We start from the raw sequence: 230,686 nt of genomic DNA, 5'->3' as shown, positions 1-230,686 counted from the left end.
CATGACAGTGGAAGAAGTCGTGGTTATGGATTTAGATGGGAATGTGATAGAAGGGAAGGGAGCCCCTTCAAGTGAATGGCCGCTACATTTAAAATGTTATCAGCACAGACAGGATCTAGCAGGAGTAGTTCATACCCATTCTATATATTCGACTATTTTTTCTTGTTTAAATCAGAGTATAGAACCGGTACATTACATGATAGCTTTTTCCGGTCTAAGAGTGCCTTGTGCTGAATATGCCAGACCAGGTTCAGAAGAATTAGCTGTAAAAGCAGTGGAAGAATTAGAAAATTATAATGCCGTATTACTTGCCAATCACGGTTTACTGACGGCGGGTAAAAGTTTACGGGAGGCCTTTGTGACTGCCGAACAGGTGGAATTTGTGGCTGAAATTTACTATAAAACAAAAGCTTTGGCTGAACCAGTTATTATATCAGACCAAGAAATGTCGGCAATTATAAACCAACTCGGTAACTATGGGCGCTAATTGGAATATTTTTGAAGGTTTCTCTAAATATATATAGAAAATTAAGAATAGTGTCAAAAGAGGGGCGAATATCAATGGGGAAATTAAATCTTCGTGCTCATATACACATTTTAATATTATCTCTTGTGTTGATATTACTAGCTATTTCCATAATAAGTTTTACCTCTGATGGTGAAGCAGCGCATCCGGCAGAGCAAGTGGTAGATGGTTTAGGTGAACTACTACTTTTCATCATATTTACTTTGGGGACTATACTTTTGGTGGCATTCATCCTCTATCTGTTGTTTTACGGTAATTTTAGTACTGGAGAAGAACAGGTAAGGGAAGAGTCTAATGAAAATAAGGTTACAAATATTGTGATTACAAGTATAATAATTTTAGCTCTTTTTGGCCTATTTTATACTTTATTGCAGATGGGACAAGAAGAAGTCAAAGACCATTTAGAAGGAATTTCCAAAATCCCAGAAAGTGAGAAGCTTTATGATGAAAAACCCGAATACGAACCCCCAGACTGGTTATATCCGTATCTAAGCTTTTTATTAGGGATCGCTAGTTTAATTATAGTCGGAGCAGTTGTTATTAAAATTAAACATATAATCGAATTAAAGAAAATTAATAAGAGCGTGCAAGAAGAAGGTGATTTATCAAGGGATGACCTTCAAGCTACTACTTGTAAAGAACAGGTCCCAAATAGAGTGGATTTAACTGATTTTGACAGCTTATACGCTGAAATATCCCAGGAAACTGCCCGGAATGCAATAATAAAAGCTTATAATTTTGTTATTAGGTATTTTCAAGTCCAGGATATTATCATTGTTAAACAATTAACTCCTGAAGAAAACCTGAGATACATTGAATCCGCCCTAGGGTTGTCACGAAACAATCCAGTCAGAAGTTTAACGAAATCATATCTTAAGGCTCGATATAGTCATCATGAAATTTCAAACCTTCAAAAAGAAGAAGCTCTGGAAAGCTTTCAGAAAATCCCAGACTTAATGAAGGGAAACTTCAATAAGAAAGGGGTTTCCAAAGAAAATGACGGGGATTAAGCGGATTTATAATTTTACCAAAGGGCCAGTTTTATTATTTCTTTTAATGGCAGCAATTTATTACTTTATTCGAGGAACTATCACAATGGAGCTAATAAGAATCTTTGCTGCTCTTTGGTTTTTAAGCTGGTATAAGAATATCGTTAATCATTACAGTGGGCTCTTTCAATCTGATTACAGTCCTGTAAATAGTTTTTTTAATGATATTAGAAAGTTATTTTCTATTGTAATTAAACCCATAATGGAATTTGCTAAAAGAAAATTCAGGCTAGGGAGCAAAGATGAAGCACCACGGCTAATTGTTCCCGAGGAATATCTGAAGTTGCAGCGGAAAGTTAATATTTCCAGAAATAGCCGCAGGTATTTTTACAGTTGGGTATCTAGTGAAGGTGCTAATGAACAGCTCAAAAATCAAGTTTGGCCTCAAGAGAATGGAGAACAACAGGAACAACGAGAAGCTACTGCTACCTTTCAAGAGATCATGGATATTTTCACTAAACTTTATAAAGAAAGGCTGTATTAAACTTGAATGTTGATAACTGTAAAATTACAGTATCAACAACTAAATATAACAACGTCTATAGAAAAGAAAAGTTCCTAAGGAAGGAGGAAAAATTTATCTTATGGCTTTTCCAAGTAAAGATTTTTCGAAAACTCAAGACAAATGTGAAACAGTAATTGAAACATTGTCCCAGGTGATTGTGGGAAAAGACGATTTATTGAAATATATCTTAACAGGTTTTTTAGCTGATGGTCACATTCTAATTGAAGACGTTCCGGGAGTGGCCAAAACCATGATTGCCAACTCCTTTGCACAAGTCATGAACCTTGATTTTGGTAGAGTGCAATTTTTACCGGATTTATTGCCGGGGGATATTACTGGAGGGTATATCTATAATGCCGGGAAAAATGAATTTGAGTTTAAACCAGGACCAATTTTTACAGGTCTACTACTGGCTGATGAAGTTAATAGGGGTACTCCCAAAACACAATCGGCTCTATTAGAAGCTATGCAGGAAAGGACAGTTACAGTTGAGGGGAGTTCTTATGATCTGACCAAGCCGTTTTTGGTTATTGCTACTCAAAATCCCATTGAATTTGATGGTACTTATCCCTTACCGGAAGCTCAATTGGATAGATTCATCATGAGATTGGAAGTTGGTTATCCTACAGTTGATGAAGAAACAGAAATTTTAGATAAACGGGCACATAGAGCCAAAGATGAAGTTGAATTGCCAACAATAGTCAGTCGAGAAGAATTTTTAGAGATGCAAGAGCAAGTAGAGGAAGTTTTCGTACATGGTGATATTTTAAATTACATATCAAGGTTGGTACATGCGACCAGAGATTTGGATAAGGTGGAAGTCGGTGCTTCACCACGAGGTTCTCTGGCAATTTTTAAATTAAGTCGGGCTGTAGCCATGATGAACGGAAGGGACTTTGTGACTCCCGAAGATGTTAAGGAAGTTTTCATACCTGCACTTATTCATCGTATTATTTTGACACCGGAAGCGAGAATAGAAAAATGGGATTTAAAAGATATGTTAGCTCAAGTCATTAACAAAGTTTCTCCTCCTTCTATTGATGGAAGGAGAGATGATTAGTGACTTTAACAGTTAAATCCCGTACATATTTGTACTTAACTGGCTTATTCGTTTTTTTAGGTATATTGGCCGGTAGAGGAGAATTCTTCATAATGAGTTTACCTCTAGCTATTAGCTTATGTACTCCTTTGTTTGCCAGTGAAAAACGGGATTTAAATTTAAAAGTTATCAACAAAGCCTCCGAGCTAGTAGAAGGCAATGATATCAATCTAAAGATACAATTACAAGCACAGGAATCTCTTCCACTGGTTAATTTAATTCATCATGGTCAATTGGAAAATACCGGTAAAAATTTTACCCAGACAGTTCAGCTTTCCTTAGAACAAGGAGAAGACCGTGAACTGAGCTTAACTTTTCCTACTAAAAATTATCCAGGAATTTATCGTATGGGAGATCTTTCAGTTGAATTGTTAGAACCTTGGGGGACTACTTCGGTTATTAAAAATTTGTCCCAATCGCAAAAAATTACGGTATTTCCCAGAATTGACCTTTTAGAAAATGTAAATTTAATCAATAAACCGAGATTATACCACGGTAATTACACCTCATCCTTTATGGGAGAAGGATTGGAGTTTAGTGAAATTAAAGAATATCGTCATGGAGACAGTTTAAAACATATTAATTGGAAAAAATCTCTTAAATGGGGAGGCCTTTTGGTCAATGACAGGTATTTGGATCGAAATATTGATGCAATCCTACTGATAGACTGTCTCACACAGGTCAAGACTGATGAAAAAGATTACTTACACCAGTGCGCCCGCGGGGCAGCCAGCTTGGCATATAATTATATTGAGAGAAAAGATCGGGTGGGTTTGATTATTTACGATGGAACTATCAAGACAACTTTGCCTCAAAGTGGAGAAGCCCAATTGAAAACCATCCTTCGCCAACTAGCAGCTTTACGAAAATCTTATAGTTATGTGGCGAGACAGGTCACAAAGATACCGCGTTTTATTTTGCCACCCCAGGGAATAGTTTACGGTTTTACGAATCTTTGTGATGACAGGGCCTATAATATGTTTTTAGACTTGGCATCTAGAGGGTTTCAACTTGTACTTATTTATATATCCCCTTTTGAGATGCTAAACGATGAATTAGGTGATGACTCTAACTCTCAAGTTGCTAAAGATATTTGGAAGATGAAACACGAATCTAGAATTAATACTTTAAAAAACTTAGGTGCCTCTGTGGTAGAGACTAAAGGGGAAAGATTAGGACATGTTTTGTCTAGAATGGAAGTTAAAGGACAGCGTAGAGGGTCTATGGCTTTATCCCAGAGTGGTGATTTGAAATGAAATTAATAAATATGAGTTCACTAAAGTTGATGCTCCCTGTACTGGGAATTGCAGTAGGATTGTATCCTGTAGTAATTCATTCAGTCTACTGGCTAGTTTTCACCTTTATAATAGGTCTATTATTATATCAAGGTGTTAGAGCCGGTGAATTCTTATATTTTCAGTTGACAGCTGTAATTTTTGGATTGGCATATTTTATACTAATTACAACTGTTGAAGAAACTGGCACAGAATATTTTTATGGAGTTTTGATTGGCATTACAATATATATAGTTTTGGAGCTGGGTTATATCTTTTCAATAGTTAACAAGAAGTTTCTTTCCGAAGACAAGGACTATCAGAGTATCAATACAAAATTACTCTATCCTATAATCAAACGATTCCTTGGTGTGGGTTTGATAACAATTCTAGTTTCGGTACTGGTTGTGGGAATTTCGGTCACCGTTAATGTGGTTGTAATCTCTCCTGTAATAGACTTATTTATATTGATAACTCTGCTGGCTAGTATACTATACAGTATTTACAGGGCTTTGAGTTATCAATTATAATGAAAAGATAGTAAGTATAACTAATTTTATTTTTGAAAGAGGTGGCTAGTTAAGTGTTTCGTCAGAAGAAACAAAGATTAGGGGATTTGTTGTTGGAAAGCGGTGCTATCACCGAAGAAGACTTAAAACAAGCCCTTGACCATCAAAATAAGTCAGGACAAAAGTTAGGGGCTAGCCTGGTAGATCTGGGAATAATTACAGAAGAAGAGATTATTGAAGTATTGGAATTCCAACTTGGAATACCCCATGTATCCCTGTCCCAATACGATACCAATAGAGAAACTGCTACACTCATTCCTGCCTATTTAGCAGAACGGTATCAAGTGCTTCCCATAGATAATAGAAGTGGAAAATTAGTACTGGCCATGGGTGACCCTTTAAATGTGGTTGCTATTGATGACGTCAAAATGGCTACCGGTATGGAAGTTGAGCCTGTTATAGCATCTCCTCGAGAAATCGAAGGTGAGATTAACCGTCACTTTGGAATCCAGGATTCTGTTGAAAAAGCTATAGAAGAAATTGAAGGCTCAGCCGAGGAAGAGGCAGAAAGTGAAATAGCTGCAACTGAAGAAGAAGAGTTATCAAATCTAGAAACTAATGCACCTGTTGTCAAAGTGGTCAATTCTTTAGTGTCTCAAGCATACGAGCAGGGTGCTAGTGATATACATATTGAACCTACTAAACAGGGGATGCAGATACGGTACCGAATAGATGGAGTCTTGCATAATGTGGCAACTCCTCCCCGGTATGCTAAAGATCTGTTGATCAGTCGTGTGAAAATTATGGCTGGTATGGACATTACAAAAAAAAGAATCCCCCAAGATGGTAGGAGCAATTATAATATAGGAGGACATGAAATTGACTTAAGGGTATCTACTTTACCGACAATTTACGGTGAAAAAGTAGTGATCCGCTTGCTTCATAAAGATAAAGTGATTTTTTCACTGGATAAATTGGGGTTTCAACAGGATAATTTTAAGCTCTATCAAGGATTATTGAAAAACAGTGCCGGGATGGTTTTGGTTACCGGCCCTACTGGATGTGGTAAAACTACTACTCTCTATTCTTCCCTCAACCGGATAAACAGTTCCGAGAAAAATATAATTACTATAGAGGATCCAGTGGAATATCAGATTGAAGGGATTAATCAAGTTCAAACCAATGAAAAAGGTGGATTGACCTTCGCAAACGGTTTAAGAGCTATTTTACGTCAAGATCCGGATATCATCATGGTAGGGGAAATCAGAGACTTAGAAACTGCTCAAATTGCAATTAGATCGGCCCTGACAGGACATTTAGTGTTTTCTACATTACATACTAATAATGCGATTGCCACCCTTTCCAGGCTAGTGGATATGGGAATCCCGCCTTTTTTAGTTAGCTCTGCTGTGGAAGGAGTATTATCCCAGAGGTTGGTAAGGATAATCTGTTCCAATTGCAAAATTGAATACAGCCCCACGGCCGAGGAACAAGAAATATATCACCGTTACTCGGGGGAACAGGTGGATACCCTTTATAAAGGTAAAGGCTGTACCAACTGTAATAATACTGGTTATAAAGGTCGGACTGCAATTCATGAACTATTGATACTTGATAAAACTTTAAAAGATATGCTAGCTAGAGAAGCTTCTGAAAGAGAACTGACAGAGGAAGCTCGTAAAAGAGGTTTTTCATATTTAATCGAAAACGCCATTTCTAAAGTCAGTCAGGGTATCACAACTATGGAAGAAGTTATTAGAGCTACCTTTCATCAGGAAAGCCATCTCTAAATAACTCATCGTCGACTTATGAATAATATTGATTCATCGACTAATAATTGAATTTATCGATAATTATTGAATCACTGCGCAGATTTGATTTATGTCTTCCAAGAGGAGAGTGATCCAAATTGAATATAACTATAGATGAGCTGTTATCTCAGGCGGTTTCTCAAGGGGCCTCTGATCTGCACGTAACAGTTGAATCCCCTCCTATAATACGTAAAGATGGAGAACTTTTTCCCCTGTCATATGATAAATTCAGTCCCGAATTGACTGAAAAGATGGCCAAGGAAGTTCTGGCTGTCAAGGGAATAGATGCCTTAACATCGGAATTAGGTGAAACAGATCTATCCTATAGCATACCGGGTACTGGTAGGTTTAGAATCAATGTCTTTCTGCAGAGAAATACGTACGGAATTTCTTGTCGTGTTATTTCTTCTCGGGTTCCCAATCTAGAGGAATTAGGCCTCCCTCCTATTGTAAAGAGTCTTGCCCAGGAAAATAGGGGTTTAGTAGTGGTTACCGGGGCTACCGGTAGCGGTAAATCTACGACTTTAGCTGCCATGATAGATGAAATCAATAAAAACCGAACTTGTCATGTTGTTACTCTGGAAGATCCTATTGAATATTTGCATAATCACAATCAAAGTATAATCAATCAACGGGAAATCGGTAGTGATTCAGCTGGTTACGCTGGGGCTTTGAGAGCGGCTTTACGACAAGATCCCGATGTAATCCTTGTTGGAGAGATGCGGGACAGGGAAACTATCCAAACTGCCATTACGGCAGCGGAAACTGGTCATTTAGTATTGACAACTTTACATACAGTAGATGCCCCTCAAACCATTGATAGAATCGTGGATGTTTTTCCACCACATCAACAGAATCAAATTAGAGTTCAATTGGCAGGTACTCTGAAAGGCATTTTGGCACAACAACTGCTTCCCAAGTCACAAGGCGGCCGCGTTGCTGCATTGGAGTGTCTTGTTTCGACTTCTGGTATTAAAAATTTAATTAGGGAAGGTAAAACATATCAGATCTATTCTCAAATGCAAACTGGGGCAAAATTAGGCATGCAGACTATGGAAAGTGCAGTTAAAGATTTGTTTCAAAATGGACTTATAACAGAAGCTACTATGGAAAAAAGTTTACCAGCCAAGGGAAAGCTAAAATAAAATCAGCCAAGGTGAACTTAAAATTAGTCTCTTGTATATTCCGTTGTTGTTGAACTCTTGGATTGAACGAATTCTGTAGGGTTGATATTACATATTTAACACAGTATAAATTTAGTGACTATCAATTATTGAGGTGAATCAGATGACCCCAAAATATTCATATAAAGCCAGGGATCCAAGTGGAAACCTGATCAAGGGTAGTCAAGAAACTGAGGACCGTCAAAGCTTAATACAAGAATTAAAATCAGATCAGCTTTACATAGTTGAAATTAAACAGACAGGTAAAGAATTCAGTTTTAGTAATCTGAAAAAATATTTTCAAAAACCTGTAGCTTCCAGGGACCTGATGATTTTTTCTAGGCAGTTTGCCACTATGATCAAAGCCGGGGTTACAGTGTTAGATAGTTTAGAGTCTTTGTCAGAGCAGATGGATAGCAAAAAATTGTCTCGAGGCCTGGTGAATGTGACAGAAAGTTTGAGAGGTGGTAATAGCCTGGCCGAATCGTTTCACGAACAAAAAGATGTGTTTCCCGAATTATTTGTTAATATGATCAGTGCTGGTGAAGAAGCTGGTGCCCTTGAGGACGTTTTGGAACGAATGGCAGTTCACTATGAGAAGGAACATCAGCTTTTGGAAAAAATCAAAAGTGCCATGACGTATCCCGTAATACTTTTAGGAGTGGCCTTCTTAGTTGTATATTTTTTAGTGACTTATGTACTGCCCGAATTTGCAGGGATTTTCGCAGGAATGGACGTAGAGCTTCCGTTATTAACTGAAATTATGTTATTTACTGGAAAAGCTTTAAGGGCCAATATACAATGGTTATTAATAATTTTAATTGTCCTAAGTTTAGCTGGCTATTATCTCTTGAATACCGATGGAGGAAAATATTTATATGACAAGGCAAAATTAACTTTACCAGTACTGGGAGGAGTTAGCAAAAAAGTTATTATAGCCAGGTTTTCTCGTATTTTAACTACTCTGATTGGCAGTGGAATTACTTTAATGGATGCTTTAGGATTAGTTAAAAAAACTATTGGAAATAAGTTAATGGAAAAAGTCTTAGATGAGGCCGTGGATAATATAGAACAGGGACAGACCATGTCAAAACCCTTTGAGGAAAGTGAGTTATTTCCGCCTCTTGTGAGCAAGATGATGTCTGTAGGTGAGGAAACGGGAGCAATTGAAGAGATGATGGATAAAGTAGCTGATTTTTATGAACAGGAAAGTAGTTATACTCTGGACAGGCTCAGTGCCCTGATAGAGCCGGTAATGATTTTAATTTTAATGGTTGTAGTAGCTGTGATAGTACTGGCAGTTGTATTACCTATGGTGGAAATGTGGCAAATTTATTAAAATACATAACTCGAGTAATTGTTCAATGTATTGTTTCGATAAGATTGGGGGACTTCAAATGTTAAGGGGAAAGTTGATTCCTGAACAGGTACCACTGGGAATAGACTTAGGAAGATCCAGTATTAAAATAGTTGAACTAAGTAAATTGCGGTCTAAGTTTGTACTCAAAAGATTCACTATCGAAGAATTTTCGGTACCCCAAGATGATGAAGGGGATAATCAGGGAGAGCAAATTGGACAGTATCTGCGAGAATGTCTGGATAAATACAAAATAAAAAATAAAAATGCTTATTTAGCAATAAAAAATGACGATGTAGTTATCAGAACTATCTCATTCCCTCCTATGCCCCAATCGGAATTAGCTCAGGCGGTTGACTATGAGGCAGATAATTATATTATGATGCCCAAAAACCAGGCTAATGTTGATTGGCATATCCTAAAACAAGATGAACACGGAATCACAGTCTTACTTTTGGCTGCGAGAAAAGACTTAATAAACAAATACCATGAAGTTTGCGAGACTGCTGGAATTAAATTAAAAGCCTTAGATGTAGAAGTTTTTTCCTTGAAAAGGCTAGTTGATTTTTTGGAAACACATAACAAGGATAACTTTTCAGGGAAGGTAGATGGTCATTTGACTTTAACTCTAGATATGGGAGCGGGTGGCACAACTTTATTATTTACTAAAAAAAATAACTATGTGTTTTCCAGAAACATTTCTATTGGTGGAATGGATTTTACCAAGGCTATTTCCCAGGAAGCAGGTATTAGCTTCCAAGAAGCGGAACAAAACAAAGATCAGGTTAATTACTTAGAATATAATAGTGTTCTAGGACAAGCCCAAGACTTACTAAGAGAAATAGCAAGATCGGTAGAATATGTAAATTCACAAAAACTGTCCAAGGGTGATCCAGAACAATTATATGTTACTGGCGGAGGTTGGCGAATGAAAGGCCTGTTAGATTATATTAGGGAAAACCTAGGTACTACCCCAGAGATAGTTAATCCTTTCAAGCACATTAAATCCAGGGGAGAACTTGTAACTGAAGGTATGATGGCTAGTATTGCTACTGGCTTGGCCTTACGGAGGTGGACGAAATGACAATTAAGCCGGACCTGCGCCTTCCCGAATACAAAACAAGAGATCAAATAAACTGGTATCAACTTTTTTTAATAATAATATTAGTAGGTTTTCTAGGCCTTTTAGGGATGGGCTTTGGCCTCATGCAGCAAGAACTTGCTAGCCTGGAAAATAGATTGGAACAGCTTGAACAGCTTGAACAAAACTTGATGACAGAACTTGAGGATTACGATAATTTAGGCGAAATGAAAGAAGAATATGAATTAAAAACCGAACGGATCGAAAAACTCGAAAGTGGTCATATCAGCTGGTCTCAACACTTTGAAGAATTATCCCAAAATATGCCCCAGGGGCTTTGGTTGGAAGAGTATACTGCTGCTGAACCAGAGGAGATAAGCATAAGTGGATATGCAAATACAGTTTTTGATGTGATGGTATTTTTACAGGAATTAGAAACTAATACACATCATGAACAGCTTGAGTTAGACTCTTTAACTGAAGGAGAAGGAGCTTACTATTTTAATATAAATGGTGAGCTGGACGTAACTGTATTAGAATGGGAAGATGAATCACAGGATAATCAAGAAGCTGATGATGATGGATAGGAGTTGTTATCATGGATGAAAAAAACAAAGGATTAATTAATAAACTGTCCTCTTTATCCAAAAGAGAAAGGCTCTTACTTATGATAGCAGGTATCCTGGTGGTGTTTGTCTCGTTTTGGCAGTTTATTTTTATCCCATTTGAAAATCGAAGGTCTGAGTTAGAAAAAAATATAGATCATACTCAGCAAAATATCAATCATTTACAGGGGAAATTATCTGAATGGGCTGATTTTGAAGAAGGGATGACTGACCCCAAACAACAGATAGGTGAATTAGAAGAGATACTACCCGGAACAATAGAACGAGAATATGTCTTCTATGAAATAGCTACAATTTTTTATCAACAAAATATCTCCTTTGATACAATATTTTTTAACAGTCAGGAAATGGATGAAGGTATTAAAAAATTAAACATGTCGGGTAATTTATGGGGTAGATATAGCGATGTATATCAAACTATGGAACAGTTAGAAGACATGGAACGCCTAGTAAATGTTACATCTCTTGATATAACTTCTTTAGAAGACACTTATTCTGAAAATGAGCATGGACTTGAACAGGATATAGATTCTCAAGAAATTAATGTTGCCTTTGAAATAGAAGTATACTGGGATGATATTCCCCTTAATAGAACGAAAAATACACTAGACCCGGAAAAAGATGATATGGGAAAATTAGACCCTTTTATACGGGTACAAGATTAATGTGGCTGGCCTTAAGTATAAACTATGACTTGGGCCAGCTATTATTTTTATAAAAGACGCTGTTATATTTAGTAGTTGTTGTTGATATTAAATTTGTTATCAAGATTCAACTTTAATACAGCTTTCCAAAAAGTTTCATTAAAATAGCGTTAATAAATCGACTTTTTAATCGTCTTTGGATATGAAAAATAAAATTAATTCAGTAGTGTAGAATAGTTATTGAAAAATTCTTTATTTTAGGGGGCGATTAAAAATGAGTCGAGTTACTAAGATGGTCTTTTGCATATTAATGATGGCTGCTTTAGTAACAACGGGTTTTGGAAAAGCTGAACTAACAGCTGACATTGAAGGAGAAGATATCAACTTAAGTGATCATGGTGCCTTTATAAAAGATGATGGAGTGCCTTTTGTTCCTGTGAGGATAATAGGTGAAAAATTGGGAGCATACGTCCATTGGGAACAAGATGAACAAAAAGTCTATATTTATCCTGAAGATAAAGGAAGGTTCATAGAGCTAGAGTTAGAAGCTGCAGAATTTATAATAAATGGTGAGACACAAGCTATGTCTTCCAGCTCCCAGTTGAGGAACAACAGGATTCAAGTTCCGTTACATTTTATCAATGACGCATTAGAAGCTAGAGCAAGTTGGGACGGAAACAAGGTGAGTATTGCTCAAGGTGGAGAACAAAATCCAAAAGTTGAAATGGATACGCTAGATGAGGAATTTGAAGCATCTGAGGATATCGCCTTTAAAATCAAAAACAGAGGTAATACTGAGTTGACCTTTGCCAGAATATTTAAAGTAGAATACTTTCATGAAGAGCAAAATAGCTGGGAAGAGGTTGAACTTGAACTAGCCTGGATTCAAGATATGGTAATGTTGAAACCAGGTGAAAATCATATCCAAAAAATTAATCCTGAAGATTTTGCCCAAGAAACCAAAACTGGTAGTTATAGAATCTTAAAAGAGGTCAGATGTTTTGAAACTGACCAAGAATTTTTACTAACTGAAGAGTTTCAACTAAATTAACCTAGTTTAAGCTGACCCATTGATTACACTTTACACTAATTATATAAAAATACGGAATAATGATGAAATCTTAGTTAAAAACTGTTATAGTATAATTACTACATTTTAACAAGTAGGAGGTTGTATGGTGATAAATGAATTACACAAAAAGTTCACCCAGCTTGTTAATAAACACAATTTGAATAATAAAGAAATTGAGGTTAGTGCTCGACCCTTGAGTATTAGAGAGGCAATTGGTGAAACAGGTCGCGATAACCTCCCACTACAGCGGGGTCATGAAGTATTGATCCAGGCAGAGTTGGGCGGTTACGCTGGTCAGGCCTTTACCGATAACCCAGGGGACTTTAAAGGGACGATCAAGGATTTATTACATCAGGATTTTGACGATAATTTCAACAGGGCTTTATTGATTGCATCTATAAATGCTGTCACTTGTTATTTAGGTCTGGTCGATGGGACTGTCCACTGCAAAGATGAAGACTTAGAAAAATGCGGTGAAGATGTGGCGGAGTATATCAGTAAAAATCACAGTCAAGCTCGAAATATTGGAATTATCGGTTTTCAACCAGTTATTATCGAGAATATCGTAAACAACTTTGGTAGCGAAAGTGTCATGGTTACTGACTTAAATGAAGATAAAATCGGAGAAGAGTATCATGGAGTAGAAATTTGGGATGGAAGCCAAAAGACTGAGGAATTAATCAAAAACAGCGATTTGGTGCTGGCAACGGGTTCGACGGTGGTTAATGATTCCCTGGACGAGATTACTGCCAAGGCAAAAGAACATAAAAAAGAATTACTCCTTTTTGGAACAACAATTGCCGGACCAGCTGTATTACTGGGCTTAAACAGGATCTGTCCCCGAAGTTATTAAAAATTGCTTTTTTAGGAATATTGTGCTAAACTTATATTAATTTTACTGGGACTTTTCTACTATACAAAACTGGATCATATTTTTTACTTGTCCAACTATCACAATCAACGAGACAATTAAACTCAAAATAAAATATCAGAGGTGAAATACAATGGGAAACTGGATGAAAAGGAATTTGAAGCAAACTCGGGGATTTACATTGATAGAGCTTCTGGCAGTAATTGCTATTTTAGGATTACTGGTGGCCATTGCAGTTCCCAATCTATTCGGAGTGATTGACAGAGCTGAAGCAGAAAGCAAAAAGGCCGATGCCAGAGCTGTGAAAAATGCCGCTTTAACTTACTTGACCTTGGAACGAGTGGAACGAGATGAAGCTGTTGGACTTGAACCTCTTAATGATATGGTGAGTTCAGAAGGAACCTTGGCCGACTATATTGACATGACCGAGGACCGAGCTAATGAGTTAGGGGTGGATAAAGGCAGTAACTGGGGAGAATTTCTAGACAACTTAGAGGAAATAATCCAGGAAGATAGCGAAGAAAACGATGATGACAAAGAAAACGGTGGGTAACTTACATGAGTTAATAAAGAATCTGTTTATTTCGGCATCGCGCCTGTAAGCGATGCTTTTTTATATTTGTTTGTCCAAGTTAGAAAGCTCAATTAATAGTGAAAAAGTCCTAATCTAGATGATTTTATTGATTGTGATAGGAATTTCTGGTAAAGTTACAATACAAAACAAAGAGACAAAAGAACTATTATGGTAGTTCAGAAGTCTCAGGGTTTTCTTAGGAGTTAAAATTGAAGGGAGTTGTAGACACTTTGTTTCAGCTGAAAATGATAACAGACAAACTTAAAAAAGAGGACGGTTTCACCTTAATTGAGCTTTTGGCAGTTGTTGCTATCATAGGTATTTTAGTTGCCCTTGTTTCGCCAAATGTCATGAATGCCATCGGTGAAGCTGAAAGTGAGGCCGAAAAAGCAGAAAAACAGATTGTTAAGAATGCCGCCCGAACAGCTTATATGCTTGAAGACGAAGATTGGGAAGAGAAAATTGGAAACTATATTGATGGGGATTTGACTCAGTTAGATAGTGATGATGAAGTTACTATTGATACAGTAGAAGATGAAGAAACAATTGAAATTAAATCAGACTGGGTAGCCGATACAAATTGAGAGTAATCTTGATATGCAAGCATCGCTATTAAAGTAAAGTATTAGCGATGCTTTTCTATATATTTTATTAAAATAAAGGAAGTGAATCAAATGCTCAATTATCAGCTAGAGTCAAATAATCTTCGGGGATTTACACTGTTAGAGGTTTTAGCTGGAATTGTCATCCTGGGTTTAATTGCTATACCATTGATGTCTTATTTTACTCAATCCTTGATGACGGCAGGAGAAACTCGGGCAAAGAGTGAAGATATTACCCTGGCTTCTTCACTTATGGAAGAGGCAATTTTAACAGTGGAGGAACTAGAAGCAGATAGTTCTATTTTTGATTTTGCTGATACCTTTAGCCAGATTGTAGATTATGACAATATTGAGGAAAAAGATAATCAAATAAAGCTTCCCCAAAAGAATGCTTCAATAGACTTACAAGACTCCCAAGATCAAATGGTGATTATTACAGTTCAAGTCAATGACTACTCCTTAAAGACAATGAGGTTTATGCCTTGGGAATGAGGTGAGCCCGGTGTTTAGGCTGATAATTAAGTATGCAAATAACAATAGAGGTTTGACCTTGATTGAAATCATGGCAACCATAGTTATTATGGGTTTGGTATTAACAGGATTGTATTCGATGTTTCACGGTTCCCTTCGTAGCTATACGACTTCCCAAGAAATGGTGAATGTGCAACAAAAGGAAAGGCAGCTAGACTACATAGTTAGGGAACTACGCCCTCTTGCTTTAAGCGATGATTATATTAAAATAAACGAAAATAATGGAGAAATTAAGTTTAAAACCAATGAACAAGATCAATACAAAAAATTTTATTATGATGATGGACAAATATATCATGATACCGGATCGGAAAAAATCCAGCTAATTTCTAATGTAACCAGCTTTTCGGTGATAGAGAAAAACAAATATATTGCAATAGAAGTGGGATTAAATTCCCCTGAAGGTGAACAAATAGTAGATTTCAGCATTTATCCACGATTTCGAGAAGAATAGGAGGTAGCTAGATGCAAACTTCTAGCTTGAACAATAAAGGGTCTGTATTGTTAAATGTCTTGGTTGTAGTAGTGTTTATATCTATTATAGGCGTTTCACTCATGAATACTGTACTTTCTAGCGCTAGGCAGGAATCAGTCAGAAGTGATTCAACTAAGGCTTTTTACTATGCAGAAGCAGGAATATATAAATCTATTGAAGAAATAACGGGTTCTAATTCTACAGAAAACAAGGCTAGCATAGTAGAGGAATATATATTAAATAACTTTCAAGAACTTGATGATATAGACATTAGTATTAGCAAAGATGGTAATGAAAGGCAGATAATCTCGACGGCAAAAGTTGGTCAGTCACAAGAAACGGTGAAGTACACTATTGAAATGTCGGGTAAATTTCCATATTCCAGTGATATTATTATGTATGGCGAAACAATCAATAATTTCAAAATAACTAAAGGTGGAGGGGGCGGCGCAGATGAGTTTATCGGAAACATATGTGCCAAAGAATATGACTTAAAACCTCCCTTTAAAAAAAGCGATTTGTGTGAGAACTATGATGATTATGAGATACAATTCCGCGATGATTTAGGTGTATTAAAGGATAGGATACAAAATTTTTCGGATTCAGGAGTTGAATTAATAAGTGGATCAAAAACTTTAACTAGTCAAAATATTAATGATTTAGATAAGAACGTGATTATTGATGGCGATCTGTCGGTAGAATCCCAAGCATTAAATGAGATCTCAGAGCATAAAAATATTTTTGTGAATGGAAATATTACAGTAGAGGGAGAGCAAAACCAAGAACATGGAACTGCTGCCTTTTTTGCAAAAAATGATATCACCTTTGATCCTCCGCATCCTTCTGAAAAAGGGGGAGCCGACAATCCTAATGACTCAGAAGGGAATCAAAATAAGACTCCTCCTGGTCAACGTGAGTTATATTTAAACTCTTTATTTTATTCTTCAGATGGAGCCGTGGAAAAAATAGATGACAAATCAGGTAGTCCACGTACATACACTTTTTCTTTACCTGAACTAAAAGAAAACGCTCAAGAGGAATTAGCACAGATTTTAAACTCTAGTTCAGCTGGTGGCTATAAATTAATTAAAATAGAACATTAGCTAAGTTCATAAATCGAGTGGACAAGTTTTATTAAAATGGAGGAGTAGATGATGGAATTATTTTTGATATTTATTTTGGGTACTTGTTTAGGTAGTTTTTATAATGTGGTGGCACTTAGATTAATGGATGGGAAAGAAGTGAATCACTTTATCTTTGGCAGGTCAAGTTGTCCAAAATGTGAGGAAATATTAGCTCCCTTGGAACTGATCCCTTTGATTAGTTTTTTAGCTTTAAGGGGGAGGTGTCGTCATTGTAGGGGAAAGATTTCTCCAATCTATTTTGTAGGTGAAATGATTACTGGTATCACATTTGTGATTATATTTGTGAGTATAGGTGCCAGCTTATCCTTAATTCCTCACTTGCTTTTGGGTTCTTTATTGGTTATATCGGTAATCACGGATCTATTAAAAGGAATAGTACTTAATAAAATGATATTCTTTTTTGGGATATTAATTTTATTGACTAGAATAGTAATAATAGAAGAGCTGTTTTATCATTTAATAAGTGGTTTGTTCAGCTTTTTATTATTATTTGCGGTAATGGTACTTAGTGGTCATAAGATGGGGGGAGGAGACGTTAAGTTGTATGGCATTATAGGTCTTGGTGTAGGGCTACTGGATTCTTTGGCTAGTTTATTTTTTGCTTCCTTGATTGGATTGGCCGTAATGCTCCCTGGTTTGATTAGCGGCCGTATAAGTAGAAAAACTGAAATTCCTTTTGTTCCTTTTATCTGGGCGGGGGTTATGGTAACTTATATGGTAGATGTGTTGACAATTTTTATATGACAGAAGTCAGTATAACTTAAGTATAGTCAAGGAGTTAAGGAGGATTTTTTATTTTTGGTACAACTAACTGTAAAAATTGTGGAGAATTCTTTAAGGAAGACAAAATCAGAAACTCCTTACTATCAAATTACAAACCAATTGAATGTGATAACTGTGGGACTACACATTATGTATCCAAGTTATCTCGAGGAGTGTATGCCTTATCAGTAGCTATTCCAATAGTTTTGACAGGAATTTTTGATTTTGTGGGGCTGGTACTAGGAGTGTCTATATTAATCTTATTATACATTCTTTCTCCTTATTTAATGTGGTTCAAATAAGGAGAAAGATTTTAGCTTTTTACAATGTCCGACATTCACGGTTCACGGTTCAGAAATCTTGAATAAAAAAAGCCTGGACTTTTTAGTCCAGGCCTTTTGCTTTTGGTAGTTATTCTTCTCCACCTTCTCCTTCTGCAGTTCCAACCATTCTAGCCAGGTATGTATTACCTAAGTTTTTGATGTGGTCGTCAATATCATCGAAGTAATTTTGATGTTGTTGTTCTTCTTCAATGATTGTTTCGAACAGCTTAGCTGAAATTGTATCATTATTTTCTCTGCAGATTTGAGCAAATTCATTGTATGTTTCGATAGCTTCTTCTTCTTGTTCAGAATCGAAAGGGAAAATCTTTTCTACATCTTGATTTTTTTCAACTCCACCAGCTAATTCAGTGGTAGGTTCTCCATCTAGTTCTTTAACACGTTCTGCAAAGGTCTCTGCATGTCTCATTTCGTCAATGGCAATGGTTCTAATTTTAGTAGCAAATTCACCGTAATCTTTGTCATCTAGAGAATAATGTTGGTTCATATATTGATGGATTGCCTGTAATTCCATAGATCGTGCTTTGTTCAACACCTCAATTACTTTTTGTTTCTTTTGCTCACGATTTTGCTTACTCATTAAAACTCCTCCTTTAACCTATATTGAAAAAATATTTTCATCTAATCCAAGTATTTCTATTTTCACATTTTATAATCCTTCCTTAGTATTTGAAAATTAATTATTATTTTCACTATTGTTTTCATCTGTTTTGGCACTATGATTTTCCTTTCGTTTTTCTTCCATTAATTCATCCCTGGCTTTAAGTTTTTTATAAAACCATTTGTCAAAGAGCCAGATCAATGCAATCAATATCAGTAAACCCACCAGGCGCAATTTTAACACTCTCCTGTCATGTAATATAAACTCGTTTTAATTCTTCCTTATACATCATATCTTCTATATAAAATACTTTCTATGTAAATTAAATAAAAACCTGCATCTTTTATGAAGGTATTAAAGTTCATTATTGACTTCCATAAAGCATTATCATAATATGTAAGTAAGTATTTACTCACGCTTGTTTGATATGTGATAAAACCAGCCATGTCTGTTTATTTAAGGGGGATCTAGTATGAAAGATAATAATACTAAAGATAGAATTATCCATGCCGCTCGAGAGAGTTTTGCAAAGAAAGGTTTTCAAGGAGCCACTATCGCTGAAATTGCCAATAAGGCGGGGTTATCCGAGGGGGCTATTTATAGACATTTTAAAAGTAAAGAAGAACTATTAATGCAATGTGTGACACCAGTTCTTGAAGAAATTATTGAAAATATGGAAGAAAATTTTCCTCAAGTCGAAACTTTAAGGGAGTTTGTAAAGCAAAATTTGGAGCTACGATTACAAATGTTCCAAAAGAATTACAACACATTTAGGATCTTAATCAATGAGCTACCGTATTCCAATGAAATGGTAAGACAATATATGAAATTTTTATCAAAACAAGAACAAAAGATTAGTAAATTGATGAAACGGGTAAAAGATTTAGGTCAAGTTAAGCGCACTAGAAATTCGTTACTGTTTGGATTAGGCCAGAATATGTCCCTGTGGTTGTACATGAATTTTCAAGATTGGTGTCAAAATGAAGAAATGAAAGCAGATGAAGACATTCTCAATGTAGAAAAAGAACATATAATAGAAGACTTGACGGACTATATTTTATACGGTATTTCAGGCAGTCCACAAAATGATGGGGAGAGGGGGTAAACCCATGACGAAACACATGAACAAACCGCTAATAGTTGGTACAAATTTGGAGATGAAATACCTCATGGGTGAAGTAGAAGTTTATGCTTTAAAAGGTGTCAATGTTAATTTATATGATAGTGAGCTTGTAGTTGTTTTGGGACCTAGCGGTTCAGGAAAAAGTACTCTTCTGAATATTATTGGTGGGATGGACCGCCCAACAAGGGGTGAGTTGTATTACCAATCTCAAGCCCTACATGAGGCTGATTCAAAGGAATTAACTTATTATCGTAGAAGTGAAGTAGGATTTATATTTCAATTTTACAACTTAATGCCAAATTTAACAGCTTATGAAAATATTAATCTTTCAGTCCAAATTGCAAGGAATCCGTTTAATATTGACAATCTCTTGAATCAAGTGGGTCTTTCGGATCGCAAAGATCATTTTCCTTCTCAACTTTCGGGTGGTGAACAGCAGAGAGTTGCCATTGCCAGGGCTATTGCCAAAAATCCTAGAATGCTGTTATGTGATGAACCTACTGGGGCCTTGGATCTGCCTACAGGAAGACAGATTTTGAAACTGTTGCGGGATTTTTGTCAGGAGTATCAAAAATCCGTTGTGATTATTACCCACAATACTGCCATTAGTGAAATGGCAGATCGGGTGATACACCTGAAAGATGGAAATGTAGATTATGTAGAGGAAAACCAAAATCCTGTGGCAGCAGAGCAGGTGAGCTGGTAATGCTATGGTTAAAAATGCTTCGCGACATTTGGAGTAACAAAGGGTCGTATATAGCCTGCTTAGTTATTGTGCTTCTGGGTTTGATTGTATTCACATCCTTTTCCATTGTGAGTGATAATCTAGTCTTGTCTAAAGACAATTTTTATAGTAATCAAAATTTCGCCCACGGTTTTGCTGAATTTCAATCAATACCAAAATCCCGGGTCGATTCCCTGTCCCAAATTGAAGGAATTAGACAAATAGATGGTAGACTAGTTAAAGATGTCAGGGTGTATGATTCCCAACGGGATGAATCCGTTTATTTGCGTCTGGTATCTCTGGATTTAGATAATCCCAATAGGTTAAATAATGTTAAAAAACTGGGAGGTAATCAACTACAAGCAGGACAATTACAGGCTTGGATTGATAATCAGTTTTACGATGCCAATCAATTGCAATTGGGTGACACCTTAGAGGTTATAGCTGAAGGTAGGGTTCAGGAACTAACTATACAGGGAAAAGGTATGAGTCCAGAATTCACTTATCCTCTCAGGACTGAAACAGAATTATTCCCCAATCCAGAACAGTTTGGAATTGCCTTTTTACCTTATGAAGATATGTCCACATTGTTTCCTGATCAGGAAAACAGGGTTAATAATCTAGTTTTTACTATAAATCCTAAATTTAAATTTTCAGAAGTAGAAAATTTATTGGAGCCAGAACTTGATCAATATGGCTTACAGACTATTTATTCAAGGGAAAATCAAACTAGTCATTTGATTTTGTCTGAAGAAGTGGCTATGTTAGAACGAGTTTCTCGAGCTCTTCCCTTGACCTTTCTGAGTATAGCTGGAATTATACTTTTTATTATGTTAAAACGATTGATTGAACAACAGCGTGGGCAAATAGGTATTTTGAAGGCCTTTGGTTATACCGACAGGGAAATAGTTATTCATTATCTATCTTATTCGATATTAATTGGCGCAGTGGGCGGACTAGCCGGGAGCATCATTGGGATGTTTTTAGCAACTCCTTTAACCGAATTATTATTGGAGTTCTTCAATGTTCCCAGGTTTTATGAGGGTTTTTCCATGTACTATCTCATTTTAGGCCTGGCTTTATCCCTTTCCGTATTCGTTGTAGCAGGGTATTTAGGGTGCAGGCCGGCTATGGATTTAAAGCCTGCCGAAGCCATGAAACCCCCAGCGCCACCATCCGGGAAAAAGGTCATATTAGAAAAAATTGATTTAATTTGGAAAATGTTTACAATTCAAGGAAAAATGGCAATTCGAAATATTTTTAGAAACAGGGGTAGAAGTATTTTTCTCTTTGTTGGAATTACCCTGAGTTGTGCTGTTGTAGCTTTGACATGGTCATTAAATGAACTTATTGACCTTTTGATTTTTTATCAACACGAAGAGGTTGAAACTTATGATGCCCGGGTGAATTTGTCCAATCCCGTAGAAATAGATGTGGGTCGACGTGAATTAGAAAGTAACTCTGTAGTTGAGCATGTAGAACCTCTGAATGAAATTCCCATTACTCTATCTCATCTAGGGAATTCGGAAGATATCGCCCTTTTGGGGATAACTGGAACTAGTGATATGTATACCATTTTAGATTCTGACGAAAATCAAATAGATCTGGAAAAGACCCAAGGAATCATTTTATCTGAAAGACTAGCCGAGAAATTAAATGTAACACAGGGGGATAGTCTGGAATTTGAGAGCCCCTATTTGAGAAATGGAGACAATTCAAGGCCAGTAGAAGTTGACAAAACAGTACCTCAATACTTAGGTATGAACGCCTATATGGAAGTAGGCAATCTAGCGGGACTGTTGGATCAGGGGAATATTACTACATCTTATATGGTGAACTTGAATGATAAGAATGGTGAAACACTTTTGGAAAATCTCTCTCTATTAAAAGAGCGTTATCGAGAAAGTGATGTGGTTTCAGGTATAGATGGACGTCATGAAAGGATAGAACAGTCCGAAGAACTTATGGAAACCTTTGGTAGTTTAATTTATATATACGTATTATTTGGTGTGATCCTTTGCTTTGCAATAATTTACAGTTCAAGTTTTATAATTTTATCGGAACGAAGTCGAGAACTGGCTTCTATGCGTGTCTTAGGCATGACATCCAGGGAAGTTTTTACAGTGATCACTTTTGAACAGTGGTTTATCAGTATATTTGCTATAATAACGGCTGTACCTTTGGCTCAGCTAATGCAGTGGGGCATGGCTCGAAATTTTAGTACAGACTTTTATGTTCTACCTGGTGAAATGTCAACTACAGCTCTAATTGCAGGTGTGATCATTACGGTATTTTCTATATGGACAGCTCAGAGATTTGCCTTGAGGAAGGTGAGAAATCTGAGTTTAGTAGATGTGTTGAAATCCAGAGAGTGATACAGTCTTACTGTTTGAGAGGGGGAGAGGAGTAATGAAAAAGAAGTGGAAAATTCTTTTTGGAGTTTTGATATTGGTAGCTGCTGCCAGCTTTATTACAGTTCAAGCCACAGGAAGTATAACAGTTAATGTTAAAGAGATTAGCCCCGAAGAAATTAAACACAGTTTTACAGAAGAAGGAACTGTTGAACCTGCAGAGGATCGTAATGTTATCACAATGCATACTGCAAAAATCGATAAAGTTCATGTGGAAGATGGGGACCACGTAAAGCAGGGTGAGTTATTGGTTGAACTGAATCCGCGTGAACTCAACTATACTATAGAGGAACTAAGGGCTCAAGTTAGAGCCTTAGAAGGTGAAAGACAGCAATTAGAACAAGAACCGGGAGAAGCTGAAATTGAGAATATAGAAATAGGGATTGAACATGCAAAGGATACCTTGAAAAACGCTGAAACCAGATATGAAAAGATCAAAGAAATGTACAGAAATGACTTTGCAACCGAAAGTGAGCTAAAAGAGGCTGAAGATATGGTAAAACAGGCAGAATTAAATTTAAATCAGCAAAAGAAATCTTTAGAGATCTTAGATGAATCCTTTAGCCCACCTGAAGGTAGCTACGAAGTAATTGATGCCCAAAAAAGTGCCTTGGAATCACAAATAGAATTTTTAAAGGAACAAAAAGAAGAGTATCAAATGCATGCCCCTATTCAGGGGATAGTCACTGATCTACAGGTAGAAGAGATGGGACTTGCAAATCCTGAAAGACCTCTAATGAAGATAAGGGGAAATGATAAATTACAAATAGAAACAAGAGTATTAACTAGAGACGTTTATGAAATAGAGGAAAGTATGGAGGTTTCACTTGTTTTTGAGCGAAGGGAAAAGGATGTAGAATTTACAGGAGAAATTTCCGAAATTGCACCTTATGCCGAAGCCAGCTTATCAGAACTTGGATTGGAAGAGGAGAGGGTGCCAGTGACAATTACTCCGGAAATTCCTGAAGATATAGATCTGGGCCCGGGTTACAAAGTTGATGTAGAATTTATCACAGAAAAACAAACTGATCAATTGGTGGTTCCTAAAAGTGCGTTATTTACCCATGAAGGCCAAGATGCTGTGTTTACAGTAGAAAATGACAGAGCCAAGATACAGAAAGTGAATACGGGTTTGGAAACTAATCAGAAGGTGGCTATCAAAGATGGCTTGGAAGACGGAGATAAAGTTATTTTAAACCCTGATAAAGAAGACTTACAAGAAGGAACTAGAATAAATATTCAGACTTAAGACCGAGATGAATCCCGACTGGCGCATGTGTAACGTCAGCGGGATTTATTTTATTATAAGGATGTGTAAAAATTGATGCACAGCGCCTACTATAAAAGTGATCCCAAATAAAGGAGAAAAGGGTAAAAAGGACTAAAGGACTGATAGAGAAAAAATCAATTGGCGAATCGGAAATTAAAATGTACAATAAATTTAGAGTGTAATTGAACTTAATTAACTTGGAGTGAGACTAATATTGAAAGAGGGGGTAGCCATGAAACAGTTGCTTGGAACCATCATAATTGTTATTGGTTTAGTGTTTCTTTTGGACAATTTAGGAATTATCGAGCATGAACTTGATAGTCTATTAACTTTGTGGCCGCTATTAATTGTAGCTTTGGGAGTCAAAATATCTATTAAAGGTATATTTTCTGCATGGGTAGCTTTAATGAAAAGACGGATAGCTTTTGGTAAATTAATATTTGGCCTGATAGTTATAGGTATCGGTATGAACTTTCTCTCCAGGACCACAGGGTTGTTTGAATTTCCTATGTCAGACCTATGGAGTTGGACCTGGCCTGTACTCATTATATATATAGGTTTAAAGCTGATAATTGATCGAGACGAATGGAGTCATTTTAGTGTCTCAGGTGATATGTTTGGCAACAAATTTAATCATAAGAGGGACTTTAATGAGGAATTCATGAACAAAAGCAAGACTATGGTAGGAGATATAAATTGGGGGAAGAATCCTTGGAAGGTTGGACATAAAGAGTTGAAAGTAGGTGTTAGTGATGCGGATATTGATTTTACCACGGCAATTTTAGAACCTGGAGAAAATGTGTTTGTCTATAAAGGCTGGGTAGGATCCGTCGAAATGCTTGTACCTAGAGATATCCCCGTTCATGTGGAAACATTTGTAAAAATTGGTGATATGACAATTTTTGACGAAAATAATGCAGGTATGAGTCGTCCTGTAATTTATACTAGTCCAAATTATCAGGATGCAGAAAGAAAATTAAAAATTATTGTAATGCTCTCCGTTGGAGAGGTGGGCGTTTATGCCGTTGATTAAGAAGTTAATCACTAAATTGAGGCCAAAGGGGATTTTATGGGAATTTTTTCAGCGGCAATTAGTGGGTGCCCTGGCGGCAGGTTTAATTATATTTTTTTGTATTTATTTAATATGGCCGGGAGATATGGATCTTGAGATTGCTACTGCCATTGTATTGGGTTCGCCAGTAGTAGTTTTTCTTAGTTCTTGGGTATCTTGGTATAAATATCTCAGAAATTTAAAACAATCAATTAACTATATGGGCAGATATATATTGGAACTAAAACGAGGCAATCTTAATAATCGCCTTGATATTCACAGGGACGATGAGATTCAGGATTTAGGTGAACGCTTGGAAGAGTTAACCAAAGATTATAAGCAACAAGTTAGGGCTAGTCAAAAAAAGATTAATGAAAATAAAGATTTAATTGCCCGGGCGGAAGAAGCTGCTAGCTTAGAAGAAAGGCGTAAATTGGCTAGAGAACTGCATGATGCTGTCAGTCAGCAGCTTTTTGCAGCTTCTATGTCAATGAAAGCCATGGATAAAATGATTTATCAGGATCCTGATAAGGCAAGACAGCTATTTTCGAAAACTACTTCCATGATCCAAAATGCCCAACAGGAACTACGGGCTTTAATATTACATTTGAGACCTGTTACATTAGAAGGCAAAAGCCTATCTGAAGGTTTGGAACAGTTGCTGCAAGAGATTAAGGATAAACACAAAAACTTTAATATTTCCTGGGAAATCACTCAACTTCCAGAACTTGCTTCTGGGGTGGAAGACCAGGTATTTCGAGTGATTCAGGAAGCCATCTCCAATATGCTCCGTCACTCACAAGCTAAAAATTTTATTGTGAATGGAAAATATAAAGGGAATCGGATTTATATTTCTTTGGAAGATGATGGTGTAGGTTTTAATTTAAGCCAGGCTTTGAACAAGCAGTCTTCTTCCTATGGTTTGAAAACCATGAAGGAACGTATGGTTGAGTTAGGGGGACATCTAAACATCCTTACCTATCCAGGATCGGGGACCCGAGTTGAGCTGAGATTACCTATAACATCTTCAGAAAAAGAAAGCGGTGAAAACGACAGTAATGGGAGGGAAAGCCATGTATAAACAAGAGGGTGAAAAAATATCTGTTTTAATTGTGGATGATCATGAAATGGTCAGATTGGGACTTCGCAGTTACCTGGAGACCCAGGAGGATATTGAAGTTGTAGCGGAAGCTTGTGATGGACAAGAAGGTATTGATTTGGCAAGGGAATACCAACCTCAAGTTATTTTAATGGATTTAGTTATGGATGGCATGGATGGAATCCAGGCTACCAGGGAATTACAGGGAGAAGGATTTAAAATTGTTGTTCTTACAAGTTATGTAGATGATGATAAAGTATTTCCCGCTTTAGAAGCTGGAGCTTATAGTTATATACTAAAAACTTCTGATGCGGAAGATATTGCCAAATGTATTCGAAAAGCAAGTGAAGGAAAACCCAGTTTTGAGGGTCAAGTTACTAAATTAATGATGGAACGTAGGGAAAATGAATCGGCATATCTTAACTTAACTAATAGAGAAAAAGAAGTTTTGAGATTACTGGGTAAAGGGTTTACTAATCAGGAAATAGCCGATGAATTATATATTGGTATAAAAACAGTCAAGACACATGTAAGCAATATTTTAGATAAATTGGAACTGAAAGATAGAACTCAGGCTGCCATTTATGCAAAAGATTATGGTTATACTAATTAAAGATTTGATGAATCTGCAATTGGCCCAAAGGTGTAATGTGTATATACACTTCCTTGAGACAAATACTATGGTTAAATGAAAGCTGTATTAAAGTTGAATGTTGATAACTGTGAAATTTCAATTTTACAGTATCAAAGCTAAATATAACAGCACCAAATGAAAAATGCTTGGTATTCAAGATTCTCTATGTAAAGGGTAGATTGATGTAAAAATTTGGAAGTAGTGGATATAATAATCCAAATTTAAAATTTTGCTCTTTTAAAAACTAATTAAGCAGCGTGTTTTTCTCTAGCTTTTAAGAATTTGTTTTCATTGTAGGGTTCTTTGTTCAGCCACATAGCATAGAGTATCCTGACCCAAATATTAGCTAGAGCCCTTGCAGCCTCATGATGCTGTTTGCCTTCTTTTCGCTTTCTGAGGTAATAATCTCTGGCCCAGGGGACCCACCTCGCAGTTTGAAGAGCAAATTGATGCAAAGCGTTTCTAAAAGGTTTAATACAAGAATGCCGCCTTTTCACAATACGCATTTTGCCACTTTGATGTAGTACTGGTGAAGTTCCCGCAAGGGCCTGGACTACCGAGGCGTCAGCATAACGGCTTCTATCATCTCCCCACTCTGCCAGCAGCCTCGGTGCTATACGCTTACCGGCACCTGGCAAGCTTTCAAAAAGTTTACTGTCAGAGTGGGACTTAAAAAGTTTTTCAATTTCCCTGTCATACTCTTTAATGTGCTCTAATAAAGGCTCTAGCTGATCAAGGATAGTAAATAAAAACTTAGACTTGGCAGAACAAATAGCCCTGTTACCTTCTAAATTACGTCTTTGAAGCTTTGTGAATATTTCATTAGCTTTAGATAAAGGGTTAGGATGATTTTGCTTTTTCAAAAACTTGTAGATATCATCTCTGCTAGCTTTACGAGCCTGTTTTGGAGTAGGATATTTTCTTAAGAAAGCTAGAGAGATAGGTAGAGTTATTTTAGAAAATAATTCAAGAGCTACAGGATAGTATTCTTTCAGTGTTGAAATCAGCCTATTTGTTAGCCTAGTACTTTCTTGTATAAGGGCGTCTTGATCTCTGGTGAGTACTTTAAGCTCTTGGATATGTTCCGAATCAGGCTCTAGCTTATGTAAGTCATGGAGCTCTGATCTGCCCATATTAGCTAGTATTTTAGCATCAATAAAGTCAGTTTTAGCCCCGGAAGCTTTTCGTCTAGCATCAACTAGCTTGGGGTTAACAGAATAAACAGTGAAGTTATTTTCTAAAAGATATTGAGTTAAAAGTCCATGTTTGGTTTCAATTAAGCAGCAGAAGTTTTCAGGATTGTTGTCATGTTTCAGAAGTTTAGTTCCTAAAGTTTCAAATCCATCTTGAGAATGTTGAATAGTGAAGTTATCTAGTTCTCTACCATCGCCACTCATGACCAGGATATCATGTTTTGTATCAGCCCAATCAATCCCAACAAAGTACATCTTAAGACCTCCTTTAGGTGATGGTATTTAGTAGCAGTGGTGATCCTCGTCTAGCATCGGTGCTCGAGGCACAACTTCTCTATAGTCCGTAACTGCTACTTATGGTATCCGGGGAAGACATTTCTTAAATAAGCAGTCACACTGGCTAGGAGGTGATGGTCTTTCCCCGGATGGCCACCTTTACTTTATTATTACGTGATCCAAGAGGGACTTTCCTGCCCTTCTATAAATAACTATAACAGACGAGGAGGTGTGATAATTCATGTCAGATCAAGGACAAAACAATAAAGATCAAGAGTTGGCTCGAAAAGTGGATGAAGCCATTAACAATGAAACAGATTTTTCAGGTTACGATATAAATATCCGGGTAGTTGATGGGAAAGTCACCCTATATGGGGTGGTAGACACTCTTTCAGAAGTGGATCATGCTCGGAAAGTAGTCGAATCTATCGAGGGAGTTGAGGATATAGAAAATAATTTAACGGTATCTACTGACGGGGCAGTAGATGATAGCCATGTACATATGGAAGTGCGTCAAGAACTTGAGGGAGAACCAAGAATAAAAGATGCTTCCATCAATGTCAGTGTTAATAACGGGAATGTGTATTTACAGGGGACAGCCAAGAGTTTGGCCGAGAAAAATGCTGTTCATGAAGCAGCCAGCAAGGCTATGGGAGTTAAAGAAATTGTAGATAACATAGCCGTCAAACCTGAGGAAGGTAGGCAAAAAAGGCCTTATGACGATGCCAGTATTGTTAATGAGATTCAAAGAACATTTAGTCAAGAAGCAGAATACAACTTGGGAGATAAAATTGAAGTACGATGCCAGGATGGCAAGGTTTTTATGTCGGGAACTGCTAGTATTGAAGAGAGAGATGAAGCTAGGAAACTGGCATCTAAAGTTTCGGGAGTAAAAGAGGTAAATGTACATGAGGTTGATACATCTAGAGGTGAGTTAGACAGGGCGACTCAAGTTACCGAAAAGGTTAAGGAAGCTTTTTCACAGGATAAAACTTTGCAAGAGCTTCCAATTGAAATTTATGAAGAAAATGGACATTTAGTATTGGATGGCATTGTGCGCAATACAGACCAAAAAGAAAAGGTAGATAAATTACTCCATACATACATGGAAGAGTACGGGCAGGATTTGATATCTGTGGATAATAAAATCAGGATTTCTAATTAACTTATAAAATTGATTTATAATTAGTCTACAGAACAACTTTTCATCACTTAAATAACCCCTGCATAAATTGATGCAGGGGGTGAACTAAGTCATGTTTTTTGAGATAAACAAAGTTAGTAAAGTTAATGCTATACAAGAATTAATTAAAGAACATTTGACCTTAAAAAAGCAAAAAGAATTATTGGACTGGTTACAAAACAAAGTAGAAACTGAAATTTACAATCAGAAGCTATGCTTTAAATGCTTAAACAAAATGCGTTATGGTGGATACGTTATAGATAAAAGAAGTAAGCGTAAAAAAGATGGTTCTTTTGAAAAACTTCCCACTTATTTAAAATGTTCTAAATGCGGTTATTGGAGATCTGTTGATTAGGGTGGGATAGAATACTAGCAAATGGTTTGGCTAGTAAAAGTAGTCGAATAAAGCTCCTAGCTCTATCCCTGAAATTATCTGATGCTGATACTTTTTATATAATTCTACCTTGGCTTCAGCTAGGTGTTTTGAGCTTATCCCGTGATGAATTGATTGAGAAGCTTCCATATAAGCGGAAATTTCATCGGCTACTTTTATTAATTCTCCGTCTACGGGCGAAAATTCATACCTATTATAGAAGCGATTAATTTCATCAGTACTGACTTTTTGGGTTGTATCTGAAATAAATATTTTTGTAGCAAACTCGTCATTTAAAAAATATCTGAGCTCTTCATGCCATTTTCTAGGCAGTAATGGGAGAATTTTTTCTTCTAATTGTCGGTCTTCAATATCGTTGATGAGCGAATCTAAGCCCTTAACTGACTTTTTTACTGGGGAGATGATATCTCTTGTCATGACTTCCGGTAGATCGTGATAAAGACCAGCGAAAAAGTTGTTATATTTTCGCTTGTCACAGGCTGATAATTCAAGAGAAAATAGATATGAAAAAATAGCTACTAGTAACATATGACCTAGAACAGAAGTTTCCGGAACCCTGGGTGAATTAGCCCATCTTTTTTGAAATCTTAGTTGTCCTACTAGCTCGATGAAGTTATAAGTTTTGTTTTTCAGACCTAATTTCTGTACACCCAATAAATCATAATGATCCTCTAATTCATTTTCAATTTTGTTTTTAGTTTCTTCAACTCCGTAAATATGCGAATTAAACTGGTATATAACGTTGAACTCCCAATTGGTAGCAAGATAATGAGAAGCCCGTAGTATTTTTTTCTCATAAGATGAGTAATTGTCGTCAAACAGGTATTGTTCAAACTTTTGATTCAGGTCTCCTGCTACAGGTTTTAAAATATCCTTCAGTTGTTCATAAACCCAGTGATTTAATTCCCGACCGCTTTCTTCCATTAATTTGTGATAAATTGGTGGTTTTATATCTGTCAACATGATACGCTGGAGAAATTCAAAAATTCCTCCTTCAATTAATTGAGACCAATCTATTCGCGCATCTTTGTCTTGTTCTTCAAATTTTCCTATAACATAAGCTAAAACCATTTTATGCGCTTGTTTATCTAATTCAGTAAAGTTGTGAGGTCTTAAGTGATCATTCCACCTCTGAATATGGGCTGCTTCAAATAGGGTTTCTAAGAGTTCACCTTTGATCACAATTAAATCCCCCTTGTATATATTTGATGTGGTACTAGTTTTAGTGACACTTGATTATAAAGTTCAATATTTTATTGATGTTTTCCTTTATTTATGTCTTGTAAAAACAATTCTGTATTGACGAGGATAAATATGGATAATATAATTTTAAAACATAAGTAATATTATTAGATGAGTCAGCAGAATTACACGTAAATAAATATTGCAACTTAAGTCCTGCCCAGAGAGTAGTCATGATTGATAAATTTTGTTATAATACAAAATGAATTTAGTATAAAAATAAAATAGTAATTGTTATTACTAGCAAAGGCAAGGAGGATCTTTGTTGGATAAAAGAACTCTATTATATAGGATAGAAGAACTAAGAGAGGAATTAGAACGAGTAACAAATCAAAAGCAGACCTTAAGAGATCCTAATGTTATAGAGCTAAGTCAAAAGTTAGATGAGTTATTGGTAGCTTATAACAGAAAGGTGGAAAAAGAAAGACAAAATGGAAAGGACCTCGAAAAGGACCAGGAAGTTTAACTTGATGATTTATTTAGGATGATCTGAATTCGATGATATTTTCAGTGGTAGCAAGCAAGCTGCAATTGTAGACAATGTGAAGGCTCCCATTGCAAATAAAATGGAATTATTATAACTTCCTGTTAAGTCATATAGAAAACCTCCCATGAAGCTTCCCAAAGCTGGCCCGATTCCCATTACTATTAAGGTGGATAATCCCCAAATTTTCCCTAACGATATTTGACCGTAAACTGCTCCTGCATATCCTGCTGCCCCACCTGGCTCAATCGCCCAATAGATAGCAAATAAAACTGATGCTGTGCCTCCCAATACAATGGCTTGATCGGTAAGTAATAATAACAAACAGGCTACTATACCTACTGCAGGAGCAAAAACTAACATATATTTCCTTCCCTTTGTTTCATCACCTACCATTGAAACCACTTTATCTGCAATTATTCCCATGAGGGGCATGGTTACTAACCCAGCTAACCCAATAACTACATATAAATTAGTAGCGGTAGTTTGGGAAAGATTTGCGTCAATGATAAAATAATTCACTACCTGAGTCCAAATTAAGAATTCACCTATCATGGCAGATAAAAAGGCAATTATAACTACCCAAATGGCTGGAGTTACAAAAGCTTCCTTAACACTCCAAATTCTAGATGTATCGGCATTTTTGTGATGATCCTTTGAAGAGGTATTTTTTTCATTAGAACCGAAGGGTACCATATTGTAGTCTTCGGGATTTTTTTTGGCTAATATCCCTGCAACGAGTAATGCAATTAGAACTATTATGGCTAAAAGCTGCATTGCCAACCTCCATCCCATATCCTCTATGACACCATCTATTCCCAAGCTTAAAAGTACTTGGGCAGCTGGAGCCCCTGTGAAAGCAATTCCCCACATAGTAGCATAAGATTTACCTACATACCATTTTCTGACAGAAATTGTTGAAGACACCCATAGCATACCAGTACCGATTCCGGCAAAAATTGAGTAGCTGGCTAGATACTGTATATAAGAATCTACAGTACTAGTTACCAAAAATCCTAAACATGCAAAAATGGCTCCAATAATATACGCTGGTCGAGTGCCCCATCTGTCAATGATGTATCCGCTGAGGAAGGCTGTAATAGCATAAATACTCATCATCAAAGAATACCCCAGAGACAGTTCTCCAGAAGTCCATCCTGTGCTTTCGGCCATAGGGCCTTGTAATACAGAAAAGGTCGCACGATATCCAAATAAGACGAAAACTGCCAACCAAGCAGACATAACTACCCGATGTCCGTAAGATTTTTTAACATTTTGTTCCATTATTTAGCCTCCTTCAACACAAGTCCACAACTTGATTTCGATTGGATTCGAGAAAATCCTTCAAAAAAATTGGATATTTTAGGAGGATTTTTTAAAAATATAACTAATAGAAATATATTGAAAGGATTTAGTTAGGCTAGGGGGAGTAATATGATTCATAAGACAAATAAACTTATCTCGGAAAAAGATGGATACTGGTTGATACTTCAACCCGATACTAGTACTTTTCAAGGCATTAGAGATTTTTTATTGATAAGGGCAATGCTCAACTATGGATTAAGATTATATGAGGTGACCCAGCTAAAATGGCAAGATATAGATTGGTATAATGAACGACTAGTTGTTGCCAATAGTCGTGGTGCTAATAGTAGAATGTTAGAATTACAGAAAACTGATCTTGAAATGTTAAAAGAGTGGTATTATGCAAGATATGAGAGAGAAGACAATAGCGATTCTATGGATAAAGTATATGACTATTATGTATTTACAACCCTACTAGGTAAAAGATTAACTGCTCGATATATTTGTAAAATATTGACTATATATGGAAGGAAAAGTTTATTAAATCAAAATATTAAGCCCTCAGTATTGAGAAATACTTTTGCTGTAAATTTTTACAATGATTTTCAAGATATGAGAAAACTTCAATTGAAACTTGGACACGAAAATATTAAAACCACCAAGAGATACTTACAAATTTATGATCCCAATATTGCCATGCGACCTATGAAATTGAATATTATTTCTATGTTATGATCCTGTGATTTAAAAAGAAACTGGCCCTAGTTTTTGGGTGCCAGTTTTTTTATTATAGCTATGCTAAAATTGATAGTGTCTTTAATATTGAAACACCAAAAGGAGGTGTAGGGCACCATGCCCAAAAAATTGACAAAATTAATGATAACTGGTTTTGATCCATTTGGAACAGAAAAAGTCAATCCTTCCTGGAGGGCGGTAAGTAATATCCCTGATAAAATTGAATCAGTGGAGATAATTAAGCAGCAATTACCTACTGTATTTGATAAGTCACTTGAAAAGTTGATTTCACAAATTGAAGACAAGGACCCTGATGCAATAATATTGACTGGTCAAGCTGGAGGTCGACATGCAATTTCAGTAGAACGTGTTGCAATAAATGTTAATGATGCGAATATACCTGATAATGAAAATAACAAGCCCAAAGATAATTATATATTTGATCATGGACCAACAGCTTTTTTCTCAACTCTACCTTATAAAGAAATAGTAGATCAAATAAGGAACTATGAACAAATTCCGGCAGAGGTTTCAAACTCTGCCGGTACCTTTGTTTGTAATCACGTTATGTATGGTATGCTTTATCATCTGCATCAGCGAAATAAACCCATTAAAGGCGGATTTATTCATGTGCCTTTTTTACCAGAACAGGTACTAAATAAACCTGGTAAACCTTATATGGCTTTAGATGATATAGTAAAAGGATTACTCCGAGCTATCAAGGTAACTTGTGAAGTCTAATAAATTAAAGGAGGGTTTTGTTTTGACTGGGTCTAATATTTATATTTTTCAGGTTGATGCTTTTACTAAAAAGCCTTTTTCAGGCAACCCCGCCGCTGTTTGTATTACCGATAGTAAGATGGAAGAGGGATGGATGCAAAAAGTAGCTCAAGAAATGAATTTGTCAGAAACAGCTTTTTTATGGCCTTCTAATGATAAAAGTTTTAATTTAAAATGGTTCACCCCCACTACTGAAGTAGATCTCTGTGGTCATGCTACTCTAGCTGCAGCTAAAATTTTGTTTTCTCAAAATTATTTATCACAATCAGAAAAAAATGAAATTACATTTAATACAAATAGTGGCAAGCTGACGGCTAATTTAATAGACAATATGATTGAATTAGATTTTCCCATTGAACGGGAAGTGGCTCTAGAGGAGTATGATGAACTGATTAGGGCATTGAGAATTGGTTATTCATCAATTAAGTTTGTAGGAAAAAATCAGTTTGACTTTTTAGTGGAAGTTGAATCTGAAGAGAAATTAGGCGAAATAGCTCCAGACCATAATAAATTAGCTGAACTGACAGAACGGGGGGTTATTGTTACTAGTGCTAGCTCATTACCTTCTTATGACTTTGTGTCTAGATTTTTTGCACCTGCAGTAGGGGTAGCTGAGGATCCGGTGACGGGATCAGCTCATTGCAATTTAGGTCCTTATTGGAAAGATCGTCTTCATAAAGATGAATTAATAGCTTATCAGGATTCAGATCGGGGTGGAGAGATAAAAGTAAAAGTTGATGAGCAAAATGATCGTGTGATCCTCGGTGGTCAGGCGGTTGTTGTGTTTAAAGGCACTTTATTGTGCCAATAAACTCTTAATAAAAGACTGTGTTAAAGTTCAATTGTAACAATTCACAGTATCAATAACGTAAACATGATAATATAAAAAGTGAGCTCTCCAAATTGAGGGAGAGCTCACTTCTTATTAGGTTAATTTTTTATTTTCTTTTTTAACTAAGTTATCTTAACTAGTGTTTTCATCATCACTGGCATTATCATTGTTGTTGGTGTCTTCTAGTTCTTCCTCGTTCTCTTCTTCTTTTTCTTCAGATGCATCTTCATCTTGGTCTGTTCCATTATCTCGATCTTGGCTACTTTCATCTCCATGGCTTTCTTCAACCTCATCATCAATTTCTTCATCTTCTTGGTCTTCGTCCTCAAGGATATCTTCTAAATCTTCTCCTTTATGATCATCGTCGTCATCGAAGAAATCGAGACCATTGTCTTCGTCTTCAAGCTCATCTTCAGGAAAGTCCCCTTTTTCATGTAGAGTACATTCTTCTTCTGGAGGCATAAGACTTGCATCATATGTTGTTCTACCATCATCAGTGAACCCAGGGTCATCTCTATCAAGGAAAACCCGAGTCTCCGTTGCCTCAGGTGGACAATTATCACTGGCTAATTTTGGTTCTTGATTGCTTGCTGAGTTATCCCCTTCTTCATTATCACTGTATTTATGGGCAGTGCAAACTTTTTTTTCTACAAATATATCACATTCACCAGTCGGAATTTGATCTTCAGGGAAAAACTCGTAAGTCGTATATTCTGAAGGTGTTTTATCAGAAGCTCGCATGCCAGATTTCTCGCTTATTTCAATTGGTCCTTCAATACCATCTGGTTTCTGAAATTCTGGAGGATTTTCATCCTTAAGGGCATGTGTCATGACATTTTCAATTATATTAGTAGTAAAATGTGTCCTGTTTTGAACTTGAATATCATCATAATCATAGCCAAGCCAGAAACTCGCAACTAAATTAGGTGTGTAACCTACTAACCATGCATCTCTGAAGTTATTAGATGTTCCTGTTTTAGCAGCTGCCGGAAAGTTTAAATTGAGTGAAGCAGCAGTTCCTTCTGTAACCACATCTTGCAAAATATCTGTAATCAGCCAGGATGTTTCTTCAGAAATTACTACATCATAATCTGGTTCTCTTTCATAGATGGTATTGCCATACCTATCTTCTATTTTTGTAATTGTATGGTTTTCTACTCTGATTCCGTTATTAGCTAGAGTTCCGTAAGCTTCAGTTAGCTCTAAGGGTTTAACCCCTTTTGTTAATCCACCAATAGAAGCTGCTAAGTTATGTCTATCTCCTTCAGTAAAGGTGGTTACACCAAATTTTTCGGCGTATTCGGCGCCAATTTCTGTGCCTAATCTGTCATCGTAGACCCTAACAGCAGGGATATTTAATGAATCTACCAAAGCTTCTCGAACTGTTGTCAATCCTCTAAACGTATTGGTAAAGTTTTCAGGTTCGTAAGAGTCCCCTCCATCTTCCCAGCTGGAAGGAGCATCATCAATTACAGTACCAGGAGTTAACTTTCCTTCTTCTATAGCAGGTGCATATACATTAATCGGTTTCATTGCTGAACCTGGTGATCTTGTACTTGTAACCCTATTCACCATATTGTGTGTACCATAATCTCGACCGCCAACCATAGCTCTGACCTCACCTGTATTGGGATCTGAAACTACTAAAGCGCCTTGGGGTTGCAATACTCCCATTTCATCTTCCCAAGTTTCTGGATAATTCTCTGGATTATCCATTATATCTTCAGAATAACTCTGTAATTCTCTATCAATAGTGGTGTGTATTGTTAAACCGTGATGATATAGTAGATCTTCTGCATTTTGTACATTATCTGGTAAACTTTCTACAGAACCAATTTTATCCTCTAAGATAGGTTTAGCTTCTTCGTTGATGACATAATCAATAAAATGAGGGTAGGGATATTGTTTTTCAGGTTTCGATGCTAATATTTCATCCAGTTCTTTATTTAAAGCCTTGTTGAATTCTGATTCTGAGATAAAGTCTTGACTTTTCATAGAATGAAGTACAGTTTCCTGCCTTTGTTTAGAATGATCCGGATTGTTATGTGGAGATAGTCGACTTGGATGACGAATTATTCCTGCTAGAAGCGCGCCTTCTTCAACATCTAAATCGCTGACATCTTTGTCAAAATAAAAATTACTAGCTGCTTGTATCCCATAGATATTGTGGTGGAAGTATGTGGCATAGTTTAAATAATACTCCATTATCTCTTCTTTAGTATAAGTACGCTCTACGTGTAGAGCTAACCAAGCCTCATGTATTTTCCTTTCAAGTAACCGTTTTGGTGATAAAAAAGTATTTTTAACCAACTGCTGTGTTATAGTACTTCCACCCTGGCTACCTTTAAATGGATTACCAGTTTCTTGAAAATTATTGACTGCCGCTCGACTGATGCCTCGAACATCGAAACCAAAGTGTTCCTCAAACCTGGCATCTTCGATGGCTATGAAAGCTTCAATTACATGATCTGGTACTTGGTCTAAAGATACTTCTTCTCGCTGGTGTTCTCTGTCGAGACGGACAATTTCATTTCCGTCGGGGTCCTTTATTTTTGATGGTACTGTAGCTTCTAGTTGACCTGGTTCAAATTCTGGTACTGTTTGAAGAGCTGCTACAACCATACCAAAGGCCGTGCCGCCACCTAAAAATAAAATTATAAGCACAGATACAAAGATTAGCTTTAATAGCGCAGACGGTTTGAATTTTAGTTTACGTTTTTTTTGTTTACCTTTATTTTTATTGTTATGCTGGTTAGTTACTGATTTGTTTTCAGGGATAAAAAACCCCCCCCCTTATTCTCATTTCTAATATACTTGATATTATTTGACCTAAAATTGCACAATAGTTTATCCTGTTTACAATGGAGCTACAGTAGTTGCTTACATTGTAACAGAATTTTGCAGCAGCTCAGCCCTGACTCAGGTAAACTTTTTGTAAACGTATTTTAAAATCCCTGGTTATATCGCAGTTCTTGTTATATCATAATAGACACATTATGAAAAGTAAAGATTTATATTAGCTTTTAGGATGTGGTGTTAATGAGGTTTCCAACTCAACATTTAAAAGATAAAATCACCAATTTAAAAGAATTAATTAAAATAAATACAACTCCTCGTAAAATTGCTTTAGCTGTTGCCATTGCAATTTTTTGGAATTTTCTTCCGGTTTTAGGTTTGGGGTCTATTTTAACTTTTATTGTTGCTAAATTATTAAAAGGTAGTGAAATAATCGCAGTGGCATTTCATTTGGGGACAGGATTTTTGATTCCGGTATTTTATGCATTGAATTATATAACTGGTAGAATACTTCTGGGTGGTAAAGAACTCGAAATTTTATCACCAATCATTGTAATGCTACACAATGTCGGGCAATTTTTAGCCCAGTGGTTTAGCTCTAGTGCAGTAAATGTATTGGTTTCTGTGACGTATGACTTTTTAGTAGGTTCAATATTTAACGCTGTAATAGCTTTTTTACTTGCATATTTAGTTACTAAGTTTTTGTGTCGGTATAGAGAACGTCATTATAATTTTTCTTCATAATATGCTAAAATCCTGTTATATTGAATCCTGTTGCATTGACTTAACTGTGGTTTTTAGGGTATTTCCCCTGGCTTACGAAAATTGTCGTAACCAGGGGTTTTATTGTGCGCCATGCATGACGATTAGCTAGGTGGTGTAAGTCCACTATGGGGGTTTGTAGTTACCAACCATTAGCCAAGAGCAAGGGTGCCCATCGTGAGGTGGGATCTGAAGGAAGCTTAAGGCAAAATTCCGACCCAAGGCACACGAACATCATCAGGCATAAGGTATGGGATGAGTTTGCAATACAAAACGAAGTCCAATCAACTACACGGACATACCAGTGTAAATGATGTGGGTACATGGAATGAAAGTTAATCGTCTTACCGTGGGAGGTCTCATGGACGTGGCAAGATGAACTTCGAACCACGGTTGAAATAAGATTTGTCATGAGAAGTCAGCAGATTCCATAGTACTTGATGAGGTCGACATCATTAAGGAAGGGATGAACCTAGGAGGAGATCAGTAAATGACTGTTACCAATAAAGGAATGAAGTGCCGCCAACTTCTGACAGGCGAAAGCTGCAAAGAAGGCTCACCGCAGAAGAATAGTGCGGAACACGAAGGATATGCGGGAGTGCACAGTTCTTTAAGGATAACTGAAAACAACATCTCCAATGCAAACTTGTCGAAGGGGAATTTGCTAGAGGAAATTTTGGATAGAGACAACATGAATAAAGCATTCAAGAAAATAAAATCCAACAAAGGCTCTCACGGGATTGATGGGATGGGAGTAGATGAACTTCTACAATATCTCAAAGAAAACGGGGACCACCTCAGGCAAAGAGTCCTGGACGGTAAATACCGCCCTAATCCCGTCAGAAGGGTAGAGATACCTAAAGAAGATGGGAAGAAAAGAAAATTAGGCATACCTACAGTGGTAGACAGGGTAATCCAACAAGCAATAGCCCAAGTACTATCTCCAATATATGAGGAGCAATTCTCAGATAACAGCTATGGTTTTCGCCCTGGACGCAGTACTCATGATGCAATTAAGAAAAGTCAACAAAACATAAATGAAGGATACAAATATGTAGTAGATATGGACTTGGAGAAATACTTTGACACAGTAAACCAGAGCAAATTGATAGAAGTGCTATCTAAGACAATAAAAGACGGTCGAGTAATATCTCTTATCAACAAATATCTAAGAGCAGGAGTAATGATCAAACACACCTATAAGGATACAGAAGTTGGCGTGCCCCAGGGCGGGCCTCTTAGCCCTATCCTCAGTAACATAATGCTCCACGAATTGGATAAAGAACTTGAGAAAAGGGGGCACGAATTCGTCCGCTATGCGGACGACCTGCTAATCTTTTGTAAAAGCAGAAGAAGTGCCGGACGCACCTTGAAGAACATACTACCCTTCATCGAAAATAAACTATTTCTCAAAGTAAATAAAGATAAAACTGTAGTTGCCTATGTAGGAAAGGTAAGATTTCTTGGGTTTGGCTTTTACAGACATAAAGGAAAAGCCAGATTAAGAGTTCATCTTAAATCAGTTACAAAGATGAGAACGAGAATAAAAGAACTCACATCTAGAAGTTATGGAATAAGCAACGAAGCCAGAGCAAAGAAACTTAGCCGATACATTATGGGTTGGGTTAACTACTTTAAACCAGCTGATATGAAGAATCTGTTAATAAATACTGACAGTTGGATGAGAAGGCGTATTCGCATGATTTACTGGAAACAATGGAAGAAAGTGAGAACAAAATTTAAAATGCTCAAGTTCTTTGGAGCCAATAAATACAAAGCATGGGAATATGCAAACACAAGAAAGGGCTACTGGAGAATTTCCAATAGCCCCGTCTTATCCAAATCCCTTGGAAATGATGTAATCAAAGGATTTGGTTTCCTATTCTTTTCGGAATATTATCGACAAGTTAAAGCGTAAACTAGGAACCGCCGTGTACCGAACGGTTTGCTCGGTGGTGTGAGAGGTCGGTAGATAAAATAATTATCTACCTCCTACTCGATTTTGTTGTTTTTAAATTATAGTGGATAGAGAAAGAATTTAAATTAACGAACTTTTGAATTATGTATTATCATAAACTTTGCTAAGGGGAGAATAGCTATGAATTTTCTTTGTCAAAATTGCGGTAAAATGTATGAAATAACTAGTTTAAATTACACTTGTTCTTGTGGGGGTTTGTTTGACTTTCAAGGGACTTTTATTGGTGAAATGAAAGAAATGGTTTCTCTGGGGGAACCAGTAACTCCCATAATAACTAAGTCTTTTAATAATTATCCCTTGAAACTAAAACTTGATCACTTAATGCCTACTGGTTCATTTAAAGATCGAGGGGCTAAGGTACTTATAAGTGCATTGAAAAAGTTGGGTATAGAGGAAGTAGTAGAAGACTCGTCAGGTAATGCGGGAGCTGCTATTGCGGCTTACTGTGCTGCTGCCGGGATTGATTGCCAAATTTATGTTCCTGAGTCTGCTTCGGGCAGCAAATTAAAGCAAATTCAGGCCTATGGTGCTGAGGTAGTTAAAGTACCTGGGGATAGAGATGATACGTCAAGGGCAGTAAAAAAAGCATGTAAAAACAATTATTATGCATCGCATATATATAATCCTTTATTTTTTGAAGGGACTAAAACAATAGCCCATGAAATTTATCAGCAAATAGGTATACCAAAAACAATGGTGATTCCTGCAGGAAATGGTACTTTATTGCTTGGTGTATATAAAGGATTTTATGAATTAGGGAATCTTCCTAAAATTATTGCTGTACAAAGTGAACGTTGTGCCCCATTAACTCAAGAAAGCGATGATACAACTGTTTCAGCTAGTTCGAATCCGACAGGTGACACTATAGCCAAGGGAATTGCGGCTAAAAACCCACCAAGAAAACTGGAGATGCTTAAGGCTATTTCAGATAGTAGGGGGCAAGTACTCACTGTATCTGAAGATGAGATAAAATCCTCTAGACAAGCTCTCTGGAATAAGGGTATTTTTGTTGAAACAACAGCTGCCGTTGCAGTGGCTGGTGCTATAAAGTTATTTGATGCAACTTCATCTTTTGAAAGTACTGGCACTTTAAAAACTGATATGCAAGATGTATTGGTGCCATTAACTGGTACTGGATTAAAAGAGTTTTAATTATTAATTTGTTTGGAAGGTGATAATATGACCATGATTATAATTATATTAATAATAAATATAGTTTACGTATCCTTTTTAACTATTCGGATGTTATTCACTTTGAAAGGACAGCGATATCTAGCAGCATTGCTAAGTTCAGTGGAAGTATTTGTTTATATACTTGGATTAGGATTAGTCCTTGAAAATTTAGATCAAATTCAAAATTTAATTGCCTATGCCGTTGGTTTTGCCTTAGGGGTGTTAGTCGGAACTAAGATAGAAGAAAAACTTGCTCTTGGTTACGTAACTGTGAAGGTCATCAGTAAGCAAGTCAAATACCCCTTTGCTGATTTACTGCGTGAAAAAGGATTTGGAGTTACTTCATGGGTCGGTAAAGGAATGGAAGGCGAACGACAGGTGATGGAAATTCTAACATCACGCAAAGATCAGAAGGATCTATACAATTATGTTATTGCCATGGATCCCAGTGCTTTTATAATAAGTTATGAGCCGCAACATTTTCATGGTGGTTTCTGGGTTTCAAGCTTGAAAAAATACGCTAAAAAACGAGGTGAGCAGGTCGAACACCTACATGAAGAAAACTTGCCTGGAGTTAATGAAGAAGAGGTGGAAGAAATTAAAGATGAGATCCCTGATGAACCAGTAGAGGAAAAGCGAGAAGATAATAAATTACAGAATGATGATAACAGAAAATAAATATGGAATAACTTAACACGGTCGAACTAGTTGTAACCCTACCCTTTCCGTGCTATAGTATTGATAGCAATATTGAAAGTAATATATATAACAGTATATAACGGAAAGGGGTAAATAAATGAAAGGGCACAACCTAATTTTACTTGTCATAATAGCTTTATTGCTTTTACCTACTACAATTTTTGCAGAAGAAACACAATTAGAAGTTCAAGAAAAGGAAATTGAAGAAGCTGAGGAAGAGTATCTGCAAGTTTACAGGGTTGAATCAGGGGATAATTTGTATTCACTGGCTAGTGAATTTGAAACCAGTATTGACGAATTAATCTCACTAAATCCTATCGAGAAGCCAGATCATCTGTTAGAAGGTCAAGTGATGGTGGTTCCAGGCAGAGTGACAGAAGAATATACCATTGAGTCAGGGGATACATTGTCTCAAATAGCTGAGGATTATGAAGTTGATATGGACATGCTTGCGGAGTATAATAATTTAAAAGACGAAGACATATTAATTTCCGGACAAACCTTAGAAATCCCTTTAACTCACCCTTCTTATGAAATGAATGATGGTTATAGTAACTGGTATCCCCAAAATAACTGGGAAAACTTGTATAACTTCGGTGAAGAAGCGGATAAACAGATTGCACTAACCTTCGATGATGGTCCAGACGATTATTATACAGATGAAGTTTTGGATATTTTAGATGAATACCAAATCCCCAGTACCTTTTATTTTGTTGGGAACCAAATTGAAAATTATCCTGAAGTAGTAGAGCGCACTGACTCTGAGGGACATGAAATAGGCAACCATTCTTGGGACCATTCAAACTTCTTAGATTTAGAATCAGAAGAAATTGAAGAACAAGTTCTTAAAACAGAAGAAGCTATCAAAGAAATTACTGGCAACCGGACAGCAACTTTCCGCCCACCTTATGGAGCCTTAGATACTCAAGGGATAGCCCAATTGGCAGAAATGGATTACAACGTGATTAATTGGTCAGTAGATTCTTGGGACTGGTTAGACAAGCATCCAGATTTATTTCATATTAATGTATTACCAAATGTAGATAGTGGTTCGATTATTTTAATGCATTCATATTCAAGCGGAGAAGATGATAATCGAGACCATTTGTTAGAAGCATTGCCGGAGCTAATAGAAACTCTAAAATCACAGGGATATGAATTTGTGACAGTAAGTGAATTATTAAATGTTAATTCCTATAAGTAAGTTAGATTAACAAGTTTAAATCAATTGAAGTTGAAGAGACTGTCCTAGTATCTTACGAGTTAACCAGGACAGTCTTTTTTGTTAACTAAAATAGTAAAATAGTAACTCTATAATCTTATGAAAATTTTTAAAACTGCTTGGTTTTCCAGGATAAATATTATATTATGATGAATAAGAATAATAGACTTTTAGTATTAAGCTGAGTTTAAACTTGAATGTTGATTATTGAAAAAAATAAAGCACCTTTATTAGAGTGTTTGGCAGGTGGCTAAAATGAAGAATTGGAACCAAAACAAAAATAGAAATGAAAAAGAATTCGAATATAAGGAGAATAATCATTTAGATAGGGATGAAGAGTTTGAAAATGAAGAATTAGAAGATGAAGAATTTTATTTTCCTGAAGAATACTGGGACTTTGAATTTGATGAAGAAGACGATGAGGACTGGACTGAGTTTGATGAAAGAAAAAGCAAGATTCGAAAAATATTTACAGCGGCTGTGTTAGTGATGTTTGTTATTACAGCTATGACCGGAGTATTTAATGTTTTAGCTAATTTTCCTATTGATGCGTATTTAGAATCTTTGGATTTGAGAGATAACCCCCAAGTAAAAGAACTGAAAAAAAGTGTTGTTATGGTATCAGGACATGGAGAAGCCCAAAAAAACTCTATTTCTACAAGACAGGCGGGCTCTGGTTTTAATATTGATCCTTCGGGTAAAATACTGACTAATCGTCATGTTGTTGAAGACGCTACTAATATTTCCGTGAATTTCAGAGAAGAAGAAAAGGGATTTCCTGTTGAGGAATGGCACGGTGCTCCTTACCCAAATATCGATATGGCTATTTTAGAAATTCAGGGAGAAAATTTACCCTATGTTGAGCTTAAGGATGATCCGATCGCATCTTTAGACAAAGGTCAAGATGTTTTGATTATTGGTAATCCCAGGGGGATAGGGAGCCTGGCTGTAGAAGGTGAACTCATGAAAATTCACGAACTTTCCGGGACACCTCATAGTATTTTAGAAATAGATGCCCATATTCATCCTGGACATAGTGGTAGCCCTGTATTTGATGCAGAAGGTGAAGTAGTGGGAATTATATACGCTTCGCGTGAAACAAATGATGGTAAACAAGTAGGTTTAGCAGTTTCTTTAAAAGACGTGAAAGATCTAGAAAAATTTAAGGATAGAGGGGAATAATTGTAACTTTATCCTTATTTTGTGCTATAATAATACTAACAATAGAAAAAGGGGAGTTTTATCTAATTACTTACCTTATAGTCCCGATTTCTAGGGACTTTTTATTTTTAGTGGAATATTTTGATATTATAAATCAAGAAAGAGGTGTTACATAATATGGCTTTTACAATTCAAGAAAGTGAGTTTGAGAAAATATTTGCTTATCTGAGGCCAAAAATCTATAGATTTTTTTACTATAAAATGCACAATCATGATGAAGCGGAAGAATTGACACAAGAAACATTTAGAAAAGTTTGGGGTCGACTAGATCACTTAAAACTTACCCCCGATCAAATTACTAGTTACATTTATACTACGGCGAGAAACACTTTGTATGATTTTTGGAGAAAACGAAAAATATCGACAGTGGGTTTAGATGAGATCGCTAATGTTGTTGCAAAAGATAATCCCGAACAACTAGCTCTAATTGAAGAAGAAAATGAGATGATCAAACGTGCTTTAGGAGTTTTGCCTGAGGAACAAAGACTTGTAATAGAATTGAGGTTCGTTGAGGGGTTAACCACAAAAGAAACCGCAATTCAATTGTTAAAATCTCCAGGATCTGTCAGAAGTTTACAACATCGAGCCATTAAAAATTTAAAAAATATTATTACTAGAAATCAAGCAGAAAACCCACTACATAACTAAAGAAGTATGTTAAAGAAATGAATCAAAAGGTAAAAGTTCTCTTTTTTGCTTAAATCTTGCTACTAATATGATATCATAGAAATAAATAATTACCCTAAAAATAACGAAACCTTTATGGACTTTCCCTTTCCCTTTATTAAAATTGGAGGTGTAATACATGTTTAATCAAACACTAACTACAAATAGGATTGCTAAAATTGTTGTTTTAGGTTTATTTTTCTTATGTTTTTTATTACCGAAGGTGGGTATGACGCATTCTTCGGACCATGAACTGAATATTTATTTAGATCAAGAACTAGTGGAATTTGATGTATCACCAATTATTCGAGATGGTAGGACTTTGGTACCTTTTAGAAAATTAGCGGAAAGTTTAGATGTGACAGTTGATTGGAATAGCGAAACAGAAACAATAACAGCGTATTCTGAGGAAAAAAACCTGGTAATGCAAATTGACTCTGATGAAGTGATATTGAACGGACATAGAGACACTTTAGAAGTGCCCCCTCAAATCACAAGTGGTCGTACCCTGATTCCACTTAGATTTTTTAGTGAAACCTTTGGTGTTCAGGTAGAATATAAGCAAGGTGAAATAAGGATGACTTCAACAAAACCGGAGCCCGATGAATTAACTATAGATGGTACTTTATCAGCTTTTTATGCCCATGGCTATGGAGAAAGGTCTAGTTGGGAAGAGCTTTTCGGTGCAGCATATCCTCAAAAAAGTGAAGACTCTAGGGTGAATCTTTTCTCAAATATCCATCTGGGTTGGTTTGAAGTTTCTGATAAAGGACATTTAGTCACTGATGGTAAAGAGCATGGTTTTAGAAGACCAGCTGGTTATCAAGATGTGATCGAAAATTTATCTCAAGAAAATGTCCACGGAAACTTAACTGTCTTTGGTCGTCAAGGAGAAAATGGTGTCGAACAAGTGCTTCTTGACGAAAGTAAGAGAGAACTACTGATAAGTGATATTATAGAAGAACTTAAAGAAGATGGTTATTCTGGTGTTAACTTAGATATAGAAGAACTAGGTAAAAGTCAAGATCAGGAACAGAACGAAGCTATCAAATCGGCATACATAGATTTTGTAACTGAAATAGATGAACAATTATCCGAAGAAAAACAGTTGATATTAACAGTTCCTCCTGCAAACAGTTTTTACAGAGGTTATGATTATGAACAGTTAGGTGATATTGCCGACAAGATGGTTGTAATGGCCTACGATTATCATGATAGAAATTTACCTAGTGCAACAGCACCAATAAATAAGGTGGAAGAAGGAATTCAACAATTAGTAGAATTAGTTGATTCAGATAAGATTGTTCTGGGAGTTCGTCTTCCTGCAGTTAGATATAGGGAAGTAGAAAGCAGCAATGGTGATCAAGTAGAACAAGACTCAGATTTAGTTGAAGAAGAAAAAGAACGAGAAATAACTAGCAAATGGATGATTTCACACCCTTATTTGGATTCCGTATACGACTTTAAAGAGGAAAAAGGAATAGATAAACAATGGGACGAGCAATCTGCTGTGAATTATTTGAGCTTTACTGATGAAAAAGGTTTAAAAAATTATATATATATGGAAAGTGAACGCAGTTTGATGAAAAAATGGGAATTAGTCGATAAATATCAGTTACGAGGCGCTTCCCTCTGGAGACTTGGCGTTATTCCAGAGTTTGTTTATGAACAAATCGATGAAATATTTTCCAAAAAAATTAATTAATTAAGAAGGATTTTATTGAAAAAGAAAGAAAAATGTTTATATATAGAGAGTAACATATGTCGAAGATTACATTTGATATCAATGATTATTAATTAATAGGGTGATGCCAGTGTCTGACCATAGTAACATTTCAGAAAATTTAACCTCTCAAAATTTGACTGATTTGATTCAAAAAGTAGAAAGTGTGTTGGATGCCAAGGTTACTTTGGACGAGCAAAACTTTATTCAGGAAATATATGTACTAGCAGATAAAAGCAGGGGTGCGAAACAAATTGTTAGAGATATTGAAACAGCGGCAGCAGTAGAATTTGACATAGAATTAGACCACAGGAAAATAAGTGTAGTTCAATTAAGTGATAAAGAGGAGTTTATCGATAAAAATAGTGAAAATAGGTTAATTTTACATAATTTAGTGATGGAGTATAATGGCCGAAAATGTAGAATTTCAGTAGAATTAAGTGATGATAACAATAAATATCATGGAGACTCTGAAGGACCGGGATCTGAAAAAAATCAAAACAGATTAGTAGCCCAGGCAACACTAAAAGCCATTGAATGTAATGATGGTTTTGATTCCATATTTTCATTAGTACTTGAAGAAGTATCTTTGTTTGATTTCGCAGGTGAAAAAGTGGCTCTAGTAGCAGTGTCCTTAGTCCGATCTACTTCGGAAGAATTTTTAGTAGGGTCTTCCCTTGTGAGGAAAGATGATAAGGAAGCAGTAGCTAGAGCTACTTTAGATGCTGTTAATAGAAGATTAAAGTATTTAAAATAACATTACTTATAGGTTTGTCATTTTCATAGATGTATTAAATATTAGGGTGTAACAGGGACCCGGTAGCCGCCCATTAATTTTATTCACTTGGTTTACTTGTGAAACTGTTTTATGGAAAATTTAAAGAGCGAAGCGGTCTCCCGTCACTATAGCGGACCTGGCGGAGTCCTTCCAAGAAGGAGTTGAGACCCATGAATAAAGTGGTACTTATTTTAGTAACATTGTTAGGCGTTGTTTTAGCAGGAGGCGCTAGTTTCACTTGGGGTGGCGGCGGTTAATTTAAAATAAATCTGGGTCCCTGTTAATAATAGAGGTGATAAAATGTCTACAAAATTAAAAATACTAATAAGCGTTGTTATTTTATCCGGGTTTACTGTATTGCTATATAGTATTAGTGAAACGATAAGCATGTTATCTTGGTCTATAGTTGTATTTATGGCATTTATAATACTTTCTGAAGAATTAGCGGTACCCCTTCCTAAAGAAGGAGCTGGTTACGTTTCTGTTAGTTTTGCTGTGATATTAGCAAGTGTGCTGATCTTTGGGCCTTTTACAGGGGCATGGATCGCTTGTCTAGGCATGATTTCACGTAAACAATTCAAGTTACCTATTCATGTTTCTTTATATAATCTATGTCAAATATCTTTAGCGGCTTTTCTGGCAGGTAAAGTATTTAAATTGATTGGAGGAAACTTTGGGCAAATTATTCTTCCTGAAGAATTGTTACCCGTTATTCTTGCTTCAATGGTTTATTTCCTTGTGAATACAATTCTGGTAACTTTGGCAATAGCTTTTTATAAAGAATCTTCTATATGGGAAGCTTGGCGAGTAAACTTCCGTTGGGCTATACCTAACTACTTAACTCTGGCTCCTTTGGGTGTTTTAATTGTTTTTGTTTATCAAGAAATTGGAATTGCAGGCTTAGTATTGTTGTTCCTATCTTTATTAGTAGCCCGCCACTCATTTTCCCTGTATATCAAGATGCGGCAGGCTTATCTATCAACTATAAAAACGTTAAGTCAGACTCTAGATGCCAAGGACTCCTACACTGGGGGGCACTGTCTTAGAGTAGCGGAACTGGTGAAAGATATGGGAAAAGAAATGGAATTAAATGCGGATAAATTAGAGAGCTTGGAATACGTTGCTATACTACATGATATAGGAAAGATTGGGATTTCTGAGTCAATTTTAAATAAACCTTCCTCATTAACTTCCGAAGAATTTGAAAAGATCAAAGAACATCCAGTTATTGGGCAAAAAATCATTGAAGATGTGGAATTTTTAGCCGATTACTCCCATGTTATTCGACATCATCATGAAAGATTTGATGGACAAGGTTATCCTGACGGAATACAGGGGGATGAGATTTCGCAGGAAGCTAGAATAGTGGCTGTAGCCGACGCTTTTGATGCTATGACTACTGAACGGAGTTATCGAAACTCTTTAAGTACTATGAATGCCATTAAAGAACTAGACCGTAATAGTGGTAAACAATTCGATCCTGCAGTAGTTGATGCTTTGAAGAAGGTGTTGATCAAACGAGGGGAAATAACCGAAATGGAGTTAAAAAAACTATATCAAACTGATACTTCTCAAAAAGCCGAGGTGTTTTGATGTTATTTGAAGCGGTAGTACTACCTATAATATTAGGGTTTATTCGTGGTGGCTCTATCCGTAACCTTGAAAAAATAACCATAAAGGGGTTGCCCTTATTATTTTTACCTTTATTAATCCGCTTTGTCACCTATAATTACTCTCAAGGTGGAGTGGATTTTTTTATTAATTACGGTGGTTATTTACAATCTCTTGCTTTCATCATATTGATCGGATTTTTTATTATGAACCGCCATATAAGAGAATTGAAATTGGTTTTCATTGGGGTATTATTAAATAGTTTGGTTATTTTTTTAAATGGTGGAGCCATGCCTGTTTCGGAACAAGCTCTTCAGTTTACAGATGTTACTGAAACCCCTGTAGGTACTCATACTTTCATAACTCAGGAGACTGTCCTTCCGTTTTTAGGTGATATTATACCTATCCCATCACCTTATCCTTTTAGTAAAGTTATAAGTATAGGGGATATAATCATAGTAATTGGAATTTTTCTACTAATTTATAGGAATATGTTCCCGGGAAAATCCTTTTCAAGAGCTCCTAGTACACTTGATATTGATTGAAAATTATGTAACAATATAAGTCATACAGGACATACTGTATAGCAATAATCCTTAAAAGAAGGTGAATATAAATGAGTGGAAAAGAGCAGCAAAATGGAAATGATTCCTTTGAGAAACTTCAAGAATTGAGATCGGAAATCAGTGTCGCTATGGCTCAAACCATGGACCTATATGGAGTTCCCCCTTCTATTGGGAGATTATATGCCATACTTTATTTCAGTGATGAACCAAAGACTTTAGATGAACTGAGAGATATGATGGGTATGAGTAAAACCAGTATGAGCACTGGTGTCAGACGCTTAGAAAAAAATAAGATGGTGAAAAAAGTATGGAAAAAAGGGGTTCGCAAGCATTTATACGAAGGAGAAACAGATTTTTTTAATACCTTTCTTAACTTCTTCATTCCTATGTGGAAGAGAGAAATTGAAGTAAACATGGAAGCCATTAAAAAAGTTGAGCCGGAACTAAAAGAAATGGCTGAAAGTAGTGATGGAGAAGTCAGTAAAGAGGCGGAAAAAGACTTGAAAAAGTTAGAAGAAGCAAAGCAATATTATATATGGCTTAATAAATTGGCCAGAAGTATAGAATCGGGAGAGATATTCGACTTTATTCCCAAAGAATAGTATATTTCGGTAAAATTAAGAGCACAGAAGAGAAAATCGAAGAAGTAACTACGTCATAAAATCTCAAGGCCTTTTAATGCAATTGTCAAAAGGCCTTTTTTTATATACAATGTATTCAGTCTGTTCAGTAAAAACTTTATAAAAATAATAAAAAGGGTGACTTAATATGGCTATCCGAAAATTAATTGCAAGTTTCGATCTTTGTACCGGTTGTGAAATCTGTACATTGGTCTGTTCCAGGCGATTGGCCGGAGGTTATAATCCACGTTTTGCCCGGCTACGTCTTGAATCAAAAATGGATGCTTTAGTATCAGATCCGATAGTCTGTAATCAATGTGACAATGCATTCTGTGAAAAAGTATGTCCCGTATCAGCTATAAAACGGGAAAACGGAATCCCTGTCGTCGTACAAGATGAATGTATCGGATGCGGCCAATGCCAAAAGTATTGCCCTCGAGATGTAATTGTGATGATGGACAAAAAAGCTTCCAAATGTGATCTCTGTGGTGGAGACCCCCTTTGTGTCAAAAATTGTCCCACAGGGGCGTTAACCTATTGTGATCATGGAGACTGTGATCATGGAGAGTCTGGAGAAAAAAGGGGTGAAGTTAAATGAAACTCCGTAACTTAGGTGCAATGAATCAGATTTTGCATGTAGATTTAAGCAACAATAAATCCTGGACTGAAGAAATTTCCGAGGACATTAAAGAGTTGTTTGTCGGTGGCAAGGGACTCGCCACTTGGTTATTATACCGTGAAACGCGAAACCATGAGCGTGTAGATCCCTATGGAGAAGAAAATCCAGTAATCTTTGCGGGTGGTCCGTTAACTGGCACTGATGCTCCTGCCATGCGAGGAGTTGTTGTGTCAACATCTCCTTTAACTGGGGGATATGTAGACTCTTACTATGGTGGTAATTTGGCCCAGGAAATCAAGTATGCGGGGTATGACGCCCTCGTTCTAAAAGGTAAAGCTGATAAACCTGTCATGATAACAATAGAAGATGATAAAGTTGAAATATTACCCGCTGAGAAATACTGGGGTTTAGATACTTTTGAAACTAATCATCAGATAAAAGCTGATATGAATGATAAAACCTTAAAAATTGCTACCATTGGCCAAGCTGGTGAAAATTTAATTCCTTATGCCTTGGTATCGTGTGAGTACAATCGTCATGCTGGACGTGGCGGCATAGGAGCTGTCATGGGAAGTAAACAGCTAAAGGCCTTTTCCATAAAAGGTACCAATACTGTAAAAATTCATGATCTGGAGAGGTTCGATCAAGCAATTGCTAAAGCCAGAAAAGAATTAGAACAGTCCGAAGAGATAGAAGAACTCACTGAAGCAGGAACTGCAGCAGCTTTGTGGTTTGCCCATAGTGAGGGATTATTACCGGTCAAAAACTACCAACAGGGTACTTTTAATCCCGATGGATTGGCTCATCAAGCTCAAAGCGAAAAAATTTGGCTCAGAGATGAAGGTTGTGCTTCATGTCCAATCAGATGCAGCAAAGTTGGTGTGATTAAGGATGGTAAGCGACGAGGAACTGTTTCAGACATAGTTGAATATGAGACTGCAGCTTTAATGGGTACGAACTTGGGGATCTCAGATATTAGAGAAGTAGCTTATTTAGTATATCTATGCGATGCCTTAGGAATCGATGGCATGTCTGGTGGTTCTACTATAGGGTTTGCTATGGAATGTTTTGAAGAAGGCATCTTAAAACCAGAAGACTGCGATGGTATAGATATGTCCTTTGGTGATTCAGAAAGTGCTGAAAGAGTTTTGAAGGACATTGCCAATAAGAAGGGATATCTAGGTAATTTACTGGCAAAAGGCACTAAAAAAGCTGCCGAAGAGCTAGGTACCAATGCTCAGGCAAGGGCTTCACATGTAAAAGGTATGGATATACCAGCATGGGGTCCGAGAGGAGTACCCGGAATGGGTCTGGCTTATATGACGGCTGACCGTGGAGCTTGCCATCAACGTGCCTTCCCCATTGATTACGAAGTTGGCGGTGCTGAATTTAATGGCAAGACTTTTGAAAGATTAGAAGTCCATGGTAAAGCAGAAACTGTAGCTAATGATCAAAATTTCATTGCGGCATTGGACACTTTTGTTAAGTGTGATTTCGGTACCTTTGGTATTTCAGAGGAATCGTACCGTGAATTGTTTGAAGCCGCTACGGGTGAAGAGTTTAGTCAAGATCGTTTATATCAACTGGGTGAAAGAATTTGGAATGTTAGCAGACTCTTTAACTTAAAACAAGGATTAACTAAAAAACACGAAAAACTACCTAAAAGATTTTACGAACCATTGCCTGATGGCCCGGCAAAAGGTCACAAATTCACCCAAGAAGATGAAAAAATTATGCTTCAAGAGTACTACTATCATAGAGGATGGGATGAAGAAGGCCGTCCTACAGAGGAGAAGTTAGCCCAACTGGGCTTAAAAGATAAACTTTAAAATTAAACTTCAAAAACTAATTTGAAGTTTCTAAATTAAATTTAATCAGGAGGGATTTTATTATGTTGAGATTTGAACAGATGCAGGAAAATGAGTTTGTATTGCCTACTAAAACTAAGCACGGATTAGGAATTATCAAGGAAATTGCCAATGAGTTAAAGGAACTTAACGTAAGTAAGCCAATTATTGTAGCTGATAAGGGAGTTATTGATGCAGGACTTATCAAACCTATTGAAGAGTCATTAAATGAAGCAGGTATCCCCTATGCAGTTTATGATGGGGTAGAAGCAGATCCAGATTTGGAAATAGTAGCCAATGGTACTAAAGCATATAAAAAAGAGAATTGCGATGGTATGATTGCTGTTGGTGGGGGAAGCTCCATGGATACTGCAAAGGCTATGGGACTAGAAATTTCTCATGATGGCCCTGTTGTAGAATATGAAGCCGCTGAGGGTAAGAAACCAATGACTAAAAGAATACCACCATTGGTGACTGTTCCTACGACTGCAGGAACCGGAAGTGAAGTTACCCTATGGGCTGTAATAAAAGACCCTGAGAGAGAATTTAAATTTAATACTGGTGGACCATTGATTACGGCTCATTTAGCATTGATTGATCCTGAATTACATGTTACAATGCCCCCATCTATTACAGCAGGAACAGGAATGGATGCACTTTGTCATGCTATAGAATGCTATACTTGCCACTATTCTCAACCAACTACTGATGCAGCAGCACTTTTAGCCATTGAGTACGCAGGTAAATATCTCCGACGAGCAGTAGGTAATGGTCAAGATATAGAAGCTCGTTATGGTATGGCTATGTCAGCTATGTTAGCAGGTATATCATACGGAGGCGATAGTGCTGGAGCAGTTCATGCCATGACTCAAACACTAGGAGGAATTATCTCTGTACCTCATGGTCAGGCAGTAGCAGCTACCTTAGCTCCTGCAATGGAGTATAACTGGATTGGAGCACCTCATAAGTTTGCGCGCATTGCCAATGCTCTAGGTGTAGATACTCACGGTATGGACTTACATGAAGCTGCTAGGGCTTCTGTTGAGGCAGTGTATCAGCTATCTGAAGACATTGATGTGCCGACTTTAGGCGATTTAGGTGTATCAGAAGACATGATTCCTAGGCTTGCTAAAGAAGCTTATTATGATCCACAAACAGTTGGAAATCCAAGAGATATCGATGTAAAAGGATATGAAGAAATTTATCGTTCATGCTTCTAAATAAGGGATGATCAGTGATGAGTGACTTTAAAAATGGAAGCGCATTAAACCTAATTAAATAGTAATAACGTCAAATATGGAGAAATTACCCCTGATTTAAGGAATAAGTAGTGCTGAGGACGAATAACCGATAGTTATAAAGCTAAATGAGTTTTGCAGTATAGTATTGAAAAGCTTATACTTTATAAACAGAACAAATTATAGATAAAAACGAGGAGGGTACTATTTAATTATGAACGCTCATGGAAGCGGAAAACGTAAAGTTTTAATAGTAGCAATGCTTATTACAGGAATTATTTTTGCAGGGATTGCTACCGGATGTGAAGAAGAAAGAGATGTAGAACTTGCTATGGTCGAATGGACATGCTCTACTCAGAAGAGTCATATCAACGAAGCTGTATTAGAGACATTAGGTTACGATGTTAACGTTAAGACTTACAATCTCCCTGTAATCCTTGAAGGAATGGCAGATGGGCAAATTGATGCCTTTACAGATGCATGGTTTCAAACTTGGGGAACCCCCCTTGAAAATGCTTTGGAAGAAGGGGATGTAGTTCATTTAGAAACTCATTTAGATGAAACTAATTACGCGCCAGCTGTTCCCACTTATGTATATGAGGAAGGGGTAACCTCCCTAGAAGATTTAGCCGATCACTCGGAAAAATTTGAGTATACTTATTATGGCTTGGAACCAGGGAATGACGGTAATGAGATTATGATCGAAGCTTTTGAAAATGATACCTACGGTCTAGGTGAATGGGATATCATGGAAAGTAATGAAGCTGCTATGATCGCTGATGTTGAGCAAAAGATAGAAAATGAAGAATGGGTAGTCTTTAGCGGTTGGGAACCCCATTACATGAATGTAATATTCGATATGGAATATTTGGATGATCCCAAAGGAATTTGGGGTGAAGGTGAGCAAGTTGGTACCATTGCAAGACCTGGCTTAGAAGATGACAATCCACAACTAGCTCAATATTTGAAACAATTTGACGTAGATGTAGACACTGTTGACGAATGGGTTTACGAATACGGTTATGAAGACCGTGACCCAGACGAAGTTGCGGATGAATGGATTAGCGAGAACTTAGATAAGGTATTAGAGTGGGTTGATGGATTAGAAACTGTCGATGGACAAGATGCTCAAGAAGCATTGCGTGAAGCTTACGAATAAATATCTTGTCTTTAATAAAAAGTGGAGGCAATCTATTAAAAGATTGTCTCCACTTTTTTTGTATTTAATATACTTAATTTAAGATATATAAGATGAAATTTTAATTATAAAATCTTCTATTAAGAGTAAAGATTTAATGTTGTTCTATTATAGCTCCTAGTTTTGTTAAATCTTGAATAAAACCTGGATAAGATATATTAATACAGTCAGAATTTTTTATGATGGTTTTCCCTTGGGCGGTTAAGGCAGCTACTGTTAAAGCCATAGCAATACGATGGTCTCCATGAGAATCCACTACATTACCTGTTAGTTGTGTGGGTCCGTTAACAATAAAGCCATCTTGAGTTTCTGTTATATCTGCTCCAAGTTTGGTCAATTCTTGGGTGATAGCGGAAATTCTATCACTTTCTTTATATCGTAATTCTTCTGCTCCTGACACTTTAGTAGTCCCATGGGAAAGAACTGCAATCACCGCTAGTAATGGAAGTTCGTCTATTGTATCAGGGACCAGGTTTTTTCCCAATTGAAATCCTTGTAGACAAGGGCTATATTCTACATTAATATCACCTCTTGGTTCAGCAGCTAAGGTAGTATTATTAGTAATTGTAATCCTGGCACCTAATTGCTGTAGTATTTTTACAAATCCCGTCCTTGTTGGGTTTAATCCACAATTAAGCAATTTGACCTGACTTCCCGGCACTAATAGAGCTGCAGTTATCAAAAAAGCTGCAGATGATAGATCTCCTGGTATATCCAATACATAATCTCTAGGTTTGAGCTTGCTCAATTGCCCTCCGGGTAAAGTTATCTGATGAACATTTTGGTCCGACTCCGGTTCGTGCTCGTTTTGCATGACATTTTCTAGAACTGAAAATCCCATAAAAGATAACATACGTTCTGTGTGATCTCTAGTTTGTTGTGATTCAATTACATTTATTCCATCTGTTTTTAAAGAAGCCAATAATAGGGCTGATTTCACCTGTGCACTTGAAACTTGTGTTTTAATGGTTGGCGTAGATTTTGAGATAGATTTAACTGTTGTGCTTTGGTTTTGCATCTCTACAGGTATTATGGCAGCAGGAAGTTTACTATTATTCTGTCTAGCCCTGATATCTTTGCCCAATTTAGCTAAAGGTGAAATGACGCGATCCATTGGTCTTTTTTTTAAAGAATCATCTCCTGTAATACAAGCAAAGAGATTTAATCCTGAAATCAATCCTAATAATAAACGAGCGGTTGTGCCTGAATTTCCTGCATCTAAAACTTCTGAAGGCTCATAAAGAGAATGGCTAGTAATCTCATAATCTTCATCCTCAGAATTAGAACTACCTTCAGCTCCCATAGCCTTAAGACATTCTAAAGTAGCCTCACAATCTTCCCCTAAAGCTCTTCCTTTAATTTTTACAACACCTGGGACAACTGACCCTAAAATATAAGATCTATGTGTTATTGATTTATCACCTGGGACATGTAAGCTTCCTTTAAGAGACCTAAATTTTTGTTCATTATCTTGCATAACTTTACTTTCTGAAGATTTTGTATCTTGAAAGTGGTTTTTAGCATTACTATTGTTAATTAAAATTTCCATTGAAATCTCCCTTTCAAAATCTGGATTCTAGCTTTTGTCTAGTGTTTGAAGCTGTTGATAAGTATTCTTTTATTTCAATACGTTTAATATTCTGTTCTGATGTACTGTCATCCCTTTGATAAGAAGCTAAAACTTGATCTACTTGTCCTTTAATTTCTTCCCACCATTCTACAATTTCTTCATTATTATGATGAAAAATATCTTCCCAAAGAAGGGGATCGGCCTTGGCTACTCTAGTCATATCTTTAAAACTACCGCCTGCTAGTGTCATGTCAAATTCGGATCGAGTGGAAATAGTATTCACCATTACACTGGCAATTAAGTGAGGTATATGGCTCAAAGCGGCTACTATATGGTCGTGTTTTTCTGCTGACATGACAACAGGATGGCTATTTATTTTTACAAGTAGCTGAGAAATCATGTTTACACTAGTATCATCCTCAAACTTTTTATTCCCAACAGGGGTCAAAATAAAGGGCTTCTGAGTGAATAGATTTGTCATAACATGTTTGATTCCTTGTTTATGACTACCGACCATGGGGTGACCTCCGATAAAATCAATATTTGAGTTATTCTGATTGGAAATTACTTCTCGAGCTTTAGTGATTACAGGTTTTTTTACACTCCCTAGATCAAAAATAATAGTATTGTGATCTATTTTGCTTGCCAAGTCGGGTAAAAGCTTTAAAGTTTCAGAAACAGGGGTTCCCAGAATTATATAGTCAAATTCTGTTAAGGTCTCCCCTGAAAGCTCATTAATGGTATCGTCTATTATGTGATTATTAATAGCATCGGACATTGAATCTTTATTGATGTCATATCCAGTGATTTTATTAAAACAATCACATTCTTTTAGTGAAAGAGCCAGGCTCCCAGCCATTAATCCCAAGCCTATGACCAGCAAATTGTTTTTGTTCATTATATATGCTCCTCGGTTTTGGAACCAATAGTAAAACTTTTATCAAAGTGAGGTGCTAATTCTGTTAGTTGATTGGTTAGTTTTTCGAGATTAGCTGGAGTAAGAGACTGAGAACCATCGGACAAGGCTGTTTCAGGAGTTGAATGAACTTCAATAATTAAACCATCTGCCCCTGCAGCTAAAGCTGCTTTACTCATACTTGGCACTAGCTTCCATTTTCCAGTACCGTGACTAGGGTCAACTATTACAGGAAGATGGCTTAATTGTTTGACAAGTGCTACTGCAGATAAATCTAGAGTGTTTCTAGTAGCTGTTTCAAAGGTTCTTATACCCCGTTCACAGAGCATTACTTTATAGTTTCCTTTAGATAAAATGTATTCGGCTGCCATCAACCACTCTTCTATTGTAGCTGACATACCCCGCTTCAATAATACAGGATGATTACTGTTTCCAGCCTCTTTTAATAACTCAAAATTTTGCATATTTCTAGCGCCTATTTGTAAAACATGGGCATAATCACTAACTAATTCAATCTGTCGAGGGTCCATAACTTCTGTGATTATTTTTAAACCCGTTTTCTGGCTGGCTTCCCACATAATTTTCAGGCCATCCGCTCCTAATCCTTGAAAACTATACGGTGAAGTTCTAGGTTTAAAAGCGCCACCTCTGAGGAACTGGGCTCCAGTTTGCTTGACTTGTTGAGCTATTTCTAAAGTGTTTTCTTTATTTTCGATTGCACACGGTCCAGCCATTAATGAGAAGTTATTTCCACCAACTACTGGTCCTGATAGGGATGAATCTTTAACTACATGAGAACTTTTTCCACCAAAAGCTATTTGAGTATCATCTTCCTTAAACTCTCGCGATACAAGCTTAAATGGTTTACTTATGGGTACAATTTGTTCAACGTATGGCAGAGCTTCTAAACCTTCTAAAGCATGGCGTTTATTTTCTCCAATTACTCCGATAACAATTTTATTCTTGCCTTTAGATATATGACATTCTAATTCCAATTCAGAGAGTCTATTTATCACTTTATTTATTTTTTCTTCTTGAGTTTGTCTATTCATTACAATGATCATTTCAAATTCACCTCGCAATTACTTAATTTTTCTATGAAAAACTCATTATCTGATTTTGAACCTATTGTAATCCGAAAATGGTCCGGCATTCCAAAGGAAGTTCCTTCCCTTATTATAACACCTTGTTTCAATAATTCACCGGCCAGCTTTTCTGCATCGAATTCAGTCTTTACAAGTAAAAAATTGGCCTGACTTGGTACTGGGGAGAAAAATTTACTGGACTTTAATTTGGATTCTAGCCATTTTTTACCCTGATCATTTTGTTCTTTACTATAATTCAGATGTTCTGTATCATCTAGTGCTTCTTGGGCAGCTCTTAACCCTAGTTCGTTGACATTAAAGGGTAATTTAACCTTGTGAAGGACTTCAATTAATTTCTCACTACCTATTCCGTAACCAACTCTTAGAGCAGCTAAACCGTAAATTTTAGAAAAAGTTCTTAAAGCAATTAAATTAGGATATTTATCTACTAACATTTCTGTTTTTGGAAATTCAGGATTTGTAACATATTCTCGATATGCTTCATCAAAGACTACTATAGTGTCTTTACTGACACTACTTAATAATTTTTCGGCCTCTTCATGGGTTATGATGGAACCAGTAGGGTTATTTGGGTTACATATAAATATTAATTTTGTGTTATCTGTTATTTGGGCAATAAACTGATCAATATCGTGGGTATATTTTTTTAAGGGGATATGAGTTACTTTACCATCAAGTTCTTTCACTGCCATTTTATATATAGGGAAAGTAATATCAGCCATAAGCCCCTCTTCACCAGGGTTAATAAAAGCTGCAGCCAGTAGTTTAATAATTTCATCCGAACCATTACCAATAATTACTTGTCCAGGATTTGTACCAAGCTTTTGTGATATCTTGGACTGTAAATTTTGATATGATTTCTGGGGATACAAGTGAATATCTTTGTTATCGGTTAGTTTTTTTACTGCTTTTGGTGATGGTCCGTGTGGGTTTTCGTTGCTGGCTAATTTAATCACCTTATCCAAACCGTATTTTTCTTTAATTTCCTCTAAACTTTTCCCGGGTATATATGGTGAAAACTCATTTAAAACCTTTCTGGCAGAATCTTGAGGAAATTGTGTTTTTTTGGTTCCCATTGCAATCACTCCAATTCATAAATTTAGCTGATCAATTAAAAAAACCTTCGTCAGACACAGGACGAAGGTTCGCGGTACCACCTGAGTTACTTCACAAAATTTACAACTATAAATCACAGTAAATTATATGTGAAGTCACTTGTATAAATTAACGCCTAAGGCGGCAAAATTTACTTCCTGCCCGGATAATAATGACAAGTTTCAAAATTGCATCTCCAGGGTGTAATTCGACCATAAAGTTACCGGTTTCCAGCTGCCCCGGTTCTCTGGTTTAAGTTAAGGTCTACTGTTCCCCTTCATTGATTTTAGGTGCGGTTTTAGATTTTAGTAATATGATTTGTTAAAGTATTCTACTTGTAATTTAGATGTTTGTCAAGAGGAAAACAGAATTTTTTATAACTTAAGATGAGAGATATCTGAAGAAACTTGGAGTTATAGGCAGAAATTAGGGGCATAATTTACTGTAAATCTAAATAGTCATTAAATATGAAACTATATCGATTTATTTGAAACTAAGTTAATTTGAATTTCTTGTTAATTTTATATATAATTAATTAACGATTGGCAAAAAACAAAATAAAATAAAAAAATTAAGGAGGAATGGATTTATAATATGAGAGTTATCAATAGTATTATCAAAAAATGTGTTTTTGCTATACTTTTTGGCATGTTAGTTTTGGGAGTAACCGGTTGTGCAGACAGCGAAGCTCAGGATGAGGTTGAACTAACTTTTGCAGATGCAGGATGGGAAAGTATTAGGGTACATAACTATATAGCAGGGATTATTTTGGAAGAAGGATATGGTGGATATAGACAAGATATAATGTCTGGATCTACACCGGTAACCTTTACTGATTTACGCGGTGGCGGAATTGACATTTACATGGAAGTGTGGAAAGAAAATATCCAAGAGGAGTACAATGAAGCCCTAGAAAAAGGTGAAATCCAGGTCCTGTCGATTAATTTTGATGACAACTTTCAAGGATTATATGTACCCACCTATGTTATAGAAGGTGATGAGGACCGGGGAATCGATCCTATTGCGCCTAATTTAGAGTCTGTGTTTGATTTACCTGATTATTGGGAAGAGTTTCAGGATCCGGAAGACCCGGATAAAGGCCGGATAATAGGGGCTCCCTCCGAATGGGCAGTAGATGAAATCCTTGAAATTAAGGTAGAAACTTACGGATTAGATGAACACTTTAATTATGTGAGTCCTGGTTCAGAATCTACGTTGAATGCAACTATAATGGATGCCTATGAAAGTGGCGAACCAGTTGTGGCGTATAACTGGGAACCTACATGGATTATGGGTAAATATGACATGACTTTATTAGAAGAACCAGAATTTGATGAGGAAAAATATTACGAAGAAGGATATGGAACTGAAATTCCTTCTATGGACGTTACAGTAGCAGTTAATTCTGATTTAGCAGAGGAACATCCCGAGGTAGTTGAGTTTTTGGAGAATTATGAGACTAGTAGTGAAGTAACAAGTGAAGCTTTGGCTTATACGGAAGAAGCTGATGCAGATGAACGAGGAGCAGCAAAATGGTTTTTAAGAGAATATGAAGAGATTTGGACTGAATGGGTTAATGAAGAAGTGGCTGAAAATGTTAGAGAATATTTACAGCAATAATTGTATTTTAATAATAAGCACATAGTGAGGTGAGATAAACACTGCTCCCGTTGTAATCACTTCTACGGGAGCAGTCACAATCTTATGAGAGAATTTCCTGATATCACCATAGAATTTGGGCAATATGTAGAGAGTTTTGTCAACTGGCTAGATACAAATTTAGAGTTTTTATTTGATTTTATCTTTTATGTGATTCTCAATTTGATTTCTAATATTGAAGGTTTTTTGATTTGGCTACCTTGGTGGTTATTTGTATTATTTATATTTTTACTTGGTTGGAAATTAAGAACAATTTCTTCAGGAGTATTATTTTCCGTGTTTTTATTTGTGATCGGGACTTTTGGTCTTTGGGTACCTATGATGGAAACACTGGCTATTATAGTAACATCAGTTGTTATATCCATAGTTTTAGGTATACCCATTGGGATTTTAATGGCTTATAACCGTATTATGTCAGTTGTTATCACACCGATTTTAGATGGTATGCAGACTATGCCTAGCTTTGTTTACTTAATACCGGCTATAATTCTGTTTCATATGGGGACAGTTCCAGCAGTATTTGCCACTATAATATATGCTATTCCACCAGTAATCAGATTGACTGATTTAGGTATAAGGAAAGTATCAAAGGAAATGGTAGAAGCGGGTAAATCCTTTGGAGCTTCTCCGGTACAATTATTGGCCAAGGTACAAATACCCCAGGCCCTACCAACCATTTTAGCAGGTACTAATCAAACTACTATGATGGCACTAGCTATGGTAGTAATTGCAGCTATGATAGGGGCTGATGGACTAGGAATGGAAGTTTATATAGCAATCAACAGAATAGATGTAGCTCGGGGAGTAGAGGCTGGCCTTAGTATAGTATTTTTGGCCATTATAATAGACAGGCTCACCCAATCAATTGGGGATAAATTCAAATACACAGAGTAAAGTTGACTGTGTAATACGAATCAAAATAAAAATAACTGGGAGTTTTGATAATGACCACTAATATGAGTGAAAAAATTAAAGTTAAAAATTTGTCAAAGATTTTCGGTCCTAAGCCAAAGTCAGTTTTACCCTTACTTGAAAAAAATCAGTCGAAAGAGGACATTCTTTCAAAAACTGGACATACAGTTGGTGTAAATAATGTTTCTTTTGATGTCAAAGAAGGAGAAACCTTTGTTATTATGGGATTGTCTGGTTCAGGTAAGTCTACATTAATCCGGTGTCTTAATTTATTAAATAAACCTACTACCGGAGAAATTTACGTAAACGAGGATAATATTCTAGAATTTGATAAACAAAAATTAAGGGATTTTAGACAGAATCAATTATCTATGGTTTTTCAACACTTTGGTTTATTTACTCATAGAACAGTACTAGAAAATGTAGAATTTGGTTTAGAAATTAAAGGTGCAAGTGAACAAGACAGAAGAGAATTAGCGAGAAAGACTCTTGAATCTGTCGGTTTAAAAGGCTGGGAGGATAAAATGCCCAGCGAATTGAGTGGCGGAATGCAGCAAAGGGTTGGGCTCGCCAGGGCTCTTGCCAATGACCCGGAAGTATTGCTGATGGATGAACCTTTTAGTGCACTAGATCCCCTTATTAGAAGAGAAATGCAGCAAGAACTGATTGACTTGCAATCAAATTTAAAAAAGACTATTGTATTCATAACTCATGATATCAATGAAGCTTTTAAAATAGGGGATAGGGTAGCAGTGATGAAAGATGGTGTTTTTGAACAAGTTGGTACACCAGAAGAAATCTTAGACAATCCTGCAAGTGAGTATATTAAGGATTTTGTCAAAGACATTGATCGTTCCAAAGTTCTACAAGCTAAAGATGTTATGTTCAATCCTTCGGCTATTATTAATATTAATGAAGGTTTGAAATCAGCTGTAAGAGAAATGCAGACAAACGGCATTTCAAGTGTATATGTGATTGATAAAAACAAGCAATTACTTGGTATTGTCAGTATTGATGATGCTATAGACGCAATTAAAGAAAATAAATTTCTAAGGGATGTTATAACTGATAATTACTATACTACTGATCCGGAGATATACATCCACGAATTAATACCTGTGGCTAAAGATAGTAAATATCCCATTGCAGTAGTTAATGATAACAATGAATTGATGGGAATTATTGTAAGGACATCGGTGTTGGCTGCTTTAGTATAATTCAATATAAGCACTATTTTAACGATCTTTTGATGACTTTTATGGTAGGAAAGCTATCTTTTTCCTACCTTTTTTATAGTTGCCTTGTTGACAGTTATGATTAGGTTATCTATAATAACATTGATACAAGGTATGTAAACTATATTGGGAGGTTAGTGAATTGAGTATAAAAAAGGTTGTATTAATTGCTTTATCTGCTTTGTTATTATTTGTTTTGACAGCTTGTGGCAATGATGATGAAGTTGTTGCCATTGTAAATGATCAAGAATTAAAGGAAGAAGATCTGGATAGATTTAAGCAGCAATTGATCCAAATGCGTCAACTGTACGGTATGCCAGTAGATGAAGAAGACGAAGAACAAATGGACGAACTTCAAAAAGAAGCTGTGGAAGAAATGGTTACAGAAACTGTATTGCTTCAAAAGGCAGAGGAAGAAGGGATCACTGTTGACGAAGAGTTAGTTGAAAATGAATTGGAAGCTATTGAAAATCAATTTGAGTCCGATGAACAAATGGAAGAAGCCCTGGATATGTACGGACTAACATCAGAAGACTTAGAATCTGAAATTAGAAACTCTTATATGATAGAAGAATTAATTACTGGGCTTGTAGATGAAGATGATATTTCCCAAGATGATATTGAAATATCTGAAGAAGAACTGAGAGAAAGATATGAACATGAAAAAAGCAGAGCCACACAAAACGGCGAAGATGAAGAGGACTTTCCTGAATTTGAAGATAGAAAAGAAGAGTTGGAGCAGCAATTGATCGATGAAGCCAAACAGGATAAAATGCAGGATGAAATAATCAATAAAATTGATGAATTGAAGGAGGAAAGTGAAATAGAGATAAAGATTTAAAATCGGATAGAAATGTTCCATTACGCAGTGTAATGGAACATTTTTTATAATGAAGGAATTTAATTAGTAATTAAAGAATATTATAGTTAGAGCATAGGATAAATTAAGAACATGTAATAATTAATAATCTTTATATACCTATTATCTACGGTTGGATGATTGTTTAACTAGGTGTGTAATTTCAGGGGGTGTTTTTTATTATTCAAGTAAAAGTTAAAGGGATTGGTACCTCGCAAAATGGAGAAAGTTATGCAGTTCTGTTATCAGATATGGAAGAAACCAAAATATTACCAATAGTCGTTGGTTCTTACGAAGCACAAGGAATTATTTCCGCATTAAAAGGCCAACAACCACCTAGGCCTATGACTTATGATTTGACTAAGTCTATGTGTGATCACTTGGGAGGAGATATAGAGAAAATTGTAATTACAGAAGTAAAGGATGATATTTTTTACGCTAATATTTATCTCTCTCAAGATAAAACGGAAACTTTTCAGATTGATTCAAGGCCAAGTGATGCTATAGCTATGGCACTAAGGTATGAAGCTCCCATATATATTAACTTTCAACTGATTGAATTTACTTGTGATTACGAAGATTTAATAGATGAACAAAATGATGCTAGATAAAAATCCGCGGTTTTTCACCGCGGATTTTTTAAAATTCTTCAGGAGATTTTTCCTCATAATGAAGATTTTCAACTTTTATATAACTTAAATAGTTTATTTGACTTGTTTAGGGAACCAAGGCTTCATAGTACCAAATTTTGTATCTATAATTGTACCTAATGAAAGTATTGCCAGAACTAACCAAATCACAATATTTATTAATGGCAGTTGCAAAATAAGCCATAATGTAATTATACCAATAATAGCCTGTAAAATCTGGGAGTCACTCCATCTGAATGCTGATACCATTTTCTGTCCTATCAAATTAGCAATTCCTAGATATCCAAAAAATCCTGCTAGAAAGGCAGCGAGTAAGAATAGTGGTATAATTGGAATACCAACAATCGATAATAGAAGAATCAGAGAGACAAAAGGTACAACTATTAAGGCAATTAAACCTATTAAGCCTGCTCTTAAATAATTTGTTTTTAGGTAACTTCCCATACTGTCTACTGTATCGGGGGTTAATGCTGTAATTAAGGCACCTAATGCCAAAAATCCCAATAAGCTCATAACTTGAAGTCCGCGTCCTAAAACAGCCCAAAAAGGACTAGCTTGAAATAATCCGGGTAAATTATGTCTTAGTCCATGGAAGTTTAAGCCCTCTGCCAAGTTAATTTGACTACCGTGGATAATTCCATGATCACCTTTGTCGATATTTCCGCTAAAGCAAGTAACATCTCCTAAGACTTCTCCATTAACCTCTATGTTTCCAGCAAAAACTACCACATCTCCTTGAACTTTCCCATCAATAACGGCATCGCCACTAAATAGGAATACATCACCTGTTATAACTTCGTTTTGTTGTACAGTTAAACTACCTGCGAATTTAATTATATCATCTCGAGTGACTCTTTCTTCTTCGGCAGCTGCTGAAGTACTAACAAATATTAACAGCATTAAAAAAGCTAATATCATGTAAAGGTTTCTACTTTTCGTTCTCATGTCAACTCTCCTCCAATTTTTGAAAAGTTGTTATTTACTTATATTATACATTAAAAAGGTATAGTTTACACTAAAAAGTGGCAATAGCATGATTTTTAACAACGATATAAATTGATGATTTATGAAGTGAATTATGGTATGATATATCTAAGTGATAGGGGGGGTATTATGCTAGATATTAGCCAGGTATTTATATTAGTAGGTATTTTAATAGGTGTTGTTCTTTTATTAAAACTGTTAAAAGCTACAGTTAAATTTATAGTGATAGCTTCTATCATTGTGTTAGTTGCAGGGTATTTCGGTTTAGATCTCGTTGAAGTAGGTAGAGGTGTATACGACAAAGTCGAAGAACCAGCGGTAGAACTGATTGAAGATGGTTTAAATCTAGACTTCTGGGAGGATAATGGTGAAGAGAGCGTGATTGATAATTTACAAAGGCCAATTAATGCTCTTAAAGATTTGGGCTTTGAAGTAAATGTTACAGATAATGAAGTTGAATTCTGGGAAGGCGATTCCTTTGGAGGAAACTTGGATGTTAAAGATAACCAATTTTCCATGGAAGTTGACCTTTCCCAGCCAGACAATAAAGAAACGGTATTGGCAATAATTGAGGGACTAAACAAGGAAACAGTATCTAAAGAAGTAAAAGATGAAATGATATCTGCTATTGAAAGGCAAGAAGATGAATATATTTCTTTTCAAGAAGGATATCTGGAAATAGAAAATGATAACTTAACAATACAAATTAACACCACCGATTAAAAAACGGTGGTGTTTTAATTTCAGATTACTCGGAGAATAACTGCTTTAAAATAGTTTTTGATTTATCAGTGCTGTTTTGATTCAAATAATGTAATATTATACGGGTAAGTAATTGAATACTTGGTTCATCGGATAATTTCACGATACTGTCCTGATAATTAACTATTAGATTGTCAACTTTTTCTAAAGCATTAGATTTATAGTAGTGATCAATTAACCTGGCTAAGATAGAGGAAGTGATTTGGCTATCTTCGCAGTTATAACTCAAATCTAAAGCTTTTACTAAAAGCTGCTCATAGGTATTAAAATCCTCTAAATAGTAAGCAAATTCGGAGAGCTTATAGAAGTGATCAGCTTTAGTATCGTCTGATAGTTCGGTTTCTCTATTGATTATATCCCTAATTTTATTGAGATAATTTTCAATTTTACTTTGTTCATTGGAGGTTTTATAAACCTGAAGTAAATGAAAGTAAATGGTGATTAATTTTTGAGGAGCTTCTTCTTCTTCTTCAATCAAGTCAGAGGCTTTGTAATAAGAAATTAAAGCTTTGTCTAGATTTCCTAGTTGTGTACAGCAATTTCCTTTAAGTAAATAAACTTCTGTTAGGTTTTCTCTGTCGTCAATAAACTTTAGAGCTTGTTCCGAGTTTTTAAGAGCTTGTTCATACTGGAATAATTTTTCTTGACAAAGTGCCAGATAATAGTAGAAATGTCCTAAATACTCACTTGGAATATCCTGTTCTTGAAAGAAAGCCAAATTAGCAAGTTTTAGTGCTTCAGAGTAACTATTATTACTAATTCGATTAACAATTAATTTTAAAAATAACTGATATTCATTGGGGAACCTGAGAGGCAAAGCAAATAAGCTTTCCAATGCTTTGCTGTAAAAGTAATATTCTTCATAGGACTGTCCTTTTTTATTATAAATATCTCCTAACAATTCGTAAGTGATTGCTCTTTTATCTGGGATATTCCAGCGCCTAAAGAGTTTTTCTATTTCGGAAACTTCTTCATCTTTAATATCTAACTTTCCTTCATCTAATCTATCTTTTAATAAATTTATGTGGCTATCCGCTATTTTTTTAGCATCATATTTTTCAGGATTAAGAATATCTTCTGCGTCAATATATGCCAAAATCCCTTTTTGTTTGTTTAGCTGATTAATGCTTTGAGCAATTAATCTGGCATTTCGTTCGTATAAAGGGGTTTTTTCATTTTCGATTAAACTAATTAAATTACGAGTTATTAAGTCTCCCGTTATTTCATGTTGCCTTAAACCCAATTCAGATCTGATCCGGCGTAAGTTTCCACCAGAGGAAAGCTTGTCTTTACTATCGGCTTTAATTTGTGGGATTTTCATATGGAAACCTCCATTTAATAGATGATTTCGATAATGTGAAATTACTTACCTTAACTATGTTTTTTATTCGACATAATTTGGCAAACTCCTTTTTATACATAATAATTTTTGAATATAATTTTATTGGTTTATTGTAAAAGTTAGCATGAATCAAACATATTATTTATACTAAAATAAGGAAGTTTTTAAAACTGGAGAGGAGGTTTTAATATTGCAAAAGAAAGTTTTTGACCCAGGTACCTATTTGTTCCCAGTTCCAGCTGTTATGGTGAGTTGTGCGGGAGGTGGTCAACAAAATATTATCACTATAGCTTGGACAGGAACTGTCAATTCCAAACCACCAATGGTAGGTATTTCAATTACACCCCAGCGATATTCCTTTGATCTAATTAAAGAAACCGGTGAATTTGTAGTAAACATCCCCGATGATAGTTTAGTGAAGGAAACTGATTATTGTGGTTGTGTTTCAGGCCGTAAGGTGGATAAATTCAAAGATACTGGTTTAACGTCAATTCCCGCAAAAACTATCTCAGTGCCCATGATAGGAGAAGCTCCTGTAAATTTGGAGTGTAAAGTAGTTGCAGAAAATGAATTAGGTAGTCATCACCAATTTATTGGTGAAGTTAAAAAAGTCCATATAGCCAATAATTTGATTGACGAACAAGGAAAACTGGATATTTACAAAGGTAATTTAATCAGCTTTGGAGGGAAAGCTTACTATCAACCGGGAAAACAAATTTACGGTCGTGGTGAATCAATGAAACAAAAATAAAAATATTATTTCTAACAGCTTTTGTTTTAGCAGATTCACAGAAGTGAATACAAATAATCATTATAACTAGCGCCTGGGTAAGTGGCGCTAGTATTTTTTTTGAAATATTGCACAAACTAACAACTGCTTATCATATTATTGATGACCTTTATCAATCCAAGGAGGTGTTAAGGGTGAATACTACAACAAACCAAGATCAATTGCAGAATGTAAAATCTAGTCTGAGTCAACAAAGTTGGAATATGAGCAGCTTTTCAGATACTTTGCTTAATGATTTTCATTATGTGATTTCGGAAATACAGCAGTTAAGAAACCAACTGCAAACAGTTAGGGACGAGGAATTAGAGTTGAAAAATAACCTTTCTGGAGTATTATCAAATTTTGAGGAAAAAGCAGGGCAAGGTAATGGATTAAATGGTTTATTAAGAAATAATAGTCAACTAAAACATGATATTATGCAAAAAAGATCTAGTATAGATAGGAAATGCCTTAATTTAATGGAAAAAACTAATAATTTATTTCAAACTGTGGATCAAATTTCAAGTACTTTACAGGAACAATCTGAACGCCATGCCAGAAATACTGCAGCCCTAGAATTTGAGTTATCACGAATTCAACAAGAATTAGCTCAAATTGAAAGTCCCATGACTGCTGAACCAAATTTGCCCTCTTCTGAGAATCCAGAATTGAACCAACCTCTGGAAAATTTACTCAAAGAAACTATGAATACAATCCAGCAGTTAAATCAGAGTACTCAACAAGCTTCTCAGCAATAGGTTCCGGAAAAAACCACCTGAATATTTATTAGCTGACCAACACAATTTAAAAATGCGGGTTAATAACCCCATTAAAAAGGAGGAGGTATTAGATGAGTAAAAACAAAGGAAGTGCCTTTGATAAATTAGCTAAAAAGAAACAGCAAAACGTAGAATTTGGTAGTCAAGGTAATACTCAAAGTAGCAACCAACAAGGTATTCAACAAAGTCAAAGTAATCAGCAAAACCAACAACAGGGTAACCAACAACAAGGTAACATGCAAAGCCAACAGCAAGGCAATCAACAAAATCAACAACAAGGTAATCAACAAGGGATGCAGCAAATGGGACAACAAAATCAACAACAAGGAGGCGGATCTTTGAATCAAAAATATCAACAAGGATTAAATCAAGCTACTCAGCAAAACCAGCAAGGTCAAGGTGGTGGCATTAACCCTAATCAGTTTGGTCAATACGAATTTGCTACTACAGGACAAATAAATCAGCAAACTCTAGCACAATTTCCTCAAATGTTAGATCAATTAAAACAGCAGGCACAAAAACAACAATTACAGACTGATCAGCAAGTGCAAAATGAACTAAGAACAGCAGTTCAAGCTTTATCAAAAGCTCAGCAACTGATCCGAAATAATCAGATTTACAATCAATTGAATCAGGCAATTGACCAATCATCACATCAATTTTTAAATGAAATTGGTCAGCTGGGTAGCATGCCGCAAGGTCAGCAACAAATGCAACAGCAACCTCAACAAATGCAACAGCAACCTCAACAAATGCAGCAAAATCAAATCCAACAACAACCACAGCCACAACAACAGAATCAACTTTTACAACAACTACAGCAACAAGCACAACAAAACCAACAAGGTCAACAACCACAACAACAGCAAGGCCAATAACTTCAACTCGGTTAAATAGATTTGAAGAATTACCAGGTCTCCTCCAACTGATGTAAGCAAGAGGCTTCTTTGAAGCCTCTTGCTTAATTTTATTTGTTTTTAATTTTACTAATTTCTATTGATATCTTAAACATTCCGGCAAATTTACTTCAGCGGACTTAATTCCTTTACAAAGAAAATTCCTTTAGATATACTTAAATATCAACAATTAATTTTTAAGAAGGCGGTTGTATTAAAGTTGAATATTGATAACTTTTACAGCATCTACAACTAAATATAATAGTATTAAGTAAGAATCCAAACAAAAATATTATAGACTTGTATTAAAAGTTTACTTGTGAAAAAAAATTTTATAAAATATAATTGATGTTAATAACTATTATTGTCAGCATGTGATATAATTATAGCTGGGGGTGGGAAAATATGAATGAATTTAAATTACAATCTGACTTTTCACTTGAAGGAGATCAACCCAAAGCTGTTGATGAACTGTGTGAAAGTTTAAATGGAGGTAATTCTCATCAAACACTGTTGGGAGTTACTGGTTCAGGTAAAACCTTTACAATGGCTAATGTTATTCAAAGATTACAGCGTCCCACCCTTGTTATTGCTCATAATAAAACACTGGCAGCCCAATTATGTGGTGAGTTTAAAGAATTTTTCCCCGAAAATGCAGTGGAATATTTTGTGAGTTATTACGATTACTATCAACCTGAAGCTTATATACCTCAAACAGATACTTATATTGAGAAAGATGCTTCAATTAATGATGAAATTGATAAATTACGCCATTCGGCAACAAGTGCTTTGTTTGAGAGAAGAGATGTGATAATTGTAGCTAGTGTTTCCTGTATATATGGTTTGGGGTCACCGGAAGAATACAGAGAACAGGTGTTATCTTTAAGATGTGGAATGGAAAAGGACCGCGATGAAATTCTAAAAGGATTAGTGGACATCCAATATTCAAGAAATGATGTTAACTTTACCCGCGGGACCTTTCGAGTAAGAGGCGATGTAATTGAAGTTTTCCCAGCTTCTTATACTGAAACAGCTGTTAGGATAGAACTGTTTGGTGATGAAATTGAAAGGATAACTGAAATAGATACTTTGACAGGGGAAATACTGGGAGAAAGAAATCATGTGGCTATTTTTCCTGCATCCCACTTTGTTACCCGTCGAAGCAAATTAGAAAAAGCCATTGAAAGCATTCAGGAAGAGCTTCATGAACAACTGGAATACTTAAAAAGACAAGGTAAAGCCGTAGAAGCTAAACGTTTAGAACAACGAACCAACTACGACTTGGAAATGCTACAAGAGATGGGTTTTTGTCAAGGAATTGAGAACTATTCTAGACATTTGATCGGAAGACCTGCAGGAAGTAGACCTTATTGCTTAATTGACTACTTTCCAGATGATTATTTAATGGTAGTAGATGAATCTCATATGACTATCCCTCAAATCAGGGGTATGTATGCAGGGGATATGTCCCGGAAACAAAATCTTGTAGACCATGGGTTTCGGCTTCCATCAGCCCTTGACAATAGGCCGTTGAAATTTCAGGAATTTGAAAAAATGATCAATCAAAATATTTACGTTTCTGCTACACCAGGACCATACGAGAAAGAACATAGTGAAAGAATAGTGGAGCAGATAATCCGACCTACAGGTCTAGTTGACCCTGAAACAGAAGTTAGGCCTGTGAAAGGGCAAATAGATGATCTATATAGTGAAATTAATAAGCGAACAGACCGTAATGAGAGAGTTTTAGTGACAACATTAACTAAAAAGATGGCTGAAGATTTAACTGATTATTTGCGTGAAATGGGAATTAGAGTAAGATATATGCATTCAGAAATTGATACTTTGGAGAGAATGGAAATAATTCGTGATTTGAGACTTGGTAAATTCGATGTACTTGTAGGTATTAACTTGCTAAGAGAAGGACTCGATCTACCAGAAGTAAGTCTAGTTGCCATTTTGGATGCAGACAAAGAAGGCTATTTAAGGGATGAAAGGTCTTTAATCCAAACTATGGGCCGGGCTGCCCGAAATGTAAACGGGCGAGTAATTATGTATGGGGATGCCATTACAGATTCCATGCGAAGAGCCATTGATGAAACTAATCGTAGGAGAGAAAAGCAGATTGAATTTAATGCGCGCCATAATATCACACCACAAACTGTTCAAAAGAAAGTACATGATGTAATTGAAGCTACTAGATCTGCAGAGGACGAAACTGAAGCTGCTACACCAGAAAACATTCAAGAAATGAGTGCCAAAGAACGTAAAGAGTTAATCGCTAAATTACAGGAAGAAATGAAACAGGCAGCGAAGGAATTAGAATTTGAAAAAGCAGCGGAATTAAGAGATTTAATCATGGAGTTAAAAACTGCTCAATAGTTTAGTTGGGTCCGATCCGTAGACAGACCTTCTTTCATCCATCGATGTTAATCAATGAAAATTCTTTTAATTAACTATTTTTATTAGAGGAGTGTTGTCCCATGCAGGACAAATTAGTAATAAAAGGTGCACGTGAGCACAATTTAAAAAATGTAGATTTGGAAATTCCACGAAATAAATTTGTAGTTATGACAGGTTTAAGCGGTTCGGGGAAGAGTTCTTTGGCTTTTGATACTATATATGCCGAAGGTCAGCGACGATATGTGGAATCTTTAAGCGCTTACGCTCGACAGTTTTTAGGACAAATGGACAAACCGGATGTTGATTATTTAGAAGGACTTAGCCCGGCTATTTCAATAGATCAAAAAACAACCAGCCAAAACCCAAGATCGACAGTGGGAACGGTAACAGAGATTTATGATTATCTCAGATTGCTTTATGCTAGAGTAGGGCGTCCACACTGTCCTAACTGCCATAAACCAATTACCCAGCAAACTGTAGATCAGATGGTGGACCAAATCATTACTCTTCCCGAAGGGACAAAATTCCAGATATTGGCTCCTATAGTTAGAGGGAGGAAAGGTCAACACGAAAAAGTTTTGGAAGATGCTCGCAAAAGCGGATATGTTAGAGCAAGAATTGATGGAGACATTAAATTACTATCAGAAGAAATAAATCTTGAAAAAAATAAGCAGCATACAATTGAAATAGTGATTGACCGTTTAAAAATGAAATCAGGTATTCAAAATAGATTGGCCGACTCTTTAGAGAGTGCTTTAAGCATTGCCGATGGTCTTGTTAATATCCATGTTTTAGATGAAGAACGCGAACTATTATTTAGCCAAAAATATGCTTGTATTGAATGCGGTTTTAGTTTCCCAGAGTTAGCTCCTAGGATGTTCAGTTTTAACAGTCCTTACGGTGCTTGTACTCATTGTGATGGTCTTGGTGAAAAGAGAGAATTTGATATAGATTTGATAGTGCCTGATAAAAGCATGTCAATAAATGAAGGTGCAATTTTGCCTTGGAGTAAAAATAAAGATGGGTATTTCTTTAATTTGTTGACGGCCGTCTGCCAAAGTTTTGGGATTGATATGGATACTCCTTTTGAAGAGTTATCTAAAGAAGAACAGAATCTTCTCTTGTACGGTTCAGGAGACGAGAAGTTTTCATTTAGTTTTAGAACAGGTCGTGGTCGTTGGTATGAAGGAAGCAGAGTTTTTGAAGGTATTATACCGAATTTATCTCGCCATTATAAGAGTACAAATTCAGATAGATTTAGGGAAGAAATAGAATCTTATATGGCTTCGATTCCTTGTAGTCACTGTAACGGTAAAAGGTTGAGGTCCGAGAGTCTAGCCGTTAAAGTTGGAGACATGAATATTGGTCAGGTTACGGAAATGACCGTCAAAGAAGCTTTAGACTTTTTTACCAATATTGAATTAACTGATAAAGAATGGAAAATTGCCCGCCTAATTCTTAAAGAGATAAATGAACGGCTAAAATTTCTTAAAGACGTGGGGCTTGAATACTTGACCCTGGAAAGGTCTGCTGGAACTTTAAGTGGTGGGGAAGCTCAACGGATAAGATTGGCAACTCAGATTGGCTCAAGTTTAACCGGAGTTTTGTATATCCTTGATGAGCCTAGTATTGGCCTACATCAGAGGGATAATGAACGTTTGATAAGGACTTTAGAGAATCTAAGAGATATTGGAAACACTTTGATTGTAGTAGAGCATGATGAGACTACCATTAGAAGAGCAGATCATTTGGTAGATATTGGCCCTGGGGCAGGTCGTGATGGTGGACATGTAGTAGCTCAGGGAACAATAGATGATATTTGTGACCAAAAAGACTCAATCACAGGTAAATTTTTACAAGGTGAAGAAGTGATCCCGACACCACAAAAGAGAAGGAGCTCAAACGGTAAGTCAATTGATATTAAGGGAGCGGCAGCCCATAATCTGGATAATGTTGATGTAGAAATCCCCATGGGAATACTTAATTGTGTAACTGGAGTTTCCGGTTCGGGAAAAAGTACTTTGATTCATGAAGTCCTGTATAAAGGTTTGGCTGCCAAACTTCACAAAGCAAGAAAGAAACCAGGGTATTTTAAAGAAATAAAAGGAATAGAAAATCTGGACAAGGTGATAGAGATTGACCAATCTCCTATTGGCAGAACTCCTCGCTCTAATCCGGCTACTTACACAGGTGTTTTTGATCATATCAGGGAAATCTTTAGCGAAACTCCTGAAGCCCGGATGAGAGGTTATAAACCTGGTAGATTTAGTTTTAATGTGAGAGGTGGAAGATGTGAAGCTTGTAAGGGAGACGGGATTATAAAAATAGAGATGCACTTTTTACCCGATGTTTATGTTCCCTGTGAAGTCTGTCAAGGTAAAAGATATAATAGAGAGACTCTTGAGGTCAGATATAAAGGTAAGACTATTGCTGACGTTTTAGACATGGATGTCAATACAGCCCTTGAGTTCTTTGCTTCTATACCCAAGATAAGAAGAAAATTACAGACAGTTGCAGATGTGGGTTTGGGCTATATCAAACTGGGGCAACCAGCTACCACGCTTTCTGGTGGAGAAGCACAGCGTGTGAAATTGGCTTCTGAACTTAGCCGTAGAAGCAATGGACGTACCCTATACATCTTGGATGAACCAACTACAGGCCTTCATATGGCCGATGTTAAAAAATTGTTGGGAGTTTTACAAAGACTTGTGAATAATGGAGATACGGTAATTGTAATAGAGCATGATCTGGATGTGATTAAAACTGCAGATCATATTATCGATTTAGGTCCTGAAGGTGGTTCAGAAGGAGGGCGTATAATTGCCCAGGGCACCCCTGAGGAAGTTTCTCAAAATGAAAAATCCTATACCGGACAGTTTTTAGAAGAGATTCTTAAAAAGCGGGAATCGGCTTAGCCTTTGGGCAGCCTTCCCGCTTTTTTAAATACGGTTAAACCAATAACAGTGTTATGATATAATATAACTTTAAGAATATATTTTAAATCCAATATAATAGCTGTAGGGGGAAGTAACAGTGACCAGAGAAGACTTACAAGAAAAACTAGCAAATCTACCGGAAAAACCTGGCGTATACTTAATGAAAAGCAAGCAAGGTCGCGTGATATACGTGGGAAAAGCAATTAATCTAAAAAACAGAGTCCGTTCATATTTTAATTCCGGTAATAAAGCTGTCAAAGTACAGGTGATGACCCCTAAGATTTCTGATATAGAAACCATTGTTACTGATTCCGAGTTAGAAGCGCTAATATTGGAAAATAATTTAATTAAAAAGTATCGCCCTAAATATAACGTGAGCTTAAGGGATGATAAAAATTATCCTTACCTAAAAATAACTACAGAAGAAGATTACCCGCGCTTGATCATTGCCAGGCGAATGGGTAAACATGGTCGTTATTTTGGACCTTATCCCAATGCGGGAGCAGTTAGGGAGACAATAAAGCTTTTGCGCAAATTGTTTCCAGTTAGAACATGTAAAGGAGAAACTCCCAAAAATCAAGGGAAACGACCCTGTTTAAATTATTTCATTAATAGATGTTTAGCGCCATGTAATGAAAAGGTTTCCCGAGATGAGTACCGAGAAATGATTCAAGATATTATTTCTGTATTAGAAGGGAAAGAGGAAGAACTTTTGAACGAATTGGAACGCAAAATGAATCTGGCTGCAGAGGAAATGGAGTTTGAAAAAGCTGCCGAATACAGGAATCAAAAAGCTGCTCTAGAAAAGATCAGACAGAAACAAAAAATCGTTTCTGAACGAAGAGAAGATTATGATATCATCGCTTTAGGATTTGAAGAAAAGATTGATGATACTAGCGATACTGATGATAGTACTGAAGAAGCTTGTGTCCAAATTTTCTACATTAGAGGTGGAAAATTAATGGGGCGCAATAATTTTCGGGTTTCAACTGGCGCCTTAGAAGGAGCGGAAGACATGTTGACCTCTTTTATAAAACAATACTACGCCCAGGCTCTTCATGTGCCTAAACAGATTTTAGTATCTCATCCTTTGACAGAGAAAGAACTTATTGAAAGTTGGTTGGCAGAGAAGCGGGAAGGCAAAGTTGAAGTTAAGGTTCCCCAAAGAGGAGAAAAATACCAACTGATGAATATGGCTATTAAAAATGCTGAACTGGAACTAAAGCAACAGGAACTAGAAAGCGAAAAAGAACGTAAAATGACAGAGGGTGCATTAAAGGAATTGGCATTAAAACTGTCTCTTTCGGAAATTCCCTTTCGAGTGGAGGGTTATGATATTTCTCATACCCAGGGTGAAGAGACTGTAGCTTCCATGGTGGTATTCGAAGGTGGAAAATCTAAGAAAAAAGATTATCGAAAATTTCGGATTAGAACTACCGCGGGTCCAGATGACTTTAAAGCCATGGAAGAAGTATTAAGGAGACGTTTTCATCGAGCAAAAAAGGAAGAGCAAGAATATTTGATGGCTGCAGAAACCAAGCAAGACAGTGAATACGATGCTCGGGAAGGGAATAAAGACAATATTAGCCAATATAATTCAGGAACTGAATACTCTGAATACGATTTCAAATTTGCTGTACTACCTGATTTAATAGTTATTGATGGTGGCAAAGGACAATTGAGTAGTGCAGTTAAGGTCATGGAAGAGGTCGGTTATTCTCAAATACCCGTGATATCTTTGGCCAAAAGAGAAGAGGAAATATTTGTTCCTGAAAGGTCAACATCTTTAAAGTTTCCATCTAATTCCGAAGCATTGAAATTACTCCAACGGATTAGGGATGAAGCTCATAGATTTGCAGTTAGCTATCATAGGAAAAGCAGGGGAAAAGCCACTTTGACCTCGCTATTGGATGAAGTCCCTGAAATAGGTTCTAGAAGAAAGAAAGAATTATTTGAACATTATTCTTCTTTGAACGAAATAAAACAGGCCAGTATAGATGAGCTGGCAAACTTGCCTTCTATGAATAAAAAGGCAGCTAAAAATTTAGTGACCTATCTGAAAGGTGCTAATTATAATAATACAGGGTCAGAATCCAAACAAGAGATAAATTCGGATACAAAAATTGAATCTGAGGAGAGGGAGAAAGATGACTAATATAAATAAATTAACTGAAAGTCAGGATGATAATTACAGGTCTTTGATGGAAAGTTTGCGTAAACTGGAAATATTTTCGCATTTAACTGAGGATGAGCTTAATAGTATTTCCAAGCTGGCATATTTGAGGGAATTCCCCGGGGGAAGTGTTATCTTTTATCATGGTGATCCTGGTGAAGCAATGTATTATGTAAAAGATGGCAAAGTGAAAATTGTAAAAGATGACTTTGATGGTAGAGAACAAATTTTGCATATAATGAAACCTGGAGATATTTTTGCCGAAGTAGTTGTCTTTGATGATGGTCCTTATCCAGCAACGGCTGAGGTGATGGAAGATACTGTGGTCGGTGTAATTACTAAGGAAAGGTTAGAAAATCACTTGCATGAACATCCCACTATCGCTATTAAAATAATGAAATTAATGGGAAAACGTCTGAGAAAAGCGCAAAGCAAAGTGGCTGATTTGGCATTAAGGGATACTTATCAAAGAACTATCAATATTATATACAACTTAATGGAAGAAGATGATTGTGCCTTTTGTAGTGAAAAACAAGAAATTGCCATAACTGCTACTCATCAAGAATTGGCTAGTATGGCTGGGACTTCTAGAGAAACTGTCACTAGGGTACTTTCTACATTAAAAAAAGAGGGCATTATAAAAACTGATAAAGGTTATATTGCTGTTACTGATCCTGTGAAACTTAAAGATAAGGTGATTGAGTGACATGAAAAAAATATATAAAGGATTAATTGCCTTGGCGGCAGTATTTCTGTTAACTATTTTTGGGGGGGCAAGATTGCTTGAAGTTTTAATTACTTATCCAGGCTCCCCCTATTATGTGGACTTTAAAGACCCCGACCCCCTATATGAAACGGAAGCAGAAATTCATACTCTAGAAAATGGAAATTTTGTGATTGGATTAAATGAACGAAATATTGAATATCATTCTTTAGAAGAGCTACCGCCTGAGTTAATAGATGCTTTTATTGCCATTGAAGATAATCGTTTCTACAGGCATCGTGGTTATGATATTAAAGGAATTGCCCGTGCTTTTTGGGTTAACCTAACTCACAGGGAAGTACGTCAAGGAGGCAGCACTATCACTCAACAATTAGCAAGAAATTTATTTTTGGGTCATGATCAGACCCTTACTAGAAAAATATTGGAGTTTTCCTTGGCCGTTCAAATTGAGGATAGATTTACTAAAGATGAAATTATGGAGATGTATCTCAATCAAGTTTATTTTGGAAATGGTAATTGGGGGGTTGAGCAAGCTGCTCAAGATTATTTTGACAAACCTGCCACTGAACTTGATTTGACGGAATCTTCAATGATAGCTGGCTTGGTCCAAGCTCCCAGCTACTATGCCCCCGTTACTAGCTGGGAACCGGCTGCTAATCGTCAAAAGATAGTGTTAAAAAGAATGGTTGAACTAGAGTTAATCACTGAAAGGGAAGCGCGAGAGGCATTATTCAATGAAGAGATTATCATAAATTTTCCTCGGGATATATTAAATTTGGCTTTGGAAAAGTTGAATGTCGATAAATGTAGTGAGCATCAAAGACCTAACTATTATAGTGTCTAAAATTTAAAGCGCTTAAATTTTTAAAGTTTTTGTAAATTTAAGGTAAATTTAGGTCCTGGGACTGCTTCAGATTGGGACTTGAATATATCATGACAAACAAGTCAAAAAATGATAAGATGAAAGCAGTTTGATTTAAACTGAGCTAATAAATTGCTTTTTGCTTTATAGTTGGATATTTAAGGAGGCGTTAAACTTGTATCGCTTTGTTGCCATTGATATTGATGATACTTTGATTAATAATGAATTAGACATAACAGAAGCTAATAAAGAAAGCATTAAAGCTGCCATTAATCATGGAGTATTGGTTACTCTGGCTACAGGGAGAATGTTTAAATCGGCATTACCTTATGCTAAAGAACTAGGGCTAGATTTACCCTTAATAACTTATCACGGAGCTTTGATTAAGACCGCCGTTAAAGGTGAAGTTTTATATCATAAGCCTGTTCCTTTAGAAACCACCTTACAGGTAGTTCGTTTGGCTAAGGAAAAGGAGCTTCACTTAAACTTATACATTGATGATGAGTTGATTGTAGAAGAAGAAAATAAATATACTGATTATTATACAAAAATAGCAGGTGTATCTTTGAATCCGGTGGGTGACTTGGAAAATTATTTAAAACAATATCCCCACAAAATACCTACTAAATTGACTGTAGTTGCCTCTGAACAAATGGTGAAACGTTTGAATTATGAATTCAATCAGTTTTTTGGCCAAGATTTGCTAGTTACTGAATCTAAATCCGATTTCCTTGAACTAACTCATCCTGAAGCAAATAAAGGTGACGCTGTTGCAAAATTAGCTGAGATATATAATATTCCCCAGTCTAAAACTATGGCTATTGGGGATAGCCTGAATGATATTTCTATGATAAAAACAGCTGGAATGGGAGTGGCAGTTGAAAATGCCAGGTCCAAGGTGAAGGATGTTGCTGATACCATTGTCAGTGCAAATGATGAAAGCGGAGTATCTGAAGCGATTGAAAGATTTGTTCTGAGCGATTCTGGGAGGGAGATGAATGGAATTAACTAACATTAGAAAAAAAGCTAAAAATCGTCTTGCTGAATTTTGTAGCTCTTGTTGGGAATGCAATGGAGAAGTGTGTCGTGGCCAAGTGCCTGGTATGGGTGGTGTTGGTACGGGACGAAGTTTTATAAACAACTTCAGGGCTTTAAACATGTATCAACTAAATCTTCGCTCCATGCATCAAGCCATCAGCCCTGAAACAGAACTTATATTATTTGGCGAAAGGATAGCCACACCAATACTGCCAGCACCCATTGGGGGAATGAATGTAAACTTTAACAATGTTATCTCTGAAAAGGAATATGCTGACAGTGTATCATATGGTGCTAAACAGGCAGGAACAATTTCCACATGTGGTGATGGTTCCCTGGACGAAGTCTTTGAAAGTGGATTACAATCTTTTCAAAAAGCGGGAGTTCCAGGTATTGCTATGATTAAACCACGATCCGTAGAAGGGATAATTAACAGAATTAGGCAAGCGGAAGAATCAGGAGCCATTGCTGTTGGAGTAGATGTGGATGCTTGTGCATTTAATATGGCTGAAAAAGGAGCTCCAGTAGGTCCAAAATCTTTTTATCAGATGCGTAGAATTGTTCAAAGTACTTCTTTACCTTTTATTATTAAGGGAGTTATGACTGTTCAGGAAGCAGAAATGGCTGTTGAAATGGGAGCTGCTGGGATTGTTGTATCAAATCATGGTGGCAGGGCTTTGGATTATACTCCGGGCACAGCAGAAGTCTTACCTGAAATCGCCGAAAAGGTAAAAGGTGAAATAGTGATCATGGTTGATGGAGGAATTCGTAGTGGAATAGATGTCTTAAAAGTTTTAGCTCTAGGGGCTGAATTTGTACTTGTAGGTAGACCAGTGTTACATGGTGTGTTTGCAGATTATAATAATGGGGTGTCTACTGTCTTAGAACAAATGACCAGTGAATTAAGGCGTACAATGATGCTGACTGGTTGTGCTCATGTAAAAGCCATTGATGAACGAGTGATTTATTAATATAAAGGTTGTGTTAAAGTTGAATGTTGATAGTTGAACTCAATCGAAGAGTTCAACTATCAACAACGGAGTAAAACAGAGCTAATATAAAAATTTACAAGTCAGATAAAAATAATATTAATTAAGTATAAGTAAGGAGGGGTTTTATTATTATGAAAGTAAAAGAATTTAAGCAGGGCAGGACCTTTATGGGTAGGCTCCCCAAGGGTGAAGATCTATTAACTTCTATTGAAGCAATAGCCAAGGAGAAAGAGATAAAAGTTGCTAGAGTAGAATTGATAGGAGTAGTTGAAAATGCCGTTGTAGGCTTTTTTCAGCACGATAAAAAACAATATAAACCTATTAAAATTGATGAGCACATGGAAATTGTCAACGCAGTAGGTAATATTTCCCAAAAAGATGGGGAAATTAAAGCTCATATTCATATCACTCTAGGTGATCAAGATGGCAATACATACTCAGGACACCTAATGGAAGGTTCTAATATCTTTGCTGGTGAGATTGTAATGCAAGAGCTTGTTGGACCAGAATTGCATAGAAAGTACGATGAAAGCACGGGAATATCTCTCTGGGATATAAATTAACTCTTCTACGAGTAAGATTAAGATCGGCAAAAAATCCCATCTTCCTTTGTAAAGGAGGTAACTAGCTTGTTAGATCATCCCAAGGTTTATGTCACTAGTAATATTCCCGAAGCTGGTTTAACCCTGTTAAAAGAAAAATTTAAGCTTAATTTTCATCAGCCTTTAGGCCAACAAATAACTGAAGATGAATTAATTGAAGCAGCTAAGAGCCATGATGCTTTAATTACTACTTTAACTGATCCAGTTACCGAAAGAGTGGCTGCTGCTGGCCAAAATGGTGGTAAACTTAAAGTAGTAGCCAATTATGGTGCAGGTTATGATAACATTGCTGTGGATGCTTTTAGTAACGCGGATATTAGAGTCACTAATACTCCAGGAGTTCTTCACGAGACTACAGCAGATTTAACCTTTGCTTTAATAATGGGAATCGCCAGGAGAATAAATGAAGCCGAGAAATTTCTAAGATCGGGTCAATTTCAAGGCTGGAAACCAGATCTATTATTGGGTGAAGATGTTCATGATCGTACTATTGGTATAATTGGAATGGGTGAGATAGGTCAAGCCGTTGCAAAAAGGGCTCTGGGTTTTAATATGGAGGTTATTTATTATAATAGATCTTATCTTTCACAAGAACGGGAACAGGAATTACAGGCCCAATACAAGTCTTTGGAAGAACTCCTGAGTGAGAGTGATTTTGTTTCTATACATGTTCCCTTAACAAATAACACCCAACATATGATTACTGCTAAAGAATTTAGCCAGATGAAAAATTCGGCTTTTTTAATTAATACTTCAAGAGGACCTGTAATTGATGAGCAAGCTCTGGTTGATGCATTGAAAACTGGGGAAATTCAGGGAGCCGCTCTGGATGTGTTTGAAAAAGAGCCCGAGGTCCACCCTGAATTATTAGATCGACAGGATTGTTTATTAGTACCACATATTGGAAGTGCTACTCACAAATGTAGAAATAATATGTCGGAAATGGCTTGCAAAAATGTTGAAGCTGTTCTAGACGGACAGGAACCACCAACCCCCGTTGATTCGATAGAACCTTGGAGGTGAAAAACATGAAATTAGAGGCAGATCTTCATATTCATACCATAGCAAGCGGTCATGCTTACTCAACTGTTAAGGAAATAGCTGAGGCAGCAAGTAGAAAAAGCCTAAAACTGATCGCACTGACAGACCACGGACCAGCTATGCCCGGTGGACCACATCTGTATCATTTTGGAAATCTCAGGGTTCTTCCGGGGGAGCTACAAGGGGTTGAGATGCTACACGGAGTTGAAGCAAATATTATTGACCATGAAGGGAATTTAGATGTACCAGAAAGGTACTTACATCAACTTGACTGGATTGCTGCTGGTTTTCACCCTGTTTGCTATCCTGGAGGTAACTTAGAGGAAAATACGAAGGCAATGATCAGGGCCCTTGAAAATCCTTTTGTCGATGTGGTAGTGCACCCGGGAAACCCTCAGTTTAGAATAAATGAAGAAAAGATTGTTAAAGTTGCCAGAGATCTTGGAAAATTATTAGAACTCAATAACAGCAGTTTAACCATCTCCAGAGAAGGTAGCGAAGAAAACTGTGAATTAATATCATCATTAACAGCCCAATTTGGTGGCAGAGTTGTGATTAATAGTGATGCCCATTTCGCAGAAGATGTAGGTTCGACTGCCAATGCATTAAAGATGGCTATGGATGCTGGAGTGACTGAAGATCAAATTGTTAATTCTTCTGTTGCAAAAGTAAAAGAGTTTCTAGCGGAAAGAGGTCGTGAATAATGATAAGCCCTTAAGGGCTTATTTTTTTGTCATTGGCGCTCCAGTTTACTCGTTAAGATAATACAGCAGTGTCATTATCACATAGTTGGAGAAAATTGTCTGTTAGATTTAAGTTTGAGATTTCCTACAGCTGCCAACAATAATAAGTAGCAGTATATAGTCAAGTGCATTTATTAAAATAATCTTTTATTAATTCAGTGGGGTGATACCGTGAAATATGCCCAAGGTCAAGTCATACATGATGGGAATCAGGATTTGTATAAATTGCTAAAAGTTTCAACAATATCAACTTATCTAGGTATTCCACATCATATTCATGCTGAAGGGGTTAGAGGTACTGGAAAAACTACTTTATTTAGAGGGGTAGGGAAAAACCTTCCGAAAATCATTCGAATTAAAGACTGTGTATATAACTGCCATCCTTTAAAACCTCATTGTCCCCAGCACAAAGATTTGAATCGAGAAGAAGTTGCAAAACTTGAGACTGAATGGATTCAAATGCCTTTTATGGAAATTTCACATGGTGCCAAATTAGGCACTGTCTTAGGGAGTATTGATCTCAAAAAAATAACAGACCAAAATCAGCCTTTGGCAGGGATATTACCTGGTGTAATTCCGCGAGCACATAGAGGTATTATTTTTATTGATGAAATTAACCGTTTGGCTGATACTTCACCTGAGTTAACCGATGTCTTATTAGATGTGATGGGTACTAAACCAGGAAAAGTTCAAATAGAAGAAACTGGATTAACAAAAGTTGAATTACAGGTTAATTTAGGTGTTTGGGCTGCTTCTAATCCCGATGAAGACCCTGGATCATTACAAAATATCAGAAAGCAATTGTCTGATAGGTTCGATTTTTCAACGAATGTGTTCAGGCCAGCAGAACCAAAGGTTGTTCAAAAGATACTAGCTGGGCAGAGCAATCCTAAGACAGTTGAAGATGATTTAAATCGTATTTTGAAAAACTTCAGTCACTGTCGTACTAAAGAAAGTGAATCTGAAACAGAGGGACTGGTAGATTTCCCCCAAGAATTAAGTGAGTTATTAGCTAAGATTTATATTGATTACAGTATAGAAAGTATGCGTGCCATCAAAGCTATCAGATTTGGTGCTATATTTCACGCATTAATGAACAAAGAAATAAATTATGATAATAATTCAAGTCAAGCTGGTTTACTAAATACTGGTGCCTATGCCGACAGCGTAGATATAGATGATATTTTACAAATTGCAGAACACACTTTAAAGCATAGAGTTAGTGATGAAACTAAAAAAAGTATCATTCAAGAACTAGAAAACTACAAATATAGAAAAGAACAGCCCCAAGTGTCAAATAGTAATTATGATAATCATGATCAGAGCCATAGTAAGCAAGACTTTAATAAAAAATCCACTATGAGGTCACAACAATTTATTTCAAATCTTGTAAGCCGTATTAAAAGATCATTACAAAAGCCGACAAAAGAAAAAGTGAAAACTACAGGTGATAGGGGCAAAAGTTTGATGGAACTTGCCCAGGAGGATAAAGATAGTAAAGAACTAATTAAAGAAGGGAAGCGAGAAAAATGAGAGACCTTACTGAAGTCAAAGAAAAAACTGAATATGTTCTCACAAAGCAGCAAGGGCTTATCTTAGGTGATGCAACAGCCATCAGTACCAGAGTGCATGCAGTAAGCCCCAAGAAACCAGGCGCAATTGTAGCTCAAGCCCAAGATGCGGGACAAGTTTTTTATACTCGTTCTAATCCCAATGAAATTATTCATATTGATTGCTTTCATCAGGTTGGGAAGGTTGATCATAAGGAACTATCCAACTATTTATTGGCTAGGTTAGAAAATATAATTCAAGATTACTCCTTACCCCATGACTTTATGGATTTTATTGATATTCAAACAGGGACAGGAGGAGGAAGACTAACGGGTTCTTTAGAATTCGGAAAAAAGGAAACCCTGAAGATTGCTCATCAAAACCATGTTCATTTAGCTTTATATTTATTACCTCAAAATTATCAAGTTCTTGTTCCTTTAATTTGGTATTTAGAAGAGGGAATCTTGGAACAAGGAATGGAATTGCGTAAAATTTACAATATGAAAATTATGCCTTTAGCTAAAAATTCCCAAACCCAGGAAGGTGAAGATTCGTCACTTGAGGATTATACCAGCAGCACAGATAGTAAATTAAAAGAACGCTCCGATTCTAATAGGGAAGCTTCTTCACTGAGTTCAGATAAATTGAATGATGTTCAACAAATAGCAGAATCTGAAGGGAAGGCTTCCCAAGCTCAACAAACAATGGAAGAATTAGCAAAGGGAGCTTCAAAGCAGAATTTCTTAAATTCAGCTTCTAGGAGAAAATTACTTACTTATTTAAAAAAAAATCGCATAGTAAAAGAAACAAAAGACAAATTATATCTGACACCTTATGGGCAAGAACTGGCTGAGTTAATGAAAAGGCACTTGCCAGAAATTGATGCTAGACTGCGTAATATGGTTAGAACTATGCCTAAGAAGACAAATCATTCCATTAAAAAAATAATGACTCGACAAGATAGTGGACAACGAAAAAGCCCTTTTAAAGAAAGAGGTGTTAAAAAGCCAGATTTCGGTGATTATGTTGAAGAAATCGCTTTACCGGAAACTATTACAGCTGGTGCTAAAAGATTATATCGGGAAACTTATCTTCAAAATAAAGTCGAGGAGAGTAATAAGGCCGTCCTAACTGAGCAAAATAAACAGACTGAGCAAAATAAACAGGATTTTAAACAAAAATCAGGTTTAACCCTAAACCCCCAGGACATTAGGGTTAGGAATAAGAAAAAACAAACATCTATGAATGTATGTTTTTTAGTTGATGCCAGTGGTAGCATGGGCGGGCGCCGCATGCAGGAGGTTAAATTTTTTGCTGAACATGTGTTATTAAAAGGCCGAGATAAAATTGCAATTCTTACTTTTCGTGAAGACAATGTTAATGTGGAAATACCTTTTACAAGAAATTGGGATAAATTGAGATCTGGATTAAACAAAATTAAAGCCTTTGGTCTAACACCCATGTCCAAAGGAATTGAAATGGCAAGGAAATACCTAGAATCAGAAGTCGGTCAGCAAAAAAATACCTTCTTAGTCTTAATTACTGATGGATTACCAACTATTTCAGATGGTGGAGAAGATCCTTTTAAAGAAACACTGAAAGCCGCTCAAAAATTATCTCAAACTTCCATAAAATTCGTTTGCATTGGTTTAGAACCTAATGTAAAATTTCTAAAAAAATTAGCTCAAGCTTCTCAAGCTTCTCTATATATTGTTGAAGAACTGCAAAAAGAATCATTAGCACGAATTATGGATAAAGAAAAAGGAGGACATGGTTAATATTCTATCTGATTATCATATTCATACAAAATATAGTCACGGGAAAGGTACTATTAAAGAGAATGTATTAGCGGCCAGGGAAAAAGGATTAAAGGAATTAGGTATCAATGATCATGGGCCGGCCAGCCTGGGATTCGGGATTGATGGCGAGAATGATTTGTATTATATGAAAAGAGAAATTAATGGTTTGAATAAAGTTTTTAACGATATTTCCATATATCTTGGACTAGAAGCCAATGTAATAGCTGAAGATGGCACACTGGATATTAATGATAAAATGTTATCTTATCTTGATTATCTCAGCGTAGGTTTACATTTAATGATACGTCCTAAAACTATTAAAGATTTTAACGGAATAATAGTACGGAACTGGTTCAACAAGCTGAGTAGATTAGGGGGAATTTCTGATAATTGGTCTTTTTTACATAATTATCGCAAGGATATCAGAAAGAAAAATACTGACATGTTGTGTAGAGCATTGGATAATTATCCGATTTTTATGATTACTCATCCAGGAATTCATTTAGATATAGATACAGACATTTTAGCCAAGTATTGTGGTGAAAAGGGTGTTTATCTGGAAATTAACTGTGCTCATTTAGATAAAATAAAGAGTTATGTATGGGAAGCTTCTAAAGCCTCGCCACATGTAAAATTTATATTAAATAGTGATGCTCATGTACCAAATAGAGTGGGAGAATTGACGGCTGGAGCTAATTTATGTCAGGAATTGGGGCTTGGGAAAGAACGGGTTGTTAATATTTCATCCGAGCAGGATAAAAACCTTGTGATGAAGAATTATGTATCAAGGAAGGAGTAAAATTATGAGAAATGAAAATCGATTTCATGAAGTTCGATTTGTGATAATTACCGGTATGTCGGGAGCAGGTAAATCCATAGTTATCCAGAGCTTTGAAGATCTGGGTTATTTTTGTGTGGACAACCTGCCACCAACTTTTATTGCTAAATTTGCCGAGTTGATTCGACAGTCGGAAGGACGTATAAATAAAATCGCCCTAGTCTCAGATATCAGGGGCGGTCAATTTTTTGAATCCCTTCAATCAGCCCTTTATCAATTAAATGAGTTAGGTATTGAATATGAAATTTTATTTCTAGAAGCCGATACAACGGAACTGATTAACAGATTCAAAGAAACTAGGAGGAAACATCCACTTTGGAATCAATATAATAGTATTAAGAAAGCTATTGAGGAAGAGCGTAAAGAGCTGGAAGTAATTAGAACTCAGTCTCATTTGATTATTAATACAAGTAATATGTCACCAAGGCAATTAAAAGATAAAATTCGAAGACAGTACACGCCAGAAGGAGAATATGAAAGTAATTTATTTGTAAGTATAATTAGTTTTGGCTACAAACATGGCTTACCTCTAGACGCTGACTTGGTTTTTGATGTCCGATTTCTGCCCAACCCTTATTATGTTGATGAATTAAGGCCACTCAGTGGCAATGATGATTCTGTAGAGCAATATGTGTTGCATTTTGATGCTACCAAGCAATTTTTAGACAAAATGGAAGACATGATACAATTCTTGCTTCCCAAATATCTCAAAGAAGGAAGAACCCAGTTGATAATCGCAGTAGGATGTACTGGAGGTAGACATCGTTCCGTAGTGATTAGTAATTGGTTAAAAGACAAATTGCTTAAAACTGGTTACCAAATTGCCCTTCAACACAGGGATTTGGATAAATGATAGGGTGTGATGAGGAGGACTGCTAGTGGATGTATTGAGGTGGTTCTATCCCGGTCTAAAGGTTAAAAGGTGGATCTTAGTTGTACTACTGGGAGCTTTATTAAGTTTTTTTGGGATTGTAGTTTTACTGGGACCGTCTAAAGTTGCCTTACTGGGTAAACAAAGCTTTGTGACTCTAGGTGAAATATTAGGTGCTTACTCACGATATAATGGGATTATTTTTTTGATAATTGGAGGCTTTACTTGCTGGTACGGTTTTAAGAAAACTATGCATTCTGTTATGACAGCTGCAGTACCACAAGAGGAAGAAAAGTTAGTTAAACTGTTAAACAGAAGGAGACAACAAAAAATGGGCCCAAAAATTGTGGCCTTAGGAGGTGGTACAGGTTTACCTAATTTATTAAGGGGGTTGAAACCTTACACACAAAATATAACTGCTGTTGTTACAGTTTCTGATGACGGCGGAAGCTCTGGAAAGCTTAGAGGGGAATTTGGAATGGTTCCCCCCGGTGATGTCAGGAATTGCTTGTTAGCTCTAGCCGATACTGAACCACTCATGGAAGAAATCTTTAATTACAGATTTAAAACAGAGGGAGACTTGGAAGGGCATAATGTAGGGAACTTAATTATAGCCGCCTTAAATGACAAGAAAGGTTTCAAAGATGCCTTGGCGTCTGTCAGTCGCGTCTTAGCCGTTAAAGGTAATGTATTACCAGTTACTGATCAGTCTTTGACATTAAAAGCTAGATGTACTGATGGAACTACAGTAGTGGGAGAAAGCAGCATATCAAATCAGAGCAAACAGATCGAACAAGTATATCTTGATGAACAAGATGTATCTCCCCTTTCTGAAGTGATTACGGCTCTCGAAGAAGCTGATGCTATAATACTTGGTCCTGGGAGTCTTTATACAAGTGTTATACCTAACTTATTGGTTCCAGGAATCCCAGAGGCAATTAAAAATTCCCAAGCTGTGAAAATCTATGTATCCAATATAATGACCCAACCAGGGGAAACTGATAATTATCGGGCATCTGATCATTTGAGGTCGATTATACAACACACAGAATATAATTTAGTTGATACTGTCTTAATTAATGGTGAATTAGATGTAGATTCCCAAACCCTAGCAAAATATAAGGAAGAACTACAGGAACCCGTACAACCTGACATTGAAAATCTTACCAATATGAAGGTAGATACAATTATAAAAAACTTTAATGGGCGAAACTCCCTTATCAGGCATGATTCGGAATTACTTGGGGAAGTCATTATTAAAGAAGTGATCAATAAGAAAAAAGAAGTGATTCGAAAAAAATTATTTGCCAGGAGGGATTAAAGATGGGTAATATTATTGATGAAATGATGGCGGCTGAACCGTTTAGGATTAAAATGGTTGAGCCGATTAAGACAACTACCAAGGAAGAACGCCAGAGAAAAATTAAAGAAGCGGGTTATAATGTTTTTAATTTGGAATCTAAGGATGTTTATATCGATTTATTAACAGATAGTGGAACAAGTGCCATGAGTGATAATCAATGGGCTGGTATGATGTTAGGAGATGAGGCATATGCTGGTAGTAAAAACTTCTATAATCTCAAGGATGCCATCAAAGAAGTGATGGGTTATGACTACTTTTTACCTACACATCAAGGGAGAGCCGCAGAAAATGTACTTTTTCAATTATACGTGGAAGAAGGAAATTATGTACCTAATAATATGCATTTTGATACCACAAAGGCACATGTTCAAGATAAACGTGGGCGACCTGTCAATTTAGTTATAGATGAAGCTTATGATGCCAAGAAAAATGTGCCATTTAAAGGAAATATGGATATTGATAAACTAGATAATTTCTTAAAAGAGCACAGTGATAACGTTCCCATTGTATTATTGACAGTAACGTGTAATAGCGGTGGTGGTCAACCCGTTTCTATGGAAAATATCAAAGAAGTGTCAGAAATTTGTAAGAAATATAATAAACCTTTCTATTTAGATGCTTGTCGCTTCGCAGAAAATGCTTATTTTATTAAACTAAGAGAGCCAGGCTATGCCGATAAATCCATTCCAGAGATAACCCGGGAGATGTTCTCTTATGCAGATGGTTGCACCATGAGTTCCAAAAAAGATGCTTTAGTTAATATTGGTGGTTTTTTAGCAATGGAAGATGAGAAACTACTTGATAAAGCAAAAGTTTTAGGAGTACTATATGAAGGGTTCCCTACTTACGGGGGTATGGCTGGCAGAGATATGGAAGCCATGGCCCGTGGATTACTTGAAGTTGTGGAAGAAGAATATTTACAATACAGAATAAACCAGGTTAATTATTTAGGTGAAAAGTTGAAGGAAAAGAAAGTACCTATATTGGAACCCGTTGGTGGACACGCTGTATATCTAGATGCTGGTCGTTTCTTACCAAATATTCCAAAAGACCAATTTCCTGGTCAAGCTTTAACAGTAGCACTTTACGAAGAGGGCGGTATTAGAGGTGTTGAAATAGGAACTGTCTTAAGTGGAAGAGATCCTGAAACCGGAGACCATGATTATCCCGAATTAGAACTGGTTCGTTTAACTATACCCAGAAGAGTATATACTTATCGACATATGGATGTTGTGGCAGAGGCTGCTAAAATAATTCATGATAAGCGAGATGAAATTGGTGGCTATAAATTTACTTATGAACCTGAGATCTTAAGGCATTTTACTGCCAGATTTGCTCCTGTAAAATAAATTAAACACAGTTAGGTGATAAAAATGTCCTTTGCTAAATCATGCAAAAATGAACTTTCAAGAATTGAAATTAATAGAGAATGCTGCGAAAGAGCTGAACTAGCTGCTTTTATTCATATGAATGGTTCTTTAACAATAAAAGGAGACGTTACCCTTCATTTAACAACAGAAAATCCAGCTATTGCTAGGCGTATATTCCGAGTTTTCAAGAGTAGATTTAAAAAAGAAATGCAGATATTAATGAGAAAAAAAATGCGTTTGCAGAAAGGTAATAGTTACTCACTTATATTAACTGGAAAGAATACAGTCAGCCTTGTCCTATCTAATTTGGAAATTACCAAGGGAAGTTTTGATTTAAATACCGGAATAACTCCAGAACTAGTAGCTAATAGATGCTGTAAGAGGGCTTATTTAAGAGGAGCTTTTATGGCACGGGGTTCTATTGCGAACCCCGATGCCAGTTATCATATGGAGATGACTGCTGATTACGAAGAGTATTTGGATGATCTCATTAAAGTAATGCAGTATTTTGAGCTATCCCCAGGTAAACTTGCAAGAAAAAAGGAGTACGTGAGTTATTTAAAGGATAGTGAGCAGATATGTGAGTTTCTGAATATTATTGGAGCTCACAAAACCCTCCTTGATTACGAAAACGTGAGGGTTATGAAAGGTATGAGAAATAAGATAAATCGTTTGGTGAACTGTGAAACAGCAAATCTTCAAAAAACTGTTGTAGCCTCTTTAAGGCATATAAAAAATATACAAACAATAGATGAAAATCTTGGATTGACACAACTTCCCAAATCTCTACAAGAAGTGGCAATTAAAAGAGTTGAATACCCAGAAGCTAATTTAAAAGAATTAGGAGAGCTTTTAGAACCTCCAGTGGGCAAATCCGGGGTTAATCATCGCCTACGGAAACTAGAAAAAATTGCTGAACAGTTGCATCAAACTGGATATTACGATGAAAATAATGGATATTTACAATAAAATAGTTAATTTGGAATGAAATTTGCAAGAGGATTTTAAGCTTTAATGTAGAATATAGATAATACAGGAAACTAAGCAAAGGGGTGTTATAGTAGATGAAATTAGGCTTTGATTTGAATCTGGAGCAAAAGCAACAGTTGGTTATTACCCCGGAACTTAGAAAAGCTATCAAACTTTTGCAGTTGTCCAGTATAGAATTAGATAATTATATTGAAAAAGAATTGGTTGAAAACCCCATGTTGGAAATTTCCTCAACTGAAGAAAGTGAAAGTGGGGATGATAACGGAAAAGAAGACAGTGTGGAAAAATTAGAGAACAGTCAGGAGTCAGCACAAAGTGAAGACCGCTTTGATATTGATTGGCAAAAATATTTTGAAGATTCCAGTGATGTAGGTAAATATAATAACTTGCCTAAAGAGAATTATGACGAGGGTAAGGATGGTTTCGAAACCTTCACCCCTTCTACAATAAGCTTAACAGAACATCTTTACTTCCAATTGTCTCTTTACTCAGATCAAGAAGAACACATTAAACCACTGGCTGAATTTTTGATAGGAAATTTGGATGCCAATGGATATTTAAATGGGACTTTACAAGAAATTGCAGAATTTTTAGATGTGGAAGAAAAGGAGTTAGAAAAGGCCTTAGAATTGGTGCAAAGCCTTGATCCTCCTGGTGTAGGAGCAAGGAGCCTTAAAGAATGCTTGCTGTTACAAGTGGAAACTGATTCTCATAGCCCCGATTCTGCTTATGAACTAATTGAAAACTTTCTATCGGAAATCGCGGAAAATCGCCTTGACAAAATTGCAAAAGAGTTAAAATTACCTATTAAAGAGGTGCAAGAGATAGTTGATTATATCAGGTCTTTAACTCCTAAGCCTGCAAGTCCTTTCTCTGAAGAAGGCCTTCCCTCTTATATAACACCTGATATTGTTATTAAAAGAGTTGAAGATGAATATGAAATTATTTTAAATGATTCCATGAGTCCTCGTCTTAAAATTAATTCAAAATATAGACAATTATTAAAAACAGAAAAGGGTTCGGGAGTAGCTAAATTTCTTAATTCCAGGTTAGACTCGGCTATGTGGTTAATTAAAAGTATAGAGCAAAGGCGAATCACTCTTTATAATATTATGCAAAAACTTGTAGAAATGCAGAGGCCTTTCTTAGATAATGGAGTGAGATATCTCAAACCATTAACTCTAAAAGAAGTAGCTGACGAAATAGATGTGCATGAATCTACCGTAAGTAGAGCCACAGCAAATAAATATGTGCAAACTCCCCAGGGAGTATATCCACTAAGATTTTTCTTTTCCAGTAAACTAGATAATAATCAAGATGATTATAACTCTTCTACTAGTATTAAACAAAAGATCAAAGAGTTAGTTGAAGAAGAGGATAAGAAAAAACCTCTTAGTGATCAAAAAATTGCTGAAATTTTACAGGAATCATCTATAAATATATCAAGAAGAACTGTAGCAAAATATAGAAAAGAACTTAATTTACCTTCTTCTTCAAAGAGGAAAAGGTATTAATTGACTGAATATTTCATCTACCGGGTTAAAATAAATTAATCCTTAGTTTATTTGTCCCGGTAGATTATTTATTTTTGTTTAAAACTAATCCTATTGAAGTTTTTGTTAAATTATTATATTATTGTAATGGAAGGAAAAAGAGGGAAAAGAAATTTTTTTTACCCGATACAGGTCATATATGACCCCACGGGACAAAAAACGACCATTGACGGCTACTCTGCAAAGGAGTTGTTAACATGGAAAAAGAGTGGGACTTACTTCTCAAACTCACACCAGAGCTAACTGAAGTTGCAGAAAAAAGGTATAAAATTCTTGCTAATATATCTTATTATCAACCTGTCGGTCGAAGAATTCTGTCTGAACACATGAATATAAAGGAACGTGAATTAAGAAATGAAATTAAAATTTTAAAAGAAAAACAATTAGTTAGTGTAGAGAATTACGGAATGATTTTAACAGATCTAGGAAATTCTGTTTTACAAGATAGTAGGGAATTTGTTAAAAATCTTTCGGGAATAGTTGAAATGGAAAAAAACTTGCAAAAATTACTGGGCTTACAGCAGGTTATTATAGTACCGGGAGATGCTAACAAAGACGAGACTGTCAAACAAGAGATGGGAGCCGTAGCTGCCAAGACTCTTTGGAAACTATTATCATCCGGCGATGTAGTTTCCGTAGCTGGAGGCACTACTCTAGCTGAACTGGCTAAAATGGCACCTCAAAAATCTAAAAGTCAAGATATTACTATTTTACCAGCTCGTGGCGGCTTGGGTGAACGAGTAGAAATTCAGGCAAACACAGTGGCGGCTAAACTTGCAGATAAATTTAATGGTAATTACCGCATGCTCCACGTTCCTGACGAAGTAGGAAAAGATTCCTTGGATATGCTATTAAAGGAACCAAAAATCAAAGAAATCGTAACTAAAATCAAAAATGCAGACATACTTGTACATGGGATTGGAGTAGCTGAGGAAATGGCCGAAAGAAGGGGATTATCTCGTGAAAGGATTGAACGCCTCCTAAATCAGGGGGTAGTTGGTGAAGCTTTTGGCTTTTATCTTGACAGATATGGCAGATTAGTCGAAAAAGTAAATACTGTAGGAATAAGTTTATATGATTTAGAAAATATTGATAATGTAATGGCCGTTTCGGGAGGCAATAAAAAGGCAGTAGCGATTTTAGCCATGTTGGAAACTGGACTCTGTGATATTTTAGTTACAGACGAGGGTGCGGCTGAAAAAATTCAAGCTATAATGAATACTTAGACCTGAGTTGTTAAAGTATTTAGATAATCAGAGTAAGGAGGAATTATAATGAAAAAAACTGTTAAAGACGTGGATGTTACAGGTAAACGAGTATTTGTTAGGGTTGATTTTAATGTTCCTTTAGATAACGGGAAGATAACTGATGAAACAAGGGTACAAAAGTCACTTCCAACAATTAATTACTTGAGAGAACAAGGGGCACGGGTCATACTAGCTTCACATTTAGGCCGACCTAAGGGACAAGTAAAAGATGAGTTTCGGATGGTCCCAGTTAAAGAAAAGTTAGAAGAACTATTAAAAACATCAGTCAAAAAGAGTTCTGAAAACGATCCTAGTCAAGCTGAAGCCGCTGTTAATTCCCTTGAAGATGGTGAGGTACTTTTATTAGAGAACCTGCGTTTTCATCCAGGGGAAGAAGAAAATGATGAGGAATTTGCGAATGCTTTAGCTTCATTGGTTGATATTTATGTGAATGATGCCTTTGGTGCGGCTCATAGAGCTCATGCCTCTACTCATGGTATTACCCAAAAAATCTCTGGCGAATGTGTGGCCGGTTTATTAATGGCTCAAGAACTTAAATTTTTAGGGGAAAGTGTTGATAATCCTGAAAGACCCTTTGTAGCTGTAATTGGCGGAGCTAAGATTAGTGATAAAATCGGTGTGATTGACAGGCTCATAGAAACTGCTAATAAAGTAGTGATAGGAGGGGGCATGGCCAATACATTTTTACTAGCCAAAGGTTATCAATTGGGAAAATCATTGGTTGAAGAGGATGCCATTGATAAAGCTAAAGAACTATTGAAAAAAGCAGACAACTTAGGTGTAGAATTAATGTTACCAAAAGATGTAGTAGTTGCCGAGAAACTTGAGGAAAAAGTTGCAAATAAAACTGTTAAAGTAGAAGAGATTCCTGAAAATATGATGGCTCTAGACATCGGAGAAGAAACTATCAATGAATATTCTAAGGTTATAAAGAATGGAAAGACTGTCATCATGAATGGTCCCATGGGAGTTTTTGAAACAGAACCCTTTGATCATGGAACAGTTGAAATTGCAAAAGCCATGGGTAATAGTTCGGGAACAACTATAGTTGGAGGCGGAGATTCAGTTTCAGCTATTAATAAAGCAGGCCTAGAAGATAAAATTACCCATATATCTACAGGTGGCGGAGCTTCTTTAAAATATTTGGAAGGCAAGCCATTACCTGGAGTTCAGGTTCTCCAAGATAGGTAAAGGTAAATATTGAATTATGATTGCAATATATAATTCTAGTGGAGGTGAGATTAAGTGGCCAGGACTATTATTGCAGGGAACTGGAAGATGAACCATGGTCCTAGAGAAACCAGGGAGTTTGTGGCTGGTATGAAAGAAAAATACCAAACCCCACCGGCAGTAGAAACCGTGATTTGCCCTCCTTTTGTATCAATATCTGATCTGGTAAATGAGAGCCCTGAATGGCTTAAAACCGGAGCTCAAAATGTTTATTTCGAAGAGAGTGGTGCTTTTACAGGAGAAGTTTCTCCAAAAATGTTGGCAGAATTGGGAGTAGAATATGTAATCATTGGGCATTCAGAGAGAAGAAATATCTTTGCAGAGTCTGATGAGGAAGTGAATAAAAAAGTTAGGATTGCGCTAAAATATGGTATTAAACCAATTATTTGTGTTGGAGAAAGCGATGCTCAGAGAAATGAAGGTAAAACCTTAGAAGTAGTGGAAAATCAAGTTAAATCAGCTCTGTCAGAAGTAGTTTCTGATACCTTGCAAAATGTAGTATTTGCCTATGAACCAGTATGGGCAATAGGATCAGGTAAAGCAGCTACAGGCGAGGATGCCGAGCAAGTTTGTAAGCATATTAGATCAGTGATAAGTGAACTTAACTCAAGCGTGGCAGATGATATACCTGTGTTATACGGGGGTAGTGTAAAACCAGAGAATTTAGAAGAATTTATGGACCAGGACAATATTAATGGGGCCCTTGTAGGAGGGAAAAGCTTAGTAGCAGAAACCTACTGTCAATTACTGGAGGTAGCTAGGAGGTTCCCAGGTGATGAAGGATAAGAGTGTAAAACGTCCATTAGTGTTAATAATAATGGATGGACTAGGTATTAGTGGAGAACATGAGGGAAACGCTTATTATCAAGCTGACACACCTTTTTTAGATAATATATTTAAAAAACACGGTATGACAACTTTAAGAGCAGATGGTTTACATGTAGGACTTCCAGAAGGCCAGATGGGAAACAGTGAAGTTGGACATCTGAACTTGGGTGCAGGCCGGGTAGTGTATCAAGAGCTAACTCGTATTAACAAAGACATTGAAACCGGTCAAATTGCCAGTAATGAAGTATTAAATGCATTAGGTGATAAAGTAAAGGCTCGTGATTCTTCTTTACACTTATGGGGCTTGCTATCCGATGGTGGAGTGCATAGCCATATAGAACACATAAAAGCTCTCTTAAGGCTGGCCAAAGAGAAGGGAGTTACAAAGGTTTATTTGCATGCAGTTACCGATGGAAGAGATGTTCCTCCAAAAGTGGCGAAAAAATACATATCCGAAATTGAAGATGAAATGAAACAATTAGGTGTGGGACAAATTGCCACTGTGATGGGTAGATATTATGCCATGGATAGGGATAAGAGATATGATAGAACAGAAAAAGCTTATAATTGCCTTGTCCATGGTAAAGGGCATCAGGAAACTACAGCTGAGGATGCAGTTGAGCAAGCTTATGAACGCAAAGAAACCGATGAATTTATTACCCCAACTAGAATAATTGATCCAAATCAAGACCCTGATTCCTTGGTTAAAGATGGTGATGGGGTACTATGTTTTAATTTCAGACCGGATAGAGCACGCCAACTGACATGGGCTTTTATTTTACCAGAGTTTGAGGAATTTGATCGTACTCCTGTTGACGTGAGTTATGTTTGTATGACTCAGTATGACGCTGAATTATCACTACCTATTGCATATCCACCCCATGCCCCTAAGAATACCCTGGGTGAATACCTGGCTAATCATGGTAAAGAACAGTTGAGAATAGCTGAGACGGAAAAGTATGCTCATGTCACGTTTTTCTTTAATGGAGGAATAGAAGAAGCCAATCAAAATGAAGAACGCATTTTGATTCCTTCTCCGAAAGTAAGTACTTATGATCAGCAGCCTGAAATGAGTGCCGCTGAAGTAACTCACCGCATGGATTCCGAATTGAAGAAAAAGGATTATGATTTTATTTTATTAAATTACGCTAATCCTGATATGGTTGGTCATACTGGGGATTTAGATGCCGCTGTAAAAGCAGTAGCTACACTGGACCGTTGTTTAGGAGAACTAGTGCCTAAAATACTTGAACAGGGCGGAATTGCTGTAATCACTTCCGACCACGGTAATGCTGAAAAAATGGTTGATACAGAGGAAAATTCTCCCCATACTGCACATACTAGTCATGTAATCCCCTTTGTCATAGTAGATAACGATAATAGGTATCCTCTGAGATCGGGAGGAAAGCTAGCCGATGTGGCACCAACAGTATTAGAGTTAATGGGACTACCATTGCCCCAAGAAATGTCGGGTAAATCATTAATAGATCATTAAAATAAATTCAAACTGGAGGGATATATAATGAGCATGATAGAAGAAATTTACGCTAGGGAAATATTTGATTCACGTGGTAATCCAACTGTAGAAGTTGAACTTTATACTGAATCAGGTGCTTATGGTTTCGCCAGGGTACCTTCTGGCGCTTCCACAGGTGTACATGAAGCATTAGAATTAAGAGACGGTGAAGATAGATTTGGGGGTAAAGGTGTTAGAAAGGCGTGTAGCAAAGTTAATGAGGAAATTGGTCCCAATTTGGTTGGGATGGATGTTACTTTTCAATCTGCCATCGATAGAGCGCTACTAGAACTAGACGGAACAGATAATAAGGAAAATCTAGGAGCTAATGCCATGTTGGGAGTTTCTCTAGCAGCTGCTAGAGCTTCGGCTGAATTTTTAGGGCTTCCTTTATATCAAGTGTTGGGAGGAGTAAGTAGTAGTACCTTACCAATACCCCAGATGAATATTCTTAATGGCGGGGAACACGCAGATAATAATGTAGATATCCAAGAGTTTATGATTATGCCTATTAGGGCCAATAACTTCCAACACGCTATGAGAATGGGAGTTGAAATTTTCCATGCCTTGAAAAATGTTTTAAAAGATGAAGGATTATCAACTTCAGTGGGAGATGAAGGTGGTTTTGCTCCTGATCTCAAATCCAATAAAGAAGCATTAGAATATATTATTACTGCTATTGAAAAAGTAGGTTACAAGCCTGGTGAACAAGTTATGTTAGCTATAGATGCTGCAGCTTCAGAGCTGTACCAAGGTGATAAATATCATCTTGAGGGAGAAGGTAAAAGCTTAACCGCAGATGAAATGATTGATTTGTATCAGGACCTAGTAGAAAACTATCCAATTATTTCCATCGAAGACGGGTTGTCAGAAGATGATTGGGAAGGTTGGAAAAAAATGACTGAAAAGTTCCAGGGAAAAATACAGCTAGTAGGGGACGATTTGTTTGTTACAAACACTGACAGATTGACTCGAGGAATCAAAGAAGATATAGCTAATAGTATTTTGATTAAGCTAAATCAGATTGGAACAGTTACAGAAACCTTAGAGGCAATTGAACTGGCTAAAAAGAATGGATATACATCTGTGATTTCTCATCGCTCCGGAGAAACAGATGATCCCTTTATTGCGGATCTAGCTGTGGCAACCAATGCAGGTCAGATTAAAACCGGAGCTCCATCTAGAATGGACCGGGTAGCCAAGTACAATCAATTAATCAGAATTTCAGAAGAGCTTTATGGAGTTTCAAGATATCCAGGAATGGGAAGTTTTTATAATCTAGAAGTTTAGTCTTTCACTGTTGCTTTTTTTATTCCCCCTATGATAAAATAACACGGGATAAGGGGGTGTAATTAAAATCATGTTGTATTCAGTTTTAGTAGGTTTACACGTTATCATAACATTAGTTTTGATTGCTACAGTTCTTCTACAATCCGGGAAAAGCGCCGGTCTGTCAGGAGCAATTTCCGGGGGTGCAGAAACGGTTTTTGGAAAGAAAAAGGGTATTGACGCCTTGCTAAGTAAAGTTACCACAGTGACTGCCATTTTGTTTATTGTAAACTCAATTTTATTGGCAGCTCTATCAGGTCTGTAGGATTATGGATAATAATGCAGGTCTGATATTACCTAACTTCTACGAAATAAGCGGTATTGTCGCTTGAATACCTCAACCAATAGGTTGAGGTAGTTTTTAGTACTACTAAAATACATATTTGAAGGGGGATAAGCCATGAGCGCAGTAGCAGCACCAATTGCAGGAATTATAGGGTTAGTATTTGCTTTTTATTTGATCAATCAAGTGAACAAGCGTGAAGAAGGCTCTGAAAGGATGCAGGAACTAGCTGCAGCCATTCAAGAGGGTGCCAGTGCATTCCTGCGTAGGGAATACCGGAGTTTGGCAGTTTTTGTGATAGTATTGTTTGTTGTGATAACAATTGCTATTGATATACAAACTGCCATTTCCTTCTTAGTAGGTGCCCTGTTTTCAGGTACAGCTGGTTTTATCGGTATGACTGTGGCTACTCGAGCTAATGTGAGAACAGCAAATGACGCACAGAATGAAGGGATTGCCCAAGCCCTAAGGACAGCCTTTTCAGGCGGGTCTGTCATGGGTATGTCTGTTGTAGGCTTAGGTATTTTGGGTGTAGGAATCTTGTATTTGGTTTTTGAAGATCCTGAAATTGTTAATGGTTTTGCCTTAGGTGCTAGTTCCATTGCATTATTCGCGCGTGTGGGCGGAGGTATATATACTAAAGCCGCCGATGTTGGAGCTGACCTTGTTGGTAAGGTAGAAGCTGGCATTCCCGAAGATGATCCCAGGAACCCTGCGGCAATTGCCGACAATGTTGGTGATAATGTAGGGGACGTTGCAGGAATGGGTGCAGATCTATTTGAATCCTTTGTAGGATCTATTATAGCAGCTATGACCATTGGCCTTGTCCAATATGGTGTTGAAGGGGTTCTATTACCCATACTACTAGGATCAGTTGGAGTAATTGCTTCAATTATCGGCTATTTCTTTGTTAGAGTCCGAGAAGGACAGAAACTAGCCTCTGCCTTAGAAAGAGGGACCATAGTTAGTGCTATTATAGTAGTGATTGCTGCCTTTATTTTAACTAACAATCTATTGGGAGAGTTAGGACCTTTTTACGCCATTTTAGCTGGCTTACTTGCTGGAATTTTAATTGGTAGAATTACTGAATATTACACCTCAGAACATTATGCACCAGTAAAGGGAATTGCAGATTCTTCAAGAACAGGAGCAGCTACTAACATTATCAGTGGTATAGCTGTTGGAATGAAAAGTACTTTCTTACCCATTATCGTTATAACAGTAGCTATATTTATAGCACATCAAGTTGCGGGCTTATACGGAATTGCTATAGCTGCTGTTGGAATGCTAGCAACAGTTGGTATGACAATTGCTGTTGATGCTTACGGTCCTGTAGCTGATAACGCAGGTGGTATTGCAGAAATGGCTGATTTAGATCCTGAAGTACGAGAAATCACTGACGAGCTGGATGCAGTAGGGAACACTACTGCAGCAATTGGAAAAGGATTTGCCATCGGATCAGCAGCCCTAACAGCTCTAGCATTATTTAGTGCATATACTCAAGCAGCAGATATTGATAATATTGACTTGACAAGTGCACCAGTAATTATTGGTCTATTGCTAGGCGGAATGTTACCATTCCTTTTCTCTGCTCTAACTATGAATGCCGTTGGCCAAGCTGCTAACCAGATGATAGACGAGGTTAGAAGACAAATTAAAGAAAAGCCGGGCATAATGGATGAAAAAGAAAAACCAGACTATGCAACTTGTGTTGATATTAGTACTGCAGCAGCTCTTAAGCAAATGGTATTACCAGGCTTACTTGCAGTTGTAGTACCATTATTGGTTGGATTATTGCCAGGATTAGGTAAAGAAGCCCTAGGAGGTCTCCTAGCTGGAGCCTTGGCTTCTGGTGTTATGATGGCTATCTTTATGGCAAACTCTGGTGGAGCTTGGGATAATGCTAAAAAGTACATTGAAGCTGGAAATCATGGTGGAAAAGGTACTGAGACTCATGCAGCTTCAGTAGTAGGAGATACAGTTGGGGATCCCTTTAAAGACACTTCAGGCCCCAGTATCAATATTTTAATTAAGCTAATGACAATTGTTTCCTTAGTTTTTGCTCCCCTGTTTTTCTAAATAAATATACGAAAGAATAACGATATTCAGACCACTAGAAGTGGTTATGTCAATAACCGGTCCGGCTTTTGCTTGGGCCGGTTATTTATATATGAATTTAGGGAAGGAATTAAGCCCTTGTTAGAAGAAATTAACTAGAGGGGGTGAGGATAATAAAGATTAAACCTCGGGTAGACAAAGAATTTTATTTGGAAGGTGAAAGTCAGTTAGGATGTTTGTTGGTTCATGGGTTTACCGGGACTCCAGGGGAAATGGAGCCACTGGGAAACTATCTGAATAATTGTGGTTATACTGTATATGCACCACTATTAAGTGGTCATGGAACCACTCCTGAAGATTTGGCTGTTACTACGAAAGATCAAATCTTTGACTCAGCTTTCAGAGGATTAGAAAGGTTGAAACACTGTCAAAAAGTTGTTGTTATAGGTTTATCAATGGGTGGCTTAATTTCCGGCCTGATTTCCCTTAAAACTGAGATTGAAGGGCTTGTGTTAATGGGAACTCCGGTTTTCTTAGGAGATAGGAAAGCCTATTTGGCTCCTGTTTTAAAATATATTAAACCATACATAAAAAAAATCAACAATAATGACTATCCTGTCACACCCACAAGTTATGACAGAACCCCAGTATCGGGAATTTCAGAATTATTAAAATTAAGACATGAGTTTTTAGTATCTTTAAAAGAAATATCTGTTCCTACTTTAATAATTCAAGGTATGAAAGATAATACTGTAAGGAGTGAAAGTGGTCGATACATTTATAATCATATTGGGAGTGAATCAGCCAGTCTATTAGAGTTAGAAAACACACGACACATTGTAACTCTAGATATTGAACGGAAAGAAGCCTTTAGTACGATAGATAATTTTTTAACAGATTTGTTATAATAGAGTATAACTAAGGGAAATTGGGTAATCTATGAAGTATAGATTGATTTTTTAATATGGGATTTTAGGAATGGTTAAGTGAGTACAAACTCAGTCAAGTCAGTTGTTAGTTATTTTGTAATTATTACAATTGATTAATAGGAGGGAGAGGATCGCATGAATCGGGAGGAAGCGTGTAATCTTTTAAAAGACAAAGTAAAAACTGATAACTTGGTGAAACACTCTTTGGCAGTTTCAAAGGTGATGGAACGAATGGCTGAAAAATTAGATGAAGATAAGGACAAGTGGGAACTCGTTGGTTTACTTCATGACATTGATTATGAAGAAACAAAGGATAACCCCGAAAATCACAGTCTTAAGGGAGCTGAGATGCTAAAAGAAAAAGGTTTTGACCAGGAATTTTGCGAAGCTGTAAAAAGACATAATGATGCTCATGGGCTTGCTAGAGAGTCTAATATGGACAAAGCACTTTACTGTGCGGACCCAGTCACAGGATTGATAGTAGCATCGGCTTTAATACATCCAGATAAAAGTTTGAAGTCTATAGATGAGGAATTTATTATGAATCGTTATGAAGAACCTTCTTTTGCACGAGGAGCAAAAAGATCCCAGATTGCCATGTGTCATGAATTAGGTTTTGAATTGGAAGAATTTATTGGACTTGCATTAGGTGCTATGCAAGATATATCTGATGACCTGGGGTTGTAACCCCAGGTTTTTGTTGATATTATAAACAAAAAGCGGGAAAATTAATAAGACAAAAGTATTAGTTATCGAGGTGGTGTGATGATACTTAGAGACAAAATTATCAACTTCATGAAAGCAGATGCTTATAAACCTATGACCTTTGAAGAGTTAAAAGATGAATTTAAAATTAACAAACCTAGACAGGTCAAACGGTTTAAAAAGATATTGAAAAAGATGACTCGAGATGGACAGATTGTGAAAACTAGATATGGCTATTATGGTTTACCGGAGCGTATGAATTTGCAAATAGGAACAATCCAGGGTCATCCTAAAGGATATGCTTTTCTTTTACCAGATAAGCCTGGTAGTCCTGATGTGTTTTTAAGCCCTAAAAGTCTAAATGGAGCCCTACACAATGACAAAGTATTAGTAAGAATACATAAAGAGGAGATGCTGAACCAAAAACCTGAAGGAGAAGTAGTACGAATTATTTCCCGGGGAATGTCCGAAGTAGTTGGTACATTTGATAAAAGTGATCGATTTGGTTTTGTGGTTCCAGATGATGATAGATTCTTCAGAGATGTGTTTATAAATAAAGCAGATGCCAATGGTGCTAAAAATGGCCAAAAGGTTGTTGCTCAAATCACAGGTTGGCCCGATACTCCGGCCAAAAACCCTGAAGGTGAGATCATTAAAGTAATTGGAAATCCTAGTGATCCTGGTGTGGATATTGAGACTATTATAAATAAATACGGTCTGTCAGAAGATTATCCGCCAAAAGTCAAAGAACAATTAGAGGAAGTTCCTAATGAGATTAGCCCGAAAGATTACGAAGGAAGAGAGTTGATTCAAGGGTTACCAACTGTAACCATTGATGGTAGCGATGCTAAGGACTTGGATGATGCAGTCTCTTTAGAGAAACTCGATAATGGAAATATGGAACTAGGTGTACATATAGCTGATGTCAGTTACTATGTCAGAGAAGGAACTCCACTAGATAAAGAAGCTCGTCAAAGGGGTACTAGTGTTTATTTGGTGGATCGTGTTTTACCTATGTTACCACCAAAGTTATCAAATAATATTTGTAGTCTAAACCCAGGAGTAGAACGCTTGACTATGAGCGCTTTTGTAGAACTAACAGAAGAAGGAGACATTGCAAATTATAGATTGACTCCTAGTGTAATCAAGAGTAACTACCGCTTAACCTATGAAGAGGTCAATGAGTTATTTGATGGTAGTAAAGAGATAGAAGAAAAATATCCAGATGTAGCCTGGATGTTATTTGAAATGAAAACAATCTCTGAAAAACTTAGGGAACGAAGATTTGATGAAGGGGCTATAGACTTTGAATTTGATGAACCAGTTGTGGTATTAGATGATCAAGGGAAACCAGAAAGTGTTGAAAAACGAGCAAGAGGATCCGCAGAAAAGTTGATAGAAGAATTTATGCTACTAGCTAATAGAGTTGTAGCCGAACACCATTATAACCTTGATATGCCTTTTATTTACAGAGTCCACGAACAGCCTGATGATGAAAAAGTTTCAACTTTCAGGGAGTTTGCGTCAAAGTTTGGGTATTATTTGCCTAAACCGGAAGGGGAAGAAATATATCCCATCGAATTTCAAAAAGTTTTAGAAGAAGCAAAGGATACTAGAGAGGAACGTGCTATTAGCACTATGATGCTCAGGTCAATGAAACAGGCTAGATATGCAGCTGAAAGCCTGGGCCACTTTGGGCTATCTTTTCAATATTATACTCACTTTACTTCACCTATTAGAAGATATCCCGACTTAGTAGTTCATAGGATTATGAGAGAAATTATTACCAAGAAAGACTTAAAAGAGGCCAGACAAAAGAAATTACAAAGTAAATTAGAAGAAATAGCCTATCAATCTTCTTTGAGGGAACAAGAAGCTACAGAAGCAGAGAGAGAATCAGTTGATTATAAAATGGCCGAGTATATGGAACAATTTGTAGGGGATGATTTTCCAGGAATAGTAAGTTCTGTAACTTCCTTTGGTATATTCATAGAGTTACCAAATTTAGTTGAAGGTCTTGTGCATGTAAGTTCTATGACTGATGATTACTATTACTTTGACGAAGAAAAATTTGCTTTAATTGGTGAACAGACAAGAAAAACTTATCGAATCGGGGATGAAGTTAAAGTTAAAGTGGTTAAAACCTCAAAGGAAGATTGTCAAGTTGACTTTGAACTAGTTGAAGATTAGATAAATAACGATTGTAGGGATCAAAGGTCAATTTGTGGGGATCAAAAGTTTAAAAAAAGTTTATTTACTAGCAGTTGACTCAATTTAGGGTTAATGTTATATTTTATTAGGATAAACAAAATAATTATGATTTAGGGAGGGGAGACAAATGACCAAAAAGTTACTACTAGTTATGGCACTAGGTGTAATGTTAGTTTTCGCCGGATGTGGCAATGGCGAAGATGCTGCAGGAGATGCTGAAGGTTGGGCTGACGGTACTTATGAAGGTACTGCTGAAGGTTATGCTGGCCCAATAACCGTAGAAGTTACCATTGAAGACGGCGAAATGACTAACATTGAAATCGTGGAAGAAGATGAGACAGAAGATATCGCACAGCCAGTATACGACGAACTTCCTGGTGAAATTATTGAAAATCAGGGTACTGAAGGTGTAGACGCTATTACAGATGCTACTGAAACTAGTGAAGCTATTTTTGAGGCTGTAGAAGAAGCACTTGAAGCAGCAGAATAAAGATTATTAATTAACTTTTATTAAAATCTTGTCAAATTAATCTAGATATGCTACACTATATATTGGTCGCGATAAATTGTATAAACTGTAGTGGGGGTATAGCTCAGTTGGGAGAGCGCCTGAATGGCATTCAGGAGGCCGTGGGTTCAAGTCCCACTACCTCCACCAATACATTAAAAAACTAACCTGCCTTAATGGCAGGTTTTTTTTGATAAAATTTAAAATGATATTTATAAAAGAAATATAAATTTTTTTGTTAAATATTAACATTATTCTTAAAGCACTTTTTGAAATTATTATTGAAGAGCAAATCTGGGATTCAGTTCAAGAAAAGAGAAAGAATAGAGCGAATTATTCTCCAACTAGAGCAAGGAAGATGTAAGTAAATCAGAACCACTGTTGCTTACCGGTATGACTTATTATGGGCATTGTGGTTCTAAATTAGCCACAACAAGTCAGCAGAAAAAGTATGTTCGCAAAGATGGTGCAGAAAATATTAGATATTTATATAAATACAGATGCACTGGGAAAGCGTATAAAGCTAGAGATTGTGATGGGCAGACTGCTTATGCCAAAAATATATTGAGGATTCTGTTTTAACTGAAGTGAATCAATATTTGAAAATACTAGAACAGGTAGACTTAACTTCACATATTAAAAAAAATGAGTCAAGTAAGCTTGATAAGAAGAAAATGGATATTAAAAGACTTCAAAGAGAAAATGAGAAAAACTATAAGGAATTGACTGTCTTAAAAGGAGAGGTTGCAAATAGCATCACAGGTGAAAGTAGGTTTGATCCAAAGCTATTAAATGAATTGATACAAAATAAAGGAAAATGAGATCCAAGAAGTTGGTGAAAAGTTAAAAAAAATTGAAGCTGATTTGTCTAGGGAGCAAAAAGAGGTTTATGAAACTAAAGAGCTTCAAAAACTAATACCTGTATGGCAAGAAGAGTTTGGAAAAGCTTCAATTGATAGAAAGAAAATGTTATTGAGATTGATAATTGACCGAATAACTGTACGGAGATATGAAATTTCTATTGATGTTAAACTTTCAATTAATGGTTTTATGAGTGGTTTGGGGGCGGGTGAAGATGATAATGGGGAGAGCACTTGAATGGCATTAAGACGGCGTGGGTTCAAGTCCCACTACCTCCACCAATACATCAAGGTTAGTTTTTTGTGTATTAAATTAATTTAACATACCTTAAGCAGTAGAGGTATGTCTTAATTTGCTTAAATTTAAATTGGTGCAAATTAACAGTAAAATTTTAGTTGTAGAAAATTGTAGAATGTGGTAATATAAGATTATATTATGGTTACATAGCTTATCTATATGGGTATTTGGGTTTTCTTTAATTTTGGCTATGTTAGTGAAACCAATATCAAAACTCGTTAAATTACTATAGTTTTAATTTCGCAGATATTAGCCTCACTAGATTTTAAATTATTTAGAAGGAGGTGAAGAATCAGGAAACTATTAAGGTCAAGTTAGAGGCTTAATGGTTCGAGCAAAGCTAAACATAATATTATTAAGATATAAGAGGGGGTTAGGAAATGAAGTTAGCTAAAAAGTTAGGTATTTTATCGGTTATCATTATAATTTCTGGAGCATTAATTTTCGCAGGATGTGGAGAAGAAGCAGATAACGGGGAAAATGGAGAAGGTGAAGAAAATGGACAAGCTGAAAGTACGGACCTGCAAGATGGTGTTTACACGGCTTCTTCGGAAGCAGGAGAGCGTTCTTATACCGAAGCAACAGTAACAGTGGATGATGGAGAAATTACCGATGTTAAGCTTTATGAATTCGATAATAGAGGGCTTAAAAAAGGTGTAGACTTTGCGTATAATATGGAACGGTGGGCCGAACAATCCGAAGATTTACCTGAAGAATTTGAGTATTTCACTGATGTCACTGATGAACTAGAACAAAAATTTGTGGAAGCTAATTCTTACGAAGTAGATATAATTTCTGGAGCCACTGGAAGTACTGAAAGCGCTATGGATGCTGTGGAAAGAGCTTTAGGTAAGGCTAAAGGAGAAACAGGTCCTTATGACGGTACTTTTATGGGAGTATCCGATGAAGGTTCCCGTAGTTGGGGTATTGCCTGGGTGACTTTAGAAGATAATGAAATTGTTGATGTGAGACTTGAGGAGGCGGGGAAACCAGATGCTTATGAACCTGCCAAAAAAGCCGAATTAAAAGATGAAGATTACGATTGGGATGAATTTCATGAAGCTAAAGAAGAACTACCCGAGGCTTTTATAGAGGCGAACTCACCTGATGTAGATATTATTACCGGGGCTACTGGCAGTTCAGAAGGTTGGAAACAGGCTGTAGCTAGAGCTCTGGCAAATGCGGAAAGATATGAAAGAGTAACTGGATACTCCGAATACTCAAGAGGTTTTGTAAAAGCAGATATCGTTCTAGATGGAGAAGAATTTGTAGATGTTAGCTTAGTTGAATACGATGATCAAGGTAGAAGAAAAGAAATAGATTATCAATACGATGTAGAGAACTGGGCAGACAATCGTGATGATTATCCCGAAGAATATGAAAGTTTACAGGAAATGCACGATGATTTGATAGCAAGATTTATGGATGCTAACTCGGCAGAAATTGACACTATTACAGGTGCAACTTCAACTTCCGAAAAGGCTCAAGATGCCGTTGAAAAAGCGTTAACAGAGGGAGCTTTTGATGGAACATTTATGGGGCTTTCATCGGTCAATGAACGTGGTGGTTGGAACATTGCTTTTGTCACTTTTGAAAACAGTGAAATAACAGAAGTAGAGCTAGAAGAAATACAAAAAACAGATGATGGTGACTATGAAATGAAAGACGAAGATTATGATTGGGATGAATTTCATGAAGCTAAAGAAGATTTGCCAGAAATGTTTATTGAAGCCGAAGAGCCAACTGAAGTAGACAATATAACAGGAGCTACAGGAAGTGTTGACAGATGGAAAGAAGCAGTTAAAGATGCTATGGAAAAAGCAGATATTAACTAAATAAAGCTGGACGCATAGAATTTGCTTGTAAACGAAAGGCCTTCTAGTCTCGGATTAGAAGGCTTTTTTTTTTGGATTAGTTGGTGAATTTTATGCTGTAATAAGTTACTATTATTGTAGTAAAAGCGATAATCAAAGTGATTGTTTTTTCAAGGATTTTTAGTAAATACGTAGAAATTAAAATCCAAGAAAACTTAGCCAAACTTATAAAAAAGTAAGTCATATTTATTGGGGGATAACAGGAAAAATCTCCCTATTTTATTTTTGGAAAATAACTGGAAAAATAACAAAAAGAGAAGGAATTTCAAAAAACATTATCGAAAAGTAATATAATCTATTAACCCTGCGGGCTAAAAATAATCCCGCTGAGGAGGGATTGTAATTTATCTGACTTTCGACTTAGGAGCTACTACATTAAAAGGTGGATTATTTAATACTTCAAGTAATTTAATATTCGAGGCAAACCGATCTTCACGAAATGTAAATAGTGTCGATGAATTAGTTGATATAATAGAAGATTTAGCCCAGGAAATGTTAGAATGTCAAAACCAAGACAAAAACAATGTTATAGGTTTAGGGATAGGAGTGCCCGGATTTGTTCCATTAAAAGGAGATAGGATACCGCAATTAGTTAACATGGGTTTAGAAAATGTTCCCTTGAAATTCAAATTAGAGCAAAAATTTAATGCACATGTTCTTGTAGAGAATGATGCAAATGCTGCTGCATGGGGAGAACATAAAGCCGGGGCTTCACAAGGAACCCGGGACAATCTATTAATAACTTTAGGTACAGGAGTAGGTAGTGGCGTAATTGTAAACGAGGCAATTCATCGTGGAAACTTAGGTTTGACTGGGGAGATAGGACATATATTGGTGAGACCTATAGATGGAAAGCTTTGTAACTGTGGAAAAGTTGGCTGTTTAGAAACAGAATGTTCAGGTGTTGCTATTGAAAGTAAAGCTAAAGCTCTATATGATGAGCATCAGTTGACAGCACGGGAAGTCTTTAACAGGGCCGATAATGGAGACGAAACTGCAAAAAGAGTAATTCAAGAAGCATCGTATTACTTAGCCTGGGGGATATCCCATGCTTTACATGTATTGGAGTTTGAAGTTGTTGTATTAGGTGGTGGAATTTCCAGAGGAGGGAATTTATTATTACAGCCAGTCAGAGCTTATTTAGAGGATTTTATGGGGGACTGTCCTGAATTTCCCACAGAAAAGGTGTTAGTCTCTAAACTCGGGAATAAAGTTGCTCTACATGGATTGTATTATTTAATATATGAAAAGATAAACTAAAATTCATAGTATAAAATGGCCTGGAAGTAAAATCAAAATTAATTAGAATGAGCTTAAGGGGGTACTTTCAGTGAAAAAAATTGGAGTTTTAACCAGTGGAGGAGATTCTCCTGGCATGAATGCCACTATTAGAGCAGTGGTGCGCCGGGGCATATATATGGGTTTAGATATTTATGGGATATATTATGGCTTTAGTGGATTGATAAATGGAAATATCGAAAAATTAGAAATAGGTAGTGTGGGAGATATCATCCACCGCGGTGGTACCATTTTGCACACCAGTAGGTCTGAAGAGTTTAAAACCGAAATGGGACAACAAAAAGGTTTTGATAATTTAAAAGAACTGGGAATTGAAGGGTTAATTGTTATCGGAGGGGATGGAAGTTTCAAGGGAGCAGAGAAATTATCTCAAATGGGGTTACCAGTAATAGGTGTTCCAGGAACTATCGATAATGATATTCCTGAAACAGAGATGAGTATTGGCTTTGATACAGCCCTCAACACTGTCATTGAAGCTATCGACCGCATAAGAGATACTGCCACTTCCCATGAACGAATATTTGTAATAGAAGTTATGGGAAGAGATTGTGGTAATTTAGCTTTATGGTCAGGTTTAGCCGGTGGGGCCGAATCTGTACTGATTCCAGAAATAGATTACGATATGGAAAAGGTTATCGAAAGACTAAAACACGGATATAAACGTGGAAAAAAGCATAGCATAATAATTGTGGCAGAAGGTGTCAAACCGGGAGCTGAAATTGGAAAAGAGATTAAAGAACGGGCAGGACTCGATAATAGGGTGACTGTTCTAGGTCACGTTCAACGAGGAGGAACGCCAACTGCTTATGATAGGATGTTGGGTAGTCGTTTAGGGGCAAAGGCAGTGGATCTCTTAGTTGCAGGGGAATCTGATAAAATGATAGGAATGAGAGATTACAAGCTTGTTCCCGTACAATTCAAGGATGTATTTAGTAAAATTGAAGAACCTGATTACGATATTTATGAGCTTTCTCAAAGCCTGTCAATCTAAATATAATTGATCATTCAAATTGTACAAAACCTATATTAGAGGTGATCTCTATGAAAGAGTATCAATTAGCAGTTGAAAGAATTGAGGTGAATTGGAACTATTGCAGTGATTTTATAAAAAATCACGAATTAGACGCTTATCAAGCGAAAATTCATCAAATTCACGAACAGATTCATGAAAAAACGGGCCTGGGTAATGATGCCCTTGATTGGCTTGAATTACCTCTAAATTATGAACAGTCTATTCCAGTGACAAAAATTAAGGAACTGGCAGAAAATATCAGGTCTAAAGCTGACGTGTTTTTAGTAATCGGCGTTGGAGGTTCTTATATTGGAGCCAGGGCAGCCATTGAATTTTTACGACCTGATAATAATTCTCCTGAGATTTTATACTTGGGTCATCATCTTTCACCACGCTATATCAATGAAGTGCTAGCTTCTCTGGAGGGACGTCAGGTATTTGTCAATGTTATATCCAAATCCGGGGGAACTTTGGAGCCTTCTCTTGCCTTTCGCACTATTCGATCTTTTATGGAAGAGAGATTTGGTAAAGATGAAGCCAGGCGGAGGATTATTGCAACTACCGATGGTGAGAAAGGAAAGCTTAAAGCCTTGGCTGACAAAGAGGGCTATGAAACACTTGTTATACCTGATGGCATCGGTGGACGGTATTCAGTATTGACACCAGTCGGGCTTCTTCCCATTGCTGTTTCCGGAGTGAATATTAAAGACATGTTAAATGGTGCACAGAAAGCTTATGAGATAACAAGTATACCCGATTTAGATAAAAACCCTGCCTATATTTATGCCGCATTAAGGCATATTCTACTCCAAAAAGGTAAACAAACTGAAATACTTGTAACCTACGATCCCTTTGCAGGTTATTTAGGTGAGTGGTGGAAACAATTGTTTGGCGAAAGTGAAGGTAAAGATGGTAAAGGTATATTCCCGACCAGGGCAGATTTTACTACAGATCTACATTCACTAGGTCAGTATATACAAGAGGGTAGTAGGCACTTATTTGCCACAACCGTATGGTGGGAGACTGAGGATGACTTAGTACTTCCAGGTTTAAATTATAGCCGAGGAGAAGAAGGTGACAACAAATCTAACCATGAAAATGATGACGGTTTAACTTATTTACAAGGAAAAAGTTTTCATGAAATAAACCGTCAGGCATTTTTGGGTACTGTTCAGGCGCATAACTGGGGAGGTGTTCCTAATATTGTAATTTCACTCCCAGAAATCAATTCTTATTATTTGGGACTCTTATTTTATTTCTTCATGAAATCCTGTGCGGCCAGTGGTTATTTATTAGGAGTTAATCCCTTTAATCAACCAGGTGTAGAAGCTTATAAACAAAATGTTTTGTCTAGACTAGAACAAATTTGATACTAGGTGACTTAAATTACATGATTTTCACACCTGTATTCACACGTATAAATAAATCTTTCTGATGTGAATATGGGTGTGATTTTTGGTGTAAATTTGCTTGTAATTTTAAAATTACAACTTCAAAACGTAATCCCTTAATTATCTTACAGAGACCCATTTTATTGACGGAATAAAATAGGCGTGATAAGATATTACCAATGATTAATTAACACTTTAACGAGTTAACGAAATAAAGGAGGTTCCTTAATTGGTCCCAAGAGAGATTCAGCTGTTACAAAAACCATCAGGAGTCAACGATAACTTACCTAATAGAGTAGAAAAGTTTCGATTATTAGAAAATAAAATTTTAGAAACCTTTAAACTATGGGGGTATGATGAGGTTTCTGTGCCTTATATCGAATATTCCAATATATTCTCAGTAAATAAAGAAAACTTGCTGGAACAACAAATGTTCCAGTTCAATGATGAAACTGGACGTTTGGTTGTACTTAGACCTGATTTTACACCTTCAATTGCTAGATTAGTTGCAACTTACTATAAAAATCATCCCCTGCCATTGAGATTATGTTATTCTGGTAAAATCTTTCGAGCAAATAATGGCAATTCAATTAATGAAAAAGAACAAACTCAAGTGGGAGTTGAATTGATAGGTGGTGAAGCACCGGGTGGAGATGCCGAATTAGTAGCTATGGCAGCAGAGACATTTCAAAAAATGGAGATAAAGAATTTTGTTATCTGTATTGGCAATCTTAAGTTTATCAATAATTTATTAGATTGTCTTAAAGTTGATCAATCCTCTCAAAGTATGTTAATTGAAGCTTTAAATGAAAATAATTTAGTCCAATATCAGGGGATAATTGATAGTCTGGAATTGGAATCAGACAGTAAGGATATTCTTAAAAAGTTACCAAAATTCAGGGGTAATAAAGAAAATCTTAACTATGTTAGGGAAGTAGCTGGGTTTAAGCCAGTTATGAATATTTTAGATGAACTCGAAAATATCTTTAAAACTCTTGAAAGTTACGGCTTGCAAGATAAGGTGACATTTGATCTGTCTCTAGTACGAAAATTAGATTATTATACCGGTTTTATTATGGAAGGTTATGCCGAAAAAGTTGGCTTTCCACTTTGTGGAGGTGGCCGATATGATAAGCTGATGGATAAATACGGTATGAGCTTACCGGCTACGGGTTTCGCCTTTTCTTTTGATAGTTTAATAGATTTAGTGAAAGTTAAAGGTGATGCGTTGTCAAAACTTCATTTTGGATATACCCAGGGTAAGCGTGACCAAGCCTTAGAACATGTAAAAGATTATCGTCAGCGAGGATATAGAGTGAGTTTGGAGTTAAATAGCCAGGAATTGGAAGTATCTCGACGCAAAGCGAAAGAACAGGGAGCTGACCAATTTTATTATATAGGTAATCATGGAATGGTTAAGGAAAATATCAGCACTAATTCGGAAAGAAAGGATGTCTAGGATGAGAACGGGAGAACAACTGACAATTGCTTTACCAAAGGGTAGGATTCTTGATGAAAGTGTTAAACTACTGGAACAAGCAGGTATAGCCTGTGATCAGGTTAATGAAAATGGTAGAAAGTTAATTTTTACCGATCAAGAGCAGTCTTTGTCTTTTATATTAGGAAAACCTATGGATGTACCAACTTATGTTGAACACGGTGCAGCTGATATAGGAATTGTTGGCAAAGATGTGATTGAAGAGGTTAAAGGTGAATATTACGAGTTACTTGATATGAAGATGGGTTACTGTAAAATGGTACTAGCTCGAGAAAAATCTAATGAAACATTTGATATAAACTCTGTAAATGCTGTAGCTACTAAATATCCTCAAATAACCCAAGAATACTTCCAGGAGTTTGGCCGACAGGTAAAAATAATTAAATTAAATGGGTCAGTGGAACTAGCCCCCCTTATCGGCTTGTCTGATACTATAGCAGACTTGGTTTCAACAGGCAAAACCTTAAAGGAAAATAATTTAGAAGAAGTATCTTCGATTATGGATATTACAACCCGCTTGATTGCCAATAAAGGGAGCTATCAATTGAAACAGAATCGCATTGGCCAACTAGTGGAAAATTTAAAAGATTTAGTTTAATTAGGATAATTAAATAGTATAAGAGAGGTGTTATCAATGGAAAGAAGGGTTGCCACAGTAGAAAGAAAAACTTCAGAAACGGAAATTCAACTTTCCGTCAACTTGGATGGGCAAGCCAATTTTAGCATTGACACTCCGGTTTATTTTCTAAATCATATGCTCGAACTCTTCAGTTACCATTCAGGTTTTGATTTGGAAATTGAAGCTTCCGGGGATACGGAAATTGATAATCATCATATAGTGGAAGATATTGCCTTGGTATTGGGAGAAGCTTTTAGAAAGGCGATAGGAGATAAAGGTGGTATTAATAGATATGCCAATATACACCTTCCTATGGATGAAACTTTAATTTTAGTAGTTGTAGATATTTCCGGAAGGCCTCATTTAAGTTATGGTTTGGAATTTCAAAATGAGAGGGTGGGTCAATTTGAAACTGCATTATTCCGAGAGTTTTTTAAGTCTTTTGTAAATGAAAGTAAAATAACTCTTCATTTAAGACAATTATCTGGAACTGATCCTCACCATATAGCCGAGGCGACTTTTAAAGGACTAGCACGCAGCCTTCGAGAAGCAGTTCGCATATCCGGAGATACAGCTAAAATTCCCTCGTCAAAGGGCAAATTATAAACCGGACGCAAATGTAAATGGGGTGGTACAATGATTGGAATTATTGATTACGGTGTCGGGAATTTATTTAGTGTAAAAAATGCTTTGGATTATTTGGAAATAAACAGTGAAATCACTGATTCACCTGAGAAATTAACTAACTATTCCGCCCTGATATTACCTGGAGTAGGTTCCTTCAAAGAAGGTATGAGCATGCTGAAAGAGCAAGGCTTTCAAGATATTATCAGGGAACGGGTTAAGGCTGGTGTCCCCTTGCTGGGGATATGCCTGGGGATGCAGTTATTGTTCACAGAAGGTGAAGAAGGGGATGCAGAGAGAAATGCGACCCCTGGACTGGCTTTGATTGATGGTCGGATAACTAAATTCCCCCAGGACGTGATGGTTCCACATGTTGGCTGGAATCAAGTTAATATTTCTAATTCCCATCCCGTTTTTGATCATATTGATGGAGAATATTTTTATTTTGTACATTCTTATAGAGCCGAATTAGATCAGCTATCAGAAGATGTGCTGATTGGACAGACGAGTTACTATGAATCTTTTCCCAGTATTGTGGGCCAAGATAATATATTGGGTGTACAGTTTCACCCGGAAAAAAGCAGTCATGCCGGGTTATCTATCTTGAAAGTGTTTGGAGGGATGATGGGTTGAGTTTAGAATTGATACCTGCAATTGATTTATACGAAGGAGAATGTGTCAGGTTAACTGAAGGGGAATTGGGCTCGAAAAAAGTGTATAGTGATAACCCTTCAGACATGGCCAGACATTTTCAAGAACAAGGCGCCTCTAGATTGCACCTGGTAGACTTAGAAGGAGCCTTTCAAGGAAGTGTTAAAAATTCCACTATTATCGAAAAAATAGCAAATAAAGTATCGATTCCAGTCCAAGTAGGTGGAGGAATTAGATCAATTGAAGCTATAGAAAGACTGGTTAATATGGGCGTTGACCAAGTTATACTTGGTACTAAAGCTTACAATGACAGGGACTTTTTACAATCAGCTTTAGAGTTATTTCATAAAAATATAATAGTTGGAGTGGATATTAAAGGTGGTAAAGTGGCTACAGAAGGTTGGGTCAATGTTTCGGACACAAAAACTTACGATTATTTAAGTGAATTGACCGAACTGGGTGTACCACGAGTTATTTTAACGGATATCTCTAAAGATGGAAAACTTCAAGGGCCGAACCTGGAGTTATTTAAAGAACTAGCGATTTTTACTGAACTGGATTTAGTTTTATCCGGAGGGATGTCTTCTTTAGAAGATATAAATCGAATCCAAAAGCTACAAAATGAAATTGCACACAACTTAGCAGGAGTGATCCTGGGAAAAGCTTTATATGAAGGGAAAATAGATTTACAAGGGGCACTGGAAACCATTAGAAAATGAGGTGATTTTATTGCTAGCTAAAAGAATAATACCTTGTCTTGATGTCAAAGATGGACAAGTAGTCAAGGGTGTAAAATTTAATGAATTAAAATTAGCCGGTGACCCGGTAGAACTTGCTCAAAAGTACGACCGGGAAGGTGCCGATGAGCTGGTTTTTTTAGATATTACAGCATCTATTGAAGATAGGGGGACCATGTTAGAAGTAGTTGAGAAAACTGCCAAAAATGTTTTTATTCCCTTTACTGTAGGTGGAGGAATTAAAACGGTAGACGATATGAGAAGATTATTGCAAGCAGGTGCTGACAAAGTGTCTATTAATTCTGCAGCTGTCAAAAACCCGGAATTAATCAGTCAGGGTAGTGATCGTTTTGGAAGCCAGTGTATTGTAGTTGCCATTGATACCAAAAAGACCGAGGAAGGTTATCAGGTATTTATCAATGGTGGTACGAAAAATACCGGCATACCATTAATGGATTGGGTAAAAGAGGTGAAATATAGAGGTGCAGGAGAAATCTTGTTGACCAGTATCGATCATGATGGAGGGAAAAATGGTTATGATAATGATATCATCAATCAGGTCGCTCGGGTAAGTAATATTCCTGTAATAGCTTCAGGAGGTGCCGGTACTATAGAAGACTTTTACAATGTGTTCCATAAGGGACAGGCTAGTGGAGCCCTAGCAGCCTCAGTTTTTCACTTTGAAGAAATATCTGTCAAAGAGTTGAAGAACTATCTTAGTGAGAAGGGAGTTGAGGTTCGATTATGAATGTAAATTTTTCTCAAGATGGATTGATACCTTGTATTGCCCAGGATGCCAATACTGGAGAAGTATTAATGCTTGCATACATGAGTCAAGAAGCCTTTGAAAAGACCAGGGAATCAGGCTCTTTATGGTTTTGGAGTCGGAGTAAACAAAGATTGTGGCAGAAGGGGGAAAGTTCAGGAAACACACTCATAGTCACTTCTTTGAAACTCGATTGTGACAAAGATACTTTACTTGCCTTGGTTGAACCTCAAGGACCTGCATGTCACACAGGTGAGACCAGTTGTTTTTTCAATGAAGTTACAAGAACAGATGATAGCAGGAATTACAGATTTGATGATAGAAGTAGTAATGGCATTTTGAATACTCTTAACCAACTAATTGAACAGCGTTTAGAAGAGCAACCGGATAATTCTTATATAATTAAACTTACTAATAAAGGAGAGAATCAGGTCCTAAAAAAAGTTGGAGAAGAAGCCACCGAGTTGGTAACTGCCTGTAAAGACGAAGATAAAAAAGAAATCATCCACGAATCTGCGGATTTGATTTTTCATACATTACTAGCATTAAAGTATTTTCAAGTGGATTTATCGGAAGTTTTACAAGAACTCCACAATAGACATGCCGACAGATAACGAAAAGAAAACCGGTGCTCTAATATTTAAAACAAGGGGTGAGTTTTTGATAGACTATCATACTCATACTTGGAGATGTGGTCATGCAGAAGGGAATATTGAAGATTATGTTTTAAAGGCCATTGAAAGAGGATTGACCGAGATCGGGATCAGTGACCATTATCCCATGGATGTATTAAATGTACCTTCGGAAGACATATCTTCTATGCTGTATCAGGATTTGCAAACGTATGTCAATGAAGTAAAAGAGGTAGCTCGGCGCTATGAATCCCAAATTACAGTTAGGTTAGGTACCGAAATGGATTATTTTAGGGATTTAAAATTAGGTTATAACCGCATTTTAGAAGAATACGACTGGGACTATGTGATAGGCTCTATTCACTTTTTAGAAGGAAAGGACGTATCTCATCCCAAAAACCTAACATTCTACCAAAAAAACTCTTTAATAGACATTTACTGTAAATATTTTGATGAAATCAAAACCATGACAAATAGTGAGGAATTCGATATTATAGGTCATGTAGACGTGATTAAAAAACATGGTTACGTTCCTGAAGGTGAAAATTCAGTTAAAGAACTACAGGAGTTTTATTTAGAATTAGCCAGGTTGTTCGCTCAAAAACAGCAGGTTGTGGAAATAAATACTGGCGGTTTAAGAGCTCCAGTTGAAGAAATATACCCCGCAGAGGACTTTTTAAACAAACTAATTTCTCATAATGTACCCTTAACCATTGGTTCTGATGCTCATCACCCCGACGAAGTTGGCTACAGTAATTCAGAAATAGTTGGGTATTTAAAAGAAATGGGTGTTAACACTGTTGTCGGCTTTAAAAACAGACAGGCCTATGAAGTGCCACTATAAAAGTCATTTTATAATTTGCTTGGGCTAAGAACTAGGAATTTTGACTAATTCGTTCTTAATTAATATAATATAATTTCGGAAACAATTCAGAGTATGCCAGGAGGCGATAGTATGGCAGAAGATGTAATGGTCTTAGCACGCAATAGAAAGGCAGAACACGAGTTTTTCATTGAAGAACGCTATGAAGCTGGTATTGAACTTAAAGGGACAGAAGTGAAATCCTGTAAAAATCGCAGTGTAAATTTGAAGGACGGTTTTGCTAAGATTGAAAAGGGCGAGATTTTCCTGTATAATGTTCATATAAGTCACTACAATGAAGGGAATCAATTCAATCACGAGCCCACCAGAACGAGAAAACTTCTCCTTCACAAACGAGAGATCAAACGATTACTCGGTCTCACTCAACAGCGAAGATACACTTTAATTCCCCTGACTTTTTACGTGAAGGATGGAATAATAAAGGTTGAATTGGCTCTTGCCAAGGGTAAACAAAAACACGATAAACGAGAAAGCATCAAGCGAAAGACCATGGAAAGAGAGATGGAAAAGGCTCTAAAAGAAAAGCAAAAATATTGACATTAAAGTTGTAATTTGTTATATATTATTGATGCTGGGGATGAACCCGGCATGAAGGCATTTAAACAACTAAAACATGGGGGCGAGCTTGGATTCGACGGGGATGTTGGAGTAAGAGGAGCGAGCCCAGGACCATGGCCTGGATAAAACATGGATCGTAAATTTAAATGCCGACGAAGATTACGCTTTAGCTGCTGCGTAAATTAACGTAGCACGTCCACTCGTTCCTTTCCTGCGGGAACGAGACCGGGCGCCAACCCTAGCAGGATACCGGTGTGAGTTGCCTCGCTCGTTCCGGGAAACCAATTGAGGCTAGCTTTACAAGGATCCCGCCTCTAGGAGCCTTGTAAAGCGAAATCAAAAATTAGAGGCTACGCTCGTAGAGCCTCTTGCTTGGGCATCTCCGGACGGGGGTTCAATTCCCCCCGCCTCCACCAGACAAAATAGCTAAAAAGTTTGCCGCTACTGTGACTTGAACCATAAGTTTGCCGCAGCGGCAAACTTTTACTTCAAAATAGAGGTGGCAAACTTTTACTTCAAAAACTCATGGTAATTACTTCCATGGGTTTTTTTATTAATTGTTATTATTTGTAAATATATGTTATAATATTTATATACATATAACCCTTGTAGGGGGTATTTCATGCAAAAGAGCAACTTTGATTTCTTAACAGGTGACTGGTCTATTCTTTCAGAATTAGGAGAGATAGCCGAAAAAAACCTACATACTGACCCCAATACGACAATAATTAAACTTCGCATGTTTGCAGAAACATTAGTGAAGTTTATTTTTGCTGTAGAAAATCTTGAAGAACCTGAAGATCAGAAACAAGTATCTCGATTAGCCATATTGAAAAAAGAAGATTTACTTACAGATGACTTGCTAGATTTATTTCATACAATCAGAAAAATAGGAAACAAGGCCGCTCATGCTGGGTATGGGAATATTGATGATGCAAAAACTCTTCTGAGGATGGCTTTTCGTATATCAGTTTGGTTTATGCAAGTTTATGGCAGATGGGATTTTGAACCACCTGCATATGTTGAACCTGAAAAAATAGATTTTGAATCGCTTGAAAAAGAAAGAGAAAGATTAGAGAAAATTGCATCTTCTTATGAGAAGAAGGTTAAAAAACTAGAAAATGAATTAAATAGTTTAAGAAGTAAAGCTAGTCGGGATGATGAGAAAAAAGAGCGAAAAACAAAAGCCAGGCAACTAGGCACAGGCTTGGAATTAACTGAAGCTGAAACACGTACTATTATAGATGATAAATTAAGAGCTGTTGGTTGGGAAGCTGATACAGAAACTATCCGATATAGTAAGGGTATACGTCCAGAAAAGGGACGAAACCTTGCTATTGCTGAATGGCCTGTCAAAAATGGCTCTGTTGACTATGCCTTGTTTGTAGGAATGCAATTTATAGGGATTATAGAAGCTAAGCGAAAAAGTAAGAACATACAATCTGATATAGAGCAGGCTAAGCAATACTCCAAACGAATCTATCAGGTGGAAAATGAAGAAATATCAGGTCCATGGAACGGATACAAAGTACCTTTTCTATTTGCTACTAATGGTCGTCCTTATTTAAAGCAACTAGAACACAAATCTGGTATTTGGTTTTTAGATGCAAGAAAGAAAACTAATCATCCTCGGCCTCTGAAGGATTGGTACTCTCCAGAAGGACTAACAGATTTATCAAAGAAAAATATAGAAGAAGCAACTAAAGAACTGAAAGAAGAACCGTTAGATTATCTTGGATTACGCTACTATCAAGAAGAAGCTATAAAAGCTATTGAAAAGGGATTAGAAGAAGGAAGACAAAGTCTTCTTATAGCTATGGCAACAGGAACAGGTAAAACGAGAATGGCAATTGGGTTAATATACCGTTTGGTTAAGTCCAGAAGATTTAAGAGAGTTTTATTTCTAGTTGACAGAAACGCTCTTGGAAAGCAAGCTGAGAATGCCTTTAAAGATTCAAAGCTAGAAAGTTTTAACTCGTTTACTGAAATATTTGAGCTACAGTCTCTTAAAGCACCTAACCCAAATCCAGAAACTAAAGTCCATATTTCTACTGTGCAAGGAATGATGCGAAGAATATATTATAATGATCCTGAAAAGGACAAACCTACAGTTGATCAATATGATTGTATAGTGGTAGATGAAGCACATCGAGGCTATACTTTAGACAGCGAAATGGAAGAGCTAGAACTATACTTTAGAGATCATAATGACTATGTTAGTAAATATCGTCAGGTACTTGATTACTTTGATGCTGTTAGAATTGGGCTTACTGCAACACCAGCTCTTCATACTGTGGAAATTTTTGGGAGCCCAATATATACCTATTCCTATCGTGAAGCAGTGGTAGATGGTTATTTAATTGACCATGAGCCCCCATATCAAATTAATACTAAATTAAAGAAAGAAGGGATTAATTGGCAAGTTGGAGAAGAAGTAGATGTTTATGATGCCAAAAGTGGAGATATAAAGAAAGAAGTTATGGAAGATGAGGTAGAAATAGATGTCTCCCAATTTAACAAACAAGTAATAACTGAAAGTTTTAACAGAACTGTCATTAAAGAACTCGTGAACTATATTCATCCGGAGCTAGAGGGAAAAACTTTAATATTTGCTGCTAATGATGATCATGCTGACACAATTGTAAGAATATTAAAGGAAGAATTAGAAAATAAATATGGTCCAATTGAAGACAATGCAGTTATGAAAATAACTGGGTCCCTAAAAAATCCACTCCAAGCAATAAAATTATTTCAAAACGAACGTTTACCTAATATTGTTGTGACTGTTGATTTACTTACTACAGGCGTTGATGTGCCACCTATTTGTAGTCTTGTGTTTATGCGAAGGGTACGGTCACGAATCTTATATGAACAAATGCTAGGTAGGGCAACTAGAAGATGTGATGAGATTGATAAGGATCACTTTAATATATTTGATGCAGTAGAAATTTACGAAGCTTTAAAGCCTTATACTGATATGAAACCCGTTGTAAAAAAACCAAATGTACCAGTGAAACAGTTGGTAAATGAACTAGAACAGATAAACTCAACTGATAAGCAAAAAAATCATATAGATCAAATTAAAGCAAAAATTCAACGTAAAAGTAAACATTGGACCGAAGAAGAAAAAGAAAATTTTAAAGCATTGACTGGCGGAAAAACTGTTGATGAATATATTGATTGGATGAAAAACTCAGAAACAGAAGAAATTGTAAATGAGTTGCAAAAAAGTGAAAGTATAGTTAATTACATTGATGAAAACCGTGAAAGACCTCAATATCAGTATATCTCAAACCATAAGGATGAACACTTATCTACAACTAGGGGTTATGGGAACGCAGAAAAGCCTGAAGATTATTTAGAAGGGTTTAAACAGTTTATTGAAGAAAATATAAATCACATCCCTGCATTAAAAGTAGTTTGTCAGAGACCTAAGGAGCTTACTAGAGAGGATTTAAGAAAACTTAAAATAGAACTTGATCAACAAGGTTATAACGAAAAGAACTTGCAAGCTGCTTGGAGAGATGCTAAAAATGAAGATATAGCAGCTGATATTATAAGCTTTATTAGACAGTTAACAGTGGGTGATGCATTAGTTAGTCATGAAGAGAGAGTCAAAAATGCAATGAAAAGAATCTATAGAATGAAAGCATGGCCACCTGTACAAAAAAAATGGCTTGAAAGAATAGAAAAGCAACTTTTAGAAGAAAAGGTACTAGGCCCGGATCCAGAAGAAGCTTTCGAAGTCCAACCATTTAAAAGACATGGAGGTTATAAGCAATTAAATAAGATTTTTGATGGACAAATAGATATGATTGTTGAAAAAATTAATGAGGAACTATTTAACCAGGAAGGAAGGGATCACGTCTAATGACAAATCAAGAAATTATTCAAAAACTTTGGAGTTTATGTGATGTACTTAGAGATGATGGGGTTACTTATCACCAATATGTAACAGAGCTAACTTATATTTTATTTCTAAAAATGATGAAAGAAAAGGAAACAGAAGAAGTGATTCCTAAAGAATATCGTTGGGATTCTTTAACTACAAAACACGGTATGGAACTATACAACCATTATAGACAATTATTACTTGACATTGGTCAATCCAAAAATAAATTATTAAGTCAGATATATATGAATGCTACAACCAATATAGATGAACCTAAAAATCTCGAAAAGATTATACAGTCAATAGACAGGTTAGACTGGTATAGTGCTAGAGAAGAAGGGCTTGGAGCCCTTTATGAAGGTTTGTTAGAGAAAAACGCAAATGAAACTAAGACAGGCGCGGGTCAGTATTTCACACCGCGTCCTCTTATTGATACTATAGTTGAGCTAACTGATCCTGAACCAGGAGAAAGATGTAATGACCCAGCTGCAGGTACTTTTGGTTTCATGATTGCTGCAGACAGACATGTAAGAAAGAAAACAGATGACTACTTCTCTTTAAGTCAAAAAGAAGCTGAATTTCAAGTAAAAGAAGCTTTTACAGGTTGTGAGCTAGTTAAAGATGTTCACAGGCTGGGTTTAATGAATGCGATGCTACATGAATTGGAAGGTGAAATTATTTTAGGTGATACATTATCTGAAGCTGGAAAGAACTTAAAAAACTATGATGTAGTTCTAACTAATCCACCTTTTGGCACTAAGAAAAGTGGAGAAAGACCGACTAGGGACGATTTAACTTATACTACAACTAATAAACAGTTAAACTTCCTTCAACACATATATAGATCATTAAAACCAAACGGGAAGGCACGTGCTGCTGTAGTATTACCAGATAATGTGTTATTTGAGGATAATACGGGAGCAAAGATTAGAAATGATTTAATGGAGAAGTGTAACCTTCATACCATACTGCGCTTACCAACAGGTATCTTTTATGCTCAAGGTGTTAAAACTAATGTGTTATTCTTTACTAGAGGGCAAACGGATAAAGACAATACCAAAGAAGTATGGGTATATGATTTAAGAACTAACATGGAGAGTTTAGGGAAAACCAATCCATTGAGAAAAGATCACTTTGATGACTTTATTAAAGCCTATAAAGCCGTAGATAGAACTAAAATAAAAAATGAGAGGTTTAATTGCTTTACAAGAGAGGATATTCGTAAGAAAAATGACAGTTTAGATTTAGGTCTGATTCAGGATGAATCGCTATCAATATATGAAAATTTACCAGATCCAATTGAATCAGCGGAAAAAACAGTATGTAAACTTCAAGAAGCTGCATCTTTACTTAATGAGGTTATTGATGAATTAAAGGAAACAGGAATTTCTGAATCAGGAGAGGATAAAAATGACTGATAAGAAGAGCAAAAGAATAGAAGAATTATTAGAAGAAACTATTGTTCATGAAGACGAAGAACCTTATGAACTGCCTAATAACTGGGCTTGGGTTGCATTAGACATACTAGCAGAAGAAATTAAAAATGGAACTACAATAAAACAAAGCAAGACCAAACCTGGGATACCTGTCACGAGGATAGAATCAATTCAAAACAACGAAATACAACTGGATAGAGTTAGATATATAAGGGATTTAGATAAAATCAAAAATAATGATTATTATAAAATTGGAGATATTGTTTTAAGCCATATAAATAGCATTGAACATGTAGGTAAAACTGCTTTGATTAAGGAAGATTATCTACCTTTAATACATGGAATGAATTTATTAAGAATTAGAGTAAATAATAATATGATTCTGCCTCAGTTTCTCCAATTATACACGAGGTCCTATAATTTTAGAAAAGCTGTATTGAAAAGAATTAAAATGGCAGTCAATCAAGTTAGCTTAAATCAAAAAAATTTGAAGCAAATAAGTATACCAATAGCACCGAAAAATGAACAAAGAAGAATAGTTTATAAAGTTGATCGCCTTTTAAGTAAAATTAATAAAGCAAAAGAATTAATAGGAGAAGCTAAAGAAACTTTTGAACTACGTCGTGCAGCTATATTAGATAAGGCTTTTAAAGGGGAATTGACGTGGCGTGAGGAAAATCCGAGAGTTGAGTCAGTAGATACTTTGCTAGCTAAAATAAATTCTGAGAAGAAAACTGATATTAAAAAAAGCCCCAATGGTTTATATGAACTTCCGGATAATTGGTGTTGGATTGATTTAGGGGAACTAATTTGTCATTCTTCGTATGGAACATCTGCAAAGGCTTATAAAGATATAAATGGTTTACCTGTTCTTAGGATGGGTAATATTAAATTAACTGGAAGTATTGATTTAAATGATCTAAAATACCTTCCTTTTGATCACAAAGATGTAGAAAAATATAAACTAGAAGAATATGATTTATTGTTTAACAGAACAAATAGTTATGAGCTAGTTGGAAAATCGGCAATTGTTGAGCCAGAACATGCTGGAAAATTTACGTATGCTTCATATTTGATAAAGATCTCGCTATTTTACAAAAAGATTTTAGCACCATATATTTGTTATTATATTAATAGTCATATTGGACGAAAATATCTACTATCTACAGTTAAACAACAAGTAGGACAGGCTAATATCAATTCAAAGAAACTATCATCATTACCAGTACCACTACCTCCTGAAGAAGAAATTAAGGAAATTAATAGAATCATGAAGAAAGTAAGTGCAAAGGAGAATAGAATACAAAACTTATTAAATTTGGGAACCTATGTTGCTGAACTAGAACAATCTATTCTTTCTAAAGCCTTTCGTGGAGAGTTAAATACTAATGATCCTAAAGATGAAAGTGCAATTGAATTATTAAAAGAAGTTTTAAAAGATAAATAGGTTTTAACTGCACAAGTTCGTTCAATAAGCAAGGAGTGGTAATTTGTATTATATATTTATCGTGAATGATTATATGTTGGGGGATCAAGTAATACCTGGCAAAGAAATAGTAGATAAATTACTTAATAATAATATATGGTTATTTCATAGTGGTACTCCTAACTTAAAAAAAATAAAACCTAAGGATGAAGCTATAATATATATCGCTGGAAAAGGGAATCGATTTTTTTATGCTAATATTATAGTTGAAGACCAAATAAAAGAATATAGCTTGAACATGGATATTGATGATAAATTTTTAGATATGTTTTATTTGTCATGTCCAATACAAGTTATTAATATTTGGTCAAAACCCGTCTATATACATGATATTAAAGAAAAACTAAATTTTATTACTGATAAGAAGAATTATGGACTGTTTTTTAGGCAATCCACGAAAATTATTAATAAAGAAGATTACCATAAGATCATTGAGCAAGGGAATAATCAAAACTAAAGCAGTTTTTAAGCCTTCTAAGGAGGATAATTATGTCCCATAATGAACTTACAGATAAACGAAAACTTGAATTGGTTTTCCAAAATTTTAAAGAGTCTAAAAATATTGATGTCGAAAAACAAGAAAGAAAAGCAAAAGTAGATTTTATTAATAATAATTTAATGAAAGATCAATTAAGCAATTTTAATGAAGGAACTGTAAGGGAGCTAGTACAACTTTTATGGAGCTTTCAGGGTTGGACTAATAAGGACTATTTAGTTGAAGAAATGCTTAAGTCTGGGCTTGGAAATATTCGTGACGCATTGGAATTTCTTATCTATAGTGAAAAGCCTATAGCACATCGATTTGATTATGTTAAGAGAAATATTCGAATGATGGGAGCAGCTGCTATTTCAGAAGTATTAACACATTTTGATGAGGATTGTGCAATTTGGAATAGAAGAGCCCGGGAAGGATTGATCAATTTAGGGGTTCCTAAAAATAAGCTTCCTAGTTCAACACAAATTAGTGGTAAACAATACGAAGACTTTTGTTTTTTAGCAAAAAAGGTATTAGATGAAATCAAAAGCTTTGATCAGGAAATTCAGAATTTTCTAGATTTAAATTCTTTATTATTTTTTCTTTCTAATTTAGATACATCTATTGTGGAGCAAAATGATGAAGAAGAGTTTATTGAAGACTTTAATCATGATTATGCAATACAGCAAGTTGCTCAGTTAGGTGATGGACTAGGATTTGAAGTAGAAACAGAGTTTTATGTTGCTCCAGGCTGTAGAATTGATGCCTTATGGAGAAGCCGTATTGCAAACCTTGGAATTATATCTTATGCATTTGAAGTACATAGAAGAGGAAGTAGAGATTCTGCCATTTTGAATTTACAGAGAGTAATTAAACAAGACTCTTCAATTCAAAAAGTTATCGTAGTATCAACAAAAAAAGAAATTGAAATCTTTAAAAATGAAATAGCCTCATTAGGAGAAGAGTTTAGAGATGCAATTGGTTATTTGGAAGTCGATGAATTAGAAAAAGCTCTTGAACACTTAGATAGTTTAAAAGAAGTCCTTAACTATGCAGGGTTATTAAAGACTTAAATTGTTAAACTTCTAGTTACCAATAAGGGCAATTTCGGTGAGTAAGTTTTTTATGCCAATTGATAAACCTGAAGATTGGAAAATGCTACTAGCCAAACCAGATAAGCATTGGAAGAGTGGATGTTCTGCAAAAGCTCTAGCATATTCTTGGCAGGAAGCCAATGGTTTCCCTGAATCTGTTAAAAAGGCATTTATAAATTCCAATATTAAACTATTTAGAGAGATGAGAATGATTTTTGCTTTTCCTGAGTATAAAGTCCCATTACCAGGTGGTAACGTTTCTCACAAAATGATATTTTTGTGATAGCAAAAAGTGGCGATGAGCTAGTGTCTATTGCTGTTGAAGGGAAAGCTTCGGAATCATTTGGAATTACAGTCGGTGAATGGATGAAGAATTCAAAAGAAGATGGTTCGAGCAAAGCAACTAGGCTAAATTACCTAAAAAGTAAGCTAGGATAAATAATAAATTAAATATTAATACAATTAGATATCAACTTTTGCATAGAACGGCTTCAGCGCTTTTAAAGGCGGAAGAATTTAATGCATCAAAAACACTTATGTTAGTTCATTCATTTAGTCAATCAGATGAGTGGTTCGATGACTATGTTTCTTTTCTTCGATTATCTGATCTGATAGGCGAAAAAAACGCTATTGTAGGACCTACTAAAATAAAAAATATAGAGATTTATTTTGGTTGGGTGAGAGGGAAAGCAAAGTATCTAAACTGTTAACATAACCATCTTTTTCTAATGATGCGTAGGTTTATAGTGCTTTATATTTTTATCTATTATTATCTAGTATAAATTCACTTGAATTGCAAAATGGTGTCGATTGTATATTTTTATCAATTAATTCAACACTTAATTCATAATCATTTGAGTTATCTATATTTAATAGTATTTTATCTGGTAAACTCATTAAAACATCTATGCTAGTCTCCCAACTTACTAAGGCTCCGTTTCTTTTGCAAAAATTATATATTTCTTCAATATTTCTAAATTCTGGCCAAAATAGTAGATCTTCATTATCTTCTAATTCAAAGAATAAGTTTTGATACTTTTCACCAGTTAAATAAAGTGCTATGGCGTCTTTTGATATGTTTTTTTCTTGAAAAAGAGATTTTATACAATCTAATTTATCAACTTTGACAGTTTCTGGACTGCAATCAGGATTGTTTTGATAGAACTCTTTTAGATAAGCTAGCAGTAAATTAGTGCTAGCTTTATTTATGCTCTTTTTAGAAGATTTAGTTAAAGTTCTGAACTTTTTTTCTAAAGTTAAAATGTTCATAACATAATATTTTACATTATATTGAGATGGTTTCATTTCAAGTTCTTTTAGTGAGTTGTATAAGAAAGAATTAAGGGTATACTGTATATCTGGTTGACTTTGCGATATTTCTTTACTTGGGAAGCGATGTCCTTTTATGTACGCATTTACAGTAGCAGGTGCCATATTAATTCTTTTGGAAAATTCTCTTATAGATTCGTCAAAGTAGTCTTGAAACAATTTAAGTACAGTTCCAAATCTCAAATACATTGTTATCCCCCTAACATGTGTATACGTAAATTGTATTAAAACTGAAAACCATAATACAGTTTCAGTATAACATGAAAAATATTTTTGTAAAACCATATGGTTTTACAAATTTAGGCTAGTCAGCTTCAAAGTTTTTTGTTATAATGTTTACAGAATACGTAAACAATAAAAACGGCGAGAGGGGTAGAACTATTGAAGGAGATTTTTCCAATTATGGAAGATGAGGAAATCAAAATACCAAAAAGAAGTTATTTGAATAATTTGCAACCAATAGGCGTTGGAACAGAAAAGGTGGAAAGTTTAACTAGCTATATTGCTAGAGTTGCAGAGTCTCATAGCTTATATACTGGAAAACTTGTTGCTTTGTTATTGTTACCTCATATGAATAAAGAGAAACAGTTATCTCAATTTAGTGGTGGATTTCAATTCAAGAATAGTTTTAATAATACTTCCTATGACAGCAATTTTTATAATATTAATGGATTAACTATTACAGCAGAAGAATACGTAACTATTATGCAGGATTTTACTTTGAGGTGTGATTTGAGTTTCTTAACAATGCTTAAATATTCAGAAGTAATAGTAAATTATAAATTACTTAGTAGTAAGTTTAGATGGTGTCCCTATTGTTATGAGGAAATGGCTGTATCAAAAAATAAAGAAATATATAATCCTTTATTATGGCATTTCAATGATTTGAATATTTGTAAAGTACATGACAATTACTTAGAAGATACTTGTCCTTACTGCTTCAATAAAATGTTTGCCTTTACAAATAAATTCAAACCTGGATTTTGTTCGATTTGTGGAAACTGGTTGGGGAGGGAACATGTTGCAAGGTGTGTTGATGATTTGGGTTGGCAGTACTTCATTAGTGAGAGTTTAAGTGAATTTGTTAGACAAAGTTCTAATGTAGAGAATTTACCAAAACAAGATATTTTCATAAATAATTTAAAGAAAATTGTAAAACAAGCGGGAAGTATTAATTTACTAGCTAATTATATAGAAATTCCCAAAAATACTGTAGGGACTTGGGTTAATAAAAATAATTTTCCTTCATTTAATTCAATATTGAAGTTGTGTTATATATGGACTTAGGTCAAAATTTTGGACACCAAAAAGTTAAGTATTAAGCAGATTGCTTTGCTAGATCCTCAACATGTTGAGGAGTTAAAAACTCCAAACTTCCATGGATTCTTGTTCTGTTGTACCAGCTCTCAATGAACCTAAATAGAGCAATTTCAGCCGATTTGAAGTCTAAGTACTTAACATGGTTAACTTCTTCCTTTTTCAAAGTAGCATGAAATGATTCGATATGTGCATTGTCATAAGGGCAGCCTTTTCTGCTAAATGATTGCTTGATCCCTTTGTACCTTAAAAAACGCTTAAAGTCATCGCTAGTGTACTGGGTACCTAGATCACTATGTAGAATAAGTCCATTGCCAGGTTTCTGTGTATCATAAGCATTTTTAACAGCTTTAATAACTAAATCTGTTGTCATGGTCTTGCTAAAAGAGTATCCAACAATTTTATGGGTGTGTAAATCCATTACAGAGGCTAAGTAGCACCAGCCGTCTTTAACAGTATCAATGTATGTAATATCAGTAACCCACTTTTGATTGACAAATGTAGTTGAAAAGTCTTGTTTTAGGAGATTCTCTCGTTCGACTACTTTTTCTCTACTAGGATAAGGCCGATATTTTTTCCTGACAATTGATTTGATACCCTCTTTTCTCATTAATCGTTGGACTCTTTTTAAGCTGACTTTGTATCCTTTATTGATTAGCACAGCGTGGATCTTTGGTGCACCATATCGCTTTTTACTGTTTTTATGAATTTGAGTTATTTGATCTAATAGTTCTCTGTTTTCTTTGTCACGATTAGATTCAACTCGATTTATTGTTTCGTAATAAGTACTTCTCGGAAAGTCTAGAGCATCACAAATAGCTTTGATAGTATGCTCGTCCTTTTGTTCTTTTATAAATTCAGTAAGCTCTGTATTGTCTACTTTTTGGCGAATATGGTCATAGCCTTTTTTAAGATTTCATTCTCCTCTTTCAAGCGAGCCATTTCTTTTTGCATTTCTTCCACATCTTTTGAAGTGGCTCCCTCACTGCCAGATTGTTGGTTTGGAGAGAAATCTTTGATCCATTTATAAATAGTAACCTCTGTCACACCATATTCGCTAGACAAATCCTTCACAGAACTACCTGAATTATATAAATCTACAATTGTTCTTTTGAAGTCTTCATTATATCTCTTATTACTCATTACTGGACACATCCTTTCGTTATTAATATTGTAAGTGACTTAACCATGATGTGTCCAAGAATTTATACTAACACCATACTTAAAATTTCACCTTATCAAATATTAACTAATGAAAGATTAAGTTATAGTTTTAAAAACTTTGAAAATACTAGAAGCGTTCCTCCTCGTAAAAAGAGAAATCATAACGTATCTTTAGATCTAGAAAAAATTAAAAGCTTCTTAGAAAATGCACTAACTGAGGATTCACCTCCTTCATTAAAAGAAATTGTAAAGTTAATAGGAATAAGTGATAAAAGTCTATATAAATATTTTCCTAAATTAAGTAAAAAAATTGTTGATCGCAGAAAACAATTCATTAGATTAGAGCAAGAAGAAAGGATTAAAAATGAATGCCGAAAAGTTATTGAGATAACCAAAAAATTACATCAACAGAACATATATCCTAGTAGGCGCAAAGTTCAAGAGGTCTTTGGTAAAAGGATAATTGAATCTAACGAAAAGGCAAGAAAAACCTGGTTAGAAACAAAAATGGAATTAGGATTAATTTAATATTATAAAGGAGGAAATTGTTGTGTCAAAAAATTTTGATTTTGATTATTGGTGTTTAAAGAACAAAATTCCAGAACAAACAAAAAAATATATTGAAAACATAAGAGAAAGTCCTCCATCTAGAAATGTTCAAAGTGGCCCCAAAAATGTAAGGGGTAATTACCCATCAAAGAAAATGGGGTGTACTATACAATTCGAGAGCCATACGGTTGAACTGGCAGCTATTTATTTAAAGGAGTATAACAACGAAATAAAAGAATTCTATGATCAACCTCCATCAATACCTATTAAATACAAAAAAAATGGACAATCAAAAGGGATGCGCTATACTCCAGATTTTTTTGTAATTGAAGATGATAAGGCTGGATGGGAAGAATGGAAAACTGAAGAAGATTTGATTAGATTAGAAGAGAAAAACCCAAATAGATATTATAAAGACACTAACGGTCAATGGCGGTGTCCGCCTGGAGAAGAGTATGCAAAAAAATATGGCTTGTTCTTTAGAGTTAGATCTTCTTCAGAAATAGATGAAAACTTATATAATAATACGATTTTCTTAGAAGATTACTTAAGATATAATATCGAAGTAGATGATATAACTGTTAATACAATCATATCGACAGTTACTTTGGAGCCTGGAATTAAACTGGATAAGTTAATAAAAAGTTTAGGAGAGGAATATGTTGATTCGATATACCACCTAATAGTAAGTAATGAATTATTTGTAGACTTAAAAAATGAAATGTTAGGAAGTAGAATGTTTCCTCCACCTATTTATCCCGATGAATTAACAGCAAAAGCATTTAATTATTCGATATCAAAAACTCAGGAACAAAGACCAGAAATTATTGATATTAAAATTGGAAACAAAATAAATTGGGATGGGCGCTCATTTACTATAGCTAACATTGGAGAAACTACCATAACTTTAATATCTCAAGACGACAACCAGCAGATAGACCTCCCACACAACAGTTTTGAAGAATTGTTACAAAATGGGAAGGTTAAGTTAGATAAGATTGGTGAAAACACAAATAAAGATAATGAAAAAATTAATGAAATTTTATCAAAGGCCAGCCCTGAGGCAATGGAAATAGCAACTAAAAGATATGAAGAAATAGTACCTATTTTAAATGGCAAAAACCCTAATACGGATACTCCTCCAAGAACATTGCGAAATTGGGTCTCAAACTACAGAGAAGCTGAAAAAGTCTTTGGAAATGGATATGTTGGGTTATTGCCCAGACATAAAGACAAGGGAAATAAAATGCCCCAAATCCACCAGAGGACTAGAGAACTTATGGAAGAAATAATAGAAACTGACTACGAAAACACTAAACAAAAAAATAAGAATTCTGTTTATCAGAAATTTAGAATTGAATGTGAGAAGCAAGGATTGGAACCATCCAGTTACAAAACTTTCATAAATGAAATAAATAAACGCCCCAACTATGAGAAAGTCAAAAAGAGAGAAGGTTCGAAAGCTAGTTATCCGTATGAACCACCGCTAAGATTAGACCAGAATACCCCAAAACATGGAAACAGACCATTTGAGATATGCCATATTGATCATACTCAAATGGATATTGAGTTGGTAAATTCAATTACACGAGAAAACATGGGTAAACCATGGGTGACATTCATGACTGATGCATTTTCTAGGAGGTTATTAGGAATTTATTTAACCTTTGATGAACCGTCATATAGGTCTATAATGATGGTCGTTCGTGAGTGCGTCAGAAGATTTAATAGACTACCTCAAAACTTTGTTATTGATGGTGGAAAAGAGTTTCATAGTATATATTTTGATAGTTTCCTGGCGCGCTATGAATGTATTAAAAAAACCAGACCACCTTCAAAATCTCGTTTTGGAAATGTAATTGAGCGTTTGTTTGGAACAACTCATTCTCAACTTATATATAATCTCCAGGGGAATACCCAAGCTACTAAAAAAGTTAGACAAATAACTAAAGGAACAAATCCGAAAAATAAAGCTATATGGACATTAGAGGAACTTTATACAGTTCTTTGTGAATGGGGGTATGAGTTATATGATACAACACCCCATCCTGCTTTGAGTCAAACACCAAGAGACGCTTTCAATGATGGGATGGTATATTCAGGAAAAAGGTATTCCCGATTAATCAGGTATGATGACCAGTTTAAGATTGATACTCTTCCCTCTACACAAAAAGGTACGGCAAAAGTACAACCGGGGAGGGGTGTGAAAATTGATAAACGGTATTTTTGGCACGACCAATTTAAAAACCCTGAAATAGAATATACACAAGTTCCGGTTAGATATGACCCCTTCAATATGGGTATTGCGTATGTTTTTGTAAATAAACATTGGGTTAAATGTATTTCCGAATACTATTCTGTATTCAAAAATCGCACTGAAAAGGAATTAAAAAGGGCAAGTGAAGAATTAAGACAAAAACAAAGTCCTTCAAAATCTGCAATATCAGCAAAAAAACTAGCTAACTTCCTGATTCAAATTGAGGAAAAGGAGAGTAAACTTTTAAAGCAGAAAAAAGAACGTGCAATGGAAAACCAAAATGTTATTGACAAAATTACTGGCAATCCAAATGTGGATGAAGTGAATGTTACACATGAACCCCCTGTGTTTAATGATGATTTGATAGATCCTAACGAAAATTCAGATACTTATGAGGAGTTTTAGACATGTCTAAAACTTCCGAAACGATACTAAATGCTCCTATTGAGAAAAGAATAAAGTATTTTGAAGACTATACCACTTCACATGCCACACTAATTGATGTTTATCAAAAATTAGAACTGACAATTAATTACCCATCAAATATTCCATTAGTTTTCATGATAGGCCCAACAGGAGTAGGTAAAACAACACTGCGCCACAAAATTGAAGGTGAAATACTAAAGGAAGAATCTTCAAATATGGAAAATGACCCAGGCATTATACCAATTTTAGGAGTTGAAGCAATAGCATCAGACCAAGGTGGGTTTGATTGGAAGGACTTTTATTATAGAGGATTAGTAGAATTAGAGGAGCCACTTGTTGATTATAAAACAGATGTTACTCATGGAAAAGAATCTAAAAAATTAAATACTAATTTGAATAGTAAATCAAACAAGGCAACGTATAGGAGAGCATTTGAAAAGGCGCTCCATTATCGTCAAGTCAAAGTGCTTATCATTGATGAAGCACAACACCTTACAAAACTCGGTAGTGGTAGGAAGTTAATAGATCAGTTAGATACAATTAAGTCTTTAGCTAATAAAACGCATGCATTACCTGTTTTAATTGGTACTTATGAACTTTTACATTTTCTAAACTTAAATGGACAACTTAGTAGGCGAAGTCAAATTATTCATTTTCATAGATATTTAGCTTATGATGAAAACCAGAAGTATTTATTCATAAAGGCAATTAAATCTTTTCAAAACAAACTACCTCTAGAAAGAACTCCAAATCTAGAGGACAAATTTGAATTATTGTATAAGTACAGTCTTGGGTGTATAGGAGTTTTAAAAAACTGGTTAACCAGGGCGTTAATTAAAGCCATTAATAACAATGATAATACAATAACTGCAGAAATTTTAGAAAAGACTGCTCTTACAATAGCACAATGTGAGCAAATTGCAGCCGAAATAATTGAAGGTGAAAAACAAATAATACAATATAATAATGATAGTGGGAAATTAGAAGAAATGTTAGGGCTAAATATTGAGAAAGTGGAATCGGAAAATGAACAGGAAAGTCAACAAAACCAAAATGTAAAAGGTAATAAAAAACCAGGGGAAAGGTCACCAGGTCGTGATACGGTTGGAAGAGATAACTTTGATTTATAAAAATATTAGAAGAGATTCCATTTACACAAAATTCAGGACACCCTCGACTTCACTATCATGTCTGTTTCTAAAAATCGTTCAAACTTATGTACCAGTTCTAAATCAAATTCATCTGGAGCATTTTCCTTGATCATTTCCAAGAACTGAGGTCGACTATAAGTGATTGTTGTTTGTTTTCATCACTGTAAACTCCTTTTCGGAACATTAGTTCGATATAATGTTAAAAAATAAAGCCCTAATAGGGCTTTATTTTTTTTTCATTATAAAATATCTTATAATGAAAATATTAGCAAATACAAATAGATTACCACCATAAACCATCCAAGTCCATAAAGGAAAATTCCCAAATATTAAAGCAATTAATACAAGCGTAAAAAAAGCTAGTCCTGTCTTAATATCACTAGGAATATTTTCCAAGAAACCTTTAAGGTCTATTTTAATTCCATCTAGAGGAAAAGTTGTAACCATCAATTTTTGACCATCCTTTGACTATTATTAATTAAGCTTAAAGAGAACAATATAGTATTAAACAACCCTAATATAACCCCAGTTACAGCTGCTGATGTAGGAATTAACTCCATAAACAACAGTGTCCCAAAAACTCCAGTGGAAACTGCAAATATTGAGGATGATATAGTATATAAAATTTTTATTTTTTTAATTTTATTCATTTCATTTTCCCCCTTCTTTATAGAGAAGGACGTTAATAAAGCTTCTTTTATTGCTTCTTTAATTGCATCATACTCTTCTTTACTAGTATATGTTCCCTGATTTAACATATTCTTATACCTTCTTATTTCATGTATTGACTTTTCTTTTAGTTCTTTGTGGATTTCATTGATTTCTCTGTCTTTGATTATAGTTTCAATGTTATGAACTTCTCTGTATGGAACGGTTTTCCCTTCAAAATTATCTTGCCTTCTTCTATAATCTAGTGTTATTTCATCACCGGCAACCATGGGATAATCTCTTTTTGTATACAAATCCTGATTTTTTCTTTTACTCTTCATCATAATCACTTCCTACCAATTTGAAGATGCTTCTTATTTTATCAAATGATATATCATGTGCTTTATCAATTAAATCAGTTACATCTCCTTTAGAAGGTTCTTTCTTCACAATAACTACTTCAAACTCTAAAATATGAATCCTTTTTTCAGTAATTCCTGATTCCATTTCCTTTTTAAAAGCTGGGCGTATACCGATGTCTATGTCATAATCATTCTCTCTTAGTGTAAAATAAGATGAACCAAAAAGTACATTCCCCAGTCTTTCGACTGTTTTTGTGAAGTTATCCACGTAAGAACTAACTGCATGCTTTATATGTGAAAATTCTTTACCCCAATCTAATGCTATAGCTACTTCACTTATCCTAGATAATTCAAAAACATCATAACAGGCATTTAGAATAAGGTCTATTAGCTTTCTAAAATCATCGTAATCAATTATTTCCCCATGGAAGGTTATTCTGTCTTCCTTTAATGACATATTAAAGTCATACTCATCTAAACTAAGCATTATGTGATCATTATCGTTTGAAATGCTAAACCCATTAATTTCATCAATTGCTTCTAGTTTTTTAACAAAATTATTTAAACTAACAGGATCTTTTATTAAAAACATAGGGTTATTAAAACTTAAGTAAAACCTATGGTGTTAGTATAAATTCTTGGACACATCATGGTTAAGTCACTTACAATATTAATAACGAAAGGATGTGTCCAGTAATGAGTAATAAGAGATATAATGAAGACTTCAAAAGAACAATTGTAGATTTATATAATTCAGGTAGTTCTGTGAAGGATTTGTCTAGCGAATATGGTGTGACAGAGGTTACTATTTATAAATGGATCAAAGATTTCTCTCCAAACCAACAATCTGGCAGTGAGGGAGCCACTTCAAAAGATGTGGAAGAAATGCAAAAAGAAATGGCTCGCTTGAAAGAGGAGAATGAAATCTTAAAAAAGGCTATGACCATATTCGCCAAAAAGTAGACAATACAGAGCTTACTGAATTTATAAAAGAACAAAAGGACGAGCATACTATCAAAGCTATTTGTGATGCTCTAGACTTTCCGAGAAGTACTTATTACGAAACAATAAATCGAGTTGAATCTAATCGTGACAAAGAAAACAGAGAACTATTAGATCAAATAACTCAAATTCATAAAAACAGTAAAAAGCGATATGGTGCACCAAAGATCCACGCTGTGCTAATCAATAAAGGATACAAAGTCAGCTTAAAAAGAGTCCAACGATTAATGAGAAAAGAGGGTATCAAATCAATTGTCAGGAAAAAATATCGGCCTTATCCTAGTAGAGAAAAAGTAGTCGAACGAGAGAATCTCCTAAAACAAGACTTTTCAACTACATTTGTCAATCAAAAGTGGGTTACTGATATTACATACATTGATACTGTTAAAGACGGCTGGTGCTACTTAGCCTCTGTAATGGATTTACACACCCATAAAATTGTTGGATACTCTTTTAGCAAGACCATGACAACAGATTTAGTTATTAAAGCTGTTAAAAATGCTTATGATACACAGAAACCTGGCAATGGACTTATTCTACATAGTGATCTAGGTACCCAGTACACTAGCGATGACTTTAAGCGTTTTTTAAGGTACAAAGGGATCAAGCAATCATTTAGCAGAAAAGGCTGCCCTTATGACAATGCACATATCGAATCATTTCATGCTACTTTGAAAAAGGAAGAAGTTAACCATGTTAAGTACTTAGACTTCAAATCGGCTGAAATTGCTCTATTTAGGTTCATTGAGAGCTGGTACAACAGAACAAGAATCCATGGAAGTTTGGAGTTTTTAACTCCTCAACATGTTGAGGATCTAGCAAAGCAATCTGCTTAATACTTAACTTTTTGGTGTCCAAAATTTTGACCTAAGTCCACTATATTCAAAACATCTTATTTTGTCATCAGACATGTAACCACCTCTTTTCTTAATTATTTTATCAAATCTTGCCGACTCCTGCGTTGCCAAGGAATTATAACTGTTGCTATATATCTGGCCAGACAATTTTTCTCGCTGTTTCGCTTACAGTGTCAATAAGTAACTGGTAAATAGCATCTTTCATTGGCTGTTGAGCTTTAGACAGGATCTTTTTAAATTTAACTGCCGCTACCTTTGTATGAGGATTATCTACTATGAGATCATCTAAGCTAGCAGTAAAAATATCAATATCTTCTTGACTAAATTCTTCTACTTCTTGAGCCAATTCTTTTGCGGCTTTTAGAGTTGCTTCAGTCCAAGGAAATGGATTTCCACATTTGTGACAATAACTTGGGGCATAATAGTGAGTAGATCCAAATCCTCCTTCGACATGAAGTTTTCCTCTTATAGGTGTAGAACAATCCTGGCATTCTCTAATTGTTTTTTCTCCACATTTTTCACAGTAATCCTGACAATGTTGAGAGTTCTTATTTACGCTTGAATTTGTGACATGGCCATTCATACATATTTCAGCTACATCGTACCAGCTTCTAAACACTTCCAGACCTCCTCGAAAAATGGCATTTATTGTCGAACGCCTCGTATACACCACAAGCCACCTCTTATTGAGATGGCTTGTCCATTGATTGAAAAATTATTTTTTATTGTATCTCCGCATTTTAACCGTAATTTTGATAATGTTTTTTTCCCCGTCCATTTTATATTGGGCCCCGTATTACTTATGATCATTTCCATGTAAGGATCCTGTTAAATATAATTTGTGCTGAATAAATTTATTTAATTTTTGGATAATTTCTGTTTAAATCAAGTAGTAGTAGTTATTAGTAATGTTATAATTATTTTGAGATCAAACAAGCAATTGTTTTGTAAAATTTACCATGCTTAACAATATTTATTAGACAAAAATTATAATAATTCCTTCTTTTTCAAAAAAATTAATTTGAATAATTTCTGTAATCAATAAGGTTGTTAACCGAACAAAAGTTTGGTATAGTTAAATTCAAGAGATAATTGCAGGCTAATATCTCTGTATTTTTGGCAACTTTATGCTTCCAATTTGAATTTTTGGCAATTATATGTTTCTTAATCAAATGAATATAATCAATATTTAAAGGGTTAAATTAAGTTTTTTGGCAAACTTATGATTCAAAAAATGGCAAAGATACGGTTCAAGTCACAGCTACAACGGCAAACTTTTTTATTAGTACGAGATTATCCCATCTTATTTACTTTTTCTTGCTCTCTTCAAGATGCTTTTTTGCCAGGTCAATATGAAACTGCACATAGGAGCTTTGTTTAACTCCTTCAATAATCCTAAGGGCATAGGTTTTTTCTGGTTTTAGCACTTTTTCTCTAGCCGTATTGATTACATAAGAAAAATACTCAGTTTCACCCCCAAGCACTTCAATTAATTCTTCAAGTTCATTTATAATTTTTGTGGCTTCTTCCTGCAAATTTTCCCACTGACCTAACTCATCAAAAACGCCAATATTTTCAGGTCTTTCAGCTAAAGTTGCTTGTTCATGATTTGTATTAGCCATTTTCTGTTCCATGGTTCCAAAGGTGAAATCTGCTTTTACAAGCAGATAGGTAATCAATAGTCTTGTAAAATAAAGGTCTTCTTTTGAAATTCCGTTTTTGTCGAAAGGATTCAAATCAAAGAGCCTCAATTCCAGATATTGAATTCCTTGCTTCAACAGCTCTTCTAATGTTCCTTTCCCTCTTCCTTTAATCCTGACTGGTGAATAGAATTCATTAATGTTTTGAATTTTACCTTGATCAATGGAAGCCTGCAGGCTAGCAACGTAATCTTCGATCGTTTCATAACTGATATAAAGTTCCTCATTATTACTATAACCGCAGCTACTATTTCTCAGAGAACGAAAATCTTTGCAATAGCAACCTAAATTATCAGCAGTTTTAAGAGTTGGACTGGCTCCTGTTAGATAGATCAACAGCCATCTGTATTTCAATAAATACTTTGTGATTTTTAGATAAATATCATTTTTGAATTCCTGATAAGATTTATTGTGTTCTAACCTAGCATACAACTTATTTAAAAATTCTTCTTTAAGGGAGAAATTAAAGTGAACTCCGGATAGTAATTGCAGTTTTTTACCGTATTTTTTGGCTAATCTTTCTCTATATTTTCTTTCTTTATAACCTTCCTTGCCATATCTTGCGATAGGTATTTGTTCTTCTTCTGGCAATTTAGGCAGATTGCTTTGAGGCCATAAATATTCTCCGGTTAATCTCACCGAAACAAAGTCCTGAAGTTCACCTAGAAACTCGTATGCTTCTTCTATACTTTTACAAACTGGAGTGATAAGCTCTATCTGGCTTTCTGAAAAATCGGTTTTTATATAAGGATTGCGTAATTTATCACCAAATTCCTTGGGATGAGGAGATAATGCCAGGTTGCCTTGTTCATCAACTCTTAAATTCTCCTTTTCTAATCCGAAATTTCCTTCAAAACTCAGAGGGTTTATATCTGACTTCCGGATCAATGTTAATACTTCATTGTTTTTTATGTTCATATAAAACATCCTAGCTTTAGTATATTTGTTTTCTTGTTTTTTAATTTTTGAAGTTTGGTTATTCCCTATTCTTAGCATTTACGATATTAAATCAAAATTCTATTAAATGCTAACCTCCATTTTTTAGAATGATATTTATAATTAATAAAGGATTTTAATTCCCAAAATAGAAATGTAATTATACAAAATAGCAAGCAAAGTATATATACACATCTATAGCAATCGGTGGTGATATTATGGGAATTTTAATAGTTGACAATAATAATGATAGCCAATATATGCTAGAAAGATTATTAAATAAAGCCGGATATACTGATCTGCATTTCGCGAATTCAGCTAATGAAACTTTCAAGAAACTTGGGATTGACAAGTATGATGGACAAGCTCAAATCAAATATACCGATCTTGATTTAATTCTACTAGATATCATGATGCCTGATATTGATGGTATTGAAGTGTGTAAAAGAATTAATGATTCATCTCATGTTTCAGATATTCCTGTAATCATAGTGACTGCACTAAATGATTCGGGTTTTTTGGAAAGGGCATTTCAAGCTGGTGCTATAGACTTTATCACAAAACCTGTTAAACGCCTAGAACTTTTAGCTAGAGTAGGTTCTGCGATCAAACTAAGCAAGGAGAAACGGATGCGTATTGTAAGGGAACAAGAATTAGAAAAAACATTGAAGTTATTAGAAGAAACTAATAAAAAATTTGAAAAACTGGCAACCATAGACGAACTCACTCAATTAGCCAATAGAAGATTATTTGACGAAACCATGCGAGGTGAATGGCGAAGGGCTAACAGAAATGGTTATAATCTTTCTATAATTCTGCTGGATATTGATTACTTTAAGAATTTTAATGATGCTTATGGGCATCAAGCGGGAGACGAGTGTTTAAAAGCTATTGCAAAAAAATTAAAATTTTTAATGATGCGTCCTGGTGATTTTGCAGCTAGATATGGTGGTGAGGAATTTGCTGTAATTCTTCCAGAAACTGATTTAAGGGGGGCTCACAGTGTTGCCGAAAAAATCAGGCAAGGGATAGAAGAGTTAAAGATACCTCACTGTGATTCAAAAGTAGCACAATATGTGACAGTTAGTCTAGGTGTGGCATCTGCGGATTTAAAAAATTGCCAAGGTGGACGTGATCAAGCAACTGATGATGAAATTAAAATCCTGATTGAACATGCGGATGAAGCTTTATATAAAGCCAAAGATAATGGGAGAAATACAATAGCCCTTATGCAACCTTAACAAAGCTATAGCTTTAGTTTTTTATAGTGAGCGAACCTCCGGTCTAAAAACTGAGTAGTAAAAGGGAAGACTCCAATAGAATCGTCCAAGAAATTGGTACTCATGTAGAAAGTAAATATCGAGAATGTGTAGATAAAGAAAAGTGATATTTTATGAAGAGGATTTAGAGCTGCCTACCGGCAAAAAGACTTGGTTAACTACCCTGGGTCCCCGTATTAGAAAATGAGCAAGTGACCAACATTACGACAATACTTGGGCTAATGCCTAACAGTAGCAGAAGTGCATTATTTCAAATCCTCTCTCATAATTTTAATGTTATGGGAGGGGATTTTGTCATGTATGGACTATTTGAATTAAAAAATATCGATATTCATACTTTCAATTTAATTTTAAATGAAATAGTTTGGGGACTTCCATTTATCATAGTATTTGTTGGGACAGGGCTTTACTTGACGGTAAAATTAAATTTCTTCCAGTTCACTCATTTTATGACTTCTTGGAAGGAAACAATACTAAGAGAATTTCTTGGTAGAGGTGACCGCAAAACCACTGGTAACATTTCAGGTTTTCAAGCTATAAGTTCTGCCATGGCAGCCACTCTAGGCATAGGTAATATAGCAGGTGTGGCCACAGCTTTACACCTTGGAGGACCAGGGGCTATTTTTTGGATGTGGGTAACCGCCTTTGTGGGAATGGCTACTAAATTTGGAGAAGCCACCTTAAGCGTTAAATACCGACAAAAAGTAGGTCAAGAAATTTTTGGGGGAGTTATGTATTATATCCAAAAGGGTCTAGGGCGACGATGGCTTTGGCTTGCTGCACTATATGCCCTGTTTGCTGGAATTGCTACTTTGGGTACAGGGAATATGGTTCAATCAAATACGGTTGCCCATGCTTTATTAGAAGATTTTGGCATACCAAAACTGGTAACAGGAGTTGTGTCTGCAGTGGTTTTAGGGATGGTTATCCTGGGAGGCATAAAAAGAATTGCTCAAGTTGCAGCTATTTTAGTACCTTTGATGACTGTTATCTATATTTTAGGGGCTTTAATCATTCTGTATCTTAATTACACAGAAATCCCAGGAGCTTTATATGATATATTCTATTATGCCTTTAATCCCTACTCTGCTGTAAGCGGTTTCGCTGGGCTTGGTGTAATTCAAACAATTAAATTTGGGGTTGCTCGAGGAATATTTTTAAATGAAGCAGGTTTGGGGGCAGGTTCCATAGTTCATGCACAAGCCAGTAATACTCCCACCAGGCAAGGAATGTGGGGAGTATGGGAAGTTTTTGTGGATACCATGATAGTTGGTACAATGACAGCCCTGGTAATTTTAGTTTCCGGAGCTTTAGAGACTGGTAAAACTGGAGTGGTCTTAACAGCTACTGCCTTTGATAAAGGTTTACCTGGGCCCGGAGGATATTTTATAACTATTGCTATAATGGTGTTTGCCTGTACTACAATGATTACTTGGTCTTTCTATGGTGAGAAGAGTTGGGAATACTTATTTGGGAGTAGAATCAAGGTACCTTATCGACTCATTTTTATAGTTTTAATTGTATTTGGCGCCATAGGGACTCTAGAGGATGTTTGGATTTTTGCAGATACTATGAATGGGTTAATGGCACTACCCAACTTGATTGCATTAAATGCTTTAGCAAAAGTTGTTCAACGACAAAAAAATAAATATCTAAAAGGGATTGAGAGATAATGAGGAAGAAGTGATAAAACAATTATAGATATAACCGATGGGAGCAATACAATAAAAAAAGACAGGGTTATATAATATCCCTGTCCTTTGAATTCATGACAAAAATCAAATTTAAAACTCAGGTAAATTATCTAAATTATTCTCGGTAGTCCCATCAGGGTCTGACCGAAGAGTCTTTTTACCGTCTTTAGTTTTACCAGTGTTAACATCTGCGATTTGACCTAGTTCTGCCATTTCTATCGCACTATCTGTATCTATGATTCGTCCGTCATTTAACATGACTTTTTTAACATTCCCCTGTTCATCTCTTCTGACTCTTGCTATCCAATACGGCAATTCTATCCCTCCAAGGAATATTAGATACTGGGTATACTTACTTTGACGTGTTATTAGTATGAGGCCATTTTTTGTAAAATATGCAATTTAAAGTGTTCCGATCAATAGACCTTGGATAATTCGTATAATGAATAGTGCAATTAAGGGAGATATATCCATTGTCCCGCCAATAGGAGGTACAATACTACGAATTGGTGCTAAAATTGGCTCTGTAATTTGATAAATTGCTTCTCCTATTTGATAAACTGTGGAATCCGGTGAAAAATTTCCTCCAATAAAAGAAAAAATAATTCTAAACAGAAATAAGAAATACAATATTCTAAAAGCAACAAATAATAACATATGAATCCACCTCTTAGCTTAGGATTTATAGAAAAATTGTTCATATTAGCACAAAATATCACAGCAAAATAAATTTAACTCAGGCCAGTACTTCCAAAACCTTCTTCTCCCCGCTTTGTTTCAGATAGCTTGTCCACTTGAACAAACTCTGGTTTTACAACTGGATTGAATACCATTTGAGCTATTCGATCTCCTGGATTGATTTCTACATGATTGGTACTTAAGTTAGCCAAGTTTACTTTTATTTCCCCTCTAAAACCTATATCTATAATTCCCGTTATGGCTATAATACCTTTTTTAGCTAGTCCGCTTCGGGGATGAACTGTAGCCATGATATCTTGTGGTAACTCTATTTTGACTCCAGTTTTAATAAGTTTATTTTCTCCCGCTGGAATTATAATGGTTTCTTCTTCTGCGCTTTTGAGATCTGCTCCTACATCACCAGGATTTTGATATTTCGGCATGTGTTCATCCTTGGCAGATATTTTAATTTTCATCGAATACCTCCTTAACTATTGAATCTACTTAGTCTTCTTTGCAATTCGGTTGATGATTCATCTAATTCCTAATTATATCATCTATAAACAAAAATGTAATCTAGAGAAAAGATAAAGCTTTACAGGAGACGGATTTTCAAACCGCCTCCTGCAATTAGTTTGAGCTTTCCCTTATAATGTAAATTTTACGATTGTATCTGGATCAAGGACTCTGAATGTAAAGGACTCAGTAATAAATAGCTGAACATGGTGTTCATCATGATGTTCATATCCAATAGAGAAGTCCAGGCCAATTGTCAGTTCCAGATCATCATGGTCATAAGGTACAAGGTATGCACCGTCAACAATTGGACTGATAACTACTTTAGAGCCCGTTAATTCATGAATTCTTTCTATTAATGGCTCTCCTGACATTTCTTTATTAATTTTTCTCCAGGCTTCCTCTCCAACTATCAATGTCATGTTTTGAGAGATGTAAGCTTTTCTCAAGGTTATTATCCCTCTAGTAATGGACTCCATGATTTCACTACCTGTGTTACCAAGAGGAATCAAATCCTGAGTTAAGACAGTTTTTAGACCTGGAATTTGACCATCGTTATGCCCATTGTAGATGGCGTTTTCTTCAAAAAGGGCGATCTTTCTCGCTGCATCTTCTAGAGGTTCTAGGTCAATATCTTGTGCACCTCTTTCAATATTGTCAAGTTCCCACCGATCGAGTTTAAAAGTGATTCTTGTTTCCATAAGGGGTTTGACTTGATGTAGTCCAGCTTTGACCTCACCTTGTTGATGTCCATGAAAAATTTCACTTAACCTTCCTTCAGAAACAGCTGGGTAATCTAAACCTTTAGGACCATTAATTTTAAACACTTTTCTGGTGGATAAATTGGATTTAATTACTTGAGCAGCTCGGTCATTAATTTCATTCCAGGCGGCGTTGGTTAATGGCGCTAGTTGTTCTTTAAATAAATTCATTTTTTCAAAACCTCCTTCCATTACTTCATATCTCCGATTGTTAGACCATTAGGATGATCATTTTTATCGGTTCCATGGTCTAAATTACCTCGTTTTTCAGCTTCCGCTATGGGTATATCAGTAAATAAGTGATTTCTTAATTCTTCATCCCATTTATCCATATTACGTCTTAACCATTCAATAGTCATGCAAGCGTGTTCAATTTCTTCATCTCTGTTGTGGATCAAAATTTCCTTAAGTGCCGCATCGTTAGTAGCTGCTATTCTCTGATTATACCAGTCAACAGCTTCTACCTCTTCCTTTAAGCTATTAATTGCCCTGGTGATATTTCTGGTGTTTTCATCAAGCAAGTTCATAGGTTCATGATAATTATTCAATTTTAATACACCTCCCTTTTCGAGACTTAAAATAAGTTTTAGAATTGTGACAAATTCATGAAATAGTAAATACAGTATTATTTTTCCTAATAAAACAGAAAATATAAGTTAGTTAAAAATTTATAGCAGGAAAAATTCAGGAGATATCTAAAGTTGTTAGAAATGGAAATTTTTAAAAAGGGGAGTTGACTCAATGTCTTCTAAAAATTCTCGGATTGTAGTGGAAGATTTTCATGGTACTAAGGTATATGATCCCTACAGGTGGCTAGAGGATGAGAAAGCCCCTGAGGTTAAAGAGTGGAGGGAAAGAGAACAGGAACAGACCAAAAATTTTTTAGAAGGTGATTTAAAAACTAAAGTTAAACAACGGTTAGAAAAACTGTACAGTTTTCCACAACTATATATTCCTGTAAAAAAAGGACAGCGCTATTTTTATCAATATCATGATGGCTTGCAAAATCAGCCGGTCTTGTATTTTAGAGAAGCAAATGAGGATAAAGAAAAGCTATTGGTAGACCCCAATAAATTTAGTGATGACGGTACTACAGCTATAACAGTTTTTTTCCCTAGTGATGACGGTAAATTACTAGCTTATTCTCTATCACGAAAAGGAAGTGACTGGCAGGAAATATATATAATAAATGTAGAAACTGGAGAAAAATATCCTGAAACTATCCAATATTGCAGATTCACTAATGTAGCATGGTCCAAAGATAATCTGGGTTTTTATTATAGTAGATTTCCAAACCCTGAAGGGGTTGCAGAAGAAGATCAAAATAAATACAACAAAGTCTATTACCATAAAATTGGCAGAGACCAGTCTAATGATGAGTTAATTTATGAAGACAATCATGACAAAGAACTGGTATTTAATCCTTTTCTCACTCATGACGGCGAATATATATGCTTGTTCGTCCGCAAAGGAACAGATCCTCGAAATGGTTTTTATATAAAAAAAGCTGATTCTGAAGATAACTTTACAAAGTTATTCCCTCAAGGTGAAGCAATGTATAAGCCTATGGGGATAATTGGGAACACTTTTTATTTTTTAAGTGATAAACAAGCACCTAAAGGAAAGATTATAGCTGTTGATTTAAACAACCAAACCCAGAAAACTGTAATCGCAGAAACAGATAAAATAATCTCCGATGCGGCTGTAATTAACAATCATCTAGTTTTAGTTTATCAGGATCATGGAAGCCATCTCGTAAATATTTTCAATTTAGACGGAGTTAAAGTTGATCAGATAACATTAGCTGATTATGCTTCAATTTCTGGGTTGTCGGGGCAGCCTAATGACCCGGAAATGTTTATCGCATATAATACATTATTGCGTCCTACGACTATTTTGAGATATACTTTTGATGGTGAATCGGAAATTTATAAAACTCCAGAAATCTCCTATGAGCTAAGGGATTTTGAAAGTAAGCAAATATTTTATGAGTCGAAAGATGGAACTCAAGTTCCAATGTTTTTGATATATAAAAAAGGATTGGAATTGAATGGTAATAATCCGGCCTTGATATTTGGCTACGGTGGTTTTAAGATAAGCATGAACCCTAGATTTTCGCCCGCTAATATAAAATGGATCGAAGAGGGTGGAATATTTGCTATAGCTTGTATTAGGGGTGGAAATGAATATGGAGAAGACTGGCACAGACAGGGAATGCTATTGAATAAACAAAATGTATTTGACGACTTTATAGCTGCTGGGGAATGGTTGATTGACAATAATTATACCCGCAAAGACAAACTAGCTATTACAGGTCGCAGTAATGGTGGCTTATTAGTAGCTGCATGTATGACCCAACGACCAGATTTATACGGTGCAGTAGTTTGTGGGGTACCAGTTATTGATATGCTGCGATTCCATAAGTTTACCATTGGACGCTACTGGATCCCTGAATACGGTGATCCTGATAATGATCCTCAGGCTTTTGAAAATTTATATAGTTATTCACCTCTCCATAATATATCTAAGGGTGAAGTTTATCCACATACCCTTGTTTTAACTGCTGATACTGATGATAGAGTTGTCCCAGCTCATGCTTTAAAATTTGTTCGGGCACTTAAGGATAATGCAAAGAATAATCAGGATATTTTCCTAAGAATGGAGAAAAAAGCTGGTCATGGATTAGGGAAACCTATAGGAAAAAGAATTGAAGAAGATGCTGACTGGTTAAGCTTTTTATTAAAAGTTCTTTAAAATACGTTCTTTATTAAGTATATTCCTTATTTAAGTATGTCTGAGTTAACTCCCGAACAGTCCACAATGACAACTAACAGGCAAAATCAAAAATATGAAGTAGGGAGAGAAATGATATGGAACAATCGAATGCTAAAAAAATTACACTGATAGATGGATATGTGGATGAACCTTCTTGTTTGGGGGTACCGCCTTATATTTCTCCTTATGTCAGATATACTTTTGGTGCTCTCCTGGAATCCGGTTTCAGAGAAGGACAAATTGAATACTTAACCATTGATCAATTAAGAGATGATACAGAAAAATTGGAAGAACTACAAACAAATCGGGAATCGATTGTAATAATAGCAGGAACCACAGTGCCTGGGAGATATTTGGGAGGTCGTCCCATTTCACTTAAAGAAATCTCCCGAGTTTCTGAAAATTGTAGAGGCAAAATATATCTAGGAGGCCCTATAGTTTTATGTGGCTTTGAGATTCCAGGACTCGATTACTACTTAGATGAAACAGGAGCTTTTACTTTATACGAATTGATGAGTTGTTCAAGTTTTGATAAATCACTAAAATCAACGAAATCACTGATCCATAATCGCTCAGGCAGATTGGAACTTTTGGAACGATTCGCTCAAAGTGGAGCACAAGTCCTTACAAAACATCCTGAATTTCCCTTTGTAGTTTGTGAACTAGAAACTTATAGAGGGTGTTTACGCCAGGGTAATTGTAATTTTTGCAGTGAATCTTTAAAGAAAATCCTTTATACAAGAACCCCACAGGACATATCTAAGGAAGTTTCAGCTTTATACAGTCATGGTGCAAGACATTTTAGATTGGGTGCACAAACAGATCTATTTATGTACGGTGCTACTGAGACTGATTTAGGTCTAACCCCAAATCCGGCTGTAATTCAAGAATTATATAGTGGAATCAGAAAAGCAGCTCCTCAGCTGGAAACTTTGCATATGGATAATGCCAATCCTTCTACCATTGCCAGGTATCCCCAGGCAGCCCGAGAAATTATGAAAACCATAGTTACATATAATACTCCTGGAGATACAGCAGCTTTTGGTTTAGAATCCTGTGACCCGGAAGTTTTGAAGCAAAATGATATTGGGACCGATCCTCAAGAAACTATGGCTGCTATTGAACTAATGAACCAGGTTGGAGGAATAACAGAAAATGGTGTTTATAAGCTCCTACCTGGAATTAATCTTTTATACGGTTTACAAGGTGAGACTTCAGATACATTTGACTTAAATTTTAATTTTTTGAAAGAAGTACTCGACAGAGGTTTATTATTGCGGCGGATTAATCTAAGACAGGTTCGAGAAATTGCAGGATATGCAGCTAAAAAAGTGAATGAAAAGAGATTTAAACAACATAAAGAAATGGTTAATCAGGAGATAAACTTCCCCATGCTTAAAAAAGTGTTTCCTAAAAAAAGTATTCTAAAAAATGTAAGAACAGAAAAACGGGAAGGATACGTAACTTATGGGCGACAATTAGGTAGTTATCCAATCTTAGTGGGAATTCCAGGAGAACATCCTCTAGATAAATTTGTAGATGTAAAAGTTATAGATCATGGGTATCGGTCAATAACTGGATTGAAGTATCCATTTAATATTAATAAAGCTCAAAAAGAGGAGTTAAGGGCATTACCTGGTATCGGTAAAAAGAGAGCAACACATTTGTTTTTAAATAAACCTATTGAGAACGGGAATGAATTACAGAATTTACTTGGAGATTCTATAAATGTAGAAGAAATTGATAGTTTGATAGATCAATACTAGTTTTCAAAAAATTTTGTTGTTTAGTCATTGACAGCTCTAATATTCTCTGATAATTTATCCTTGCCAATATCGTATTGCCGGGAAAGGAGGAGAAAACGTGGTATCCGAAACTATAACAGCTGTTAAAAATGATGAAAAAGAACTTAAATTAATAAAAAGGGGTCAACATTATGAGATTATCTCTAATGGCATTTTTTTAATGGCTACTTATGGAGGAAACAGTGAGCGGGAAATGGTTGAAGATGGTTTATTTTATGTGAGTCAATTTAAGTTGAAGGATATAAAAGTCTTAATTGCAGGACTTGGTGTGGGTTATTCATTAATTCCGGCGGTAAAAGACGACAGGGTTTCCAAGTTAGATGTAGTTGAGATGGAACAAGAGATCATAGATTGGAATAAAAAATACTTCTCAAAATATAATGAAAATTGCTTGGAAAATGAAAAGGTAACAGTGATCCAGGATGATATTTATAACTATCTTAAAAATAACGCAGAGTTGGGCCATGATTACTACGATTTGATCATTTTGGATGTTGACAATGGTCCGGACTGGCTTGTAAGAGAAGATAATAAACGATTATATCAAAAACAGGGAATGGAATTAGTAAGTAAGTCATTAAATCAAGGTGGTTATGTTGCAATTTGGTCAATGGAAGAAAAAAGTAGCTTAGAAAATTCTTTATTGGCATGTTACTCGCAAGTTTTTATCAGAGAATATTTGTCCTATGATGATAAAGGTAGGAAACATAAAGATTCTGTTTATTTTGCTCAAAAAAACTAAAATTCTATTAAATAAGTATAGCCGGGTCAGTTCCCGGCTATACTTTATTGTTACTACATGTATTAGCTTCTTCGAGTGAAATATTGTTGTTGTTGGCCCTGTCCCTGAAACTGACTTGATTGATTTTGTCCTGTAGCCATTTCAGGTTGATACCACCCTTTGCTTTTCATAGTTTCCAGCATATTTAAATGTTGCTCTAAAGTATGATCGTGAAGGTCAAAAAACGCCTGTCTAGTATCCTGGCTATTAGCTTCTAAAACACCCTGGTGATAAACAGAAGAAACATGTTTTGTAGTGGACAATAGATCATTAAGCATATCTTTATCAGAGATATTGCGTTGATTTTGGGGTTGCAACGTTATCCCTCCTTAAGGTATAGTTTTTGTAAGAGCTAATTAATTTTACAAGTAAAATTAATTAATAGTTTTAAGGAACATTAACTTTGAGAGATTCCAGATCTCTGTAGATAACTTTGCAGAAAGTTAACTTTTTCTTCGCAATCTCTCTTAATTTGCTGGATAGTATTCTTCACTTGTGGATCTTGGACTTGACTTATGTAATTGTTACATTTTGATAGACAAACTTGTTCTTGACTTAGCTGGTCTTGAAGGTATAGTTTTTCCTTCTGAGTTAATTGTTGTTGATTATGATACATGGCACCACCTCCTTACCAATTTTTGTTCTTTATGTGACCAAGAATAGTATTTATCGTGAGAGGTGAAATTATGCGTAGTTTTATAGCAATTTTTTTTAATTCAAAAGTGGTAGAAAGCCTTGCTAGAAATCAAAACTTATGTAGAGAAAAAGGGATTAAAGGTAAATACGTAAAACCTGATAATATACATTTGACAGTCAAATTTTTAGGTGATGTTGAACAAAATGCTTTGGATAAATTACAACTTTTAGATCAAGAACTAGAACAAATAGAGCCTTTAAAGTTGCGTTTATCCCATTTGGGTGTATTTCCCGGTAAAGGGCGACCACGAGTATTGTGGCAGGGATTATCAGGGGATGACATAAAGGATCTTCAACAAATTCATCAGGAGGTGGAACAATTTACTGAAAGAGAATTAAAGATAGCTCAAGAAAAAAAGAAATTTCGGCCTCATGTCACTTTGTTAAGAAATCCAGATATTCCAAAAGGTGTTTCCATTGATCAAATTTCTAAAGAAGAATTAGAGCGGCCAGAAATTCTTGTAGATTCTATTTCATTGATTAAAAGCGAATTAACACCAAAAGGGCCTATATATACAGAACTAAAACGTTTTGTGTTCAATAACTCTTAGTAAAGGAGATGATGTTTTGTTTGAGTTATTGGAAGAATTAGAGCCTAAGTTTAAGAAACATTTCAATAAAGAAGTTAATATGACTGAAATAACCAGGTATTCAATTAATATTAATTCTAAAACATGGTTGGTCGTGACTAACCAATATATATACATCCTAAATAAAAAGCTTTGGTTTATAACCACTTGGAAACGGAAATTGAAAAATATTCATCAAATTAAAATTTTAGATTCGAAGCTGGTTATTGTGACTGAACAGGGACAAAAAACTCTTAGAATTCCTACCGATAGAGAGTCACAAGTTAGAAAACTTGTTGAAAAGTTACAAGAGATCCAATAGGTCAGCCCTTAGAGGCTGATTTTTTTATGTTTTTTAATTGTTTGGACTGTCACAAGTAATAAAAGATTCAAATATTATATTGGTGACCTCAAATTTGGTTGAGATATCAAACTTGTGACTGCAGAAAGGAGGGAGAGTTTTGGCAGATATTTTAGCCACTGTACCTGCAATTTTGGATGCTTCATATTTGTTAATTGTGGCAGCTGGTGTGTTTGGAGGTATTTTGGTAGGTGCTCTTCCAGGACTTACTCCTACTATGGGGGTAGCTTTGCTAGTTCCTTTTACATTCTATCTGCCCGCAGAACAGGGCTTATTAATGTTGGGTTCAGTATATGTAGGCAGTGTATACGGTGGGGCAATAACAGCAATTTTAATAAATATTCCAGGAGCGCCAGCTTCAATAGCTACAATAATGGATGGTCATCCCATGGCAAACAAAGGTGAAGGTGAAAAGGCCATTCATCTGGCCACTCTTTCTTCTTTTATAGGTGGCGTATTTGGTGTGATATTACTATTATTTTTTGCTCCTGCTTTGGCAAGGGTCTCACTAAACTTTGGGCCTGCTGAGCATTTTTGGATAGCTGTTTTTGGAATCACAGTGATAGCTGGCTTATCTAAAGGAAGTATTTGGAAGGGAATTATGGGAGGCGCTGCGGGTTTATGGTTGAGCACAATTGGCATTGGTGAAATAACGGGTACAGCTCGGTTCACCTTTGAGTCGGCTCATTTGACAGGTGGCATTGGCTTAGTCTCTATGTTAATTGGCTTATTTGCATTTCCCCAGGCTTTGGTCTTTGTAGAGCGCTTGTTTCAAAGTAAAGAAACACGAAAGTTTAATGAAAATGTGTTTCATAAAAGCAGATCCTTCCTGAAAGGGATAAAAGACATAATTAAGTACAAGAAGAATGTGATTATGGGTTCGATAATAGGTGGCTTGGTAGGATTAGTGCCTGGAGCTGGTGGTCAAATTGCTGGTTTAGTTGCTTACAACGAAGTGAAGCGTTATTCCCCGGAAAAGGATAAGTTCGGCACAGGACATGAAGGAGGAATAATTACTACCGAAAGTGCTAATAACGCCATGGTTGGTTGTTCTCTTGTTCCCCTTTTGACCCTGGGGATTCCAGGGAGCCCCACGGCGGCAGTTCTATTAGGCGGATTACTCATGAATGGTCTCTGGCCAGGACCTGAAATGTTTCAGGAAAACGCTTCAATTACCTATACTTTTATTTTAGGAATGGTAGCAGCCCAATTTTTTATGTTATTTATTGGGGGCTTTGGAGGACGTTTTTTCAAAAGAGTGATGTATGTATCACCTGGGATTATGGCTCCTTTAATTTTAGTGTTTTGCGTTTTAGGTTCATTTGCAGAAAGAAACAATTTTAGTGATGTGTGGTTTATGTTAATAGTTGGTGTTTTGATGTATTTTGGTATGAAATTTGGTTTTAGCCCGGCACCGGTTGGTTTAGGATTTATCCTGGGTGAATATGCCGAAAGAGGATTTTTATTAGCAAATCGGGCTAGTGTCAGTGAAGGATCATTAATGCTGCATTTTCTAGACAGCCCCATAGTTATTGTTTTAATGCTATTGACAGCAATCTCAATTATAACTACTGCAGTATTAGAAATCAGTAAAAAACAAAAGAAGTTGAAGGAGGTTGAGCAAAAATGAGATCCAGAGGAATTCAATATTATAAATTGGAATTACTGCTCTGTGGTCTGGCACTAGTGATTGCCGGTTTATTGATCATGGAAGCCTTAAAGTATCCAGTTGAAGCTTATATATTTCCCGTGGCGGTCTTAAGTATTGGCATTGTTGCATCCATCGGGCAGGGAGCTATAGTTACCTGGAAGGTATTAAAAAATAAATTTGAAGAACATGATTTACAGAGCCCCATGGAAGAAATTCCTTTAATTAAAATGTTAATTATTATAGTAGTTTTTTTAGCTTACTTATTTCTCATTCCTCGTATTGGGTTCTTTGTGATGACCTGGATTTTTTTGAATTTTCTATTAATATTGTTCCAAAAATCTCCAATTTACGTTAATCTAGCCCTCGGTACCAGTTTGACAGTCGCTATGTATTTACTGTTTAGTCTTTTCCTCAGGGTACCATTACCTAGAGGATTATTTATATAAAATTAGGAGGCTGATAATTAATGGAAAAACTCAAAATTATTACGATCGGGGTGTTGATCGGAAGTCTCGTGATTTTTGCAGGATGTTCAGAAGATGATCACGCAAATTATCCGGAAAGACCCATTGAATTAATCGTTGCTTATTCAGCAGGAGCGGCAACAGACACCCAAGCTAGAATTTTAGCGGATTACGCCGAAGATGAATTAGGCCAGCCAGTAGTTGTTCAAAACATTGAAGGTTCAGGTGGCCAGGTGGGATGGAATGAGTTTGCTGATGCCGACCCGGACGGTTACACTTTGGCTGCATACAATCTCCCCCATATTTTAGCTCAACCTCAAGTTCATGATACTGAATACACCAAAGAAACTTTTGAACCCATCATGAATTGGGGATTTGATCCAACAGTGTTTGCTGTGAGAGAAGATAGCCCTTATGAAACTTTGGACGATTTGATAGAAGATGCCCAAGAAAATCCTGGTGAAATTTCTATAGGAAAAGCTGGCCTATATATTGGGCATCACTTTTTGATTTTGCAAATGAAAGATGAAACAGGGGTAGAATTTAATCAAATGCCATATCCCGGAGCAGCCGATGCTCTGGCTAATCTACTGGGCGGTCATATAGATGTGGTTTCAGGTAATTTAAGTGATATGTATCGTCAAGGTGACGAAGTTCGGATTTTAGCTGTGGCTACTGAAGAACGTCATCCTTTTGCTCCAGATGTTCCTACATTTAAAGAGTTGGGATATGACACAGCTATAATGAGTACTGATAGAGGGATTGCAGCCCCTGAAGGTACTCCTCCAGAAATCATAGAAGTATTGACAGAAGCTTTTTATAATGTAGCTGAAAATCCCGATTATCAGGAAGAAATGGATGAAGCAGGTGCGGACACCCTGTTTTTAAAACGAGACGAAGTAAAAGAGGAATTTGAAGAACGAGAAGAGATTTTAATTGACTTACTTGACAAATTTGGTCACTTGGAATAACTTTTGGTTTTCCCCTGAGAGTCTGTTGAAAAGTAATTTAATGCAAGAATCATAAGATGTGATATTTGACATTAATTTACGACCCCCTCCATAAAATTTAAACAGGAGGGGGTGAGTTTTTGTTTCATGAAATAGTTGTGTTATTATTTATATTTCTTATAGCTTTAATTGGGAAGAATGATTTGGTGGCAACGGCTGGAGCATTGCTCTTTGTTATGAAATTTTCCCCATTAAGTAATGTATTCCCTTTTTTAACGGAAAGGGGAATTGAACTAGGTATCTTACTATTAACATTAAGTGTACTCACCCCTTTTGCTGCAGGAGATATTATGCCTAGGGATTTATTATCAACTTTAAAATCACCGGCAGGGTTAATTGCTGTTTTTTCTGGCATTGTGGCATCTTATTTGACTGGTCATGGGGTGGAATTATTGAGATCGCGCCCGGAGGTTATGGTAGGTTTAATAGTTGGTTCAATTATAGGGGCATCTTTCTTGAAAGGGGTTCCAGCTGGTCCTTTAGTAGCTGCAGGGTTAGCTGCAGTCCTTATCAAATCTTTGAATCTCTGAAAATTTATAATCAATTTTGAAAATAACCTACAATTAAAATTTGTAATCCTTGACAGTGAAACTTGTTAACGGTACACTTATTTTAAGTAAAATGATATTAGGAGGATTACTCCCATGAAGAATAATTACAGTCAATCAATTCATGACAAGGATTACGATGAATTCATACAGGACATTGAACTTTTAATTAGAAATGTGAATTCTGTTATAAAGCGCAGAGGCCGAGAAATACTTCAAGATTTTAATATAACTCCTCCCCAATTTATAGCCCTTCAATCCCTCACAAAAGAAGGGGACCTTACAATTGGTGAATTAAGTGATCGATTATTTTTAGCCTGTAGTACAGTGACAGATTTAGTTGATAGGATGGAAAAAAATGAACTTGTGAAGCGATATAGAGATGATAAAGATCGCAGAATAGTCCGTATTAAAGTGCTTGAAAAGGGTCATAAATTAATCAGTGAAGTTATAGCTGCAAGACAAGAATACTTAAAGAATATCTTAAAAGATCTCTCCAAGTCAGAAAGGGAAAGAATAATATTTGCTCTGACCCAGTTGAATGAATTAATGAATCACTAAATAATGTGATAATTTACTAAGCTAAAAATCCCATGTTGTCATGGGATTTTTTTAATAGGCGCTGCTATATTTAGTTGTTGATACTGTAAAAGCTGATCTCTTTAATATAGCTTTTTAAAAAGAGTTGAACATTTTGTTTATTTGGACCATATTTAGTTCTGACTGATATGTTAGATACGAATATTAATAATGGCGGTGATAAGTTGAGTTACATTGATAATTTTTATGAATTTAGACGAGATTTTTTAAAAGGTAAAAGTGGTTTTTTAGAAATTCAAGAAAATATACAAGAGATTATTAACTTTCACCAGAATCAAGGATATAATAAAAATTCCTCTTATAAATTAAATAAAAAATCATCGAAATGGACAATATTACAAGGAGATTATAGCTATACCACTTTAGACGAGCATGCTGAATTCTATAATAAGCTATTTGAAAACTTCGGTGAAGATACGGATATATTGCTTACTTTATCAATCGATTCTGCTGATGAAACCAAAAGAAATCTTCAACATGTTTCTATAGAAAATCTTCGTCAGATAGTTAACAACTCAGCTTTTCCTATTCAAATTCGATCGGTGAAAAATGATCAAAGAATTTTGGCAGAAAAAGCATTTGCCTCTGGAATATCAGATATAGTAGGTGGAGCCATAACTAATTCTGCTTATAGTTTTGAAAGGGTCTCCCTAGAACAAGGGTTAGTTCATTGGGAATATATAGATAAATTAATAGCTTTTTATGCGACCAAGGGAGTTATAATAAACAAAGAAATTTCGTTACCCTTATCGGGTAATCTCATTCCTCCGTGTTTACAAATAGCATTAATAATATTAGATGGTTTAATTGCAGTGGAAAATGGAGTGAAATCTATCACTCTCACTTACAATCAGGTTGGGCGTATTTCTCAAGATATTTCGGGTATTAACTTGCTAAAACAGTTGTTTTCAGAATATCTTAAAAAGATGGGGCATGATAATGTTAATGATATTGGAGTCAGCTCAGCCTTGGCTACCTGGTCCGGAGGCTTTCCCAAAAGCAGTGCTGAGGGGTATGCTATTATATCATCAGCAGGAATATGTGGTGGCATAGGGCAGGCCGATAAGATTATCTCAACAAGCCCTGATAAGGGAACAGGCCAGATTGATAATAGCTCTTATTTAAGCGGGATACAGACTGCGAAAAAAAGTTTTGAGATAGGAAGGTATCAAAATGGGGAGCTTCATACACAAGAATCTCAACGACTAAAGATAGCTGTGAAAGATATTGTTGATACTGTTCTAGAGAAATCCGGTCAAAATAAAGAGATTTCCCTGGCAGTTTTAGAGGCGTTTAAAGATGGAATTTTAGATGTTCCCTTTTCTTCAATGATAGAAAATCACGGACAAGTGTTACCAATAAGAGGGATAGATGGTTGTGTTAGATATTTTGATTACGGTAAACTCCCCTTGTCCAATGATATTAAAACTTTTCATGAAGAGTGTTTAAAGAAACGAGGGCAAAAAGAACAAAGAGAACCTACATTTCAAATGGTTATTGATGACATTTATGCAGCTGGGAAAGGTGAATTAATTTAATTTACTTGACTCTCCTTTTTATTTACCTGACTTTTTGATTAATCGAAAAGTCAGGTTTTTTTAATCATTTTTTTAGTAGTTTTTGTATAAATAATTTAGTAAGGGAGTTTTTAAGAAAGGGGGAGTGTTTAATGGGGAAGGTAAAATTGATAGTTTTAATAATAGTGATTAGTTCCATGGCACTGTTATTAAGCGGATGTTTTTTTCTAGATTTTATTTTTGGGCCAGATCCGGATGAAACCACTAAAGAAGAACAAGAAGAATTGGAACCAAAAGAAGATGAACCCACAGAAATACGAGATTACGATGAGGATGAAAAGAGAGAAACAGTATTTTATTTGCTTGATAACAACGATAACTTAGTACCAGTGGTTAAACCCATTGAATGGACTGAAGGAATAGCTACTAAAACCTTGAACAAAATGTCTCAAACACCGGCAAATGAAGAGTTTTGGATGGATACAAACTTAACTCCTACTTTACCTAATGGAACCAAAGTCAAAGGAATGGCTATTGACGATGGTAGAGCCCGGGTGAACTTTACCGAAGAATTTTTGGACATGGAACCAGAATCGGAACAAGAAATTAAAAATTCTATTGTTTATACTTTGTCTGAATTTGAAACTATTGATGAGGTAGAAATCATGGTTGAAGGTGAATTTATTGAAAGTTTACCAGGAGGGACTGATGTTTCAGGACCTTTAACACGAGAAGGATTGAATGTAGAAATAACTGCTGAAGCAGAAAGTGCAGAGAATGAGACGGGAGTAAATTTATATTTCTTATCACAAGATGGAGAGTATGTAGTTCCTGTTACTAGGTATATCCCAGATACTGAAGAGTTAGAGGGTAATGCCATTTATGAATTAATGAAAGGTGCAGACCCAGATAGTGGACTTATCTCTTATGTTTCAACAGATCTTGATATTAATGACGTCAAGATAGAAGGCAATACTATGCAAATGGATGTTTCTAACTTAGCAGATGACCCAGAACATCAAGAACTTGCACTAAAGCAGTTGAAATTCACATTAACAGACTTTGATTATATCGATAGTATGGAGATATCTATAGATGGAACACCTATAGATATTGACGAAAGAGTGATGAACTTAGAGGAAGTTAATTTTAGATATTAAAATTAACACTAAATTTCACACTGTTATTAAAATAGTTAAACCCAGTCTTCACCCTATTGCGTTTTTATTATTAATAATATATAATTTTCCTAGCTAGTTTCAAAATTTTTCTTAAATCCCCGGAAGTAAGAGTTCCGGGGTTATTTTATGTCAATGGCCAGTATTAATTATTATTAAAAAAGCTGGCTCTGTTATAGTTGCATGCTGGTAAACTCAAAATATCAATTTCAAATTGTTAGATTGACACATCGAATAAGTATTCCAGTTGATATGGTGGTGATATAGATGAATCCATTGCAAACTTCAACAGGTTATATTGTAAAATGGTTTATTGTAGCTGTCTTAGTAGGAATTTTAGGAGGTTTGTCAGCTTTACTATTAAATACAGCAATAGACTTATTCTATTTTATTAGAGAAAGATATATACATTACCTGTTAGGCCCTGTTATTGCAGGAATTTTCTTAGGATTTGTCTTCCATAAGATTGATATATCTACCAAGAGTTTTGGAACGAATGTTTTCATTAATAGTGTCAACCGTTTAAATGGTGCAATTAAAGGGAGGACTTCTCTATTTAAGTTATTTTCTTCTAGCTTGAATTTAGGTTTTGGGGCCAGCGGAGGGATAGAAGGACCAATGGTGCTTATTGGAGGGAGCATGAGCAATTTTTTATTGAGGCGTATCAAACCTATTGCCAAATATTTTAGTAATGAAGATATGAGGATTGGCACTATATGCGGCGCAGCTGGTGCTGTGGGAGCAGTATTTCGATCGCCTCTTGGAGGTGGTATTTTTGTTGTTGAACTCCTTTATAAATCAGCTTTACATTATAATGAATTATTCCCAGCAATTTTATCTAGTGCTATAGGTTATGTGACTTATTCATTAGTTCTAGACACTGATCCATTATTTACCATCCCTTCATATAATATGGAGGTGCAATATATTCCTTTTATAGTTGTTACAGCAGTACTGACAGGGATAATCAGTATCTTTTTTAAGATAGTTTTTTACGGGAGCAGGGAATTTTTTGAAAACTCTAGTATACCTCAACCTTTACGCCCTGCTGTTGGAGGGATTTTTACAGGGATGACAGCTCTCATTGCTGGTCAAGAAGTTTTAGGTATAGGCACCGAATATGTGCAAAAATTCATTTTGACCAGTATGTCCATTGATATCATTTTGTTATTATTATTAGGTAAAATTTTTGCTACAGCTTTTACAATTGGAAGCGGAGGTAGTGCAGGAAAAGTGATTCCAGCTTTATATATAGGTGCTTTGGCAGGCAGTTTGGTTTCCAGCTTGTTGAGCTTTGAGTTTGCCGATTCTGCTTTGCATTACAGTCTGGTTGTAGTGGGTATGACTGCTTCTTTGTCTGCAATAGCAGGTGTCCCAATTGCTTCTGTTGTAATGATTATTGAAATGTTAGGTTTAAAAATGGGTGTATCTGCAGTTATAGGAGCTGTTATTGGATATATTATAGGTAATAATCAACAATTTTATGAAGTTACTAATGATCAATCCTTTAGACAGGTTTGTGAGCACTTTAAATTTCTAGACCGAGAGGTTAGTTAATTTTATTTTTTTCGGTATTTGAATTATAATGGGTTGTAAATATTATGATTTCAAATTAGCAAGTCATTTTTAAAATTTTAGGCGCTGTTATACTTAGTTGTTAATAATAGTAAAATTTTACAGTCATCAACATTCAACTTAAATACAACCAAAATTTAACGAATTTGTTATTTTAATGAAGACTGTATTCTAAGGAGGAATAGTTTTTGGCCCATCTCAGTCAAGCGGTCTATTTTGCACCTAGAGGAAGGTGGCGCTTGTTGGAACTTGGTGATCATATACTCCGACACTATATTAGTATTGATGATAAATTAATAGGTTTTGTAGGAGGACCAGGGGCTGGTAAATCCGTGTTGATTGAAGGTATGTTAAAGGAGTTCACTTTAACTAACGACGATAATGGTGTCAATATTAGGCCACTTCCTATATTAGAAGCTTATTACAATGGGTATTTTAAACATAATACCTATCATATTGATGCCCAATTTGAATTAGCTTTTTATACAGCTGAAGAAATTACAAAAGCTATTATTACAGCTATTTCTCATGAACGAAGGGTTATTATAGAACACTTTGAAAAGATATATCCCTATTTAAATATTAATGCTCAGGTATTAATCGGTGTCGGGGAAGAAGTGATTGTGACGAGGCCTCAATTATTTGGCCCGGATCCCAAAGATTTATCAAAACACGTTGAGCGTTCACTTATCTACAGGAAAATGGCTCATACTGCAGAAGAGTTAGTAAGCTTAGCCCTAAAAGTCCAAAACTGGTCTCTTCCAAACAATTATAGCGAAGTTCAACATGGATTCGTAATGGAATTTGATTCTTATCCAGACATTGATTTACAAATAGTTGATGAAATGGTGAATGAATGGATAAAGGAAGATCTTCCCGTCCACCCCGAACCAGAAAATAACCGGTTGCAAATAGGTGATTATCATGATATTTATTGTACAGGGCCACGTGTCCATGTAAGAAGTACAGGAGAGATTGAAAGTTTTCAATTGAATTCTAAATTTGTAAAAGATCCTATTTTACAGCGATTTATGTTAATCGGCAGAGTAGGGGAGGCAAGGGGATCATTACTGTCTTTTAATTTGGAATAGTTTTTAAGGACTTTAAGGACATAAAAAACAAAGGAGTGACACTATGAGAGAAAACAGAAAAGTTGACGAAATTCGTCCTGTTAAAATTGAAACTGATTTTGTCAAACATCCAGAGGGATCGGTATTAATAACAGTGGGAGATACCAAGGTCATCTGTAGTGCGACTATTGAGTCCAAGGTTCCATCCTTTTTAAAAGGTGAAGGAAAAGGTTGGGTGACAGCCGAATACTCTATGTTACCTCGTGCCACAGAGTCGAGAAATATTAGAGAAGCGGCAAAAGGAAAGCTGGGAGGTCGTACCCAGGAAATTCAAAGATTAATTGGCAGGTCTTTGAGATCTATGGTAAATCTCAAAAAACTAGGAGAACGGACAATATGGTTAGACTGTGATGTAATTCAAGCCGATGGAGGTACTAGAACAGCTTCTATAACAGGTGCTTTTGTGTCTATGGTGTTAGCATTAAACAAACTAGTGGAAGAGAAAGAATTGTCCGAGTTACCTGTAGAAGGTTATTTAGCTGCTATTAGTGTAGGAATAGTAAATGATGAAATAATGCTGGATTTAGATGGTAAGGAAGACTTTCAAGCTGATACAGATATGAATGTGGCAGGGACTGATAAAGGTGAATTTGTAGAAATTCAAGGTACTGGTGAAAATCATCCTTTTAGCAAAAATGAAATGGAAAAAATGTTAAGCTATGCTGAGAAAGGAATGCATGCTTTAATGGAAGTACAAAGTCAAGCTTTATCAGAAATCTATCCACCTCCTGCCAAGAAAGGATGATTATCATGAAACTTGTACTCGCCTCAGGTAATCAGGGAAAACTTAACGAATTAAAAGCATTACTTAGCAAACAGCCAGTTGAAATTTATTCTATGTCGGATTTTAATAATATAAAAGAAGCCCAAGAAACTGGAAAAACCTTTGCGGAAAATGCCATTATTAAGGCGCAAAATGTAGCTGATTCAACAGGATACTTATCCCTAGCCGATGATTCAGGTCTAGAAGTAGACGCTTTAGATGGTGCGCCAGGAGTCTACTCTGCACGTTATGCAGGTGAAAACGCCTGTGATCAAGACAATAATAACAAATTATTGCGATCATTAAAGGATATACCTTATAAACAACGTACTGCTCGTTTTAAATGTGTAATTGCCATTGCTTACCCTGATACTCCACCTGTAACATTCACTGGCACCTGTGAAGGATATATTTTAAGGGAACCTAAAGGAGATAGAGGTTTTGGATATGATCCTTTATTTTATCATCCTGATATGGGAAAAACATTTGGCGAACTCTACCAGGAAGAAAAAAGTTCTATCAGTCATCGTGGTAAAGCCCTGGAAAAATTAGTTGCCAACTTCCAAGATGTTATGAGTCTAATGGAGGGATAATAATGATATTACCAGAAAAAGAGAAGATAAAACTAGCAGTAATCAGTGATACCCATGGGAAGATTGATGATGTCGTTCAAAGTATATCTAAAAACGAACCTGTTCATTATATCCTTCATGCAGGCGATTTTTTAACAGACTTACATAATATAAAATATGAAATAGAGCATAATCCCGATCTTCTAAAGGAGAACCCCCTTGGTTATTACGGGGTTGTGGGTAACTGTGATGGATACAAAAGTCCTTCAAAATTGCTTATTGAAGTATCAGGACTGCGGATATTACTCTTGCATGGCCATTATGAAGGAGTGAAGAATGGACTTTTACAATTAAACTACTTGGCAGAAGAAGAAAGATCTGATATAGTAATATTCGGTCATACACATATACCTGTAAATATTCAAGAAAATGGTGTATTATTTTTTAATCCGGGTAGTTTTAATTATCCAAGAGGTGGCGTAAAAGAGCCATCCTATGGTATAATAGAAGTTAGTGGCAACACATTGAATTCAGCAGAAATTCTTTATAAAAAATCTTAAATTAACATTTGACAAACGTTATATTATGCGTTATACTAATTCTTGCGCGACGGGGCGTAGCGCAGTTTGGCAGCGCACTTGGTTTGGGACCAAGGGGTCGCAGGTTCAAATCCTGCCGCCCCGACCATTTAACAAAATAAGCGGGTGTAGCTCAGTGGTAGAGCCCTGGCCTTCCAAGCCAGTCGCGTGGGTTCGATTCCCATCACCCGCTCCACTTGTTAATTAATTGCGCCTGTAGCTCAGTGGATAGAGCAACGGACTTCTAATCCGTAGGCCGGAGGTTCGAATCCTCCCAGGCGCGCCATTATCATGGTGAGTGTAGCTCAGCTAGGTAAGAGCACCAGATTGTGGCTCTGGGGGCCGTGGGTTCAAATCCCATCACTCACCCCATTTATTCATGCGCCCGTAGCTCAACCGGATAGAGTAACAGACTTCGAATCTGGAGGTTGCAGGTTCGAGTCCTGCCGGGCGCGCCATTGGCAGTATTAAAGATTGATTCAATAAAAAATTGGGGCGTAGCCAAGTGGTAAGGCATACGGTTTTGGTCCGTACATGCGCAGGTTCGAATCCTGCCGCCCCAGCCAGTTATTTTCGGTCTCTCACTGAGAGCCATTAGCTCAGCTGGCAGAGCACCTGACTTTTAATCAGGGTGTCCCAGGTTCGACTCCTGGATGGCTCACCAAGACATGCGAGGGTGGTGGAATTGGCAGACACGCTAGACTTAGGATCTAGTGGGGTTTCCCGTGTGGGTTCGAATCCCACCCCTCGCACCATTTTAAAATAAACGAGCGGGAGTAGCTCAGCGGTAGAGCGCCGCCTTGCCAAGGCGGAGGTCGCGGGTTCGAAACCCGTTTCCCGCTCCAAAAGATAAAAGTCTCGGGAAATTTCCCGGGATTTTTTTTATACTTATCAAATTATATATGTTTAAAACACAAAGGATTTTTATTTTTGTTGTCGAAATTACCCTATCAGAAAAGATAAATAAACTATATACCATCTAGCGTAATGGAGGGATTTAAATGTCGAAAAGAACAGTTAAGAGAGTTGCAGCAATCCACGACCTGGCAGGATTTGGTCGATCTTCTCTAGCTGTAGTAGTGCCAATTATTTCTACCATGGGAAGTCAGGTTTGTTCAGTGCCAACAGCTGTATTATCAACACATACTGGAGGTTTTGAGGAATATAGTTTTGTTGATCTGACGGAAAATATGGTAGATTTTTTTGGCCACTGGAAAAAACTTAATTTAGAATTTGATTGTATATATAGTGGTTTCTTAGGGTCTCCTCGACAGGTAGATATAATATCAGATTTTATTGACAACTTTGCAGTTAGGAATGGATATGAAGACACTTTAGTGGTAGTAGATCCAGTAATGGCTGATGACGGACAGTTGTACAGTACCATGGATGAAACCATGGTGAAAAGAATGCGTGATTTGGTCGCTAAAGCGGATATTATCACACCTAATTTTACGGAAGCATGTTTTTTATTGGATGAACCTTATGATACTAAAGCCGACAAAGATACCATAAAAGATTGGTTATACAAACTTTCTCAAATGGGGCCAGAAAAGGTGATTATTACCAGTGCTCCTGCTGAAGATCCTCATAAGACTAATGTGGTGGCATATAATAGAGAAGATGGTCGCTATTGGAAAGTTAGCTGTGATTATATCCCTGCCCATTACCCTGGAACGGGAGATGCTTTTACTAGTGTCATTGTTGGAAGTCTGTTACAGGGGGATAACTTACCAATATCCTTAGATCGGGGAGTGCAATTTATAACTGCTGCAATTAGAGCCAGCTATGGTGAAACACTCCCTAAAAGGGAAGGCGTTTTACTAGAGCGAGTTTTAGGTAATTTAAAAATGCCTGTTTTAGTAGGTAGTTACGAGCTTCTATAAAAGAAGCTCGTAACTTATACTGTGGCCCATCGACCTACAGTTTTTGCAGCACTTTTACTTTTATAAAATCTTTTGAAAATCCGATAATAATAGAGTTCCTCTTTAGAGCGTAGTGGAGGGTCAGTTTCGTGGCGATTGTTTTGAAAATCTTCATCTGTAATCTGGCTTTCTATTATTTCCTTAATATATTCATTGGATCCTGCTCCCTGGGAGAATTCCGCCTTTTCACGCCATAAATATCAGGTAGATAGCCCTCAAAGGCTTTTCTAAGGATCCACTTTTCCATTTCGCCACGAAGTTTCGTTTCTGGTGGTAATGCTATGGCATAATCAACTAAATCTAAATCGAGAAAAGGTACTCTTCCCTCCATGGAAAATGCCATGCTCATTCGATCTAAACGTTGAAGATTAATATTGTGCAAAGAATTTAGAGACCTTATAAGTTCCTTATGTAATAATTCTTCTGATTTGATATCTTTTAGATATTCGTAACCAGAAAATAACTCATCAGCACCTTCTCCCTATAGGATAACTGTTACATATTTAGAGGCCAAGCGGCAGACAAAATAGGTGGGAATAGCGCTTCGGATTAAAGAAGGATCGAAGGATTCTAAAAAATAAATTACTCTCGGCAGTGATTCAAAAATATCCTGTTCGTTATAAATTAATTCATGATGGTCTGTGCCCAGATATTCAGCCACTTGTCTGGCAGCAGGTAAATCACTTCCTCCTTTCATCCCTACACAAAATGACTTTAGAGGCTTTTTCTTGGTGTGTTCTTTAGCCAAAGCAGCTACTAGGCTGCTATCTAATCCTCCACTTAAGAAAACTCCTAAGGGGACATGGGCCATCATTCGTTTTTTTACAGCAGCTTCTAATCTAGTTCTAATGCCTTCTGTTATTTGATTTAGACTGATACTTTTGTTTTGTTGAGTACTAGCATAAGAAACCTGAATCTTTCGAAATTGTTGAAATCCGGTTTCTGGAGTGAAATAATGACCTGGAGGGAATTCTTTGACTTCTTTCACAAAATTAGCTAAGGACTTCATTTCAGAGGCAAAAAATAAGCAGCCATCCTCCTCAGCATAATATAATGGTTTTATCCCTAAAGTGTCGCGAGCTACGAAAGGTTTTTCATTATCTGAGAGTACAAAAGCAAACATACCATCTAAATTTTTAACACAGTCTATCCCTTGTTCTTCATATAGATGAATAATGACTTCACTATCAGATAATGTTGAAAAATTATGATTAGATAATTGTGTTTTTAATTCTTCATAGTTGTAAACTTCACCATTAACAACCAGATGAATGTCATCGTTTTCGTTAGAGATAGGCTGACGTCCTTTACTTGGTCCAATAATCGATAGGCGTTTATGACCTAAATACATAGTTTTATAATTACATAATTCTTCCTCATCTGGTCCTCTATGATTCAATTTATTCAACATTTCTGTTAATTGTCTATGATCACCAGATTCCTTATCGTAGACTGCAACTATACCACACATAGAAATACTCCTTTCAATTTTGTTATTAGTTTTTCCCTAGGTGACTTAGCTATTCTTTTAAAATTTAATGAGTCTTATTACTGTTAATCTTCAATAGAACGGATCATGCGAGGGTGTAACAGGGTGATTTCCTTAAAATTATCTTAATTAAGGAGGCTAAAAGTGTATAGTCACTTTCTTAACAAATGGCAGCAGGATTACCTGTTGGAAACAACTGTTGATGAATTACAGGATTATATGGAGAAAGGCGAGATTACTAGTCGTGATTTAGTTTTAATGTATCAAAATAGAATTGCATGTTTAGATCAAGATGGTCCTAAAATCAATTCAATTATAGAAATGAATCCTGAAGCTTTACAGATCGCTCAAGCCTTAGACCGGGAACGTAAATATAAAGGTCCCAGAAGTAAATTGCATGGTATTCCTGTTCTTTTGAAGGATAATATTGACACTGAAGATAAAATGAGGACAAGTGCTGGATCTATAGCATTGGAAGAACATGTGGCTAGAGAGGATGCCTTTATAGTTAAGAAACTTAGACAAGCTGGTGCTGTGATTCTAGGTAAGGCAAATTTAACTGAATGGGCTAACTTTATGGCTGATAATATGCCTAATGGATACAGCTCTCGAGGTGGACAAGTTTTAAATCCCTATGGACCTGGTGAATTGGATTGTGGTGGTTCTTCAAGTGGATCGGCCGCAGCCTTAGCCGCTAATTTTACAGTCTTGGCAATTGGGACAGAAACTAGTGGATCTATTTTGAGTCCAGCTAGTGATAATTCTGTGGTTGGGATAAAACCTACAGTAGGACTTTGGAGCAGGTCGGGAATTATACCTATATCCCATAGCCAAGATACTGCCGGACCTATGGCTCGAACAGTGGAAGATGCAGCAATATTACTTGAGATACTATCAGGACCAGATGCTAAAGATCCGGTAACATTGACGAAAAAAGATGATATTGATGGTAGATACACAAATTATCTAAACGCTCACGGCCTTAAAGGTACACGTCTTGGCGTTTCACAGGAGTTTTTGAATTTACTGGAGGATTCTGAACTGGACGTGATAGAAAAAGCTATTAAAAATCTGGAAAATTTAGGAGCACATATTGTATCAGGTATAACTTATCCACCTAAAATTGATTGGGACTTAAATGTCTTGCTTCACGAATTTAAAGTAGGTATAAACACTTATTTAAGAAATACAGGGGATAGAGTACCAGTGAAGTCCTTGACAGAACTGATAAATTTCAATTATCGTAATAAAGAAATAGCTCTAAAATATGGACAGGAACGGCTATTAAAATCTAATAAAACAAAAGGTACTCTTACTGAGCCTGAGTACTTAAAAAGCAGAGAACACGATTTGTTTTATTCCAAGGATAAGGGAATAGACGCGGTTATGGAAGAATATAATCTTGATGCGTTAATATTTCCGGCCAATTTAGGGGCAAATATACCTGCTAGAGCAGGATATCCTTCTATTACCGTACCTGCAGGTTATAACAGTACGGGAAAACCCATTGGCTTGACATTTACAGCTAAAGCTTACGAAGAAGGTAAATTGATCAAGATTGCATATAGCTATGAACAAGCAGTAAGTAATAGAGTCCCACCTCAGAAATAAGTTGAAATTTTACAGTTATCAACATTCAACTTTAATACAGCCAAGTCAAAAAATAATATTGTCAATTTTGTTTGATTTATATATAATCTAGTTTGTAATAAATTAATAATAGTAATTGATAGAAATTACCAGCTAAGATATAGTTATCTCAGTACTTAATTTTAATTTAGAAGGGGGAGTGGGGGTTAAATGAACTATAAAACCCTGATTTGTGTTTTGGTGATGATGATGGTGGTTTCTCTCACTACAGTCAATACTACGGCTACAGAAGATAGTGATGATGACAATAAGGAAGTAGTAGAACTTACCTTGGAAAAAGCTCGAAGGCGAATTGTAGAACATTCTCGTGAAGCTGATAGGGCTAGATTAGGACTCGAAGAATTAAACATAGCAGTTGAAAGATTACGAGATGAATTGGATGAGCTAGAAGAGGGTATTGAGGAATTAGAAGATGGTGATTTTGATCTGGATGGATTTAGTGATGATATCGATGGAGAGGTTCAAGATAATGACTACGCTTTAAAGATGGAGACTGAAAGTTCTAATAGAAACCTGTTAGCTCAAAACTCATCTGTCAATCTAGATGATGATCCAGAAATACCTTTTGAACCACCTAATGGAGATGAACCTGAACTTCCTATTCCTGAAGAAGAGATTGAAGAGATAATTGAGGAAGCGATCCAGGATGCTATAGAAGAAATGGTATCAGATATGGAAGAAATGTTAGAGGATATGGCGTCTGAAATTTTTCAAGAGATGATGGATGAAGAATTGGAAGATATGGAAAAAGCCAAGAAAGAACTGGAACAAGCTCTAGAAGAAGCAGAACAAGGTGAAGAACTTGCTGAAATGGAATGGGAAGCGAATAAAGAAGTGATGAAATTTGGAGCAGAATCAACTTATATAGGTTTATTGTCCCTTGAAGAACAGATAGCAGCTATAGAAGAAAGTATTTCCACTTTTGAGCGCTTATTAGAAGAAGAACGGCAGCAACTCGAACTTGGTGAATCTTTACCTGTCCAAGTTGAAATGGTAGAACTCGAAAAAAACGAAATGGAAAACGCTTTAAAATCATTAAAGGAAAATAAAAGGGAAATGGAAAAAGAATTTTTAGATACCCTGGGTTATTCAACGGATAAGGAACTTAAACTGGCAGAAGTGAATTTTGACTTAGAAAGCTTTCAGCAAGAGCTTGACTTGGAAACTTTTACACAAAGGGCATTAGAGGAAGGTGAAGAAATAAAGATAGCTGAGAAACAGTTAGAATATGCTGAAGATAATTTAGATTGGGCAAGGCAACAAGATGATATTTCAGAAAGTGATTACAGGGAGAGAGAAGTTGCCTTACGAGAAGCTGAATTAGATCTGGAAGAGGCTGAACGCACATTAGAAAAATCAATATTTGAAGCTTATAATGGTTTTAATGAAAGTTTACGAGATTATAAAAATGCTGACCAACGATTAAAATTGCAAAAAGAACTCCTGCGGGGTGAAGAATTGTCGCAAGATTTGGGAATGGCAACGAGTAAACAAGTCTTAGATACTATGGTAGAAGTAGAAGAAGCCAGGCGAAATTTAAATCAACAAGAGTATCAAAACTATTTGGCTAAGCGAGAGCTACAACTTTTAAAACAGGGATACTTAGTCGATATACCAACAGGAGCAGGTGAACAAAGGAATTTTGGGGGAGAAACTCCTGCCATGTCTCCGGATATGAATGAACAAGGTATGGAACCTTCAGGTGGAGGACAGCAGCCAGCAGGCCCTGAGGGACAAAGCCCCAGATAAATTTTATCATTTAATAATATGTATTGGTATGGCAAATTCCGACCGACCGGTCGGACGGAGTAAATATCCAAAAAATAATTTTTCCCCTTAGAAATAAATGAGTCTGTTAAGTTGTTATGAAAAATAAGCTCACTTGCTCGCAAGATTTCAAAAGATTTGGCAGTCAAGCGGCATTATTACTATGTAAAAGCCAAAAAGTCCTATTACGATTAGAGTAATTAATCCCAGCAACTTGAGCAGGAGTAGACTGATTCAAAACATTGCTTGTCCTAACAAAGTTAAAAGCAAACACAAATACCGCAATCAACTTGTTGGCTGACTGGAAAGAAGCAAATCCTCTGCGTTGCTTAACCCAGCTTTTGAAAATCTGAAAAAAAGATTCAATTAAGTTATTAGAGATATCATCTTGAAAAGACTTGACTCTGATGTGATTAGAGTTTGGAAACAGAACTTTAATTGGAGCATTGTAAGCCCAATATCTATCTGTGACGATACTATGAGGTCGTCCAAAATGTTTCTTAGCATAGTTCAGCACTTTAAAAGCAGCCTGGCTATCTCTGTAAGGAGATAGATGAAATGCAAGTACAAATCTAGTTTCAGCATCAATAACAGTCCAGGCGTAGAATCTTTGGCCTTTAATTTTAATTACAGTTTCGTCAACATGCCACTCATCAGAAGAGTCTAGATCAATAGGTTTAAGATATCTAGAGATATAAAGAAAAAGAGGTGCAAACTTTTTAGTCCAGTCAGCAATAGTAACATGAGACACTTTAATTCCTTCACAATCAAGAAGGAATTGAGAGACACCTCTAGTAGAGCTGCCATTAATGAAGTACAGGTAAAGAGCTCGAATAATAGTATGAAGAGGATGTCTCATGTTAGAGAAGTCTACTTTGCCGTTAATATCAAGTTGCGAAGGTTCAGGAATACTTTGAGGTTTAGGGACATAGAAAGAATGATTACAGCTTTTGTCACAACACCTCAAATTAGAATAAAATTCATAGTCGTGATGTAAAAACGTAGCTTTCCCGCATTTAGGGCAAGAGGGATATTTGCGAGGCATATTAGGGCCTCTTTTATCCCCGCCTTTAGAAAGTGTCTTAGGTGCAAACTGACTAAAACATTCTTGACATTGATACTTTTGATGACCATGATTATCAAAACCAAACTTATAAAACTTGTCAGAGCAGTTGTTATTGCATCTAGGGCATACAACTTTAGTCATGAATCAGTCTCCTTTCTCCCGGAGGGTTTTGATTTCTGTCTAAAACTATCTTAACTCCGGGACGGAGACTGATTCAAATATCATATAACTTAACAGAACTAAATAAATGGTTGGGAGGCTAATTATGACTACAGAGCAAAAAAATTCTAAATTCAAATTATCCAGAAATAAATTGATAGTTATTGGGTTGGCAGTTTTGGCGATAGTAAGTGGTTATTTTATTATCAATTTTACCGGTGATGGATTTGCTGAAGAGGAGAATAGTAATGTCGATAAGGAACAAGACCACTCACTAGTAGATGTTAAACAAGTGCCAAGGCAAAACATTGAAAAAACAGTAACAGTATCAGGGAATGTTGAAGCTGCCGATGATCGGTTGGTGATTCCCCAAGCCAGTGGAGAAATAGAAACAATTCATTACGAAGAAGGAGATAAAGTTAGTCAGGATGATATCTTAATGGAAATAGATAGTGAAGACGCCAGACTACAAAGACAAGAAGCCGAAGCTGCTTTAGACGCAGCCAGAGCTAATTTAGAAGAAGCTGAGGCTGGAGCTCAAGATGCAGAGTTAGTCGAAGCTGAAAATGCAGTATCTAATGCTGAAGATAACTTAAGGCAAGCTGAAAAAGAACTTGAGAGAATAGAAGAAATGCATCAAGAAGAATTTGCTACCGATCAACAACTTGAACAAGCAGAAATGCAGTACAATAATGCCAAGTCCCAACTTGAATCAGCTGAAGCTGCTAAGGATGCTGTAGAAGATGGCGCCAGACAGGAACAGCTTGATGCTTTAGAGGCACAAGTGAGGCAAGCAGAAACTGGAGTAGAGCTAGCTAAGCGAGCGGAAGAAAACAGTCAAGTGAAAGCACCAGCTTCAGGCACAATAGTTTCCTCAGAGTTTAGTGAAGGGGAAATGGCCGGAGCGGGGGAACCTGCCTTTATGATTATGGATCAGGATACTTTTCAGGTGACGGCTACTGCCCCAGCCTCCTATGTCCATCAGATCTCTGTAGGGGACTCAACAGAAATTAGAATTCCCGCCCTTAACGAGAATTTTCAAGGAGAGATTCAGCGTATTGGTGAGATTCCAGCAGAAAAAGGACGCAACTATCCTGTTGAAATAGCAATCACAGAGGAAAACAATGATCTCCGGACTGGTATGTTTGCGGAAAACTATCTAGTCATTGAAAGACATGTAGACGTCCTGGCTGTTCCTCGTAGTTCTCTGGTAGAGCATAATGATGAAATAGGAATCTATACGGTAAACCAGGATAGTACAATAGATTTTAATGTTTTAGAATTAGGAATTTCCCAGGAAGGGTATTTGCAAGTCGTTGATGGACTACAAGAAGATGATGTGATAGTCGTAGGCGGTCAATCAGAAGTTGTTCCAGGAGAAGAAGTAAAGAAAAATTATCTTCAAGAAGCAAAAAGTTCTGACATAACTAATGGTGAAAATCATGGGGGCGGTAATTAATGTTTCTTTCAAAAATTGCACTAAAACGTCCAGTTACCATAATTATGGCTGTTGTTATTATATTACTTCTGGCTACTGTTTCTTTTTCTAGAATACCAATCGATTTATATCCTGATATGGAATTACCAGTTTTGTTTGTACAAACTGATTACGAAGGGGCTGGCCCCCATGAAGTTGAAAATATGGTCAGTCGTCCCTTAGAAGAGACCTTATCTACAGTAGACAATTTATCTCAAATTACTTCTATTTCTCAACAGGATAGCAGTCAAATTATTATGGAATTTGATTGGGGCACGGATATGGACTTTGCTGCTCTTGATACTAGGGAACTTATTGATATGATAGGCGAACAACTACCTGATGACGCAGGCGATCCTACTGTGATGCAATTAGACCCGGATATGATGCCTATTTTACAAGTTGGTATAAATGCTCCCGAAATGGATTTACAGGAAATCAGTGAGCTGGCAGAGGGGACAATACAAACCCAGGTGGAGCGTATTGAAGGTGTCGGAGAAGTTAATGTCATGGGTGGTGTTGAAAGAGAAATTAAAATACATGTTGATCCATATCTGCTCTCTAGCTATCAAGAAGTCAGTTATGAAAATATTAGAGAAGCAATAGCAGCAAATAATATGGATATTTCTGCTGGTGAAATCAGGGACGGTGATGGAAAATACGCAATTAGAACTATTGGACAATTTGAGGATCCAGATGAAATTAAAGATATTCAAATTGGAGTTGAAGGCGAAAGTCCTGTAAAACTAGGAGATGTAGCCAGGGTTGAGGATACTGTAGAGGACATGGAACCACTAAGTAGAATCAATCAAGAACCGTCAGTCTCTTTGGGTATAAGAAATCAAAGTGATGCCAATGCAGTGAGAGTGGCCCAAGATGTTCGAGCTGAGCTGGCTAATTTGGAGGAAAGCCTTCCTGGAAATGTGCAATTTGAAATTGTTACCGATCAAAGTACCTTTATCGAGGAATCCATTGATAGCATAATAGAAATGGGAATTATAGGTGCCATACTAGCAATGATAGTTCTCTGGTTATTTTTAGGTAATTTCAGAACAACTTTGATTATCGGTTTTGCAATTCCAATTTCAATTATTAGCACATTTAACTTAATGTATTTTCAAGGATACACTATGAATTTAATAACAATGGGTGGTTTAACCCTGGGTATTGGTATGGTTGTGGATAGTTCCATTATTTTATTAGAAAATATATTCAGGAAAAGAGAACAAGGATTATCATCTTATGAAGGTGCATTACAAGGGAGTAAAGAGATTTCAGGAGCCATTATAGCAGCTACATTGACAAGTATGGCAGCTTTTTTACCGGCGGCTTATACTGAAGGTATAGCAGGAATTATTTTTGAACCCATGGCTTGGACAGTTGTATTTGCATTATTCGCTTCACTATTAGTGGCTTTAACTCTAGTCCCTATGTTAACGGATAAGGTTATGGGTGAAGGAGTTGATTTTAATCGAAAAAGTTATCTCCCAAGGAAAATGGATCAAGGTTTGCAGTGGCTCACAAACAAGTATGGTCAATTAGTTGATTGGGTATTAAGTAAGCGTTTTGTAGTAATCGTTTCTTTTATAGGATTAATGATTATCACTGTATTGATTTTCCCTTTAATGGGTTTTGAGTTTTTCCCTCCCGAGGATTCAGGAGAAATTACTGTGGATATTCAGTACCCCGTTGGGACACCTTTAGATACAACCAGTGATAATTTGTTAGAGTTAGAAGAGGAGATTTCACAAGTTGAAGGAGTAGAAACAGTATTTGCCACAGCAGGTGGTGGTGGAGATTTTGTTGTTGGTGGAGATAGTCGTTCCGGTACGATAAATGTTATTATGGAGGACGATCATCAGCGTACCACTTTTGAAGTAGTGGATGAAATCAGAGGGTTGATCCCTGAACGCGGCGGAGTTGATGTTACAGTTTCTGCAGATGACATGGCTGAAGAAGGTGGAGGAATGGAAGGTGAAGAAGATTTAACTGTTTTAATTAAAGGCGATGATATGGAAGAACTTGAATCAATTTCCGATGAAATAGCGGAGAATGCATTAACAGTTCCTGGTGTAGTTAACACTACAACAAATTTTGAGGATGCCACTATGGAAATACAGATTGATGTAGATGAGGCAAGTGCAGACTCTTACGGGTTAACTACAGTAACTATCGGGAATTTTGTACGACAAGTAAGTGAAGGGGAACTGGTCTCCTTTTACAGAGAAGGCGGTGAAGAATATGATATTACCATGGAAATGGAACCGTCTCAAGGTATTAGCGTGTCAACATTAGAAAGTTTGTTAATTAACACTCCAACAGGTGAACAGGTACCGCTAGAAGAAGTGGCTTCTCTTGAAATGGCAGAAACACCCCGTCAAATTGAGAGAGAGGATAGGGTGCGAACAGGTACTGTAGGTGTTCAGATTGAAGGTCGAGATATTGGAAGAACCGCTGGTGATATTCGGGAAGTGCTAGATGAAAGTATTGAATTACCACCTGATTATACAATGGATTTTGGTGGGACCTATGAAATGATGATGGAAAGTTTCGAAGGTTTGGGATTAGCGTTAATTTTGGCTGTACTGTTAGTTTATATGGTAATGGCTGCCCAGTTTGAATCCCTTTTATATCCTTTTATAGTTATGTTTACAATTCCCCTGGCTTTAATCGGAGTTATTTTGGCATTACTTGTAACGGGACATTCTTTGAGTATAGTCGCCTTTATGGGTGTTATTATGCTTGCCGGGATTGTTGTTAATAATGGAATTGTTATGGTAGACTTCATTAATAAGCTATATCATGAACAAGGTTATAATAGAATAGAGGCCATTGTAACAGCTGGTAAAATAAGATTGCGTCCGATATTAATGACTGTTTTAACAACCATTTTGGGGATGCTCCCTATGGCTAGTGGTGCAGGAGAAGGTGCCGAAGTTAGAGCTCCAATGGCGATTGCAATTATCGGTGGCCTAGCCGTATCTACTATAATTACTTTAGTGTTAATACCAGTTGTTTATAGCTTGTTTGATGATCTCAGATTAAGATTTCACAGTAAATTAGCACGAAAAGAAGAGAGTGGTGATTTAATTGTCAAAAATTGACAAAAGCAATAAGAGAATGGATATTTTAGTGGCTGCGGCGAAAGTTTTTAGTGAAGAAAACTTCTATCAAGTAAAGGTTCAGGAGATAGCTGATGCAGCAGGGATAGGCAAGGGTACGATTTATGAATATTTTAATAGCAAAGAGGAACTGTTTCATGAAATGCTTAGAGAAGGTTTTAAGCAGTATTATCAAGTAGTAAGAATAGATCCAAATGATGAACGCAGTATTTGGATAAAATTAGAGGAATTTTTGAAAAACAATGTTTATTTTGTTTCAGAGAATAGACAAATAGCGTATTTATTGCTAAGCAATAATCATCCATTTCAACAAAAATTGACCTCTCAGATAATGGAAGTTAGAAAAAGTTTGCTACATGATATGGAACAGACTTTTCAATTAGCCATCAATGAAGGAGAAATCGAAAAAAAGCCAATAGATTTATTGGCCAGAATTTTCTGGGGAGCTTTTATGGAGGTCGTTTCGTCTATGATATTACTTGAAGGTAACCCCCCTGATGACGAAACAATCAAGGAAGTTATTGGCACATTTAAAAAAGGATTAGAGATTTGAATAGGGACTTGGTGAAAAAACAACTTTACCTAATAAAACTAGGTTTTGTTAGGTATAAATGTTAAAATATTTCAAGGGAAATTTTAATATAAAAACCTTGCACGTGGAGATCTCATTTTCAAAGTTTAGGCCGGAAGTCAAGCTATTTAGCATGGCATTAAGCACATTAATAAAAGTGGATCGCAAAACCATTGTACAGATAAATAAAAATCCCCGATACTTTATCAAATTAAAAGAGTTTCAAACAGGGGCCCAATCACTTATCACTAACTTTAGTAAAAGAATCAACATGGAAGCCATTAAACACATTAATGCTGAGTGCTAATAGAAAAAGGGTCTAAAGAAGAACAGGATGATGATAACGACAGAACGCCTCTAACAGACAACTCTAATCTGACCTCTAATTATAAGAACAACGGAAAATTTAAATTTAACAAAGCAAATTGATCATACATGACAGTTGTGAACCTGCAGATATTTGCTATCTAGGCAAGTTTATGAGCAACAAAAACCATGCGAGCAAAATGAAAAGTGCATAGATGATCGGATTGTTAGCAGTAGTAAATCTCACATACAAATACGTTATATTTGTTTTGCAAATATCAGATAAAAGAGTGTGTGCTTAGCTGAACAACATCTAAATTCTAATTATCTTGAAATCTAGCGATGTTCAGCAAGCTCTAATTAATCATATCAATACTGTTTAGTTTTAAATTTCTATATCAGTTGAGCATTCTATTAATCAAGCTAAACAAGAGTTCAAGAAAGATACCTAAAAATATTCTAACTACGAAAAACAAAACCACAACAATTACTATGATGAATAAAATTGTTAAAACAACATCCCAAGCTGATGGTGAATTTCTCCTTCCCGTCATAATTTTCATCCTTTCCAAATAAATTTAAAAAACAATTGAAATTTGTTAAGATGAGTGTATAATATAATAATGAAGGTTGGATAAAATTAATATAGTATTGAATTTATTCAACCTTTTCTTTATATTATGCAATGACTGGGCAGTCAGTCAAGTACTATTTTTAAGGATGGTGTTATTATGCGTAGATTTAAGCAAATTGCTTCAGTAATGATTACTGTTGTACTTGTATTTAATCCTATTCTAAGTTTTTTTTCAAATAATGAAAAAGTCTTAGAAGCTTCAGAAGAAACGAATGTTCAGGAAGAAAATGTAAAAGAACTAGATATTACAAAAGCTAGAGAACTGGCTCTAGAAAACTCACCTGAAGCACAGAAAATAAGAATACAACTTAAGCAACTAGTTGTTGGTGTAGATATGGCTGAAGACAGACATAATCAATTAGAAGACCTTCAAGATGATATCAAGAACTTAGAAGATACCTTGTTGGACATTGATCCTGATTTTGATGAAGCCGAAGAAATCTTTAAGAATATGATGATAGAAATCTTTAGCCAAATTGACGAGATTGATATAGAAGATAGTGAAGCACCTTTTCCTAATGGTAATGAATTTAATGAAATAGATTTTGAATATGAAGATGAAATAAAAGATGCAGTGAGTGAATTATTTGCTCATATTGAAGACGGCTGGAATAATTACTTAGATGATGTAGAACAGGCCTTTGATGATGTCGACTATGAAGACGGTTTAGATGATTTAATTTTAGAGGTTGAACAAAAAAAGAGGGAGCTAGAACAACAAAAAGATTTAGCAGAGCTTAAATGGCAACAAGGACAAGAAAAAATTATGTTTCAAGCCGAAGCCCTTTACACTGGTTTACTAATGATGGAAGAAGCTCTGGATTATATGGATGAGGCTATGGAGCTTATGTATGAACAAGTAGGTGAAATTAAGGCTAAACGTGAAGTAGGAGAATCTGTAGACCTAGAGCTAGATGCTGCTAAATTAGAAAAAGAACAACTAAAACAAGAACAGCAGTCTTTGGAAAATCAGTATAGAGACCTTAAGAGGCAGTTTTCCAGGTTACTTGGTCAACCCTTGAATACGGAATATCATTTAGAACCAATCCATGCCGAAATGGAAGATTATGATATTAATGAATTAATAGATAAATTGTTAGGCCATGGAAAAGAGATAGAAATTGCCGAACAAGAATTAGAATTTGCTAAGGACAACTTGGAGTGGATGGAAGATAATCATGGAAAAAACTCCCTTGAATGTGAAATGGCTGAACTTGAACTGCAAATGTCAGAACTAAATTACAATGATACTCGAGTTTCAATGGAAAAAGTTATGAGAAATGTTTACGATGAATATAAAGAGACTAAATCTCAATATAATCTTTCAGAAGATGCACTTCAAGTACAAGAAGATTTTTTTGAAGGTATTTTAATTCAAGAAGAATTGGGAATGGTCTCTGATTTAGAAACCCTAGAAGGAGAAATAGAAACAGAAGAAGTGAAAATGATGAACAACTTATCCGATTTACAACTTTTCCTTGCAGAAAGACAGTTAGAATTAGTTTCTGAAGGGTTTTTAACTGAAAACATTTTAGATCAAATAAATTTAGACGAAGACTCCCTAGAAGGTAATGGTTTTAGAAATGATATGAACGATAATGATCCAGCTCAAAACGATGGTTTAAATAATAATGGATTTGACAGTAATGGCGATGGGTTCAGAAAAAATTAGTTTTAGTGATTGGAGGAATAATTATGTCTAAACAAAACCAGCAGATACAAAAACAAAAGTCTTCAGGTACAGATACAGAGGCTCAAAACAAAAAAGCAACTTACAATCAAGAGTCAAAAATTAGAACTTGGTTTAACAAAAATAAAAAAATAGTAAGTGGAGTGCTTTTAATAGTTTTAGTTCTGGCTGTTGGGTATTTGAATCGGGATTTGTTCTTTGAAGAGGAAATAGTTGTTGAAGAAGAACGCCCTTTAGTAGAAGTGACCAATCCTGAAATACAGGATATCGAAAAAAAAGCCACAGTAATAGGAAGTGTAGATCCTACAGAAAGAAGGATTATAGTTCCGGAAGTTGCAGGTGAAGTGAAATCTCTTTATGTAGAAGAAGGAGACTATGTTAGCCATGGTGATTTATTAATGGAACTAGATGATGGCGATTATCAACTTCAATTGGAAGAAGCTCAGGCAAACTTAGATGGAGCTAAAGCACAACTCGAAAATGCTAAAAAGGGTGCTAGAACGGGAGAAAGAAAAGAAGCTGAAACTAGTGTTGAAAGAGCCAGAGAAGCGAAAGAGCAAATGGAAAGGGAATTAGAAAGAGTAGAAACATTACATCAGGACGGTTATGCCTCAGATCAAGAACTGGAACAGATGACTTTACAGTACAAAAATGCAAAAGAGCAACTGAGGGCTGCTGAAGGCTATAAACAATCAGTTGAAGAAGGAGCTAGGGACGAAGAGTTAGATGCCTTGCGATCCCAGATAAAAAGGGCTGAAACAGGGGTAAAATTAGCTGAAAGAATGATTGATCGGACTAAAATCACAGCTCCTGTAGATGGTGAAATTACTATGGTTGATGCCGAAGAGGGAGAACTAGTTGGTTCCGAATCCCCTGCCTTTGTAATGCTAGATCCGGATAGCTACCAGGTGTTGGCTGGCTTACCTGAGTCTTATGTAAACCAGGTTAGTGATGGAGAAACTGTCGATGTTAAAATTCCATCTGCTTTAGATGAAGAGTTTGAAGGAATGATACATCACGTTGGTCAATTGCCTCCAGAAGAAAATGCTAAGGGATATCCTATGGAAATAGAGTTAACACCTGAGATAGAAAAACAAGTACGGGCTGGAATGTATACTCAAGTAAATGTGACTATAGAAAAATCTGAAGATGCTCTAGCAATACCTCAACATGCAGTTGTAGAGGAAGAGGGAGAAACAGGAGTGTTCATAGTTGATGAAAGTACAGAAAATCAACAAGTACAATTTATCGAGGTAAAAACAGGAATTAATGAAGACGGTTACATTGAAATCGTTTCAGGTCTATCTGAAGATGATTTAGTCATAATAGAGGGCTTTCAAGAAATTGAACAAGGTATCAGAGTAGATGCGACAGAAATGGGTGATGATTCATGAATCTTGCAGGTATAGGAATAAAGCAACCTATTGGAGTTTTAATGGTTGTAATTGGGGTAATATTAATAGGATTTATTGCTGTTTCAGAAACACCAATCGATTTATACCCTGATATAGATTTGCCTGTTGTAATGATTGCGACAGAATATGAAGGGGCTGGTCCTGAGGAAGTTGAGAACATGGTTACCTCTCATTTGGAGGATGCACTTTCTACTGTTGATGGCATAGATACCATAATGTCGACTTCCCGTCCTGGTGAAAGCGAAATTATTATCAGGTTTGACTGGGGTACAGATATGGATTTCGCAGCCTTAGAAGTCAGGGAAATGGTTGATATGGTGATGGAAGAGTTGCCAGATGAAATTGGACGTCCTTCAGTTATACAATTAGATCCTGATATGCTTCCGGTGATTCAAGCCGGGATTGAAGGGGATTTAGAAGATCAAGAGATGACTGAACTTGCAGAAAATGTTTTAGCTAGTAGAATTGAACGACTTGAAGGTGTTGCATTGGTTGAAGTGGCAGGTGGTGTAGAGCGGGAAATCCAAATCCAGGTAGACCCGTATAAGCTTTCTGCTTATGAAATATCGTTAGAAGAGTTAGGTGAATTAATATATGCCTCTAATGCTGACGTCTCCGGAGGTGAAATTCAAGATGGACGAAGGGAATATTTAATTGAGGTAGAAGGTGAGTTTGAAACTGTAGAAGAAATTGAACAACTGATAGTTACTGAATCTGGTGGCATTCCTATAAGACTTAAAGAAATAGCAGAGGTTAAAGATACAACTGAGAGACAAAGACCGATCACTAAAATTAATGGGGATTCCACGGTATCTCTATCAGTACGGAAGGAAAGTGAAGCTAATACGGTTGATGTAGCCAATGTAGTTCAAGAAGAGTTTGATGAATTAGAAGAAGAATTGCCTGAAGATATTAGGTTTGATGTAGCCATGGATCAAAGTGAATTTATTGAAGCTAGTATAAGTACATTAGTGAATATGGGAGTTTCGGGAGCAATAGTTGCTATGGTTGTTTTGTGGTTGTTTTTAGGAAATATAAGATCTACTATTATTATAGGAATTGCAATACCAATTTCTGTGATAGCAACTTTTAACCTAATATATTTTCAAGAATATACATTGAATTTTATTACCTTAGGAGGACTAGCGCTCGGTATTGGTATGATGGTGGATAGTGCTATCGTTATACTAGAAAATATATTTCGAAAGAGAGAAGAAGGGTTACCTCCTGTTGATGCTGCAATAGAAGGAAGTAAAGAGGTCACTAGTGCCATTATAGCTGCTACGATAACTAGTGTAATAGCTTTTTTACCTATTGTTTTTGTAGAAGGAGTAGCCAGTATTGTTTTTGCACCTTTAGCATGGACTGTTACTTTTGCATTAGTTTCATCTCTAATTGTAGCGTCAGGAGTAATTCCTTTGATGACTACTAAATTTATTGGAACAGACGTCAATTTGTCAGAACGCTCAAATAAAATAACTAAAATATTTGATCAAAAGTTACAAGTAATGACGGAAAAATATGAGTATATAATAGAGTGGGGATTAAATAGTCGAAAATTAATTGGTACTATATTTGTAGTAGTTTTATTTGTGACACTATCTTTAATACCCCTAGTTGGTTTTGAATTTTTGCCACCACTGGATACTGGTGAAATTTCAGTTAATATTGAAACACCTGTAGGAATGCCTATCGAGCAAACTGAAGCAGTTATAGGGGAATATGAAGAAATGTTGATGGAAATAACAGAAGTAGAAACGGTTTTTACTAGTATTGGTGGTGGTGGCTTACTAGATGATGAAGTTTCTAATGTTGGATCTATAGAAGTAGAATTAGTGGATGAATCTGAAAGAGATAAAGAAACAACGGAAGTTGTAGAAGACATAAGGGAAGAATATCCTAGGATTCCTGGGGTAAGTGTAACTGTTACTGAAAAGGACTTAGCTGCAGGAGCCGTAGGACTCGATGACGATATAGATATTTCAGTTAGAGGAGATGACCTGGAAACATTAGAAAAATTAACTGAAGAAATTGCAGAGACAGTACGATCTATAGAAGGTACTGAAGAAGTTTCTACTAGCTTTGAGGAATTAGCTCCACAACTAACTATAAACATGAATAGGGATCAAGCTCTTACTCATGGTTTAACACCTTATCAAACAGGTGCTTATCTAAACACTGCATTGAGTGGACAATTAGTATCCTTATACCGTGAAGATGGAGAAGAGTTTAACATGGAAATACTGATGGAACATCCTGAAGAGTGGGATTTGGCAACTATAGACTCGTTTTTTATTCAGAATCCTCAAGGTAATCTTGTCCCTTTAGAAGAAATAGCAGATACCAGTGTAGGAGAAGCGCCTCGGGATATTGAAAGACAAGATCAGTTACGTTCGGGTAATGTAACCGGCTTAATTGAAGGGAGAGATCTCGGTTCTGTTATGGATGATATTCAGGATGAATTGGCTAAAAAAGACTTACCTACTGGGTATAATATCGAATACATGGGTATATACCGGGATACTGTGGAAGCTTTTGAAGAACTTACTTTGGCATTAGGATTATCAGTAATTCTTGTGTATATGGTGATGGCTTCTCAATTTGGTTCATTATTGTATCCATTTATTATCATGTTTACCATTCCATTGACTATGTTAGGAGTAGTATCTTCACTATTAATTACCGGTCGTACCTTTAGTTTGGTGGCATTTATTGGTGTAATAATGTTGGCAGGTATAGTTGTTAATAATGGGATAGTAATGGTTGATTATATTAATTTACTATACAAAGAACGAGGGTACTCGCGACATCAGGCAGTTGTAGAAGCTGGTAAAAAACGACTGAGACCAATATTAATGACCACGTCAACTACGATAATTGGTATGGTACCTCTAGCACTTGGTATTGGTGAAGGAGCTGAAGCTATCGCACCTATGGCTACAGTAACAATTGGTGGCCTACTGGTTTCTACTTTATTGACTCTTATTATCATACCCGTAATTTACACAATGATGGATGATGTCAGTATATGGTTAGCAAGTAGAAGGACTAACACTGAACAGCAAACGACTTCATCTTAGTAGGTATGAAAAGAAAGAGGTGTTAAATATTAAAAAGCGTCAAATAATCAAAGCTGCTACCCAAGTTTTTGCAGAAAAAGGCTATCATGACACTAAGATAGATGAAATTGCTCGCGAAGCAGATGTAGCTAAGGGATCAGTTTATCTTTACTTTCAAAGTAAGGAAGATTTATTTATAGAAATGATGAAAGATGGAGTTAAACGGTATAAAGATGTCAAAATATCGGTATTGGAACAGGACCTTCCTTTATATCAAAAACTAAAAAAGATGTTAATTGAAGAAATAGAATTTTTGTGGGATAATCAGCAGGTGGCCAGGTTTCTACTCACATCTGATATAGTTACTCAAGACACTTTGTACAATTGGTTACTGAAAGTGAGAAATACTTTTATAGAAAAACTAACATCGGAATTTGACAAAGCTATTGAAACAGGGGATGTCATAGCTGGCGATTCCTCACTTTATACCAGAATATTTCGAGGAGTAGAACATCAAGTCATAGGTTATTATATAATTATTGATGGCAAAAAGCCCAATGAAGAGATGATAGATAAAGCACTAGCTGCATTAACTAAAGGGATTTTTAAGGAAAACAATTGATCAAATTGATCACATTAGTATAGCAATAACGAGCTTTCCGGTAAAAAACACCTTCCTAAACTACTTTTGTAGTAAGGAAGGTGTTTTTGATGAGCAGCAAATCAAGTAACAATCAAACTCAAAAATTCATATCATGAAAGAAATTCAGACAGATATCTTAGGGAGGGATAATTTGTATTGTGAAATAGAGGGATTGGTCCTAAGCCCAATATCTGTCGAGCCAGGTTCATTTTTTAAAACCAGACTGTTTACAGGTGAGTATGAAATGTTAAGTGCCAGGGGCTGGGACGAATATCAGTTGGCTGGCTATATTATTCAAAACAATCGTGTTTTTGGTTTGGGGAGGACTTCAATCATAAGTCCAAAACAAGACTATTCAAAACTAAGGAGTTTTAATGCTCGACCTTCATCAGTGATTTGTTTTCAGAAAGAGCTTTTGATGCCTGTGATTCTCAGAGTTGAAAACAATGTCTTATATACACCAGAGAGGTTTCAACAGCAGTTAGGGCTAAAAATAGTTGATAAGAATAAGCTAATTTTCTTTGGTCATTCTTTAAGCCATCCGTATTTTACGGTTAAATGGGTTAGTAAAGGAACCTTCGATATAAATATTAGCCCAATAATAAATAAAATTATACGAAGTGAAAGTCGGTCGGTTCATTAATTGATATTTGAATGAACTATTTTTCCGTCAATGATCGTCATATTTACATCGGTCTTCAATATATCTGATTCAGGACATGTTAGAAGATCATGGGAGAGTACCGCAATATCTGCTAGTTTGCCGGCCTCTATAGACCCTTTTGTATTTTCTTCAAAGGTTAAATAGGCACTGTTAATTGTAAATAGACGAAGCATTTCTTCTCGTGAAATTTTCTCTCGAGCACCCAAGCTTTTTCCTTGAGATGTCTTGCGAGCTACAGCGGAATACATGCCATAAAAAGGGTTGTAATGTGCTGAAATCATGTCAGAATTACATGCCACAGTAATTTTATTGTTTAAGTAAGTTTTGATAGGTGTAAAATACTCTATTTGCTCTTGGTTTAACACATCCCAGTACAGATCTCCTTCGACGTACATGAAACCGGGTTGAAGGGAACCGGCTATATTATATTCTTTCATTATTTCTAGAGCACGGTCAGTTGGAAAATATCCATGGATAATATTATGTCGGACATCATTTCTAGGGTATCTGTCGATGACTTTTTTAAAAGCTTCTAACACGATATCCTGAGCTTTATCTCCACAAGTGTGTATGCCAATGGACCATCCTAATTCTTGAGCTTTATGAAATAACTTTTCCATCTCTTCAAAATCAAGTCTTAAGGGAATATTGCTCTTGGTTCCATCTATCCAAGGTTCGTACATCAAAGCTGTCTTTGACCCTACACCACCATCTACAGCGAATTTTAACGGCCCGATACTGAACCATTCATTGCCGAAAGGATCATTTATACCCAAATAGTCCATAAATTTCTCTGTTTCATTGGGATCGCTTTTATTAGATGAAATAGCCGCTAGCCCGTAAGCTTCCGGCATCATTTGCAATCTGATTGGAAGTTCACCTTTTTTGTATAGATTTTGGTATCCTCTCATGACTGGAACGCTGACACCAGGGTCTAGAACTGTAGTTATGCCATACTGTAGATACTCATTCATGGCTGTTTTAACACGTCTTTCAACTAATTCTTGAAAATTATAATTGGAATTATAATCGTCTTTAATAAGTCGGCTTACTAAAGCTTGAGCGCCATTTCGCAAAATACCAGTTGGTTCCCCGGTTTTCGGGTCCTTATCAATTGTTCCGCGCTGGGGTTGAGGAGTGTTTTTATTTATTCCAGCTAATTCGAGAGCTTTACTGTTACAAAGATCCATGGCAAATAATCTTGATAGAACCACGGGATGATCGGGAGCCACTTCATCTAAATCCCAGCGGTTTGGCATGCGGTTTTCCGCGAACTGACTTTCAATCCAGCCACCACCCCGAATCCACTTTCCTTTCGGGGTTTCTGAAACCTTTGCTTTGACAGCTTCTTGTAGCTCTTTTATGCTTTCCAGTCCGAAAGCCATTACTCCTTCCATTAAAATCCCTGCTTGATATACATGATTATGAGAATCTACAATACCAGGAATTACAGTTTTACCTTGTAAATCGATCACTTTAGTGTTAGGTCCCGTAGTTTTCAATAATTCTTGTGTTGTTCCCACATGAGAAATTAAATTACCAAAAATACCGATAGCTTCAGCAATACTGTTGTTTGAGTCAACAGTAGCTATCTTGCCATTAATCAGAATTAGATGTGGGGATGTACCCGTAAAATCATGATTGTGCAAAAAAAGCACCTCCAAATTGAGAAATAAACACATTTTTATATTATATTAAAAATTCTGTAATTAATTTTAAAATCCTTTAGTACTTAGAAAAACCCTGTATTTTACTAAAAATTTTGTTAAATATAAGAAAATTTAGTATCATATATGTATAAAAATTATTGAAAGAGGTGATCTCAAAATGAAAAGCGAATTAGTTTCAGGTTTAAAGCTAGAAAATCTACCAACTCCAGCTCTACTACTTGATATGAGTAACCTAGAGTACAATATAAATTTATTAGCTGATTTTTTTAGAGACAAGCCTTGTGATATCAGGCCACATATGAAAGGTCATAAAAATTTAACTATTGCACATATGCAAATTGATAGAGGTGCTATTGGAGTGACTTGTGCCAAAACGAGTGAAGCAGAAGTGATGGTCAACGGAGGAATTAAAGACATTTTGATTGCTAATCAGGTAATAGAAAGCGGGAAAATAAATCTTTTAGCTGAACTGGCAAGGCGCGCAGATATAAAAGTTGCAGTGGATAGCTATCAAAATTGTGAAAATTTATCCCGTATAGCAGTTGAGCATGGTGTAACTATAGGGGTTCTTGTAGAAATGGATATTGGACTTGGAAGATGTGGCGTGAAGAGCTTTGATGAAGGCATAAATCTTGTTCAGGAGATACAAAAACTTGATAATCTTGAATTTCGCGGTGTCATGGGTTATGAGGGACCTTTTAGAGACAAAACTCAGTCTGAGAAATCTGATATGGTTAAAGAGAGTTTGAGTCGAGTTGTTCAATTAAAGCGAAGAATAGAACAGGAAAATATCCAAGTTGAAATTGTCAGTTGCGGCAGTACAGGTACTTGGGATATTACTGGTAATTACCCCGAAATAACAGAAATCCAGGCTGGTACTTATCCATTAATGGAAGTGCCCTATTTAGAGGATGGGTTACCCTTCAAATCAGCTTTATCTGTATTGGCCACAGTAATCAGTAAGTCTCATGATAAATTAATACTGGATTGTGGTTTGAAAGCCGTGACAGATGATCAAGGAATACCCAAATTGATGGATTATGACAGTCCTATTGTCGGAATTAACGAAGAACACAGCATAGTTGAGATTGATCACGAAACGGAAAAACTGGAGATTGGAGATAAAATTAGGATATTGCCAGCACATTCATGTACGACAGTGAATTTGTACGATTACTATTGTTGTCTTCGAAATAACGAAGTTGTTGATATCTGGCAGGTTCATGCCAGAGGAATGGTCACTTGACTTATATATTATCTATGGTATAGGAAAATGGAAATTAATTTTAATCTTAGAGGTGATAAAAGTTGACACTTAAAGTTTCACAAGTAATAGTCAATTGTTTGGAGAATTTAGGCATAGAACATGTTTTTGGTATCCCTGGAATACATAATTTAGATATTTATGAACAACTGATCAGAAGTGAAATACAGCATATTACCGCTCGGCATGAAGAAGGTGCAGGTTACATGGCAGATGGTTATGCCCGGGTTTCTGGTGATCCAACTGTTTGTTTTGTTATTACTGGACCTGGCCTTACCAATATTTCAACTGCTGTAGCACAAGCTTATTCTGATTCTGTGCCAATGATAATCATTTCCACTCAGGTACCGGATAGATTCCGGGGAAAAAATAAGGGTTTTTTACATGAATTGAATAACTCTACCAATTTCATGAGATCTTTTGTCAAAGAAAGTAGACAAATCAATAGAAAGGAATATGTAGCAATAGCTTTGAGAGAAGCCTACCAACTTTCTATTTCAGGTAGGGGTGGACCTGTGCATCTTGAAATACCTATAGATATTTTACAGTCAGAGTTTGAGTATTATCCGGAACCTCTCCATTTTACACGATACCCAGTGCAAGAACCTTGGACTTGTAATCCGGACAAAGATTCTTTGGAGGAGGCCGTGAATCTGATTGAAAACTCTGATAGTCCAGTAATTATTGCAGGAGGGGGGAGTGCAAATGGGAGGGATCTGGTTATTGATCTTGCAGAGAGATTGCAAGTACCCGTTTTACAAACAGTTAGTGCTAAAGGGATAATTCCAGAAGATCATCCTCTATGTATAGGAACAAGGCTTCACCTCCCTTCAGCAGCTGAGATGTTAAGGGAAAGTGATTTGGTAATAGCCATTGGTTCAGATCTGTCCCTAGCAGACTTTTGGGACCGAGAAATATTTTTCAATAATTTAATACAAATCAATATTGACTCTAGCAGTTATTATGAAAAATGCTATCGTAATGTTTTTTTATACGGAGATGTTAGGTGTATTGTGGACTCCATTTTATCTAAATTAAAAAGCAGTCATCCTTGGGAATATAAAGAATTTAATGAAAAAGAGGCTAGAAGTAGATCATTAACACAAAGTGTAGTTTCAAAAACCAAAGCTGAATTAGAGGAAGTTACAGGGATAAAAAATAATTTAAATCAATTATTAGAGCTAATAAATGTGTTAAGGCTTGAACTGCCGAGTACTGGTATTTTAGTGACTGATTTAACTACTCCATCTTATCTAGCAATAAGTGAATTTCCTGCATACTATACATCGACCTTTTTGCATCCAGTTAATTTTGGTACTTTGGGATATGCACTGCCAGCAGCAATAGGAGCTTACTTGAGTCTCGGCTGTAAAACAGTGGTTTTAACTGGTGATGGGAGTATTCAATTTACTATGCAAGAATTAGCTGTAATAGCTGATTTACAGCTCCCCATAGTAATTGTGGTTTGGAATGATCAAGGTTATGGTGAGATTAGGCGCAATCAAAAAGCTCGTCAATTTACTTCTACAATTGCCGTTGACCATACTCCTCCGTCCTTTGAATTTTTAGCACAGGCTTATAACTTACAATTTTATAATATTACAGAGGAGCAAGAGTCTGAAAAAATTAAAGGTATAATTCAATGGGCACTGAGTTCTAATAAACCCTCGTTAATAGAAATAACTCCGGGTGGTGGTGTAGATGCTTAAAAGTTTTAGAAAACCCTTGCATAATATGGAACCACATTATATCTCGGAAAATACATTGGAAAAAAAGCGTCGTGAGTTAGGTCTATCTCACTTTGTTAAACTGGGTTTTAATGAAAATCCTTATGGACCATTTCCTAGTGTAATTTCTGCCATGAGACAAGAACTTGAAAATTTAAATAGATATTCCGATGAGAACTTTCTTGAAGTTAAGCGCTTGCTAGCTGAAAAATTTCAATTAGATATAGGTTTTATTGCCATTTCTCATGGGGCTGAAAATATGCTGCAAACTTTGAGTAAGTGCTTTATTAATGAAGGGGATGAAGTAATTATCCCAAAAAATTCCTTTAGACTTTATCAAGACTACTCGAAGATCATGGGTGCCCAAATTAAATTAACAACTCTAAAGAATTACAAGATTGATTTAGACAAAATTATTAATGAAATAACAGAAAATACTAAGTTAATTTGGTTGTGTAATCCTAATAATCCCACAGGGACTATTTTTAGCCAGGACGAATTAATTGATTTTTTAAACAAGATTTCTTCAGATATTTGGGTTGTTGTAGATGAAGCTTATGCTGAATTTGTAAATGATGATAAATATCCAGATCTTTCCCAAATAATTCAGAATCGGAAGAATGTTATGTCTGTGAGGACATTTTCAAAGGCCTATGGTTTAGCAGGAGCTAGATTAGGTTATGTACTGGCCAATCGTGAAGTTGTTGCCATCATTAATCGAGTAAGCCAACCTTTTAATGCCAACCGAATTGCCCTAGCAGGTGCTAAGGCAGCGTTGTTGGACAAAGATTACTTTGAATATACTCTTAACGAATTGAAAAATAACAGAAATTATCTGATGAAATCCTTGCATAACAGAGGTTTTAATGTTGTGGAATCACATACAAATTTTGTATTTTTTGAAGGGCAGTTTTCAGCGAAACAATTACAAGAAAGGCTTTTAAAAAGGGGGATTTTCGTTCAAGCAGGTGATGGTTGGGGATATCCTCAGGGAATCAGGGTTACAGTAGGTACCTGGGGAGAAATTGAAGCTTTTTTAACTGGTTTAGATCAAGTGCTACAGGACTTGACTACTTAATTAGCGCATTCATCACAAGATCCTTTTAATACCATTTCTCTGTTTGTGATAGTGTATTGAGAATTTGGCGGTTTTATCTTAGGGATTTCTATTTCGGTAAAACATTCAACTTTACCACAGGAAGTACAGATGAAGTGCGGGTGATAATGGTCTTTGCATTGGGATTTGTCTTGTTCAGTTATAGCGAATCTCCAGGTTTTGTCTCCTCCTTCAACTTTGTGGACTATAGCGGCCTTTTCAAAGGCTCGTAATGCTCTATAGATACTCACTTCATTTAAAGGATGTTCTAAACTTTGTGAAATTTCTTGTTGGCTTAACGGCCGCTGTTCTTTTAATAGAAGGGTGAGTATTGCAATTCTACCCGGAGTTTTTTTAAGCTCTGCTTCATCTAGTAATGTTATTGCTCTGTGATAAAGATTGTATTCTGACATTCTTCTCGCTCCTTTATTTATATATTCAAGTACATGATAACATAAGTTTATTTTATCTGCCCAGTGTTGGATATCTCAATACTGACATACACTCTAAGACTTGACCATAGGATAATATTGACATGGCCTTAGTATGGGATTACAATGAATGCGAAATGCAAGTGACTTGCATTTGTAAGGGAAAGGGGAAGGAGGATTTATATGAGTCATATTCATTTGCCTGACGGAATAATCCCAGTACCCTGGTGGCTAGCCGGATATTTGGTAGCAGTTTTGATTATTTATTTATTGTTATCCAGAGTAGATAGTACAGAAGCACGTTATCGGATACCAAAAGCAGCAATGGCAGCTGCCTTTATGCTAGTTGCCATGTCAGTTCCTCTAGGATTTTTACCCATACATTTGAGCATGGCAGTACTGGCTGGAATTTTAGTAGGACCGGGGATTGGATTTTTATCAGTTTTTGTTGTTAATTTCATTCTTGCCCTTGTAGGCCATGGAGGAATTACAATTGTGGGATTAAACACATTAGTTATTGGTTTAGAAGTATTGGTGGGGGCCAAGATATTTAGCTATTTATTATCTAAAACTACAGTTTGGAAGGCAGCTTTTTTGGCTGTGATACCTGCCCTGATTGTATCTTTGGTCTTCACAGTGAGCTTAGTAGGAGCTACGGTGAGCTGGGCAGAAGCATTACCCTATCATCAACATGATTGTGATCATGATCATGACCATGATGATCGTTCTCATGCCAATCATAATGGACATGATAGTCATGGACACTCTGAAGGTAATGGTGAGGGTATAGAAACAGCTCTGTCCGAGATACATATACTCACTTTAACTGGCTGGACCGCTTTGTTAGTGATTTTAGCTGTTGGTATTACCTTAGAAGCTATATTAACTGCCATTATCGCTAATTATATCTATAAGGTCAAACCAGATTTATTAGAGGCAACAAATAGTTTGCCAGGGAGGTAACAACGATGCACCTGGAGAGAATTGATTATATAGCCAATTTCGGTGATAGTTGTTTCCACAGGGCACGTCCTGATATTAAAATATTTTTTACAGTCTTACTGATAATTTTAATTATAACCAGCCCTAATTTGTTGTTTTTAGGGGGGCTAGCAGTATTCGTAATTTCATTATATCTTATAGCGCGCATTCCCCTGGCTACTACCCTCCATTTATCATTATACCCTGCTTTTTTTAGTTTGTTATTTGCCGCTCTATTAAGTCAAAATTCCTGGGAAGTAGCAGGGATCATTATATTAAGAGCTATTACTGCTGCCTTGGTATTGATTTTTCTATTATCAACTACTTCTTATGTTGATATTTTTTCTAGAATATCATCTTTGATGCCGTCCTTTTTGGCTGATTTATTTTTATTTACATATCGTGGAATTTTTATTTTATTGCAAAAAAGTTCAACTATGATTAAAGCTATTAGATTACGAGGTGGATTAAGACCTTTATCATTAATTATTAATATTAAAACAACAGCGGGTATGATTGGTTTATTATTAATTCATTCTATTACTATCAGTGAACGGGTTTTTCAGGTACTCATGATTAGGGGATACAACGGATCATTACCCTGTTTAAATTTCCGGACTAACTTGCAGAGAGAAGATTATTTGGTTATGTTTTTTTCAATAATTGTGCTTTTATGGGCGGTGATAATATGGATCCGATTATAATAGTTAGAGACTTAAAACATGTATACTCTGACGGCACTACAGTGCAAATTTCAAATCAGAAAAGCCTAATCGCCCATCGGGGAGAAAAATTAGCCATCCTTGGGGCAAATGGAACAGGAAAGACTACAATTCTATCGGTGATTATTGGTTTAACTAAGCCCACTCAGGGTCAAGTGGAAGTGGCTGGACTTATACCTGGGAAACAATTCAACAGACTCAGACATAAATTAGGAGTTGTGCTTCAAAATGTCGATGAACAAATTATAGGTCCTAGGGTGTATGATGATATAGCCTTTACTCTGCGACAAGCCAAAGTTGCTAGGGATCAAATCGAAAGAGAAGTTAATAGAGTGGCTTCATTACTAGGAATTGAACATATACTACATAAAATTCCTCATTATCTAAGTGGAGGAGAAAAGCAGAAAGTAGCACTAGCGGGTGCTTTAGTACATAAGCCTGAACTGTTAATACTGGACGAGCCTTTAGATTCTTTAGACTCTAAATCCCATGAAGAAGTAGAGAAAATATTAAACTGGATAAATGATGAATACGGTGTGACAGTGTTGTTAACAACCCATGATTTAAATTGGGTTGCAGGTTGGGCAGACAATGTATACGTTTTATCAAAAGGAGAAATACTTGCCAGGGGAAAGCCCGATGAAATTTTAATAGATTTGGATAAACTGCATCAAGCAGGTTTGCATCCACCAATGTTGGTTATGCTTTTTCATAGATTGAGACAAAGGGGATATCAGGTTGATATTCCAGTTACATTGGATCAAGCAGAGTATTATTTGAAAGGAATTAATAACACTTGACAGCTGAAGACAGCTGTCTATTTTAATTTCTATCTTTAACGATTATTGAACTTTTAATTCCATAATCCGTCACATTGAAAATTTTACAGTATCAACAATATATAGAGCGCTATTTAGGAAAGGAATTTTTGTGATTTTGTTGAAATTATTTAGAGTTAGCAGAATATGGTTATATTGACCCTCTTAAGGTAAGGAGCGGGCATAAAAATGTTATTTAGATTGAGAAAAATTTTATTAGATTTTTTACAAGTTATAAAAGATAATTACGAAAGAAATTATAAAATTGCTGAAACCTTATGTTGTGTAGTTTTTCCTGTCATTACTAGTGTCTTCTTAGTAAATCTACCTTTAACTTCGTATACTCAATTTATAATACTAATTTTATTTTTCATAGGAGGACTAGTCTGGTCGGTATCTTTTACTTCTATATTAGGCAAGTTATTATTTGCTATCGGTTTAGTGATTCCCATAATAGTACACACAAGTGATCGATCTGAATTGTTATATCTAAATTATGTTATTCTTTTAACTGTTATTTCTCTAAGAATTGCTATTTTATGGTATGTTCCCAAAAGAAGAAATTGGATAGCAACTTGGGTTTCACGAATTGAACTATTAAATCAGAGATTTACCCCAAATGAAGTGAATTTGTTTGAACTAATTGAAAAAGGTGATAAAGATAGCACTGCTAGAGCAGTTTTAGCAGGATATCATCAAATTAATACCTGGGATGAACAAGGACGGACACCGTTAATAACTGCCGTTGAGAGGGATATGTACAGTACTGTGATAAATTTATTAAACCTGGGAGCAAACCCAGAACTAGGCGGTAAAAAAATATATGATGAATTAACTCCCTTATACTTGGCTATTGATAGACAAAATACAAATGTAATTGCAGCTCTTTTAGATCAAGGTAAATCGTCTTTATTTGAATCTCGTGGTACAAACCCACTTAAATATGCTATTAGCCGAGGTAAGAAAAACTCAGTTCGTAGTTTGATCAACTATATTGAAATAAATGAAAGTAATAGAACCAGCAATGAAGGTTATCAAAAATTTGAAGTTTATTTCCCTGAAGATAATTTTGAATTTAAGAATCATCAGTTCAATAATACTCCAAAAATTAACATTAATGAAGAATACGTAAATTTGTTAAAGAAAAATCCAAATTTTTGGATGGATAAGTTAAAAAAATTATTTGCAGGAGATACCTGTATCTTTTCCCAAAAAGCCGGGTATTTGTTAGTCATTACTAAATGTAATTATCTGTATCAAGTAAATAAGTTTGTCAGAACTCAAGTTAATGATATTGATACTATGTCTATTCCTGTAGGTGTTTTAAGAGCAGGTGATCAATTGGAATCAAATTTAAAAGTCACTAACCATCGTGCAAGTGAAGGGTGCTATACTTTTCCTTCATCATCAACAGCTATAAAATGTGATGACTGTCAAGGAACGGGGTATAACCAGTGCCCTGCTGCCTGTGATACAGGTATAGTAAAATGTAAGAATCCAGATTGTATCAAAGGATTTGTTAAATGTGATGAATGTTCGGGAAGAGGAGAGATAACAAAAGAATGTCAGGATTGCAAAATTGGTTATCAAAATTGTGACTTGTGTGATGGAAAAGGTTTTTATCAATGTGCTTATTGTAACGGAAATGGTTATCTAACAGAAAAAGTTACTGAAAGTTGTCCTTGCAAAACCCAATGGCTTAAAAGCTGTCCCCACTGTCAAGGTAAAGGTAAAACAGATGGTTATGTTTGTACAGTTTGTCATGGCAAGAAAGTTTTGTGTTCAGAGTGTAATAATTCCAAGCAACGTGAAACGGAAGAATGCAGAGAAGTTAGTTGTCATAACTGTCAGGGGACTGGAATTGGAGAATACTGTGACTGCAGTGATGGCTATGTAAAGTGTAAAACTTGTGGCGGTAATGCACAAATATTAGAGAACTGTTCAACTTGTCATAGTAGTGGAAGCGTAAACTGTCAGCGCTGCCAGGGTGATGGAAAAGAGAGGTGTCAGCGTTGCAATGGCCGAGGTGTAGTAGGATGTAGTAGTTGCGAAGGTACCGGAAAACTATATCATATAACTTATACAGAACTAAGTTATAGTCCAGATTTCCAGGGTGATTATGCTTTATACGATACAATAGATAGACAAATAACACAAAAATTTTACGATATTAGCCCTCAGTATCTTGACGAAAAATACAGAGGAATTTCTGATCAATATAGATATATTTCTAGGGAAAAGTTAACTAAAATAGCTAACTATACTAATGATGATCAGGAGATAATTCAAGAATTAAATAAGTTTTTAAATGAAATTCAATCTAATAACGGAAGAAAATTATTACTGGAAACTCTAGATATGTTAGTAATCAAATATGATATTATTGAATTTTTAGATGGAGATTGTATTGTCTTATTTGAAGAACAAGACCCGATAGGTTAGAAGTATTAGAGAACATTAGTTACTAATATCCCTTAATAATCTGTTTTAAATTGTCCTTTTTTTCGTTTTTTTTATTGGGTTTTTGCTTATATACAACTTGTCTAATTAATTTTTGACTCTTTAAAAGCCTGTTTTGGTTATTTTGAGAAACAGGCTTTTTTTTGTTTAACCTACTTTTTTCTTCATTTACAAATTCGTCAACTAGTTTTAAGGCATCAAATAATTTTTCCAGGTTCTTAGCTTCATTATTAATTTTTATCCCCTCCCTCTATAAATTAATTATTTCTTCAATATACTCACTCATTCTCAAGATTTCACTACCATCCATTTTAAGGACTAGGAAGAAAATTTCATATAATGCAATTTTTGTAAAACAGGAGTACCTTTAAATAAGGGTTGTTCCTGGCAAAATATGGTGGCACATTTAATGGATCTCCACTTGTTCCTTGGTGGTTTTACCTCCCATATCTCACTGGGTCCATTATGGCCCTTATAAATTCCTTCGTTCTACCTAGCCAAGGGTGGAGGCCAGTTTTGCTCCTTAGCAGGGTCAATGCCCGAATGGATTATTATGACTGGCTTCTCCGTGCTCCTTTTGTGGATGTAGTATAAATTCTTAAGACTCCAATTTGGCTGCTTATGCAGCATCCTGCAATAAATTTAATGAACTGTTCTTTAACATCATCCTGCCATTATAAGGTGTCTTTTTGGTACCTAGGGCAAACAAAACTCTGATCAATCTACACGCTAATGCTACAAGCGATTGTTTCTTTTTTAAGGGATTTTCTGGCCTTGTGGTATAATAATCGTGTAATAACTTAAATTCAGGGTTTTTGGCTACTAATGGAATCACGCAGCGATATAAGAGTCCTCTCAAACGAGGTCGACCTCGTTTGGTTATCTTGGTTTCACCTTTGTGCTTACCTGAACTGTTCTCTTTTAGATTTAAGCCTGCCAGCTTCTTAATTTGATTTGGATGTTGATAATTAGAAAGATCACCCACTTCAGCCAAAAATCCTGCCACTGTTACCATCCCTACTCCAGGAATACTCATCATTTCTTCTGCTCCTGGAATTTCTTTTAAAATATTTTCTATCTGAACAAGTACTTGTTCTAACTCTTCTATTAAAGCGTCATACTGCGACAATAGGGTTTTCAATTCTTGTCTTGCCATTATCTCGCCTTCTGTTAGCCCAGTACTGTTTTGGGCTGCTTCTTTCAGCTTTTTTGCTCTTTTTTTACCTACTGCTCGATTTACTTCTTGTTTCCAGCAACTTACTATCTCTTCTTCACTATGACCTAATATTTCTTTTGGTAGGGGAAATTTTTTTAAAGTTAATAGTGCTGCTTTTCCATCCCAGTTCTTAAACACTGTGCTGAATTCTGGGAAGTAGCGATCTAACCAATTGTCTACCCTACCTTTTACACGCCTTAAGTCATCTGTTAGCCGATCTCGCAAATTCATCCCATTCCGTAGTTCTGCATATATTCCTGTAGGGATATTGGGTACTGAGTAACGGCCATCTTTTACTAACTGTGCTATCACTTTTGCATCTTTAATATCATTTTTAGTTGGTGAGTTGTCGTCTAGTTCTTTGCTTTTCTTTACGTGATTTGGATTTACTAAAATAGTTTGGATACCTGTTTGCTTTAAAAATTGAGCTAGAGTCAGCCAGTATTGGCCAGTAGGTTCCATACCTACTAAGACTTCTTCTTTTGCTTGTTCTTGTTTGATTACCTCTAGCCAACTTAAAAACTTCTTAAAACCTTTCCTGGTGTTTTCAAAGGTGATTGGTTTCGAAAACTCCACACCCCGAAAATCCTGAGCTCTTGCTACGTGTTCTGCTTTTGCAATGTCTACTCCGATAATCAAACTTGACTCTTTTACTTGATTAATTCTCTCATTTTGGGTATACTTCATGGTAAGTACCTCCTCTGCTTAAATTAAGGGTCGTCATTTCTAGGTGTAGCGACACCTCGTATATTAGCAGGAGGTACTTTTTTTATCAATCTTCATTTTAATTCATTACAGGAATGCTCCTTTATTTAAATTGACAAAGTTAATTATTAAAATCATCAATAATAATCATTTGCATCCTTTATATATACTTTTTCTATAAATTAAGCAGATCATCCTTTTATTTAGAGTTAATAACCGTTACTAATTAATGAACAGACCTAATGTAATACTGAATATACACTTCATTGAATTTTTAAAACATCTTGTCAAAGAATTTAGGTAGTATTAAAAAAATGTCGTCGAAAATCCCATATTGTGGAAGGAATTATGTTAAATAATTGCGAATTATTATAACACATGGTTTTTATTTATTTAGTTGTTGATAACTGTAAAATTTTTAATTGAAAATTTTACAGTTATCAACATTCAACTTTAATACGGCCTTTTATAAAGAAAGGAGGGGGAATGGTGAAATAAAACTATTTTAGATTGGTTGAAAGTTTTGAGTGAACGAAGATTATATTTTTAAATTTATGTTTTAAGTATTATTAAAAGGCGAGTGATAACATGGGTGGTGTGGTTGTTTTAATTTTAGAAGATGAACCTTATACCAAAAAATATGTCAAAAACTTGGTTTCTCAAAATAAAATGGTTAAAGAAATTTATGACACAGAAAGCTCTAGAGAGGCTGTCGAAATGGCGGAAAAAGTGCAGCCTGATATTGCTTTAATTGACATTGAGTTGACGGATCAAAGAATGAACGGCTTAGAGACTGCACAATTAATCAAACAAGTCAATCCGGAAATAGAATTTATATTTGTTACAGCTTATTCTGAATACGCTTTGCAGTCTTTCTCTGTACATCCCTTTGATTACCTGGTTAAACCAATTGATGAGGATAAGCTATTAAATTCGATTAAGATGCTTATAGAGCGATTAAATTTAAATAGGAATGGTAGTGAATCTAACAAAGAAGCTAATGCACGTTTAATAATTGAAGAACCTAAGAAGATGTTGTTTATTCCTCTTGAAAATATTCTATTTTTGGAAAAACAAAAAAACAAAAATCAAGTGTTGATTCACATACAAGATGGGAAAATTTATGAAACGACTAAGAGATTAAGTGACTTAGAAGAAGAATTGACGGATAGCTTTGTCAGAACACACAGATCGTATATTGTTAATGTAAATAAAGTACTTAAGGTTATGGAGATTTACGATCGATCTTATGAGATAGAGTTTAGAGAAAGTAACAAAAAAGCTCTTTTAAGTCGATATAAGCTAGAAGAATTTCAAGAACAAGTAGCAATAGACTCCTAGAATGGACATAATAGATACATACTTTATATTAGAATAAGGGTTGCCCAGGAATTTTTGGGCAACCCTTATTTGTTGTGCGCCATGCATGACGATTAGCTAGGTGGTGTAAGTCCACTATGGGGGTTTGTAGTTACCAACCATTAGCCAAGAGCAAGGGTGCCCATCGTGAGGTGGGATCTGAAGGAAGCTTAAGGCAAAATTCCGACCCAAGGCACACGAACATCATCAGGCATAAGGTATGGGATGAGTTTGCAATACAAAACGAAGTCCAATCAACTACACGGACATACCAGTGTAAATGATGTGGGTACATGGAATGAAAGTTAATCGTCTTACCGTGGGAGGTCTCATGGACGTGGCAAGATGAACTTCGAACCACGGTTGAAATAAGATTTGTCATGAGAAGTCAGCAGACTCCATAGTACTTGATGAGGTCGACATCATTAAGGAAGGGATGAACCTAGGAGGAGATCAGTAAATGACTGTTACCAATAAAGGAATGAAGTGCCGCCAACTTCTGACAGGCGAAAGCTGCAAAGAAGGCTCACCGCAGAAGAATAGTGCGGAACACGAAGGATATGCGGGAGTGCACAGTTCTTTAAGGATAACTGAAAACAACATCTCCAATGCAAACTTGTCGAAGGGGAATTTGCTAGAGGAAATTTTGGATAGAGACAACATGAATAAAGCATTCAAGAAAATAAAATCCAACAAAGGCTCTCACGGGATTGATGGGATGGGAGTAGATGAACTTCTACAATATCTCAAAGAAAACGGGGACCACCTCAGGCAAAGAGTCCTGGACGGTAAATACCGCCCTAATCCCGTCAGAAGGGTAGAGATACCTAAAGAAGATGGGAAGAAAAGAAAATTAGGCATACCTACAGTGGTAGACAGGGTGATCCAACAAGCAATAGCCCAAGTACTATCTCCAATATATGAGGAGCAATTCTCAGATAACAGCTATGGTTTTCGCCCTGGACGCAGTACTCATGATGCAATTAAGAAAAGTCAACAAAACATAAATGAAGGATACAAATATGTAGTAGATATGGACTTGGAGAAATACTTTGACACAGTAAACCAGAGCAAATTGATAGAAGTGCTATCTAAGACAATAAAAGACGGTCGAGTAATATCTCTTATCAACAAATATCTAAGAGCAGGAGTAATGATCAAACACACCTATAAGGATACAGAAGTTGGCGTGCCCCAGGGCGGGCCTCTTAGCCCTATCCTCAGTAACATAATGCTCCACGAATTGGATAAAGAACTTGAGAAAAGGGGGCACGAATTCGTCCGCTATGCGGACGACCTGCTAATCTTTTGTAAAAGCAGAAGAAGTGCCGGACGCACCTTGAAGAACATACTACCCTTCATCGAAAATAAACTATTTCTCAAAGTAAATAAAGATAAAACTGTAGTTGCCTATGTAGGAAAGGTAAGATTTCTTGGGTTTGGCTTTTACAGACATAAAGGAAAAGCCAGATTAAGAGTTCATCTTAAATCAGTTACAAAGATGAGAACGAGAATAAAAGAACTCACATCTAGAAGTTATGGAATAAGCAACGAAGCCAGAGCAAAGAAACTTAGCCGATACATTATGGGTTGGGTTAACTACTTTAAACCAGCTGATATGAAGAATCTGTTAATAAATACTGACAGTTGGATGAGAAGGCGTATTCGCATGATTTACTGGAAACAATGGAAGAAAGTGAGAACAAAATTTAAAATGCTCAAGTTCTTTGGAGCCAATAAATACAAAGCATGGGAATATGCAAACACAAGAAAGGGCTACTGGAGAATTTCCAATAGCCCCGTCTTATCCAAATCCCTTGGAAATGATGTAATCAAAGGATTTGGTTTCCTATTCTTTTCGGAATATTATCGACAAGTTAAAGCGTAAACTAGGAACCGCCGTGTACCGAACGGTTTGCTCGGTGGTGTGAGAGGTCGGTAGATAAAATAATTATCTACCTCCTACTCGATTGCCCGGCATGCCTGCCGCGCCGATGGGTTGAAAGAAACCCTGTCACCTAACCAGCAGGAAGACAACCATAAGGCAAGGGCGTCACCGGTGACGGTGGAGTCTGAAGGAAGCTGAAGGGGGAATTTGGAACATAGTGAGAACAAACCGAGGATGGCCTTTTAGGTGGGTAACCTTGCAAATTATGGGAAAGCCCGAAAGCTGGATAACCTAAAAGGTTAGGACGGATGCGTTCAAATTCAGGCAAGCAGACTTAACCGGGGAGATACCTGTATTGTCTTGTGACGACAAGTAAAGTTAAGACAAGTGGAAACATGAGTTTTAACTAAAGCAGTGCAGGAGGCAGATGAACCCGTAGTAGTGAAGAACTTTCGGCCAAAGAAAGCTGGTAACAGTCTGGAGGATAAAACCGAAAGGACACTACACCTGGTTGTAGTGGTGCATAATGACCGAAAGGGAATTATGTAGTGTGAAGGGGTGAAAGTAGACCAAAGAGTGTAGCAAGAACTCGAGTAGACACTTTAGGTAGGAAGAAAACTGAAGCTGAAATGCTAAAGGGAACGGAAAGTCAGGTGGTGACGAGCTTACTTGCTTTACCGTCCGCCTAGTGGAAGTAGAGCGTACCCTGATAGGTAAGATTGCCAAAGAGCTAGAGACACCGTTAAGCACGTTCAAAGAAACCACAACTAAAAGTGTAGAAAGAGGGAAGGCACACAGCGAAAGAAGGTGCAATTGATGAAGAAATGGTACAGTTTAATAGACAAGATTTATTCCAAAAAGAATCTAGAAGACGCCTACCGCAGGGTCAGAGCTAACAAAGGTAAACCCGGCATAGATCAGGTAACCGTGGAGGCTTATGGCTCCAACCTAGAAGAAAATCTGGAAACCCTTCATCATGACCTTAAAATTGGCGCATACAAACCACAACCTGTGAGGCGAGTTAAGATACCCAAACCAGATGGAAGTACTCGCCCATTAGGGATTCCAACCGTAAAAGACAGGGTAGTCCAACAAGCAACGTTAAATATACTTCAACCGATTTTTGATCCAGACTTCCACCCGTCAAGCTACGGATACAGGCCTAATCGCTCATGTCACAAAGCAATAGCTAAATCAGAACAGTTCATTAATAAATACAATCTAAGACATGTAGTAGATATGGACCTATCTAAATGCTTTGATAAATTAAACCATGAGTTGATTATCGAAGAAGTAGCCAAGAAAGTTAGTGATGGAAGTGTTCTCAAATTAATAAAGAAATTTTTGAAGTCCGGAGTAATGGAAGATGGAGCCATAGAAGACACAGAAATAGGGAGCCCTCAAGGTGGAGTGATCTCACCACTACTAACCAACATTTACCTAGACAGATTTGATAAAGAAATGAAGAGTCGCAATATCCGAATAGTAAGATATGCCGATGATATTTTAATATTCGCCTACACACCAAGACAAGCGAAAAGATATAAAGATATAGCTACTGAAATATTAGAAGACGAATTAAAACTAACAGTTAATAAAGAGAAAACTCACATAACAAATGACCGCAAAGGTGTTCCCTACCTAGGAGTTATCATAAGGAGTCAAAACATATCCATCCAGCCTGAAAAGATACAGAAATTCAAAGAAAAAGTCAGAACTCTTACACCAAGAAATCATGGTAGAAATCTATCCGAAATCATAAAAGAGCTAAATCCAGTATTAAGAGGATGGGCAAATTACTTCCGAATAGCCAATTGTAAGAAACAATTTGAGAACTTAATGAAATGGATTAGAAGAAGACTTAGGATGAAGAAAATGCGAGAATGGAAAAGTTGGAAACAACTACACAAAACTCTTCGCAGAAAAGGCTACAAAGGGGAATTTGAGAAAATCTCCATGAATAAATGGAGAAACTCATCAAGTCCTCTCATAAGTTTAGCACTACCCAATAAGTGGTTTGACGAGATAGGTCTAATTAATATTAGTACCTATCAAGTTGGTATTTTGCATCACTTTAGAAAGTGATCGAGGTCTACTAGGAGCCGTGTACGTGGCCCGTAAGCACGGTTCTGTGAGAGGAACGAAGCCACAGCTAATTACTGTGGCTTCTACCTACTCGATTGACTTAACCAAGTATGTAAGACTTATTATAGTTAATTGATGGTGGATTGAATTTTATCAAAGTACAGTATTAATTGCAATTATATAATTTTGATTATGAAGGATTTGTCTTTATGTTTACAGAATAAATCTTATTACAAAACAATTATGAATAAACAGTTGAAAAACAACTGGAAGAAATGGAGTGATTTATTTGGTTCAAGTCTACAAAAGTACTTGTCCATTGGATTGCTGGGATGCTTGTAGCTTGGAAGTTACTGTAGATAAAGGTGAAGTAATTAATATACAAGGGGACGGAGAGCACTCAATTACCCGAGGATTTATTTGTTCTAAGGGGAAAAAGCATCTGGAGCGAACATATCGAGATGATAGACTGACTTCACCCATGGTTAAAACCCATGAGGATGAATGGCAGGAAATAACATGGGAGAAAGCCTTTGAATTAATCACATCCAAAATATCAGCTATTCGCGAACAAGATAGTAAACGACTAATGTATTATACTGATTCGGGTCATGGCGGTTTATTAAGCAGTATTGAAAATTATTTTTTTAATTTAATTGGTGATGTCACGATACCTGTAGGAAGTCTTTGCTGGAGTGCTGGTATGGAAGCCCAAAATATAGATTTTGGGATGAGTCTTAGTCATGACTATAGTGATGTACTAAACTCGAAAACCATTCTCCTATGGGGCAGAAACCCTGCAGATACGGCTATACATCAGATGAATTATGTACAAAAAGCGAGAAAAACAGGAACAAGGGTTATAGCCATAGATCCGAGAAAAACAAAGAGCGCCAGGCAAGCCGATGAGCATATTTCTATTAAACCCGGTACTGACGGTGCCCTGGCACTAGCTATGGCCAACCATATTATTAAAAATAACCTTCAGGATAACTCTTTTATAGACAATCATATTAAAGGTTTTGAAGAGTTTAAGGAGTTGCTCACTTCTTATACAATTGATTGGGCTGAAAAGGAAACGGGTATAGACAGGAGAAAAATTGAGGAATTAGCAGAATTATATGCTACACAAAAGCCAGCTGCAATTATGATTGGATACGGTATACAACGCTATACAAATAGTGCCAATACTGTAAGAGCAATTGATGCCTTGGCTGCAATTACAGGTAATATTGGAATTGCCGGTGGTGGTGCAAATTATGCCAATAAACAGGCAGTTAATTATATAGATGATTCAGTATTTGGTGGAGATATTGATAGGAACCATAGAACATTTCCTAAAGCCAAGTTAGCTAACTTTATTTTAGAGGAAAATAATCCACCTATAGATATGATGTTTATTACCAAATCTAACCCTTTTCTACAAGCTCCCGATACCAATAGAATGTATCAGGCCTTTGAAAAGGTAGACTTTAAGGTAACTATAGATATGTTTATGACAGATACAGCCAGACAGTCTGATTTAGTTTTGCCTTGCGCTAATTTCATGGAAAAAGAAGATTTGTATTTTACTTCAATGGGACACAATTATGTTTCTTATGGTCCTAAAATAATTGAACCTGAATACGATATTAAAAACGAACTTGACATTTTCACAAGCTTGGCAGATAAACTTAATTTAACTGAATTTCCTGAACAGGAGGCTGAGCAGTGGTTAAAGCAAGCTATCAAACCCTTGGAAAAGTATAAAGGAATTAGCTTGGAAAAGTTAAAAGAAAAGCCCCAACGGATTAATGAGCCGGATACAATACCATGGGCTGATAAAAACTTTTTAACACCTAGTGGAAAATATGAACTTTACTCTAAAAAGGCCCAAGAATGGGGATTGGGTCCAATACCCGGATATTCACAACCCTTTTCAACTTACACTGATTATCAAAACAACAATATGACGAATTATGATTTTTACTTTTTAACACCACATCATAGAGATTCGTTGCATTCCCAGCACTTTATCGACAGAAGCCAAGATGAACCAGGTTATTTATATATCAATCCCGAAATAGCTGCTAAGTATCGACTAAGAGAAAACTCAGTTATAAAGATCGCTTCTCCTAAAGGCACCTTATCTGTAAAAATAAAATTTGATCCAGAGCTAAGAACAGATACGGTTTATATGTATGAGGGCTTATGGATCGGAAAAGGTGGCAGTGTAAATACTTTGATATCCGATGCTCTTTCAGATGCCGGGGACCAAGCAGCTCTATATGAAACAAAAATCAGATTTGTAGTTGAGTAAATTAAATAAAAATTTATTAGAGTTCATACTAATGAGTTTAAATAAATTAGATAGCATTAGACTTTTAGTAAGGAGGTGTTAAAAATGTCGGAAAAAAAGTATTTGCTAGTCATGGACTGTCATGGAAAAGAAGATCATGATGGAGAACGCTGGATTGATGAACAAGAATTTCAGCGTATTAAAGATAGGTCCAAGGATGGAAAAGTCGGCCTAAACTGTTCTGAATGTAACTTAAAAATCGAAGATGCTGATGGGAATATTGTTTTTAGCCATTGTGAAATTAAGTAATAATGAAATAATGTAATAGCAATATTACTTTATCCCGAAGGGTAACCTTCGGGATAAAGTTTGCATGACCGGAGGTGTGAAAAATTGCAATTAATCAAAAAACTTACTCAAAGCAGTATATTTAATATAATTTTATTAGGTTTAGTTATTATATCTTTGATAGCTGTATATGTAATATATCAAGATTTAAAAGAAGCTGAAGGTGTAATAGCAAGTCGTGTAAACAATAACTTAAATGACAGCATTATAAATCTGGATCAAGTGGTGCAAAATGGCCAATTTGCCCTGGTAACTGGCGATCGTGACAATCAAAATAAGTATTTAAATAAAATGGATGAAAGAGCTAAAGAGTTTGAAACATCGATAAGAGACATTCCTTATTATCATACATTTAATCAGGAGTTTGGCCTTATTAGGAGAGAAATAGATAGATTAGTTTATAATACCATGCTCTTAACAGATTGGATTGAAGATGAAGATTTAAGTGGAGAGCGAAAACAGTTGTTCAATCAAGTATTAGAAGAGTATCATGAACTGAAGGAAATGTTTATTAATCTATCTGAAAGCTATTCTGATGGTGATCAAGAACAAGTTGACAATCTTATAGATAATTTAGCGGAGCGGATTGAAAAAGATTTATACGATTATCATTATATTAAATCAAAGAAAGACGATGAATACGAAGAAAAGCTGCAGGCAGAAAAGGAGCAGATAGAAGAGGCACTTAGCAGTTCTGAACTGGAAGAACAAAAAAAAGATAAAGCAAAAAGATTAGCCGAAAAACACCTTCAAGGCCAAATTGATTTAAAAAATTATGAATATCATGGACTCAATCTAATTGGAGGGCCTAGACCACAACAATATAAAATTCGGTATAAAAATAATAGTAACAAATTAGAGTTGACCTTGAATGTAAATGATGAAGTTTTAGCTCATCGCTTGGAAGATACTCAGACTGAAGAAGAACAGGAATCCATGGCAGATAAAAAAGACAAGGAGAAAAATGACAAATTCGAAAAAGATAAAGCCATGGCTAAAGCTAAACAATTTTTGGAAAATAATGTGTCATTATCTCCTCAAAATCTTAATTTAGAGGGGTTAAAGAAAGATGAGGACAAGTTGTTAGTACTATACCGTAAAACAATAGATGGAAAGTTAATACAAACTGCTACTGTATCTATCACGATTTCACTGAGTGATGGAACTATTGAAGGATTTAATGCTTATAGCTTGGCTACCGAAGATATTCAGGAAGTTGAGAATACTCTAATGGAACTCGAGAAAAATTATACTGACCAAGAAGCCAAGGAACGGTTGAATCCAGAAAATGAATTAGTAGGTGACGGTCAGCTGGTCTTTGGTTACTCTGATAGCTTGTACTGGAGATTCCCAGTAATGAGAAATGATGAACATTACTATATTTTAATAGATGCTAGTACGGGAGAAGAATATAGTATAAGTAAAATGGATTATTTTCAAGTTAATGGATTGAAATATAGGACAAAAAGCAACAATTTTTAACTAGGTTGTGTTAAGTTGAATGTTGATGTTGCAACTGTCAACAACGGAGTATAACAGAGACTTTAACTAAGTAAGATACAATTTATCTTTTAATAGCTTGTCGTATAATACAAAATATCGAGCAGCTGGTCCTGTGATAATTTTGTTAATACAGTGCCAGCTGCTCTGCCTTTGATATTGGCGCTATTTGGACTAATACCTGGATGTTATTTGCTGTTCTTGTTTATGAATGAATAATTGATCGAATCTCATGAATTCTTTCAGGAATATTTGGGGCTTCAACTATCTCGGTAACAATGGCAAAGCATGAAGCTCCCTTTTCCTTAACTAAATGAATATTGTTGCGTTTAATACCACCAATGGCAGTAAAAGGGATATTCAGGTTAGTCGAAACGTAATCAACATATTCAAGTCCTACTGGTTTTTGAACATCTTCCTTTGTATTTGTCTCAAATACAGGCCCTACTCCAATATAGTCGGCACCTAATGAAATCGCTTCCTTGGCTTGATCGGGAGAATGGGTTGAAAGTCCAATAATCATATCATCACCCACTAATTTCCTTACCTGATTAACTGGTAGATCATCTTGACCGACGTGAACTCCGTCTGCACCAACTAGTAGTGCGATATCTATATCATCATTAATAATCAGTTTACAATTTGCTTCTCTGGTCATTTCCCTGATCTTTTTGCACTGTGTAAGCTTTTCTCTGGGTGTTTTATCTTTTTCCCTGTACTGAATGGTTTTTATTCCGGCTTTGAGCATTTTACTGACCACTGCAATATTATCTCTTCCCCTGGAAAAGGGTTCGGCCGTAATAGCATAAATATCTGTATTTAATCCTTTGTTTCCAGTAGTCATTAAATTAACCCTCCCTAATCTAAATTAATTCCCAGTCTTTTAATACCGGTTGATAACCATTATTTATTAACATACCTTTGATCTCTACTACTGAACGTTCATCGGCGGTATGAAACTGAGACTCGCTATTTTCTACACCGGAATAGCTTCCTACAGCTGTCTTAGCTCCTGCCGACATTCTAGTTACTCCTAGGGGAAGCAGATTTTCTCTTAAATCAGGGCTTTCTCTAGTAGAAATATTGATCCCCACACTGTGTAAAAAAATTCTTGTGGCTACTATCATTTGAACCAAGTTTTTATCCGCAACTCTATAATATTCCAAGGTTTCATCAGCAAAAGGTCTTAAGCGGGGAAAAGATATGGAAATTTCAGCTTCCGGATAATGATTTAATAAGTACCAAGCATGTAGACCAGTAAAAAAAGCTTCCTGCCTCCAGGGGCCCAAACCAAATAATGCACCTATGTTAACCCTTCTCATGCCCATTTGTAGGCTGCGTTCCGGGGCTAGTAATCGAAAATCATAATCGCGTTTTGGGCCGCTTTTATGAACTTGTTGATAAATATCTTCGTCGTAAACCTCTTGGTAGATTGTAAGTCCATCAACTTCATTGTCAATTAACTGTTTATATTCTTTGGCTGTCAATGGATAGATTTCTATAGCTATAGAAGAAAAGTATTTTTTTAAAATATCAATACATTTTTCTATATAATCTAGGGGTGCATGTGGTTTAGATTCACCAGTTAAAAGCAATATATGGCGAAGACCAGTATGGCTGATAGCTTGGGCTTCTTGTTCAACTTCTTCAAGGCTTAAAGTAGTTCTTTGAAACTGATTATCTACTTTAAAAGCACAATAAAGGCAGTTATTATCACAATGATCACTAACGTAAATGGGAGCATACAAAACGATAGCTTTTCCAAAAAAATTTGTGGTGAGTTGATTAGCTTTTTGCGCCATTTCTTCCAGGTAATTTTCTGCGGCTGGCGATAGCATGGCTAAAAAGTCTCTAAAGTTTGGATTGTCTTTATAAATTGCGGTTTCAACCCTTTGGGGAGTGATATCTTGAAAAGTTTGCTGAAAGTCTAGCTGTTGGTATTTTTTAATAAAATCTCTAAAACTCATTACTTATCCCTCCCCATTTTCGTCTCGAAGAAAACCAGTCAAAGGTGAAGAAGCTTCAGCAGTCTCTTTCACGGGTGCGGCTTTGGATAAATATGCTTTCCTTCCCGACTTGACAGCTTGACTGAAAGCTTCTGCCATTAAAACTGGGTTTTCAGCCGTAGCAATAGCGGTATTTACTAGCACAGCTTCACAGCCTAGTTCCATAGCTTCGGCCGCTTGAGATGGCCGACCGATACCCGCATCAACAATAATAGGTAAATTTATCTCAGATATTAGTATTTTAATGAGCTCACGGGTTTCAAGCCCTTTATTAGTACCAATAGGTGCTCCTAAGGGCATTACAGCTTCAACTCCAATTTGCTCCATTTCCTGGGCAATTGATAACTCGGGACTAACATAAGGAAAGACTTTAAACCCTTCATCCACTAGGGTTTTTGAAGCTTTTAAAGTTTCTGAATTGTCTGGTAAAAGGTATTTTTGGTCTTTAATAACTTCAATTTTTACCCAATTACCACATCCAGCAGCTTGTGCTATTTGAGCAATTTTTACTGCTTCTTCTGCATTCCTAGCTCCTGAGGTGTTTGGCATCAAAATACAGTCTTGATTGATATAATCCAGGACATTTTCATCATCGGAATTTAAATCAACGCGCCTTAAAGCAACTGTAACAGCCTGAGAGCCGGAACTATCTAAAACTTGTGGAATCAGACTTTTCCTAGGGAATTTGCCAGTGCCCACAATCAGCCTATTTGTTAATTTTTTACCGCCAATTTTCAAAATGTCATTAGACAAATTAACCACCTCCAACCATACTTAATACTTCAATTTCGTCACCTTCTGATAATTGGGTCTTTTCCCATTCGTCTTTGTGAACTACTTCCCTGTTTAAGATCACAATTTTACCGCGGGATTTTAAATTTAATTCCCAAAAAAGTTGGTTTACCGTTAAATTATCCGAAACCTGTTTTGTTTCTCCATTAACTTTGATTGTCATTTTGTCACCTCCAAGATTTTCAACTCTCGTAAATTATTGATTAGATTAAAAAAACTCACCCTGCATAAGTAGGTGAGTTTGACTTGACTAATTTGGATATTAGTCAATACAAGCTCCCTACGCTGGTACTAACCAGAGCAGGTTCAAAGGGTAAGGCGGTACTGGCCTTTCTCAGCCTGAATTCAGGCACCCCTGCTTGGCGAATATTTGATTCAACATTATTATACTATTTCTAAACTATTTACTGTCAAGGATAATTTGTTGTTTTATTGACAAATATTAAAAAACAGTGATAGGATTAGTTTTAAAAATAAAAGGGTTGTGATTATAAGTGGTCATGTCAGAATCAGTAATAATCAATGAAGATGGAAATTTGGAAATAGGTGGTTGTGATTTAGTAAAATTAGCTCAACAATATGATACACCTTTGAATATATTAGATGAAGAACATATTAGGAATAAATGTAGAAAATATCGAAGAATTTTAGAACAATATTATCCTACAACTGAATTGGCTTATGCTGGTAAAGCTTTTTTGTCAACAACCATTTGTAAAATAGTTGAAGAAGAAGGCTTGTTCCTTGATGTAGTCTCGGAAGGGGAATTATTTACAGCGGTTCAGGCTGGTTTTCCTGGGGACAAGCTGTTATTTCATGGAAATAATAAAACCTCAAGAGAATTAGAATATGCCTTAGATTGTAATGTGGGAAGAATAGTAGTTGATAGCTTCTTGGAACTTGAACTGATTGAAAAGTTAGCACAAAAAAAGAGTACTAGGGTCCAAATTTATTTTAGAGTTAAACCCGGGATAGAGGCTCATACCCACAAATATATATTAACTGGTCAAGAGGACTCCAAATTTGGCTTCAGCTTACGTCAAGACGATATAATGAAAGCTGTAAACTTTGCAATCAAATCTTCATATATTGATTTACAAGGACTACACTGTCATATTGGTTCACAAATTAATGAAAGTAAACCTTATAGATTAGCTGCTAAAACCATGATGGAATTATTAATTTCAATTCAAAAAATATATAATTACAGTATTTCGGAACTGGATTTAGGTGGGGGTATGGGAATAAAATATCGAAGTGATGATTCGAAATTAGATATTGATTCACTTATGAATGAAATATCCCAACTTATCCTGGATATGGCAAAAGACTCTAAAATAGAATTGCCGAAATTAATTTTTGAACCCGGGCGTTCAATTATTGGAGAAGCGGGTGTCATGTTGTATCGTGTTGGAGTCATTAAAGAAATACCAGGTATTAGAAATTATGTTTCAGTAGACGGAGGAATGAGCGATAATATTAGACCAGCTCTTTACGGAGCTGAATACTCTGCTGTAGTGGCAAACAAGGCCAATTATCCTCATAATAATAGTTATACTGTTGTAGGTAAAATCTGTGAATCAGGTGATGTTCTCCTACAAAATATAGATTTAGTAGATAATCTAACACCTGGAGATTTACTTACCGTTTTTAGCTGTGGTGCGTATACTTATTCCATGTCAAGTAATTATAATAGACTACCAAAACCAGCAGTGGTGTTAGTAAACCAAGGTCAAGCTGATCTCATAGTTCGTCGAGAAAGTTTAGAAGATGTGATCCAAAATGACCTTATCCCAGAAAGGTTTAGGAGGAACTAAAGTGAAGTTTGAAAAAATGCATGGTTTGGGGAACGATTTTATTTTGATGAAAGATTTTCAGAGAAATTATCCTGATCTGGCAAAACGGCTATGTGACCGTCGGTTTGGAATTGGGGCTGATGGGCTAGTCATTTACTCTTCTTGTAAGAATTCAAACATAAATGCTGACTATCAAATGAGAATTTATAATTCTGATGGCTCAGAGGCAGAAATGTGTGGGAATGCTATTCGATGCTTAGCTAAATATCTGGCAAAAACAGAAGAGACAGATGGAAAACGATTGGCGATTGCAACTACTGCGGGAATCAAAAGAGTTGAAATTGTTGAAAATTTTGACTTAATGGGTGAAATTAATTTATCGGGTATGGTTGGAAGTCAAGAACAGCTTGTTAAAGTTAATATGGAAAAACCCCTTTTGAAGAGTTCTGATATACCCTTAGCCGTTAAAAACGATAGAAATGACATTGCTCGCCAACGGCCGATAGATACACCTTATGGGATATATTATCTGACTGAAGTTTCTACAGGTCCTCCTCATGCCGTAATTTTTGTTCAAAATTTACTTCCAGAAGAACAACTATTAGAGTTAGGCCCTATTATTGAAAAGCACGATCTATTCCCCTATGGTACTAACGTGGAGTTTGTGAAAGTGGAAAGCTCGAACCACTTACGAGTACAAGTTTGGGAAAGAGGAGCAGGTAAAACTTTGGCTTGTGGTACAGGGGCCTGTGCGGTAGTAGTAGCAGCAACTATTAATGGTTTTTGTAATGGGATGGCATATGTGGAACTGCCCGGTGGCAAGCTTTTTATCAACTGGGATAATAATACTGAAGAACTTTATATGATTGGCCCAGCTGAGCATGTGTATAGCGGGGAATTAAATAATCAAATATTTTATTAATTTAGCAAAAAATAATTTTAAATTTATCTAATTTAGATGATATTACAACAAGTCCGGTCAAGAGCCGGACTATTATTTTTATATTACCAAACTTTTCTGTTTCTTTAACTTTTCCCTTGCTAAGAAAAACAAATCAGGAAGAAATATAGAAAAAATTTTATAATAAATGATATAATCAAATAAGAGATGAAGTTAGGAAGAAATTGAGTCTGTTAAGTTGTTATGAAAAATAAGCTCATTTGCTCGCAAGATTTCAAAAGATTTGGCAGTCAAGCGGCATTATTACTATGTAAAAGCCAAAAAGTCCTATTACGATTAGAGTAATTAATCCCAGCAACTTGAGCAGGAGTAGACTGATTCAAAACATTGCTTGTCCTAACAAAGTTAAAAGCAAACACAAATACCGCAATCAACTTGTTGGCTGACTGGAAAGAAGCAAATCCTCTGCGTTGCTTAACCCAGCTTTTGAAAATCTGAAAAAAAGATTCAATTAAGTTATTAGAGATATCATCTTGAAAAGACTCGACTCTGATGTGATTAGAGTTTGGAAACAGAACTTTAATTGGAGCATTGTAAGCCCAGTATCTATCTGTAACGATACTATGAGGCTGTCCAAAATGTTTCTTAGCATAGTTCAGCACTTTAAAAGCAGCCTGGCTATCTCTGTAAGGAGATAGATGAAATGCAAGCACAAATCTAGTTTCAGCATCAATAACAGTCCAGGCGTAGAATCTTTTGCCTTTAATTTTAATTACAGTTTCGTCGACATGCCACTCATCAGAAGAGTCAAGATCTATTGGCTTTAGATATCTAGAGATATAAAGAAACAGAGGAGCAAACTTTTTAGTCCAGTCAGCAATAGTAACATGAGATACTTTAATTCCTTCACAATCAATAAGGAACTGTGAGACACCTCTAGTAGAGCTACCATTGATAAAGTACAGGTAAAGAGCTCGAATAACAGTATGAAGAGAATGTCTCATGTTAGAGAAGTCTACTTTGCCGTCAATATCAAGTTGCGAAGGTTCAGGAATACTTTGAGGTTTAGGGACATAGAAAGAATGATTACAGCTTTTGTCCCAACACCTCAAATTAGAATAAAATTCATAGTCGTGATGTAAAAACGTAGCTTTACCGCATTTAGGGCAAGAGGGATATTTACGAGGTTTATTAGGACCTCTTTTATCCCCGCCTTTAGAAAGTGTCTTAGGTGCAAACTGACTAAAACATTCTTGACATTGATACTTTTGATGACCATGATTATCAAAACCAAACCTATAAAACTTGTCAGAGCAGTTATTATTGCATCTAGGGCATACAACTTTAGTCATGGATCAGTCTCCTTTCTCCCGGAGGGTTTTGATTTCTGTCTAAAACTATCTTAACTCCGGGACGGAGACTGATTCAAATATCATATAACTTAACAGAACTAAGAAATTCGGGGGGAGGGGTTTCTATGACTAATTTACAAAATTCAGATTTAGAAATTATTTTAGATTCAGTCTATAACGGAATTATTGCAATTAATAAAGAAGGCGAAATTAATCTCTTTAATAAATCAGCTAGTGAAATTCTAGGGATGTCAAAAGAAGAAGTTTTGGGGTGCGATATCAGAGAAATTATACCAGAAACTGGGCTTTTTAAAGTTTTGGAGAGTAGTCAGACTTTTACAACGGAGAAATTTGTCGTAAATAAAAAAACTTTACTTACAAATCGCTCTCCCATCTTTAAAGAAGGGGAACTTATTGGAGCTCTGGGAATTTTTCAAGATATTTCCGAATTGGAACATATATCTCAAGAACTTGCCAAAACAAAGGCAATAAATGACGAGTTAAGGGCAATTATCGAATCTTCTTATGATGGTTTCTGGATAACAGATGGTGAAGGCTATACTATCATGATAAATAGCTCTTACGAGCGTATTTCTGGTGCCAAAGCAGAAGAAGTAGTAGGAAGACATATGAAGGAATTGGAAGAAGAAGGATTTTGCTCGGAATCTGTAACTTTAAAAGTACTAGAACAAAAAGAACGGGTAACATTAATGCACGAACTATTTTCTGGAAAAAAAGTCATGGTTACTGGTAATCCTGTGTTTGATAGTGATGGAAATATCACTAAAGTAGTAACTAATGTCAGAGATATTTCAGAATTACTTGAATTAAAAGATGAGCTAGAAAAAACTCAAGCTCTTACTCGCCATTATAAAGAAAAGCTAACTGAAATGGAAGAAAAACTAGGAGAAGGTGAAATTGTAGCAAAAAGCAAGGTGAAAAAACGGTTGCTAGCTCAAGCTGCTAGAGTTGCAGCTTTTGATTCTACTGTTTTAATTACAGGAGAAACAGGAGTTGGTAAAGAAATAGTAGCTAAATACATTCATCAAAACAGCAATCGCAGCGAGCAACCTTTCATAAAAATTAACTGTGGAGCCATACCCGAAAACTTGCTTGAATCTGAACTATTTGGACATGAACCAGGATCTTTCACAGGTGCATCTAAAAACGGAAAACCGGGTAAATTTGAAATTGCCAATGGGGGAACACTGCTACTTGATGAGATAGGTGAATTATCTAAAGATTTACAAGTTAAGCTATTAAGAGCACTACAAGATCAAGAGATAACTAGAATTGGAGGGGTTAAACCCCGACAATTAGATGTGAAAATCATTGCTTGTACCAATCGAGATTTAGAAGAAATGGTCTCTCAGGGAGAATTTAGAGAAGACTTGTACTATCGTTTGAGCGTGGTGCCATTGTATATACCACCCTTGAGAGAACGCCCAGATGATATACCTTTTTTAATTCGTCATTATATTAGAAAATATAATGAAAAATACGGTGTTAATAAGGGATTGTCCTCTTCTGCTTTGGAAGAATTAGTGTCTTATAATTGGCCGGGGAACGTTCGAGAGTTAGAAAATATGATAGAGCGACTAGTTATCATGGTACCTGAAAACTTAATTGAAACTTCAGATCTCCCACAACAAATTAAAGAAAGTAATGTCAAAATCTTAGAGAACTTATCTTTACCTGATGCCGTTAGCAAGCTTGAAAAGCGAATGCTTCAAAAAGCTATGGAACAGTCGAACAATACCAGGGAAGCAGCCCAAATTTTAGGTGTAGCTCAGTCAACTGTTGTGAGAAAGTTAGACAAGTATGGATTGAATTACAAACATGATGATCAAGCAAACTAATATAAAATCTATCGAACTAAAATATAATTTTTGATGCGCAACTCGAATAATTTGATGCAAAATCGAATCGAAAATTGTAGGCTAATATAATGATTAAATTATTAATATAGCATTAGTGGGATCCAAAAGGTACTTGTAAAGTGATTAGAGAGTTGGCATGAATGTTGCATAAGTATATAATTACCTCGATTTATAAATAAATTTTGATTTACCACTATGGGAGGTGAAATTATGATAGAAATACTGTCTGCAAAAGAAAGTGTCAAGCAAATTACAGACGGATCCACCGTAATGGTGGGTGGCTTTCTTGCAACCGGAACTCCGGAAACATTGGTTGATGCTCTACAAGAACAAGGAACAGGAAAATTGACTTTAGTAGCAAATGATACTTCTTTTCCCGAAAAAGGAATCGGTAAACTAATAGTTTCTAATCAGTTTGAAAAGGTCATAGTTTCTCATATTGGCACCAACAAGTATACCGGGGAAAAAATGAATAATGGAGAACTTGAAGTTGACCTGGTGCCTCAGGGAACACTAGCGGAACAAGTCCGCGCAGCTGGTGCAGGACTTGGGGGTATTCTAACACCTACTGGAATTGGTACTGTTGCCGAAGAAGGTAAGCAAAAGCTAACAGTTGATGAAAAAGAGTATATTTTAGCAGAACCTATAGAAGGTGATGTGGCTTTAATCAAAGCAGAAAAAGCTGATAAAAATGGTAACTTGGTTTATAGACTTTCTGCACGTAATTTTAATCCTCTTATGGCTAAAGCTGCTAAAGTCGTGATAGCCGAAGTTGGAGAAATAGTAGAACCAGGTGAATTAGATCCAGACGAAGTTATAACTCCCGGTGTCTATGTTGACTATCTTGTGAGAAGGGAGGAGGGATAACTATGGATAAAAAAGAAAAAAGAAATTTAATAGCTAAGCGTATAGCTCAAGAAATACAACCAGGAGAAGTGGTTAACCTAGGAATAGGAATGCCTACCTTAGTAGCCAATTTTATTGAAGATGGTGAAAATATTTTAATCCAATCGGAAAATGGTGTCCTAGGGGTCGGACCAGCTCCCGAAGAAGGTCAAGAAGACCCTGATTTAACAAATGCCGGTGGTCAACCAGTAACTATAATTCCTGGTGGAGTTGGCTTCGATAGTGCAGAATCTTTTAGTATAATTAGAGGTGGACATCTGGATAGCACTGTTTTAGGAGCTTTAGAAGTTGACCAAGAAGGAAATTTAGCTAATTGGATGATTCCTGGGAAACTAGTCCCTGGAATGGGAGGTGCCATGGACTTAGTTGTCGGTGCCAAAAAGGTTATTATTGCAACTGAACATGTAAACAAAAACGGTGCCCCTAAAATTTTAAAAAAATGTACCTTACCCTTAACAGCCGAAAAAGAGGTCGATATGATAGTGACAGAACTATGTGTGATTGAAATTACTGAAGAAGGGGCTGTGTTACGGGAAGTAGCTGAACAATCTAGTATTGAAGAGGTGCAAGATAAAACTGAAGCGGACCTAATTATCCCTGATAACGTAGGGGTTTTAAAATAACAAGATTGGGAGGGTTAATAGTGGAAAAGATAGTAATCGCTTCTGGAGTAAGGACTCCTATTGGAACATATGGAGGTTCTCTTAAGGACTTTCCTGCTCACAAGCTTGGTGAAAAAGTGATTAAAGAAGCTGTGAACAGAGCTTCCATAGCTCCAGAGGACGTAGATGAAGTAATAATGGGCAATGTATTACAGGCAGGTCAAGGAATGAATCCATCACGTCAAGCATCCTTAGGTGCAGGAATTCCCAAGGAAACGCCAGCGTTGACTATTAATAAAGTATGCGGCTCTGGTTTGAAAGCTTTAATATTAGGAGCACAAGCCATCAAAGACGGCGACAGTGAAGTGGTTGTCGTGGGCGGTATGGAAAACATGAGTCAGGCACCATATTATTTGTCCAAAGCGAGATTCGGATATGGTATGGGGCATGGCAAAGTGGAAGATGCTATGATTAAAGACGGCCTATGGTGTTCAATCACTGATCAGCACATGGGGAATACGGCTGAAGCCATAGCCGAACATTATAATATAACCCGAGAAGAACAGGACGAATTTAGTGTGGACAGCCAAAATAAGGCAGAAAAAGCCATTTCCGAAGGCTGGTTTCAAGAGGAGATTCTGCCAATAGAAATTCCACAGAAAAAGAAAGATCCAATTATTTTCGATACTGATGAACATCCCAAGCCTGGGACCACATTAGACAAATTAGCTAAAATGAAGCCTGCATTCCAAAAAGAAGGTACAGTAACTGCAGCTAATGCTTCTGGTATAAATGATGGGGCTGCTGCCATGGTGATCACAACTGAATCCAAAGCCAAAGAATTAGGCCTTGAGCCCTTGGGAGTATTAGATGGTTACGCTTCTGCCGGTTGTGAACCTGAGCATATGGGAATAGGACCAGTACCAGCTACTAGAAAAGTCTTAGATAAAACTGGCTTAAGCGTAGATGATCTAGATCTGATTGAAGCTAATGAAGCCTTTGCCGTACAAAGTGTTGCTGTCATGAAAGAGCTGGGCCTCGATGAAGAACGAGTGAACATTGGAGGAGGAGCAGTCTCTCTAGGTCACCCCATCGGAGCCAGTGGTGCTCGAATTTTAATCACTCTGTTATATCACATGAAGCGAACAGACAAAAAACGAGGATTAGCCACCCTTTGCGTCGGCGGTGGAATGGGTGTTTCAACTATAGTATCTAGATAAAGTATGGGCTTGATTAATAGTAAATGAAAAAGTTTCCATGTTAAAAGAAAGTAAGTAATCCTATATTGAAAGACGGGGAATATCAAGTACCCGTCTTTTCAATTTAAATTTTATCGGGATTTGTATTGAAAAGTAAATGTCAGTATTTTAATATAAGCATAGACTAGACTAGTTTAGCTGTATAAAGATAATTCCGACTATCTTAACATGTGAAAAAACAGAACATGCTTTTGATGTAATGTTGCATCAAAAGATGTGCAAATGCATCAACAAATAAAAGAAAATGGATTTATTAGAATGCGAAAAGCTTTTCCTCGGGCTATCTTAGGTAAGACGAATTGGCATGATTTTTGCAACATTTAATAAATGAAAACAAAGTCTAGAATTGTGACTATTTTAATAAAGACAAGAAAATAAGAAAGGGGGCCAAAGGTAGATGTGAATAATAAAATAATCGATAGTATATTAAATAAATCTATAACCACTTTAGCTATTATTGGAATGGAAAAAAATACAGGTAAAACTGTAACTTTAAATACTGTTATCTCAGAGGCTATGAACAAAGATTTAAGGTTGGCGCTTTTATCTTATGGGCGTGATGGTGAAGAAGTTGATGCCATTACCAGACACAAAAAACCCAGGGTATATATTCCACCTAGAACCTTATTTCTAACAACTAGTGAAGCTGCAAATAAATCGGAAATAACAACGAAACTTGTTAAAGAACTAGAATACCGTACCACAATGGGTAGAGTGGGAATTTATGAAAGTGGAGATTACGGGGGTAATTGTGAACTTGTCGGGATTAACTCGGCAAACCAAATTTATCAAGTAAAAAAACAGCTGGAAAATCAAATAGACCTATTATTAATCGATGGAGCTTTGGATAGAAAAAGTTCGGCTATGCCTAGCTTAAGTGAAGGTTTTGTATTAGCAACTGGAGCTAATATTGCTAACACTGAGGAGCTAGTGGCTAAAAAAACAATTATTGAAATTGACAAACTAACTACCCCTGAAATTAATGATGAAGCTTTACAGGTAAAAGCTAGTCAATTACTGGAAAACGGTCATACTGGAGTGATCACTAAAACAGGTGAAGTGGTGAAATTGGCGGAAGGTTGTTCTTTCAGTGAGTATGATTCTATTTGTTCCTATATTTATAGAAACAAAGAATCCTTTCATACTTTGGTGATAAATGGAGCTATAGTTGATAATTTGGTTGAAAAATTGCTGTACTCAGTAAAACTTGATCACGGAAATATCATTGTAAAAGATGGTACAAAGATTTTCTTAAAAGAGCGTACAAAAAACCTTTTACAATTACGTAATATATCGTTACAAGTATATAATTCTTTGGAGTTAGTTGCTGTTACAGTCAATCCCTGGAGTTCTGATGGGACATATCTAAACTCCCAATTAATTATCGACCATCTAAAGGAGGATCTATCAGTACCGGTTTACGATTTATTGAGTTCCGAGTACAAAAATCAAACTTAAATAAATAACTTAAAAAGAAAGTAAAGGGGTGACGAAATATGGAGGCCAAATTAAAGGTCAATCAAGAGTTAGTTGACAAAAGCAGAAAATATTCTCAAAAGATAGCTGATGGAATACAAAAGCATATTGACGAAAATACCACTACAAGTGTGGAGAGAACTGTTGCCAGATTAATGGGGATCGACGGTACTGATAAAGAGGAAATCCCACTACCCAACGTAGTTGTTGAACAGGTACACAAAAGTGATTCCCTTGGAAAAGGGATAGCTTACTGGATTGGTAATGCTATGGTAGAGACGGGTAAACAGCCCCAAGAAATAGCAGAAGCTGTAGGTAGGGGAGAACTGACATTAACTGATCTTCCCCAACATGATCCAGATAAGATATATCAAACAGTTAACGAGTTAGCTGAAAAAACAATTGAAAATATCCGTAAAAACTGTGAAGAACGCGAAGAGCTAATGGAAAAACAATCCCCAGGTGAGCAACCCTGGAAATATGTAATTGTTGCCACAGGTAATGTTTATGAAGACGCTCGTCAAGCTAAAGCAGCTGCCAGGCAAGGTGCTGATATTATAGCTGTGATTAGAAGTACTGCTCAAAGTTTGATAGATTATGTTCCCTACGGAAAAACCACAGAAGGCTTTGGCGGTACTTACGCCACTCAAGAGAACTTTAAAATCATGAGACAAGAATTAGATGAAGTAGGGGAAGAATTAGGAAGATATATTCAATTAGTTAACTATTGTTCAGGGCTATGTATGCCTGAAATTGCAGCTATGGGAGCCCAAGAGAGACTCGATATGATGCTTAATGACGCTATGTACGGAATTTTGTTTAGAGATATAAATATGAAAAGAACCTTTGTAGATCAAGATTTTTCCAGGTTGTTGAATGCTTATGCTGGTATTATTATTAACACTGGAGAGGACAATTACCTGACAACAGCCGATGCTATTGAAGAAGGTCATACAGTTATGGCTTCTCAGTTTATTAATGAAGAATTGGCTGATCGTGCAGGTTTAGCACCATGGCAAATGGGTCTAGGACATGCTTTTGAGATAGATCCGGATATAGAAGATGGATTTTTACTTGAACTTGCCCAGGCCCAACTTACTCGCCAGGTATTTAAAGACGCTACTTTGAAGTATATGCCTCCAACGAAGTTTATGACAGGAGATATTTTCAAAGGGCATTTGATGGATGGAATGTTTAATCTGGCTTCAATTATGACAGGTCAAAATATTCAACTTCTAGGTATGTTAACTGAAGCAATTCATACTCCTTATCTGCACGACCGTGCGCTTAGTTTAGATAATGCCAAGTATATATTCAATAATGCTAGACACTTAATGGATGAAATAAGTTACAAAGATAATGGAAAAATTCAAAAACGCGCTGATGAAATTTTAGAACAAACTACAGATATGCTGGAAGAAATAGCGGATAAAGGACTTATGAAAGCCATAGAAGAAGGAAAATTTGCTGGAATATCTCGTCCTCAAACCGGAGGAAAGGGAGCAGATGGAGTAGTAACTAAGGAACAGGGTTATTATAATCCCTTCCTAGATCTTTTAAGAAAGGGGTTGGGTATCAATGAAACTGGATAAAACTGCAATCAAACCATATGGAGATTCTTTAAATGACGGTAAAGTGCAAATGAGTTTCACCTTGCCATTAGAGGCTAGCCCTGAAGCTAGGGAAGCTGCAAGAATTATGGCAAATAAAATGGGGCTTGATGAAGTAAATGTAGTAGAAATGCAAGACTTGGGAGAAGGTTTTAGTTTCTTCGTTTTATACGGCAAAGCCGAAGCTACTGTAGATGCTACAAAAATTAAGGTAGCCAAAGTAGAAACAGAGGCGATGGATTATTATGAAATCAATGACTACATTGAAGAAAATATTGGTAGAAAATTAACAGTTGTTGGAGCTTGTACAGGCTCCGATGCTCATACTGTTGGTCTTGATGCTATTATGAACATGAAGGGATATGCCGGGGAGTACGGTCTAGAAAGATACCCTCAATTTAACGCTCATAATATGGGCAGTCAGGTTCCAAATGAGGAATTGATTAAAAAGGCAGTAGAAACTGAAGCTGATGCAATATTAGTTTCTCAGGTTGTAACACAACGTGAAATTCATGTTAAAAACCTAACTGAATTAGTAGAGCTCCTGGAAGCAGAAGGTTTGAGAGAAAAGTTTGTATTAATTGTCGGAGGACCTAGAATAACTCATGAATTGGCATTAGAACTTGGATTTGACGCAGGTTTTGGTAAAGATACTTTACCCCCTGATGTTGCAACTTATATAGCTAAAAAGGTTGCCGGGGAAATTTAGGAGGGAGGAATTTTCTGTGCCTCAAAAGGCAGATTTAGTAATTAATAATGCAAAGGTAATTACTTTAAATGATTCCCATGATATCGAGCAAGGAGTTACAATTAAAGACGGAAAAATTTTGATGACAGGAAATAATGAAGAACTTGACGAATTAATAGGCAATGAAACAGAAATCATGTCACTAGATGGAAAAACAGTGGTACCCGGGTTTATTGATTCCCATGTTCATTTTATGCAAACTGGAATGAACGAATTGTTTTTGGATTATACAGAATTTACTAGCTTGGATGAGTTACTTAAAGACTTATCGAGTAAAATTGAAACTTCGAGCCCGGGTACCTGGATTCGCGTAGCAAAATATGATGATGATAAATTAGCTGAGAAACGACCTCCCACTATAAAAGAATTAGATGAAGTAGCACCTAACAATCCAATATGGATGAATAGAGTAGACTGCCATTCATGTATAATCAATAGTAAGGCCATGGAAATTTTGGATTTAACCAATGAAGAATTAAAGAATTTGGAAGGTGTGGAACGAGATACAGACGGACAAGTCACAGGTAATATGCGAAATGTAGCAAATGGCGTAGTAAGGAAACTTGTTATGGATATGATTTCCGAAAAACAGCGACTACAAGCTATGGATTACGCAACAGACTTAGCTTTGAAGGCAGGAATAACTACTGTTCACAGTATGGAAGGTGGAAAATTATTTAGTGATCAAGATGTTGATATTCTATTAAGGAAATGGGAAGAAAATCCCCTTTATATAGTAGTTTTCAACCAAACAACAGATGTTGGCAGAGTTGTCGATTTAGGTCTTGAACGAATTGGTGGCTGCATAATTCTCGATGGATCCTTTGGATCAAGAACGGCAGCTTTATTGGAACCATACACCGATGACCAATCAACTAAAGGTGAGTTATATTACTCTCAACAAGAAATAGATGATTTTGTCATGAAAGCGCACAAACAAGGGATGCAAATTACAGTTCACGCTATAGGTGACAGGGCTATAGAACGAATTCTACAAGCATACGAAAAAGCTCAACAACAATATCCTAGACAGGACATTAGACACAGGATTGAACATGCAGAACTTATTAATCGAGAACAACTAGAAAGATGTCAGAAAATAAATGTTACTTTATCAGTCCAACCTACTTTTGAATACTTTTGGGGCGGACCTGGAATGTATGGCACTAGATTGGGCGAAGACAGAGCTAAAACAACTAATCCTTACAGGGATATAATTGACTCCGGCTGTTTATTAATTGGGGGTTCAGACAGTGATGTAACCCCCATGAATCCCTTATTAGGGATTCACGGAGCTGTAAATCATTCAAATTCTAAACAACGATTGACAGTAACTGAGGCTTTAAAATTATTCACAATAAATGCCGCTAAGTCAGTTTACGAAGAAGATTTAAAAGGAAGTATAGAGCCGGGCAAGTTAGCAAACTTGACCGTTTTAGAACAAGACATTTTGGAAATTTCCCACGAGAAATTAAAAGATGTTCAGGTTGAAAAAACAATAATCGATGGACAAGTTCATTACCAAAAGAATAACGACTAGACTCTCCACGTAAAAATTAGAGAACAGGCTAAAGCCTTAATTGAGGGTATAATTTCTTAAGGGGTACAATTTTTAAGGAAGGTGGGATTTAACATGGAAAAATTGATTATAACTGCTGCTATTTCTGGGGCCGAGGCAACTAAAGAGGATAATCCTAACATCCCTGTTACAGCAGAGGAACTTGCCGAGGAAGCAATTAAAGCTGAAGAAGCAGGTGCTTCAATTATTCACTTACATGTTCGCGACGAAGATGGCACCCCTACACAAAGCAAGGAAGTATTCAAAAAAGCAATTGATGCCATGAAGGAAAGAGGCGTTACGGCTATAATTCAACCATCTACGGGTGGAGCTGCTGGTATGAGTTTTGAAGAGCGTGCCCAACCAGTTGAATTATCTCCAGAAATGGCAACTTTGGATTGCGGAACCACTAACTTTGGGGATGCAATTTTTGTTAACGATTTACCTATGATGAGAGAATTTGCACAGTCTATGAAAAAATCCAATATCTTACCAGAATTGGAATGTTTTGAACCAGGACATGTATACAATGCTCTGCAACTTAATAAAGAAGGACTGTTACCGGAACACTTACACTTTGATATGGTATTGGGTGTGCCCGGAGCCATGAAAGCGTCTTTGAAGAACTTGATGTTTATGGTGGACTTAATACCTGAAGATGCTACTTGGACTGTTGCAGGAGTGGGTAGGCATGAACTTCCTCTAGCTACTCACGCAATCCTTATGGGTGGCCATGTAAGAGTCGGCTTTGAAGATAATATCTACTATAAAAAAGGTGTTCTTGCCGAAAGTAATGCCCAGTTAGTGGAAAGAATTGTAAGATTGGCCAATGAGTTAGATAGAGAAGTTGCAACTCCCGATGAAGCTCGAGAAATACTCAAAATCAAGTAATAGTCATCTGTTAACAAATTCTAAATAAATATAAGGGGTGATTAATATGAAAACAGGTAATAAATTTGGCGCACATAGAGTAATAGAGCCCGCTGGAGCACTGCCTCAACCTGCATGGAAAATTGATAACACCATGGAGATCTATGACAATGAAATATTAATTAATGTACAAACATTAAATATCGATGCTGCCAGTATGACTCAAATTGAACGAGAAGCAGGTGGCGATGAAGAAAAAATTAAAGCTAAAATGACGGAAATAGTTGAAGAACGTGGAAAACATCACAATCCTGAAACTGGCTCTGGTGGCATGTTAATTGGAACTGTAGAACAAGTGGGTGAAAAATTAACGGATCGTGATTTAAAGCCAGGAGATAAAGTTGCGACTCTATCGTCTTTATCCCTGACCCCTTTAAGGATTGACAAGATAAAAGAAGTCAATACTGATATAGACCAAGTTCATATAGAAGGAAAGGCCGTCTTATTTGAATCAGCATTGTATTCCAAAATACCAGAAGATATGGAAGATACCTTAGCACTGGCAGCTTTAGATGTAGCAGGTGCTGCAGCGCAAACTGCCAAGTTGGTTCAACCTGGTGATACTGTATTTATTATTGGAGCTGGCGGTAAGTCAGGACTTCTTTGCTTACATGAAGCTAAAAAGCGAGCTGGAGTTAGCGGTAAAGTGATTGGTATCAGCAGAAGTGATGCTGGTTGTGAACGTATTAAAGAGACAGGCTTAGCCGATGTAATCCTCCAAGGTAGTGCCACTGAACCTATGAATATTTTAAAAGAGGTGGAAGAAGCTACAGATGGAGAGTTATGTGATGTAACAATAAATAATGTAAATGTGCCTGATACAGAAATGGGATCAATTTTACCAACAAAAGATGGAGGAATAGTTTATTTCTTTAGTATGGCTACTAGCTTTACTAAAGCCGCATTGGGAGCTGAAGGAGTAGGTAAAGACGTTAATATGATAATTGGAAACGGATATACTAAGGATCACGCTGACATTACTCTAGAAATTTTAAGAGAAAATCAAAAAATCAGGGATATTTTCAATAGATTGTACACATAAATTTAATATGATTTTGTAATATGATTTAGATTTACAGGC

Annotated in this window: 207 protein-coding genes, 10 tRNA genes, 1 other RNA gene, 1 pseudogene, 1 riboswitch and 1 other annotated feature (1 of these 221 cut by a window edge); of the genes and pseudogenes, 182 read left to right on the top strand and 37 right to left on the bottom strand. The window is 36.1% G+C overall.

Annotation, left to right across the window (positions count from 1 at the left end):
* The 21 genes from NTHER_RS10725 to NTHER_RS16530 all read left to right on the top strand — a co-directional run.
* On the top strand, window positions 1-487 hold the 3' portion of the coding sequence (locus tag NTHER_RS10725) for a class II aldolase/adducin family protein (RefSeq protein ID WP_012448532.1). Its footprint begins 152 nt before the window's first position; only the last 487 of its 639 coding nucleotides appear in the window; its start codon lies off the left edge, out of view; it ends in the stop codon at window positions 485-487.
* 74 nt (window positions 488-561) lie between these two features.
* A complete protein-coding gene (locus NTHER_RS10720; RefSeq protein WP_012448531.1) occupies window positions 562-1,536 on the top strand; it encodes a hypothetical protein in 975 nt (324 codons plus the stop codon).
* Window positions 1,523-2,059 carry a hypothetical protein gene (locus NTHER_RS10715; RefSeq protein WP_041367109.1) on the top strand — a complete coding sequence of 179 codons (537 nt, stop codon included), beginning with the start codon at window positions 1,523-1,525 and terminating at the stop codon, window positions 2,057-2,059. The genes NTHER_RS10720 and NTHER_RS10715 overlap by 14 nt, the downstream gene beginning before the upstream one ends.
* A gap of 100 nt (window positions 2,060-2,159) precedes the next feature.
* Window positions 2,160-3,140, top strand: coding sequence for an AAA family ATPase (locus NTHER_RS10710; protein WP_012448529.1), 981 nt, complete (start codon window positions 2,160-2,162; stop codon window positions 3,138-3,140).
* Window positions 3,140-4,435 carry a DUF58 domain-containing protein gene (locus NTHER_RS10705; protein WP_012448528.1) on the top strand — a complete coding sequence of 432 codons (1,296 nt, stop codon included), beginning with the start codon at window positions 3,140-3,142 and terminating at the stop codon, window positions 4,433-4,435. The genes NTHER_RS10710 and NTHER_RS10705 overlap by 1 nt, the downstream gene beginning before the upstream one ends.
* On the top strand, window positions 4,432-4,983 hold the full coding sequence (locus NTHER_RS10700; protein ID WP_012448527.1) for a hypothetical protein: 552 nt from the start codon (window positions 4,432-4,434) through the stop codon (window positions 4,981-4,983). Before NTHER_RS10705 ends, NTHER_RS10700 begins: the two co-directional genes overlap by 4 nt.
* Before the next feature lie 53 nt (window positions 4,984-5,036).
* Entirely contained in the window at window positions 5,037-6,752 is a 1,716-nt protein-coding gene (locus NTHER_RS10695; RefSeq protein WP_012448526.1) for a GspE/PulE family protein, read from the top strand.
* Between the two features lie 125 nt (window positions 6,753-6,877).
* The gene (locus NTHER_RS10690; protein ID WP_041367768.1) at window positions 6,878-7,918 is read left to right on the top strand and encodes a type IV pilus twitching motility protein PilT; all 1,041 of its coding nucleotides are present in this window, start codon (window positions 6,878-6,880) and stop codon (window positions 7,916-7,918) included.
* Between the two features lie 142 nt (window positions 7,919-8,060).
* A complete protein-coding gene (locus NTHER_RS10685) occupies window positions 8,061-9,275 on the top strand; it encodes a type II secretion system F family protein (protein WP_012448524.1) in 1,215 nt (404 codons plus the stop codon).
* A 58-nt stretch (window positions 9,276-9,333) separates the two neighbouring features.
* Window positions 9,334-10,377 carry a type IV pilus assembly protein PilM gene (gene pilM, locus NTHER_RS10680; protein WP_012448523.1) on the top strand — a complete coding sequence of 348 codons (1,044 nt, stop codon included), beginning with the start codon at window positions 9,334-9,336 and terminating at the stop codon, window positions 10,375-10,377.
* The gene (locus NTHER_RS10675) at window positions 10,374-10,961 is read left to right on the top strand and encodes a PilN domain-containing protein (RefSeq protein WP_012448522.1); all 588 of its coding nucleotides are present in this window, start codon (window positions 10,374-10,376) and stop codon (window positions 10,959-10,961) included. The genes pilM and NTHER_RS10675 overlap by 4 nt, the downstream gene beginning before the upstream one ends.
* A gap of 11 nt (window positions 10,962-10,972) precedes the next feature.
* Window positions 10,973-11,665: a type IV pilus inner membrane component PilO gene (locus NTHER_RS10670; protein WP_012448521.1), complete on the top strand. Its 693-nt coding sequence runs from the start codon at window positions 10,973-10,975 to the stop codon at window positions 11,663-11,665.
* Between the two features lie 253 nt (window positions 11,666-11,918).
* Window positions 11,919-12,695, top strand: a complete 777-nt coding sequence (locus NTHER_RS10665; RefSeq protein WP_012448520.1) for a copper amine oxidase N-terminal domain-containing protein — start codon at window positions 11,919-11,921, stop codon at window positions 12,693-12,695.
* A 124-nt stretch (window positions 12,696-12,819) separates the two neighbouring features.
* The gene (locus NTHER_RS10660; protein WP_012448519.1) at window positions 12,820-13,569 is read left to right on the top strand and encodes a Rossmann-like domain-containing protein; all 750 of its coding nucleotides are present in this window, start codon (window positions 12,820-12,822) and stop codon (window positions 13,567-13,569) included.
* A gap of 151 nt (window positions 13,570-13,720) precedes the next feature.
* Window positions 13,721-14,140 carry a type II secretion system protein gene (locus tag NTHER_RS10655; RefSeq protein ID WP_012448518.1) on the top strand — a complete coding sequence of 140 codons (420 nt, stop codon included), beginning with the start codon at window positions 13,721-13,723 and terminating at the stop codon, window positions 14,138-14,140.
* 251 nt (window positions 14,141-14,391) lie between these two features.
* Window positions 14,392-14,745, top strand: a complete 354-nt coding sequence (locus NTHER_RS10650) for a type II secretion system protein (RefSeq protein WP_202943847.1) — start codon at window positions 14,392-14,394, stop codon at window positions 14,743-14,745.
* Between the two features lie 90 nt (window positions 14,746-14,835).
* Complete coding sequence (locus NTHER_RS10645; RefSeq protein WP_012448516.1) at window positions 14,836-15,255, top strand: type II secretion system protein; 420 nt, start codon at window positions 14,836-14,838, stop codon at window positions 15,253-15,255.
* Between the two features lie 10 nt (window positions 15,256-15,265).
* Window positions 15,266-15,748 carry a PilW family protein gene (locus tag NTHER_RS10640; RefSeq protein ID WP_012448515.1) on the top strand — a complete coding sequence of 161 codons (483 nt, stop codon included), beginning with the start codon at window positions 15,266-15,268 and terminating at the stop codon, window positions 15,746-15,748.
* An 11-nt stretch (window positions 15,749-15,759) separates the two neighbouring features.
* Window positions 15,760-16,872 (top strand): pilus assembly PilX N-terminal domain-containing protein, encoded by a 1,113-nt coding sequence (locus NTHER_RS10635; protein ID WP_012448514.1) that lies wholly within the window; start codon window positions 15,760-15,762, stop codon window positions 16,870-16,872.
* Window positions 16,873-16,923: 51 nt separating this feature from the next.
* Window positions 16,924-17,658 carry a prepilin peptidase gene (locus tag NTHER_RS10630; RefSeq protein WP_052291976.1) on the top strand — a complete coding sequence of 245 codons (735 nt, stop codon included), beginning with the start codon at window positions 16,924-16,926 and terminating at the stop codon, window positions 17,656-17,658.
* A 50-nt stretch (window positions 17,659-17,708) separates the two neighbouring features.
* A complete protein-coding gene (locus tag NTHER_RS16530) occupies window positions 17,709-17,978 on the top strand; it encodes a TIGR04104 family putative zinc finger protein (protein WP_083762780.1) in 270 nt (89 codons plus the stop codon).
* A 109-nt stretch (window positions 17,979-18,087) separates the two neighbouring features.
* On the opposite strand, the gene NTHER_RS10625 is transcribed toward NTHER_RS16530, so the two are convergent.
* Together NTHER_RS10625 and NTHER_RS15950 are read right to left on the bottom strand one after the other, a co-directional pair.
* The gene (locus NTHER_RS10625) at window positions 18,088-18,597 is read right to left on the bottom strand and encodes a bacterioferritin (RefSeq protein WP_012448510.1); all 510 of its coding nucleotides are present in this window, start codon (window positions 18,595-18,597) and stop codon (window positions 18,088-18,090) included.
* A 96-nt stretch (window positions 18,598-18,693) separates the two neighbouring features.
* A complete protein-coding gene (locus tag NTHER_RS15950; protein ID WP_012448509.1) occupies window positions 18,694-18,852 on the bottom strand; it encodes a hypothetical protein in 159 nt (52 codons plus the stop codon).
* Between the two features lie 238 nt (window positions 18,853-19,090).
* Between NTHER_RS15950 and NTHER_RS10620 the strand changes: the two genes are divergently transcribed.
* From NTHER_RS10620 to NTHER_RS10590, 7 genes are all read left to right on the top strand, one after another.
* Window positions 19,091-19,723 (top strand): TetR/AcrR family transcriptional regulator, encoded by a 633-nt coding sequence (locus NTHER_RS10620; RefSeq protein ID WP_012448508.1) that lies wholly within the window; start codon window positions 19,091-19,093, stop codon window positions 19,721-19,723.
* A gap of 4 nt (window positions 19,724-19,727) precedes the next feature.
* Window positions 19,728-20,447, top strand: coding sequence for an ABC transporter ATP-binding protein (locus NTHER_RS10615; protein ID WP_012448507.1), 720 nt, complete (start codon window positions 19,728-19,730; stop codon window positions 20,445-20,447).
* Window positions 20,448-20,554: 107 nt separating this feature from the next.
* Entirely contained in the window at window positions 20,555-22,840 is a 2,286-nt protein-coding gene (locus NTHER_RS10610; RefSeq protein WP_158438258.1) for an ABC transporter permease, read from the top strand.
* 34 nt (window positions 22,841-22,874) lie between these two features.
* On the top strand, window positions 22,875-24,125 hold the full coding sequence (locus NTHER_RS10605; RefSeq protein ID WP_012448505.1) for an efflux RND transporter periplasmic adaptor subunit: 1,251 nt from the start codon (window positions 22,875-22,877) through the stop codon (window positions 24,123-24,125).
* 253 nt (window positions 24,126-24,378) lie between these two features.
* A complete protein-coding gene (liaF, locus tag NTHER_RS10600; RefSeq protein ID WP_012448504.1) occupies window positions 24,379-25,179 on the top strand; it encodes a cell wall-active antibiotics response protein LiaF in 801 nt (266 codons plus the stop codon).
* Window positions 25,166-26,278 carry a sensor histidine kinase gene (locus NTHER_RS10595; RefSeq protein ID WP_012448503.1) on the top strand — a complete coding sequence of 371 codons (1,113 nt, stop codon included), beginning with the start codon at window positions 25,166-25,168 and terminating at the stop codon, window positions 26,276-26,278. Before liaF ends, NTHER_RS10595 begins: the two co-directional genes overlap by 14 nt.
* Entirely contained in the window at window positions 26,271-26,909 is a 639-nt protein-coding gene (locus NTHER_RS10590; protein WP_012448502.1) for a response regulator, read from the top strand. Before NTHER_RS10595 ends, NTHER_RS10590 begins: the two co-directional genes overlap by 8 nt.
* Window positions 26,910-27,178: 269 nt before the next feature.
* On the opposite strand, the gene NTHER_RS10585 is transcribed toward NTHER_RS10590, so the two are convergent.
* On the bottom strand, window positions 27,179-28,378 hold the full coding sequence (locus tag NTHER_RS10585; RefSeq protein WP_012448501.1) for an IS110 family RNA-guided transposase: 1,200 nt from the start codon (window positions 28,376-28,378) through the stop codon (window positions 27,179-27,181).
* Window positions 28,379-28,640: 262 nt separating this feature from the next.
* On the opposite strand from NTHER_RS10585, the gene NTHER_RS15300 reads away from it, so the two are divergent.
* Together NTHER_RS15300 and NTHER_RS10575 are read left to right on the top strand one after the other, a co-directional pair.
* Window positions 28,641-29,564 carry a BON domain-containing protein gene (locus NTHER_RS15300; protein ID WP_012448500.1) on the top strand — a complete coding sequence of 308 codons (924 nt, stop codon included), beginning with the start codon at window positions 28,641-28,643 and terminating at the stop codon, window positions 29,562-29,564.
* A 91-nt stretch (window positions 29,565-29,655) separates the two neighbouring features.
* Complete coding sequence (locus NTHER_RS10575; RefSeq protein WP_012448499.1) at window positions 29,656-29,937, top strand: hypothetical protein; 282 nt, start codon at window positions 29,656-29,658, stop codon at window positions 29,935-29,937.
* Between the two features lie 30 nt (window positions 29,938-29,967).
* Here the strand turns inward: NTHER_RS10575 and NTHER_RS10570 are convergent, their stop codons facing one another.
* Window positions 29,968-31,158 (bottom strand): HD domain-containing protein, encoded by a 1,191-nt coding sequence (locus tag NTHER_RS10570; protein ID WP_012448498.1) that lies wholly within the window; start codon window positions 31,156-31,158, stop codon window positions 29,968-29,970.
* Between the two features lie 325 nt (window positions 31,159-31,483).
* Here NTHER_RS10570 and NTHER_RS10565 point away from each other — a divergent pair, with 325 nt between their 5' ends.
* Window positions 31,484-31,684 (top strand): aspartyl-phosphate phosphatase Spo0E family protein, encoded by a 201-nt coding sequence (locus NTHER_RS10565; protein ID WP_012448497.1) that lies wholly within the window; start codon window positions 31,484-31,486, stop codon window positions 31,682-31,684.
* 9 nt (window positions 31,685-31,693) lie between these two features.
* Here the strand turns inward: NTHER_RS10565 and NTHER_RS10560 are convergent, their stop codons facing one another.
* On the bottom strand, window positions 31,694-32,986 hold the full coding sequence (locus NTHER_RS10560) for an MFS transporter (RefSeq protein ID WP_012448496.1): 1,293 nt from the start codon (window positions 32,984-32,986) through the stop codon (window positions 31,694-31,696).
* A 150-nt stretch (window positions 32,987-33,136) separates the two neighbouring features.
* On the opposite strand from NTHER_RS10560, the gene NTHER_RS10555 reads away from it, so the two are divergent.
* The 3 genes from NTHER_RS10555 to NTHER_RS10545 all read left to right on the top strand — a co-directional run bounded on the left by NTHER_RS10555 (window position 33,137) and on the right by NTHER_RS10545 (window position 35,333).
* A complete protein-coding gene (locus tag NTHER_RS10555; protein ID WP_012448495.1) occupies window positions 33,137-33,742 on the top strand; it encodes a tyrosine-type recombinase/integrase in 606 nt (201 codons plus the stop codon).
* 117 nt (window positions 33,743-33,859) lie between these two features.
* Window positions 33,860-34,483: a pyroglutamyl-peptidase I gene (gene pcp, locus NTHER_RS10550; protein ID WP_012448494.1), complete on the top strand. Its 624-nt coding sequence runs from the start codon at window positions 33,860-33,862 to the stop codon at window positions 34,481-34,483.
* Window positions 34,484-34,505: 22 nt separating this feature from the next.
* On the top strand, window positions 34,506-35,333 hold the full coding sequence (locus NTHER_RS10545) for a PhzF family phenazine biosynthesis protein (protein WP_012448493.1): 828 nt from the start codon (window positions 34,506-34,508) through the stop codon (window positions 35,331-35,333).
* Between the two features lie 153 nt (window positions 35,334-35,486).
* Here NTHER_RS10545 and NTHER_RS10540 read toward each other — a convergent pair whose 3' ends face one another.
* Entirely contained in the window at window positions 35,487-38,018 is a 2,532-nt protein-coding gene (locus tag NTHER_RS10540) for a transglycosylase domain-containing protein (protein ID WP_012448492.1), read from the bottom strand.
* A 375-nt stretch (window positions 38,019-38,393) separates the two neighbouring features.
* Between NTHER_RS10540 and NTHER_RS15295 the strand changes: the two genes are divergently transcribed.
* The 16 genes from NTHER_RS15295 to NTHER_RS10455 all read left to right on the top strand — a co-directional run bounded on the left by NTHER_RS15295 (window position 38,394) and on the right by NTHER_RS10455 (window position 56,032).
* Window positions 38,394-38,894: a DUF2062 domain-containing protein gene (locus tag NTHER_RS15295; protein ID WP_012448491.1), complete on the top strand. Its 501-nt coding sequence runs from the start codon at window positions 38,394-38,396 to the stop codon at window positions 38,892-38,894.
* Between the two features lie 508 nt (window positions 38,895-39,402).
* On the top strand, window positions 39,403-40,830 hold the full coding sequence (gene ltrA / locus NTHER_RS10525; protein WP_012446632.1) for a group II intron reverse transcriptase/maturase: 1,428 nt from the start codon (window positions 39,403-39,405) through the stop codon (window positions 40,828-40,830).
* Between the two features lie 180 nt (window positions 40,831-41,010).
* Window positions 41,011-42,042: a pyridoxal-phosphate dependent enzyme gene (locus NTHER_RS10520; protein WP_012448490.1), complete on the top strand. Its 1,032-nt coding sequence runs from the start codon at window positions 41,011-41,013 to the stop codon at window positions 42,040-42,042.
* A 27-nt stretch (window positions 42,043-42,069) separates the two neighbouring features.
* Complete coding sequence (locus NTHER_RS10515; RefSeq protein WP_012448489.1) at window positions 42,070-42,741, top strand: DUF2179 domain-containing protein; 672 nt, start codon at window positions 42,070-42,072, stop codon at window positions 42,739-42,741.
* Between the two features lie 118 nt (window positions 42,742-42,859).
* Window positions 42,860-43,966, top strand: a complete 1,107-nt coding sequence (locus NTHER_RS15290; protein WP_012448488.1) for a polysaccharide deacetylase family protein — start codon at window positions 42,860-42,862, stop codon at window positions 43,964-43,966.
* A gap of 273 nt (window positions 43,967-44,239) precedes the next feature.
* Complete coding sequence (locus NTHER_RS10505; RefSeq protein ID WP_012448487.1) at window positions 44,240-45,166, top strand: S1 family peptidase; 927 nt, start codon at window positions 44,240-44,242, stop codon at window positions 45,164-45,166.
* Between the two features lie 156 nt (window positions 45,167-45,322).
* Window positions 45,323-45,853 (top strand): RNA polymerase sigma factor, encoded by a 531-nt coding sequence (locus NTHER_RS10500; protein WP_012448486.1) that lies wholly within the window; start codon window positions 45,323-45,325, stop codon window positions 45,851-45,853.
* Between the two features lie 157 nt (window positions 45,854-46,010).
* Entirely contained in the window at window positions 46,011-47,576 is a 1,566-nt protein-coding gene (locus tag NTHER_RS10495) for a stalk domain-containing protein (protein ID WP_012448485.1), read from the top strand.
* A gap of 109 nt (window positions 47,577-47,685) precedes the next feature.
* Window positions 47,686-48,351 carry a hypothetical protein gene (locus NTHER_RS10490; RefSeq protein ID WP_012448484.1) on the top strand — a complete coding sequence of 222 codons (666 nt, stop codon included), beginning with the start codon at window positions 47,686-47,688 and terminating at the stop codon, window positions 48,349-48,351.
* 321 nt (window positions 48,352-48,672) lie between these two features.
* Window positions 48,673-49,965: an HD-GYP domain-containing protein gene (locus NTHER_RS10485; RefSeq protein WP_012448483.1), complete on the top strand. Its 1,293-nt coding sequence runs from the start codon at window positions 48,673-48,675 to the stop codon at window positions 49,963-49,965.
* Window positions 49,965-50,528, top strand: coding sequence for a DUF5317 domain-containing protein (locus NTHER_RS10480; protein ID WP_012448482.1), 564 nt, complete (start codon window positions 49,965-49,967; stop codon window positions 50,526-50,528). The genes NTHER_RS10485 and NTHER_RS10480 overlap by 1 nt, the downstream gene beginning before the upstream one ends.
* Before the next feature lie 71 nt (window positions 50,529-50,599).
* Window positions 50,600-51,151 (top strand): choline uptake/conversion transcriptional regulator CudC, encoded by a 552-nt coding sequence (cudC, locus tag NTHER_RS10475; RefSeq protein WP_012448481.1) that lies wholly within the window; start codon window positions 50,600-50,602, stop codon window positions 51,149-51,151.
* Window positions 51,152-51,317: 166 nt separating this feature from the next.
* Entirely contained in the window at window positions 51,318-51,767 is a 450-nt protein-coding gene (locus tag NTHER_RS10470; RefSeq protein ID WP_012448480.1) for a 4Fe-4S dicluster domain-containing protein, read from the top strand.
* Window positions 51,764-53,617 (top strand): aldehyde ferredoxin oxidoreductase family protein, encoded by a 1,854-nt coding sequence (locus NTHER_RS10465; protein ID WP_012448479.1) that lies wholly within the window; start codon window positions 51,764-51,766, stop codon window positions 53,615-53,617. The genes NTHER_RS10470 and NTHER_RS10465 overlap by 4 nt, the downstream gene beginning before the upstream one ends.
* A 62-nt stretch (window positions 53,618-53,679) precedes the next feature.
* Entirely contained in the window at window positions 53,680-54,855 is a 1,176-nt protein-coding gene (locus tag NTHER_RS10460) for an iron-containing alcohol dehydrogenase (RefSeq protein ID WP_012448478.1), read from the top strand.
* A gap of 232 nt (window positions 54,856-55,087) precedes the next feature.
* Window positions 55,088-56,032, top strand: a complete 945-nt coding sequence (locus NTHER_RS10455; RefSeq protein ID WP_012448477.1) for an ABC transporter substrate-binding protein — start codon at window positions 55,088-55,090, stop codon at window positions 56,030-56,032.
* 133 nt (window positions 56,033-56,165) lie between these two features.
* On the opposite strand, the gene aroA is transcribed toward NTHER_RS10455, so the two are convergent.
* The 4 genes from aroA to hisC (NTHER_RS10435) are packed head-to-tail and all read right to left on the bottom strand — an operon-like array spanning window position 56,166 to window position 60,739.
* A complete protein-coding gene (aroA, locus tag NTHER_RS10450; RefSeq protein ID WP_012448476.1) occupies window positions 56,166-57,620 on the bottom strand; it encodes a 3-phosphoshikimate 1-carboxyvinyltransferase in 1,455 nt (484 codons plus the stop codon).
* Between the two features lie 13 nt (window positions 57,621-57,633).
* Window positions 57,634-58,539: a prephenate dehydrogenase gene (locus NTHER_RS10445; protein WP_012448475.1), complete on the bottom strand. Its 906-nt coding sequence runs from the start codon at window positions 58,537-58,539 to the stop codon at window positions 57,634-57,636.
* Window positions 58,539-59,621 (bottom strand): 3-deoxy-7-phosphoheptulonate synthase, encoded by a 1,083-nt coding sequence (aroF, locus tag NTHER_RS10440; RefSeq protein ID WP_012448474.1) that lies wholly within the window; start codon window positions 59,619-59,621, stop codon window positions 58,539-58,541. Before aroF ends, NTHER_RS10445 begins: the two co-directional genes overlap by 1 nt.
* Window positions 59,618-60,739 carry a histidinol-phosphate transaminase gene (gene hisC / locus NTHER_RS10435; protein WP_012448473.1) on the bottom strand — a complete coding sequence of 374 codons (1,122 nt, stop codon included), beginning with the start codon at window positions 60,737-60,739 and terminating at the stop codon, window positions 59,618-59,620. Before hisC (NTHER_RS10435) ends, aroF begins: the two co-directional genes overlap by 4 nt.
* Before the next feature lie 54 nt (window positions 60,740-60,793).
* Window positions 60,794-61,048: a binding site (T-box leader), on the bottom strand.
* A 304-nt stretch (window positions 61,049-61,352) separates the two neighbouring features.
* Here hisC (NTHER_RS10435) and NTHER_RS10430 point away from each other — a divergent pair.
* From NTHER_RS10430 to NTHER_RS10410, 5 genes are all read left to right on the top strand, one after another.
* Window positions 61,353-62,378 carry an ABC transporter substrate-binding protein gene (locus tag NTHER_RS10430; protein ID WP_012448472.1) on the top strand — a complete coding sequence of 342 codons (1,026 nt, stop codon included), beginning with the start codon at window positions 61,353-61,355 and terminating at the stop codon, window positions 62,376-62,378.
* Window positions 62,379-62,462: 84 nt separating this feature from the next.
* The gene (locus tag NTHER_RS10425) at window positions 62,463-63,311 is read left to right on the top strand and encodes an ABC transporter permease (RefSeq protein WP_012448471.1); all 849 of its coding nucleotides are present in this window, start codon (window positions 62,463-62,465) and stop codon (window positions 63,309-63,311) included.
* Window positions 63,312-63,373: 62 nt separating this feature from the next.
* Window positions 63,374-64,546, top strand: a complete 1,173-nt coding sequence (locus NTHER_RS10420) for a quaternary amine ABC transporter ATP-binding protein (RefSeq protein WP_041367737.1) — start codon at window positions 63,374-63,376, stop codon at window positions 64,544-64,546.
* Window positions 64,547-64,706: 160 nt separating this feature from the next.
* Window positions 64,707-65,405, top strand: coding sequence for a SurA N-terminal domain-containing protein (locus NTHER_RS10415; protein ID WP_012448469.1), 699 nt, complete (start codon window positions 64,707-64,709; stop codon window positions 65,403-65,405).
* A 188-nt stretch (window positions 65,406-65,593) separates the two neighbouring features.
* A complete protein-coding gene (locus NTHER_RS10410) occupies window positions 65,594-66,034 on the top strand; it encodes a bifunctional nuclease family protein (RefSeq protein ID WP_012448468.1) in 441 nt (146 codons plus the stop codon).
* Window positions 66,035-66,127: 93 nt separating this feature from the next.
* On the opposite strand, the gene NTHER_RS10405 is transcribed toward NTHER_RS10410, so the two are convergent.
* Window positions 66,128-67,018, bottom strand: coding sequence for a DUF8173 domain-containing protein (locus NTHER_RS10405; RefSeq protein WP_012448467.1), 891 nt, complete (start codon window positions 67,016-67,018; stop codon window positions 66,128-66,130).
* Between the two features lie 168 nt (window positions 67,019-67,186).
* On the opposite strand from NTHER_RS10405, the gene NTHER_RS10400 reads away from it, so the two are divergent.
* Window positions 67,187-67,780, top strand: coding sequence for a hypothetical protein (locus NTHER_RS10400; protein ID WP_012448466.1), 594 nt, complete (start codon window positions 67,187-67,189; stop codon window positions 67,778-67,780).
* Between the two features lie 25 nt (window positions 67,781-67,805).
* Here NTHER_RS10400 and NTHER_RS10395 read toward each other — a convergent pair whose 3' ends face one another.
* Window positions 67,806-69,140 (bottom strand): tetratricopeptide repeat protein, encoded by a 1,335-nt coding sequence (locus tag NTHER_RS10395; protein ID WP_012448465.1) that lies wholly within the window; start codon window positions 69,138-69,140, stop codon window positions 67,806-67,808.
* Between the two features lie 211 nt (window positions 69,141-69,351).
* On the opposite strand from NTHER_RS10395, the gene NTHER_RS10390 reads away from it, so the two are divergent.
* The 57 genes and pseudogenes from NTHER_RS10390 (at window position 69,352) to NTHER_RS16520 (ending at window position 131,114) form a co-directional block, all read left to right on the top strand.
* A complete protein-coding gene (locus NTHER_RS10390) occupies window positions 69,352-69,912 on the top strand; it encodes a flavin reductase family protein (RefSeq protein ID WP_012448464.1) in 561 nt (186 codons plus the stop codon).
* Window positions 69,913-70,085: 173 nt separating this feature from the next.
* Window positions 70,086-70,688, top strand: a complete 603-nt coding sequence (locus tag NTHER_RS10385) for a hypothetical protein (RefSeq protein ID WP_012448463.1) — start codon at window positions 70,086-70,088, stop codon at window positions 70,686-70,688.
* Between the two features lie 92 nt (window positions 70,689-70,780).
* Window positions 70,781-71,587 (top strand): hypothetical protein, encoded by an 807-nt coding sequence (locus tag NTHER_RS15285; RefSeq protein WP_012448462.1) that lies wholly within the window; start codon window positions 70,781-70,783, stop codon window positions 71,585-71,587.
* 423 nt (window positions 71,588-72,010) lie between these two features.
* Window positions 72,011-73,987, top strand: coding sequence for an excinuclease ABC subunit UvrB (gene uvrB, locus NTHER_RS10365; protein ID WP_012448461.1), 1,977 nt, complete (start codon window positions 72,011-72,013; stop codon window positions 73,985-73,987).
* Window positions 73,988-74,088: 101 nt separating this feature from the next.
* Entirely contained in the window at window positions 74,089-76,923 is a 2,835-nt protein-coding gene (uvrA, locus tag NTHER_RS10360) for an excinuclease ABC subunit UvrA (RefSeq protein WP_012448460.1), read from the top strand.
* Window positions 76,924-77,041: 118 nt separating this feature from the next.
* Window positions 77,042-79,099: an excinuclease ABC subunit UvrC gene (gene uvrC / locus NTHER_RS10355; protein ID WP_012448459.1), complete on the top strand. Its 2,058-nt coding sequence runs from the start codon at window positions 77,042-77,044 to the stop codon at window positions 79,097-79,099.
* Window positions 79,092-79,823, top strand: coding sequence for a Crp/Fnr family transcriptional regulator (locus NTHER_RS10350; protein WP_012448458.1), 732 nt, complete (start codon window positions 79,092-79,094; stop codon window positions 79,821-79,823). Before uvrC ends, NTHER_RS10350 begins: the two co-directional genes overlap by 8 nt.
* Before the next feature lie 73 nt (window positions 79,824-79,896).
* Complete coding sequence (locus NTHER_RS10345; protein ID WP_158438256.1) at window positions 79,897-80,685, top strand: transglycosylase domain-containing protein; 789 nt, start codon at window positions 79,897-79,899, stop codon at window positions 80,683-80,685.
* Between the two features lie 193 nt (window positions 80,686-80,878).
* Window positions 80,879-81,715 (top strand): Cof-type HAD-IIB family hydrolase, encoded by an 837-nt coding sequence (locus NTHER_RS10340; RefSeq protein WP_012448456.1) that lies wholly within the window; start codon window positions 80,879-80,881, stop codon window positions 81,713-81,715.
* A complete protein-coding gene (locus NTHER_RS10335) occupies window positions 81,702-82,712 on the top strand; it encodes an alpha-hydroxy-acid oxidizing protein (RefSeq protein WP_012448455.1) in 1,011 nt (336 codons plus the stop codon). Before NTHER_RS10340 ends, NTHER_RS10335 begins: the two co-directional genes overlap by 14 nt.
* Before the next feature lie 152 nt (window positions 82,713-82,864).
* Window positions 82,865-83,296 carry a PPC domain-containing DNA-binding protein gene (locus tag NTHER_RS10330; RefSeq protein ID WP_012448454.1) on the top strand — a complete coding sequence of 144 codons (432 nt, stop codon included), beginning with the start codon at window positions 82,865-82,867 and terminating at the stop codon, window positions 83,294-83,296.
* Window positions 83,297-83,362: 66 nt separating this feature from the next.
* The gene (locus NTHER_RS10325; protein ID WP_012448453.1) at window positions 83,363-84,358 is read left to right on the top strand and encodes a 2-hydroxyacid dehydrogenase; all 996 of its coding nucleotides are present in this window, start codon (window positions 83,363-83,365) and stop codon (window positions 84,356-84,358) included.
* 5 nt (window positions 84,359-84,363) lie between these two features.
* Window positions 84,364-85,080 (top strand): phosphatase, encoded by a 717-nt coding sequence (locus NTHER_RS10320; RefSeq protein WP_012448452.1) that lies wholly within the window; start codon window positions 84,364-84,366, stop codon window positions 85,078-85,080.
* A gap of 210 nt (window positions 85,081-85,290) precedes the next feature.
* Window positions 85,291-86,652, top strand: coding sequence for a magnesium chelatase ATPase subunit I (locus tag NTHER_RS10315; RefSeq protein ID WP_012448451.1), 1,362 nt, complete (start codon window positions 85,291-85,293; stop codon window positions 86,650-86,652).
* Window positions 86,649-88,448: a vWA domain-containing protein gene (locus NTHER_RS15280; RefSeq protein ID WP_012448450.1), complete on the top strand. Its 1,800-nt coding sequence runs from the start codon at window positions 86,649-86,651 to the stop codon at window positions 88,446-88,448. The genes NTHER_RS10315 and NTHER_RS15280 overlap by 4 nt, the downstream gene beginning before the upstream one ends.
* The gene (locus NTHER_RS10305; protein WP_012448449.1) at window positions 88,441-89,268 is read left to right on the top strand and encodes a PHP domain-containing protein; all 828 of its coding nucleotides are present in this window, start codon (window positions 88,441-88,443) and stop codon (window positions 89,266-89,268) included. The genes NTHER_RS15280 and NTHER_RS10305 overlap by 8 nt, the downstream gene beginning before the upstream one ends.
* Before the next feature lie 4 nt (window positions 89,269-89,272).
* Window positions 89,273-90,160, top strand: coding sequence for an RNase adapter RapZ (rapZ, locus tag NTHER_RS10300; RefSeq protein ID WP_012448448.1), 888 nt, complete (start codon window positions 89,273-89,275; stop codon window positions 90,158-90,160).
* A 25-nt stretch (window positions 90,161-90,185) separates the two neighbouring features.
* On the top strand, window positions 90,186-91,499 hold the full coding sequence (yvcK, locus tag NTHER_RS10295) for a uridine diphosphate-N-acetylglucosamine-binding protein YvcK (protein ID WP_012448447.1): 1,314 nt from the start codon (window positions 90,186-90,188) through the stop codon (window positions 91,497-91,499).
* A gap of 2 nt (window positions 91,500-91,501) precedes the next feature.
* Complete coding sequence (locus NTHER_RS10290; RefSeq protein WP_012448446.1) at window positions 91,502-92,890, top strand: tryptophanase; 1,389 nt, start codon at window positions 91,502-91,504, stop codon at window positions 92,888-92,890.
* Window positions 92,891-92,914: 24 nt separating this feature from the next.
* A complete protein-coding gene (whiA, locus tag NTHER_RS10285; protein WP_012448445.1) occupies window positions 92,915-93,880 on the top strand; it encodes a DNA-binding protein WhiA in 966 nt (321 codons plus the stop codon).
* A gap of 95 nt (window positions 93,881-93,975) precedes the next feature.
* The gene (gene rpoN, locus NTHER_RS10280; RefSeq protein ID WP_012448444.1) at window positions 93,976-95,415 is read left to right on the top strand and encodes an RNA polymerase factor sigma-54; all 1,440 of its coding nucleotides are present in this window, start codon (window positions 93,976-93,978) and stop codon (window positions 95,413-95,415) included.
* Between the two features lie 236 nt (window positions 95,416-95,651).
* Window positions 95,652-96,680, top strand: a complete 1,029-nt coding sequence (locus NTHER_RS10275; RefSeq protein WP_012448443.1) for a sugar-binding transcriptional regulator — start codon at window positions 95,652-95,654, stop codon at window positions 96,678-96,680.
* 45 nt (window positions 96,681-96,725) lie between these two features.
* The gene (locus tag NTHER_RS16275; RefSeq protein ID WP_041367101.1) at window positions 96,726-97,913 is read left to right on the top strand and encodes a phosphoglycerate kinase; all 1,188 of its coding nucleotides are present in this window, start codon (window positions 96,726-96,728) and stop codon (window positions 97,911-97,913) included.
* A 54-nt stretch (window positions 97,914-97,967) separates the two neighbouring features.
* Window positions 97,968-98,738 carry a triose-phosphate isomerase gene (gene tpiA / locus NTHER_RS16270; RefSeq protein ID WP_012448441.1) on the top strand — a complete coding sequence of 257 codons (771 nt, stop codon included), beginning with the start codon at window positions 97,968-97,970 and terminating at the stop codon, window positions 98,736-98,738.
* Window positions 98,728-100,275, top strand: coding sequence for a 2,3-bisphosphoglycerate-independent phosphoglycerate mutase (gene gpmI / locus NTHER_RS10260; RefSeq protein ID WP_012448440.1), 1,548 nt, complete (start codon window positions 98,728-98,730; stop codon window positions 100,273-100,275). Before tpiA ends, gpmI begins: the two co-directional genes overlap by 11 nt.
* Before the next feature lie 27 nt (window positions 100,276-100,302).
* Window positions 100,303-101,586 (top strand): phosphopyruvate hydratase, encoded by a 1,284-nt coding sequence (gene eno / locus NTHER_RS10255; RefSeq protein WP_012448439.1) that lies wholly within the window; start codon window positions 100,303-100,305, stop codon window positions 101,584-101,586.
* A gap of 70 nt (window positions 101,587-101,656) precedes the next feature.
* Window positions 101,657-101,890, top strand: coding sequence for a preprotein translocase subunit SecG (gene secG, locus NTHER_RS10250; RefSeq protein ID WP_012448438.1), 234 nt, complete (start codon window positions 101,657-101,659; stop codon window positions 101,888-101,890).
* A 135-nt stretch (window positions 101,891-102,025) separates the two neighbouring features.
* Window positions 102,026-103,987, top strand: coding sequence for a sodium-translocating pyrophosphatase (locus NTHER_RS10245; protein ID WP_012448437.1), 1,962 nt, complete (start codon window positions 102,026-102,028; stop codon window positions 103,985-103,987).
* 143 nt (window positions 103,988-104,130) lie between these two features.
* Window positions 104,131-104,874, top strand: a complete 744-nt coding sequence (locus NTHER_RS10240) for an alpha/beta hydrolase (RefSeq protein WP_012448436.1) — start codon at window positions 104,131-104,133, stop codon at window positions 104,872-104,874.
* A 156-nt stretch (window positions 104,875-105,030) separates the two neighbouring features.
* Window positions 105,031-105,582: an HDIG domain-containing metalloprotein gene (locus tag NTHER_RS10235; protein ID WP_012448435.1), complete on the top strand. Its 552-nt coding sequence runs from the start codon at window positions 105,031-105,033 to the stop codon at window positions 105,580-105,582.
* A gap of 78 nt (window positions 105,583-105,660) precedes the next feature.
* Window positions 105,661-107,790 (top strand): ribonuclease R, encoded by a 2,130-nt coding sequence (gene rnr, locus NTHER_RS10230; RefSeq protein ID WP_012448434.1) that lies wholly within the window; start codon window positions 105,661-105,663, stop codon window positions 107,788-107,790.
* Between the two features lie 148 nt (window positions 107,791-107,938).
* Window positions 107,939-108,301 carry an FMN-binding protein gene (locus NTHER_RS10225; RefSeq protein WP_012448433.1) on the top strand — a complete coding sequence of 121 codons (363 nt, stop codon included), beginning with the start codon at window positions 107,939-107,941 and terminating at the stop codon, window positions 108,299-108,301.
* A 92-nt stretch (window positions 108,302-108,393) separates the two neighbouring features.
* Window positions 108,394-108,469, top strand: a tRNA-Ala gene (locus tag NTHER_RS10220).
* 243 nt (window positions 108,470-108,712) lie between these two features.
* A complete protein-coding gene (locus NTHER_RS15790) occupies window positions 108,713-108,901 on the top strand; it encodes a hypothetical protein (protein ID WP_148206849.1) in 189 nt (62 codons plus the stop codon).
* Window positions 108,902-108,918: 17 nt separating this feature from the next.
* On the top strand, window positions 108,919-109,140 hold the full coding sequence (locus NTHER_RS10215) for a hypothetical protein (RefSeq protein ID WP_041367098.1): 222 nt from the start codon (window positions 108,919-108,921) through the stop codon (window positions 109,138-109,140).
* A gap of 43 nt (window positions 109,141-109,183) precedes the next feature.
* Complete coding sequence (locus NTHER_RS10210; RefSeq protein WP_012448431.1) at window positions 109,184-109,417, top strand: hypothetical protein; 234 nt, start codon at window positions 109,184-109,186, stop codon at window positions 109,415-109,417.
* 440 nt (window positions 109,418-109,857) lie between these two features.
* Window positions 109,858-111,312: an FMN-binding protein gene (locus NTHER_RS10205; protein WP_012448430.1), complete on the top strand. Its 1,455-nt coding sequence runs from the start codon at window positions 109,858-109,860 to the stop codon at window positions 111,310-111,312.
* Window positions 111,313-111,687: 375 nt separating this feature from the next.
* Window positions 111,688-112,611 (top strand): ROK family protein, encoded by a 924-nt coding sequence (locus NTHER_RS10200; RefSeq protein WP_083762777.1) that lies wholly within the window; start codon window positions 111,688-111,690, stop codon window positions 112,609-112,611.
* Between the two features lie 70 nt (window positions 112,612-112,681).
* Window positions 112,682-113,641: a 6-phosphofructokinase gene (gene pfkA, locus NTHER_RS10195; protein WP_012448428.1), complete on the top strand. Its 960-nt coding sequence runs from the start codon at window positions 112,682-112,684 to the stop codon at window positions 113,639-113,641.
* A 50-nt stretch (window positions 113,642-113,691) separates the two neighbouring features.
* Window positions 113,692-115,032 carry a glucose-6-phosphate isomerase gene (locus NTHER_RS10190; protein WP_012448427.1) on the top strand — a complete coding sequence of 447 codons (1,341 nt, stop codon included), beginning with the start codon at window positions 113,692-113,694 and terminating at the stop codon, window positions 115,030-115,032.
* A gap of 250 nt (window positions 115,033-115,282) precedes the next feature.
* Window positions 115,283-116,512 carry an ATP phosphoribosyltransferase regulatory subunit gene (gene hisZ, locus NTHER_RS10185; RefSeq protein WP_012448426.1) on the top strand — a complete coding sequence of 410 codons (1,230 nt, stop codon included), beginning with the start codon at window positions 115,283-115,285 and terminating at the stop codon, window positions 116,510-116,512.
* Window positions 116,505-117,149: an ATP phosphoribosyltransferase gene (gene hisG, locus NTHER_RS10180; RefSeq protein ID WP_148206848.1), complete on the top strand. Its 645-nt coding sequence runs from the start codon at window positions 116,505-116,507 to the stop codon at window positions 117,147-117,149. Before hisZ ends, hisG begins: the two co-directional genes overlap by 8 nt.
* A 36-nt stretch (window positions 117,150-117,185) precedes the next feature.
* Window positions 117,186-117,776, top strand: coding sequence for an imidazoleglycerol-phosphate dehydratase HisB (gene hisB, locus NTHER_RS10175; RefSeq protein WP_012448424.1), 591 nt, complete (start codon window positions 117,186-117,188; stop codon window positions 117,774-117,776).
* Between the two features lie 30 nt (window positions 117,777-117,806).
* Complete coding sequence (gene hisH, locus NTHER_RS10170; protein WP_012448423.1) at window positions 117,807-118,427, top strand: imidazole glycerol phosphate synthase subunit HisH; 621 nt, start codon at window positions 117,807-117,809, stop codon at window positions 118,425-118,427.
* Window positions 118,424-119,164 carry a 1-(5-phosphoribosyl)-5-[(5-phosphoribosylamino)methylideneamino]imidazole-4-carboxamide isomerase gene (hisA, locus tag NTHER_RS10165; RefSeq protein ID WP_012448422.1) on the top strand — a complete coding sequence of 247 codons (741 nt, stop codon included), beginning with the start codon at window positions 118,424-118,426 and terminating at the stop codon, window positions 119,162-119,164. Before hisH ends, hisA begins: the two co-directional genes overlap by 4 nt.
* A 10-nt stretch (window positions 119,165-119,174) precedes the next feature.
* On the top strand, window positions 119,175-119,930 hold the full coding sequence (hisF, locus tag NTHER_RS10160) for an imidazole glycerol phosphate synthase subunit HisF (RefSeq protein ID WP_012448421.1): 756 nt from the start codon (window positions 119,175-119,177) through the stop codon (window positions 119,928-119,930).
* Window positions 119,927-120,562: a bifunctional phosphoribosyl-AMP cyclohydrolase/phosphoribosyl-ATP diphosphatase HisIE gene (hisIE, locus tag NTHER_RS10155; protein WP_012448420.1), complete on the top strand. Its 636-nt coding sequence runs from the start codon at window positions 119,927-119,929 to the stop codon at window positions 120,560-120,562. The genes hisF and hisIE overlap by 4 nt, the downstream gene beginning before the upstream one ends.
* A 46-nt stretch (window positions 120,563-120,608) precedes the next feature.
* Window positions 120,609-121,424 (top strand): histidinol-phosphatase, encoded by an 816-nt coding sequence (locus NTHER_RS10150; RefSeq protein ID WP_052291974.1) that lies wholly within the window; start codon window positions 120,609-120,611, stop codon window positions 121,422-121,424.
* Between the two features lie 93 nt (window positions 121,425-121,517).
* A complete protein-coding gene (smpB, locus tag NTHER_RS10145; RefSeq protein ID WP_041367094.1) occupies window positions 121,518-122,000 on the top strand; it encodes an SsrA-binding protein SmpB in 483 nt (160 codons plus the stop codon).
* Between the two features lie 78 nt (window positions 122,001-122,078).
* Window positions 122,079-122,437: a transfer-messenger RNA gene (gene ssrA, locus NTHER_RS15655) on the top strand.
* A 206-nt stretch (window positions 122,438-122,643) separates the two neighbouring features.
* A complete protein-coding gene (gene hsdR / locus NTHER_RS10140; protein ID WP_012448417.1) occupies window positions 122,644-125,892 on the top strand; it encodes a type I restriction-modification system endonuclease in 3,249 nt (1,082 codons plus the stop codon).
* A complete protein-coding gene (locus tag NTHER_RS10135) occupies window positions 125,892-127,331 on the top strand; it encodes a class I SAM-dependent DNA methyltransferase (RefSeq protein WP_012448416.1) in 1,440 nt (479 codons plus the stop codon). Before hsdR ends, NTHER_RS10135 begins: the two co-directional genes overlap by 1 nt.
* On the top strand, window positions 127,324-128,796 hold the full coding sequence (locus NTHER_RS10130) for a restriction endonuclease subunit S (protein WP_012448415.1): 1,473 nt from the start codon (window positions 127,324-127,326) through the stop codon (window positions 128,794-128,796). Before NTHER_RS10135 ends, NTHER_RS10130 begins: the two co-directional genes overlap by 8 nt.
* Window positions 128,797-128,857: 61 nt before the next feature.
* Window positions 128,858-129,292, top strand: a complete 435-nt coding sequence (locus tag NTHER_RS10125) for an EVE domain-containing protein (RefSeq protein WP_158438254.1) — start codon at window positions 128,858-128,860, stop codon at window positions 129,290-129,292.
* Window positions 129,293-129,324: 32 nt separating this feature from the next.
* Window positions 129,325-130,383 (top strand): hypothetical protein, encoded by a 1,059-nt coding sequence (locus NTHER_RS10120; protein ID WP_012448413.1) that lies wholly within the window; start codon window positions 129,325-129,327, stop codon window positions 130,381-130,383.
* 52 nt (window positions 130,384-130,435) lie between these two features.
* Window positions 130,436-130,842 (top strand): annotated as a pseudogene (locus NTHER_RS16525) (DUF6946 family protein).
* On the top strand, window positions 130,839-131,114 hold the full coding sequence (locus NTHER_RS16520) for a DUF6946 family protein (RefSeq protein WP_414628123.1): 276 nt from the start codon (window positions 130,839-130,841) through the stop codon (window positions 131,112-131,114). Before NTHER_RS16525 ends, NTHER_RS16520 begins: the two are co-directional and overlap by 4 nt.
* A 49-nt stretch (window positions 131,115-131,163) precedes the next feature.
* Here the strand turns inward: NTHER_RS16520 and NTHER_RS10110 are convergent, their stop codons facing one another.
* Complete coding sequence (locus tag NTHER_RS10110) at window positions 131,164-131,916, bottom strand: hypothetical protein (RefSeq protein ID WP_148206847.1); 753 nt, start codon at window positions 131,914-131,916, stop codon at window positions 131,164-131,166.
* Between the two features lie 219 nt (window positions 131,917-132,135).
* On the opposite strand from NTHER_RS10110, the gene NTHER_RS10105 reads away from it, so the two are divergent.
* Window positions 132,136-133,020, top strand: coding sequence for a TniQ family protein (locus NTHER_RS10105; RefSeq protein WP_148206846.1), 885 nt, complete (start codon window positions 132,136-132,138; stop codon window positions 133,018-133,020).
* A 31-nt stretch (window positions 133,021-133,051) separates the two neighbouring features.
* Here the strand turns inward: NTHER_RS10105 and NTHER_RS15650 are convergent.
* Window positions 133,052-134,193, bottom strand: a protein-coding gene (locus tag NTHER_RS15650) for an IS3 family transposase (RefSeq protein ID WP_414628103.1) whose coding sequence is annotated in 2 segments (ribosomal slippage) — window positions 133,052-133,953 and window positions 133,953-134,193 — 1,143 coding nt in all. Because the reading frame shifts where the segments join, the coding sequence is not laid out codon by codon here.
* A gap of 48 nt (window positions 134,194-134,241) precedes the next feature.
* Between NTHER_RS15650 and NTHER_RS10090 the strand changes: the two genes are divergently transcribed.
* From NTHER_RS10090 to NTHER_RS10080, 3 genes are read left to right on the top strand one after another with little or no spacing between them, the layout of a single operon-like run.
* Window positions 134,242-134,742 (top strand): hypothetical protein, encoded by a 501-nt coding sequence (locus NTHER_RS10090; RefSeq protein ID WP_158438250.1) that lies wholly within the window; start codon window positions 134,242-134,244, stop codon window positions 134,740-134,742.
* A 22-nt stretch (window positions 134,743-134,764) separates the two neighbouring features.
* Window positions 134,765-137,425: a TnsA endonuclease N-terminal domain-containing protein gene (locus NTHER_RS10085; protein WP_012448410.1), complete on the top strand. Its 2,661-nt coding sequence runs from the start codon at window positions 134,765-134,767 to the stop codon at window positions 137,423-137,425.
* Window positions 137,426-137,427: 2 nt separating this feature from the next.
* Entirely contained in the window at window positions 137,428-138,576 is a 1,149-nt protein-coding gene (locus NTHER_RS10080; RefSeq protein WP_012448409.1) for an AAA family ATPase, read from the top strand.
* 246 nt (window positions 138,577-138,822) lie between these two features.
* Here the strand turns inward: NTHER_RS10080 and NTHER_RS10075 are convergent, their stop codons facing one another.
* Genes NTHER_RS10075 through NTHER_RS10065 form a run of 3 tightly spaced genes read right to left on the bottom strand, consistent with a single transcriptional unit; the run spans window position 138,823 to window position 140,199 of the window.
* A complete protein-coding gene (locus tag NTHER_RS10075; protein WP_041367088.1) occupies window positions 138,823-139,047 on the bottom strand; it encodes a hypothetical protein in 225 nt (74 codons plus the stop codon).
* Entirely contained in the window at window positions 139,044-139,586 is a 543-nt protein-coding gene (locus NTHER_RS10070) for a hypothetical protein (protein WP_012448407.1), read from the bottom strand. Before NTHER_RS10070 ends, NTHER_RS10075 begins: the two co-directional genes overlap by 4 nt.
* Window positions 139,576-140,199 carry a hypothetical protein gene (locus NTHER_RS10065; protein WP_012448406.1) on the bottom strand — a complete coding sequence of 208 codons (624 nt, stop codon included), beginning with the start codon at window positions 140,197-140,199 and terminating at the stop codon, window positions 139,576-139,578. The genes NTHER_RS10070 and NTHER_RS10065 overlap by 11 nt, the downstream gene beginning before the upstream one ends.
* A gap of 104 nt (window positions 140,200-140,303) precedes the next feature.
* Here NTHER_RS10065 and NTHER_RS15645 point away from each other — a divergent pair.
* Window positions 140,304-141,445, top strand: a protein-coding gene (locus NTHER_RS15645) for an IS3 family transposase (RefSeq protein ID WP_414628103.1) whose coding sequence is annotated in 2 segments (ribosomal slippage) — window positions 140,304-140,544 and window positions 140,544-141,445 — 1,143 coding nt in all. Because the reading frame shifts where the segments join, the coding sequence is not laid out codon by codon here.
* A 148-nt stretch (window positions 141,446-141,593) separates the two neighbouring features.
* On the opposite strand, the gene NTHER_RS10050 is transcribed toward NTHER_RS15645, so the two are convergent.
* Together NTHER_RS10050 and gshAB are read right to left on the bottom strand one after the other, a co-directional pair.
* On the bottom strand, window positions 141,594-142,085 hold the full coding sequence (locus NTHER_RS10050; RefSeq protein WP_052291971.1) for a DUF2321 domain-containing protein: 492 nt from the start codon (window positions 142,083-142,085) through the stop codon (window positions 141,594-141,596).
* Between the two features lie 688 nt (window positions 142,086-142,773).
* Window positions 142,774-144,084, bottom strand: coding sequence for a bifunctional glutamate--cysteine ligase GshA/glutathione synthetase GshB (gene gshAB, locus NTHER_RS10045; RefSeq protein WP_052291970.1), 1,311 nt, complete (start codon window positions 144,082-144,084; stop codon window positions 142,774-142,776).
* Window positions 144,085-144,320: 236 nt separating this feature from the next.
* On the opposite strand from gshAB, the gene NTHER_RS10040 reads away from it, so the two are divergent.
* Window positions 144,321-145,343 carry a GGDEF domain-containing response regulator gene (locus NTHER_RS10040; RefSeq protein WP_012448403.1) on the top strand — a complete coding sequence of 341 codons (1,023 nt, stop codon included), beginning with the start codon at window positions 144,321-144,323 and terminating at the stop codon, window positions 145,341-145,343.
* A gap of 335 nt (window positions 145,344-145,678) precedes the next feature.
* Entirely contained in the window at window positions 145,679-147,055 is a 1,377-nt protein-coding gene (locus tag NTHER_RS10035) for an alanine/glycine:cation symporter family protein (protein WP_012448402.1), read from the top strand.
* Window positions 147,056-147,166: 111 nt separating this feature from the next.
* Here the strand turns inward: NTHER_RS10035 and NTHER_RS10030 are convergent, their stop codons facing one another.
* The 5 genes from NTHER_RS10030 to NTHER_RS10010 form a co-directional block, all read right to left on the bottom strand.
* Complete coding sequence (locus NTHER_RS10030; protein ID WP_012448401.1) at window positions 147,167-147,391, bottom strand: DUF3892 domain-containing protein; 225 nt, start codon at window positions 147,389-147,391, stop codon at window positions 147,167-147,169.
* An 87-nt stretch (window positions 147,392-147,478) separates the two neighbouring features.
* Window positions 147,479-147,733: a YggT family protein gene (locus tag NTHER_RS10025; RefSeq protein WP_012448400.1), complete on the bottom strand. Its 255-nt coding sequence runs from the start codon at window positions 147,731-147,733 to the stop codon at window positions 147,479-147,481.
* Between the two features lie 74 nt (window positions 147,734-147,807).
* Window positions 147,808-148,230: a dUTP diphosphatase gene (dut, locus tag NTHER_RS10020; RefSeq protein WP_012448399.1), complete on the bottom strand. Its 423-nt coding sequence runs from the start codon at window positions 148,228-148,230 to the stop codon at window positions 147,808-147,810.
* Between the two features lie 171 nt (window positions 148,231-148,401).
* Entirely contained in the window at window positions 148,402-149,202 is an 801-nt protein-coding gene (locus NTHER_RS10015) for a family 1 encapsulin nanocompartment shell protein (protein WP_041367710.1), read from the bottom strand.
* A 20-nt stretch (window positions 149,203-149,222) separates the two neighbouring features.
* A complete protein-coding gene (locus NTHER_RS10010) occupies window positions 149,223-149,579 on the bottom strand; it encodes an encapsulin-associated ferritin-like protein (RefSeq protein ID WP_012448397.1) in 357 nt (118 codons plus the stop codon).
* A gap of 193 nt (window positions 149,580-149,772) precedes the next feature.
* On the opposite strand from NTHER_RS10010, the gene NTHER_RS10005 reads away from it, so the two are divergent.
* The 3 genes from NTHER_RS10005 to NTHER_RS09995 all read left to right on the top strand — a co-directional run bounded on the left by NTHER_RS10005 (window position 149,773) and on the right by NTHER_RS09995 (window position 154,353).
* Window positions 149,773-151,785, top strand: a complete 2,013-nt coding sequence (locus NTHER_RS10005; RefSeq protein ID WP_012448396.1) for a prolyl oligopeptidase family serine peptidase — start codon at window positions 149,773-149,775, stop codon at window positions 151,783-151,785.
* 116 nt (window positions 151,786-151,901) lie between these two features.
* Complete coding sequence (locus NTHER_RS10000; RefSeq protein WP_012448395.1) at window positions 151,902-153,572, top strand: radical SAM protein; 1,671 nt, start codon at window positions 151,902-151,904, stop codon at window positions 153,570-153,572.
* A 97-nt stretch (window positions 153,573-153,669) separates the two neighbouring features.
* A complete protein-coding gene (locus NTHER_RS09995) occupies window positions 153,670-154,353 on the top strand; it encodes a spermine/spermidine synthase domain-containing protein (RefSeq protein ID WP_012448394.1) in 684 nt (227 codons plus the stop codon).
* 62 nt (window positions 154,354-154,415) lie between these two features.
* On the opposite strand, the gene NTHER_RS09990 is transcribed toward NTHER_RS09995, so the two are convergent.
* Window positions 154,416-154,709, bottom strand: coding sequence for a spore coat protein (locus tag NTHER_RS09990; protein ID WP_012448393.1), 294 nt, complete (start codon window positions 154,707-154,709; stop codon window positions 154,416-154,418).
* Between the two features lie 80 nt (window positions 154,710-154,789).
* Complete coding sequence (locus tag NTHER_RS09985; protein ID WP_012448392.1) at window positions 154,790-155,008, bottom strand: hypothetical protein; 219 nt, start codon at window positions 155,006-155,008, stop codon at window positions 154,790-154,792.
* Between the two features lie 70 nt (window positions 155,009-155,078).
* On the opposite strand from NTHER_RS09985, the gene thpR reads away from it, so the two are divergent.
* The 24 genes from thpR to NTHER_RS09865 all read left to right on the top strand — a co-directional run bounded on the left by thpR (window position 155,079) and on the right by NTHER_RS09865 (window position 169,490).
* Window positions 155,079-155,639 carry an RNA 2',3'-cyclic phosphodiesterase gene (gene thpR, locus NTHER_RS09980; protein WP_012448391.1) on the top strand — a complete coding sequence of 187 codons (561 nt, stop codon included), beginning with the start codon at window positions 155,079-155,081 and terminating at the stop codon, window positions 155,637-155,639.
* A gap of 16 nt (window positions 155,640-155,655) precedes the next feature.
* Window positions 155,656-155,979 (top strand): hypothetical protein, encoded by a 324-nt coding sequence (locus NTHER_RS09975; protein WP_012448390.1) that lies wholly within the window; start codon window positions 155,656-155,658, stop codon window positions 155,977-155,979.
* 139 nt (window positions 155,980-156,118) lie between these two features.
* Window positions 156,119-157,648, top strand: coding sequence for a tripartite tricarboxylate transporter permease (locus tag NTHER_RS09970; protein WP_012448389.1), 1,530 nt, complete (start codon window positions 156,119-156,121; stop codon window positions 157,646-157,648).
* On the top strand, window positions 157,645-158,115 hold the full coding sequence (locus tag NTHER_RS09965; RefSeq protein ID WP_012448388.1) for a tripartite tricarboxylate transporter TctB family protein: 471 nt from the start codon (window positions 157,645-157,647) through the stop codon (window positions 158,113-158,115). The genes NTHER_RS09970 and NTHER_RS09965 overlap by 4 nt, the downstream gene beginning before the upstream one ends.
* A 20-nt stretch (window positions 158,116-158,135) precedes the next feature.
* Window positions 158,136-159,104: a tripartite tricarboxylate transporter substrate binding protein gene (locus NTHER_RS09960; RefSeq protein WP_012448387.1), complete on the top strand. Its 969-nt coding sequence runs from the start codon at window positions 158,136-158,138 to the stop codon at window positions 159,102-159,104.
* Between the two features lie 119 nt (window positions 159,105-159,223).
* On the top strand, window positions 159,224-159,673 hold the full coding sequence (locus NTHER_RS09955; protein WP_012448386.1) for a DUF441 domain-containing protein: 450 nt from the start codon (window positions 159,224-159,226) through the stop codon (window positions 159,671-159,673).
* 114 nt (window positions 159,674-159,787) lie between these two features.
* Entirely contained in the window at window positions 159,788-160,252 is a 465-nt protein-coding gene (locus NTHER_RS09950; RefSeq protein WP_012448385.1) for a MarR family winged helix-turn-helix transcriptional regulator, read from the top strand.
* Between the two features lie 167 nt (window positions 160,253-160,419).
* Entirely contained in the window at window positions 160,420-161,829 is a 1,410-nt protein-coding gene (locus NTHER_RS09945; protein WP_012448384.1) for a hypothetical protein, read from the top strand.
* Between the two features lie 131 nt (window positions 161,830-161,960).
* A complete protein-coding gene (locus NTHER_RS09940) occupies window positions 161,961-162,968 on the top strand; it encodes a GerMN domain-containing protein (RefSeq protein WP_012448383.1) in 1,008 nt (335 codons plus the stop codon).
* A 285-nt stretch (window positions 162,969-163,253) separates the two neighbouring features.
* On the top strand, window positions 163,254-164,543 hold the full coding sequence (locus tag NTHER_RS09935; RefSeq protein ID WP_012448382.1) for a chloride channel protein: 1,290 nt from the start codon (window positions 163,254-163,256) through the stop codon (window positions 164,541-164,543).
* 206 nt (window positions 164,544-164,749) lie between these two features.
* Window positions 164,750-165,652, top strand: coding sequence for a hypothetical protein (locus tag NTHER_RS09930; RefSeq protein ID WP_012448381.1), 903 nt, complete (start codon window positions 164,750-164,752; stop codon window positions 165,650-165,652).
* Window positions 165,653-165,695: 43 nt separating this feature from the next.
* Window positions 165,696-166,436, top strand: a complete 741-nt coding sequence (gene rph / locus NTHER_RS09925) for a ribonuclease PH (protein ID WP_012448380.1) — start codon at window positions 165,696-165,698, stop codon at window positions 166,434-166,436.
* Between the two features lie 5 nt (window positions 166,437-166,441).
* A complete protein-coding gene (locus NTHER_RS09920) occupies window positions 166,442-167,047 on the top strand; it encodes an XTP/dITP diphosphatase (RefSeq protein ID WP_012448379.1) in 606 nt (201 codons plus the stop codon).
* Window positions 167,048-167,049: 2 nt separating this feature from the next.
* The gene (locus NTHER_RS09915; RefSeq protein ID WP_012448378.1) at window positions 167,050-167,586 is read left to right on the top strand and encodes a metallophosphoesterase; all 537 of its coding nucleotides are present in this window, start codon (window positions 167,050-167,052) and stop codon (window positions 167,584-167,586) included.
* 50 nt (window positions 167,587-167,636) lie between these two features.
* Window positions 167,637-167,713, top strand: a tRNA-Pro gene (locus tag NTHER_RS09910).
* Between the two features lie 13 nt (window positions 167,714-167,726).
* A tRNA-Gly gene (locus NTHER_RS09905) sits at window positions 167,727-167,800 on the top strand.
* 14 nt (window positions 167,801-167,814) lie between these two features.
* Window positions 167,815-167,890: transfer RNA gene (locus NTHER_RS09900), tRNA-Arg, on the top strand.
* An 8-nt stretch (window positions 167,891-167,898) separates the two neighbouring features.
* A tRNA-His gene (locus NTHER_RS09895) sits at window positions 167,899-167,976 on the top strand.
* A 9-nt stretch (window positions 167,977-167,985) separates the two neighbouring features.
* Window positions 167,986-168,062 (top strand) — tRNA-Arg (locus NTHER_RS09890).
* 33 nt (window positions 168,063-168,095) lie between these two features.
* A tRNA-Gln gene (locus NTHER_RS09885) sits at window positions 168,096-168,170 on the top strand.
* A gap of 22 nt (window positions 168,171-168,192) precedes the next feature.
* Window positions 168,193-168,268 (top strand) — tRNA-Lys (locus NTHER_RS09880).
* A 6-nt stretch (window positions 168,269-168,274) separates the two neighbouring features.
* Window positions 168,275-168,359, top strand: a tRNA-Leu gene (locus tag NTHER_RS09875).
* A gap of 15 nt (window positions 168,360-168,374) precedes the next feature.
* Window positions 168,375-168,449 (top strand) — tRNA-Gly (locus NTHER_RS09870).
* A gap of 156 nt (window positions 168,450-168,605) precedes the next feature.
* Window positions 168,606-169,490, top strand: coding sequence for a pyridoxamine kinase (locus NTHER_RS09865; protein ID WP_012448377.1), 885 nt, complete (start codon window positions 168,606-168,608; stop codon window positions 169,488-169,490).
* A gap of 172 nt (window positions 169,491-169,662) precedes the next feature.
* Here the strand turns inward: NTHER_RS09865 and NTHER_RS16155 are convergent, their stop codons facing one another.
* Both NTHER_RS16155 and asnB read right to left on the bottom strand, forming a co-directional pair.
* Window positions 169,663-169,911, bottom strand: a complete 249-nt coding sequence (locus tag NTHER_RS16155) for an asparagine synthase-related protein (RefSeq protein ID WP_238526098.1) — start codon at window positions 169,909-169,911, stop codon at window positions 169,663-169,665.
* 99 nt (window positions 169,912-170,010) lie between these two features.
* Window positions 170,011-171,000, bottom strand: coding sequence for an asparagine synthase (glutamine-hydrolyzing) (gene asnB, locus NTHER_RS09860; RefSeq protein WP_202943846.1), 990 nt, complete (start codon window positions 170,998-171,000; stop codon window positions 170,011-170,013).
* 162 nt (window positions 171,001-171,162) lie between these two features.
* Between asnB and NTHER_RS09855 the strand changes: the two genes are divergently transcribed.
* Together NTHER_RS09855 and NTHER_RS09850 are read left to right on the top strand one after the other, a co-directional pair.
* Window positions 171,163-172,629, top strand: a complete 1,467-nt coding sequence (locus NTHER_RS09855; protein ID WP_012448376.1) for an amidase family protein — start codon at window positions 171,163-171,165, stop codon at window positions 172,627-172,629.
* 189 nt (window positions 172,630-172,818) lie between these two features.
* Window positions 172,819-174,417: a TolC family protein gene (locus NTHER_RS09850; protein WP_012448375.1), complete on the top strand. Its 1,599-nt coding sequence runs from the start codon at window positions 172,819-172,821 to the stop codon at window positions 174,415-174,417.
* Between the two features lie 163 nt (window positions 174,418-174,580).
* Here NTHER_RS09850 and NTHER_RS09845 read toward each other — a convergent pair whose 3' ends face one another.
* Window positions 174,581-175,642 carry an IS6-like element ISNth1 family transposase gene (locus NTHER_RS09845; RefSeq protein ID WP_012447151.1) on the bottom strand — a complete coding sequence of 354 codons (1,062 nt, stop codon included), beginning with the start codon at window positions 175,640-175,642 and terminating at the stop codon, window positions 174,581-174,583.
* Window positions 175,643-175,766: 124 nt separating this feature from the next.
* On the opposite strand from NTHER_RS09845, the gene NTHER_RS09840 reads away from it, so the two are divergent.
* From NTHER_RS09840 to NTHER_RS09805, 8 genes are all read left to right on the top strand, one after another.
* On the top strand, window positions 175,767-177,119 hold the full coding sequence (locus tag NTHER_RS09840) for an efflux RND transporter periplasmic adaptor subunit (RefSeq protein WP_012448374.1): 1,353 nt from the start codon (window positions 175,767-175,769) through the stop codon (window positions 177,117-177,119).
* Window positions 177,119-180,241 carry an efflux RND transporter permease subunit gene (locus tag NTHER_RS09835; protein WP_012448373.1) on the top strand — a complete coding sequence of 1,041 codons (3,123 nt, stop codon included), beginning with the start codon at window positions 177,119-177,121 and terminating at the stop codon, window positions 180,239-180,241. The genes NTHER_RS09840 and NTHER_RS09835 overlap by 1 nt, the downstream gene beginning before the upstream one ends.
* Window positions 180,228-180,812 carry a TetR/AcrR family transcriptional regulator gene (locus NTHER_RS15265; RefSeq protein ID WP_012448372.1) on the top strand — a complete coding sequence of 195 codons (585 nt, stop codon included), beginning with the start codon at window positions 180,228-180,230 and terminating at the stop codon, window positions 180,810-180,812. The genes NTHER_RS09835 and NTHER_RS15265 overlap by 14 nt, the downstream gene beginning before the upstream one ends.
* A gap of 1,055 nt (window positions 180,813-181,867) precedes the next feature.
* Window positions 181,868-183,442: a TolC family protein gene (locus tag NTHER_RS09825; RefSeq protein WP_012448370.1), complete on the top strand. Its 1,575-nt coding sequence runs from the start codon at window positions 181,868-181,870 to the stop codon at window positions 183,440-183,442.
* 23 nt (window positions 183,443-183,465) lie between these two features.
* A complete protein-coding gene (locus NTHER_RS09820) occupies window positions 183,466-184,854 on the top strand; it encodes an efflux RND transporter periplasmic adaptor subunit (RefSeq protein WP_012448369.1) in 1,389 nt (462 codons plus the stop codon).
* Entirely contained in the window at window positions 184,851-187,955 is a 3,105-nt protein-coding gene (locus NTHER_RS09815; RefSeq protein ID WP_012448368.1) for an efflux RND transporter permease subunit, read from the top strand. The genes NTHER_RS09820 and NTHER_RS09815 overlap by 4 nt, the downstream gene beginning before the upstream one ends.
* Before the next feature lie 19 nt (window positions 187,956-187,974).
* Window positions 187,975-188,556, top strand: coding sequence for a TetR/AcrR family transcriptional regulator (locus NTHER_RS09810; RefSeq protein WP_012448367.1), 582 nt, complete (start codon window positions 187,975-187,977; stop codon window positions 188,554-188,556).
* A 172-nt stretch (window positions 188,557-188,728) separates the two neighbouring features.
* On the top strand, window positions 188,729-189,220 hold the full coding sequence (locus NTHER_RS09805) for a hypothetical protein (RefSeq protein ID WP_012448366.1): 492 nt from the start codon (window positions 188,729-188,731) through the stop codon (window positions 189,218-189,220).
* Here the strand turns inward: NTHER_RS09805 and NTHER_RS09800 are convergent.
* A complete protein-coding gene (locus NTHER_RS09800; RefSeq protein ID WP_012448365.1) occupies window positions 189,217-190,890 on the bottom strand; it encodes an amidohydrolase in 1,674 nt (557 codons plus the stop codon). The genes NTHER_RS09805 and NTHER_RS09800 overlap by 4 nt on opposite strands.
* Before the next feature lie 178 nt (window positions 190,891-191,068).
* On the opposite strand from NTHER_RS09800, the gene NTHER_RS09795 reads away from it, so the two are divergent.
* The 3 genes from NTHER_RS09795 to hisC (NTHER_RS09785) all read left to right on the top strand — a co-directional run bounded on the left by NTHER_RS09795 (window position 191,069) and on the right by hisC (NTHER_RS09785) (window position 194,980).
* The gene (locus tag NTHER_RS09795) at window positions 191,069-192,157 is read left to right on the top strand and encodes a DSD1 family PLP-dependent enzyme (protein ID WP_012448364.1); all 1,089 of its coding nucleotides are present in this window, start codon (window positions 191,069-191,071) and stop codon (window positions 192,155-192,157) included.
* Window positions 192,158-192,219: 62 nt separating this feature from the next.
* Window positions 192,220-193,884: a thiamine pyrophosphate-binding protein gene (locus tag NTHER_RS09790; protein WP_012448363.1), complete on the top strand. Its 1,665-nt coding sequence runs from the start codon at window positions 192,220-192,222 to the stop codon at window positions 193,882-193,884.
* A complete protein-coding gene (gene hisC, locus NTHER_RS09785) occupies window positions 193,877-194,980 on the top strand; it encodes a histidinol-phosphate transaminase (RefSeq protein ID WP_012448362.1) in 1,104 nt (367 codons plus the stop codon). Before NTHER_RS09790 ends, hisC (NTHER_RS09785) begins: the two co-directional genes overlap by 8 nt.
* On the opposite strand, the gene NTHER_RS09780 is transcribed toward hisC (NTHER_RS09785), so the two are convergent.
* Window positions 194,977-195,411, bottom strand: a complete 435-nt coding sequence (locus NTHER_RS09780; RefSeq protein WP_012448361.1) for a Fur family transcriptional regulator — start codon at window positions 195,409-195,411, stop codon at window positions 194,977-194,979. The two genes, hisC (NTHER_RS09785) and NTHER_RS09780, sit on opposite strands and share 4 nt — an antisense overlap.
* Window positions 195,412-195,612: 201 nt before the next feature.
* Between NTHER_RS09780 and NTHER_RS09775 the strand changes: the two genes are divergently transcribed.
* The 4 genes from NTHER_RS09775 (at window position 195,613) to NTHER_RS09760 (ending at window position 200,392) form a co-directional block, all read left to right on the top strand.
* Window positions 195,613-196,392, top strand: coding sequence for an energy-coupling factor ABC transporter permease (locus NTHER_RS09775; protein WP_012448360.1), 780 nt, complete (start codon window positions 195,613-195,615; stop codon window positions 196,390-196,392).
* 5 nt (window positions 196,393-196,397) lie between these two features.
* On the top strand, window positions 196,398-197,114 hold the full coding sequence (locus NTHER_RS09770; RefSeq protein WP_012448359.1) for an energy-coupling factor transporter transmembrane component T family protein: 717 nt from the start codon (window positions 196,398-196,400) through the stop codon (window positions 197,112-197,114).
* Window positions 197,099-197,932, top strand: coding sequence for an energy-coupling factor ABC transporter ATP-binding protein (locus tag NTHER_RS09765; RefSeq protein ID WP_012448358.1), 834 nt, complete (start codon window positions 197,099-197,101; stop codon window positions 197,930-197,932). Before NTHER_RS09770 ends, NTHER_RS09765 begins: the two co-directional genes overlap by 16 nt.
* A gap of 207 nt (window positions 197,933-198,139) precedes the next feature.
* Window positions 198,140-200,392: an ankyrin repeat domain-containing protein gene (locus NTHER_RS09760; protein WP_012448357.1), complete on the top strand. Its 2,253-nt coding sequence runs from the start codon at window positions 198,140-198,142 to the stop codon at window positions 200,390-200,392.
* Between the two features lie 637 nt (window positions 200,393-201,029).
* Here the strand turns inward: NTHER_RS09760 and NTHER_RS09750 are convergent.
* Window positions 201,030-202,313, bottom strand: coding sequence for an IS110 family RNA-guided transposase (locus NTHER_RS09750; RefSeq protein ID WP_012448356.1), 1,284 nt, complete (start codon window positions 202,311-202,313; stop codon window positions 201,030-201,032).
* Between the two features lie 606 nt (window positions 202,314-202,919).
* On the opposite strand from NTHER_RS09750, the gene NTHER_RS09745 reads away from it, so the two are divergent.
* From NTHER_RS09745 to NTHER_RS09715, 6 genes are all read left to right on the top strand, one after another.
* Complete coding sequence (locus tag NTHER_RS09745; protein WP_012448355.1) at window positions 202,920-203,672, top strand: LytR/AlgR family response regulator transcription factor; 753 nt, start codon at window positions 202,920-202,922, stop codon at window positions 203,670-203,672.
* Window positions 203,673-204,150: 478 nt separating this feature from the next.
* Window positions 204,151-205,578 (top strand): group II intron reverse transcriptase/maturase, encoded by a 1,428-nt coding sequence (gene ltrA / locus NTHER_RS09735; protein ID WP_012446632.1) that lies wholly within the window; start codon window positions 204,151-204,153, stop codon window positions 205,576-205,578.
* Between the two features lie 816 nt (window positions 205,579-206,394).
* Window positions 206,395-207,663: a group II intron reverse transcriptase/maturase gene (gene ltrA / locus NTHER_RS09730; RefSeq protein ID WP_012447437.1), complete on the top strand. Its 1,269-nt coding sequence runs from the start codon at window positions 206,395-206,397 to the stop codon at window positions 207,661-207,663.
* Between the two features lie 289 nt (window positions 207,664-207,952).
* Window positions 207,953-209,962 (top strand): molybdopterin-containing oxidoreductase family protein, encoded by a 2,010-nt coding sequence (locus NTHER_RS09725; RefSeq protein ID WP_012448354.1) that lies wholly within the window; start codon window positions 207,953-207,955, stop codon window positions 209,960-209,962.
* 84 nt (window positions 209,963-210,046) lie between these two features.
* A complete protein-coding gene (locus NTHER_RS09720) occupies window positions 210,047-210,250 on the top strand; it encodes a hypothetical protein (protein WP_012448353.1) in 204 nt (67 codons plus the stop codon).
* Between the two features lie 84 nt (window positions 210,251-210,334).
* Window positions 210,335-211,771: a hypothetical protein gene (locus NTHER_RS09715; protein WP_012448352.1), complete on the top strand. Its 1,437-nt coding sequence runs from the start codon at window positions 210,335-210,337 to the stop codon at window positions 211,769-211,771.
* Window positions 211,772-211,994: 223 nt separating this feature from the next.
* Here NTHER_RS09715 and thiE read toward each other — a convergent pair whose 3' ends face one another.
* From thiE to thiS, 4 genes are read right to left on the bottom strand one after another with little or no spacing between them, the layout of a single operon-like run.
* Window positions 211,995-212,633: a thiamine phosphate synthase gene (thiE, locus tag NTHER_RS09710; protein ID WP_012448351.1), complete on the bottom strand. Its 639-nt coding sequence runs from the start codon at window positions 212,631-212,633 to the stop codon at window positions 211,995-211,997.
* Window positions 212,634-212,652: 19 nt separating this feature from the next.
* On the bottom strand, window positions 212,653-213,756 hold the full coding sequence (gene thiH / locus NTHER_RS09705) for a 2-iminoacetate synthase ThiH (protein WP_012448350.1): 1,104 nt from the start codon (window positions 213,754-213,756) through the stop codon (window positions 212,653-212,655).
* A 3-nt stretch (window positions 213,757-213,759) separates the two neighbouring features.
* Window positions 213,760-214,548 (bottom strand): thiazole synthase, encoded by a 789-nt coding sequence (locus NTHER_RS09700; protein ID WP_012448349.1) that lies wholly within the window; start codon window positions 214,546-214,548, stop codon window positions 213,760-213,762.
* Between the two features lies 1 nt (window position 214,549).
* The gene (gene thiS / locus NTHER_RS09695) at window positions 214,550-214,750 is read right to left on the bottom strand and encodes a sulfur carrier protein ThiS (protein WP_012448348.1); all 201 of its coding nucleotides are present in this window, start codon (window positions 214,748-214,750) and stop codon (window positions 214,550-214,552) included.
* A 97-nt stretch (window positions 214,751-214,847) separates the two neighbouring features.
* A riboswitch (TPP riboswitch) is annotated at window positions 214,848-214,954 on the bottom strand.
* A gap of 133 nt (window positions 214,955-215,087) precedes the next feature.
* On the opposite strand from thiS, the gene lysA reads away from it, so the two are divergent.
* Window positions 215,088-216,404 carry a diaminopimelate decarboxylase gene (lysA, locus tag NTHER_RS09690; protein WP_012448347.1) on the top strand — a complete coding sequence of 439 codons (1,317 nt, stop codon included), beginning with the start codon at window positions 215,088-215,090 and terminating at the stop codon, window positions 216,402-216,404.
* Window position 216,405: 1 nt separating this feature from the next.
* On the top strand, window positions 216,406-217,305 hold the full coding sequence (dapF, locus tag NTHER_RS09685) for a diaminopimelate epimerase (RefSeq protein WP_012448346.1): 900 nt from the start codon (window positions 216,406-216,408) through the stop codon (window positions 217,303-217,305).
* Between the two features lie 269 nt (window positions 217,306-217,574).
* On the opposite strand, the gene NTHER_RS09680 is transcribed toward dapF, so the two are convergent.
* A complete protein-coding gene (locus tag NTHER_RS09680) occupies window positions 217,575-218,636 on the bottom strand; it encodes an IS6 family transposase (protein WP_012446527.1) in 1,062 nt (353 codons plus the stop codon).
* A 125-nt stretch (window positions 218,637-218,761) separates the two neighbouring features.
* Here NTHER_RS09680 and NTHER_RS09675 point away from each other — a divergent pair, with 125 nt between their 5' ends.
* The 10 genes from NTHER_RS09675 (at window position 218,762) to kdd (ending at window position 230,647) form a co-directional block, all read left to right on the top strand.
* Window positions 218,762-220,495: a sigma-54-dependent Fis family transcriptional regulator gene (locus NTHER_RS09675; protein WP_012448345.1), complete on the top strand. Its 1,734-nt coding sequence runs from the start codon at window positions 218,762-218,764 to the stop codon at window positions 220,493-220,495.
* Window positions 220,496-220,726: 231 nt separating this feature from the next.
* The gene (locus NTHER_RS09670) at window positions 220,727-221,383 is read left to right on the top strand and encodes a CoA transferase subunit A (protein ID WP_012448344.1); all 657 of its coding nucleotides are present in this window, start codon (window positions 220,727-220,729) and stop codon (window positions 221,381-221,383) included.
* Between the two features lie 2 nt (window positions 221,384-221,385).
* The gene (locus tag NTHER_RS09665; protein WP_012448343.1) at window positions 221,386-222,045 is read left to right on the top strand and encodes a 3-oxoacid CoA-transferase subunit B; all 660 of its coding nucleotides are present in this window, start codon (window positions 221,386-221,388) and stop codon (window positions 222,043-222,045) included.
* A gap of 20 nt (window positions 222,046-222,065) precedes the next feature.
* Complete coding sequence (locus NTHER_RS09660) at window positions 222,066-223,244, top strand: acetyl-CoA C-acetyltransferase (protein WP_012448342.1); 1,179 nt, start codon at window positions 222,066-222,068, stop codon at window positions 223,242-223,244.
* A gap of 438 nt (window positions 223,245-223,682) precedes the next feature.
* Window positions 223,683-224,741, top strand: a complete 1,059-nt coding sequence (kamB, locus tag NTHER_RS09655; RefSeq protein ID WP_012448341.1) for a lysine 5,6-aminomutase reactivase subunit KamB — start codon at window positions 223,683-223,685, stop codon at window positions 224,739-224,741.
* Between the two features lie 38 nt (window positions 224,742-224,779).
* The gene (gene kamD, locus NTHER_RS09650) at window positions 224,780-226,351 is read left to right on the top strand and encodes a lysine 5,6-aminomutase subunit alpha (RefSeq protein WP_012448340.1); all 1,572 of its coding nucleotides are present in this window, start codon (window positions 224,780-224,782) and stop codon (window positions 226,349-226,351) included.
* Window positions 226,338-227,078 (top strand): lysine 5,6-aminomutase subunit beta, encoded by a 741-nt coding sequence (gene kamE / locus NTHER_RS09645; protein WP_012448339.1) that lies wholly within the window; start codon window positions 226,338-226,340, stop codon window positions 227,076-227,078. Before kamD ends, kamE begins: the two co-directional genes overlap by 14 nt.
* Window positions 227,079-227,094: 16 nt before the next feature.
* Entirely contained in the window at window positions 227,095-228,657 is a 1,563-nt protein-coding gene (locus NTHER_RS09640; protein ID WP_012448338.1) for an amidohydrolase, read from the top strand.
* Between the two features lie 93 nt (window positions 228,658-228,750).
* Entirely contained in the window at window positions 228,751-229,566 is an 816-nt protein-coding gene (kce, locus tag NTHER_RS09635; RefSeq protein ID WP_012448337.1) for a 3-keto-5-aminohexanoate cleavage enzyme, read from the top strand.
* A 46-nt stretch (window positions 229,567-229,612) separates the two neighbouring features.
* Complete coding sequence (kdd, locus tag NTHER_RS09630) at window positions 229,613-230,647, top strand: L-erythro-3,5-diaminohexanoate dehydrogenase (protein WP_012448336.1); 1,035 nt, start codon at window positions 229,613-229,615, stop codon at window positions 230,645-230,647.
* Window positions 230,648-230,686: the final 39 nt, after the last annotated feature.

It is taken from the genome of Natranaerobius thermophilus JW/NM-WN-LF, from assembly GCF_000020005.1.
Classification (GTDB): domain Bacteria; phylum Bacillota; class Natranaerobiia; order Natranaerobiales; family Natranaerobiaceae; genus Natranaerobius; species Natranaerobius thermophilus.
Note: the sequence above shows the minus strand (reverse complement) of the source record. Positions and strands in the feature narration are given on the sequence as shown.

Bases quoted from the DNA above. Each gene is read 5' to 3' on its own strand.
- NTHER_RS10065 (WP_012448406.1), bottom strand. From the start codon at position 140,199: ATGTTTTTAATAAAAGATCCTGTTAGTTTAAATAATTTTGTTAAAAAA.
- NTHER_RS09950 (WP_012448385.1), top strand. From the start codon at position 159,788: ATGAAGAATAATTACAGTCAATCAATTCATGACAAGGATTACGATGAA.
- NTHER_RS10135 (WP_012448416.1), top strand. From the start codon at position 125,892: ATGACAAATCAAGAAATTATTCAAAAACTTTGGAGTTTATGTGATGTA.
- NTHER_RS10395 (WP_012448465.1), bottom strand. From the start codon at position 69,140: ATGAAAATCCCACAAATTAAAGCCGATAGTAAAGACAAGCTTTCCTCT.
- NTHER_RS10025 (WP_012448400.1), bottom strand. From the start codon at position 147,733: ATGTTATTATTTGTTGCTTTTAGAATATTGTATTTCTTATTTCTGTTT.
- NTHER_RS09815 (WP_012448368.1), top strand. From the start codon at position 184,851: ATGAATCTTGCAGGTATAGGAATAAAGCAACCTATTGGAGTTTTAATG.
- hisH (WP_012448423.1), top strand. From the start codon at position 117,807: ATGATTGGAATTATTGATTACGGTGTCGGGAATTTATTTAGTGTAAAA.
- hisIE (WP_012448420.1), top strand. From the start codon at position 119,927: ATGAATGTAAATTTTTCTCAAGATGGATTGATACCTTGTATTGCCCAG.
- NTHER_RS09920 (WP_012448379.1), top strand. From the start codon at position 166,442: ATGAAACTTGTACTCGCCTCAGGTAATCAGGGAAAACTTAACGAATTA.
- NTHER_RS09680 (WP_012446527.1), bottom strand. From the start codon at position 218,636: ATGACTAAAGTTGTATGCCCTAGATGCAATAATAACTGCTCTGACAAG.
- NTHER_RS09915 (WP_012448378.1), top strand. From the start codon at position 167,050: ATGATATTACCAGAAAAAGAGAAGATAAAACTAGCAGTAATCAGTGAT.
- NTHER_RS09935 (WP_012448382.1), top strand. From the start codon at position 163,254: ATGAATCCATTGCAAACTTCAACAGGTTATATTGTAAAATGGTTTATT.
- thpR (WP_012448391.1), top strand. From the start codon at position 155,079: ATGCGTAGTTTTATAGCAATTTTTTTTAATTCAAAAGTGGTAGAAAGC.
- NTHER_RS10290 (WP_012448446.1), top strand. From the start codon at position 91,502: ATGGGTAATATTATTGATGAAATGATGGCGGCTGAACCGTTTAGGATT.
- NTHER_RS09820 (WP_012448369.1), top strand. From the start codon at position 183,466: ATGTCTAAACAAAACCAGCAGATACAAAAACAAAAGTCTTCAGGTACA.
- NTHER_RS10500 (WP_012448486.1), top strand. From the start codon at position 45,323: ATGGCTTTTACAATTCAAGAAAGTGAGTTTGAGAAAATATTTGCTTAT.
- NTHER_RS09850 (WP_012448375.1), top strand. From the start codon at position 172,819: ATGAACTATAAAACCCTGATTTGTGTTTTGGTGATGATGATGGTGGTT.
- NTHER_RS10130 (WP_012448415.1), top strand. From the start codon at position 127,324: ATGACTGATAAGAAGAGCAAAAGAATAGAAGAATTATTAGAAGAAACT.
- NTHER_RS09665 (WP_012448343.1), top strand. From the start codon at position 221,386: ATGGATAAAAAAGAAAAAAGAAATTTAATAGCTAAGCGTATAGCTCAA.
- NTHER_RS10590 (WP_012448502.1), top strand. From the start codon at position 26,271: ATGTATAAACAAGAGGGTGAAAAAATATCTGTTTTAATTGTGGATGAT.
- NTHER_RS15790 (WP_148206849.1), top strand. From the start codon at position 108,713: ATGACTTATTATGGGCATTGTGGTTCTAAATTAGCCACAACAAGTCAG.
- cudC (WP_012448481.1), top strand. From the start codon at position 50,600: ATGAGTGGAAAAGAGCAGCAAAATGGAAATGATTCCTTTGAGAAACTT.
- NTHER_RS10470 (WP_012448480.1), top strand. From the start codon at position 51,318: ATGGCTATCCGAAAATTAATTGCAAGTTTCGATCTTTGTACCGGTTGT.
- NTHER_RS10350 (WP_012448458.1), top strand. From the start codon at position 79,092: ATGACTAATATAAATAAATTAACTGAAAGTCAGGATGATAATTACAGG.
- NTHER_RS09760 (WP_012448357.1), top strand. From the start codon at position 198,140: ATGTTATTTAGATTGAGAAAAATTTTATTAGATTTTTTACAAGTTATA.
- aroF (WP_012448474.1), bottom strand. From the start codon at position 59,621: ATGATCATTGTAATGAATAGACAAACTCAAGAAGAAAAAATAAATAAA.
- NTHER_RS09795 (WP_012448364.1), top strand. From the start codon at position 191,069: ATGAAAAGCGAATTAGTTTCAGGTTTAAAGCTAGAAAATCTACCAACT.
- NTHER_RS10040 (WP_012448403.1), top strand. From the start codon at position 144,321: ATGGGAATTTTAATAGTTGACAATAATAATGATAGCCAATATATGCTA.
- NTHER_RS09720 (WP_012448353.1), top strand. From the start codon at position 210,047: ATGTCGGAAAAAAAGTATTTGCTAGTCATGGACTGTCATGGAAAAGAA.
- NTHER_RS10595 (WP_012448503.1), top strand. From the start codon at position 25,166: ATGCCGTTGATTAAGAAGTTAATCACTAAATTGAGGCCAAAGGGGATT.
- NTHER_RS10105 (WP_148206846.1), top strand. From the start codon at position 132,136: ATGGAAGATGAGGAAATCAAAATACCAAAAAGAAGTTATTTGAATAAT.
- NTHER_RS10675 (WP_012448522.1), top strand. From the start codon at position 10,374: ATGACAATTAAGCCGGACCTGCGCCTTCCCGAATACAAAACAAGAGAT.
- smpB (WP_041367094.1), top strand. From the start codon at position 121,518: ATGCCAGGAGGCGATAGTATGGCAGAAGATGTAATGGTCTTAGCACGC.
- thiH (WP_012448350.1), bottom strand. From the start codon at position 213,756: ATGAGTTTTAGAGATTTTATTAAAAAATACCAACAGCTAGACTTTCAG.
- NTHER_RS10425 (WP_012448471.1), top strand. From the start codon at position 62,463: ATGAGAGAATTTCCTGATATCACCATAGAATTTGGGCAATATGTAGAG.
- NTHER_RS10445 (WP_012448475.1), bottom strand. From the start codon at position 58,539: ATGAACAAAAACAATTTGCTGGTCATAGGCTTGGGATTAATGGCTGGG.
- NTHER_RS10605 (WP_012448505.1), top strand. From the start codon at position 22,875: ATGAAAAAGAAGTGGAAAATTCTTTTTGGAGTTTTGATATTGGTAGCT.
- NTHER_RS09765 (WP_012448358.1), top strand. From the start codon at position 197,099: ATGGATCCGATTATAATAGTTAGAGACTTAAAACATGTATACTCTGAC.
- NTHER_RS10700 (WP_012448527.1), top strand. From the start codon at position 4,432: ATGAAATTAATAAATATGAGTTCACTAAAGTTGATGCTCCCTGTACTG.
- NTHER_RS10320 (WP_012448452.1), top strand. From the start codon at position 84,364: ATGAAATTAGAGGCAGATCTTCATATTCATACCATAGCAAGCGGTCAT.
- NTHER_RS10620 (WP_012448508.1), top strand. From the start codon at position 19,091: ATGAAAGATAATAATACTAAAGATAGAATTATCCATGCCGCTCGAGAG.
- eno (WP_012448439.1), top strand. From the start codon at position 100,303: ATGAGCATGATAGAAGAAATTTACGCTAGGGAAATATTTGATTCACGT.
- NTHER_RS09865 (WP_012448377.1), top strand. From the start codon at position 168,606: ATGTCGAAAAGAACAGTTAAGAGAGTTGCAGCAATCCACGACCTGGCA.
- NTHER_RS10070 (WP_012448407.1), bottom strand. From the start codon at position 139,586: ATGAAGAGTAAAAGAAAAAATCAGGATTTGTATACAAAAAGAGATTAT.
- gshAB (WP_052291970.1), bottom strand. From the start codon at position 144,084: ATGAACATAAAAAACAATGAAGTATTAACATTGATCCGGAAGTCAGAT.
- NTHER_RS15290 (WP_012448488.1), top strand. From the start codon at position 42,860: ATGAAAGGGCACAACCTAATTTTACTTGTCATAATAGCTTTATTGCTT.
- NTHER_RS10645 (WP_012448516.1), top strand. From the start codon at position 14,836: ATGCTCAATTATCAGCTAGAGTCAAATAATCTTCGGGGATTTACACTG.
- uvrA (WP_012448460.1), top strand. From the start codon at position 74,089: ATGCAGGACAAATTAGTAATAAAAGGTGCACGTGAGCACAATTTAAAA.
- ltrA (WP_012447437.1), top strand. From the start codon at position 206,395: ATGAAGAAATGGTACAGTTTAATAGACAAGATTTATTCCAAAAAGAAT.
- NTHER_RS10120 (WP_012448413.1), top strand. From the start codon at position 129,325: ATGTCCCATAATGAACTTACAGATAAACGAAAACTTGAATTGGTTTTC.
- NTHER_RS10305 (WP_012448449.1), top strand. From the start codon at position 88,441: ATGGTTAATATTCTATCTGATTATCATATTCATACAAAATATAGTCAC.
- NTHER_RS09945 (WP_012448384.1), top strand. From the start codon at position 160,420: ATGTTAGATACGAATATTAATAATGGCGGTGATAAGTTGAGTTACATT.
- NTHER_RS09745 (WP_012448355.1), top strand. From the start codon at position 202,920: ATGGGTGGTGTGGTTGTTTTAATTTTAGAAGATGAACCTTATACCAAA.
- NTHER_RS10225 (WP_012448433.1), top strand. From the start codon at position 107,939: ATGACCAAAAAGTTACTACTAGTTATGGCACTAGGTGTAATGTTAGTT.
- NTHER_RS10615 (WP_012448507.1), top strand. From the start codon at position 19,728: ATGACGAAACACATGAACAAACCGCTAATAGTTGGTACAAATTTGGAG.
- aroA (WP_012448476.1), bottom strand. From the start codon at position 57,620: ATGGAAATTTTAATTAACAATAGTAATGCTAAAAACCACTTTCAAGAT.
- NTHER_RS10235 (WP_012448435.1), top strand. From the start codon at position 105,031: ATGAATCGGGAGGAAGCGTGTAATCTTTTAAAAGACAAAGTAAAAACT.
- secG (WP_012448438.1), top strand. From the start codon at position 101,657: ATGTTGTATTCAGTTTTAGTAGGTTTACACGTTATCATAACATTAGTT.
- NTHER_RS10275 (WP_012448443.1), top strand. From the start codon at position 95,652: ATGGAAAAAGAGTGGGACTTACTTCTCAAACTCACACCAGAGCTAACT.
- NTHER_RS09675 (WP_012448345.1), top strand. From the start codon at position 218,762: ATGACTAATTTACAAAATTCAGATTTAGAAATTATTTTAGATTCAGTC.
- hisG (WP_148206848.1), top strand. From the start codon at position 116,505: ATGTCTAGGATGAGAACGGGAGAACAACTGACAATTGCTTTACCAAAG.
- NTHER_RS10465 (WP_012448479.1), top strand. From the start codon at position 51,764: ATGAAACTCCGTAACTTAGGTGCAATGAATCAGATTTTGCATGTAGAT.
- hisB (WP_012448424.1), top strand. From the start codon at position 117,186: ATGGAAAGAAGGGTTGCCACAGTAGAAAGAAAAACTTCAGAAACGGAA.
- lysA (WP_012448347.1), top strand. From the start codon at position 215,088: ATGTCAGAATCAGTAATAATCAATGAAGATGGAAATTTGGAAATAGGT.
- NTHER_RS10015 (WP_041367710.1), bottom strand. From the start codon at position 149,202: ATGAATTTATTTAAAGAACAACTAGCGCCATTAACCAACGCCGCCTGG.
- NTHER_RS10715 (WP_041367109.1), top strand. From the start codon at position 1,523: ATGACGGGGATTAAGCGGATTTATAATTTTACCAAAGGGCCAGTTTTA.
- NTHER_RS09750 (WP_012448356.1), bottom strand. From the start codon at position 202,313: ATGAAGTATACCCAAAATGAGAGAATTAATCAAGTAAAAGAGTCAAGT.
- NTHER_RS10245 (WP_012448437.1), top strand. From the start codon at position 102,026: ATGAGCGCAGTAGCAGCACCAATTGCAGGAATTATAGGGTTAGTATTT.
- NTHER_RS10205 (WP_012448430.1), top strand. From the start codon at position 109,858: ATGAAGTTAGCTAAAAAGTTAGGTATTTTATCGGTTATCATTATAATT.
- NTHER_RS10520 (WP_012448490.1), top strand. From the start codon at position 41,011: ATGAATTTTCTTTGTCAAAATTGCGGTAAAATGTATGAAATAACTAGT.
- uvrB (WP_012448461.1), top strand. From the start codon at position 72,011: ATGAATGAATTTAAATTACAATCTGACTTTTCACTTGAAGGAGATCAA.
- rnr (WP_012448434.1), top strand. From the start codon at position 105,661: ATGATACTTAGAGACAAAATTATCAACTTCATGAAAGCAGATGCTTAT.
- NTHER_RS10330 (WP_012448454.1), top strand. From the start codon at position 82,865: ATGAAAGTAAAAGAATTTAAGCAGGGCAGGACCTTTATGGGTAGGCTC.
- NTHER_RS09825 (WP_012448370.1), top strand. From the start codon at position 181,868: ATGCGTAGATTTAAGCAAATTGCTTCAGTAATGATTACTGTTGTACTT.
- rapZ (WP_012448448.1), top strand. From the start codon at position 89,273: ATGAGAAATGAAAATCGATTTCATGAAGTTCGATTTGTGATAATTACC.
- NTHER_RS09670 (WP_012448344.1), top strand. From the start codon at position 220,727: ATGATAGAAATACTGTCTGCAAAAGAAAGTGTCAAGCAAATTACAGAC.
- NTHER_RS09960 (WP_012448387.1), top strand. From the start codon at position 158,136: ATGGAAAAACTCAAAATTATTACGATCGGGGTGTTGATCGGAAGTCTC.
- kdd (WP_012448336.1), top strand. From the start codon at position 229,613: ATGAAAACAGGTAATAAATTTGGCGCACATAGAGTAATAGAGCCCGCT.
- ltrA (WP_012446632.1), top strand. From the start codon at position 204,151: ATGACTGTTACCAATAAAGGAATGAAGTGCCGCCAACTTCTGACAGGC.
- ltrA (WP_012446632.1), top strand. From the start codon at position 39,403: ATGACTGTTACCAATAAAGGAATGAAGTGCCGCCAACTTCTGACAGGC.
- whiA (WP_012448445.1), top strand. From the start codon at position 92,915: ATGTCCTTTGCTAAATCATGCAAAAATGAACTTTCAAGAATTGAAATT.
- kamD (WP_012448340.1), top strand. From the start codon at position 224,780: ATGGAGGCCAAATTAAAGGTCAATCAAGAGTTAGTTGACAAAAGCAGA.
- NTHER_RS10720 (WP_012448531.1), top strand. From the start codon at position 562: ATGGGGAAATTAAATCTTCGTGCTCATATACACATTTTAATATTATCT.
- hisC (WP_012448473.1), bottom strand. From the start codon at position 60,739: ATGGGAACCAAAAAAACACAATTTCCTCAAGATTCTGCCAGAAAGGTT.
- NTHER_RS10000 (WP_012448395.1), top strand. From the start codon at position 151,902: ATGGAACAATCGAATGCTAAAAAAATTACACTGATAGATGGATATGTG.
- NTHER_RS10505 (WP_012448487.1), top strand. From the start codon at position 44,240: ATGAAGAATTGGAACCAAAACAAAAATAGAAATGAAAAAGAATTCGAA.
- NTHER_RS10005 (WP_012448396.1), top strand. From the start codon at position 149,773: ATGTCTTCTAAAAATTCTCGGATTGTAGTGGAAGATTTTCATGGTACT.
- NTHER_RS10555 (WP_012448495.1), top strand. From the start codon at position 33,137: ATGATTCATAAGACAAATAAACTTATCTCGGAAAAAGATGGATACTGG.
- pilM (WP_012448523.1), top strand. From the start codon at position 9,334: ATGTTAAGGGGAAAGTTGATTCCTGAACAGGTACCACTGGGAATAGAC.
- NTHER_RS10335 (WP_012448455.1), top strand. From the start codon at position 81,702: ATGGAATTAACTAACATTAGAAAAAAAGCTAAAAATCGTCTTGCTGAA.
- hsdR (WP_012448417.1), top strand. From the start codon at position 122,644: ATGCAAAAGAGCAACTTTGATTTCTTAACAGGTGACTGGTCTATTCTT.
- NTHER_RS10495 (WP_012448485.1), top strand. From the start codon at position 46,011: ATGTTTAATCAAACACTAACTACAAATAGGATTGCTAAAATTGTTGTT.
- NTHER_RS10710 (WP_012448529.1), top strand. From the start codon at position 2,160: ATGGCTTTTCCAAGTAAAGATTTTTCGAAAACTCAAGACAAATGTGAA.
- NTHER_RS09965 (WP_012448388.1), top strand. From the start codon at position 157,645: ATGAGATCCAGAGGAATTCAATATTATAAATTGGAATTACTGCTCTGT.
- rph (WP_012448380.1), top strand. From the start codon at position 165,696: ATGAGAGAAAACAGAAAAGTTGACGAAATTCGTCCTGTTAAAATTGAA.
- NTHER_RS10515 (WP_012448489.1), top strand. From the start codon at position 42,070: ATGACCATGATTATAATTATATTAATAATAAATATAGTTTACGTATCC.
- NTHER_RS10670 (WP_012448521.1), top strand. From the start codon at position 10,973: ATGGATGAAAAAAACAAAGGATTAATTAATAAACTGTCCTCTTTATCC.
- NTHER_RS10090 (WP_158438250.1), top strand. From the start codon at position 134,242: ATGTGTCCAAGAATTTATACTAACACCATACTTAAAATTTCACCTTAT.
- NTHER_RS10405 (WP_012448467.1), bottom strand. From the start codon at position 67,018: ATGAGAACGAAAAGTAGAAACCTTTACATGATATTAGCTTTTTTAATG.
- NTHER_RS10635 (WP_012448514.1), top strand. From the start codon at position 15,760: ATGCAAACTTCTAGCTTGAACAATAAAGGGTCTGTATTGTTAAATGTC.
- NTHER_RS10625 (WP_012448510.1), bottom strand. From the start codon at position 18,597: ATGAGTAAGCAAAATCGTGAGCAAAAGAAACAAAAAGTAATTGAGGTG.
- NTHER_RS10420 (WP_041367737.1), top strand. From the start codon at position 63,374: ATGAGTGAAAAAATTAAAGTTAAAAATTTGTCAAAGATTTTCGGTCCT.
- NTHER_RS10080 (WP_012448409.1), top strand. From the start codon at position 137,428: ATGTCTAAAACTTCCGAAACGATACTAAATGCTCCTATTGAGAAAAGA.
- NTHER_RS10190 (WP_012448427.1), top strand. From the start codon at position 113,692: ATGAAAGAGTATCAATTAGCAGTTGAAAGAATTGAGGTGAATTGGAAC.
- NTHER_RS10430 (WP_012448472.1), top strand. From the start codon at position 61,353: ATGAGAGTTATCAATAGTATTATCAAAAAATGTGTTTTTGCTATACTT.
- NTHER_RS10035 (WP_012448402.1), top strand. From the start codon at position 145,679: ATGTATGGACTATTTGAATTAAAAAATATCGATATTCATACTTTCAAT.
- thiE (WP_012448351.1), bottom strand. From the start codon at position 212,633: ATGACTACTGGAAACAAAGGATTAAATACAGATATTTATGCTATTACG.
- thiS (WP_012448348.1), bottom strand. From the start codon at position 214,750: ATGACAATCAAAGTTAATGGAGAAACAAAACAGGTTTCGGATAATTTA.
- NTHER_RS10400 (WP_012448466.1), top strand. From the start codon at position 67,187: ATGCTAGATATTAGCCAGGTATTTATATTAGTAGGTATTTTAATAGGT.
- NTHER_RS10480 (WP_012448482.1), top strand. From the start codon at position 49,965: ATGTTATTTGAAGCGGTAGTACTACCTATAATATTAGGGTTTATTCGT.
- hisC (WP_012448362.1), top strand. From the start codon at position 193,877: ATGCTTAAAAGTTTTAGAAAACCCTTGCATAATATGGAACCACATTAT.
- dut (WP_012448399.1), bottom strand. From the start codon at position 148,230: ATGAAAATTAAAATATCTGCCAAGGATGAACACATGCCGAAATATCAA.
- NTHER_RS10560 (WP_012448496.1), bottom strand. From the start codon at position 32,986: ATGGAACAAAATGTTAAAAAATCTTACGGACATCGGGTAGTTATGTCT.
- NTHER_RS10575 (WP_012448499.1), top strand. From the start codon at position 29,656: ATGTTTTTTGAGATAAACAAAGTTAGTAAAGTTAATGCTATACAAGAA.
- asnB (WP_202943846.1), bottom strand. From the start codon at position 171,000: ATGTGTGGTATAGTTGCAGTCTACGATAAGGAATCTGGTGATCATAGA.
- NTHER_RS10455 (WP_012448477.1), top strand. From the start codon at position 55,088: ATGAACGCTCATGGAAGCGGAAAACGTAAAGTTTTAATAGTAGCAATG.
- NTHER_RS10665 (WP_012448520.1), top strand. From the start codon at position 11,919: ATGAGTCGAGTTACTAAGATGGTCTTTTGCATATTAATGATGGCTGCT.
- NTHER_RS10460 (WP_012448478.1), top strand. From the start codon at position 53,680: ATGTTGAGATTTGAACAGATGCAGGAAAATGAGTTTGTATTGCCTACT.
- NTHER_RS15300 (WP_012448500.1), top strand. From the start codon at position 28,641: ATGTCAGATCAAGGACAAAACAATAAAGATCAAGAGTTGGCTCGAAAA.
- pcp (WP_012448494.1), top strand. From the start codon at position 33,860: ATGCCCAAAAAATTGACAAAATTAATGATAACTGGTTTTGATCCATTT.
- gpmI (WP_012448440.1), top strand. From the start codon at position 98,728: ATGAAGGATAAGAGTGTAAAACGTCCATTAGTGTTAATAATAATGGAT.
- liaF (WP_012448504.1), top strand. From the start codon at position 24,379: ATGAAACAGTTGCTTGGAACCATCATAATTGTTATTGGTTTAGTGTTT.
- NTHER_RS15295 (WP_012448491.1), top strand. From the start codon at position 38,394: ATGAGGTTTCCAACTCAACATTTAAAAGATAAAATCACCAATTTAAAA.
- NTHER_RS10485 (WP_012448483.1), top strand. From the start codon at position 48,673: ATGTCTACAAAATTAAAAATACTAATAAGCGTTGTTATTTTATCCGGG.
- NTHER_RS09985 (WP_012448392.1), bottom strand. From the start codon at position 155,008: ATGTATCATAATCAACAACAATTAACTCAGAAGGAAAAACTATACCTT.
- NTHER_RS09835 (WP_012448373.1), top strand. From the start codon at position 177,119: ATGTTTCTTTCAAAAATTGCACTAAAACGTCCAGTTACCATAATTATG.
- NTHER_RS15280 (WP_012448450.1), top strand. From the start codon at position 86,649: ATGAGAGACCTTACTGAAGTCAAAGAAAAAACTGAATATGTTCTCACA.
- NTHER_RS10630 (WP_052291976.1), top strand. From the start codon at position 16,924: ATGGAATTATTTTTGATATTTATTTTGGGTACTTGTTTAGGTAGTTTT.
- NTHER_RS10655 (WP_012448518.1), top strand. From the start codon at position 13,721: ATGGGAAACTGGATGAAAAGGAATTTGAAGCAAACTCGGGGATTTACA.
- NTHER_RS15285 (WP_012448462.1), top strand. From the start codon at position 70,781: ATGAGTAAAAACAAAGGAAGTGCCTTTGATAAATTAGCTAAAAAGAAA.
- kce (WP_012448337.1), top strand. From the start codon at position 228,751: ATGGAAAAATTGATTATAACTGCTGCTATTTCTGGGGCCGAGGCAACT.
- NTHER_RS09780 (WP_012448361.1), bottom strand. From the start codon at position 195,411: ATGTCAGAATACAATCTTTATCACAGAGCAATAACATTACTAGATGAA.
- NTHER_RS09845 (WP_012447151.1), bottom strand. From the start codon at position 175,642: ATGACTAAAGTTGTATGCCCTAGATGCAATAACAACTGCTCTGACAAG.
- rpoN (WP_012448444.1), top strand. From the start codon at position 93,976: ATGAAATTAGGCTTTGATTTGAATCTGGAGCAAAAGCAACAGTTGGTT.
- NTHER_RS09940 (WP_012448383.1), top strand. From the start codon at position 161,961: ATGGGGAAGGTAAAATTGATAGTTTTAATAATAGTGATTAGTTCCATG.
- NTHER_RS10685 (WP_012448524.1), top strand. From the start codon at position 8,061: ATGACCCCAAAATATTCATATAAAGCCAGGGATCCAAGTGGAAACCTG.
- NTHER_RS09770 (WP_012448359.1), top strand. From the start codon at position 196,398: ATGCACCTGGAGAGAATTGATTATATAGCCAATTTCGGTGATAGTTGT.
- kamE (WP_012448339.1), top strand. From the start codon at position 226,338: ATGAAACTGGATAAAACTGCAATCAAACCATATGGAGATTCTTTAAAT.
- NTHER_RS09840 (WP_012448374.1), top strand. From the start codon at position 175,767: ATGACTACAGAGCAAAAAAATTCTAAATTCAAATTATCCAGAAATAAA.
- NTHER_RS09775 (WP_012448360.1), top strand. From the start codon at position 195,613: ATGAGTCATATTCATTTGCCTGACGGAATAATCCCAGTACCCTGGTGG.
- NTHER_RS10585 (WP_012448501.1), bottom strand. From the start codon at position 28,378: ATGTACTTTGTTGGGATTGATTGGGCTGATACAAAACATGATATCCTG.
- NTHER_RS10660 (WP_012448519.1), top strand. From the start codon at position 12,820: ATGGTGATAAATGAATTACACAAAAAGTTCACCCAGCTTGTTAATAAA.